Source organism: Pseudomonas alcaligenes, from assembly GCF_014490745.1.
In the GTDB taxonomy this organism is placed as follows: Bacteria; Pseudomonadota; Gammaproteobacteria; order Pseudomonadales; family Pseudomonadaceae; genus Aquipseudomonas; species Aquipseudomonas alcaligenes_C.
Genome location: NZ_LZEU01000001.1, coordinates 1,077,501 through 1,304,831 on the forward strand (window position 1 = coordinate 1,077,501; position 227,331 = coordinate 1,304,831).

Annotated in this window: 193 protein-coding genes, 3 tRNA genes, 2 rRNA genes, 1 pseudogene and 1 riboswitch (2 of these 200 running past the window's edge); of the genes and pseudogenes, 102 read left to right on the forward strand and 97 right to left on the reverse strand. The window is 65.9% G+C overall.

The features are described from left to right. The 4 genes from A9179_RS04795 to A9179_RS04810 form a co-directional block, all read left to right on the forward strand. Nucleotides 1-2,272 (forward strand): 23S ribosomal RNA (locus tag A9179_RS04795); it begins 620 nt to the left of the window's first position. Between the two features lie 134 nt (nucleotides 2,273-2,406). Beyond that, nucleotides 2,407-2,522: ribosomal RNA gene (gene rrf / locus A9179_RS04800) — 5S ribosomal RNA — on the forward strand. Between the two features lie 215 nt (nucleotides 2,523-2,737). Then, complete coding sequence (locus A9179_RS04805; RefSeq protein WP_187804702.1) at nucleotides 2,738-5,041, forward strand: PqiB family protein; 2,304 nt, start codon at nucleotides 2,738-2,740, stop codon at nucleotides 5,039-5,041. A 78-nt stretch (nucleotides 5,042-5,119) separates the two neighbouring features. Further along, the gene (locus tag A9179_RS04810) at nucleotides 5,120-5,428 is read left to right on the forward strand and encodes a PepSY domain-containing protein (RefSeq protein WP_187804703.1); all 309 of its coding nucleotides are present in this window, start codon (nucleotides 5,120-5,122) and stop codon (nucleotides 5,426-5,428) included. A 56-nt stretch (nucleotides 5,429-5,484) separates the two neighbouring features. Here A9179_RS04810 and mksF read toward each other — a convergent pair whose 3' ends face one another. From mksF to mksB, 3 genes are all read right to left on the reverse strand, one after another. Next, nucleotides 5,485-8,304, reverse strand: a complete 2,820-nt coding sequence (gene mksF / locus A9179_RS04815; RefSeq protein ID WP_187804704.1) for an Mks condensin complex protein MksF — start codon at nucleotides 8,302-8,304, stop codon at nucleotides 5,485-5,487. Next, nucleotides 8,301-9,002 carry an Mks condensin complex protein MksE gene (gene mksE, locus A9179_RS04820; protein ID WP_187804705.1) on the reverse strand — a complete coding sequence of 234 codons (702 nt, stop codon included), beginning with the start codon at nucleotides 9,000-9,002 and terminating at the stop codon, nucleotides 8,301-8,303. Before mksE ends, mksF begins: the two co-directional genes overlap by 4 nt. 129 nt (nucleotides 9,003-9,131) lie before the next feature. Beyond that, nucleotides 9,132-10,373 carry an Mks condensin complex protein MksB gene (gene mksB, locus A9179_RS04825; protein WP_187804706.1) on the reverse strand — a complete coding sequence of 414 codons (1,242 nt, stop codon included), beginning with the start codon at nucleotides 10,371-10,373 and terminating at the stop codon, nucleotides 9,132-9,134. Between the two features lie 185 nt (nucleotides 10,374-10,558). On the opposite strand from mksB, the gene A9179_RS04830 reads away from it, so the two are divergent. The 6 genes from A9179_RS04830 to A9179_RS04855 all read left to right on the forward strand — a co-directional run bounded on the left by A9179_RS04830 (nucleotide 10,559) and on the right by A9179_RS04855 (nucleotide 14,627). After that, complete coding sequence (locus A9179_RS04830; protein WP_187804707.1) at nucleotides 10,559-11,353, forward strand: energy transducer TonB; 795 nt, start codon at nucleotides 10,559-10,561, stop codon at nucleotides 11,351-11,353. After that, the gene (gene rimI / locus A9179_RS04835) at nucleotides 11,350-11,802 is read left to right on the forward strand and encodes a ribosomal protein S18-alanine N-acetyltransferase (RefSeq protein ID WP_187804708.1); all 453 of its coding nucleotides are present in this window, start codon (nucleotides 11,350-11,352) and stop codon (nucleotides 11,800-11,802) included. Before A9179_RS04830 ends, rimI begins: the two co-directional genes overlap by 4 nt. 80 nt (nucleotides 11,803-11,882) lie before the next feature. Continuing rightward, complete coding sequence (can, locus tag A9179_RS04840; protein ID WP_187804709.1) at nucleotides 11,883-12,527, forward strand: carbonate dehydratase; 645 nt, start codon at nucleotides 11,883-11,885, stop codon at nucleotides 12,525-12,527. Nucleotide 12,528: 1 nt separating this feature from the next. Further along, nucleotides 12,529-13,431 (forward strand): DMT family transporter, encoded by a 903-nt coding sequence (locus tag A9179_RS04845; protein WP_187804710.1) that lies wholly within the window; start codon nucleotides 12,529-12,531, stop codon nucleotides 13,429-13,431. Between the two features lie 128 nt (nucleotides 13,432-13,559). After that, the gene (locus tag A9179_RS23080) at nucleotides 13,560-14,078 is read left to right on the forward strand and encodes a type II secretion system protein (protein ID WP_187804711.1); all 519 of its coding nucleotides are present in this window, start codon (nucleotides 13,560-13,562) and stop codon (nucleotides 14,076-14,078) included. Between the two features lie 204 nt (nucleotides 14,079-14,282). Next, entirely contained in the window at nucleotides 14,283-14,627 is a 345-nt protein-coding gene (locus A9179_RS04855) for a hypothetical protein (protein ID WP_187804712.1), read from the forward strand. Between the two features lie 53 nt (nucleotides 14,628-14,680). Here A9179_RS04855 and A9179_RS04860 read toward each other — a convergent pair. Further along, nucleotides 14,681-14,757: transfer RNA gene (locus A9179_RS04860), tRNA-Met, on the reverse strand. Nucleotides 14,758-15,097: 340 nt separating this feature from the next. On the opposite strand from A9179_RS04860, the gene A9179_RS04865 reads away from it, so the two are divergent. After that, nucleotides 15,098-17,821 (forward strand): cation-transporting P-type ATPase, encoded by a 2,724-nt coding sequence (locus A9179_RS04865; RefSeq protein WP_187804713.1) that lies wholly within the window; start codon nucleotides 15,098-15,100, stop codon nucleotides 17,819-17,821. Between the two features lie 15 nt (nucleotides 17,822-17,836). Here A9179_RS04865 and A9179_RS04870 read toward each other — a convergent pair whose 3' ends face one another. The 6 genes from A9179_RS04870 to A9179_RS04895 form a co-directional block, all read right to left on the reverse strand. Next, on the reverse strand, nucleotides 17,837-18,211 hold the full coding sequence (locus A9179_RS04870) for a hypothetical protein (RefSeq protein WP_187804714.1): 375 nt from the start codon (nucleotides 18,209-18,211) through the stop codon (nucleotides 17,837-17,839). A gap of 44 nt (nucleotides 18,212-18,255) precedes the next feature. Further along, entirely contained in the window at nucleotides 18,256-18,813 is a 558-nt protein-coding gene (locus tag A9179_RS04875) for a carboxymuconolactone decarboxylase family protein (protein ID WP_187804715.1), read from the reverse strand. A gap of 116 nt (nucleotides 18,814-18,929) precedes the next feature. Continuing rightward, entirely contained in the window at nucleotides 18,930-20,297 is a 1,368-nt protein-coding gene (locus A9179_RS04880) for a DUF1329 domain-containing protein (protein ID WP_187804716.1), read from the reverse strand. Nucleotides 20,298-20,308: 11 nt separating this feature from the next. Then, nucleotides 20,309-22,162 (reverse strand): DUF1302 domain-containing protein, encoded by a 1,854-nt coding sequence (locus tag A9179_RS04885; protein WP_187804717.1) that lies wholly within the window; start codon nucleotides 22,160-22,162, stop codon nucleotides 20,309-20,311. Nucleotides 22,163-22,205: 43 nt separating this feature from the next. Further along, entirely contained in the window at nucleotides 22,206-23,462 is a 1,257-nt protein-coding gene (locus A9179_RS04890) for an SMP-30/gluconolactonase/LRE family protein (RefSeq protein WP_187804718.1), read from the reverse strand. Continuing rightward, nucleotides 23,452-24,357, reverse strand: a complete 906-nt coding sequence (locus A9179_RS04895; protein WP_187804719.1) for a M24 family metallopeptidase — start codon at nucleotides 24,355-24,357, stop codon at nucleotides 23,452-23,454. The genes A9179_RS04890 and A9179_RS04895 overlap by 11 nt, the downstream gene beginning before the upstream one ends. A gap of 177 nt (nucleotides 24,358-24,534) precedes the next feature. Between A9179_RS04895 and A9179_RS04900 the strand changes: the two genes are divergently transcribed. Next, on the forward strand, nucleotides 24,535-25,608 hold the full coding sequence (locus A9179_RS04900; RefSeq protein ID WP_187804720.1) for an AraC family transcriptional regulator: 1,074 nt from the start codon (nucleotides 24,535-24,537) through the stop codon (nucleotides 25,606-25,608). 237 nt (nucleotides 25,609-25,845) lie between these two features. On the opposite strand, the gene A9179_RS04905 is transcribed toward A9179_RS04900, so the two are convergent. The 4 genes from A9179_RS04905 to A9179_RS04920 form a co-directional block, all read right to left on the reverse strand. Next, the gene (locus A9179_RS04905) at nucleotides 25,846-26,679 is read right to left on the reverse strand and encodes an MBL fold metallo-hydrolase (RefSeq protein ID WP_223123172.1); all 834 of its coding nucleotides are present in this window, start codon (nucleotides 26,677-26,679) and stop codon (nucleotides 25,846-25,848) included. Between the two features lie 59 nt (nucleotides 26,680-26,738). Further along, on the reverse strand, nucleotides 26,739-27,707 hold the full coding sequence (locus A9179_RS04910) for a quinone oxidoreductase family protein (RefSeq protein ID WP_187804721.1): 969 nt from the start codon (nucleotides 27,705-27,707) through the stop codon (nucleotides 26,739-26,741). 65 nt (nucleotides 27,708-27,772) lie between these two features. Beyond that, the gene (locus tag A9179_RS04915; protein WP_187804722.1) at nucleotides 27,773-28,297 is read right to left on the reverse strand and encodes a VOC family protein; all 525 of its coding nucleotides are present in this window, start codon (nucleotides 28,295-28,297) and stop codon (nucleotides 27,773-27,775) included. Between the two features lie 57 nt (nucleotides 28,298-28,354). Then, nucleotides 28,355-28,672, reverse strand: a complete 318-nt coding sequence (locus A9179_RS04920; protein WP_187804723.1) for an SCP2 sterol-binding domain-containing protein — start codon at nucleotides 28,670-28,672, stop codon at nucleotides 28,355-28,357. Nucleotides 28,673-28,936: 264 nt separating this feature from the next. On the opposite strand from A9179_RS04920, the gene A9179_RS04925 reads away from it, so the two are divergent. Continuing rightward, nucleotides 28,937-30,013, forward strand: coding sequence for an AraC family transcriptional regulator (locus A9179_RS04925; protein WP_187804724.1), 1,077 nt, complete (start codon nucleotides 28,937-28,939; stop codon nucleotides 30,011-30,013). 87 nt (nucleotides 30,014-30,100) lie between these two features. Then, nucleotides 30,101-31,549: a flavin-containing monooxygenase gene (locus A9179_RS04930; protein ID WP_187804725.1), complete on the forward strand. Its 1,449-nt coding sequence runs from the start codon at nucleotides 30,101-30,103 to the stop codon at nucleotides 31,547-31,549. A 111-nt stretch (nucleotides 31,550-31,660) separates the two neighbouring features. Here A9179_RS04930 and ychF read toward each other — a convergent pair whose 3' ends face one another. The 9 genes from ychF to A9179_RS04975 all read right to left on the reverse strand — a co-directional run bounded on the left by ychF (nucleotide 31,661) and on the right by A9179_RS04975 (nucleotide 38,693). Then, nucleotides 31,661-32,761 carry a redox-regulated ATPase YchF gene (gene ychF, locus A9179_RS04935; protein ID WP_187804726.1) on the reverse strand — a complete coding sequence of 367 codons (1,101 nt, stop codon included), beginning with the start codon at nucleotides 32,759-32,761 and terminating at the stop codon, nucleotides 31,661-31,663. A 39-nt stretch (nucleotides 32,762-32,800) separates the two neighbouring features. Beyond that, nucleotides 32,801-33,385 (reverse strand): aminoacyl-tRNA hydrolase, encoded by a 585-nt coding sequence (gene pth, locus A9179_RS04940; protein ID WP_187804727.1) that lies wholly within the window; start codon nucleotides 33,383-33,385, stop codon nucleotides 32,801-32,803. 36 nt (nucleotides 33,386-33,421) lie between these two features. Next, a complete protein-coding gene (locus A9179_RS04945) occupies nucleotides 33,422-34,018 on the reverse strand; it encodes a 50S ribosomal protein L25/general stress protein Ctc (protein ID WP_187804728.1) in 597 nt (198 codons plus the stop codon). 113 nt (nucleotides 34,019-34,131) lie between these two features. Then, nucleotides 34,132-35,073, reverse strand: coding sequence for a ribose-phosphate pyrophosphokinase (locus tag A9179_RS04950; RefSeq protein WP_187804729.1), 942 nt, complete (start codon nucleotides 35,071-35,073; stop codon nucleotides 34,132-34,134). Nucleotides 35,074-35,155: 82 nt separating this feature from the next. Then, nucleotides 35,156-35,230, reverse strand: a tRNA-Gln gene (locus A9179_RS04955). Nucleotides 35,231-35,278: 48 nt separating this feature from the next. Further along, nucleotides 35,279-35,353: transfer RNA gene (locus A9179_RS04960), tRNA-Gln, on the reverse strand. 26 nt (nucleotides 35,354-35,379) lie between these two features. Further along, the gene (gene ispE / locus A9179_RS04965) at nucleotides 35,380-36,255 is read right to left on the reverse strand and encodes a 4-(cytidine 5'-diphospho)-2-C-methyl-D-erythritol kinase (protein WP_187804730.1); all 876 of its coding nucleotides are present in this window, start codon (nucleotides 36,253-36,255) and stop codon (nucleotides 35,380-35,382) included. An 89-nt stretch (nucleotides 36,256-36,344) separates the two neighbouring features. Then, on the reverse strand, nucleotides 36,345-36,959 hold the full coding sequence (gene lolB, locus A9179_RS04970) for a lipoprotein insertase outer membrane protein LolB (RefSeq protein ID WP_187804731.1): 615 nt from the start codon (nucleotides 36,957-36,959) through the stop codon (nucleotides 36,345-36,347). 3 nt (nucleotides 36,960-36,962) lie between these two features. Continuing rightward, nucleotides 36,963-38,693: a tetratricopeptide repeat protein gene (locus tag A9179_RS04975; protein ID WP_187804732.1), complete on the reverse strand. Its 1,731-nt coding sequence runs from the start codon at nucleotides 38,691-38,693 to the stop codon at nucleotides 36,963-36,965. 165 nt (nucleotides 38,694-38,858) lie between these two features. On the opposite strand from A9179_RS04975, the gene hemA reads away from it, so the two are divergent. The 7 genes from hemA (at nucleotide 38,859) to A9179_RS05010 (ending at nucleotide 45,051) form a co-directional block, all read left to right on the forward strand. After that, nucleotides 38,859-40,127: a glutamyl-tRNA reductase gene (gene hemA, locus A9179_RS04980; RefSeq protein ID WP_187804733.1), complete on the forward strand. Its 1,269-nt coding sequence runs from the start codon at nucleotides 38,859-38,861 to the stop codon at nucleotides 40,125-40,127. Beyond that, nucleotides 40,124-41,206, forward strand: a complete 1,083-nt coding sequence (gene prfA, locus A9179_RS04985) for a peptide chain release factor 1 (protein ID WP_187804734.1) — start codon at nucleotides 40,124-40,126, stop codon at nucleotides 41,204-41,206. Before hemA ends, prfA begins: the two co-directional genes overlap by 4 nt. 51 nt (nucleotides 41,207-41,257) lie before the next feature. After that, nucleotides 41,258-42,088 (forward strand): peptide chain release factor N(5)-glutamine methyltransferase, encoded by an 831-nt coding sequence (gene prmC / locus A9179_RS04990; protein ID WP_187804735.1) that lies wholly within the window; start codon nucleotides 41,258-41,260, stop codon nucleotides 42,086-42,088. After that, a complete protein-coding gene (locus A9179_RS04995; protein WP_187804736.1) occupies nucleotides 42,085-42,846 on the forward strand; it encodes a molybdopterin-synthase adenylyltransferase MoeB in 762 nt (253 codons plus the stop codon). The genes prmC and A9179_RS04995 overlap by 4 nt, the downstream gene beginning before the upstream one ends. Continuing rightward, nucleotides 42,843-43,652: a glutamate racemase gene (gene murI / locus A9179_RS05000; RefSeq protein WP_187804737.1), complete on the forward strand. Its 810-nt coding sequence runs from the start codon at nucleotides 42,843-42,845 to the stop codon at nucleotides 43,650-43,652. Before A9179_RS04995 ends, murI begins: the two co-directional genes overlap by 4 nt. Nucleotides 43,653-43,731: 79 nt before the next feature. Then, the gene (locus A9179_RS05005; protein ID WP_187804738.1) at nucleotides 43,732-44,244 is read left to right on the forward strand and encodes an acyloxyacyl hydrolase; all 513 of its coding nucleotides are present in this window, start codon (nucleotides 43,732-43,734) and stop codon (nucleotides 44,242-44,244) included. A 108-nt stretch (nucleotides 44,245-44,352) separates the two neighbouring features. Next, nucleotides 44,353-45,051: a substrate-binding periplasmic protein gene (locus A9179_RS05010; RefSeq protein WP_187804739.1), complete on the forward strand. Its 699-nt coding sequence runs from the start codon at nucleotides 44,353-44,355 to the stop codon at nucleotides 45,049-45,051. Here the strand turns inward: A9179_RS05010 and A9179_RS05015 are convergent. The 20 genes from A9179_RS05015 to A9179_RS05110 form a co-directional block, all read right to left on the reverse strand. Then, a complete protein-coding gene (locus A9179_RS05015; RefSeq protein WP_187804740.1) occupies nucleotides 45,042-45,350 on the reverse strand; it encodes a YkgJ family cysteine cluster protein in 309 nt (102 codons plus the stop codon). The genes A9179_RS05010 and A9179_RS05015 overlap by 10 nt on opposite strands. An 83-nt stretch (nucleotides 45,351-45,433) precedes the next feature. Then, nucleotides 45,434-45,889: a sn-glycerol-3-phosphate transporter gene (locus A9179_RS05020; protein ID WP_187804741.1), complete on the reverse strand. Its 456-nt coding sequence runs from the start codon at nucleotides 45,887-45,889 to the stop codon at nucleotides 45,434-45,436. Nucleotides 45,890-45,898: 9 nt separating this feature from the next. Continuing rightward, a complete protein-coding gene (locus A9179_RS05025) occupies nucleotides 45,899-46,366 on the reverse strand; it encodes an outer membrane lipoprotein (protein WP_187804742.1) in 468 nt (155 codons plus the stop codon). A gap of 104 nt (nucleotides 46,367-46,470) precedes the next feature. Further along, a complete protein-coding gene (locus A9179_RS05030; protein ID WP_187804743.1) occupies nucleotides 46,471-46,974 on the reverse strand; it encodes a DUF2878 domain-containing protein in 504 nt (167 codons plus the stop codon). Between the two features lie 118 nt (nucleotides 46,975-47,092). Next, nucleotides 47,093-48,367, reverse strand: coding sequence for an SAM-dependent methyltransferase (locus tag A9179_RS05035; RefSeq protein ID WP_187804744.1), 1,275 nt, complete (start codon nucleotides 48,365-48,367; stop codon nucleotides 47,093-47,095). Then, nucleotides 48,354-49,145: a DUF1365 domain-containing protein gene (locus tag A9179_RS05040; protein ID WP_187804745.1), complete on the reverse strand. Its 792-nt coding sequence runs from the start codon at nucleotides 49,143-49,145 to the stop codon at nucleotides 48,354-48,356. Before A9179_RS05040 ends, A9179_RS05035 begins: the two co-directional genes overlap by 14 nt. Continuing rightward, nucleotides 49,142-50,389: an NAD(P)/FAD-dependent oxidoreductase gene (locus A9179_RS05045; protein WP_187804746.1), complete on the reverse strand. Its 1,248-nt coding sequence runs from the start codon at nucleotides 50,387-50,389 to the stop codon at nucleotides 49,142-49,144. Before A9179_RS05045 ends, A9179_RS05040 begins: the two co-directional genes overlap by 4 nt. Further along, nucleotides 50,386-51,141, reverse strand: a complete 756-nt coding sequence (locus A9179_RS05050) for an SDR family NAD(P)-dependent oxidoreductase (RefSeq protein ID WP_187804747.1) — start codon at nucleotides 51,139-51,141, stop codon at nucleotides 50,386-50,388. Before A9179_RS05050 ends, A9179_RS05045 begins: the two co-directional genes overlap by 4 nt. Further along, on the reverse strand, nucleotides 51,138-51,560 hold the full coding sequence (locus tag A9179_RS05055; RefSeq protein ID WP_187804748.1) for a nuclear transport factor 2 family protein: 423 nt from the start codon (nucleotides 51,558-51,560) through the stop codon (nucleotides 51,138-51,140). The genes A9179_RS05050 and A9179_RS05055 overlap by 4 nt, the downstream gene beginning before the upstream one ends. Beyond that, nucleotides 51,553-52,992, reverse strand: a complete 1,440-nt coding sequence (gene phrB, locus A9179_RS05060) for a deoxyribodipyrimidine photo-lyase (protein ID WP_187804749.1) — start codon at nucleotides 52,990-52,992, stop codon at nucleotides 51,553-51,555. The genes A9179_RS05055 and phrB overlap by 8 nt, the downstream gene beginning before the upstream one ends. Before the next feature lie 10 nt (nucleotides 52,993-53,002). Beyond that, entirely contained in the window at nucleotides 53,003-53,917 is a 915-nt protein-coding gene (locus A9179_RS05065; RefSeq protein ID WP_187804750.1) for a MerR family transcriptional regulator, read from the reverse strand. Beyond that, entirely contained in the window at nucleotides 53,917-54,879 is a 963-nt protein-coding gene (locus A9179_RS05070) for a YbgA family protein (protein WP_187804751.1), read from the reverse strand. Before A9179_RS05070 ends, A9179_RS05065 begins: the two co-directional genes overlap by 1 nt. A gap of 150 nt (nucleotides 54,880-55,029) precedes the next feature. Continuing rightward, nucleotides 55,030-55,590 (reverse strand): VTT domain-containing protein, encoded by a 561-nt coding sequence (locus A9179_RS05075; protein ID WP_187804752.1) that lies wholly within the window; start codon nucleotides 55,588-55,590, stop codon nucleotides 55,030-55,032. Nucleotides 55,591-55,614: 24 nt separating this feature from the next. Then, nucleotides 55,615-55,911, reverse strand: coding sequence for a winged helix-turn-helix domain-containing protein (locus A9179_RS05080; RefSeq protein ID WP_187804753.1), 297 nt, complete (start codon nucleotides 55,909-55,911; stop codon nucleotides 55,615-55,617). A 20-nt stretch (nucleotides 55,912-55,931) separates the two neighbouring features. Continuing rightward, nucleotides 55,932-57,287, reverse strand: coding sequence for a sodium:proton antiporter NhaD (gene nhaD / locus A9179_RS05085; protein WP_187804754.1), 1,356 nt, complete (start codon nucleotides 57,285-57,287; stop codon nucleotides 55,932-55,934). A gap of 65 nt (nucleotides 57,288-57,352) precedes the next feature. Next, complete coding sequence (locus A9179_RS05090) at nucleotides 57,353-57,811, reverse strand: hypothetical protein (protein ID WP_187804755.1); 459 nt, start codon at nucleotides 57,809-57,811, stop codon at nucleotides 57,353-57,355. A 48-nt stretch (nucleotides 57,812-57,859) separates the two neighbouring features. After that, complete coding sequence (locus A9179_RS05095) at nucleotides 57,860-60,691, reverse strand: valine--tRNA ligase (protein WP_187804756.1); 2,832 nt, start codon at nucleotides 60,689-60,691, stop codon at nucleotides 57,860-57,862. A gap of 116 nt (nucleotides 60,692-60,807) precedes the next feature. Next, complete coding sequence (locus A9179_RS23150) at nucleotides 60,808-61,332, reverse strand: DNA polymerase III subunit chi (protein ID WP_187804757.1); 525 nt, start codon at nucleotides 61,330-61,332, stop codon at nucleotides 60,808-60,810. A 116-nt stretch (nucleotides 61,333-61,448) separates the two neighbouring features. Next, nucleotides 61,449-61,865: a DNA polymerase III subunit chi gene (locus A9179_RS05105; protein ID WP_187804758.1), complete on the reverse strand. Its 417-nt coding sequence runs from the start codon at nucleotides 61,863-61,865 to the stop codon at nucleotides 61,449-61,451. Beyond that, nucleotides 61,862-63,346, reverse strand: a complete 1,485-nt coding sequence (locus tag A9179_RS05110; RefSeq protein ID WP_187804759.1) for a leucyl aminopeptidase — start codon at nucleotides 63,344-63,346, stop codon at nucleotides 61,862-61,864. Before A9179_RS05110 ends, A9179_RS05105 begins: the two co-directional genes overlap by 4 nt. Before the next feature lie 143 nt (nucleotides 63,347-63,489). Here A9179_RS05110 and lptF point away from each other — a divergent pair, with 143 nt between their 5' ends. Together lptF and lptG are read left to right on the forward strand one after the other, a co-directional pair. After that, nucleotides 63,490-64,629: an LPS export ABC transporter permease LptF gene (gene lptF / locus A9179_RS05115; RefSeq protein ID WP_187804760.1), complete on the forward strand. Its 1,140-nt coding sequence runs from the start codon at nucleotides 63,490-63,492 to the stop codon at nucleotides 64,627-64,629. Beyond that, nucleotides 64,616-65,677: an LPS export ABC transporter permease LptG gene (gene lptG, locus A9179_RS05120; protein WP_187804761.1), complete on the forward strand. Its 1,062-nt coding sequence runs from the start codon at nucleotides 64,616-64,618 to the stop codon at nucleotides 65,675-65,677. The genes lptF and lptG overlap by 14 nt, the downstream gene beginning before the upstream one ends. 296 nt (nucleotides 65,678-65,973) lie before the next feature. On the opposite strand, the gene A9179_RS05125 is transcribed toward lptG, so the two are convergent. From A9179_RS05125 to A9179_RS05145, 5 genes are all read right to left on the reverse strand, one after another. After that, the gene (locus A9179_RS05125) at nucleotides 65,974-68,037 is read right to left on the reverse strand and encodes a putative bifunctional diguanylate cyclase/phosphodiesterase (RefSeq protein WP_187804762.1); all 2,064 of its coding nucleotides are present in this window, start codon (nucleotides 68,035-68,037) and stop codon (nucleotides 65,974-65,976) included. A gap of 395 nt (nucleotides 68,038-68,432) precedes the next feature. Continuing rightward, nucleotides 68,433-69,014 (reverse strand): superoxide dismutase [Fe], encoded by a 582-nt coding sequence (gene sodB / locus A9179_RS05130; RefSeq protein ID WP_160078608.1) that lies wholly within the window; start codon nucleotides 69,012-69,014, stop codon nucleotides 68,433-68,435. A 231-nt stretch (nucleotides 69,015-69,245) separates the two neighbouring features. Next, nucleotides 69,246-70,061 carry an EamA family transporter gene (locus tag A9179_RS05135; protein WP_223123312.1) on the reverse strand — a complete coding sequence of 272 codons (816 nt, stop codon included), beginning with the start codon at nucleotides 70,059-70,061 and terminating at the stop codon, nucleotides 69,246-69,248. Nucleotides 70,062-70,143: 82 nt separating this feature from the next. Continuing rightward, nucleotides 70,144-70,755 (reverse strand): LysE/ArgO family amino acid transporter, encoded by a 612-nt coding sequence (locus A9179_RS05140; protein ID WP_187804764.1) that lies wholly within the window; start codon nucleotides 70,753-70,755, stop codon nucleotides 70,144-70,146. Between the two features lie 3 nt (nucleotides 70,756-70,758). Further along, a complete protein-coding gene (locus A9179_RS05145; RefSeq protein ID WP_187804765.1) occupies nucleotides 70,759-71,160 on the reverse strand; it encodes an ACT domain-containing protein in 402 nt (133 codons plus the stop codon). Between the two features lie 94 nt (nucleotides 71,161-71,254). On the opposite strand from A9179_RS05145, the gene A9179_RS05150 reads away from it, so the two are divergent. Continuing rightward, nucleotides 71,255-72,139, forward strand: a complete 885-nt coding sequence (locus A9179_RS05150) for a LysR family transcriptional regulator ArgP (protein WP_187804766.1) — start codon at nucleotides 71,255-71,257, stop codon at nucleotides 72,137-72,139. Between the two features lie 135 nt (nucleotides 72,140-72,274). Here A9179_RS05150 and A9179_RS05155 read toward each other — a convergent pair whose 3' ends face one another. Next, nucleotides 72,275-74,233 (reverse strand): methyl-accepting chemotaxis protein, encoded by a 1,959-nt coding sequence (locus A9179_RS05155; protein WP_187804767.1) that lies wholly within the window; start codon nucleotides 74,231-74,233, stop codon nucleotides 72,275-72,277. 202 nt (nucleotides 74,234-74,435) lie between these two features. Here A9179_RS05155 and A9179_RS05160 point away from each other — a divergent pair, with 202 nt between their 5' ends. The 5 genes from A9179_RS05160 (at nucleotide 74,436) to A9179_RS05180 (ending at nucleotide 79,988) form a co-directional block, all read left to right on the forward strand. Then, on the forward strand, nucleotides 74,436-75,425 hold the full coding sequence (locus A9179_RS05160; RefSeq protein ID WP_187804768.1) for an NAD-dependent epimerase/dehydratase family protein: 990 nt from the start codon (nucleotides 74,436-74,438) through the stop codon (nucleotides 75,423-75,425). Between the two features lie 142 nt (nucleotides 75,426-75,567). Further along, nucleotides 75,568-76,590, forward strand: coding sequence for a Glu/Leu/Phe/Val dehydrogenase family protein (locus A9179_RS05165; protein WP_187804769.1), 1,023 nt, complete (start codon nucleotides 75,568-75,570; stop codon nucleotides 76,588-76,590). 128 nt (nucleotides 76,591-76,718) lie between these two features. Then, entirely contained in the window at nucleotides 76,719-77,816 is a 1,098-nt protein-coding gene (gene pdhA, locus A9179_RS05170) for a pyruvate dehydrogenase (acetyl-transferring) E1 component subunit alpha (protein WP_187804770.1), read from the forward strand. Then, a complete protein-coding gene (locus tag A9179_RS05175; RefSeq protein ID WP_187804771.1) occupies nucleotides 77,809-78,798 on the forward strand; it encodes an alpha-ketoacid dehydrogenase subunit beta in 990 nt (329 codons plus the stop codon). Before pdhA ends, A9179_RS05175 begins: the two co-directional genes overlap by 8 nt. Before the next feature lie 80 nt (nucleotides 78,799-78,878). After that, the gene (locus tag A9179_RS05180) at nucleotides 78,879-79,988 is read left to right on the forward strand and encodes a dihydrolipoamide acetyltransferase family protein (RefSeq protein WP_187804772.1); all 1,110 of its coding nucleotides are present in this window, start codon (nucleotides 78,879-78,881) and stop codon (nucleotides 79,986-79,988) included. 211 nt (nucleotides 79,989-80,199) lie between these two features. Here A9179_RS05180 and A9179_RS05185 read toward each other — a convergent pair whose 3' ends face one another. From A9179_RS05185 to A9179_RS05195, 3 genes are all read right to left on the reverse strand, one after another. After that, complete coding sequence (locus tag A9179_RS05185) at nucleotides 80,200-81,057, reverse strand: DMT family transporter (protein WP_187804773.1); 858 nt, start codon at nucleotides 81,055-81,057, stop codon at nucleotides 80,200-80,202. A 394-nt stretch (nucleotides 81,058-81,451) separates the two neighbouring features. After that, nucleotides 81,452-81,715, reverse strand: coding sequence for a YebG family protein (locus tag A9179_RS05190; RefSeq protein WP_187804774.1), 264 nt, complete (start codon nucleotides 81,713-81,715; stop codon nucleotides 81,452-81,454). 151 nt (nucleotides 81,716-81,866) lie between these two features. Further along, nucleotides 81,867-82,370: a L,D-transpeptidase family protein gene (locus A9179_RS05195; protein ID WP_187804775.1), complete on the reverse strand. Its 504-nt coding sequence runs from the start codon at nucleotides 82,368-82,370 to the stop codon at nucleotides 81,867-81,869. 191 nt (nucleotides 82,371-82,561) lie between these two features. On the opposite strand from A9179_RS05195, the gene A9179_RS05200 reads away from it, so the two are divergent. Beyond that, a complete protein-coding gene (locus tag A9179_RS05200; RefSeq protein WP_187804776.1) occupies nucleotides 82,562-83,467 on the forward strand; it encodes a DUF6929 family protein in 906 nt (301 codons plus the stop codon). On the opposite strand, the gene A9179_RS05205 is transcribed toward A9179_RS05200, so the two are convergent. Together A9179_RS05205 and A9179_RS05210 are read right to left on the reverse strand one after the other, a co-directional pair. Next, nucleotides 83,464-83,694, reverse strand: coding sequence for a DUF2789 domain-containing protein (locus tag A9179_RS05205; protein ID WP_187804777.1), 231 nt, complete (start codon nucleotides 83,692-83,694; stop codon nucleotides 83,464-83,466). The genes A9179_RS05200 and A9179_RS05205 overlap by 4 nt on opposite strands. Before the next feature lie 54 nt (nucleotides 83,695-83,748). Continuing rightward, nucleotides 83,749-84,291: an NUDIX hydrolase gene (locus A9179_RS05210; RefSeq protein WP_187804778.1), complete on the reverse strand. Its 543-nt coding sequence runs from the start codon at nucleotides 84,289-84,291 to the stop codon at nucleotides 83,749-83,751. 162 nt (nucleotides 84,292-84,453) lie between these two features. On the opposite strand from A9179_RS05210, the gene A9179_RS05215 reads away from it, so the two are divergent. The 5 genes from A9179_RS05215 to A9179_RS05235 are packed head-to-tail and all read left to right on the forward strand — an operon-like array spanning nucleotide 84,454 to nucleotide 87,765. After that, complete coding sequence (locus A9179_RS05215; RefSeq protein WP_187804779.1) at nucleotides 84,454-85,062, forward strand: CoA pyrophosphatase; 609 nt, start codon at nucleotides 84,454-84,456, stop codon at nucleotides 85,060-85,062. A 15-nt stretch (nucleotides 85,063-85,077) separates the two neighbouring features. Next, a complete protein-coding gene (locus A9179_RS05220; RefSeq protein WP_187804780.1) occupies nucleotides 85,078-85,602 on the forward strand; it encodes a gamma carbonic anhydrase family protein in 525 nt (174 codons plus the stop codon). Beyond that, the gene (locus A9179_RS05225; RefSeq protein WP_187808508.1) at nucleotides 85,599-85,808 is read left to right on the forward strand and encodes a DUF1289 domain-containing protein; all 210 of its coding nucleotides are present in this window, start codon (nucleotides 85,599-85,601) and stop codon (nucleotides 85,806-85,808) included. The genes A9179_RS05220 and A9179_RS05225 overlap by 4 nt, the downstream gene beginning before the upstream one ends. 32 nt (nucleotides 85,809-85,840) lie before the next feature. Further along, complete coding sequence (gene purT / locus A9179_RS05230; RefSeq protein WP_187804781.1) at nucleotides 85,841-87,022, forward strand: formate-dependent phosphoribosylglycinamide formyltransferase; 1,182 nt, start codon at nucleotides 85,841-85,843, stop codon at nucleotides 87,020-87,022. Continuing rightward, the gene (locus A9179_RS05235) at nucleotides 87,019-87,765 is read left to right on the forward strand and encodes an SGNH/GDSL hydrolase family protein (RefSeq protein ID WP_394354704.1); all 747 of its coding nucleotides are present in this window, start codon (nucleotides 87,019-87,021) and stop codon (nucleotides 87,763-87,765) included. Before purT ends, A9179_RS05235 begins: the two co-directional genes overlap by 4 nt. On the opposite strand, the pseudogene A9179_RS05240 reads toward A9179_RS05235, so the two are convergent. Further along, nucleotides 87,749-88,456: pseudogene (locus A9179_RS05240) on the reverse strand (transporter associated domain-containing protein); the annotation flags it as partial. The gene A9179_RS05235 and the pseudogene A9179_RS05240 overlap by 17 nt on opposite strands. A gap of 190 nt (nucleotides 88,457-88,646) precedes the next feature. Further along, on the reverse strand, nucleotides 88,647-89,447 hold the full coding sequence (locus A9179_RS05245) for a cytochrome C assembly family protein (RefSeq protein WP_187804782.1): 801 nt from the start codon (nucleotides 89,445-89,447) through the stop codon (nucleotides 88,647-88,649). Between the two features lie 142 nt (nucleotides 89,448-89,589). On the opposite strand from A9179_RS05245, the gene ffh reads away from it, so the two are divergent. From ffh to thrC, 10 genes are all read left to right on the forward strand, one after another. Then, on the forward strand, nucleotides 89,590-90,966 hold the full coding sequence (gene ffh, locus A9179_RS05250) for a signal recognition particle protein (RefSeq protein WP_187804783.1): 1,377 nt from the start codon (nucleotides 89,590-89,592) through the stop codon (nucleotides 90,964-90,966). Between the two features lie 164 nt (nucleotides 90,967-91,130). Continuing rightward, on the forward strand, nucleotides 91,131-91,382 hold the full coding sequence (rpsP, locus tag A9179_RS05255) for a 30S ribosomal protein S16 (RefSeq protein ID WP_187804784.1): 252 nt from the start codon (nucleotides 91,131-91,133) through the stop codon (nucleotides 91,380-91,382). Nucleotides 91,383-91,387: 5 nt separating this feature from the next. After that, the gene (gene rimM / locus A9179_RS05260; protein ID WP_187804785.1) at nucleotides 91,388-91,921 is read left to right on the forward strand and encodes a ribosome maturation factor RimM; all 534 of its coding nucleotides are present in this window, start codon (nucleotides 91,388-91,390) and stop codon (nucleotides 91,919-91,921) included. Between the two features lie 29 nt (nucleotides 91,922-91,950). Beyond that, on the forward strand, nucleotides 91,951-92,694 hold the full coding sequence (trmD, locus tag A9179_RS05265) for a tRNA (guanosine(37)-N1)-methyltransferase TrmD (RefSeq protein WP_187804786.1): 744 nt from the start codon (nucleotides 91,951-91,953) through the stop codon (nucleotides 92,692-92,694). Nucleotides 92,695-92,734: 40 nt separating this feature from the next. After that, a complete protein-coding gene (rplS, locus tag A9179_RS05270) occupies nucleotides 92,735-93,085 on the forward strand; it encodes a 50S ribosomal protein L19 (RefSeq protein WP_160494297.1) in 351 nt (116 codons plus the stop codon). A 165-nt stretch (nucleotides 93,086-93,250) separates the two neighbouring features. Further along, nucleotides 93,251-93,676: an acyl-CoA thioesterase gene (locus A9179_RS05275; RefSeq protein WP_187804787.1), complete on the forward strand. Its 426-nt coding sequence runs from the start codon at nucleotides 93,251-93,253 to the stop codon at nucleotides 93,674-93,676. 68 nt (nucleotides 93,677-93,744) lie between these two features. Beyond that, nucleotides 93,745-94,641: a site-specific tyrosine recombinase XerD gene (xerD, locus tag A9179_RS05280; RefSeq protein ID WP_187804788.1), complete on the forward strand. Its 897-nt coding sequence runs from the start codon at nucleotides 93,745-93,747 to the stop codon at nucleotides 94,639-94,641. Between the two features lie 96 nt (nucleotides 94,642-94,737). Further along, nucleotides 94,738-95,466 (forward strand): DsbC family protein, encoded by a 729-nt coding sequence (locus tag A9179_RS05285; RefSeq protein WP_187804789.1) that lies wholly within the window; start codon nucleotides 94,738-94,740, stop codon nucleotides 95,464-95,466. A 112-nt stretch (nucleotides 95,467-95,578) separates the two neighbouring features. After that, on the forward strand, nucleotides 95,579-96,883 hold the full coding sequence (locus A9179_RS05290) for a homoserine dehydrogenase (protein WP_187804790.1): 1,305 nt from the start codon (nucleotides 95,579-95,581) through the stop codon (nucleotides 96,881-96,883). A 10-nt stretch (nucleotides 96,884-96,893) separates the two neighbouring features. Further along, complete coding sequence (gene thrC / locus A9179_RS05295) at nucleotides 96,894-98,303, forward strand: threonine synthase (protein ID WP_187804791.1); 1,410 nt, start codon at nucleotides 96,894-96,896, stop codon at nucleotides 98,301-98,303. 68 nt (nucleotides 98,304-98,371) lie between these two features. On the opposite strand, the gene A9179_RS05300 is transcribed toward thrC, so the two are convergent. After that, the gene (locus A9179_RS05300; RefSeq protein ID WP_187804792.1) at nucleotides 98,372-99,010 is read right to left on the reverse strand and encodes a TetR/AcrR family transcriptional regulator; all 639 of its coding nucleotides are present in this window, start codon (nucleotides 99,008-99,010) and stop codon (nucleotides 98,372-98,374) included. A 93-nt stretch (nucleotides 99,011-99,103) separates the two neighbouring features. Here A9179_RS05300 and A9179_RS05305 point away from each other — a divergent pair, with 93 nt between their 5' ends. From A9179_RS05305 to putA, 3 genes are all read left to right on the forward strand, one after another. Further along, nucleotides 99,104-100,207: an efflux RND transporter periplasmic adaptor subunit gene (locus A9179_RS05305; protein WP_187804793.1), complete on the forward strand. Its 1,104-nt coding sequence runs from the start codon at nucleotides 99,104-99,106 to the stop codon at nucleotides 100,205-100,207. A gap of 3 nt (nucleotides 100,208-100,210) precedes the next feature. Next, nucleotides 100,211-103,291 carry an efflux RND transporter permease subunit gene (locus tag A9179_RS05310; protein WP_187804794.1) on the forward strand — a complete coding sequence of 1,027 codons (3,081 nt, stop codon included), beginning with the start codon at nucleotides 100,211-100,213 and terminating at the stop codon, nucleotides 103,289-103,291. A gap of 239 nt (nucleotides 103,292-103,530) precedes the next feature. Further along, on the forward strand, nucleotides 103,531-107,466 hold the full coding sequence (gene putA, locus A9179_RS05315) for a trifunctional transcriptional regulator/proline dehydrogenase/L-glutamate gamma-semialdehyde dehydrogenase (protein WP_187804795.1): 3,936 nt from the start codon (nucleotides 103,531-103,533) through the stop codon (nucleotides 107,464-107,466). A 297-nt stretch (nucleotides 107,467-107,763) separates the two neighbouring features. Here putA and A9179_RS05320 read toward each other — a convergent pair whose 3' ends face one another. Next, a complete protein-coding gene (locus A9179_RS05320; RefSeq protein WP_187804796.1) occupies nucleotides 107,764-108,441 on the reverse strand; it encodes a DUF4197 domain-containing protein in 678 nt (225 codons plus the stop codon). Nucleotides 108,442-108,604: 163 nt separating this feature from the next. Here A9179_RS05320 and A9179_RS05325 point away from each other — a divergent pair, with 163 nt between their 5' ends. From A9179_RS05325 to A9179_RS05335, 3 genes are all read left to right on the forward strand, one after another. Further along, nucleotides 108,605-109,729 carry an HDOD domain-containing protein gene (locus tag A9179_RS05325; protein WP_187804797.1) on the forward strand — a complete coding sequence of 375 codons (1,125 nt, stop codon included), beginning with the start codon at nucleotides 108,605-108,607 and terminating at the stop codon, nucleotides 109,727-109,729. Between the two features lie 82 nt (nucleotides 109,730-109,811). After that, on the forward strand, nucleotides 109,812-111,524 hold the full coding sequence (locus A9179_RS05330) for a two-component system response regulator (RefSeq protein WP_316851816.1): 1,713 nt from the start codon (nucleotides 109,812-109,814) through the stop codon (nucleotides 111,522-111,524). 60 nt (nucleotides 111,525-111,584) lie between these two features. Then, the gene (locus A9179_RS05335; protein WP_187804798.1) at nucleotides 111,585-116,084 is read left to right on the forward strand and encodes a PAS domain-containing hybrid sensor histidine kinase/response regulator; all 4,500 of its coding nucleotides are present in this window, start codon (nucleotides 111,585-111,587) and stop codon (nucleotides 116,082-116,084) included. Between the two features lie 60 nt (nucleotides 116,085-116,144). On the opposite strand, the gene plsB is transcribed toward A9179_RS05335, so the two are convergent. Next, the gene (gene plsB, locus A9179_RS05340) at nucleotides 116,145-118,631 is read right to left on the reverse strand and encodes a glycerol-3-phosphate 1-O-acyltransferase PlsB (RefSeq protein ID WP_187804799.1); all 2,487 of its coding nucleotides are present in this window, start codon (nucleotides 118,629-118,631) and stop codon (nucleotides 116,145-116,147) included. A gap of 239 nt (nucleotides 118,632-118,870) precedes the next feature. Between plsB and A9179_RS05345 the strand changes: the two genes are divergently transcribed. The 5 genes from A9179_RS05345 to A9179_RS05365 all read left to right on the forward strand — a co-directional run bounded on the left by A9179_RS05345 (nucleotide 118,871) and on the right by A9179_RS05365 (nucleotide 123,849). After that, nucleotides 118,871-119,794, forward strand: coding sequence for an ABC transporter ATP-binding protein (locus tag A9179_RS05345; RefSeq protein WP_187804800.1), 924 nt, complete (start codon nucleotides 118,871-118,873; stop codon nucleotides 119,792-119,794). Beyond that, nucleotides 119,791-120,525 (forward strand): ABC transporter permease, encoded by a 735-nt coding sequence (locus tag A9179_RS05350; protein ID WP_187804801.1) that lies wholly within the window; start codon nucleotides 119,791-119,793, stop codon nucleotides 120,523-120,525. The genes A9179_RS05345 and A9179_RS05350 overlap by 4 nt, the downstream gene beginning before the upstream one ends. Nucleotides 120,526-120,527: 2 nt before the next feature. Continuing rightward, the gene (locus A9179_RS05355; protein ID WP_187804802.1) at nucleotides 120,528-122,342 is read left to right on the forward strand and encodes a Gldg family protein; all 1,815 of its coding nucleotides are present in this window, start codon (nucleotides 120,528-120,530) and stop codon (nucleotides 122,340-122,342) included. An 82-nt stretch (nucleotides 122,343-122,424) separates the two neighbouring features. Further along, the gene (locus tag A9179_RS05360) at nucleotides 122,425-123,411 is read left to right on the forward strand and encodes a DUF4340 domain-containing protein (protein WP_187804803.1); all 987 of its coding nucleotides are present in this window, start codon (nucleotides 122,425-122,427) and stop codon (nucleotides 123,409-123,411) included. Between the two features lie 228 nt (nucleotides 123,412-123,639). After that, a complete protein-coding gene (locus A9179_RS05365; RefSeq protein ID WP_137974306.1) occupies nucleotides 123,640-123,849 on the forward strand; it encodes a cold-shock protein in 210 nt (69 codons plus the stop codon). Nucleotides 123,850-124,027: 178 nt separating this feature from the next. Here the strand turns inward: A9179_RS05365 and A9179_RS05370 are convergent, their stop codons facing one another. The 5 genes from A9179_RS05370 to A9179_RS05390 form a co-directional block, all read right to left on the reverse strand. Next, the gene (locus A9179_RS05370; RefSeq protein ID WP_187804804.1) at nucleotides 124,028-124,399 is read right to left on the reverse strand and encodes a hypothetical protein; all 372 of its coding nucleotides are present in this window, start codon (nucleotides 124,397-124,399) and stop codon (nucleotides 124,028-124,030) included. A 3-nt stretch (nucleotides 124,400-124,402) separates the two neighbouring features. Beyond that, on the reverse strand, nucleotides 124,403-125,215 hold the full coding sequence (locus A9179_RS05375) for a putative RNA methyltransferase (RefSeq protein WP_187804805.1): 813 nt from the start codon (nucleotides 125,213-125,215) through the stop codon (nucleotides 124,403-124,405). Next, the gene (gene dapE / locus A9179_RS05380) at nucleotides 125,212-126,351 is read right to left on the reverse strand and encodes a succinyl-diaminopimelate desuccinylase (RefSeq protein ID WP_187804806.1); all 1,140 of its coding nucleotides are present in this window, start codon (nucleotides 126,349-126,351) and stop codon (nucleotides 125,212-125,214) included. Before dapE ends, A9179_RS05375 begins: the two co-directional genes overlap by 4 nt. Nucleotides 126,352-126,441: 90 nt before the next feature. After that, complete coding sequence (locus A9179_RS05385) at nucleotides 126,442-129,039, reverse strand: glycosyltransferase (RefSeq protein ID WP_187804807.1); 2,598 nt, start codon at nucleotides 129,037-129,039, stop codon at nucleotides 126,442-126,444. A 177-nt stretch (nucleotides 129,040-129,216) separates the two neighbouring features. Beyond that, nucleotides 129,217-130,365, reverse strand: coding sequence for an iron-containing alcohol dehydrogenase (locus A9179_RS05390; RefSeq protein ID WP_187804808.1), 1,149 nt, complete (start codon nucleotides 130,363-130,365; stop codon nucleotides 129,217-129,219). Nucleotides 130,366-130,468: 103 nt separating this feature from the next. On the opposite strand from A9179_RS05390, the gene tcdA reads away from it, so the two are divergent. The 4 genes from tcdA (at nucleotide 130,469) to A9179_RS05410 (ending at nucleotide 134,023) form a co-directional block, all read left to right on the forward strand. Beyond that, on the forward strand, nucleotides 130,469-131,281 hold the full coding sequence (gene tcdA, locus A9179_RS05395; protein ID WP_187804809.1) for a tRNA cyclic N6-threonylcarbamoyladenosine(37) synthase TcdA: 813 nt from the start codon (nucleotides 130,469-130,471) through the stop codon (nucleotides 131,279-131,281). Nucleotides 131,282-131,394: 113 nt separating this feature from the next. Then, nucleotides 131,395-132,525, forward strand: coding sequence for an alpha/beta hydrolase (locus A9179_RS05400; protein WP_187804810.1), 1,131 nt, complete (start codon nucleotides 131,395-131,397; stop codon nucleotides 132,523-132,525). 76 nt (nucleotides 132,526-132,601) lie between these two features. Beyond that, a complete protein-coding gene (locus A9179_RS05405; RefSeq protein WP_187804811.1) occupies nucleotides 132,602-133,063 on the forward strand; it encodes a YehS family protein in 462 nt (153 codons plus the stop codon). 132 nt (nucleotides 133,064-133,195) lie between these two features. After that, on the forward strand, nucleotides 133,196-134,023 hold the full coding sequence (locus A9179_RS05410) for a substrate-binding periplasmic protein (RefSeq protein WP_187804812.1): 828 nt from the start codon (nucleotides 133,196-133,198) through the stop codon (nucleotides 134,021-134,023). On the opposite strand, the gene A9179_RS05415 is transcribed toward A9179_RS05410, so the two are convergent. The 7 genes from A9179_RS05415 to map all read right to left on the reverse strand — a co-directional run bounded on the left by A9179_RS05415 (nucleotide 134,020) and on the right by map (nucleotide 141,975). Then, nucleotides 134,020-134,433: a SufE family protein gene (locus tag A9179_RS05415; RefSeq protein WP_187804813.1), complete on the reverse strand. Its 414-nt coding sequence runs from the start codon at nucleotides 134,431-134,433 to the stop codon at nucleotides 134,020-134,022. The two genes, A9179_RS05410 and A9179_RS05415, sit on opposite strands and share 4 nt — an antisense overlap. Next, nucleotides 134,430-135,635, reverse strand: a complete 1,206-nt coding sequence (locus A9179_RS05420) for an aminotransferase class V-fold PLP-dependent enzyme (RefSeq protein WP_187804814.1) — start codon at nucleotides 135,633-135,635, stop codon at nucleotides 134,430-134,432. Before A9179_RS05420 ends, A9179_RS05415 begins: the two co-directional genes overlap by 4 nt. A gap of 161 nt (nucleotides 135,636-135,796) precedes the next feature. Further along, nucleotides 135,797-136,831, reverse strand: a complete 1,035-nt coding sequence (gene dapD, locus A9179_RS05425) for a 2,3,4,5-tetrahydropyridine-2,6-dicarboxylate N-succinyltransferase (RefSeq protein ID WP_187804815.1) — start codon at nucleotides 136,829-136,831, stop codon at nucleotides 135,797-135,799. 33 nt (nucleotides 136,832-136,864) lie between these two features. After that, nucleotides 136,865-137,212, reverse strand: a complete 348-nt coding sequence (locus A9179_RS05430) for an ArsC family reductase (protein WP_187804816.1) — start codon at nucleotides 137,210-137,212, stop codon at nucleotides 136,865-136,867. A gap of 2 nt (nucleotides 137,213-137,214) precedes the next feature. Further along, entirely contained in the window at nucleotides 137,215-138,411 is a 1,197-nt protein-coding gene (dapC, locus tag A9179_RS05435) for a succinyldiaminopimelate transaminase (RefSeq protein ID WP_187804817.1), read from the reverse strand. A gap of 37 nt (nucleotides 138,412-138,448) precedes the next feature. Then, nucleotides 138,449-141,151: a [protein-PII] uridylyltransferase gene (locus A9179_RS05440; protein ID WP_187804818.1), complete on the reverse strand. Its 2,703-nt coding sequence runs from the start codon at nucleotides 141,149-141,151 to the stop codon at nucleotides 138,449-138,451. Between the two features lie 23 nt (nucleotides 141,152-141,174). Next, on the reverse strand, nucleotides 141,175-141,975 hold the full coding sequence (gene map, locus A9179_RS05445) for a type I methionyl aminopeptidase (protein WP_187804819.1): 801 nt from the start codon (nucleotides 141,973-141,975) through the stop codon (nucleotides 141,175-141,177). Nucleotides 141,976-142,246: 271 nt separating this feature from the next. Between map and rpsB the strand changes: the two genes are divergently transcribed. From rpsB to ispD, 23 genes are all read left to right on the forward strand, one after another. Further along, nucleotides 142,247-142,987, forward strand: coding sequence for a 30S ribosomal protein S2 (gene rpsB / locus A9179_RS05450; protein WP_187804820.1), 741 nt, complete (start codon nucleotides 142,247-142,249; stop codon nucleotides 142,985-142,987). Between the two features lie 122 nt (nucleotides 142,988-143,109). Then, nucleotides 143,110-143,976 carry a translation elongation factor Ts gene (gene tsf / locus A9179_RS05455; protein ID WP_187804821.1) on the forward strand — a complete coding sequence of 289 codons (867 nt, stop codon included), beginning with the start codon at nucleotides 143,110-143,112 and terminating at the stop codon, nucleotides 143,974-143,976. A gap of 178 nt (nucleotides 143,977-144,154) precedes the next feature. Beyond that, a complete protein-coding gene (pyrH, locus tag A9179_RS05460) occupies nucleotides 144,155-144,898 on the forward strand; it encodes a UMP kinase (protein ID WP_187804822.1) in 744 nt (247 codons plus the stop codon). Then, nucleotides 144,895-145,452 (forward strand): ribosome recycling factor, encoded by a 558-nt coding sequence (gene frr, locus A9179_RS05465; RefSeq protein ID WP_187804823.1) that lies wholly within the window; start codon nucleotides 144,895-144,897, stop codon nucleotides 145,450-145,452. Before pyrH ends, frr begins: the two co-directional genes overlap by 4 nt. Nucleotides 145,453-145,465: 13 nt before the next feature. Next, nucleotides 145,466-146,221 (forward strand): polyprenyl diphosphate synthase, encoded by a 756-nt coding sequence (uppS, locus tag A9179_RS05470; protein ID WP_187804824.1) that lies wholly within the window; start codon nucleotides 145,466-145,468, stop codon nucleotides 146,219-146,221. Next, the gene (locus A9179_RS05475; RefSeq protein ID WP_187804825.1) at nucleotides 146,221-147,036 is read left to right on the forward strand and encodes a phosphatidate cytidylyltransferase; all 816 of its coding nucleotides are present in this window, start codon (nucleotides 146,221-146,223) and stop codon (nucleotides 147,034-147,036) included. Before uppS ends, A9179_RS05475 begins: the two co-directional genes overlap by 1 nt. Then, entirely contained in the window at nucleotides 147,033-148,223 is a 1,191-nt protein-coding gene (gene ispC, locus A9179_RS05480; protein WP_187804826.1) for a 1-deoxy-D-xylulose-5-phosphate reductoisomerase, read from the forward strand. The genes A9179_RS05475 and ispC overlap by 4 nt, the downstream gene beginning before the upstream one ends. Nucleotides 148,224-148,238: 15 nt before the next feature. After that, nucleotides 148,239-149,591: an RIP metalloprotease RseP gene (gene rseP / locus A9179_RS05485; protein WP_187804827.1), complete on the forward strand. Its 1,353-nt coding sequence runs from the start codon at nucleotides 148,239-148,241 to the stop codon at nucleotides 149,589-149,591. A gap of 75 nt (nucleotides 149,592-149,666) precedes the next feature. Beyond that, a complete protein-coding gene (gene bamA, locus A9179_RS05490; RefSeq protein ID WP_187804828.1) occupies nucleotides 149,667-152,090 on the forward strand; it encodes an outer membrane protein assembly factor BamA in 2,424 nt (807 codons plus the stop codon). 43 nt (nucleotides 152,091-152,133) lie between these two features. Beyond that, nucleotides 152,134-152,637: an OmpH/Skp family outer membrane protein gene (locus A9179_RS05495; RefSeq protein ID WP_187804829.1), complete on the forward strand. Its 504-nt coding sequence runs from the start codon at nucleotides 152,134-152,136 to the stop codon at nucleotides 152,635-152,637. A 2-nt stretch (nucleotides 152,638-152,639) separates the two neighbouring features. Continuing rightward, a complete protein-coding gene (lpxD, locus tag A9179_RS05500; RefSeq protein WP_223123175.1) occupies nucleotides 152,640-153,698 on the forward strand; it encodes a UDP-3-O-(3-hydroxymyristoyl)glucosamine N-acyltransferase in 1,059 nt (352 codons plus the stop codon). 45 nt (nucleotides 153,699-153,743) lie between these two features. After that, nucleotides 153,744-154,184 carry a 3-hydroxyacyl-ACP dehydratase FabZ gene (gene fabZ / locus A9179_RS05505; protein ID WP_187804830.1) on the forward strand — a complete coding sequence of 147 codons (441 nt, stop codon included), beginning with the start codon at nucleotides 153,744-153,746 and terminating at the stop codon, nucleotides 154,182-154,184. Then, nucleotides 154,181-154,957, forward strand: a complete 777-nt coding sequence (gene lpxA / locus A9179_RS05510; RefSeq protein ID WP_187804831.1) for an acyl-ACP--UDP-N-acetylglucosamine O-acyltransferase — start codon at nucleotides 154,181-154,183, stop codon at nucleotides 154,955-154,957. The genes fabZ and lpxA overlap by 4 nt, the downstream gene beginning before the upstream one ends. Nucleotides 154,958-154,960: 3 nt before the next feature. Then, a complete protein-coding gene (gene lpxB / locus A9179_RS05515) occupies nucleotides 154,961-156,094 on the forward strand; it encodes a lipid-A-disaccharide synthase (protein WP_187804832.1) in 1,134 nt (377 codons plus the stop codon). Further along, on the forward strand, nucleotides 156,094-156,696 hold the full coding sequence (rnhB, locus tag A9179_RS05520) for a ribonuclease HII (RefSeq protein ID WP_187804833.1): 603 nt from the start codon (nucleotides 156,094-156,096) through the stop codon (nucleotides 156,694-156,696). Before lpxB ends, rnhB begins: the two co-directional genes overlap by 1 nt. A 90-nt stretch (nucleotides 156,697-156,786) precedes the next feature. Next, complete coding sequence (gene dnaE, locus A9179_RS05525; protein ID WP_187804834.1) at nucleotides 156,787-160,317, forward strand: DNA polymerase III subunit alpha; 3,531 nt, start codon at nucleotides 156,787-156,789, stop codon at nucleotides 160,315-160,317. Between the two features lie 118 nt (nucleotides 160,318-160,435). Then, complete coding sequence (locus A9179_RS05530) at nucleotides 160,436-161,386, forward strand: acetyl-CoA carboxylase carboxyltransferase subunit alpha (protein WP_187804835.1); 951 nt, start codon at nucleotides 160,436-160,438, stop codon at nucleotides 161,384-161,386. Nucleotides 161,387-161,446: 60 nt separating this feature from the next. Next, on the forward strand, nucleotides 161,447-162,763 hold the full coding sequence (gene tilS, locus A9179_RS05535) for a tRNA lysidine(34) synthetase TilS (protein WP_187804836.1): 1,317 nt from the start codon (nucleotides 161,447-161,449) through the stop codon (nucleotides 162,761-162,763). A gap of 160 nt (nucleotides 162,764-162,923) precedes the next feature. Continuing rightward, a complete protein-coding gene (locus A9179_RS05540) occupies nucleotides 162,924-164,552 on the forward strand; it encodes a CTP synthase (RefSeq protein ID WP_187804837.1) in 1,629 nt (542 codons plus the stop codon). Nucleotides 164,553-164,562: 10 nt separating this feature from the next. After that, a complete protein-coding gene (gene kdsA / locus A9179_RS05545; protein WP_187804838.1) occupies nucleotides 164,563-165,408 on the forward strand; it encodes a 3-deoxy-8-phosphooctulonate synthase in 846 nt (281 codons plus the stop codon). 43 nt (nucleotides 165,409-165,451) lie between these two features. Next, on the forward strand, nucleotides 165,452-166,741 hold the full coding sequence (gene eno, locus A9179_RS05550) for a phosphopyruvate hydratase (protein ID WP_187804839.1): 1,290 nt from the start codon (nucleotides 165,452-165,454) through the stop codon (nucleotides 166,739-166,741). A 135-nt stretch (nucleotides 166,742-166,876) separates the two neighbouring features. Continuing rightward, on the forward strand, nucleotides 166,877-167,158 hold the full coding sequence (gene ftsB / locus A9179_RS05555; protein WP_187804840.1) for a cell division protein FtsB: 282 nt from the start codon (nucleotides 166,877-166,879) through the stop codon (nucleotides 167,156-167,158). Further along, nucleotides 167,155-167,856: a 2-C-methyl-D-erythritol 4-phosphate cytidylyltransferase gene (gene ispD, locus A9179_RS05560; RefSeq protein ID WP_187804841.1), complete on the forward strand. Its 702-nt coding sequence runs from the start codon at nucleotides 167,155-167,157 to the stop codon at nucleotides 167,854-167,856. Before ftsB ends, ispD begins: the two co-directional genes overlap by 4 nt. Before the next feature lie 42 nt (nucleotides 167,857-167,898). Here the strand turns inward: ispD and A9179_RS05565 are convergent, their stop codons facing one another. Next, nucleotides 167,899-170,031: a methyl-accepting chemotaxis protein gene (locus A9179_RS05565; RefSeq protein WP_187804842.1), complete on the reverse strand. Its 2,133-nt coding sequence runs from the start codon at nucleotides 170,029-170,031 to the stop codon at nucleotides 167,899-167,901. A gap of 171 nt (nucleotides 170,032-170,202) precedes the next feature. On the opposite strand from A9179_RS05565, the gene A9179_RS05570 reads away from it, so the two are divergent. Beyond that, nucleotides 170,203-171,018 (forward strand): M48 family metallopeptidase, encoded by an 816-nt coding sequence (locus A9179_RS05570; protein WP_187804843.1) that lies wholly within the window; start codon nucleotides 170,203-170,205, stop codon nucleotides 171,016-171,018. A gap of 42 nt (nucleotides 171,019-171,060) precedes the next feature. Here the strand turns inward: A9179_RS05570 and A9179_RS05575 are convergent, their stop codons facing one another. The 4 genes from A9179_RS05575 to A9179_RS05590 all read right to left on the reverse strand — a co-directional run bounded on the left by A9179_RS05575 (nucleotide 171,061) and on the right by A9179_RS05590 (nucleotide 174,466). Then, on the reverse strand, nucleotides 171,061-171,504 hold the full coding sequence (locus A9179_RS05575; protein WP_187804844.1) for an ester cyclase: 444 nt from the start codon (nucleotides 171,502-171,504) through the stop codon (nucleotides 171,061-171,063). A gap of 105 nt (nucleotides 171,505-171,609) precedes the next feature. Beyond that, nucleotides 171,610-172,197, reverse strand: coding sequence for a TMEM165/GDT1 family protein (locus tag A9179_RS05580; protein WP_394354711.1), 588 nt, complete (start codon nucleotides 172,195-172,197; stop codon nucleotides 171,610-171,612). A 91-nt stretch (nucleotides 172,198-172,288) separates the two neighbouring features. Then, nucleotides 172,289-172,404, reverse strand: a riboswitch (yybP-ykoY riboswitch). Nucleotides 172,405-172,463: 59 nt separating this feature from the next. Then, nucleotides 172,464-173,462 carry a class I SAM-dependent methyltransferase gene (locus A9179_RS05585; protein WP_187804845.1) on the reverse strand — a complete coding sequence of 333 codons (999 nt, stop codon included), beginning with the start codon at nucleotides 173,460-173,462 and terminating at the stop codon, nucleotides 172,464-172,466. 35 nt (nucleotides 173,463-173,497) lie between these two features. Beyond that, nucleotides 173,498-174,466 carry a 2-hydroxyacid dehydrogenase gene (locus A9179_RS05590; RefSeq protein WP_187804846.1) on the reverse strand — a complete coding sequence of 323 codons (969 nt, stop codon included), beginning with the start codon at nucleotides 174,464-174,466 and terminating at the stop codon, nucleotides 173,498-173,500. Between the two features lie 79 nt (nucleotides 174,467-174,545). Here A9179_RS05590 and A9179_RS05595 point away from each other — a divergent pair, with 79 nt between their 5' ends. Continuing rightward, entirely contained in the window at nucleotides 174,546-175,175 is a 630-nt protein-coding gene (locus A9179_RS05595) for a LysE family transporter (protein WP_187804847.1), read from the forward strand. Between the two features lie 54 nt (nucleotides 175,176-175,229). Here the strand turns inward: A9179_RS05595 and A9179_RS05600 are convergent, their stop codons facing one another. Next, complete coding sequence (locus A9179_RS05600; RefSeq protein ID WP_187804848.1) at nucleotides 175,230-176,405, reverse strand: thiolase family protein; 1,176 nt, start codon at nucleotides 176,403-176,405, stop codon at nucleotides 175,230-175,232. Between the two features lie 169 nt (nucleotides 176,406-176,574). On the opposite strand from A9179_RS05600, the gene A9179_RS05605 reads away from it, so the two are divergent. The 4 genes from A9179_RS05605 (at nucleotide 176,575) to A9179_RS05620 (ending at nucleotide 184,653) form a co-directional block, all read left to right on the forward strand. Next, a complete protein-coding gene (locus A9179_RS05605) occupies nucleotides 176,575-178,257 on the forward strand; it encodes a fatty acid--CoA ligase (RefSeq protein WP_187804849.1) in 1,683 nt (560 codons plus the stop codon). 219 nt (nucleotides 178,258-178,476) lie between these two features. Beyond that, the gene (locus A9179_RS05610) at nucleotides 178,477-180,381 is read left to right on the forward strand and encodes a DUF1302 domain-containing protein (RefSeq protein ID WP_187804850.1); all 1,905 of its coding nucleotides are present in this window, start codon (nucleotides 178,477-178,479) and stop codon (nucleotides 180,379-180,381) included. A gap of 31 nt (nucleotides 180,382-180,412) precedes the next feature. Continuing rightward, entirely contained in the window at nucleotides 180,413-181,780 is a 1,368-nt protein-coding gene (locus A9179_RS05615; protein ID WP_187804851.1) for a DUF1329 domain-containing protein, read from the forward strand. A 137-nt stretch (nucleotides 181,781-181,917) separates the two neighbouring features. Next, nucleotides 181,918-184,653 carry a LuxR C-terminal-related transcriptional regulator gene (locus A9179_RS05620; RefSeq protein WP_187804852.1) on the forward strand — a complete coding sequence of 912 codons (2,736 nt, stop codon included), beginning with the start codon at nucleotides 181,918-181,920 and terminating at the stop codon, nucleotides 184,651-184,653. A 146-nt stretch (nucleotides 184,654-184,799) separates the two neighbouring features. Here the strand turns inward: A9179_RS05620 and A9179_RS05625 are convergent, their stop codons facing one another. Beyond that, nucleotides 184,800-185,633 carry a metal-dependent hydrolase gene (locus A9179_RS05625; RefSeq protein ID WP_187804853.1) on the reverse strand — a complete coding sequence of 278 codons (834 nt, stop codon included), beginning with the start codon at nucleotides 185,631-185,633 and terminating at the stop codon, nucleotides 184,800-184,802. A gap of 119 nt (nucleotides 185,634-185,752) precedes the next feature. On the opposite strand from A9179_RS05625, the gene A9179_RS05630 reads away from it, so the two are divergent. The 3 genes from A9179_RS05630 (at nucleotide 185,753) to A9179_RS05640 (ending at nucleotide 192,652) form a co-directional block, all read left to right on the forward strand. Next, on the forward strand, nucleotides 185,753-186,787 hold the full coding sequence (locus tag A9179_RS05630; RefSeq protein ID WP_187804854.1) for an AraC family transcriptional regulator: 1,035 nt from the start codon (nucleotides 185,753-185,755) through the stop codon (nucleotides 186,785-186,787). Between the two features lie 306 nt (nucleotides 186,788-187,093). After that, nucleotides 187,094-188,248 (forward strand): response regulator, encoded by a 1,155-nt coding sequence (locus tag A9179_RS05635; protein WP_187804855.1) that lies wholly within the window; start codon nucleotides 187,094-187,096, stop codon nucleotides 188,246-188,248. Nucleotides 188,249-188,278: 30 nt separating this feature from the next. Next, a complete protein-coding gene (locus A9179_RS05640) occupies nucleotides 188,279-192,652 on the forward strand; it encodes a response regulator (protein ID WP_187804856.1) in 4,374 nt (1,457 codons plus the stop codon). Nucleotides 192,653-192,673: 21 nt separating this feature from the next. Here the strand turns inward: A9179_RS05640 and A9179_RS05645 are convergent, their stop codons facing one another. The 10 genes from A9179_RS05645 to mhpA form a co-directional block, all read right to left on the reverse strand. Further along, a complete protein-coding gene (locus tag A9179_RS05645) occupies nucleotides 192,674-193,066 on the reverse strand; it encodes a GFA family protein (protein ID WP_187804857.1) in 393 nt (130 codons plus the stop codon). Nucleotides 193,067-193,273: 207 nt separating this feature from the next. Further along, complete coding sequence (locus A9179_RS23155; protein WP_187808514.1) at nucleotides 193,274-193,345, reverse strand: DAPG hydrolase family protein; 72 nt, start codon at nucleotides 193,343-193,345, stop codon at nucleotides 193,274-193,276. A gap of 63 nt (nucleotides 193,346-193,408) precedes the next feature. Continuing rightward, nucleotides 193,409-194,770, reverse strand: a complete 1,362-nt coding sequence (locus A9179_RS05655; RefSeq protein ID WP_187804858.1) for a DUF1329 domain-containing protein — start codon at nucleotides 194,768-194,770, stop codon at nucleotides 193,409-193,411. A gap of 15 nt (nucleotides 194,771-194,785) precedes the next feature. Further along, nucleotides 194,786-196,477 carry a DUF1302 domain-containing protein gene (locus tag A9179_RS05660; RefSeq protein WP_187804859.1) on the reverse strand — a complete coding sequence of 564 codons (1,692 nt, stop codon included), beginning with the start codon at nucleotides 196,475-196,477 and terminating at the stop codon, nucleotides 194,786-194,788. Between the two features lie 123 nt (nucleotides 196,478-196,600). Next, nucleotides 196,601-198,529: an acyl-CoA synthetase gene (locus A9179_RS05665; protein WP_187804860.1), complete on the reverse strand. Its 1,929-nt coding sequence runs from the start codon at nucleotides 198,527-198,529 to the stop codon at nucleotides 196,601-196,603. Next, complete coding sequence (locus A9179_RS05670; RefSeq protein WP_187804861.1) at nucleotides 198,529-199,485, reverse strand: fumarylacetoacetate hydrolase family protein; 957 nt, start codon at nucleotides 199,483-199,485, stop codon at nucleotides 198,529-198,531. The genes A9179_RS05665 and A9179_RS05670 overlap by 1 nt, the downstream gene beginning before the upstream one ends. 149 nt (nucleotides 199,486-199,634) lie before the next feature. Then, nucleotides 199,635-200,726: a VOC family protein gene (locus A9179_RS05675; RefSeq protein ID WP_187804862.1), complete on the reverse strand. Its 1,092-nt coding sequence runs from the start codon at nucleotides 200,724-200,726 to the stop codon at nucleotides 199,635-199,637. An 80-nt stretch (nucleotides 200,727-200,806) separates the two neighbouring features. Next, nucleotides 200,807-201,421 carry a TetR/AcrR family transcriptional regulator gene (locus A9179_RS05680; RefSeq protein WP_187804863.1) on the reverse strand — a complete coding sequence of 205 codons (615 nt, stop codon included), beginning with the start codon at nucleotides 201,419-201,421 and terminating at the stop codon, nucleotides 200,807-200,809. Nucleotides 201,422-201,651: 230 nt separating this feature from the next. Next, nucleotides 201,652-202,293: a TetR/AcrR family transcriptional regulator gene (locus A9179_RS05685; protein ID WP_187804864.1), complete on the reverse strand. Its 642-nt coding sequence runs from the start codon at nucleotides 202,291-202,293 to the stop codon at nucleotides 201,652-201,654. Between the two features lie 64 nt (nucleotides 202,294-202,357). Next, nucleotides 202,358-203,947: a bifunctional 3-(3-hydroxy-phenyl)propionate/3-hydroxycinnamic acid hydroxylase MhpA gene (gene mhpA / locus A9179_RS05690; protein ID WP_187804865.1), complete on the reverse strand. Its 1,590-nt coding sequence runs from the start codon at nucleotides 203,945-203,947 to the stop codon at nucleotides 202,358-202,360. A 264-nt stretch (nucleotides 203,948-204,211) separates the two neighbouring features. Between mhpA and A9179_RS05695 the strand changes: the two genes are divergently transcribed. From A9179_RS05695 to A9179_RS05710, 4 genes are all read left to right on the forward strand, one after another. Then, nucleotides 204,212-204,856 carry an MBL fold metallo-hydrolase gene (locus A9179_RS05695; protein WP_187804866.1) on the forward strand — a complete coding sequence of 215 codons (645 nt, stop codon included), beginning with the start codon at nucleotides 204,212-204,214 and terminating at the stop codon, nucleotides 204,854-204,856. Nucleotides 204,857-204,978: 122 nt separating this feature from the next. After that, on the forward strand, nucleotides 204,979-205,653 hold the full coding sequence (locus A9179_RS05700) for a YiaD family glycine zipper/OmpA-like lipoprotein (protein ID WP_187804867.1): 675 nt from the start codon (nucleotides 204,979-204,981) through the stop codon (nucleotides 205,651-205,653). 171 nt (nucleotides 205,654-205,824) lie between these two features. Further along, nucleotides 205,825-209,577, forward strand: a complete 3,753-nt coding sequence (locus A9179_RS05705) for a CHASE domain-containing protein (RefSeq protein WP_187804868.1) — start codon at nucleotides 205,825-205,827, stop codon at nucleotides 209,575-209,577. A 105-nt stretch (nucleotides 209,578-209,682) separates the two neighbouring features. After that, nucleotides 209,683-211,818 carry a putative bifunctional diguanylate cyclase/phosphodiesterase gene (locus A9179_RS05710; RefSeq protein ID WP_187804869.1) on the forward strand — a complete coding sequence of 712 codons (2,136 nt, stop codon included), beginning with the start codon at nucleotides 209,683-209,685 and terminating at the stop codon, nucleotides 211,816-211,818. A 1-nt stretch (nucleotide 211,819) separates the two neighbouring features. On the opposite strand, the gene A9179_RS05715 is transcribed toward A9179_RS05710, so the two are convergent. From A9179_RS05715 to A9179_RS05730, 4 genes are all read right to left on the reverse strand, one after another. After that, nucleotides 211,820-212,728, reverse strand: coding sequence for an acyltransferase (locus A9179_RS05715; RefSeq protein ID WP_187804870.1), 909 nt, complete (start codon nucleotides 212,726-212,728; stop codon nucleotides 211,820-211,822). A 309-nt stretch (nucleotides 212,729-213,037) separates the two neighbouring features. Further along, complete coding sequence (pta, locus tag A9179_RS05720; protein WP_187804871.1) at nucleotides 213,038-215,092, reverse strand: phosphate acetyltransferase; 2,055 nt, start codon at nucleotides 215,090-215,092, stop codon at nucleotides 213,038-213,040. After that, nucleotides 215,093-216,295 (reverse strand): acetate kinase, encoded by a 1,203-nt coding sequence (locus A9179_RS05725; RefSeq protein ID WP_187804872.1) that lies wholly within the window; start codon nucleotides 216,293-216,295, stop codon nucleotides 215,093-215,095. It lies immediately after the preceding gene. A 2-nt stretch (nucleotides 216,296-216,297) separates the two neighbouring features. Continuing rightward, nucleotides 216,298-216,558: a DUF3565 domain-containing protein gene (locus A9179_RS05730; RefSeq protein ID WP_187804873.1), complete on the reverse strand. Its 261-nt coding sequence runs from the start codon at nucleotides 216,556-216,558 to the stop codon at nucleotides 216,298-216,300. A gap of 49 nt (nucleotides 216,559-216,607) precedes the next feature. Between A9179_RS05730 and A9179_RS05735 the strand changes: the two genes are divergently transcribed. The 5 genes from A9179_RS05735 (at nucleotide 216,608) to A9179_RS05755 (ending at nucleotide 220,576) form a co-directional block, all read left to right on the forward strand. Beyond that, nucleotides 216,608-217,093, forward strand: a complete 486-nt coding sequence (locus A9179_RS05735) for an FKBP-type peptidyl-prolyl cis-trans isomerase (RefSeq protein WP_187804874.1) — start codon at nucleotides 216,608-216,610, stop codon at nucleotides 217,091-217,093. 158 nt (nucleotides 217,094-217,251) lie between these two features. After that, the gene (locus tag A9179_RS05740; protein WP_187804875.1) at nucleotides 217,252-217,734 is read left to right on the forward strand and encodes a glutathione peroxidase; all 483 of its coding nucleotides are present in this window, start codon (nucleotides 217,252-217,254) and stop codon (nucleotides 217,732-217,734) included. A gap of 122 nt (nucleotides 217,735-217,856) precedes the next feature. Continuing rightward, nucleotides 217,857-218,594 carry a nitroreductase family protein gene (locus tag A9179_RS05745; protein WP_187804876.1) on the forward strand — a complete coding sequence of 246 codons (738 nt, stop codon included), beginning with the start codon at nucleotides 217,857-217,859 and terminating at the stop codon, nucleotides 218,592-218,594. A gap of 222 nt (nucleotides 218,595-218,816) precedes the next feature. Further along, nucleotides 218,817-219,410 (forward strand): TetR/AcrR family transcriptional regulator, encoded by a 594-nt coding sequence (locus A9179_RS05750; RefSeq protein ID WP_463604193.1) that lies wholly within the window; start codon nucleotides 218,817-218,819, stop codon nucleotides 219,408-219,410. A 56-nt stretch (nucleotides 219,411-219,466) separates the two neighbouring features. Continuing rightward, nucleotides 219,467-220,576, forward strand: a complete 1,110-nt coding sequence (locus A9179_RS05755; RefSeq protein WP_187804878.1) for an NADH:flavin oxidoreductase — start codon at nucleotides 219,467-219,469, stop codon at nucleotides 220,574-220,576. 69 nt (nucleotides 220,577-220,645) lie between these two features. Here the strand turns inward: A9179_RS05755 and A9179_RS05760 are convergent, their stop codons facing one another. Genes A9179_RS05760 through A9179_RS05770 form a run of 3 tightly spaced genes read right to left on the reverse strand, consistent with a single transcriptional unit; the run spans nucleotide 220,646 to nucleotide 224,551 of the window. Then, nucleotides 220,646-221,827 carry a glycosyltransferase family 4 protein gene (locus A9179_RS05760; RefSeq protein WP_187804879.1) on the reverse strand — a complete coding sequence of 394 codons (1,182 nt, stop codon included), beginning with the start codon at nucleotides 221,825-221,827 and terminating at the stop codon, nucleotides 220,646-220,648. Between the two features lie 21 nt (nucleotides 221,828-221,848). After that, the gene (cysZ, locus tag A9179_RS05765) at nucleotides 221,849-222,598 is read right to left on the reverse strand and encodes a sulfate transporter CysZ (protein ID WP_187804880.1); all 750 of its coding nucleotides are present in this window, start codon (nucleotides 222,596-222,598) and stop codon (nucleotides 221,849-221,851) included. A 33-nt stretch (nucleotides 222,599-222,631) separates the two neighbouring features. Beyond that, nucleotides 222,632-224,551, reverse strand: coding sequence for a sensor domain-containing diguanylate cyclase (locus A9179_RS05770; RefSeq protein ID WP_187804881.1), 1,920 nt, complete (start codon nucleotides 224,549-224,551; stop codon nucleotides 222,632-222,634). A 272-nt stretch (nucleotides 224,552-224,823) separates the two neighbouring features. Between A9179_RS05770 and trxB the strand changes: the two genes are divergently transcribed. After that, nucleotides 224,824-225,771, forward strand: a complete 948-nt coding sequence (gene trxB, locus A9179_RS05775) for a thioredoxin-disulfide reductase (protein ID WP_187804882.1) — start codon at nucleotides 224,824-224,826, stop codon at nucleotides 225,769-225,771. A gap of 62 nt (nucleotides 225,772-225,833) precedes the next feature. On the opposite strand, the gene A9179_RS05780 is transcribed toward trxB, so the two are convergent. Continuing rightward, a complete protein-coding gene (locus A9179_RS05780) occupies nucleotides 225,834-226,532 on the reverse strand; it encodes a pirin family protein (RefSeq protein WP_187804883.1) in 699 nt (232 codons plus the stop codon). A gap of 141 nt (nucleotides 226,533-226,673) precedes the next feature. After that, nucleotides 226,674-227,331: the end of a hybrid sensor histidine kinase/response regulator gene (locus tag A9179_RS05785; protein WP_187804884.1), read on the reverse strand. It continues 2,813 nt past the right edge of the window; the window shows 658 of its 3,471 coding nt (coding positions 2,814-3,471); the start codon falls outside the window, past its right edge; it ends in the stop codon at nucleotides 226,674-226,676.

The following is a 227,331-nucleotide window of genomic DNA, read 5'->3' on the forward strand; positions in this document are numbered from 1 at the left end:
GAAAGCGAGTCTTAATAGGGCGTTTAGTCGCTGGGTATAGACCCGAAACCGGGCGATCTATCCATGGGCAGGTTGAAGGTTAGGTAACACTGACTGGAGGACCGAACCGACTACCGTTGAAAAGTTAGCGGATGACCTGTGGATCGGAGTGAAAGGCTAATCAAGCTCGGAGATAGCTGGTTCTCCTCGAAAGCTATTTAGGTAGCGCCTCATGTATCACTGTAGGGGGTAGAGCACTGTTTCGGCTAGGGGGTCATCCCGACTTACCAAACCGATGCAAACTCCGAATACCTACAAGTGCCGAGCATGGGAGACACACGGCGGGTGCTAACGTCCGTCGTGAAAAGGGAAACAACCCAGACCGTCAGCTAAGGTCCCAAAGTTATGGTTAAGTGGGAAACGATGTGGGAAGGCTTAGACAGCTAGGAGGTTGGCTTAGAAGCAGCCACCCTTTAAAGAAAGCGTAATAGCTCACTAGTCGAGTCGGCCTGCGCGGAAGATGTAACGGGGCTCAAACCATACACCGAAGCTACGGGTATCACGTAAGTGATGCGGTAGAGGAGCGTTCTGTAAGCCTGTGAAGGTGAGTTGAGAAGCTTGCTGGAGGTATCAGAAGTGCGAATGCTGACATGAGTAACGACAATGCGAGTGAAAAACTCGCACGCCGAAAGACCAAGGGTTCCTGCGCAACGTTAATCGACGCAGGGTTAGTCGGTCCCTAAGGCGAGGCAGAAATGCGTAGTCGATGGGAAACAGGTTAATATTCCTGTACTTCTAGTTACTGCGATGGGGGGACGGAGAAGGCTAGGCCAGCACGGCGTTGGTTGTCCGTGTTTAAGGTGGTAGGCAGAGATCTTAGGTAAATCCGGGGTCTTAATGCCGAGAGCTGATGACGAGTGTTCTTTTAGAACATGAAGTGGTTGATGCCATGCTTCCAGGAAAAGCCTCTAAGCTTCAGGTAACTAGGAACCGTACCCCAAACCGACACAGGTGGTTGGGTAGAGAATACCAAGGCGCTTGAGAGAACTCGGGTGAAGGAACTAGGCAAAATGGCACCGTAACTTCGGGAGAAGGTGCGCCGGTGAGGGTGAAGGACTTGCTCCGTAAGCTCATGCCGGTCGAAGATACCAGGCCGCTGCGACTGTTTATTAAAAACACAGCACTCTGCAAACACGAAAGTGGACGTATAGGGTGTGACGCCTGCCCGGTGCCGGAAGGTTAATTGATGGGGTTAGCGCAAGCGAAGCTCTTGATCGAAGCCCCGGTAAACGGCGGCCGTAACTATAACGGTCCTAAGGTAGCGAAATTCCTTGTCGGGTAAGTTCCGACCTGCACGAATGGCGTAACGATGGCGGCGCTGTCTCCACCCGAGACTCAGTGAAATTGAAATCGCTGTGAAGATGCAGTGTATCCGCGGCTAGACGGAAAGACCCCGTGAACCTTTACTGTAGCTTTGCACTGGACTTTGAGCCTGCTTGTGTAGGATAGGTGGGAGGCTTTGAAGCGTGGACGCCAGTTCGCGTGGAGCCATCCTTGAAATACCACCCTGGCATGCTTGAGGTTCTAACTCTGGCCCGTTATCCGGGTCGAGGACAGTGTATGGTGGGCAGTTTGACTGGGGCGGTCTCCTCCCAAAGAGTAACGGAGGAGTACGAAGGTGCGCTCAGACCGGTCGGAAATCGGTCGTAGAGTATAAAGGCAAAAGCGCGCTTGACTGCGAGACAGACACGTCGAGCAGGTACGAAAGTAGGTCTTAGTGATCCGGTGGTTCTGTATGGAAGGGCCATCGCTCAACGGATAAAAGGTACTCCGGGGATAACAGGCTGATACCGCCCAAGAGTTCATATCGACGGCGGTGTTTGGCACCTCGATGTCGGCTCATCACATCCTGGGGCTGAAGCCGGTCCCAAGGGTATGGCTGTTCGCCATTTAAAGTGGTACGCGAGCTGGGTTTAGAACGTCGTGAGACAGTTCGGTCCCTATCTGCCGTGGACGTTTGAGATTTGAGAGGGGCTGACCTTAGTACGAGAGGACCGGGTTGGACGAACCTCTGGTGTTCCGGTTGTCACGCCAGTGGCATTGCCGGGTAGCTATGTTCGGAAAAGATAACCGCTGAAAGCATCTAAGCGGGAAACTTGCCTCAAGATGAGATCTCACTGGAGCCTTGAGCTCCCTGAAGGGCCGTCGAAGACTACGACGTTGATAGGTTGGGTGTGTAAGCGCTGTGAGGCGTTGAGCTAACCAATACTAATTGCCCGTGAGGCTTGACCATATAACACCCAAACAATTTGGCTGTTAGACGGTGAAGTCGACAAACAGACCGAAAATTTGCCAGAACACGCAATACCACGACATCACATACCCAATTAGGGGAAGCGACTAAACACCGAGTCCCCAACCGAATTGCTTGACGACCATAGAGCGTTGGAACCACCTGATCCCATCCCGAACTCAGTAGTGAAACGACGCATCGCCGATGGTAGTGTGGGGCTTCCCCATGTGAGAGTAGGTCATCGTCAAGCTCCTATCCCCAAACCCCCAATCCGAGCAATCGGGTTGGGGGTTTGGCTTTTGCGCAACAGAAAATATTGGCGCTGAGGTGGCGGCACCTGTCACGCGTTGTTGCTACTGTTGCCACTCGGTAAGCTGACGCGTTATAGAAAAGCCTGCCTTGATGGGTGTGGGGATCTCAGTCGTCCACACTGCCATGTACTTGGAATGGAGTCTGGTCTCGATCATGACCGAGCTGAAATCAGCCAAAACCCGTCGCACTACCAACTGGTCTGCCATCTGGATTCTGCCGTTGATTGCACTGGTGATCGGTGGCTGGCTCGCCTGGCGTGCCTATGACCAGGCTGGGATCGAGATCCAGGTGTTCTTCCCGAGTGGCGACGGAATCCAGGTCGGCAAGACCGAAGTGATCTACAAGGGCATGTCGATCGGCAAAGTGGTCAACATGGAGCTGGATGACCAGGGCAAGGAGCGTGGCGTACGCGTTTCCATCGAAATGGACAAACGGGTCGAGCAGCACCTGCGTAGCAATACCCGGTTCTGGTTGGTCAAGCCTAGCGTCTCTCTAGCCGGGATCACGGGTCTGGAGACGCTGGTGTCTGGCAACTACATCACCGCCAGCCCCGGTGATGGCGAGCCGACGCGCAAGTTCGTGGCCCTGACCGAAGCCCCGCCGCTCGCCGACACTATCCCCGGCCTGCACCTGACGCTCAAGGCCGATCGCCTGGGCTCGCTGAACCGCGATAGCCCGGTGTTCTACAAGCAGATCCAGGTCGGCCGGGTGAAGAGTTATGTTCTGGCGGAAGACCAGAGCACAGTGGAGATCAAGGTCTTCATCCAGCCCGAGTTTGCCAGCCTGGTGCGCAAGCACACGCGTTTCTGGAATGCCAGCGGAGTGTCCATCGACGCCGGTCTGTCGGGGGTGAAAGTCCGTACCGAGTCGTTGTCGAGCATCGTTGCCGGCGGTATTGCCTTCGCCACCCCGGAAAATCGCAAAGACAGCCCGCCGACCGATCCGACTTTGCCTTTCCGTTTGTACGAGGACTTCGAGGCGGCCCAGGCTGGTATCAAGGTCACCCTGCAACTGCAGGACTTCGAGGGCATTGAGGCGGGGCGTACCCCGGTGATGTATAAGGGCATCCAGGTCGGTACCGTGAAGACGATCAAGGTCGGTGAAGACCTGACCTCCGCCTCGGTTGATCTGATGCTGGATCCCAAGGCCGAGGACTACCTGACCGATGGCGCCGAGTTCTGGATGGTCAAACCATCCATCTCGCTGGCCGGGATTACCGGGCTGGAAGCGCTGGTCAAGGGTAACTACATCGCCGTCCAGCCGGGCGAGAAGGGCAGGCCGGCAGTGCGTGACTTTGTGGCCCGGGCCAAGGCTCCGCCCCTCGATGTGGGAGCGCCTGGTCTGCACCTGGTGTTGTTTGCCGATACGCTCGGCTCGCTGGAGGTCGGCAGCCCGATTCTCTACCGCCAGGTCAAGGTCGGCACTATCCAGAGTTTCCAGTTCTCTCGTGACCGCAAGCGTGTGGTGCTGGGAGCGCATATCGAACCGATCTACGCCAACCTGGTGAACAGTTCCACGCGTTTCTGGAACTCCAGCGGTATCACCCTGAAGGGCGGCATTTCTTCCGGCATCGAGGTCAAGAGTGAGTCGCTGCAGACCTTGCTGGCCGGTGGTGTGACTTTTGAAACCACGGACATGAAGGCGCCGGTGAGCCACAAGATCCAGCGCTTCACCCTGCATAACGACCGCGACGAGGCCTTGCAGACCGGTGCTGTCCTGCAGATCAAGGTGGCCTCGGGCGACGGCCTCAATCCCGGTACCCTGATCCGCTACAAGGGGCTGGAGGTGGGCAAGGTTGAGTCGGTGGAGCTGACCGACGACCTGCAGGCGGTGCTGCTCAATGCCCGTATCACCAAGGCAGTACAGCGCATTGCCAGCGTCGGCAGCCAGTTCTGGGTGGTCAAGCCGGAGCTGGGCCTGGTGCGTACGGCCAACCTGGAGACCCTGGTCAGCGGCCAGTACCTGGAGGTGCAGCCGGCTGCCAAGCCCGGAGCGCGCAAGACCTTCTTCGAGGCACGGGCGCAGGCGCCGACCGTGGCCGCCCACGCGGATGGCCTGAGTCTGGTGCTGAGTACCGCTCGCCGTGGTTCGATCAAGCCGGGGGTGGTGGTCAGCTACCGCGAGGTGCCGGTGGGCAAGGTCACCGATTTCGAGCTGGGGCCGACCTCCGACCGGGTGCTGATCCATGTGCTGATCGAGCCGCGCTACGCCCCTCTGGTACGCAGCGGCAGCCGCTTCTGGAATGCCAGCGGTATCGGCGTGGATGCCGGCCTGTTCAAGGGTGTGAAGGTACGTACCGAATCGCTGGAGGCCCTGCTGGAAGGGGGGATCGCCTTTGCCACCCCGGACAACCCGACCATGGGCGGGCCGGCCAAGCCGGGGCAGACCTTCGCGCTCAACGAGGAGGTCAACGAGGAGTGGTTGAAGTGGGCGCCGAAGATCGTTCTGGATAAGTAAGGGCTCATTCAGCTTGAGTTAAGTCGGCTTGGCTATCGTGTTCCCTGTCGAAAGCCAATACCCAAGTGGAGAACACCGATGAACAAGCTGACTGCCCTTTTCGCCATTACCGCTCTGACCGCTACCGCTGGAATCGCCCAGGCCCGCGACCTGGGCCCGGATGAGGCGCTGAAACTGCGCGACGCCGGTACCATCCAGAGCTTCGAGAAACTCAACGAAGCGGCGCTGGCCAAGCACCCCGGCGGCAAGGTCGAGGAGACCGAGCTGGAAGAGGAATACGGCCGCTATGTGTACCAGGTCGAAGTGCGCGATGCCCAGGGCGTGCAGTGGGATGTCGAACTGGATGCCGCCACTGGCCAGATCCTCAAGGATCACCGCGACGATTGATCCACCCCTCAAGAAAAAGGGCCGCATGAGCGGCCCTTTTCATTTGCGCGAAGGAATCAGGCCGGTTCGGCCTGTTCCTCAGCGACCTTGCTGCTCTCGCGGCGCTTGATGTACTTCCAGTCGGCCTCGTCGATGTAGATGCCGTTGGGGCCGCTGCCGCCTTCCAAGTCGATGGCCACGTGGGCCGAGACCTGCGGCTTCACCGACGCCAGGATCGGCACGAAGCCCAGCTGCAGGCTGGTCTCGATCAGCGCCTGCTGGTTGCGCTCGTCGATGTCCGCCGCCTCGTCGAGGTAGTAGGGCAGGCGTACCTTGCCGGCCTGCTCGCGATCCATCAGGTGCAGCAGCAGGTACATGTTGGTCAGCGCCTTGATGGTCATGGTGGTGCCGTTGGACGCTGCGCCATCGATGTCGGTGTGCATCACCGGCTGACCGCCGACCTTGGTGATCTCGAAGGCCAGTTCGAACAGATCCTTGAGGCCCAGCTGGTTGCCGTTGGCAGCCACCAGGCGCGACAGGTAGTCCTTGGCCTCCTCGTTCTTCGCGTCCTGTTCGGCGCTCTGGGTAAGGTCGAACACCGACAGGGTCTCGCCTTCCTCGTACTGGCCGGCGCTGTGGATGATCTGGTCGATGTGCTTGAGCGCGTCGCGGTTGGGCGCCAGGACGATGCGGAAGCTCTCCAGGTTGGACACCTGGCGCTTGTTGATCTCGCGGTTGAACAGCGCCAGCTGGTGTTCCAGGTTGTCGTAGTCGCTGCGGATATTGCGCAGGGTACGGGCGATGTCGGTGACCGCCGCGCGGCGCGCCTTGGCCAGGGTCAGTGCTTCGTCCTGGCGGTGCGCATAGGCATTGACCAGCAGATGCAGGCGGCGCTCCGGGTCATCCTCGCTGTCGAACTTGGCCACGCCCTTGAGGCGTACCTGGGCATACAGCGCCTCGATCTGCCCGTCGATGCGCTGCAGCGCCTGCCAGCTGTCCTGGTAGTCGCTCAGCAGCGGCAGCAGGTTCTCCAGGCTGTCGTCGACCGGATCCATGAACGGCGTGCCGAACGGCAGGTCGGCCGGCAGCAGCTGGCGGCGGCGCAGGGCATCCTCGAGGGTGCGCTCCTTGGCTTCCAGGTCGGCCAGTTGGCGGCCGACCAGCTGCAGCTTGGCGGACAGCTGCTGCACCCGCTCGGCAAAGGCGTCGGCGGCGCGCTTGAGTTCGTCCTGGGCGGCTTCGGCCTCGGCCAGTTGCTCCAGCTTGGCCGGTTCCTCGACGGAGAGGGTCTGGCTCTTGCGGAAGTCTTCCAGGGCCTTCTGCGCATCCAGCACGGCCTGGTACAACTGCTCGGCCTGGGCCTTGCTCGCCGCACGGTCGTTGGCCACTGCCTGCTGGGTCTTGAGCTGCTTGAGCTCGCGTTCCAGGCGATCCTTCTGGTCGCGCAGGGCGGCGCGGTCGGCCAGGGCCTGCAGGGCCGGCGGCTCAATATGCGAGAGATCGATGGACAGGCCGGGCACTTCGAAGTGATCGCCCTTGAAGCGATCCAGCACGCCCTCGACGGCCTTGACCCAGTTGTCGCCCTCGGCCTGGATGCCTTTCTCGCCCAGCGGCAGGCTGAACAGCTGGCCGTTGAACAGGCGCATCAGGCGGTCGACGTCGGCCTGGCTGAACTCCTCGCGCAGGCGCGAGTAGCTGTTGTTGTCGGCGTGGTCGAGCTGCTGCTTGACCGACTTCAGGCGTTTCTCCAGGTCGCGCAGGCGCTCGTCGAGATCCTCGGCGGAGAACTGCCGCGACTGGGCCAGGGCGCCGGCCAGCTCGTCGTGGGCGTCCTTGGCGGCGAGCAGCTGCTCTTCCAGCACCTTGGCGCTGTCGACCAGGGCGAAGCGGTTCTTCAGCACGCTCAGTTCGCCCAGCCAGCGCTGGATCTCGCTGATCTCGCGTTCCAGGCGCATCAGCTCGGCGGTGCCGCCGCGCTGTTCGTGCTGCAGCCCGTCCTGCTCGCGGCGGTAGTGCTCGGCCTGGATCACCAGCTCTTCCTTGCGTGCGCCGGAGTAGTCCTGCCAGGCGCCGAGCAGGTTATCCAGCAGCGGCGACAGGCGATGCAGCTTGCCGCGCAGCAGTTCGCGCTGGGCCACACCGGAGGACAGTGCCTCGACCAGTGGGCCGGCGGCGACCAGGGCCTGGTAGTCCTGCTCCATGCGCCGTACGTCGCGGAAGGCCTCTTCGGTGGCGGCGATGTAGTCGACGCTGCCGGAGCGCAGGCTGTGCTCGAAGGCATCGAGGAACAGCTGCTTGAGCTTGGCTGCGGTGATCTCGCGCATATGCAGCAGGTTGATGAACAGGGCGCGGAAGGTCTTCAGGCTCTGCTCACTGGTGGAGCGCAGCGGGATCAGAGTCAGATCCAGCGGAATGCTGGTATGCCCGCCAACCAGCAGGCGGCGCAGCTCCTCGGGCTTCAGTTCGTAGGCAACGATGCCGGCCTGGCCGAGGTTGTTGAACAGCTCGCGCTGGCGCAGGCAGGTGCCGCCCTGCTGGTAGTGCTGCAGATCCAGTTCGCCCTGATAGGCGAAGAACTGGTGGCCGAAGCCGCCGCCCGGGCCGCGGCCGGCCACGCCGATCACGTGCGGGCCGTGGGGCAGGGCGACTTCCACCAGGATGTAGCTGGTGTCGGAGGCGAAGTAGAACTTGCGCGACTGCTCCAGGCTGTACTTGCCGAAGCTCATGTCGGACATGCGCGCGAGGATCGGGAACTGCAGCGCGTTGATCGACGCCGACTTGCCCAGGTTGTTGGCGCCGTACACCGACAGCGGATTTTCCAGCGGGAAAATACCGAGGCTGTAGCCGGCGGTGTTCAGCAGGGCGAAGCGGCGGATGCCGTAGCGTTCCTGGCTCATGCGTCGATCTCCTGGGCTTCACGTTCTTCGGCCATGGCGCGGGCCAGGGCGTCTTCCTCGGACTCTTCCGCGGTCTCGGTGCGCGGCTCGATGCGTACGATCTCGTCCTCGGCTTCATCCACCAGCAGCTCTGGTGTCGGCAGCGGCAGGTTGCTGTGCAGGCTGGCGGCCAGGTCGCGATCCTGCTGCACCGCCAGGCATACATCGAGGAAGCGGTGCATGGGCGCGAGGAAGCGGTACACGCCGTTTTCCTCGCTGGCGAAGCCGAGCTGGCTCAGGCGGCGCATGACCTTCTCTTCCAGCTCTTCCTGGCTGATGACCTCGGCCTGGAGGAACAGATCCTTGTACTTGTCCAGCAGCGCCGGCAGTTCGTCGCGCCCCAGGCTGCCGCCGTCGAGTACGGCCAGCGGGTCGCGGCCCTGGTCGGCGAGGTGCTCGACCAGGATGAAGGTGAACAGCGCCAGGCGCTGGGCAGTCTTGTTGACCTGGGCGCCCATCTGCTCCGGCACGAAGTAGTAGAAACCGCGGCTGTCGCACACCAGCTCGTAGCCGAGCGACTTGAACAGCGCGCGGTAGGCGTCCTGCTGGGCAGATAGCTGGGTGTACAGCTCCGGATGGCTGCGGCTGATGTGGTAGCCCTTGAACAGCTCGCGGAAGATCGGCGCCAGCTGGGTCAGTTCTTTCAGGTCGATATTCATGCGGTCACTCGCAGGTGCGACTCCCCTCTCACGGTGGAAGAGGGGCTGGAGGTGAGGGGCTTCGAGGTGGGCGACAGGCCCGCACCCCGGCTCTCTCCCTGGGGGAGAGGGAGGTAAATGGCGCAGGACTCAGGCATTGGGGCGGCCTACCAGCGCATAGGAGCTCAGGCTGACCTGGTGCTCGCGGGTGAGGTAGTCGCGGCGTTCCAGACGCTCGCGCTGGAAGCGCGCATCGCGCGACAGCCGCGAGAACCAGTAGAGCAGCTCGTCGGTGGCGCCTTCCGGTTCCTGTTCCAGCAGCCAGACCATCAGATCCGGCAGCGGCAGGGCCTGCTCGCAACGCTCGATCATCTCGCGGGCGGTGCGCGGTGCCCTGGGCGCTGCGCCCTTGCGCGCGCCACTGGCCCGTGGGAACTGGTTGGGCTTGGGCTGGAAACGGGCCAGGGCGTAGACGTAGCTCTCCACCTGGCTGGCGGTGCCGAGGAAGGTACTCTGCGGCCGGCTGAACAGCGGCATCGAGGCTTGCGGCAGGGCGTCCAGGCCCTTCTTGCGGATTACCGACAGGGCCAGGGCGGCGCCACGGGTCACGGCGTTGTGCCGGCGCGCTTCCTCACGCAGTGGCAGCAGCAGCTCGCGGGCCTTGCGCAGAGTCAGCTGGGCGACGGTCTGCATTTCCAGGATGCGTGCGTGGGTGCGCAGCAGCAGGTCGTCGTCGACCAGTTGGCCGAGGCGCTGCTGTTCGCCGAGCAGGCGCAGCAGCACTTGTTCGACGCGGCGTACGCCCTGCTCGAAAGCGCCGTCGGCGGAGACCAGCTGGATCATCGGTTCGACGTATTCGTCCCAGGTCGCCAGTACCTCGGCGTAGCGCTGGCGCAGGGGAATCTGCCGATCGCTGGTCTTGGCCCGTTCGGCCACGCCGACCAGGGCCTGCTCGTCGTTGGCCAGCTTCTTCAGCACATCGCGTACGCGCATATCGAGCAGGCGTAGCTGGCGCGCCAGGTCGTTGCCGTCACGCACTTCGAAGGCGTCCTGGATATAGCCGGCCAGGCGCTCCAGGTGGCGCAGGTAGGCTTCGATCTCCAGGCACAGACCGAGGCGGTGCTCACGCCGCAGGTAGGCGAGGAAGTCATGGATCTGCGCGTTCAGCTCGAAGCGGTTGGGGCTCTTGGCCACCGGCACCAGGATGTCCAGGCGGATCCACTGGTCGAGCAGGGCGGTGATATCGGCGGGGCTGCCGTCGGGCAGCTGGGCGCCGAGCTGATTACGCAGTTCCACCAGGCTCAGGGTGCCGGTATCGAAGCGCTCGCACAGCGGTTCGAGCAGCGTCCAGTGCTCGGCAAGGGCGCGCAGTACGCGCTTGGGGTCGATCATCGGGGCATCCGTTCTGCTGGCTGCTTTCTTATAAAGCGCGGAATTGTACTGCAAAGGTGCGAGGCTGGCCGACCGGGTGTCGAAACGCCGGTCGGCCTTTTCCCGCCGGCTGATTCAGGCCACAATTCCCGACCTGTCATGCGGGCTGGCCAGCCCGTCACCGTCCTTTTCGCGGAACCCCAGCCTTGATCGAAGAAGTCCGTCGCCGCGCCTATCTGACCGCCATGCAGGTGGCCAGCTGGCTGCCGCGCGTGGAGCTGCCGTTTGCCGCGCCCTCGCGGGCCGCATTGCTGCAGCCACTGCCCGAGCCGGAGCCCGCAGCACCAGCTGCGCCGCCGGTAGCGGCTGCGGTGCCGGCCGCCGTGCGCGAAGAAGCGCCGCGGCCGAGTATCGAGGTGCCGCGCCCGACGGTGCAGATGCCCAAGCCGGTGATCAAGGCAGAGCCGACTCCTGTCGCAGAAGAAGCAGCGGCGCCGGCCCGCGCCGTACCCGTGGCGCCGCCGCGTTTCGCCCTGCAGCTGCTGCGCGCCGGTGACTGCGCCCTGCTGGTCGAGTTGCCCACCGGCGAACCCTTCCAGAGTCGCGACCCGGCCTATCTGCTGCTCAAGGATCTGCTGCGCGCCGCCGGCCTGCCGGACAGTCCGCAGCAGGTCGGTGACGGCTCGCCGATCCGCTGGCCGCTGCTCAGCCGCGGCAACCTCGACCAGGGCCCGGAGGCGGCGCGCGATTACGTGCAGGGTGTGCTGGCCGGCCAGCTGGAAAGCCAGCCCTGCACCTGCCTGTGGCTGATCGGCCTGCCGGCCGTGCGTTTCGCCGGCGAAGGCGATGCCGACAGCTACAACCGCGAACTGAATGTCGATGGCCTGGGGGCGGCCTGGGCCCTGCCGGGACTGGAACTGCTGATGGACGAGCCGCAGCGCAAGGCGCCCCTGTGGCAGGCCATGCGCCGGGTGATGCAACGCTGGAAATCGTCCGTATGAGTTCTGCTATCACTTTCCGCCCGATGATCCAGGCGGATCTCGACCGCGTACTGCAGATCGAGAATGCCGCCTTCAGCCATCCCTGGACCCGCGGCATCTTCGAGGACGGGCTGAAGTCCTACGACTGCTGGCTGATGTTCGACGGCGACGAGCAGGTCGGCCACGGGGTGATCCAGGTGATCATCGACGAGGCGCACCTGCTCAATATCACCGTGCGCCCGCAGAGCCAGGGCAAGGGCTACGGCCTGCAGCTGCTCGAGCACCTGATGCGCCGGGCCATGCAGCTGAACGCCGGCGAGTGCTTCCTCGAGGTGCGTGCCAGCAACCAGTCGGCCTACCGCCTGTACGAACGCTACGGCTTCAACGAGATCGGCCGGCGCCGCGATTACTACCCCGCACCGGGCGGGCGCGAGGATGCCCTGGTGATGGCCTGCACCCTGCTCGACTGAAGCGGTGACCGCCCGGGTCGGCGGCTTGTCAAAGCCGGAGCGCCTCCGTATGGTGCGGCGCGAACCCGGAGGATTAAGCCATGAGCGACCTGCAGCATCTGTTCGACAACAACGCGCGCTGGGCCGAGGCGGTCAACCAGAAAGATCCGGAGTTCTTCGCCAAGCTGGCCAAGCAGCAGACTCCCGAGTTCCTGTGGATCGGCTGTTCCGATGCGCGGGTGCCGGCCAACGAGATCGTCGGCCTGCTGCCGGGCGATATCTTCGTCCACCGCAACGTCGCCAACGTGGTGCTGCACACCGACCTCAACTGCCTGTCGGTGATCCAGTACGCGGTCGACGTACTCAAGGTCAAACACATCCTGGTCACCGGCCACTACGGCTGCGGCGGCGTACGCGCGGCCATGCAGGATCGCCAGTTCGGCCTGATCGACGGCTGGCTGCGCTCGATCCGCGACCTCTACTACGAGCAGCGCGACTACTTCGCCCAGTTCGACAATGAAGAGGACAAGGTCGACCGTCTCTGCGAGCTCAACGTGATCCACCAGGTGGCCAACGTCAGCCACACCAGCATCGTGCAGAACGCCTGGCACCGCGGCCAGGAAATCGCCGTGCACGGCTGCATCTACGGCATCAAGGACGGCCGCTGGAAGAACCTCAACGTCACCGTCAGCGGCCTCGAACAGCTGCCGCCGCAGTACCGCCTGCGCCCGCTCGGCCAGTCCTGAGGTGCCGCGCGCGCAACGCTTCGCCTGGCTCGGCCTGGCCCTGGCCAGTTTGATCTGGGCTGGCAATTCGCTGGTTGCCCGCGCCTTCACTGGCGCCATCCCGCCGCTGTCGCTGGCCTTCTGGCGCTGGGCCGTGGCACTGCTGATCCTGCTGCCGCTGACCGGGCCGTCGCTCTGGCGTCATCGCCAGGTGCTGCGCGCCGCCGGCTGGCGTCTGTGGCTGGCGGCGCTGCTGGCCATCACCCTGTACAACTGTCTGCTGTATACGGCGGCGCTGACCACGGCGGCGATCAATCTCAGCCTGGTCAGTACCTGCCTGCCGCTGGCCACCTTCATCGGTGCCGGCCTGCTGCTTGGCGAGTGGCCGGCACGACGAGCCTGGGGCGGGCTGGGAGTGGCACTGCTGGGGCTGCTGTGGCTGATCGCCCAGGGCAACTGGCAGGTGCTGCGCAGCCTGTCCTTCGCCCAGGGCGATCTGCTGATGCTGCTGGCGACCCTGGACTGGGCCCTGTATTCCCTGCTGCTACGGCGCTGGAACCGCTATTTCCAGCTGCCGCCCTTTACCCTGCTCGGTGCCCTGGTGCTGCTCGGCGTGCTGATGCTGACACCGTTCTACCTGTGGGAGCTGTGGCACGGCGCGCGCTTCGCAGCCAGCCCCGGCAACCTGGCAGCCATTGGCTACACCGCGCTGTTCGCCTCGGTGATCGCCTACCAGTTGTGGAATATCGGCCTGCGCGAGCTCGGCGCGGCACGCACGGCGATGAGCAATTACCTGATGCCGGTGTTCACCGCGATTCTCGGTTGGTTGCTGCTCGGCGAAGGGCTGCAGTCCTACCACTGGGTGGGCGGGGCGCTGATCGTCAGCGGCCTGCTGCTGGCCGGGCGGCCCCAGGTACGAACCTAGTCGGCCGGAAGTCTGGCGCCAGTTTCTTGTGATGGCAGGGCGCACGGGGCTTCGCTACTCTGCAGCAACGTGCCGCACACAATAACCAGAGCAGGCGCGACTCGCAGTATTAAACAAGGGGGAGAGTTATGTTCGGTAGTTCCAGCAAGCAGCAGCGCGGCTTCACGCTGATTGAGCTGATTGTCGTGATTGTGATCCTGGGGATTCTGGCGGCCATCGCGCTTCCCAAGTTTCTCAACCTGACCAGCCAATCCTACGATTCGGTCAACCGCGGTATCGGTGGCGCACTGACCTCGGCCACCAGCCTGGTGCGCGCCGGCTGGCTGGCCAATGGAGCTCCGACCGGCGGCAGCACTGTCACCCTCGACGGCTCCGTCATCGCGGTCAACTCCAACGGCTGGCCGGTCAACAGTCCGTCCGCAACAGCCGGCAGCACGCCGACCGCCAGCGAGTGCGCCAATATGTGGAACGCCATCATGAAGAGCAACACGCCTGCCGCAGCCGGTAGCTGCACCGGCGATGGCTGCTATGTGGCCAGCGTGAGTGGCAGCACGTCCTGCATCTACACCATGTCGGGCAGTCCGAGCGGCGGGCCTTACACCATTACCTACGCCTTCGGCACTGGCGACGTAATCATCTCGCCGTAACGGGTACCCAGGTAATGCCAAAGGCGGATCGCGAGATCCGCCTTTTTTGTTTTTACCGATGAGAGCCTGGAGCGATTGCCCAGCGCCCGGGCGACGACAGGTACCCAGGCCAGGGAAGAGGAAGGTGTTGCGAGCAGCGAGTTATCTGCCCCCCCTTGTTGAAACTATGCTGACAGCGGGTTGCTGCGAATCAAGGAGGAGATAATGGCGAGGGCGTCTGAGGAGAAAGGTATCGATGAGGCCGGCGACGACTCGTCTCCGGGCCTGTCTGCAAACTTCTATGGGCTGATCGAGTTTGTACTCAGGGATTCAAGCCTGAGTCCCGAGCAGAAGGTCATGCTGATCGATGAAGTCCGCAAGAGCACGCCGGCCAGTGATCGTTGGACGAGTCGTTACGCAATCTATTCTCTCGTCGCGATTGCGCTGCTATCCATGGTCGGCATCATCTGGCTAGGGCTGGCTGACAAGTGGGTTCCCGATGGCCTAGTCGCCATTGGCTCTGCTGCGGTCGGAGGCCTGGCCGGGCTGCTGGTTCCACGCAAGGGCTGACCACTACCCCAGAAACAACAAAGGCCTACCCGAAGGTAAGCCTTTGTTTTGTATGGTGGCTACGCAGGGACTTGAACCCCGGACCCCAGCATTATGAATGCCGTGCTCTAACCAACTGAGCTACGTAGCCGTTTGAGGCGCGCATTATTCGTGTGTCGGGCATGGCTGTCAAGCCTGGCGGCAGAAAAATTCTGCACGCTATCAACCGCTTACGTCAGGCTGTGGGATTGCGGGCGGTGCGCTTGGCTCTGGCCATGGCAGGGGGAGGGGCAGGATCGGCCTGCCCAGGATGGCAAGCCCTTGATCTGGATCAAACCCGGTTGCTGCCAGGGGAGGAAAGGTTGCCCTCAGACAGCAACTGTTCAGGCGTGAAGGCGGAAAGTGGAGACAGAGGATAACTCTCCACTGGCCGGGGCCGGCATCAGGCAGCCCTGCGCCGCTTCACTTCAGGACAGGATCGGGAGGACGATATGGGATCGCTACAACCCCAAGAGCTGCGCGTGCCGAACGCCAGCACCAGCCCGTGGTACCGCAAGAGCAGCACCCAGGCCATGGCTGACCTGCAGACCAGCGTCACCGGCCTGGCCCCCGAGGAAGCCAGGGCGCGGCTGCTGCGCATCGGCCCCAACGCCTTGCCGGCCAAGGCCGTAGACCCGCTCTGGCTGCGCTTCGCCCGGCACTTCAACGATGTGCTGATCTACATCCTGCTGGCCGCCGCCGTGGCCACGGCGCTGATGGGGCACTGGACCGACACCCTGGTGATCCTCGCCGTGGCGCTGATCAACGCCGCCATCGGCTTCTTCCAGGAGAACAAGGCGGAGAAATCCCTGGCGGCCCTGCGCGGCATGCTCAGCAGCACCGCCCTGGTGGTGCGCAACGGGCAGAAGCTGAAGATCGACGCCAGCGAGCTGGTGCCCGGCGACATCGTGGTGCTGCGCCCCGGTGACAAGATTCCCGCCGATGTACGCCTGTTCGAGGTGCATCACCTGCAGGTCGAGGAGTCCATGCTCACCGGCGAGTCGCTCACCGTGGCCAAGCAGGTCGAGGCTCTGGAGCAGGAGGCATTGCTGGCCGACCGCAGTAACCTCGGTTTCTCCGGCACCAGTGTCAGCGCCGGCAACGCCAAGGGCGTGGTGATCGAGACCGGCGCGGCCACCGAGCTGGGCAAGATCAACTGCCTGATCGCCAGCGTGGACGAGAGCGAAACCCCGCTGCTGCGGCAGATCGCCCAGCTCGGCAAGCGCATCTTCCAGCTGATCGTCGGCATGATGGCAGTGCTGTTCGTCATCGGCTTCTTCTGGCACGACTACCCGTTCGGCGAGCTGCTGCTGTCGCTGATCAGCCTGGCCGTGGCCGCGGTGCCCGAGGGGCTGCCGGCGATCGTCTCGATCATCCTGTCGCTCGGCGTGCAGCGCATGGCGCGCAACAAGGCGATCATCCGCAAGCTGCCGACCGTGGAAACCCTGGGCGCCATGAGCGTGATCTGCTCGGACAAGACCGGCACCCTGACCATGAACGAGATGACTGCCAAGAGCGTGCTGACCGCCAGCACCCTGTATGGCGTCGAAGGGCAGAGCTACGAGCCGGTCGGCCGCATCACCCTGGCCGGCGCCACCGAGGCGCTGGACTGGGCGGGCCACACCAACCTGGCGGCCTTTATCCGCGCCGTCGACATCTGCAACGACAGCAGCCTGCAACGCAATGACGAGGGGCGCTGGCGTGTGGTCGGCGGGCCTACCGAGGGCGCGCTCAAGGTGCTGGCACGCAAGGCCTGCTTGCCTGAGGTGGACGTGCGGCGGATGGGCAAGATTCCCTTCGACTCCGCCTACAAGTACATGGCGCGCCGTTGCGATGTGGCCGGCGACAGCCTGATCTACCTGAAAGGCGCTCCGGATGTGCTGCTGGGCCTGTGCCAGCAGCAGCTGGGGGCGCACAGCGTCGAGCCGCTGGATCGTGCCTACTGGGAGCGCGAGATGGGTCATATCGCCAGCCAGGGCTTGCGTATGCTGGCGGCGGCCTACAAGCCGGTGCCTGGCGCTGGCGGTGAGATCGACCATGAGGACTTGCAGGACGGCATGATCTTCCTTGGTGTCGCCGGCTTGATGGATCCGCCGCGGCCCGAGGCGATCGAGGCCATTGCCCTGTGCCGGCAGGCCGGCATCCAGGTGAAGATGATCACCGGCGACCACCCGGACACCGCCGTGGCCATCGCCCGCATGCTGGGCATGGGGAGCGACCTGCGTGCCATGACCGGTCAGGAGCTGGAGGCCACCGACGATGCCGCGCTGAGGACGCTGGCCATGCAGTATGCGGTGTTCGCCCGTACCAGCCCGGAACACAAATTGCGCCTGGTGCGCGCGCTACAGGCCAACGGCCAGGTGGTGGGCATGACCGGCGACGGGGTCAACGACGCGCCGGCGCTGAAGCAGGCCGACGTTGGCATCGCCATGGGCATCAAGGGCACCGAGGTGACCAAGGAAGCCGCCGACATGGTGCTCACCGATGACAACTTCTCCACCATCGCCGGCGCCGTGCGCGAGGGGCGGCGGGTTTACGACAACCTGAAGAAGACCGTGCTGTTTATCCTGCCGACCAACATGGCCCAGGGCCTGCTGATCGTCATGGCGATCCTGGCCGGGGCGGTGGTGCCGCTGTCGCCGCTGCAGATCCTGTGGATGAACATGGCCACCTCGACCACCCTGTCCTTTGCCCTGGCCTTCGAGCCCGGCGAGCCGGGGATGATGCGCCGCGCGCCGCGCCAGGCCGGCGAGTCGATCCTCAACGGTTTTGCCGTGTGGCGGGTGTTGTTCGTCGGCGGACTGCTGACGGCGGCGGCCTTCCTGCTGGAGGCGTGGATGGTCGCCGGCGGCCAGGACACCGACCATATCCGCACCATGATCCTGCACACCCTGGTCACCGCGCAGTGGGCCTACCTGTTCAACTGTCGCCTGCAGGAGCAGTTCTCGCTGAACGCCGCGCTACTGCGCAACGGCGCGCTGCTCACCGTGACCCTGGCGCTGATCCTGCTGCAGTGCCTGGTGATCTATGTGCCCTTCATGCAGACGGCCTTCCATACCGTGGCGCTGCCGTTCAGCAGCTGGCTGCTGGCGCTGGGCGTCGGGGTGCTGGTGTTCTTCGCCGTCGAGCTGGAGAAGCTGCTGATCCGCCGCTGGAAGGCGCGGCGGGCCGGCTGAGGGAGTGGCGGGGCTTCAGGTCGCAGGGCTGGAGCCCCGCCAGTGGCTCAGCATGTAGCTGCCAAGCAGCAGGCCGGCGGCGAGCAGGTAGATGGCGGTCGAGCGACCCAGGCCGAAGAACGCCAGCATGATCAGGGCATAGGCCAGGAAGGACACGCCGAAGCCCAGGCCGAAGGGCACGCGCAGGGCCAACAGGATTAGCAGAATGAGCAGGAAGGCGGTCTTCGCATAGTAGGCCTCGCGGGCAATCTGCAGGGCCTGTTCGGCGGAGGTGGCCACCTGGTACTTGGCGAAGATGTCGTGGCCGGCGAAGAAGTCGACCTGCATGGTGAGATTGACGACGAGGTAGCCGGCAATCACCAGCAGACTTATGAAGCGGTTGATATCCATGCAGGACTCCTGAGGCCCACCCGCCTGGCGGGTGGGCTTTTTCATCAGCGGGAAAGGCTCAGGCCACTGGCGGCGTGCAGGCCTTCGAGGTCGGCATCCAGTTCGACCCGGGTCGACTCGAGGAAGCGGCTGAGCATGTTGAAGTAGCTGCAGCAGAGGATCAGCTCGCTGGCCTGGCGTACCCCGTAGCGCGACTGGATGGCCGCCAGGGCCTCGTCGCTCAGGCGTACGTCACGGCTGATTTCCTCGGCCACCCGGCAGAGCAGCAGGCCTTCCTCGTCCAGGCCCTGAACCGGGCCGGCAGTGCCGATTCGGTCGATTTCCTCCTGGCTCACGCCGACGCGACGGGCGATCAGCACATGCTGGGCCCACTCGTAGTGCGAGCCGGTGACCTGGGCCACGCGCAGAATGGCGATCTCGCGCTTGCGGGCGTCGAACTGGCTTTGCAGCAGGATCGAGGCGGCGAGCTGGATGAAGCCCGGCAGGCTGCTCGGGGCGTTGGCCATCATGCGGAACACGTTGGCCGGCGGCAGGCCGGCGAGGGTCTTGCGGGTGGCCTCGGACAGCTCGTCGTCGGTGGGCAGGGGCAGGCTAACGGCCATGGTCAATCTCCACGAGGTGGGGCGCGCTGGCGCCCCGTTGAATAAAAAGGGGCCGCCGGCGGGCGGCCCGAAAGTCCAGAGGGTTTCCCGCCCTGGGTCAGTAGCGTGCGGTTGGCCTAGCGCACCCCGGCGCGGCGCAGGGCCGCCGGGGTGAAGTCGGTGGACGACATCGGGATGCCGTACTGCGGTGCGTTGCTGATTTCGTTGCGCAGGCCGGAGACGAAGTAGCGGCCATTGAGCAGGTCGTAGCAGGTCTCCACCAGGATCATCGGGATCTGCTGCTGGTACACCTGCTGCAGATGGCCTTCGGCGACCCGCCAGATCTGCCCGCGGTTGTCGTAGTGGTCGACCACCAGGGCCTGCCAGCTGTCCTCGTCGAGGTACAGGCGGCGCTTGGCGTAGATATGGCGTTTGCCGGGCTTGAGGTTGGCTTCCACGACCCACACGCGGTGCAGTTCGTAGCGGGTGTAGTCGGGGTTGAGGTGGCCCGGCTTGATGATGTCGTCGTACTTGAGCTTGGGGTCGTCCAAGCGGTAGGCGTTGTACGGCACATACAGCTCGCTCTTGCCAAGCAGCTTCCACTCGTAACGATCCGGCGCGCCGTTGTACATCATGAAGTTGTCGGAGGTGTGCTGGCCGTCGCTGGTGGTCGACGGGCCGTCATAGGACACCTGCGGGGCGCGGCGCACGCGGCGCTGCCCGGCGTTGTAGACCCAGGCCAGACGTGGCTCCTTGACCTGGTCGAGGGTCTCGTGAACCAGCAGCACGTCACCGGCCAGGCGGGCCGGCGAGACGGTGCGCCACTTGTAGTAGAACAGCACGTTGTCGTTCTTCGCCTGGCCAAGGTCGCTGACCGCCCACTGCATGGCGATGTCCTGGTCGAGCAGGCTGGCGGTGTACTGCCCGCTGGCCTGCGGCGCCGCAGTGATGATGTTGCGGTGCAGAGTCGAGCCCAGGTAGCGCGCCATATGGTTCCAGACCGCCTCCAGGCCGTTCTGGGCAAGCGGGAAGGGCACGCCCATGCGGTAGTTCTGCAGGGTGTTGCCGTCGCCGGCGAGGGTTACCTGGGTGGCGTTGTCGCGGGTTTTCTGCAGCCAGGTGTCGGGGAAGGTGCTGCTGCGGTGGCTCGGGTACACCGGCATGCGGAAGCTCGAGGGGTAGCGCTTGAGCAGGGCCAGCTGGCCGTCGCTGAGGTGCTCGCGGTACTGCTCGGCGTTGGCCGCGGTGATGGTGAAGAGCGGCTTGTCGCCAGCGTAGGGATCGCTCATGAAACCGCTACCGTCCAGGGTGCCGGCGTCCTTCGCCAGGCCGCCGTTCCAGGCGGGAATGGTGCCGGCGGCATTGCCGGCCTGCTCGGCGCCGACCGGGGTGAGTTGCTGGCCGAGGGTGGCCGCCTGCTGCGCGCTGACGGCGGCCAGGGTGCTGCCGACCCACAGGGAAGCCAGCAAGGCAGAGCTGCTGATCAGATGCTTGTAGTTATTCATGTCTGTCACCGTTAGAAGTTCACGCCGAAGCTCAGGGCGAGGAAATCGCGATCGACCTGAGTGTTGTAATCGCCATCGAAGAAGTTGGTGTAGGAGAGGCTGGCGCTGTAGGTCTTGTCGTACTCGGCATCCAGGCCGACGCTGAGGGCCTTGGCGCCTTCGTTGAACGGGGTGGAGCTGGGGCCGTAACCTTCCACGTCATGCGACCAGGCCAGGTTCGGCTTGAGGCTGATGCCGGCGAAGACGTTGCGGTAATCCCACATCGCACGCACGCGGTAGCCCCACGAGGTGCTCGTGGTGAAACCGTTGTTGTTGCACTCCTCCGGGCGGGTGGTGTTGGTGCTGGTGCGGCACAGGCTGTTGTCGCTCAGGGCGCCGGTGCCGTAGACCGCATCGCGGCCGTAGCGCAGGCCGCCATGGCCCTCCAGCCCGCCGACGCGCACCACGGCGGCTTCGCCGACCAGGGTCAGGCGCTCGGCTCCCATTACGCGGTCGAAGAATTGAGTGGCCGACACCTGGAACTGGCTCACCTCTTTGCGCTGGTAGCCGGGAATCGCCTGGTTGTTGCCCGGGGTGAAGGCCGCATACACCGGCGACACCGCGGCCGAGCCGAGCAGCCCGGTGACCATGTCGGCGCCGTTGATCTGCAGGGGCGCGTTGGGTCGGTAGCTCAGCTCGCCGGCCAGGGCGGTGCCGGTGGCCAGGGTGGTGGAGAAGCTCAGGCCGTAGAGGCGGATGTCTTCCGGGTAGTCGTAGTAGAACTTGCTGGTGCCCAGGCGATAGGCGCTGACCAGCGACTGCCCGGTGGGCGAGGCGATGATCCCGCCGCAGGCCGCCGCCGGAATGCCGAGGCTGGAGCAGACGCCGTTGGCGAAGTTGAGGTCGGCGATGTTCGGCCCGCTGACCAGGCTGAAGTACGGAGTGCGGCTGTGGTAGTTGATGAAGTAGCCGCCGAACTCGGTATCCAGTGGCGTGGAGTACCAGCGCAGCGCGGCGCCCCACTGCCCGGAGTTGCGCGGATCGTTGTCGCTGACCCGCGGGATGACGATACCTTCGCTGGACAGCTGGACGCCGAAGGGATCGAGGGCGGCATGGGCCAGGGCGTTGTCGGAGATGTTCGGCCCGACGATGTTCTCATCGCAGCCATCGGCAACGGCGTCCGCGCCGAAGAAGGTGCCGCAGTTGTCGGCAATCGTCTGTTCCCAGTCCAGCTGGTAGAAGGCCTCCAGCGACAGATCCTCGCTCAGGCTCTGCGAGACATAGAACATGTTGACCGGAATCAGGCCTTCCTTGATCTCGGCCCCGGGGCGGCGGAAGGCCGCCGCATCGATCGGGTTGATGCTGTTGATGCCGCCGCCGATGAAGGTGCTTTCGCCCCAGCTCACCACCTGCTTGCCGAGGCGCACGGAGCCCGGTTGTCCGGCGATCTCGTAGTTGTGGTAGAGGAAGGCGTCGAGCAGCTGGGCGCCCGAGGACTGGGCGCCGGCCTTGCGGTTGCTGTCGCTGATGTCCTTCCAAGGGCGGCTCTCGTCCTTGAGCTCGAAGTCGTACCAGTACTTGCCGCGCACGAAGGCGCCGCTGTCGCCGTAGCGCAGCTCCAGGTCGTGCAGGCCCTTGAAGATCTTCGAGAAGGTCTCGCCTTTGTCGAAGTTCTGCCGGCCGTCGTCGCTGAGTACCGAGGCCGCCTTGCCGCCGTTGTTGGCGCCGATCAGATCCTGCTTGGCGCTTTGCGTCGACCAGCTGGCACCGATCGACAGCGAGGTGTCGAACTGGCCTTCCAGTTCGCCGAATTGAAAGCTGACGGCGAGCGCCGGCGTACTGGTCGCCGCACAGATGGCGAGCGCCAGGGGTTTGATGTTGCGCATGGCTTTGACTCCACTGTTGTTTTTGTTGTGGAAAAGACTCGACTCAGTCCGCCAGCGGCGGTGGGTAGTCGATCCGGTGAACGCCCTGGTTGCTGCGGGCGAAACTCGCCAGGTAGATGCCGTCGCGCTCCGGCAGCACCTTGGAGATGCCGCGGATGGCGCGCCCGTCGTGCATCCACCAGTACAACGGGTGGCGGCCGCTGGCATCGAACACGGCGAAGCCGCTCTGCCGCTGCTCGGCGAACAGGCTGCGCGGCAGACGCAGGATCAGCGGCTTCAGCCAGGGGTTGGCGTGCAGCCAGGTGATCAGCGCCGAGCGCGGGGCGTAGAAGGCCACGTACAGGCGGCCCTGGGCGTCGCGCTGGAGGCCGTCCGGCATGCCCGGCAGCGCTTCCTGCAGCACTTCGCTGTGGCCGGCCTGGGCGCCGGCGACGGTCAGCCTGAGCAGGCGGAACTTGGGTGTTTCGCTGATCACCAGCGAGCGCTCGATGCCGTTGGCATCCTCGCTGCCACGGTCGACCAGGATGCCGTCGATGAAGTGCAGATCCTGCGCCACCAGCTGGGCGCTGCCGCGCTGCAGGTCGAACAGCCACAGGCGGCCATGGTTGGCCAGGCTGACCGCCTCTTCGAAGGCGGCTTCGCCCATGCCGGCGCCGGGGGCTGCGTAGGGTTCGGACATGTACACCCGTTGGCCGTCCTGGCTGATGTCCAGGTCGTTGCAGAAGGCGATCGGACGGCTGTTGCTGGCGTTCAACTCGCTCACCGCGACTGCCCCCGTACCGAGCGGCTGTACGCTGCCCAGCTCGGCGGCCGGGTTGACCGGCGGAGGCAGCGGCACGCGCAGGGCCACTGGACGAATGGCGCGGGTCACGAGGTTGAGTTCGTAGATGCCAACGGCTGCCTCGGCGGGCGGGTTGAAGCCATACAGGTGCGAGTTGCAGAACAGGATGCGGTCGCGGTCGCCCGGCACGAAGCGCGCACCGGATGGCACCAGCGGAGTCTGGGCGAAGCGCTCGGCGTGGCCGCTGCGCAGATCCATACGCCAGAACCAGCCGTCGCGTGCGCTGATGAAGGCCTGGCCGAGGTCTTCGCGCAGCAGGATGTCGTCGTGGCCGGGCACCTCGGGGGCGCGGGTGTCGAGGGCGAGATCGTCAGGCGCCTGCACCGCGCGCAGTTCGCCGGACACCTCACCCATGGAGTAGGCTGGCGCCAGTTCGATGTAGGCGGGCGGCGTGCTGAGCAGCCAGGCACCGGCGAGGCTGGCCGCCAGCACGGCGCCGAGCAGGTAGTTAACCTTCATGGCGTTTGCTCCGCGCTTCGATCACGTGCGGCACCTGCTCGTCCAGCCAGTAGCAGCGCGTGGGCTCGACCACCAGCACTTCCTCGAACTTGCAGCCACCGCCGTCCCAGCCGATATGCGGCTCGATCGCCCACAGGCCGAGCTTGTTGCCGATGTGCTCGGGAGTGAGCGCCGCCGACAGGCCCATCTTGAGGAAGGCCAGGTTGGTTTCCAGGGAGAACCAGCCGAAGGAGCGGTTGCCGACCCGCAGGTGTTTGCCCTTCTTCGGCTTGACCCGGAAGACCCGGTGGCCCAGCACGCAATGCGGGTACTTGCTGTGGATGTTGTCGTAGCCGGCGGCGTGGATGCGCCGGTCGATCTCGGCCCAGATTTCGGCGGCCGTCATGGGGCTGGCGAACAGCCCGGGAATGTCGGCGCGCAGCTGCAGGAGAAAGGCCTTGGCCTTGTCCAGTTGCGGGTTGGGGGTCAGGCACAGGGCATAGCCGACATCGCCGATGTAGCCATCGACCACCGGCGACACATCGAGAATGGCCACGTCCTCGGCGCGCAGTTGGCGCTCGCTGGGGTGGTAGTCGGCGTAGCCGGCGTACTCGTCGAAGCGCGAGTGGCTGCCGAACCAGGCGAAGGCGCGGTGCAGGTAGCGCTCGGTGCCGTGCTGGCGCAGGTAGCCCTCCAGCAGGTCGGCGGCCTGCTGCTCGGTCATGCCGACCTTGAGCTGCTTGCCGACATGCTCGACAGCCGCATAGGCCAGGCGCTGGGCCTTGAGGTAGCCGGCCATGGCCTCGGCGGGCGGCAGCATGTCCTGGCCGCCACCGTATTTCGAGCTGATCTTGGACAGCCAGCGGTAGAGCCGATCCAGCGCGCCGTTGGGTTTGAGTGTGTAGCCTATCGGCATGCTGCGCCCTCCCGGTCGGGGTGGGGGAGTCGGCCGCGGAGGCGGGGCAGATTGAGTGGGTACATGGCAGTACTCGGCGTTGTTGTTATGCCACGATGCTAAAAGCCGAGGGCGGGCGCTGGTGTTGCTCAATGGCCAATCTAATGGTTGAATTCAGCCATGTTTTGGAGGCCCCGCATGCGCATCGAATCGGCCAGTTCCTCGTTCATTTCCCTGACCATGCCGCTGGTGCCAGTGCCTCTTCCCGCGCTGCTGCTGGATATCTTTCTGGAGCTGGGGCTGAAGGCCGAGCAACTGCTGGAAGGCACCGGTCTGCGCCAGGAACACTTCAGCCACCCGGATACGCTGCTCAGTTACCAGCAGCTCGCGATGATGATTGCGCGGGCGCTGGCGATCACCGGCAACCCGCGCCTGGGCCTGTTGTTCGGCACCCGCATCCGCCTTTCCCATCTGGCTGAACTCGGCGTCGCCTATGCCTGTGCGCCGACTTTGCGGGAGGCCCATGCGGTCACCCTGAAGTACCAGAAACTGCTCGGCAGCGCCTTCGACATGCGCCTGGTGGAGAAGCCGGGGTACGTCGCCATCATCGCCTCGAAGCTGGTGCCGCTGGGCGAGCGCTACTGCTTCAATCAGGAGTCCTGGCTGACCGCCATCGCCAACCAGACCGCGCTGACCCTGGAAACCCCGCTGGAGGAACTGGGCCTGGAAATCGAGTTCGATTACCCCGCGCCCGAGGATCTGCAGCCCTATCGCCAGCTATTCGGAGAAAAGGTTAAATTCAGCCAGCCGTATAGCCAGATTTTGATCCCGCGCCCGCTGCTCGACCGGCGCCTGCCGGGAGCCTGTCCGACCCTGTTCAAGCTGGCGCTGGCACGTTGCGACGAGGTGGCCAGCCGCAACCGGATTCCGCTGTCGCTGCCTGAGCAGGTGCGCATCCATCTGCGCCGGGAGCTGGAAAATCCGCCGTCGGTAGAGGACATCGCGCGGCGTCTGAACCTGTCCAGCCGTACCCTGAACCGTCATCTCGATCAGCTGGACTGCAACTACCGCCAGCTGCTGCGTGAAGTGCGCTTCGAGACCGCGGCCGAGCTGCTGCAGGGCACGGCGTTGCCGATTGCGATAGTTGCCCAGCGTGCCGGTTTCAATGACGCCTCGAACTTCGTCAAGGCGTTCCGCGACTGGGCCGGCACCACGCCGAACCGTTATCGCCAGCACCTGCGTGGCGACCGGGCCGAGACTAGCGCTCCCTAGCCTGTCGGTTCAGGCAAGCCGGGCGCGCAGGTAACTGCCCACCACGATGATGATCAGCGCAAGAACGATAAAGGTGGCACTCATCGGCGGCCCCCGCTGTGTTGTTGTATGGGGAAGTCGGCGGCAGGGCGGCTGGCCGCTCTGCCGGGTCTGCTGCGATCTTGCCGCTGGCGCGGCCTGGCGTATTGACACAAGCAACGGCCGATTGACCGAAGGCCCGGCTCCGCCAGGCAGGCACTAGGGCGCGGTATAGCGCGCCAGTTCGTGCGGGTCGTGGGCGCAGAACAGCTCGACCTGGCCGGCGTGCTCGAGCGCCAGTTGCTGCAGGCGGGCGAGGCTCTGCACCCGGGCCTGGGGCATCTCGGCAATCACCCGCTGGAACAGCGCCAGGCCGGCCGGCACCTCGGGTTGGGCGCTCATCTGGCTGTGGTGGTAATAGGCGTCGCCGCAGTGCAGCAGCCACTTGTCGCCGTCGCGCACCGCCACGCCGACGTGGCCGCGGGTATGCCCGTGCAGCGGGATCAGCAGTACATCCAGCGCCAGCTCGGGGAGGGCGCGGATGGCGTTGAAGCCGAACCAGTCTTCACCCGCCGGCTCTTCGTGCACGACCCAGTACGGCTGGTGGGTGAACTGCGCCGGGCGAAAGCGCAGCTTGTCCTTGCGGCTGCCGTGGGTGAGCTGGCGCAGCTCGGCCAGCAGCACATGCACGGCGGCCTCGGGAAAGTCGGCCAGCCCGCCGGCGTGGTCGCCGTCGAGGTGGGTGGGCAGGATGTGCCGCACGTCCCGCGGATCAAAGCCCAGGGCGCGCACCTGGTGCAGCGCGGTTTCCTCCAGGCGCAGTTGCGGGCGGAACAGCGGCGGCATGATGCCGCCGAGGCGTTCGCGCGGGTTGGCGATGTCCTGGGTGCCGATGCCGCTATCGACCAGCAGCAGGGCGGTCGGCGTCTCGATCAGCAGGCAGTGGCAGACCAGCTTGCCGGGCTCGCGCCAGCTGCCGCTGCGGCTGTTCATCAGGCGCTGGCACAGCGGGCACATGGTGCCGCAGTTGAGGTGGTGAATACGGATGCTCATTGCAGGCTCTGTCTCTCCGGGGCGGGCCGGCGGCTGGCTGGATTGCCAGCCGCGGGCGATCAGACTTCGAGCACGATCTTGCCGAAGTGTTCGTTGCGCGCCATGCGCGCCAGCGCCTCAGCAGCTTCGTCGAGCTGGTAGAGCTTGTCGATCGGCAGCTTCAGCACGCCGTCCGCCACCGCTGGGCCGAGCACGCTGGCGGTGCGTTCGATCACCGCCATCAGCTCCTGCGGCGTGCGCGAGCGGAAGGAGGCGCCGATGTAGGTGATGCGGCGCATGTTGTGCAGATCGAAGTCGAATTCGCCGCTGTTGCCGTCCAGTCGTCCGATGTTGACCATGCGCCCGCCAATGCGGGTGGCCTGCAGGCTGCCATTGATCAGCGAGCCGGCGACGAAGTCGATCAGCAGATCGACGCCCTTGCCCTTGGTCGCCTTGCTCACCTGCGCGACCCAGTCCGCAGCCTTGGTGTCGATGGCGAGATCCGCGCCGAACTCGCTCAGGCGCTCGCGGCGCTGGGCCGAGGTGGAGGTGCCGATGACCAGGCCGGCGCCGAGGAACTTGGCCACCTGCATGCCCATCAGGCCGACCGCCGAGCTGGCGCCCTGGATCAGCACCGACTGGCCCGCGACCAGCTGGCCATTGCTGCTGATCGCATCGTGCATGGTCTGCAGGGCCACCGGCAGGGTGGCGGCCTGCTCGTAGGAAACCCCGGCGGGGATCGCGTAGATCATCCAGTCGAAGCCCAGGGTGTATTCGGCAAAGGCGGCGAAACCGGCGCCCATCACCCGGTCGCCGACCTGCCACTTGGTCACGCCGGTACCGACCTCGGCAACCTCGCCGGCCCACTCCAGGCCCATCGGCGTATTGGCGCCGCCGGCAAAGCCGTGGGCGAGCCCCTGCATGATCAGCAGGTCGGCGCGGTTCAGCGAACAGGCCCTGACCCGCACCAACACCTGACCGGGGCCGGGTTTGGGCATGGGCACATCCTGGACGACGGGGCCGTTGGCACTCGAGACAATTGCACGCATTTCAATATCTCCTGCTGTCCCGCCCGGGCGCGGCCGGCAGACGGGAAGCGCTAAAGGTGGACGGGTCAGATCTTGCGGATGGGGTTGCTGCCGTCCCAGTTCTGCGCGGACTTTCTGACGAACTCGAAGAACATGCCCTTGGGCCCGCTGATGTCCGACAGCTCGACCACCGAGCCGGGGTGCAGCTCGGTCTCGAAGTAGGAGAAACGCCCCTTGTCGCCGCCGATCTGGCCTTCGTGGCCGACCTTGAGGCCAAGCGCCAGGGCGTTGTCGTAGATGGTCTGGTAATCCTTGGTCCAGTAGGCCACGTGCTGCAGGCCCTCGCGGCCGGAGTCGAGGAAGTCCTTGTACATCGACGGCGCATCGTTGTGCTGCTGGATCAGTTCGATCTGCAGGTCGCCGGAGTTGGCGATCGCCACGCTCATCTCCAGCGGCGAGTCCTCGCCGCGGTAGCGGAAATAGTCGGTCTTGACCCGCTCGACGTAGAACCACGGGCCCACGCCCAGCACATTGATCCAGTGCTCCATGGCGGCATGGATGTCGCGTACCACATAGCCGTTCTGGGCGACGGCACCAAAAATTCTGCTCATATGACCTCCGGTCTTGTTGTGCTCTGGCGCCCCGGCACGCGGAGCGCCGTGGGGCGATCAGGCCAGGCGGGAGGCGTCGAAGAAGCCGCTGATCTGCTGGGCCAGCATCAGGTCGCCTTCGACCTGCAGCTTGCCGCTCATGAAGGCGGTCATGCCGTCGAGCTCGCCCTGCAGCAGGGCGATCAGGTCATCGTCGGCGATGGTCAGGGTGACGTTGGCGTCGTCGGCGCTGCCGTTCTGCACGGCGCAGGCGCCTTCGCCGATGGTGGCGTAGGCCGGCTCGGCGACGTTGAACTGGATGGTGCAGCTGATGCCGGCGACGGCCTCTTCGTTGAGGGCGGCAGGCAGGCGCTGGAGGAACTGGTTGGCGCTCATGGGGCGACTCCTTGTTGTTCTGGACTTGGGGTGATGCCGAGCGCGGCGCGGCAAGCCGGCGTTACGTTCTGCAGGGCGAGGCGAGCGGGCGATACTTGGATCGCCGCGGCAACCTTGTCAGACTGGAGGGCCATGACGGCCCCGGCCGGGCAGCGCTTGCGCTGGCATCGGTAGCGAATCTAAAGGGCGGCCGGGCGGCCGGTATTGACCGAATTCGATCACTTGTGACCCTTGGCCTGCGGGCCACGGATGAGGTGTGCGGCAGTGGCAACGAACAACCCCGAGTCGCTCGGTACTGAGCATTTCAGCGTCGCGGTGCATTTCCTGCGCTTGCTCACCGACTATGTGACCCAGCAGGGGCGGCCGATCGAGGATCTGCTCCAGCGGGCCGGGATCGCCGCGGATTCGCTGAGCGACCAGAACGGGCGGATTCCCTTTGCCAGCTTCGACCGCCTGTGCGAGCTGACCGCCAGCGAGCTGAATGAACCCTGCCTGGGGCTGAAGATGGGCCAGGGCGTGCGCCCGGGTCATCTGGGCTCCTACGGCTTTGCCCTGATGGCCTGCTCCAACGGCCTGGAGCTGATGCAGCAGGCGGCCCGCTATTCGGTACTGGCCATCGATGCCGGGCACCATGTGGTGGAGATCCGTGGCCAGGAGTGCATCCGCCATTGGCGCAGCAGCCTGCCCGGCGACCGGCAGCTGGGGCGCATCCAGGACGAGCTGAACCTGGCCACCTGGCTGACCCTGGCCCGCTGGTTCGGCAACCGGCCGGACATCAATCCGAACTGGGTGGCCTTCCGCCATGCGCGGCCGGACGACATCAGCGAATACCAGGCACTGTTCCGCTGCCCGCTGAAGTTCGGCGCGCCAGAGACCACGGTCGCCTTCGATGCGAGCTACCTGCACCTGCAGCTGCCGCTGGCCGACAGCAAGCTGCGGCGGATCATGAACGATGTCTGCGAGCAGCTCCTCAAGCAGCTCGGCGATGCTCTGGAACCGGCCTGGCTGGCCATCGCTCGGCGTAGCGTGCTGGAGTCGTTCAGCCAGGGCGAACCGCGCATTCAGGTGGCAGCCAAGGCCAGCGGCATGAGCGAGGCCCAGTTCAAGGAGCATCTGGCCCAGCGTGGGCTGAGCTTTCGCAGTTTCGTCGACGACCTGCGCCGCTCGCTGGCCATCGGCTATGCGCGCGACCCCAACCTCGGTCTGGTGGATATCGCCTACCTGCTCGGTTTCTCCGAGCAGAGCGCGTTCCAGCGCGCCTTCAAGCGCTGGAGCGGGATGACGCCGGGGCAGTACCGGCGCAGCCATAGCGCTCCTGCGGGCGATGCCGCTGCGGAGTAACTGCGGTCAATCGCGGCCGGCTCCTGTCAATCCTTGTACGCCGCTCTGCTTGCATACTGGAGGCACAACAAGAGCGGGAGCAACGCAGTGAGCCAGCATTACGACGTACTGATCATCGGCGCCGGGCTTTCCGGCATCGGCATGGCCAGCCACCTGACGCGTGAATCGCCGGGCCTTGGTTATGCCGTGATCGAGCGGCGCCAGGCCATTGGGGGAACCTGGGATCTGTTTCGTTATCCCGGTATCCGTTCGGATGCCGACATGTTCACCTTCGGCTATGGCTTCCGCCCCTGGAACAGCCTGCAGACCCTGGCAGACGGCCCGGCCATCCGCCAGTACATCGCTGACACCGCGCGCGAGTATGGGGTCGACGACAAGATCCATTTCGGCATCCGCACCACCCGCGCCTGCTGGTGCAGCCAGCAGCGCCTGTGGACGCTGCACGGGGTCGATGAGGCCAGCGGCGCTGAGCTGAGCTACACCTGCCGCTTTCTGATTCCCTGCACCGGCTACTACAGCTATGACGCCGGCTACTTGCCCGACTTCCCGGGCCTGGAGCGCTTCCAGGGCACCTTCATCCATCCACAGCAATGGCCCGAGGGGCTCGACTACGCAGGCAAGCGGGTGCTGATCATCGGCAGTGGCGCGACCGCCGTGACCCTGGTGCCGGCCATGGCCGCCGAGGCTGCCCATGTCACCATGCTGCAGCGCTCGCCCAGCTATGTGCTGACGGTGCCCGGTGAGGACAAGTTGTCTGGCTTGCTCAAGCGCGTGTTGCCCGAGCGCTGGGTCTTCGGCTTGGCGCGGCGGCGCAATATCTGGCTGCAGCGTGCCATCTACCAGGCTTCGCGGCGCTGGCCGCAGCTGGTGCGGCGCTGGCTGCTGGCCGGGGTGCGCAAGCAGCTCGGTGATGCGGTCGACATGCGCCATTTCACCCCCAGCTACATGCCCTGGGACGAGCGCCTCTGTGCGGTGCCCGATGGTGATCTGTTCCGTGTGCTGCGTACGGGCCAGGCTTCGGTGGTGACCGACCATATCGAGAGCTTCAGCGAGCGCGGCGTGCTGCTGAAGTCCGGGGTGCTGCTGGAGGCGGACATCATCATCGCCGCCACCGGGCTGCGCCTGGAGGCACTGGGCGGCACCGAGCTGCAGATCGATGGCGAGCGCCAGGCCACCCATTCGCGGATGACCTACAAGGGTGTGCTGGCGCAGGACATGCCCAACATCGGCTGGATCTTCGGCTACACCAACGCGCCCTGGACGCTGAAGTCCGACCTGGCTTCGCGCTATCTGTGCCGCCTGCTCAACCACATGCAGGCCCGCGGCCATGAGGTGGTGATCCCGCGGGCGCCGGCGGGGCAGATGGAGGAGGGGAGCGTGATGGACAGCATGCGCTCCGGCTATGTGCAGCGCGGCGCGGAAATCCTGCCCCGGCAGGGGCGGCAGACGCCGTGGCGGGTATTCAACGACTTCAAGCAGGATCGCGATCTGCTGTTGCGTCAGCCGGTGGCGGACGAGGCCCTGGAGTTCTCCTGAAGCCGGGCGTGCGCTGGCCCCCTGTCGTGGGTGTCTGGCGAGGTTGCAGCGGGTAAAAGAAAACCCCTTGAGGCGCGGGCCTCAAGGGGTTCGGGTCTTGCGGGTGCTGCGTTAGACGTTGAAGCGGAAGTGCATCACGTCGCCGTCCTTGACGATGTATTCCTTGCCTTCCAGGCGCCATTTGCCGGCTTCCTTGGCACCGCCTTCGCCCTTGAATTGGATGAAGTCGTTGTAGGCCACCACTTCGGCGCGGATGAAACCTTTCTCGAAGTCGGTGTGGATCACGCCAGCGGCCTGCGGAGCGGTGGCGCCGACCTTGACGGTCCAGGCGCGCACTTCTTTCACCCCGGCGGTGAAGTAGGTCTGCAGGTTGAGCAGTTCGTAACCGGCGCGGATCACGCGGTTCAGGCCCGGCTCTTCGAGGCCGAGGGATTCGAGGAACATGTCCTTCTCTTCGCCGTCGTCGAGCTCGGCGATTTCCGCCTCGATCTTGTTGCACACCGGCACCACCACGGCGCCTTCTTCGGCGGCGATGGCCTTGACCACGTCGAGCAGCGGGTTGTTGTCGAAGCCGTCTTCGGCGACGTTGGCGATGTACATCACCGGCTTGCTGGTGAGCAGGTGGAAGCTGCGTACCAGTTGCTTCTCGTCGTCACCGAGGGTCTTCAGCAGGGTGCGCGCCGGCTTGCCTTCGGTGAAGTGGGGGATCAGCTTCTCCAGCAGGCCTTTCTGCGCCACGGCATCCTTGTCACCGCCCTTGGCGTTGCGGCTGACCTTCTGCAGTTGCTTCTCGCAGCTGTCGAGGTCGGCGAAGATCAGTTCCAGCTCGATGATCTCGATGTCGCGCTTGGGGTCGACGCTGTTGGACACGTGGATCACGTTGTCGTCTTCGAAGCAGCGCACGACGTGGGCGATGGCGTCGGTCTCGCGGATGTTGGCGAGGAACTTGTTGCCCAGGCCTTCACCCTTGGAGGCGCCTTCGACCAGGCCGGCGATGTCGACGAACTCCATGGTGGTCGGCAGGATGCGCTCGGGATTGACGATGGCCGCCAGTGCCGCCAGGCGAGGGTCGGGCATCGGCACGATGCCGCTGTTCGGCTCGATGGTGCAGAAGGGGAAGTTCTCTGCCGCGATACCGGATTTGGTGAGGGCGTTGAACAGGGTGGACTTGCCGACGTTGGGCAGGCCGACGATGCCGCAGTTGAATCCCATGGTGTATCCCTCGCGGAGATGAATTTCGGTGAAAAGGGGTCAGGCTTTCTGGCTGTGCAGTTTCTGCATGGCCTTTGTCCAGTCGCCGGCGAGCATCTCGGGCACTACGCCCAGGGCGAAGTCGACGCTCTTGTCCAGCAGCTCCTGCTCGCTGCGCGGGGCGCGGCCGAGGACGAAGCCGGAAACCAGGCTGGCGTGGCCGGGGTGGCCAATGCCGAGGCGCAGGCGGTGGAAGCTGTTCTGATTGCCGAGCTGGGCAATGATGTCGCGCAGCCCGTTGTGCCCACCGTGCCCGCCGCCCTGTTTGAGCTTGGCGACGCCGGGTGGCATGTCGAGTTCGTCGTGGGCCACCAGAATGGCGTCCGGACTGATCCGGAAGAAATTCGCCAATGCCGCCACGGCCTGGCCGCTGCGGTTCATGTAGGTGGTGGGGATGAGCAGACGAACATCGCGGCCCTGATGGCTGAATTTACCCACCAGGCCAAAATACTTTTTGTCGAGGCTCAGGCTGGCGCGTTCGCGTTCGGCCAGGCGCTCAACAAAAAGGGCTCCTGCGTTATGCCGGGTCTGGTCGTACTCAGGGCCTGGATTACCCAGGCCGACGATCAGTTGAATGGCAGTCACGTCAGGAGCCCTTATTGTGGAAGAGCGGCGAGAATATTACTCGGCGCTGTCTTCCTTCACGCGGGAGGCGTGGATGTTGGCAACAGCCAGGTCGTTGCCGTGGGCCAGGGCCACCAGCTCGACGCCTTTCGGCAGGGCCAGGTCGGACAGGTGAACGATCTGACCGACTTCCACTTTAGCCAGGTCGACTTCGATGAATTCCGGCAGGTCTTGCGGCTGGCAGGAAACTTCGACTTCGGAGATGGTGTGGGAAACTTCGCCACCTTGCTGCTTCACGCCAACGGAGCTGGCTTCGTTGATGAAGTGCAGGGGAACGTGGGCGTTCAGTTTCTGGCCGGCAACGACGCGAACGAAGTCAGCGTGCAGCACGTAGCCTTTGGCCGGGTGACGCTGCAGAGCCTTGATCACAACGCTTTCGGCGCCGCTGGCAATGTTCAGGGTCAGCACGTGGCTGAAGGCAGCTTCGTTTTCCAGCAGCTTGGCCAGGTCTTTGGCCAGCAGGCTGATGGATTGAGCCGGTTTCTCGCCGCCGTAGATTACGGCCGGAACCAGGTTCTCGTTACGACGCAGGCGGCGGCTCGCACCTTTCCCCAGGTCGGAACGCACTTCGGCATTCAGGGCAAAATTAGTCATTACACTTCTCCAAATAAACCAAACCGTCCGAAGCGCTTGCGACCAGCGTGCGGACGGTAGGGCAAAAAGCCCCGCACACGGCGGGGCACTTGTCGCTCAGGGCGTGTTCGCGGTTAGCGGAACATCGCGCTGATCGATTCTTCATTGCTGATGCGGCGTACCGCTTCAGCGACAACAGCAGCCATGTCCAGCTGGCGGATGCGCGGGCAGGCTTGCGCCGCGGCAGACAGCGGGATGGTGTTGGTCACCACCAGGGCGTCCAGCACGGAGTTCTCGATGTTCTCGATGGCGCGGCCCGACAGCACCGGGTGGGTGGCGTAGGCGTAGACCTTGGACGCGCCGTGCTCTTTCAGCGCCTTGGCGGCGTGGCAGAGGGTGCCGGCGGTATCGACCATGTCGTCGACCAGTACGCAGGTGCGGCCTTCCACGTCACCGATGATGTGCATCACTTCGGAGTGGTTGGCTTTCTCGCGACGCTTGTCGATGATCGCCAGATCGACGCCCAGGGACTTGGCCACGGCGCGTGCACGCACTACGCCGCCGATGTCCGGGGAGACGATCATCAGGTTGTCGAAACGCTGGTCTTCGATATCGTCCACCAGCACTGGCGAACCGTAGATGTTGTCTACCGGGATGTCGAAGAAGCCCTGGATCTGGTCGGCGTGCAGGTCAACGGTGAGCACGCGGTCGATACCGACCACGGTCAGCATGTCGGCCACTACCTTGGCGCTGATGGCCACGCGGGCGGAACGCGGACGGCGATCCTGGCGGGCATAGCCGAAGTAGGGGATGACTGCGGTGATACGCGAAGCCGAGGAGCGGCGGAAGGCGTCAGCCATCACCACCAGTTCCATCAGGTTGTCGTTAGTCGGTGCACAGGTCGGCTGAATGATGAAGACGTCCTTGCCACGAACGTTTTCATTGATTTCAGCGCTGATTTCGCCGTCGGAGAATTTGCCTACGGAGGCATCGCCGAGGGGGATGTGCAGCTGACGCACGATACGGCGCGCCAGGTCGGGGTTAGCATTCCCCGTGAAGACCATCATCTTGGACACGCGCAGTACCTGCCTGGGAGTGGGCCCGATGAATTAAAAAGCTGTTCAAAAAGCTCGGCTTTCTGAACAGCTTTCGAGTGTATGGCAGGGGCGGCTGGATTCGAACCAACGCATGGCAGGATCAAAACCTGCTGCCTTACCGCTTGGCGACGCCCCTGTAGAGTAAGTTGAACGCAGAGCTGGTTATGCAACCTCTGGGAGGTTATGGCAGGGGCGGCTGGATTCGAACCAACGCATGGCAGGATCAAAACCTGCTGCCTTACCGCTTGGCGACGCCCCTGTATCGTATAACCGAATGCTAGGCATTCACTTCCTTGACCTGCTTTCGAGCTGTTGGTGCAACGGAGACCGATTGCAGCCGCGAGCGACGAAACTTGGCAGAGTGGCCGGAAGTTGGCGCGAGACTTTATCAGCATCGCCTTTATTTGGGAAGCTCCCAAACACACAAGCTCCGGTTCCGGTCATCTTTGCATGAACAAATTTGTTCAGCAATTTCAGGGCGTTACGCACTTCTGGGTAGCGCTTCTCGACAACCAGTTGGCAGTCGTTATGACCGCCCCCCTCGGGAAGGCTGCGAACTGTAATGGCCGCTGTATTACGTGTCAACTCGGGATCGGCAAAAACTTCCGCGGTGCTCACGCTGACCGGTGGAATGGCCACCAGGAACCAGGGCTCCGCCAGCTCGACCGGGATCAGGCGCTCGCCCACGCCTTCGGCAAACGCCGCGCGGCCGCGCACGAATACCGGCACGTCGGCACCCAGGCCGAGGCCGAGGCCGGCCAGGCGTTCCTCGTCCCAGTCCAGCTGCCACAGATGGTTGAGGCCGAGCAGGGTGGTGGCCGCATCCGAGCTGCCACCGCCGATGCCGCCGCCCATGGGCAGGCGCTTGTCCAGCCAGATATCGGCGCCCAGGGCAGTGCCGGACTGCTGCTGCAGCTGGCGTGCGGCGCGCACGATCAGGTTGCTGTCGTGGGGGACGCCGGGAACCTCGGTGCGCAGCTGGATGACGCCGTCGTTACGCAGCGAGAAGCCCAGCAGGTCGCCGTGGTCGAGGAACTGGAACAGGGTCTGCAGCTCGTGATAACCGTCGGCGCGGCGGCCGAGGATATGCAGCATCAGGTTGAGCTTGGCCGGCGCGGGCAGGATCAGTTCGGCGTGGTCGGGAATGGCTGGGGTGGTCATGGCTTCTGCGGCGCTGGGTGGGGCGAGCGCGGCTCGCGACGCGTTGGCAGGGGCGGAGTGGCGCGCACCTGCGGATGGGGGCGGGGCGATTACTGGCCGAGCTGGCGTGGCTGCCAGTCCTTGATCACCAGGGTCACGTCGAGGTTCTCGCCGTGCAGCTTGATGCGCTCCGGCAGGCTGTAGCCGTTCTGCTCGACGTAGCTGAGGTATTCCACGTCCCAGTTGTCCTGGCGCAGGCGCGCCAGCTGGCTGTTGCCGTCGAGGGTCACGGTGCTGCGGCTGCCCGGGGCTGGCAGGCCGCGCACCCACCACTGCAGATGGGACACCGGCAGGCGCCAGCCGAGTTTCTCTTCCAGCAGGGCCTCGGGGGACTCGGCTTCGTAGCGGCCCTGGTTGGCCACTTCCAGCAGGATCTTGCCCTCGCGGCCGGTCAGGCGGGCGGCGCCACGGCCCAGCGGGCCGGACAGGCGAATGTCGTAGTAATCCTGGCGCTGCAGCCAGAACAGGGTGCCGCTACCGGAGTCCTTGGGAGCACGGATACCGACCTTGCCGCTGATCTGCCAGCCGTCGAGGCTGGCGATCTGCGCCTTGTGCGCCTTCCACAGTTGCGCGTCGCCCTGGCCTTCGATGGCTTCGCGACTGGTGAGGCCGGTGCAGCCGGCGAGCAGGGTGAGCAGGCTGAAAACGATCAGGTGGCGCAACATGAATCAGAGCTTCTCGGAACCGGTCAGGCGCAACAGGGTGTCGCGCAGGATGGGGCTGTCGGGCTGGGCGTCGAGGGCACTGGCCCACACCTTGCGGGCCTCGCGCTGCTTGCCCTGGGCCCACAGCACTTCGCCCAGGTGGGCGGCGACTTCGTGGTCGGGGAACTTGTCCAGGGCCTGGCGCAGGTAGCGCTCGGCCTCGTCGAGGTTGCCCAGGCGGTAATTGACCCAGCCCAGGCTGTCCAGGGTCGCCGGGTCGTCCGGGTTGAGCTGGTGGGCCTTGGCGATCAGCTCGCGGGCCTCGGCGTAGCGGGTGGTGCGGTCGGCCAGGGTGTAGCCGAGGGCGTTGAGCGCGGTGGCGTTGTCCGGCTCGCGGGCGATGATGTTGCGCAGGTCGCGCTCCAGGCCGGGCAGGTCGTCGCGTTTCTCGGCGAGCATGGCGCGGGTGTAGAGCAGGTTGGTGTCGTTGGGGAACTGCTGCAGCCCCTGCTCGATGACCTGCCAGGACTGCTCCAGGCGCTGGCGCTTGGCCAGGGCCTCGGACTCCAACAGGTAGAGCTGGATGGCGTAGTCCGGCTGGTTTTCCCGGGCCTTGTTCAGGCGACTGGCGGCCTGCTCGGCACGGTTGCTGTCGAGGAGGATGTCGGTCTGCCGCTGCTGGGCTGCCAGGTAGTCGTTGCCGGGGCCGACCAGGGCGTATTCGATCAGCGCGCTTTCCGGATCCTTGCGCTGTTCGTAGATGTGGCCGAGGTTGAAATGGGCGGCGTCGACATGGCTGTTGCGCGCCACCAGCTCCTCCAGATACACCGAGGCTTCGTCCCAGTCCTGGTCTTCCAGGCAGACCAGGGCCAGGGAGAAACGCAGGTCATCGTCATCCGGGTACTGCTGGAGCAGGCCGGCGAACTCGCTCTTGGCCTCGTCCAGGCGCTCCAGTTCGACCAGCTGGCGGGCGTAGGCCAGGCGCAGACGCTTGTCGTCGGGGTGCTGCTCGATGCCTTTCTTCAGCAGCGGCAGGGCTTCCTCGCCGCGCTCCAGGCCTTGCAGCAGACGCGCGCGCAGTAGCAGCGGTGGCACTTCCTGCTCGCTCGCCTGGTGCGCTTCGAGCAGCTCCAGGGCTTCCTGCGGGCGGCCATCCTGGTGCAGCAGCAGGGCCTTGCCGAACAGCAGCTGGCCGTTCTCCGGGTATTTTACCAGCAGGCGGTCGAAGCTCTGCAGCAGGCCGGCGCGGGTATCCGGGTCGGTTTCCGCGGCGGACAGGGCGAGGAAGTCGAAGTGGGTGTCGCCCTGTTTCTGCAGCACCTTCTCCATATAACTCATGGATTCGTCGTAGCGCCCGGCGCGGGCCAGCTGCACGGCGGCGGCGCGCTGCGCGTCGAGGCTGTCGGGGGCGTTCTTCGACCAGATCAGGGCGGTGTCGAGGGCCGCCTGCTCCGCGCCGAGGTACTCGGCGATGCGGAAGGCGCGCTCGGCGACGGCGGGATCCTGGGTGGCATTGGCCTGCTGTACATAGTTGCCGAGGGCAATGTCGAAGCGGTTGCGCTGCCCGGCCAGCTCGGCGGCCAGCAGGCTGTACAGGGTCTCCTCGCTGAACGAGGCATAGACCTTGGGTTTGGCCGGAGCCTGGGCGGCGGCGCTGTCTTCAACCGGCGGGGTGCCGTCCGGCGCAGAGGGGGCCAGTGTCTGGCAGCCGCCAATGAACAGAAGGGCGGTCAGCAACGCGAAGGATTTATTCATGAGGGAAAATGCGACTAACCTGCGGTGCGGTCATCATGACACAAGCACTCTGGCAAGCCCAATGGGGCCGGGCCATTCCTACAAGGACAATAGTCGGCGACAGTTGTTCTCGCCCCGGTGACGTAGGACAATTGCCCGTTATCCCGTTTCCTTTAGCGACCCTGCATGGCTTTTCTCGCCCTCGGTATCAACCACAAGACCGCCTCGGTGGACGTCCGCGAGCGCGTGGCCTTTACCCCCGAGCAACTGGTCGAGGCCTTGCAGTTGCTGTGCCGCAGCACGCCCAGCCGGGAGGCGGCGATCCTCTCGACCTGCAACCGCAGCGAGCTGTACCTGGAGCAGGACGAGCTGGCCGCCGACGATGTGCTGCGCTGGCTGGCCGACTACCACCGCCTGAATATCGATGACCTGCGCGCCTGTGCCTATGTGCACCAGGACGATTCGGCCGTGCGTCACATGATGCGCGTGGCTTCCGGGCTCGACTCCATGGTGCTCGGCGAGCCGCAGATTCTCGGCCAGATGAAATCGGCCTATGCCGTGGCGCGCGAGGCCGGCACCGTCGGCCCGCTGCTGGGCCGCCTGTTCCAGGCCACCTTCAGCACCGCCAAGACCGTGCGTACCGACACTGCCATTGGCGAGAACCCGGTGTCGGTGGCCTTTGCTGCGGTCAGCCTGGCCAAGCAGATCTTCGCCAACCTGCACCGCAGCCAGGCCCTGCTGATCGGTGCCGGCGAGACCATCAGCCTGGTCGCCCGCCACCTGCACGACCAGGGCATCAAGCGCATCGTGGTGGCCAACCGTACCCTCGAGCGCGCCAGCCAGCTGGCCGAGCAGTTCGGCGCGCATGCCGTGCTGCTGGCCGATATTCCCCAGGAACTGGTCAACAGCGACATCGTTATCAGCTCTACCGCCAGCCAGCTGCCGATTCTCGGCAAGGGCGCGGTCGAGCGGGCGCTGAAGCAGCGCAAGCACAAGCCGATCTTCATGGTCGACATCGCCGTGCCGCGCGACATCGAGCCGGAAGTCGGCGAGCTGGATGACGTCTACCTGTATACCGTCGACGACCTTCACGAGGTCATCGAGGAAAACCTCAAGAGCCGCCAGGGTGCAGCCCAGGCCGCCGAGGAGCTGGTGTCCGCCGGCGCCGACGACTTCATGCAGCGCCTGCGCGCGCTGGCTGCGGTGGATGTGCTCAAGGCCTATCGCCAGCAGGCCGAGCGCCTGCGCGACGAGGAGCTGGCCAAGGCCCAGCGCCTGCTGGCCGCCGGCAGTTCCGCCGAAGACGTATTGGCCCAGCTGGCCCGCGGCCTGACCAACAAGCTGCTGCACGCACCCAGCGTGCAGCTGAAGAAAATCTCCGCCGACGGCCGCTTCGAAGCGCTGGCCGTGGCCCAGGAACTGTTTGCCCTCGACGAGGGCCCGAGCAAATCATGAAAGCCTCCCTGCTGAACAAGCTCGATACCCTCAACGACCGCTTCGACGAGCTCACCGCGCTGCTCGGCGATGCCGAGGTGATCAGCAACCAGAACCAGTTCCGCGCCTATTCCAAGGAGTATGCCGAGGTCGAGCCGGTGATCCTGGCGCTGCGCGAGTTCCGCAAGGTGCAGGCCGATCTGGAGGGCGCCCAGGCGCTGCTCAAGGACAACGACCCGGATCTGCGCGAGATGGCCGAAGAGGAAGTGGCCCAGGCCAAGACCGTGCTGGCCGAACTGGAAGACCGCCTGCAGCGCATGCTGCTGCCCAAGGATCCCAACGACGGGCGCAACGTGTTCCTGGAGATCCGCGCCGGTACCGGCGGCGACGAGGCGGCGATCTTCTCCGGCGACCTGTTCCGCATGTATTCGCGCTATGCCGAGAAGCAGGGCTGGCGGGTCGAGATCCTCTCCGAGAACCCCGGCGAGCATGGTGGCTATAAGGAAGTGATCTCGCGGGTGGAAGGCGACAATGTCTACGCCAAGCTCAAGTTCGAGTCCGGCGCCCACCGTGTGCAGCGCGTGCCGGAAACCGAGTCCCAGGGCCGCATCCACACCTCGGCCTGCACCGTGGCGGTATTGCCCGAGCCGGACGAGCAGCAGGCCATCGAGATCAACCCGGCCGACCTGCGCATCGACACCTACCGCTCCTCCGGCGCCGGCGGCCAGCATGTGAACAAGACCGACTCGGCCATCCGCATTACCCACTTGCCCACCGGCATGGTGGTCGAATGCCAGGAAGAGCGCTCGCAGCACAAGAACCGCGCCAAGGCCATGGCCTGGCTGGCGGCCAAGCTGCAGGACAAGCAGGACGCCGCCGCGCACAAGGAAATTTCCGACACGCGCAAGCTGCTGGTCGGCTCCGGCGACCGTTCCGAACGCATTCGCACCTACAACTTCCCCCAGGGGCGAGTCACCGACCACCGCGTCAACCTGACCCTCTACGCCCTCGACGATGTGCTGGCTGGCGGCGTGGACGCGGTGATCGAGCCGCTGTTGCAGGAATACCAGGCCGACCAGTTGGCCGCCCTGGGCGACTGATTTGCATCTCTCTCCTGCGGGAGAGGGCGTTGAAGGCATAGGATCTTGTGCATGGCCACCATTCAATCCCTGCTCGACAGCGCCGATCTGCCTGACTCGCCCAGCGCCCGCCTGGACGCCGAGCTGCTGCTGGCCGCCGCCCTGGGCAAGTCGCGCAGCTACCTGCGTACCTGGCCGGAACAGGAGCCGAGCACCGCGCAGCAGGCCGCCTTCGCTGCCCATCTGGCGCGCCGACGGGCGGGCGAGCCGGTGGCCTATATCCTCGGTCAGCAGGGCTTCTGGACGCTCGATCTGGAAGTGGCGCCGCATACCCTGATTCCCCGCCCGGACACCGAACTGCTGGTGGAAACCGCTCTGGCCCTGCTGCCGGCCACGCCGTTGCGGGTGCTCGACCTCGGTACCGGCAGCGGTGCCATTGCCCTGGCCCTGGCCAGTGAGCGCGGCGGCTGGCGGGTCAGCGGAGTGGATCGGGTGGCCGAGGCGGTGGCCCTGGCCGAGCGCAATCGCCAGCGCCTCAAGTTGAACAATGTCGAATTCCGTCTGAGCAGCTGGTTTGCCGTGCTGGTGGACGAGCGCTTCAGTCTGATCGTCAGCAACCCGCCCTATATCGCCGCCAGCGACCGCCACCTGGGCGAGGGCGACGTGCGCTTCGAGCCGGCCAGTGCGCTGGTGTCCGGTGCCGACGGGCTGGACGACATTCGCCAGATAATCACCGCGGCGCCGGCGCACCTGGAACCCGGCGGCTGGCTGCTGCTGGAGCACGGCTATGATCAGGCCGAGGCAGTGCGCGGCCTGCTGGGCGCCGCCGGTTTCCGCCAGGTGGAGAGCCGCCGCGACCTGGGCGGGCATGAGCGCATTTCCCTGGGGCAGTGGCCGCAATGAACCTGGAACTGACAGACGACGAACTGCTGCGCTACAGCCGGCAGATCCTCCTGCCGCAGATCGATATCGCCGGCCAGTTGCGCCTGAAAAGCAGCCGCGTGCTGATCGTCGGCCTTGGCGGCCTGGGCTCGCCGGTGGCGCTGTACCTGGCTGCGGCCGGGGTTGGCGAGCTGCACCTGGCCGACTTCGATACGGTCGACCTGAGCAACCTGCAGCGGCAGATCATCCACGACGCCAGTCAGGTCGGCGTGGCCAAGGTCGACTCGGCCATGGCGCGCCTGTCGGCCATCAATGCGCAGATCGAGCTGGTGCCACAGCGCGCGGCGCTGGATGCCGACTCGCTGGCCGTGGCCGTGGCGGCGGTGGATCTGGTGCTGGACTGCAGCGACAACTTCACCACCCGCGAGGCGGTCAACGCCGCCTGTGTGGCCGCCGGCAAGCCGCTGGTGAGTGGCGCGGCGATCCGCCTGGAAGGCCAGCTCGCGGTGTTCGACCCGCGCCGTGCCGACAGCCCCTGCTACCACTGCCTGTACGGCCACGGCAGCGAAGCCGAGCTGACCTGCAGCGAGGCCGGGGTAGCGGGCCCGCTGGTGGGCCTGGTGGGCAGCCTGCAGGCGCTGGAGGCGCTCAAGCTGCTGGCCGGTTTCGGCGAGCCGCTGGTGGGCCGCCTGCTGCTGATCGACGCCCTCGGCTCGCGCTTTCGCGAACTGCGCGTGCGCCGCGATCCGGGCTGCAGCGTGTGCGGAGGTCAGCCATGAGCAGCGCGCCGGTGGGCGTGTTCGATTCCGGCGTGGGCGGCCTCTCGGTGCTGCGCGAGATTCGCGCGCGCCTGCCCGACGAGTCGCTGCTCTACGTCGCCGACAGCGGCCATGTGCCCTATGGCGAGAAGAGTCCCGAGTTCATCCGTGCGCGTAGCCAGACGATTGCCGAGTTTCTCCTGCAGCAGGGCGCCAAGGCTCTGGTGCTGGCCTGCAATACCGCCACCGCGGCGGCCGTGGCCGAGCTGCGCCAGCGTTACCCCGAGCTGCCCATCGTCGGCATGGAGCCGGCGGTCAAGCCGGCTGCAGCGGCTACCCGCAGCGGCGTGGTCGGCGTGCTGGCCACCACCGGCACGTTGAAGAGCGCCAAGTTCGCCGCCTTGCTCGATCGCTTCGCCAGCGATGTGCGGGTCATCACCCAGCCGTGCCCGGGGCTGGTGGAACAGATCGAGGCCGGCGACCTCGACGGCCCGCGCACCCGCGAACTGCTGCAAGGCTGGGTCGCACCGCTGCTGGCCGAGGGCTGCGACACCCTGATCCTCGGCTGCACCCACTACCCCTTTATTCGCCCGCTGCTGCGCGAGCTGCTGCCGGCCTCGGTGAGCCTGGTGGATACCGGTGCCGCGGTGGCGCGCCAACTGCAGAGCCTGCTGGATCAGCGTGGCCTGCGCGCACCGGCGGGCGAGGCGCAGCCGACGCGCTTGTGGTCGAGCGGCGACGCTCTACAGCTGCAGCGGGTGCTGCCGGTGCTGTGGGGGGAGGCGCTGGCGGTGCAGGCGCTGGTCGAGCCCGAAATATCGATCTGACGGCTTTACTCATAGCCATTACTTCTATACTCGTTGGTACGGTTTCGTTGAAATCCACTTACGAATATGGGAAGTGCCAATGAACAAGATTCTTTCCCTGGCTGCATTTGCAGCCCTCGGCCTGGCTAGCTGGTCCGCTCAGGCCGTCGACCTTACTGCCGCCGTTGGCCAGTCCAGCGAGTCCACCACCGTGCTGCGCCTGGGCGCGCAATGGGACTGGGAGCAGAGCTGGATGCAAAGCGATGTGGGCCGCCTGACCGGCTACTGGGACGCCGGCTACACCTTCTGGGACGGCGATGAAACCTCCAGCAACCACAGCATTTCCTTCTCCCCGGTATTGGTCTACGAGTTCGCCGGCGACACGGTGAAACCCTATATCGAGGGCGGCATTGGCGTGGCGCTGTTTGCCGACACCGATCTGGAGGACAACGACCTGGGCTCGTCCTTCCAGTTCGAGGATCGCCTCGGCGCCGGCCTGCGTTTCTCCGGTCAGGAAATCGGCGTGCGCGTGCTGCACTACTCGAATGCCGGGATCAAGCAGCCCAACGATGGGGTCGAGGCCTACACCCTGCATTACCGCATGAGCCTCTGAGTCCAGGTGCGTCTGAAAACCGGGCCATGCGCCCGGTTTTTTGTGCCTGCATGGCTGCCGACTGCGCTAGCCTCGAGGAATGAGCCAGCTGGTCATGGACTCAGTCGAATGAAGCACAAACACCTCTTGCCTGTCGTAGCCCTGCTGCTGGGCCTTGCCTGCCCGCCGCTGTTTGCGGCACAGGAGCTGCGTGCCGTGCTGTTCGATGTGGTGCCGTTCAGTTACCGCAATGACGCCGGGCAGATCGTTGGTCTGCATGTGGACAAGATCAAGGAGCTGGCTGCACGCGCCGGTTACCCGGCGCACATCGAACTGACCTCCTTTGCCCGTATCGCACTGCTGCTGGAGCACGGCGGGGCCGACCTCACCATCGGCTTCGAGACCGCGCCGCTGATGCGCGCGGCCGACCGCCTGGGGCCTATCATGTACGGCAGCTCCATCCTGCTGTCGCGCCAGCCGCTGACCGGCCCGCTGCCCGGAGTCTTGCAGGGCCTGCGCCTGGGGCGCCTGCGCGGTGGCTGTTTCGAACTGCAGCGCTACCGCCCGCAGCTGCAAGTGCTGCATGAGCTGAACAACTACAGCAGTGGTCTGAACATGCTCAATAGCGAGCGCCTGGATGCCGTTTGCGGTACCGATGCTGGTCTCGCTTATGCCGTCGAACAGGCCGGGTTGAACCCGGCCGATTACCACAGCCTGGTGCTGACCCGCGATCGTGCGTTCTGGGTGTTCCTTTCGCGGCGGGCATCACCGGCCGTGCGCCAGGCCGTCGAGCAGGCGGTGGGCGAGATGGCGGTGCCTCAGCGATAGATGGCGGGCATGCCGTGGCGTTCTTCCACGCACTCGGGCGAGCCCATCTCGAACTCGCGGCAGATCAGCGGGCGCACCTCGTAGATGGTGCAGCGCATGCTGTCGCGATCCAGCGCCGCGCACCAGCCGTCATCCAGGCGGCGCATCACTTCGCCACCCCACTCATCGGTGTCGATGAAGCGCGGTGGCACGCCGGTGTCGGTGATCAGCATGACTTCCAGCTGGCAGCAGCAGGCCGCGCAGTTGCTGCAACTGACGGCGGGCTCGGCGGGAAGTTGGGTGAGGGGGATCTGGCTCATGGCCGCGCAGTGTACGGCAGCCATCCATCGCTGTGCAGGCGGGGCGACCGGCGCCGTCGCCCGTGCTCGATTGACTACCTGGCTCAGATGCGCAGGCCCAGGTTGACCATCGCCCCGGCATTGCCGAAGAACGCCGCCTCGGCGCCCAGGTTGCCGATATGGGCACCGAGCGAGGGGATGATCGCCGGGGCCACGCCGTAGCGGTTCAGCGGGATCTTGTCGCGGTATTCGCCGCGATAGCCCTGGATGGCGCCAGCCGTCAGCTTCAGGTAGACCGGCAAGCTCTCGGCCTCGAAGCGCTTGCCGGCATACACATACTGGGTGCGCTGGCGGAAGGAGTTGCGGAAGGTCGCCGCACCGTACAGCTCGCCGGAGGCCTTGTTGTATTCCAGGCCGATAAGCTCCTGGTGGTTGTTGTGCTGCGGGTCGTGCGACCAGTGGGTGGTGTAGACACTGCTCTGCAGGTACCAGTAGTCCTGTTCGGCGGCGCCGGCACTGGTGCAGGCCAGCAGCGCCGCTGCTAGGCATAGGGCTTTCATGGGGCCTCCTCAGCGCACGACGCGGCTGGCGCCGTTGACCGTGGTGATGCGCACGCGGTCGCCGACGGCGAACAGCTGGTTCGGCTCGACGGCCTGGACATAGGCACGCAGCGCACCGCTGTCTTCGCGCACCACGATCTCCACGCCCTGGCTGCGGGTCAGGCCTTCCTCGGCCGCCGCCCCAGCCATGCCGCCGGCCACGCCGCCGAGCACGGTGGCGATGCTGCTGCCGCGACCGCCGCCGATACCGCTGCCGGCGATGCCGCCGACCGCGGCACCGGCGATGGCGCCGATCGGCGTGCGGGTACCTTCGATCTGTACCGGGCGCAGCGACTCGACTGTGCCCATGCGTACCGTCTGCACGGCGCGGGCGTCGGCCCGCGAGTAAGTGCTGCCGTTCAGGTTGGAGGCGCAGCCGCTGAGCAATACGGCGGAACTCATGGCGGCGCAGAGCAGCAGGATCGGGAAGCGTTTCATGGGGCTGTCCTCAACGGAAGTTTCGATGGGGACAGGCTACGGGCTGGCCGCTGAACGCTGGCTGAACCCAGGCTGAACGACAGCTGAACGAAGCGCTGATGGCGTCAGAGCCTGGCGCGCAGGTGGTGACACAGCGGCAGCACGGCGGCCCAGACGGCGGCGAGCAGGGTCAGGGTGGCGCCGCTGCCCAGCGGCAGCCCGACCCCGGCCAGGCGGGCGCCGGCATAGTAGGAAAGGGGCCCGGACAAGCCACCGAGCACGGCGCCCAGCCACCAGGGGCGTGCCGTCCAGGCCAGACTGTGGCTCAGGGTGGTGGCGAACAGGGCCCATAGCATGGCCAGCCACAGTGGCAGCAGCGGGCTGCTGCCGGCAAAGTCGAAGACGCCGAGCTGCTGCAGGCTGCTGTCCAGCACACTGCCGAACAGCGTCACGCCGGCCAGCAGGCGCCACTCGGCGCGCCAGGCAGTGACCCAGACAAAGTGCGCGGCCAGGCAGCCCAGAGCGATCAGCAGCAGCCAGGGGCGCTGGGCGCCGAACACGCAGGCGAACCAGCCGAGCTGGAACAGCAGGGCATTGAGGAGAAGCGAACGCGGAGCTGTCAGGGGCATGGGGCGGGCCGTTAGTGTGCGGATTTCGAAGCTGTAGGGTGGATCGCGCCCCATCGATCCAGCGCGCGGCGCCAAGGTGGATGCAAGAAGTGTCATCCACCCTACGAAACACTCAGGCTCAGGCTTTGAAACGCCCCAGCAGCGGTGCCGGGCGCGCCTTGGGCTTGGCCAGCAGCAGTTGCGCGGTGCCGATGGTGCGCTCGAGGAACCCGCCCTCGCAGTAGCACAGGTAGAACTCCCACAGGCGGTAGAAGTAGTCGTCGTAGCCGAGCTGTTCCAGGTGGTGGCGGGCGCGGCGCAGGCCGTCGTGCCATAGGCGCAGGGTGCGTGCGTAGTGCAGGCCGAAGTCTTCCATATGGTGCAGGTTGAGGTCGCTGTCGCGCGTGATCACTTCCAGCATCTTGTGTACCGAGGGCAGGGCGCCGCCGGGGAAGATGTAGCGCTGGATGAAGTCCACCGCGTTTTTCGCCTGTTCGTAGCGCTGGTCGCGGATGGTGATGGATTGCAGCAGCATCAGCCCGTCGTCCTTGAGCAGGCGCGCGCACTGGCGGAAGTAGGTGGGCAGGAAGCGGTGGCCGACCGCCTCGATCATCTCGATCGACACCAGCTTGTCGTACTGGCCGTCGAGGTCGCGGTAGTCCTTGAGCAGCAGGGTGATGCGCTCCTGCAGGCCCTGTTCCTCGATGCGCCGCTGGGTATAGGCGAACTGTTCTTTCGACAGGGTGGTGGTGGTGACCTTGCAGCCATAGTGCACGGCTGCGTAGATGGCCATGTTGCCCCAGCCGGTGCCGATTTCCAGCAGGTGGTCGCTGGGTTGCAGGTCGAGCTTCTGGCAGATGCGCTCGAGCTTGTTCAGCTGCGCCTGTTCCAGGCTGTCGTCGGTGCTTTCGAACATGGCGGCCGAATACATCATGGTCGGGTCGAGGAACTGCTCGAACAGCTGGTTGCCGAGGTCGTAGTGGGCGGCGATGTTCCTCTGCGAGCCCTTGCGCGTGTTGCGATTGAGCCAGTGCAGGCCCTGGATCAACGGACGGCCGAGGCGCGCCAGGCCACCTTCCATGGCATCCAGGACGTCGAGGTTGCTGACGAACACGCGGATCACCGCGGTCAGGTCCGGGGTGCTCCAGTAGCCGTGGATATAGGCCTCGCCGGAGCCGATCGAACCATTGCCGGCGACCAGGCCCCACACCGCCGGGTCGAGCACCTGGATTTCCGCATGCAGCGGCGAACCGGCCTGGCCGAACAGCAGGCGCTCGCCATTCTCGATGATCGCCAGCTGGCCATGGCGCAGCTGGCCGAGCTGGCGCAGCACGGCGCTGCGCAGCAGGCTGGCACCCAGGCCGCTGCCGGCGCGCACGCTGGATTTTGCAGAGGTCAGGTCAGGGCTTTTCATGGCGGGGCTCCAGATGGGCGACGCGGTACTCGCCGGTCGCCGCTTGATGGGAAAAGATCGGGATGCGCTTGAGCAGCAGGCGCAGGGCCTGCCAGTAGATGCCGAGCAGGGTCTTGCCGGTCATCCAGGGGAAACTCAGCAGGTAGCGGTGCAGGCTGGCGCGGTCGAGGGTGTGGCGTTGGAGGCCGAGGCTGGCGGCGAACAGCTTGGTTTCACCCTGCCAGTCCTCCATGTGGATGTGCAGGCGCTCGCCGGGGTTGGAGAAGCGCATGCGGTATTCCAGCTCGCGCGGCAGGAATGGCGAGACATGGAAACTCTTGGCCACCCGCTGGCGCGACTCGCCGCTGGGATTGGCCGGCAGCACGTAGTGGTAGCGCTCGCGCCAGGGTGTGTTGCTGACTTCGCAGAGGATCGCCGCCAGCCGGCCGTCGGCCTCGAAGCAGTAGAAGAAGCTGGCCGGGTTGAACGCCAGGCCCCAGCTGCGTGGCTGCGCCAGCAGGCAGATGCGGCCTTGCGGGGTGTGGCCGAGGGCGGCGCCGACCCGTTGGCGCACGGCATCGATCAGGCGCACGCCGCTTCTGGTGAGCTGCGGCAGGAAGTCCGTCTCGCGGAAGGCGAAAGCAGCCCAGCGCGAGCGCCCGGCCAGCGGCGAGAGGGCCAGTACGGCATCCTGTTCGTCGAGGTCGAGCCACAGCATGCCCATGCGATAGCGGAAGGCATGGCCGCGCGGCAGGAAGCGCCGGTGACCGACCCAGCCGCTGTACAGGGCGCTGTTCACAGGCGCTCCCCGAAGGCTTCGGCGACGCGCAGGGCGCTGACCACACCGTCTTCATGGAAGCCGTTGGCCCAGTACGCGCCGCAGAAGTGGCTGTGCTGCACGCCGCTGATCTCGCTCCAGCGCGCCTGCGCTGCGAGCCCGGCCAGGCTGTATTGCGGGTGGGCGTAGCGGTAGCGGCCGAGGATCTTGGCCGGGTCGATGGCGGCGGTCTGGTTGAGGCTGACGCAGAAGGTGCTGTCGCTCTCGATGCCCTGCAGGATGTTCATGTTGTAGGTGACGGCCGCAGGCTGGTCACTCGGCCCGCCGAGGCGGTAGTTCCAGCTGGCCCAGGCCAGCGGGCGGTCGGGCAACAGGCGGGTGTCGGTGTGCAGCACCACCTCGTTGTCGGCGTAGCGTAGCGCACCCAGGATCTCGCGCTCGGCCGCACTCGGCTCGGCCAGCAGGGCCAGGGCCTGGTCGCTGTGGCAGGCGAACACGATGGCGTCGAAGCGCTCGCTGCCGGCGGTGCTGTGCACCGTCACCCCGTCGGCGTCGCGCTCGACCCGCTGCACCGGGCAGTTCAGGCGGATCTTCTCGGCGAAGCCGGCGCACAGGGGCGCCACATAGCTGCGCGAGCCGCCGCTGACCACATGCCACTGCGGGCGGTTGCTGACCGAGAGCAGGCCGTGATTCTTGAAGAAACGCACGAAGAACTGCAGCGGGAAGCCGAGCATGTCGGCCAGCGACATCGACCAGATCGCCGCGCCCATCGGCACGATGTAATGGTTGATGAAGCGCTGGCCATAGCCGCGCTGCTGCAGGTACTGGCCGAGCGTCAGGTCGGCGGCGATGTGCTGCTCGGCCAGGTCGAACTGGGCTTCGCGATTGAAGCGCAGGATGTCGCGCAGCATGCCCCAGAAGCGTGGCGAGAGCAGGTTGCGGCGCTGGGCGAACAGGCTGTTGAGGTTGTTGCCGTTGTACTCGGCGCCGCTGGCCGGGTCGTGCACCGAGAAGCTCATTTCGGTGGGCTGCGAGGCCACCCCGAGCTGGTCGAGCAGGCGGATGAAGTTGGGGTAGGTCCAGTCGTTGAATACGATAAAGCCGGTATCTATCGCATAGCTTCGGCCTTGTACTTCGACGTCCACGGTATGGGTATGGCCGCCTATCCAGTCGCCGGCCTCGAACACCTGGATATCGTGCTGGCGGTTGAGCAGGTAGGCGCTGGTCAGGCCGGCGATGCCGCTGCCGACTATGGCGATTTTCATGATGGGGATTCCGTGCGTGCCAGGCGTTTGCCCAGGGCCAGTTGCAGGCCCTTGGGCAGGTGGCCGAGCAGTTTCAGGGTGGCGATGAACAGGCCGGGGAAGGCGATCTCGTAGGGGCGTCGCGCCAGGCGCTCGGCGATATGCCGGGCGGCCTTGTCCACCGGCCAGCGCAGCGGCATGGGGAAGTCGTTCTTCTGCGTCAGCGGGGTGTCGACGAAGCCCGGGCTGACCAGGGTGACGGCGATGCCTTCGCTGGCCAGGTCGAGACGCAGGGATTCCAGCAGGTAGCGCAGGGCCGCCTTGGACGCGCCATAGGCACCGGCACGCGGCAGCGGCAGGTAGGTGACCGAACTGCCGACTCCGACCAGGTGGGGTTGCACGCCCTTGCGCAGCAGCGGCAGGGCGGCCTCGATGCAGTGGCTGGTGGCAAGCAGGTTGCTGTTCATCACCCGCTCGACCAGCGCCGCCTCGAACTGCCGGGCCTCGATGTACTCGCAGGTGCCGGCATTGAGGATGGCCATGTCCAGTGCGCCCCAGTGCCGGGCGATGCGCTCGCCGATGGCCTGCACCTGCTCGGCGTCCGTCAGGTCGCCGGGAGCCAGCAGCACCTGCTGCGGAAAGCGCTCGGCCAGGGCGTGCAGGGCGCCGGCATTGCGTGCGCTGACAGCCAGGTGATGGCCCTGCAGCAGCAGAACATCCGCCAGAGCCGCGCCGATGCCGCTGCTGGCGCCGGTGAGCCAGATGCGCTTCATGTCAGGCGCCCCTTCAGCCAGGCGATCACCCGGCCGAGCAGCGGCACATGCTCGTAGAGCAGGGCGCCGGCATCGAAGTAGTCGCGGTGCTGGTAGACCTTGTCCCACCACAACAGGTGCGAGCAGCCATCGACGCGGATCAGCGCGCCGCCGCGCAGGCGCGGGTGGCGGTAGCTCATGCTCCAGCGCAGGTAGCCTTCACCATCGCTGACCTGATCAAAGCCGTGGAACTCGAAGTGCAGCTGCTGGATGTTGCCGTACAGCTCGCCGAAGTAGCCACGCAGGGCCGGCAGGCCACGCACCTCGTGGAGCGGGTCGCGAAACAGCACATCGTCGCTGTACAGCTCGCGCAGCAGGTCGAGGTTGCCGGCATGCAGGCCGGCGAAGCGTTCGGCGAACCGGCGCAGGTAGTCAGACATGGCTGGACTCCAGCGGCTGCAGGCTCTTGAAGGCCTGCAGCACGCGCTCGCGCGAGTGGCCCAGGTCGACGATCGGGCGTGGGTAGTCGGCGACGCCGAACAGCCCGCCCATGGCCGACGGATCGTGGATATCGCGCTTGTTGAGGGCGGCCAGTTCCGGCACCCAGGTGCGGATGAAGCGGCCGTCCGGGTCGAATTTCTGCGACTGGCTGATCGGGTTGAAGATGCGGAAGTAGGGCGCCGCGTCGGTGCCGGTGGAGGCGCTCCACTGCCAGCCGCCGTTGTTGGCGGCCAGGTCGCCGTCGATCAGGTGGCGCATGAAGAAACGTTCGCCTGCGCGCCAGTCGATCAGCAGGTTCTTGGTCAGGAACATCGCCACCACCATGCGCAGGCGGTTGTGCATCCAGCCGGTGGCCAGCAGCTGGCGCATGGCCGCGTCGACCAGCGGGATGCCGGTGCGCCCCTGTTGCCAGGCGGCCAGGTCATCCGGCGCATCGCGCCAGGGCAACGCCTCGGTTTCCAGGCGGAAGGCACGGTGGCGCGAGACGCGCGGATAGCCGACCAGGATGTGCTTGTAGAACTCGCGCCAGAGCAGCTCGTTGATCCAGCTGACGGCGCCGGGGTTGCCGCTGTCGAACTCGCCCTGGTTGCCGCGCAGCGCTGCATGCAGGCACTGGCGCGGCGAGATCACCCCGGCGGCCAGGTAGGCCGACTGCTGGCTGGTGCCGGGGATGGCCGGGTAGTCGCGCGAGTCCTGGTAATCGCTCAGGCGCTCCGCGGCGAACAGCGCCAGGCGTTCCTGGGCCGCCGCTTCGCCGGCTGGCCAGAGCTGGCGCAGGCTGGCGCTGGGGGGGGCGAAGCCGTCTACTGCCACGGGGACTGCGTCGCTGGCGATGCCCAGTGGCGCCTGTGCCACGGGCAGTGGCACCAGGCCAGGCAGGCTCGTGTGCAGGCGCTGGTAGCAGACCTTGCGGAACTGGCTGTAGACCTGGAAGTAAGTGCCGGACTGGGTCAGCACGCTGCCCGGGGCGAAGAACAGCTGATCCAGATGGCTGCGCATGCTAATGCCGAGCGGTTTCAGGCTGGCGGCCACGGCGCGGTCGCGGCGGCTTTCGTGGATGCCGTATTCCTCGTTCAGGTGCACGCAGTCGATGGCGTGCTGCAGGCACAGTTCGGCGATCACCTGCGGTGCATCGCGCCAGTACGGTTCCAGGCGGATCAGCAGCGGCACGTTGAGGGCGGCCAGGCGCTGGCGCAGCTCGACCAGGTTGCGCAGCCAGAAGTCGACCTTGCACGGCGCGTCGTCGTGCGCCAGCCACTGCGGCGGGCTGAGCAGGTAGACGGCGAGGGTCGGCCCGGCGGCCATGGCGGCGGCGAGGGCGGTGTTGTCCTGTACCCGCAGGTCAGTACGGAACCAGATCAGTTGGCGCATGGGTGTTCCTCTACAACAGCGCCTGCTGGCGCAGGAGTTCTTCGGCGGCGAGTGGGTCGGCGGCCAGGTGCAGGCCGGGGATGTCGTGCAGCTGTTCGGCGTGGATCTGCGTCACCGCACCGACCAGCAGCAGCGGCACGGTGCAGCTGCCGAGCAGGCGTGGCAGCTCGCGGCGCAGCTGGCCGGCGTCGAGGGCCTGGCTGGAATACAGCAGCACGGCGCGCGGCGCGAGGTTATCCAGGGCCAGGGGCAGCTCGGTCAGCGGCGGCGGCCAGTCGAGCACTTCCACCGGGCAGCCGGCGCAGCTGGCCAGCCAGGCGCACAGCCACAGGCGTGGCTCCAGCGGCAGGTCGCTGAGGTTGAGCAGCAGCAGCGGGGCGCCGTTCTGCTGGCGATTGTCGTGGTACAGCCGGGCGCCTAGCTTGCTGCGCAGCCAGGAGTGGAAGAACACCCGCTCCAGCTGAGCGCCGAAGGGCTCGTTCTGCCAGCGCTGTTCCAGCTCGGCGAACAGCGGCAGCAGCAACTGCTGACACAGGGTATGCGGCGGATAGAGGGCCAGGGCCCGGTTGAACTGCTCGTCCAGCTGGCGCGTGGCCTGGCCGGCGATGCTGTGGGTCAGCCCCAGGCGCAGGGTCTGCCAGAGGTCGCCGGCCACCGGATCGGCCGGAGCGTGCTGTTCCAGCAGCTCGCGCACCTGGCCGACCGCCACGCCGCGCGCCAGCCAGGTGAGGATGGCCTGGATGCGCGCCACGTTGTCCGCGGAGTACAGGCGATGACCCTTGGCCGTGCGGTGTGGTACGACCAGACCGTAGCGGCGCTCCCAGGCGCGCAGGGTCACCGGGTTGACCCCGGTGCTGCGCGCCACTTCGCGGATCGGCAGGTAACCCTGGGCGAGGGCGGCCTGGTAGTCGTCCAGTTCGTCCATCACAGGGCATTCCGCAAACTGAGGTTTTCCGGGTGCGGCTGCAGGTAGGCCTGTTGCGCCACATAGTGGTGGGGATGCTGGCGAAAGTGGTGCTTGAGCAGGGTCAGCGGCACCACCAGCGGCACGATGCCGCGGCGGTATTGCTCGATCAGTTGCTGCAGTTCCGCCTTCTCGGCGCCGCTCAAGGCCTGCTTGAGGTAGCCGCACAGGTGCTGCAGCACGTTGCTGTGGGTGCCACGGGTGGCGCACTTCTGCAGGGCGGTCATCAACTGGCTGAAATAGCGTGGCCCCAGCTCGGCCGGATCGTGCCGGCCCAGCTCGCCGAGCAGGCGGCCGAGGGCCTGGTACTGCAGCGGGTTGTGGGCCATCAGCTGGTACTTGTAGCGCGCGTGGAAGTCGGTGATGGCGCGGCGGCTCAGCCCGCTGGCGAGCAGGCGTTGCCATTCGGCATAGGCGTAGACGCGGGTGAGGAAATTCTCGCGCAGCACCGGGTCGTTGAGGCGGCCGTCTTCTTCCACCGGCAGATCCGGGCGCAGGCGGCAGAAGGCCGCGCTGTACAGACCGCGGCCTGTGCTGGCGGCGGGCGTGCCGTTGGCCTGGTAGACCTTGACCCGCTGCAGCCCGCAGGACGGCGATTGCTGCATGAAGATGTAGCCGCAGATGTCGTCCAGTTCACCGGCCATCTGCGTGCCGTAGTCAGTCAGGGCCTGGCTGACATCGCGCTGGTGGTCGCGGGTGGCCACTGCTCGCGGCGCCTGTGGATCGCCCACCAGACGGATTGGTTCGCGCGGCACGCCCAGGCCGATGGCCACTTCCGGACACAGGGGGACGAACTCGAAGTGCTCGGCCAGGGTCTCGCGGCACAGGCGTGAGGCCTTGTGTCCGCCGTTGTAGCGCACCTCGGCACCGAGCAGGCAGGCGCTGATGGCGAGTCTGGGCTTGTGGGGGGCGACAGTGTGCATGGGACGGCCTGCAGCGTTTCTTGTACAAGATCTATTTCTTGTACAGCTTTAGGCAATCATAGGGCATGGTTTGTACAAGACAAGTGCCTTGTACAACTTTTCTGCGGTTTGTTTTCGACTGGCAGATGCCCGCTTTGCACCGGATCCGCTTCAGCCAATCTGCAGGGTTTTGCCGAGGTAGTCGAAGAGCAGGCAGTAGAGGGTAATCGGCAGCGGCAGGCCGAGCAGGGTGCCGAGCAGGTAGTGGCGCCAGCGCACCCCGGACAGGGCGAGGGCGTAGTTCAGCGGCGGTACGGTCTGGAACAGCAGGCGCAACAGGATGACGCTGCCCAGCGGGTGGGCGTCCAGGCGACTGAGGATGTGTCGGGCCAGGCGATTGTCCAGCTGGCGCAGGGCGTTGCCGCCCATCCAGCGGATCAGGCCGAAAGTGGTCAGGCACGACAGGCAGGCAGCCAGGTAGGTCGCCAGGCCGCCCCAGGTCTTGCCGAAGGCCAGCACGGCGGCGGCCAGGAAGATCCAGCCCGGCAGCTGGATCAGGTTGCCCAGGGCGAACAGCAGGATGAACAGCAGCAGCCCGCCGAGCCGGTGGGCCAGCAGCAGGTGCTGGAGGAATTCAAGGCTGAAGTGCTGGCGCAGGCCGGACAGCTGGAACACGGCAAACAGCACGCCGAGGAACAGGCCGATCAGCAGCAGGCGGGCGTATTGGCGCATCACCGTCTCCTGGCGCCAGCGGGCTCAGGGGTAGCCGAGCAGGGTCTTGATCCGTACCAGGTTGGCGGCGATCCACTGCCGGTCGATGGCGCCCCAGTCACGGATCTCGTAATGCCCGGCGTTGTTGCGCTCGCCGTCCTGCTGGACGAAGACGCAGTCGATATCCAGCTCGCCCAGGGCCAGCAGGGTGTCCTGGGCGGTGCGCCGAGGCATGCCGGTGGCGGCCATCAGCGCCGGCACGTTGTTGGCCGTGGCGCTGTCGATCAGCCAGGCCACGTACAGGCGGCGGTAGAAACTGGTCTTGGTCTTGCTCGCGTCCATGGGCAACTCCAGGCGGATGATTACAGGCTGGCCAGGCCGATATAGGTGGCGGCGCCGGCCAGGTAGCCGAGCAGGGCCAGCAGGCTGATGTGCTTGAGGTACCAGAGGAAGTTGATGCGCTCCATGCCCATGGCCGCCACCCCGGCCGCCGAGCCGATGATCAGGCAGCTGCCGCCGGTACCGGCGCAGTAGGCCAGCAGTTCCCAGAAGGTACCGTCGACGACGAACTGGCCGAGCCAGCCACTGTCGCTGCCTGCCGCGGCCAGGGCTTCGGCGCTCACCAGCGGGTACATTTTCATCGCCCCGGCCACCAGCGGCACGTTGTCGACCACCGAGGACAGCAGGCCGATGGCGATGTTGATGGCGTAGACGTTGCCCAGGTTGTCCTTCAGGGCGCTGGCGACCTGGGTCAGGTGGCCGGCGGTGGCCAGGCTGGAGACGGCCAGCAGGATGCCGAGGAAGAACAGTACGCTGGTGGTGTCGATCTTGCGCAGCACGCCGACCACCGACAGCGGGTGGCGGTCCTCGGCATTCTTGCCACGGTGCAGTAGTTCGGTGACCACCCACAGCACGCCCAGGCCGAGCAGGATGCCCATGTACGGCGGCAGGTGGGTGACGGTCTTGAACACCGGGACGAACAGCAGCGAGCCGAGACCGAGGGCAAACACCAGGTTGCGTTCAAATGGTGTAGTGGGCTCGCGGTGATCCTCGTCGTCGGCGCTGGTTGCCGGGCGCTGGAACTCGCCTTTCATCGTCAGACTGAGGACCGCCAGGGGTACCAGCAGGCACACCAGGCTGGGCAGGATCAGTTGGCCGACGATGCCATCGGCGCTGATCTGGTTGCCGATCCACAGCATGGTGGTGGTGACGTCGCCAATCGGCGACCAGGCGCCGCCGGCGTTGGCGGCGATCACCACGATACCGGCGTAGAACCAACGCTCGTGGCGCTCGTCGATCAGCTTGCGCAGCAGTGAGACCATGACAATGGTGGTGGTCAGGTTGTCCAGTACGGCGGAGAGGAAGAAGGTAATGAAGCCGATCAACCACAGCAGGGTTACGCGTTGGTTGGTGCGGATGCGCTCGGTGATCACCCGGAAGCCGTCATGGGCGTCGATCAACTCGACTATGGTCATTGCGCCCATCAGGAAGAACAGAATCTCGGCGATCTCGCCGAGGTGATGGCGCAGCTCACCGGTAATGGCATGTTCGTCCGGGCTAGCCAGGTTGGGCAGGATGCTCTCGGCGCCCAGCACCAGTACCGTCCAGCACAGCACAGCGGTGAGAATGGCCGAGGCGGCCTTGTCGATCCTCAGCGGGTGCTCGAAGGCGATACACAGGTAGCCGGCGACGAAGATCAGAGCCATCAGTAGGTACATGAACACTTCCACAAACAGTCGTTATTGTTCCGCGGCGTGTGCCGCTATGTGCACGCTGTGACGTATCACCGCGATGCTCCGGCACGCCGGCGCAGGGCGCGGTGGCGGCTGGCGAAGAACAGTTGAAGAAAGGCCTTTACCAGCACCTGCGGTAGCCAGGAATCGACCGTCAACCGATCGATGACCCGCGTGCCCTGGCGGGTCGCTTCGAGATCGCGCTGATGGCGCCATAGACGCATGCCGGTCATCGGCGATTGTTCGACGAAGCCTTCGCCCGTTCTGAGTTCGAGCAGGGTCAGGCGTGAGATGCCGATGGGCAGGCAGCCGAACAGCCATAGCCAGCTGCTGAACAGCGCTTCGCCCGGCAGCCACTGCACGTCCTGCAGGTTGCGCACGCCGCGCGGCGCGCTCATCCACAGCCAGGGGCGCATCTCTGCACGCAGCTGCTGCACATCGGTGATCCAGCTCCAGACCTGCTCGCGGCTGGCGGGGAGCTCCGATTCGAAGCGCAGGGTCAGCGGCACGGCAAAACCTCCGATAGAGAAAGGCCCGCATCGGCGGGCCCTTTCGTCTTACAGGTTGGCGATCTTCTCGCGCTGCTCGACCAGCTTGGCCAGTGCCTGCTCGGCTTCGGCCAGCTTGGCGCGCTCCTTGTCGAGCACTTCGGCCGGGGCCTTGGCAACGAAGCCTTCGTTGCTCAGCTTGCCGCCGACGCGCTGGACTTCGCCCTGCAGGCGCTGGATTTCCTTGTCCAGGCGCGCCAGTTCGGCGTCCTTGTCGATCAGACCGGCCATCGGCACCAGTACCTGCATCTCGCCGACCAGGGCGGTGGCGGACATCGGCGCTTCTTCGGAGGCTTCCAGCACGCGTACCGACTCCAGCTTGGCCAGCTTGCTGAGCAGCGGCTCGAAGTCGGCCAGGCGGCGCAGGTCGGAGGCCGCGGCGTTCTGCACGATGATGTCGATGCGTTTGGCCATGGAGATTTTCATCTCGCCACGGATCTGTCGTACGCCGAGCATCAGCTGCTTGACCCATTCGATGTCGCCTTCGGCGGCGGCGTCGATGCGGGCATCAACGGCCACCGGCCAGGGCTGCAGCATGATGGTGGCGCCGTCCTTGCCGGCCTGGCCCTTGATGCGCTGCCAGATTTCTTCGGTGATGAAGGGCATGAACGGGTGGGCCAGGCGCAGGATCACTTCCAGCACGCGCACCAGGGTGCGGCGGGTGCCGCGCTGGCGCTCGACCGGCGCGTTTTCGTCCCACAGCACCGGCTTGACCAGCTCCAGGTACCAGGCGCAGTACTCGTCCCAGATGAACTCGTACAGGGCCTGGGCGGCCATGTCGAAGCGGAAGGCGTCGAGGTGGCGGGTCACGTCCTGCTCGCAGCGCTGCAGGGCGGAGATGATCCAGCGATCCACCGGCGACAGCTCGACCGCTTCGCCATTGACGCCGGTGTCCTGGTTGTCGGTGTTTTCGATGACGAAGTTGGCGGCGTTCCACAGCTTGTTGCAGAAGTTGCGGTAACCCTCGACGCGGCCCATGTCGAACTTGATGTCACGACCGGTGGAGGCCAGCGCCAGGTTGGTGAAGCGCAGGGCGTCGGTGCCGTAGGCGGCGATGCCTTCGGGGAACTCGGCGCGGGTCTGCTTGGCGATCTTCTCGGCCAGCTTGGGCTGCATCATGCCGCTGGTGCGCTTGGCCACTAGGGCTTCCAGATCGATGCCGTCGACAATGTCCAGCGGGTCGAGCACGTTGCCCTTGGACTTGGACATCTTCTGGCCCTGGCCGTCGCGCACCAGACCGTGCACGTACACGGTCTTGAACGGAATCTGCCCGGTCAGGTGGGTGGACAGCATGATCATCCGGGCGACCCAGAAGAAGATGATATCGAAGCCCGTTACAAGAACATCCGTGGGGTGGAAGGTCTTGAGGAAGTCGGTCTGCTGCGGCCAGCCGAGGGTGGAGAAGGTCCACAGGCCGGAGCTGAACCAGGTGTCCAGCACGTCTTCGTCCTGGCGCAGATTGGCGTCGCCGAGGTTGTGCTTGGCGCGTACTTCCGCCTCGTCGCGGCCAACGTAGACGTTGCCGGCGTCGTCGTACCAGGCCGGGATGCGATGGCCCCACCAGAGCTGGCGGCTGATGCACCAGTCCTGGATGTCGCGCATCCAGCTGAAGTACATGTTCTCGTACTGCTTGGGCACGAACTGGATTTCGCCGCTCTCGACCACGGCGATGGCCTTCTCGGCCAGCGGCTTGGTGGAGACGTACCACTGGTCGGTCAGCCACGGCTCGATGACGGTGCCGGAGCGGTCGCCCTTCGGCACTTTCAGCGCGTGGTCGTCGATGCTTTGCAGCAGGCCGGCGGCCTCGAAGGCGGCGACGATCTGCTTGCGGGCGACGAAGCGGTCGAGGCCGGCGTACTCGGCCGGCAGGCTGCCGTCGATCTCGGCGTTGACGCTGCCGTCGATGTTGAACACCTGGGCCTTGGCCAGCACGGCGGCGTTCTTGTCGAAGATGTTGAGCAGCGGCAGGTTGTGGCGCTTGCCGACTTCATAGTCGTTGAAGTCGTGGGCCGGGGTGATCTTCACGCAGCCGGTGCCGAACTCGGGGTCGCAGTAGTCGTCGGCAATGATCGGGATACGGCGGCCCACCAGCGGCAGCTCGACGAAGGTGCCGATCAGGGCCTTGTAGCGCTCGTCTTCCGGGTGCACGGCCACGGCGCTGTCGCCGAGCATGGTTTCCGGGCGGGTGGTGGCGACGATCAGGTAATCCTTGCCGTCGGCGGTCTTGTTGCCGTCGGCCAGCGGATAACGCAGGTTCCACAGATGACCCTTCTCGTCGTGGTTTTCCACTTCGAGGTCGGAGATGGCGGTGTGGAATTTGGTGTCCCAGTTGACCAGGCGCTTGCCGCGGTAGATCAGGCCGTCCTGGTGCAGGCGCACGAAGGCCTCTTTAACGGCTTCGGACAGGCCCTCGTCCATGGTGAAGCGCTCGCGCGACCAGTCTACCGAGCTGCCCAGGCGACGGATCTGCCGGGTGATGGTGCCGCCGGACTGTTCCTTCCACTCCCAGACCTTCTCCAGGAACTTCTCGCGACCCAGGTCATGGCGACCGATGCCATCGGCGGCCAGCTGGCGCTCGACCACCATCTGCGTGGCGATGCCCGCATGGTCGGTGCCCGGCTGCCACAGGGTGTTGCGGCCCTGCATGCGGCGGAAGCGGATCAGGCAGTCCATGATCGAGTTGTTGAAGCCGTGGCCCATGTGCAGGCTGCCGGTGACGTTCGGCGGCGGGATCATGATGGTGTAGGGCTCACCGGAACCTTGCGGGGCGAAATAGTTGTTCGCCTCCCAGTTCTCGTACAGGGCGGTTTCGATGGCGTGGGGCTGGTAGGTCTTGTCCATGGGTGCGGCGGGACCGTATTGGCAACTGATCGGGAAAGCCGGCAAGTATAACGGGGATGGCGCGCCGGGGGTAAGGCCGGCGGCGGTACGACGGATTGGCGGTGCGGGCGGGCGGCTCAGGCCCGCGGCGGCTTGATCAGACGATCCAGGCGGGCGTCGAGGCGGCGCTTGAGCTCGGCTTCGATCTGCGGCACGAAGTCGTCGATCACGTCCTGCAGGATCAGCTGTGCGGCGGCGCGCAGTTCGCTGTCCAGGCGGTTCAGTTCGGCGGCACTGGGCGTGCTGAGGCTGCGCTGCACGGCCTGGCCGATGCTGTTGGCGGCAGTCGGGGCGGCAACCGCCACTGCCGGGGCGGGCGCGGAGTGGGCAGGTGCCGGGGCTGCAGGGCTGGGGACGCTGGGCTGTGGGCGGCTGACCACCGCCTGCACCGTCGGCGGGACAACCGGCGGCGGGGTCGGCACTGCGGTGCTGGCCAGGGCCGGGCCGGGCTCGATGATGTCCGACAGCAGCGGGATCTGCAGGTCGTCGTCCAGGCTGTCGGTCAGCAGCGGCGGCTCGAGCTGGTCTTTTTCCAGCAGCTCGCGGATGGCTTCGAGGTCATCCAGCAGATGGGCGGGCTTCGGCGGCTTGGGGATATCCATGGCGGCTTCTGAACCTGTGTGCGGCACCGCATGGGGGCCGAACAGGGTGGCTAATGGCTGAAGGCGCAGATTTTACCCGCTGCGGCCGGGCCTGGCGACGCCAACGTGCGTTGTGGTCAGAGCTCGACCCGTTGCGGATCGTGGCCCAACTGGCGGTACTGGCGGAAATTTTCCCGGCACAGGGCCAGCAACTGCGGCTCCTGGTTGACGATCTCGATCACCCGGCTGAACTGCGCCAGGTGCGGCGACAGCTGCGGGTGCAGGTTGAGCAGTACGCCACCACTCTGCGCCGGAAGCTGATCCAGGCCGATGACTATCGGCGCCTGCGGTTCTTCCTCGTGCAGGTTGTGCGGGATGAAGGATTCCGCGCGGAACTGCCACAGCAACTGATCCAGCTCGGCGCATTGCGCGGCGTCGCTGCCGCGCAGGAATACCGGCAGGCCGGCCTTCCAGGCCTTGCTGGCCAGCTGGCAGGCCGCGCGCAGGCGGCCTTCCGGGGTGGCGGAGGAAAGGACGTAGAACTCGACCTTCACTTGACCCGATCCAGCAGGTATTGGGTCAGCAGCGGTACCGGACGGCCGGTGGCGCCTTTGTCCTTGCCGCCGCTGATCCAGGCGGTACCGGCGATATCCAGGTGCGCCCAGTGGTAGCTCTTGGCGAAGCGCGACAGGAAGCAGCCTGCGGTGATGGTGCCGGCCTTCGGCCCACCGATGTTGGCGATGTCGGCGAACGGGCTGTCCAGCTGTTCCTGGTACTCGTCGTACAGCGGCAGCTGCCAGGCGCGGTCGTCGGCGTGCTCGCCAGCCTTGAGGATCTGCTTCACCAGCGCGTCATTGTTGCCCATCAGTCCGGAGACGTTGGCGCCCAGGGCGACCACGCAGGCGCCGGTGAGGGTGGCGATGTCGATCACCGCCTGCGGCTTGAAGCGCTCGGCATAGGTCAGGGTATCGCACAGCACCAGACGGCCTTCGGCGTCGGTGTTGAGGATTTCCACGGTCTGCCCGCTCATGGTGGTGACGATGTCACCCGGACGGGTGGCGCGGCCGCTGGGCATGTTCTCGGCGCAGGCCAGCAGGCACACCAGGTTGATCGGCAGCTGCAGCTCGAGCACGGCACGCAGGGTGCCGAGCACGCTGGCGGCGCCGCACATGTCGTACTTCATCTCGTCCATGCCGGCGGCCGGCTTGATGCTGATGCCACCGGTATCGAAGGTGATGCCCTTGCCGACCAGGGCGAAGGGTTGCTCGTCCTTCTTGCCACCGGTGTAGTGCAGCACGATCATCCGCGGCGGCTGCTCGCTGCCCTGGGCCACGGCGAGGAAGGCGCCGGCGCCGAGCTCCTTGAGTTTCTTCTCGTCGAGAATGTCGACCTTGAGGTTCTTGTGCGCCTTGGCCAGGGCCTTGGCCTGTTCGGCCAGGTGGCTGGGGTGGCAGAGGTTCGGCGGCAGGTTGCCGAGATCCTTGGTGAAGGCCATGCCGCTGGCGATGGCCTGGGCATGCAGGCTGCCGCGCTCGGTGTCGGCCTGGGCGGCCTTGTCGACCAGCAGGGTGATCTTCTTCAGTGCCTTGGGCTCGGCCTTCTTGCTCTTGAACTGGTCGAACACATAGCCGCCGTCGGCCAGGGTTTCCACCAGCAGGCGTGCCTTGCCGTAGGCATCGCGGCCCTTGACCTTGAGCTCGTCCAGCGCCAGTACGGCATCGCTGCCGCCCAGGCCCTTGAGTACGCCATGCACCGATGCAACCAATTTGCGGTACTGGCGGTCAGACAGCTCGCCCTTGCCGCTGCCGACCAGCAGCACGCGCTCGGCCTTGAGGCCCGGCAGACTGTGCAGCAGCAGGGTCTGACCGGACTTGCCGGCGATGTCGCCGCGCTTGAGCAGGGTGCTGATGGCACCGCCGCTGGCGTCGTCCACGAGCTTGGCAGCAACGCCCAGTTTGCGGCCTTCGCCGATGGCAACCACCAGGGTGGCGGTCTTCAGGGTTTCCGCACGAACGCTTTTGACGAGGAATTCCATGGTGAGCTGTCCCCAAGACAAAGGGCCGGGTTTGCAGGATAATGCCGGCTATTTTTTCAAGGGCCTGCCCGCGTGGCGGGCCGGCAACTGTGCGGCTAGTTTGAGCGTAGCCGCCTGAGCCTGACAACCCTGGAGCGTCTGGTTTGATTGTCTTCCGTTATCTGTCCCGTGAACTGCTGACGACCCTCAGCGCGGTCAGCGCCGTGCTGCTGGTGATCATCATGAGCGGGCGCTTCATCAAGTACCTGTCCCAGGCCGCGCAAGGACTGCTCGACCCGGGCGTGCTGTTCATGATCATGGGTTACCGCCTGCCCGGCTTCCTCGAGCTGATCCTGCCGCTGGGCCTGTTCCTCGGCATCCTGCTGGCCTACGGGCGCCTGTACCTGGACAGCGAAATGACTGTGCTGGCCGCCACCGGCATGAGCCACAAGCGCCTGCTGGCCTACACCCTGGCGCCGGCCGCGCTGGTCGCCGTGCTGACCGCCTGGCTGAGCCTGGGGCTGGCGCCGCAAGGGGTGGCCGGGCAGATGCGCATCCTCAACGAGCAGGATGCCCTGACCGAATTCGACACCCTGGTGCCCGGCCGCTTCCAGGCCATGCGCGACGGTTCGCGAGTGACCTACACCGAATCCCTGTCGGAAGACCGCGGCCAGCTGTCCGGCGTGTTCATCTCCGAGAAGCGTCTGCGCACCGGCAGCGATGCCAAGGACAAGAAGGCCCCGGGCATCGCCGTACTGGTGGCCGAGAAGGGGCGCCAGGAAATCCAGGCCGATGGCAGTCGCTACCTGATCCTGGAAAACGGCTATCGCTACGATGGCAATCCGGGCCAGGCCGATTACCGCGCGATCAAGTACGACACCTATGGCGTGCTGCTGCCCAAGCCGGAAGTCAGCACCGAGATCGGCGAGCGCGAGGCGATTCCGACCCGCGAGCTGATCGGCAGCGACGATCCGCGCCACCAGGCCGAGCTGCAATGGCGTCTGTCGATTCCGCTGCTGGTGTTCGTGGTCACCCTGCTGGCGGTGCCGCTGGCCCGGGTCAACCCGCGCCAGGGCCGTTTCCTCAAGCTGCTGCCGGCGATCCTGCTGTACATGGCCTACCTGTCGCTGCTGATCGGTGCCCGTGGCCAGCTGGACAAGGGCAAGATTCCCATGGAGCTGGGCCTGTGGTGGGTGCACGGCCTGTTCCTGCTGATCGGACTGGGGCTGTTCCTCTGGCAACCCCTGCAACTCAAGCTGGCCAGTCGCCGCGCTGTTAAGGAGATGGCTCATGGTCAGGCTTGATCGCTACATCGGCACCAGTGTGTTCTTCGCCATTCTCTCGGTGCTCGGCATCATCGTCGGCCTGGCTCTGCTGTTTGCCTTCATCGACGAACTGGGCGACCTGAGCGATAGCTACGGCACCCAGGAAGCGCTGATCTATGTGCTGCTGACCCTGCCGCGGCGGGTCTACGAGATGCTGCCGATGGCGGCGCTGATCGGCTGCCTGATCGGCCTCGGCAGCCTGGCCAGCAACAGCGAGCTGACCATCATGCGCGCCGCCGGGGTATCGGTCGGGCGCATCGTCTGGGCAGTGATGAAGCCGATGCTGGTGCTGATGCTGGTCGGCGTACTGATCGGCGAATACCTGGCACCCTGGAGCGAGAACCTGGCCCAGGCGCAGCGTTCCATGGCTCAGGGCGGCGGCGAGGCGCAGAGCTCCAAACGCGGCTTGTGGCACCGTCAGGGCCAGGAGTTCGTGCATATCAACGCGGTGCAGCCCAATGGCAAGCTGTTCGGCGTGACCCGCTACCAGTTCGACGATCAGCGCCACATGCTCTCCGCCAGCTTCGCCCGCCGCGCCCTGTTCCAGGGTGACCACTGGCTGCTGGAAGAGGTCAAGACCACTCAGTTCCATGACAAGAGCACCGAAGTGGTGGAGTCGCCCAGCGAGCGCTGGGATGTCGAGCTCAACCCGCAACTGCTCGGCACCGTGGTGATGGAGCCCGAGGCGCTGTCGATTTCCGGGCTGTGGCGCTATATCCGCTACCTGTCCGAGCAGGGCCTGAACAACGGCAACTACTGGCTGGCGTTCTGGACCAAGCTGCTGCAGCCGCTGGTGACCGCCGCGCTGGTGTTGATGGCGATCTCCTTCATCTTCGGCCCGCTGCGCTCGGTGACCCTCGGTCAGCGCGTGTTCACCGGCGTGCTGGTGGGCTTCGTGTTCCGCATTGCCCAGGATCTGCTCGGCCCGTCGAGCCTGGTGTTCGGCTTCTCGCCGCTGCTGGCGGTGCTGGTGCCGGCACTGATCTGCGGGGTGGCGGGGGTGTTCCTGCTGCGACGGGCCTCCTGACGAAACGGATGCACAGAAAAGGCCGGGCTTGTCCCGGCCTTTTTGTTTCTGCAGGAAGTGCCTGCTGCACGACGGCGGAGTAGGGCGGGTGCAACCCGCGTTGCTGCCGATGGCCCTGTCAAACGTAGTGAGCTGTTGGGCTAACAGCGGGAGCGGCGCTCTCCGCCGTCACTGCGATGCAAGAGTCTCTACGATCATTATCTACACCGCACGCAGAGCAGGTGCGTTGCTGGGCAGGTACTTGCCCAGAAACAACAATGCCCGCACAGGGCGGGCATTGTTGGTGTGGCTTTGGCTCAGAGCGTGGCGGGGTTGCCGGCATTGCTCAGGCGGCGGGCCTGCTTGAGGTAGAGGGTGACTTCGCGGGCCGGGATCGGCTTGCTGTACAGGTAGCCCTGACCCTCGTTGCAGCCCTGGGCGATGATGTAGGACTCCTGCTCGACCGTTTCCACCCCTTCGGCGATCACCTGCATGCCCAGGCTCTTGGCCAGCTGGATGATGGCACGCACGATGGTGGCGTCGTCCTCGTCCTCCAGCACGTCCTGGACGAAGCTGCGGTCGATCTTGATCTTGTCCAGCGGCAGGCTCTTCAGGTAGCTCAGCGAGGAGTAGCCGGTACCGAAGTCGTCGATGGCGATCAGCGCACCGGCACGGCGCAGGCTGAGCAGGTGCTGGGCGGCGGTGGTGATGTCTTCCATCAGGCCGGTTTCGGTGACTTCCAGCTCCAGGCTGCGTGCCGGCAGGCGGTAAACCTGTAGAAGGTTGCTGACCATGCGCGGCAGTTCGGCGTGGTGCAGCTGCACGGTGGACAGGTTGACCGCCATGCGCATCTCGGTGAAGCCCTGGTCGTGCCATTCGCGCAACTGGCGGCAGGACTGGTCGAGCACCCATTCGCCGATGGCGATGATGGTGCCGTTCTGCTCGGCCAGCGGGATGAACAGATCCGGCGGCACGAAACCGTGCTGCGGGTGCTGCCAGCGCAGCAGGGCCTCGACGCCGACCACGCGGTGGTCGCGGTAGTCGATCTGCGGTTGGTAGACCAGGTGCAGCTCGCCGCGGGCGAGGGCTTCGCGCAGATCCTTCTCCAGCTCGCGGCGGCGGCGCATCTCGCTGTCGACGCTGGCGATGTAGAACTGGTAGCGGTTGCGCGAGCGGCTCTTGGCCAGGGTCATGGTCTGTTCGGCTTTCTGCAGCAGCTTCTCGGTGCTGTCGCCGTCTTCCGGGAACAGGGTGATGCCGATGGTGGCGCGCAGGCGCACTTCCTGCTGTTCGAGAGCGAAGGGCGCCTCCAGGTCGTCGAGGATGCTCTGCGCCAGCTCGGCCGCTTCGTAAGGCTGTTCGATATCGGCCTGCACCAGGGCGAACTGGTCGCCCCCCAGGCGGGCCAGGGCGCCGAGGCGGCCGCTGTGGCTGCGCAGGCGGTCGGACAGGGCCAGCAGCAGCTGGTCACCGGTCTGGTAGCTGAACTGTTCGTTGATGCCCTTGAAGTCGTCCAGGCCGACGCACAGTACGGCCACGCGGCGCTGCAGGCGCCCAGCGTCCTCGAGGATCTGGTCGAGCTGCTGCTGCAGTTGCTGGCGGTTGGGCAGGCCGGTGAGGAAGTCGTACTGCGACATGCGCAGCAGGCTGTTCTCCGCCTCGCGGCGTAAATGGGTGTTGCGCTCGATCGAGGCCAATAGCTCGTTGGCCGTGTTGATCCACAGGCCCAGCTCGTTCTTCTCGTTGCCGCGCAGCATCGGCAGCTTGTGCTCGCTGGGGCGATCCGGATTGATATTGGTCAGGTGCTCGATGATCTTCGACAGCGGCTTGGTCAGCAGCCAGTGGTAGACCAGGTACAGCACCAGGCCCATGGCCATGGCACGCAGTACGCCGGAGACGAAGATGATCACCGAGGTGGTGATGAAGTTTTCGCCGTAGGTGGCGGTGTCGAGGGTGATGCTGAGGTCGCCGTAGTACTCGCTGTACGGCCCCTTGCCCACCAGCTGGGTGGTGAAGGTCTGTTCCTTGCCGAGGATGGGGTCGGTGATCCAGCGGGTGGCGGAGCTGTTCAGCTCGCGCGAACGCTCGGCAAGCATGGGTTCGTTGGGATGGCCGATGGCGGCGTAGCGCACCGCTTCGTGCTGGAACAGGCCTTCGATGACCTGCATGCCCATCTCGCGATCGAGGCTGTAGACCGCCTGCGTCGAGGGGTCGCGGAACATGCCGAGAATGCGTTGTGCGTCGCTGGCCACTGCCTGGCGGGTCTTGTAGATGTCGAAGACGATCTGCCCACAGCTCAGCACTACCCCAACCACGAGTGCCGACAACAGGACAACACGAAGCAGCTTGAGCGACAGGCTGTTTTTCAGTTCCAGCTTCAAATGGGTATTCCTTGTTCGCCGCCGGAGGCTTGTAATCGCTGTGAGTATTGGCAAATGCGCGTGAGCCGTCAAAGGGCCATTACGTCATAAAGCGGTTTTTTTGCCTTGTGTCAGTGTGCTACCTGTTTCATAGCTGAGACAGTTTGCACGTGCCTGTTCGTCGTGCAACCTCTTGCTGAAAGCGTCCTGTGGCGAGTTCGTCGACTGACCCTGGAGCGGCGCAGGCCTGGCTGGTCTGTCGCAAAGGAGCTGTGCTCTTGCGCAGGGCCCTGTGGCTACGACAGGCGACTATATATAAGCCGGCTCGAATGCCTGGAATCGGTCGCGGCAAAAGTGCTGGTGCAGAAAGCAGAAAACCCGGCCTGGACCGGGTTTTCCGTGGAGCTGGTTGCGACTTAGGCAGCGAAGTTCTTCGCCACGAAGTCCCAGTTGACCAGGTTCCAGAATGCCTCGACGTACTTCGGACGCAGGTTGCGGTAGTCGATGTAGTAGGCGTGTTCCCACACGTCGCAGGTCAGCAGCGGGGTGTCGCCGCTGGTCAGCGGGCAGCCGGCGCCAATGGTGCTGGCCAGGGCCAGGGAACCGTCGGCCTTCTTCACCAGCCAGCCCCAGCCGGAGCCGAAGGTGCCGATGGAGGTCTTGCTGAACTCTTCCTTGAACTTGTCGAAGGAACCGAAGGTGGCGTTGATGGCATCAGCCAGGGCGCCAGTCGGTTGGCCGCCGCCGTTCGGGCTCAGGCAGTTCCAGTAGAAGGTGTGGTTCCAGATCTGCGCCGCGTTGTTGAACACGCCGCCGGAGGAAGTCTTGATGATTTCTTCCAGGCTCTTGCCTTCGAACTCGGTGCCCGGCACCAGGTTGTTCAGGTTCACCACGTAGGCGTTGTGGTGTTTGCCGTGGTGGAACTCCAGGGTCTCGGCGGACAGGTGCGGCTCGAGGGCGTTTTTCTCGTACGGCAGCGGCGGCAATTCGAAAGCCATGGTCTATCTCCTTCATCAGGTCGGGATATGTGCGACTAGCGCGAGGCCGTTCACGGGGCGGCCGGAATACGGGCGGCGACGAGTTTGTACTCTTTAATGTGCCGCGAGCCCGGGATCATAGCATCCGAGCTAGCCCTTAACCACGCAGCAACTGTGTGGAAAAGCCGATTCCAGGGGCTTTGCCGGCTCAGTGGCTTGTGACCGTGGGCGGCGCTGGAGGTGCCAGGAACATCAGCCCAGCTTGAGCAGCGCCACGCCGCCGGCGATCACGCAGCAGGCCAGCAGGCGTGCGCTGGGCATGGGTTCGCGCAGGAACAGGTAACCGATCAGCAGGGCGAACAGCACGCTGCTTTCGCGCAGGGCCGAGACCAGGGCAATGGGCGCCTGGGTCATGGCCCAGATCACCAGGCTGTAGGCCAGCATCGACATGCCGCCACCGGCCAGGCCGCTGCGCCAGTGCGGGCCCAGCTGCAGAAAGATACGCGGGCCGCGGCGCTGGGTGATCAGCAGCGCCGCCACCGCGCCGTTGACAGCGAACAGCCACAGCGCATAGCCGAGGGCATCCTGGTTGCTGCGCGCGCCCATGGCATCGGCCAGGGTGTAGCCGGCGATGCAGGCGGCGGTAGCCAGGGCATTGCCCAGCAGGGGACGGTTGAGCGGCGCGCTGGTGTGGCCGCCGCGCCAGGCCATCAGCCAGATACCGCCCACCAGCACCAGCAGTCCAGGCCACTGCGCCAGACCCAGGGTATCGCCGACCAGCAGCGCCAGTCCGGCGACTATCAGGGGTGAGCTGCCGCGCGCCAGCGGGTAGACATGGCCGAGGTCGCCATGCTGGTAGGCGCGTGCGAGGAACAGGTTGTAGCCGATGTGGAGCAGGGCGGAGAGGGCGATCCAGGGCCAGGCGCCGGCCACCGGCAGGCTGACCAGGGGTAGTGCCGGGAGGGTCAGCAGGCCGGCGCCGATCTGGATCAGCGAGGCGGTGAGGTAGCGATCCAGGCCGATCTTCAGCAGGGCGTTCCAGCCGGCATGCAGCAGCGCGGCGGCCATCACCACGGCAAATACGCTCGAATCCACGCGCGGCTTCCTGGCTGGCGACGAGGGTTGCAGGATAGCGCCCTAGCCGCCGCGATTACAGCTGTGGCGCGTGCACCAGCAGTTGCCAGGCCACGGCGAACATCATCGCCGCCACGGACAGGTCGAGCAGGCGCCAGGTGGCCGGGCGCGCCAGCCAGGGGGCCAGCCAGGCGGCTCCGAGGGCCAGGCTGAAGAACCAGATCAGCGAGGCGCTGGCCGCGCCCAGGGCATAGGCGCCGGGTACCGGTTGCTGGGCGCCGAGCGAGCCGATCAGCAGCACGGTATCCAGGTACACGTGCGGATTGAGCAGGGTCACCGCCAGGGCCGCCAGCAGTACCGCGCGGCGCGAGCGTGGGCCGCTATCGCGATCCTGCTGCAGGGCTTGCGGGTGCAGGGCGCGGCGCAGCGCCAGGCTGCCGTACCAGAGTAGGAAGGCGCCGCCGCCCCAGCGGGCGATGCTCAGCAGCAGCGGGCTCTGCGCCAGCAGGGCGGCCAGGCCGAACACCCCGGCGGCGACCAGCAGCGCATCGCACAGCACGCACAGCGCGGCGACCGGCAGGTGATGCTCGCGACGCAGGCTCTGCGCCAGGACGAAGACGTTCTGCGCGCCGATGGCGATGATCAGCCCGGCGGCTACCAGCAGGCCGTTCACATAGCTCTGCCACATGGCTCAGGCCTCCCCTTGGGCCAGCTGGCGCAGCACGGCCATGGCACGCTCGGCATCGGCCTGGGCGACGAACAGGTGGTCGTGGTGGTAGCCGGCGATCACATTGCAGCTGATCGCGGCTTTGCCCAGGGTGGTGGCGAAGGCGGCGGTGAGGCCGACGGCAGCCAGCGAGGAGTGCACCTGCAGGGTGATCCAGGCGGCGATGTAGTCGAAGGCCAGGCCCAGCTCCTCGGCTGTGGCGCGTGGCAGGATCAGGGTGGTGCCTTCGGCCTCGCGGAAGCTGCCGATGATCTCGCTGGCAGGGAGGTTGTTGGCATCTGCCACGCAGCAGAACACAAATTCGCCAGGGTTGAGCTGCGGCGACAGGCTGGCGAGTAGCTTGCTCAGATCGGTTTCGCCGGTCATGGCGGAGTCCTTGATGGGTGACGATGCTGGCCAGTCTGGGCTGCCAGGGTTTATAAGAAAAACAAATCATGCTGATCTCCCATTAGGAAATCTTATGTTTGACTACAAGCTGCTGGCCGCCCTGGCCGCCGTGGTGGAGCAGGGCGGCTTCGAGCGCGCCGCGCAGCTGCTCGGTCTGTCGCAGTCGGCGGTGTCGCAGCGGATCAAGCTGCTCGAGGCGCGGGTCGGCCAGCCGGTGTTGCTGCGCGCCACGCCGCCGGCGCCTACCGAGATCGGCCGGCGCCTGCTCAACCATGTACAGCAGGTGCGCCTGCTCGAACGCGACCTGCAGGGCCAGGTGCCGGCGCTGGACGAAGGCGGCAGTGCGGAGCGCCTACGCATCGCCCTCAACGCCGACAGCCTGGCGACCTGGTGGGCGCCGCTGGTGGGCGACTTCTGCGCCGAGCAGCGCTTGCTGCTGGATCTGGTGGTGGATGACCAGGATGTCGGCCTCAAGCGCATGCGCGCCGGCGAGGTGGCCGGTTGCGTGTGCGCCGCCGAGCGCCCGGTGGCCGGCGCCCGCGCCCTGCCGCTGGGGGCGATGCGCTACCGGGCGTTGGCCAGCCCGGCATTTCTCGCCCGCCACTTCGCTGGCGGTGTCGATGGCGAGACGCTGGCGCGGGTGCCGTCGATCGTCTTCGGTGCCGACGACCAGCTGCAGCATCGCTTCCTCGCCGGGCTCGGCGTCAGCGGTGGCTTCGCCCATCACCTGTGTCCGTCGTCCGAGGGCTTCGTGCGCCTGACCTGCGCCGGTCTTGGCTGGGGCATGGTGCCGGAACTGCAGGTGAGCCAGCAGCTGGCCCGTGGCGAGCTGGTCGAGCTGCTGCCGGGGCGGCCGCTGGACGTGCCGCTGTACTGGCACCACTGGCGCAATGGCGGCGAGCTGCTGGCCAGCCTGACCCGCCATCTGGAACGCGGCGTGGGCGAGTGGCTGGTGTGACGTGCAAGCTGCGCGGGACGCTAGCCCCCTCTCCCTCCGGGAGAGGGTTGGGGTGAGGGGGCTATAGGCTGCTCGGAGCAGCCTGGGAAACCCTCACCCCCGGCCCCTCTCCCAAGGGGAGAGGGGAGTCCTAGCCTATAGCTGGAACTGCGCCACCAGCTGTTCCTGGCTGCCGGCCACCCGGCGCAGGTGCTCGCCGCAGTCGCGGGTGTGCGCGGCGGTCTGGCGGTTCTCGCCGGTCATGTCGCTGAGCAGGTGCATGTGCTGGTTGACCTCCTGGGTGGTGGCCGCCTGCTGCTCGGCCGCCGCGGCGATCTGGAAGGCCAGGGCATGCACGCCCTGCAGTGAATCGTCGAGATGGCCGAGGGAGCCGAGCACTGCCTGGGTCTCGTCTTCCAGGGCGCGGGCCTGCTCGGTGGCGCCCTGCATGCTGCCCTGGGCCTCGCTGGAGGATTCGCCGAGGGCGCCGACTATGGCGACGATTTCCTCGGTGGCATTGCGCGTGCGCAGGGCCAGGTTGCGTACCTCGTCGGCCACCACGGCGAAGCCGCGGCCCTGCTCGCCGGCGCGCGCCGCCTCGATGGCGGCGTTGAGGGCGAGCAGGTTGGTCTGCTCGGCGATGGCGCGGATCACCCCCAGTACCGAGCCGATCTGCTGGCTGTCGCCGGCCAGGGTCTGTACCACCTGGTCGGCCTGGCGCAGGCCGGCGAGCAACTGATCCTGGCGGCCGATCATGCGCTGCAGGGTGTCCTGCATGGCGGCAAAGGCCTGGCGCGCAGCGGCGCTGCCGTCGGCGCTCTGGCTGGCGTTGGCGGCGATCTCCTGCACGGTGGCGGACATCTGGTCGACGGCGCTGACCACCATCTCCAGGGCTTCCTGCTGCTGGTCGAGGCGGCTGCTGGTCTGCCCGGCCGCACCGAGGATGTCACCACTGGCATCGCCCACCGCCTGGCTGGCCTGGCGCAGGCGCTCGACCACGTCACGCCAGGCCCGCGCCATCTCGTGCAGGGCCTGCATCAGCCCGCTGTGGTCGGTGCCGTCGCCGCTCAGGCGTAGCTCGCCAGCGGCCAGGCGCCGGGCCAGGGCGGCCATGTTGCTCGGTTCGCCGCCCAGCGGGCGCATCACGCTGCGGCTGATGCGCCAGGTGGCGAGTGCCACGCCGATCATGGTCAGGGCGGCGAGCAGCAGCACCTGCCACATCAGCTTGCGCACCGGGGCGAAGGCCTGATCCTGATCCATCTCGGCGATCAGGGCCCACTGCAGACCGTCCAGCTGTACCGGGACGAAGGCCTTGAGCACCGGTTGGCCATCCAGCCCGGCTTCGGCCAGGCGGCCCTGCTGGCCGGCCAGGGCCTGCTCGATGGCGCGTCCCGGCAACGCCGTGGCAGTGCTGCTGCCGCGTTGCACCTGGTGGTCGGCGAAACGTACCGAGTCCGAGCGCAAGCGGCCGTCGGCGCCGACCAGGTAGGTCTCGCCGGCCTCGCCCAGGCCCTGGCGAGTCTGCATCACGCTGTTCAGCGCGTTCAGCGGCAGTTCCAGCACCAGCAGCACCTGCAGCTGGTTGTCGCTGATCACCGGGGCGGCCAGCAACTGGCTGGGTTCCTGTTTGCCGTCGCCGGCGATCAGGTCGCTGATCTGCGCCTCGCCGCTGTCCAGTCCGGCGCGTACCAGGCGGCCCAGGGGCGTGTTGCGCCAGGCCGGGTCGCCGAGGTTCTGCTGGTAGTCGGCGCCGCGCTGCAGGCTGAACAGCACCTTGCCGTCACGGTCGACCAGCTTGAGCTCGCGGTAGCCGAAGGTCTTGATGAAGTTCTCAAAGATCGGCCGGTCGTAGTTGGCGGTACTCACCAGGGCGGTGCCGTCGAGGCCGGCGTAGCTGGTGCCGAGGTTGCTGGCCAGGGTGGCGAGCTGGTTGTGCCGCGACTGCCAGTTGTCCTGCAGCTGGCGTTGTTTGATATTCGCTACGGCCTCCAGGGCGTTCAGGGTCTGCTCCCGGAGGGCCTGGCTGGCCTGCAGGTAGACCGTGAAGGCCATCGCCAACACTGGAATTAGACCGATCAGCAGGAAACTGATCGCAAGCTTTAAGCGCAACGGCATGTCCTGCGACTCCGCGGGTAGATGGGTGACAAAAGGTTGGAAGCGTCAAATATTTTGCAAGAAGCGTGCAAAGTAATTAACGAGTGTCAAAAAAAGTGATCACCTGGTCTGCAAAGCCGCCATTCTGGCCGCCTGGGCAACACCCGGCTGCCGCGCTGGCTGCTAGGCTCGCAGGCACAACAAGAACGCGGGGAGCGGGTGGATGAAGATTCTGGTAACAGGGGCGAGCGGTTTCATCGGCGGGCGTTTCGCCCGTTTCGCCCTGGAGCAGGGCCTGTCGGTGCGCATCAACGGCCGCCGTCCGGAGGCGGTGGTACACCTGACCAAACGTGGTGCGGAATTCGTCCAGGGCGACCTGTCCGACACCAATCTGGTGCACCAGCTATGCCGCGACGTGGAGATGGTGGTGCATTGCGCCGGCGCGGTCGGCACCTGGGGCACCCGCGAGCACTTCCACAACGGCAACGTGGTGCTGACCCAGAACGTCATCGAGGGCTGCCTGGGGCAGAAGGTGCGGCGCCTGGTGCACCTGTCCTCGCCGTCGGTGTACTTCGACGGCCAGTCGCATGTCGGCCTCAAGGAAGAGCAGGTGCCGAAGAAGTTCGTCGACTACTACGGCTCGACCAAGTTTCTCGCCGAGCAGAAGGTCTTCGAGGCCCAGGAGTTCGGCCTGGAAGTGATCGCCCTGCGCCCGCGTTTCGTCACCGGCGCCGGCGATACCAGCATCTTCCCGCGGCTGATCGAGATGCAGCGCAAGGGCCGCCTGATGGTGATCGGCAACGGTCTGAACAAGGTCGACTTCACCAGCATGCAGAACCTCAACGACGCCCTGTTCAGCAGCCTGCTGGCGGCCGGGCCGGCGCTGGGCAAGGTGTACAACATCAGCAATGGCGCGCCAGTGCCGCTATGGGACGTGGTCAACTTCGTGCTGCGCCAGTTCGACCTGCCGCCGGTGAGCAAGCACATGCCCTATGGCCTGGCCTATGCGGCGGCGACCCTCAACGAGAGCATCTGCAAGCTGCTGCCCGGGCGCCCCGAGCCGGGTCTGTTCCGCCTCGGCGTGGCAGTGATGGCGCGCGACTTCTCCCTGGATATCAGCCGCGCCCGCCAGTACCTGGACTACGACCCGCAGGTCAGCGTGTGGACGGCGCTGGAAGAGTTCTGTGCCTGGTGGAAGGTGCAGGGGCGCTGAGGCCCATGCTCCTGGCCGGCTAGTCCGGGCGAGGGGCAACCTCCGGCGGCGGTTATCAGCTGGGCCGGGCTTATACCCAGTCAACCCAGCCAGCCGCAGCGGGCGACCTATACTGGCCCTTAAAGCCAGCGAGGAAGTCCGCATGTTCGCCATGATGGAAAACGCCCGGCTCGAAGCCCTGCACCTGGCGCAGGATCCCGCCACCGGCCTCAAGGCCATCATCGCCATCCATAACAGCCGCTTCGGCCCGGCGCTGGGTGGCTGCCGCTACCTGGCCTATCCCGATACCGACAGCGCTGTGCGCGACGCCATCCGCCTGGCCCAGGGCATGAGCTACAAGGCCGCGCTGGCCGGTCTGGAGCAGGGCGGCGGCAAGGCGGTGCTGATCCGCCCGGCGCATGTCGACAACCGCGGCGCGCTGTTCGAGGCCTTCGGCCGCATGATCGAGTCGCTGAACGGCGCCTACATCACCGCAGTGGACAGCGGCACCTCCAGCGCCGACATGGACTGCATCGCCCAGCACACCCGCCACGTCACCAGCACCACAGCCGCCGGCGACCCCTCACCGCACACGGCCATGGGCGTCTATGCCGGCATCCGCGCCACCGCCCTGGCGCGCCTCGGCAGCGACGACCTCGACGGCTTGCGCGTGGCTGTGCAGGGCCTGGGCAATGTCGGCTATGCCCTGGCCGAGCAACTGGCCGCCGCCGGGGTGGAACTGTTCGTCAGCGACCTCGACCCCGGCCGTGTGCAGCTGGCGGTCGAGCAGCTCGGTGCCCAGCCGGTCAGCAGCGAGGCGCTGCTCGGCACCCCCTGCGACATCCTTGCACCCTGCGGCCTGGGTGGCGTGCTCAACGCGCAGACGGTCGGCGAACTGCACTGCGCGGCGGTGGCCGGGGCGGCCAACAACCAGTTGGCCAGCGCCGAAATTGCCGACGAGCTGGAGCAGCGCGGCATCCTCTATGCGCCGGATTACGTGATCAATTCCGGCGGGCTGATCTACGTCGCGCTCAAGCACCGTGAGCAACCCCTCACGGCGATCACTGCGCACCTGGCGAAGATCGGAATGCGCTTGACCGAGATATATGCCCACGCGCAGGCTGACAAACGTTCACCGGCGCGCGTCGCCGATGCGCTGGCCGAACGCCTGCTTTACGGCAGCTAAGCCCTTACCCGGGGCGGTGCTGCCGGCAGACCGAGTGCGAACCTCGCACCCGGTCGACCCAGTCCCGCAGCCACAAGCCGCGGGGTACTTCCATCACACCTACCCGGTGTGTGACAGGAATGCTTGCCATGACCCATAACAAGATCGACCTCCCGTACACCCGCTATCTAGCGCCCGACGGCCGCCTCACCGGCGAGCTCCCAGCCTGGGCCGACGACTTCAACCTGCTGACCCGCCTGTACCGGCAAATGGTGCTGACCCGCCTGTTCGACCTCAAGGCGGTGGCCCTGCAGCGCACCGGGCGCATCGGCACCTACGCCCCCACTCTCGGCCAGGAAGCCATTGGCGTGGCCATCGGCAGCCTGATGAAAGCTGAGGATGTGCTGGTGCCCTACTACCGCGACACCGGCGTGCAGCTGATGCGCGGCGTGCGCATGGAGGAAATCCTCCTCTACTGGGGCGGCGACGAGCGCGGCAGCGTCTACGTCGACCCGGCCGTGCAGCAGGACTTCCCGCTGTGCGTGCCGATCGCCACCCAGTCCCTGCATGCCTGCGGCGTGGCCACGGCGTTCAAGATCCGTGGCGAACACCGTGTTGCGGTGACCACCTGCGGCGACGGCGCCACCAGCAAGGGCGACTTCCTCGAAGCGCTCAACGTGGCCGGCACCTGGCAGCTGCCGGTGGTCTTCGTGATCAACAACAACCAGTGGGCCATCTCCACTCCGCGGCGCATCCAGAGCGGCGCGCCGAGCCTGGCGCAGAAGGCACTAGGCGCCGGCTTCCACGGCGAGCAGGTGGACGGCAACGACATCCTCGCCGTCTACGACCGCATGCAGGTGGCGCTGGAGCGCGCGCGCCAGGGCAAGGGCCCGGTGCTGCTGGAATGCATCAGCTATCGCCTCGGCGACCACACCACCGCCGACGACGCCACCCGCTACCGCAGCGCCGAGGAGGTGAAGAAGGCCTGGGAAGAGGAGCCGATCAAGCGCCTGCAGACCTATCTGGCCAGCCAGGGCGTGTGGGACGAAGGCCGCGAGCAGACCCTGGTCGGCGAATGCCAGGCCCTGGTGCAGCAGGCGGTGGACAACTTCGAGAGCGCCGGCACCCAACCGGTGGAGTCGGTGCTCGACCACGTCTATGCGCAGTGGCCGGCGGCCCTGGCCGAGCAGCGCGAGATGCTGCTGGAGCGGGCGGCGCGCCGCGAGGGAGGTGCTCGCCATGAGTGAAGTGAAGAAGTACGCCCTGCTCGATGCGGTCAACCTGGCTCTGCACCGGGCCATGAGCGAGGACGCCAACGTGGTGGTGCTCGGCGAGGACGTCGGCGTCAACGGCGGGGTGTTCCGCGCTACTGCCGGGCTGCGCGACACCTTCGGCTTCAAGCGGGTGATCGACACGCCGCTGGCCGAGACCATGATCACCGGCCTGTCGGTGGGCATGGCCGCGCAAGGCCTGAAACCGGTGATGGAAATCCAGTTCCTCGGCTTCGTCTTCGCCGCCATGGAGCACCTGGTGACCCACGCCGCCCGCCTGCGCAACCGCACCCGCGGGCGCCTGAGCTGCCCGCTGGTGCTGCGCAGCCCGATGGGCGCCGGCATCCGCGCGCCGGAGCACCACAGCGAAAGCACCGAGGCGCTGTTCGCCCATGTGCCGGGGCTGCGCGTGGTCATCCCGTCCTCGCCGGCGCGCGCCTATGGCCTGCTGCTGGCGGCCATCGATGATCCCGATCCGGTGATCTTCCTCGAGCCGACCCGGCTGTACCGGATGAACCCGCAGCCGCTGGTCGACGATGGCAAGCGCCTGCCGCTGGACAGCTGCTTCACCCTGCGCGAAGGCAGTGACATCACCCTGATCAGCTGGGGCGCCAGCGTGCACGAGACCCTGCAGGCGGCCGACCGCCTGGCTGAGCAGGGGGTGTCCGCCGAGGTGATCGACGTCGCCTGCGTCAAGCCGCTGGATCTCGACACCCTCGAGGCCTCGGTACGCAAGACCGGGCGCTGCGTGATCGTGCACGAGGCGCCGAAGTCCTGCGGGGTTGGCGCGGAGATCGCCGCCAGCCTGTACGAGCGCGCCTTGCTCGACCTGCAGGCGCCGATCCAGCGGGTCGCCGCACCGGATATCCCGCCGCCCCTGTACCGCCTGGAGCAGCTGTATATCCCCGGCGTCGAGGACATCCTCGCGGCCTGCGACAGCACCCTCAACTACGCCTGACATTTCCGTAGGGCGGGCAACGCCCGCGTGTTGAGCCGCGGGTTGCACCCGCCCTACGCAAGCAGAATCGGAGAACAACAATGAAATACTTCAAATTGCCCGACCTGGGCGAAGGCCTGCAGGAAGCCGAGATCGTCGAGTGGCACGTCAAGGCCGGCGACACGGTGAAGACCGACCAGCTGCTGGTGTCGGTGGAAACCGCCAAGGCCATAGTCGATATCCCGGCGCCCTATGACGGGGTGGTGAGCAAGACCTTCGGCGGCGAGGGCGACATCCTGCATGTCGGCGAGCCGCTGCTGGCCTACGAAGGCGAGGAAGACGCCGGCACCGTGGTCGGGCGCCTGGAAGGCGGCCATGCCAAGCAGGAGGACAGCTTCTTCGTCGGTGCCGCGCCATCCACCCGCGAACACCTGGCGCCGCGTGCCACCCCGGCGGTACGCCAGCTGGCGCGCAAGCTCGGTGTCGAACTGGCCGGCCTGAGCGGCAGCGGCGCCGATGGCCTGGTCACCAGCGCCGATGTGGAAGCAGCGGCACAGACCGCGCGTGACAAGTTCGGTGGCGAGCGCCTGCGCGGGGTACGCCGCAGCATGGCGATCAACATGGCCAAGTCCCACGCCGAAGTGGTGCCGGTGACCATCTACGGCGACGCCGACCTGCACCGCTGGGGCAGTGCGCGCGACCCGTTGATCCGCCTGGCCAAGGCCATCGCCCATGCCTGCACGGTGGAGCCGGTGCTCAACAGCTGGTTCGACGGCAAGGGGCCGTCGATCCGCCAGCACGACAAGCTCGACCTGGGGATAGCCGTGGACACCCCGGACGGCCTGTTCGTGCCGGTGCTGCGCAATGTCGGCGAGCGCACTGCGGAAGACCTCAAGGAGGGCATGGCGCGCCTGCGCGCGGACGTGAAGGCGCGCTCGATCCCGCCGCAGGAAATGATGGGTGCGACCATCACCCTGTCCAACTTCGGCACCCTGTTCGGCCGTTATGCCAACCCCATCGTGGTGCCGCCGCAGGTGGCGATCATCGGTGCCGGTGGCATCCGTGACGAGGTGGTGGCCTGGGACGGCAAGCCGGCGGTGCATCCGGTGCTGCCGCTGTCGCTGACCTTCGACCACCGGGCGGCCACCGGTGGCGAGGCGGCGCGCTTCCTCAAGGCACTGGTGGCGGCCCTGGAGGCGCCGCAGGAGTAAACCTTTAAACACCGTCATTACTCGCTGCGCTCGCCCTGTTCGGGCCGCCCTAATGTGCGTTCAGCGCAAGCGCTGTCCCGCGCAGGCGGGAATCCAGAGTGTGACGGCACCTGGGCTCCCGCCTGCGCGGGAGCGACGGTCATGATTGCGCAACAAGTTAGCGCCCGCGGCAGTGATGCCGCGGGCGTTTTTTCACTTGGCTGAAATAGCGCTAGCGCCGTTGGCGAAACACCAGGGCCAGGCCGAGCAGAATCGCCGCCATGCCGGTCAGGCTGAGTAGCGACATGCGGTTGCCGAGGAACAGGTAGTCCATCGCCGCCGTCACCCCCGGTACCAGGTAGAACAGGCTGGTGACGTTGACCAGATTGCCGGCGCGGATCAGCCGGTACAGCAGCAGTTGCGCCACCACCGAGATCACCAGGCCGAGCCACAGCAGCGGGATCAGGAAGTCGACCGACCACTGCACGCTGAACGGCTTGAACGGCAGCAGCAAAGCGCAAGCCGCCAGGCTCACCGCGTACTGCAGCGGCAGGGTCTGCAGCGGTGCCTGCTGCGAGCCTTTCTGCAGGATTGCACCGAGGGTCATACAAGCCAGGGCGAGCAGGGCGAAGCCCATGCCCAGGGTGGAGAAGTGCGCCAGGCCGATGCTCTGCCACACCACCAGCACCAGGCCGAGCAGGGCCATGCCCAGGCCGAGCAGGCGGTTCAGCGGAAAGCGTCTCTCCAGCAACAGTTGGGTGAGGATCGGCTGTACGCCGAGCAGGGTGGCCAGCACGCCGGGGGTGATGCCGTGGTCGAGCGCCAGCAGGTAGCCGATGGAGTAACCGGCGATCAGCAGCAGACCGGTGCCGGCGGTACGCAGGCGCGTGCCCGGTTGTGGCAACCAGGTTCTGCTCCATAGTCCGAACAGCGCCAGGGCGCCGAGCGCCACGCTGAAGCGCAGGATCAGAAAGGCCAGGGCCGAGGAGTGGTCAAGGCCGAGGCGAGCGAAGATCGCGCCGCTGCTCCACAGCAGCACGAACAGCGTGGTCGAGGCGCAGGCGCCCCAGAAGTTCTTGTCGAAACGCATGTGTAAATCCTGTCGAAGGCGAAGCAGGCTTCATCGCCGCATGCAGCGGGCGAGCCCTTGGGCTCAGCGACGAAGCAGGAATAGGCCGGGTGGCCGCTCAGCAGCTGGCTGGCGGCGGAGGCGGCGTGCCGCAGCAGGCGCTGGGCGGGTCGACAGGTGGGGCAACGGAGCACAGGGCCGGGCACGCGTAAGCGCCGAACGAGTCGGTGAGCGTGACGTAGGCGGCGTGGGTGTGGGACATGCGGGTGATCCGTTGGCGCCCTGGGTGGGCCAGGGAAAACTAACGTTTCCTGTCCGACAGGTCAATCCTGGGGCTAGCGTCTGGCATCGCTACCGTGGTGCTGTTACGGGACATGCGGGGCATGCGGCCTGCCGGGCAGGCCGCACTGCTGGCTCAGACTTCGCTGGAGTCGGCGTCCAGCTCGGCGAGGGCGTCGGGCTGGTTCTTGAACGCCTTGGCAAAGGCGTCGCGGTTCTTCGCCATGAAGATGCCGAGCTCCTCGACCTGTTCCTCGCTCAGCGAGGGCACTGCCTTGTGCAGGGCGCCGGACAGCGCTTCGGCCAGTTCCAGCATCTTGTCGTAACGATCGGCTTCGGCCTTATCCATGAACAGGCGCTCCGGATCGCGACTGCTGCGGTACACCACTTCGACGGCCATTCATCACCTCATTCCTGTATCGTCTGAATAGAAATACTGTATTTGTATACAGTAATTGATGCGCTGGATGAGTTGCAAGGGTCACGCCAGTCTAGTGCGGCTGCAGCGCTGTGCAGGTATGAAAAAGGCGCCGCAGGCGCCTTGGTTGTATTCAGGGGCGGATCTCGATCAGCGTGCCGTCTTTCACCAGGCTCCAGATCTCGCGCATGTCGGCGTTCTTCATGGCGATGCAGCCTTCGGTCCAGTCCAGGGTGCTGAAGTACCACTCGGGGTATTCGTCATCCAGCGGGGTGCCGTGGATCATGATCATGCCGCCTGGCGGCACGCCCTTCTTGCGTGCAGTGGCAGCATCGCGGGCATTGGGGTAGGAGATGTGCATGGCCAGGTTGTAGCGGTCGCTGACCTTGCGCCAGTCGATCCAGTAGAAGCCTTCCGGGGTGCGGCTGTCGCCTTCGCGCAGCTTGGCGCCCTTGGGCTCCTTGCCGAGCGAGACGCGGTAGGTCTTGAGCACTTCGCCGCGGCCCATCAGGTGCAGTTTGCGTTCGGACTTGATCACCAACACCTTGTCCACCGCCTTGCCGCTGGAGATCGGCGCAGTGGAGGCAGGGGCGAGACTGGCGAGGGACAGGCAAAAAACGGCGAACAACCAGCGCATTACGAAATTCCGCACTTATTTTCCGGGGCCCGAGGTATCGGGTGGTGATGGGGCGAGAGTCTGCCAATGCCGCTGCCGATGTTCAATCGCCGGGGGATTGTCGGTAGTGTCCAGTGGCTATTATCGGTCGCCACTGCCGTCTGCCGGGCGGGCATGCTTTCATAGGCGCCTCTTGTATCAGGATGATCTCGATGATGTCGCCCCAGCACCTGCGTGAGCTGCTTCTGGCCGAGGCCGAAGCCCCCCATCTGAGCGCCGCCAGTGCCCTGGTACGGGTGGCCGAACGGCTGTACGTGGTGGCCGACGACATGCTGCACCTCGGCCTGTTCACCCTGGCCGATGGCCAGCCCGGCCAGTTGCTGCGGCTGTTCGCCGGCGAGCTGCCGGACGAGCAGACGGCCCGCAAGGCGCATAAGCCCGACCTGGAGGCGCTGGCCCTGCTGCCGGCCATGCCGGGCCTGCCTGACGGGGCGCTGCTGGGGTTGGGTTCGGGTTCCAAGGCCAATCGCCAGACGGCCGTGCTGCTGGCTCTGGGGGGGAGCGGGGCGATCGCCGGCGAGCCGCGTCTATTCGACCTGGAGCCGCTGTACCGGCCGCTGCGCCAGCACTTTGCCGATCTGAATATCGAGGGCGCCTTTCTGCTGGGCGAGGAGTTCGTGCTGTTGCAGCGTGGCAACCAGGGTTCGACCGCGAACGCCGCGGTGCGCTACTGCTGGCGGCAGTGGCAGGCCTGGCTGCAGGGCGAGCCGGCGCCGGCGCCGCGGGCCATCGAGGAGCTCGAACTGGGCCAGCTGGGTGGTGTGGCCCTGGGCCTGACCGATGGCACGCCGCTGGCGGATGGGCGCTGGCTGTTCAGTGCGGCGGCCGAGGACACCCTGGATAGCTACAGCGATGGCGCCTGCCTGGGCAGCGTGATCGGCCTGGTGGAAGGCGACGGGCAGGTGCGGCGCCTGGCCGAGCTGAACGGTCGCTGGAAGGTCGAGGGCATTGCCCTGGCGGCGGATGGTCGCCTGCTGCTGGTCACCGACGGCGACGACCCCCAGCGCGCCGCCTGTTTGCTGGCCCTGCCGCTGCCCGGCCTGGAACTACCGGTCTAGCGCGACAGGCGCACGGCCAGCTCGTCGGCGGCCTCAGCCCAGTCCGAGTCGTCGTTCAGGGCTTGCTTGAGAAAGCTGGCCTGGGCCTGGTTCCAGAATGGCGCCTCGGCCAGGGCCAGGCCATCGGACAGGCGGTGGCTGCCGATAAAAGCATCGATGTCGGCTTTTTCCGCCGGCAGGCCGAGCTGCTTGAACAGGCCGCCGAGGTTGTGTGCGCTGGTATCCATGTCCCCTCCTGTACCGGTCGATGAGCTGTCGCAAGGACTATAGCTCCTTGCCCGTCAGCGCGGACGCAGAGGCGCCAGGCCCTCGTTGCGGATCGGGTAGACCTGCTCGCGGCGGTCGGCGAAGTAGCAGCGCAAGGTGCGCCCGACGGTGGGGAAGGCCAGTTCGTCCCAGGGGATCTCGTGTTCATGGAACAACTGCACCTCCAGGCTCTCCTCGCCGGCGGCGAATCCCAGGTCGACCAGCTCGGCGCGGAAGAACACATACAGCTGGCTGATGTGCGGCAGGTCGAACAGGGTGTATAGCGCCAGGTTGCGCACGCGGGCGCAGGCTTCCTCATCGGTTTCGCGGGCGGCGGCCTCGGCCAGGGTCTCGCCGTTCTCCATGAAACCGGCCGGCAGCGTCCAGTAGCCACGCCGTGGCTCGATGGCGCGGCGGCACAGCAGCACCTGTTCGCCCCATACCGGCAGGCAGCCGGCGACGATGCGCGGGTTCTGGTAGTGAATGGTCTGGCACTGCGGGCAGACGTAGCGCGGGCGGTTGTCGCCCGCGGGGATGCGCTGCTCGACCGGGCCGCCACAGGCACTGCAGAATTTCATGTCCATTCCTCCAGAAGTTCGCCCATCTTGGCGCCGCCCGTCAGTGCCGGCAAGCCATGGCCAGCTGTCGCATCTGGCAAGCCATCCCGTCGGTGCGGGGCTTGGGCGCCTGCCGGCTTTCATGCCATGATGCCGGGAAGAAAAAGAGACCGAGAACGACCCATGCTCGACGAGCTGCTGCAACGCGTGCGCAGCCATAGTCCACGCATTCTGCCCGGCGACGGGCGCCAGCCGGAAGCCGCCGTGCTGGTGCCGCTGACTCGCAGCGACGACCCGGAACTGGTGCTGACCCTGCGTGCCAGCGACCTGTCCACCCATGGTGGCGAAGTGGCCTTCCCCGGCGGTCGGCGCGATGCCACCGATCCCGACCTGGCCTTCACCGCCCTGCGCGAAGCGGAGGAGGAAGTGGGCCTGCCGCCCGGCCTGGTGGAAATCGTCGGCCCGCTCAGCCCGCTGGTGTCGCGCTTCGGTATCCGTGTCACGCCCTATGTCGGGGTGGTGCCGGACTATGTCGAGTACCGGCCCAACGATGACGAGATCGCTGCGGTGTTTTCCGTGCCGCTGCGCTTCTTCTGCGAGGATCCGCGCGAGGTCACCCATCGCATCGATTACCAGGGGCACAGCTGGTATGTGCCCTGCTACCACTACAACGGCTACAAGATCTGGGGGCTGACGGCGGTGATGATCGTCGAGCTGGTCAACCTGGTCTTCGATGCCGGCATTGATCTGCAGCAGCCGCCCAAGCCGTCGGTGCGGATCATCAACGTCTGAGTCTGAGGAAACGCGATGAAGTACCGTCTGGGCACTGCCCGTGTCGAGGCCCATGCCGACAGCTGGATCGCGCCGAATGCCGCGGTGATCGGCAAGGTGCGCCTGGAGCAGGGCGCCAGCGTCTGGTTTGGCGCCGTACTGCGCGGCGACAATGAGCTGATCCAGATCGGCGAGAACAGCAACGTGCAGGACGGCACGGTGATGCACACCGACATGGGCTTCCCGCTGACCCTCGGCAAGGGCGTCACCGTCGGTCACAACGTGATGATGCATGGTTGCACGGTGGGCGATTACAGCCTGATCGGCATCAATGCAGTGATTCTCAACGGCGCCAGGATCGGCAAGTACTGCATCATCGGCGCCAACAGCCTGATCCCCGAAGGCAAGGAAATTCCCGACGGCAGCCTGGTGATGGGCAGCCCGGGCAAGGTGGTGCGCGAACTCACCGAGCAGCAGAAGAAGATGCTCGAAGGCAGCGCGGCCCACTACGTACACAACGCCCAGCGCTATGCCCGCGAGCTGGTCGAGGACGTCGACTGATGGACGTCGAACGCCCGGTCAAGTCGCCCTGCGTGAGCATTTGCGCGCTGGACGACCAGGATATCTGCATTGGCTGCCAGCGCACGGCGGACGAGATTACCCGCTGGGGCCGCATGGACAACGCCGAGCGCCGCCTGGTGCTCGAACGCTGTGCCGAGCGTACCCGCGCCGCCGGGCAGTTCCTGCAGCAGCCCGCCCGCCCCTGAACTCCCTTTCTCCCTTTTCCGAGGACATCCGCATGCCCCGTATCGGTACCCCCTTGTCGCCCACTGCGACCCGCGTTCTGCTCTGTGGCTCCGGCGAGCTGGGCAAGGAAGTGGTGATCGAGCTGCAGCGCCTGGGTTGCGAAGTGATCGCCGTCGACCGCTACGCCAATGCCCCGGCCATGCAGGTGGCCCATCGCAGCCACGTGATCAGTATGCTCGACGGCGCCGCCCTGCGTGCGGTGATCGAGGCGGAGAAGCCGCACTACATCGTGCCGGAGATCGAGGCCATCGCCACCGATACCCTGGTCGAGCTGGAAGCCGAAGGCTACACGGTGATCCCCAGCGCGCGTGCGGCCAAGCTGACCATGAACCGCGAGGGTATCCGCCGCCTGGCTGCCGAAGAACTGGGCCTGCCGACTTCGCCGTACCGCTTCGCCGACTCCTTCGAGGAGTGCTGGGCGGCGGTGCAGGCGCTGGGCTTCCCGTGCCTGATCAAGCCGATCATGAGCTCCTCGGGCAAGGGCCAGTCGGTGCTGAAAAGCATGGCCGACCTGCAGACCGCCTGGGATTACGCCCAGGCTGGCGGGCGTGCCGGCAAGGGCCGGGTGATCGTGGAAGGCTTTATCGACTTCGACTACGAGATCGCCCTGCTCACCGTGCGCCATGCCGGTGGCACCACCTTCTGTGCGCCGGTCGGTCATCGCCAGGTCAAGGGCGACTACCAGGAGTCCTGGCAGCCGCAGCCGATGAGCGACAAGGCGCGCGCCGAGGCCGAGCGCATCGCCCTGGCGGTGACCGGCTCCCTGGGCGGGCGCGGCCTGTTCGGCGTGGAGCTGTTCATCAAGGGCGACCAGGTGTGGTTCTGCGAGATTTCCCCACGCCCGCATGACACCGGCCTGGTCACCCTGATTTCCCAAGATCTGTCCGAGTTCGCCCTGCATGCACGAGCCATTCTCGGCCTGCCGATCCCGGCGATCCGCCAGCTCGGCCCGGCCGCCTCGGCGGTGATCCTGGTCGAAGGCGAGTCGCAGCAGGTCAGCTTCAGCAATCTCGATGCCGCTCTGGCCGAGCCGGATACCGCCCTGCGCCTGTTCGGCAAGCCGGAGGTCAGCGGCCAGCGGCGCATGGGCGTGGCCCTGGCGCGTGACGAAAGCATCGAAGCGGCCCGGGCCAAGGCGACTCGCGCGGCCCAGGCGGTGACCGTCGAGCTGTGATCACCCTGCGCGCCCTGGGCTGGTGGGGACTGACCCTGGCCCTGCTGCCGCTGGCCCTGCCGCAGGCGCTGTGGGTGCGGCGCACGGCGCTACGCTTGCCGCCGGCCGGCGGCGATATTCATGGCCTGGCTGGCGGCGAGTTCGCCGGTACGCCGCTGCGCCTGCTGGTGCTGGGCGAGTCCACCGTGGCCGGGGTTGGCGTCGAGTTGCTGGAAGCGGCGCTGGCCGGCCAGCTGGCCCAGGCCCTGTCGCAGCGCCTGCAGCGCCCGGTGGCCTGGCGTGCTCATGGCGAGAACGGCATCACCGCCGGCGAGGCCTGCGAGCGCCTGCTGCCGGCGGCCTTGGCCGAGCCGGCCGATCTGGCCCTGCTGGTGTTCGGTGTCAACGACACCACCCATCTGAGTTCGCTGGGGGGCTGGGCTCGGGCCGTGGCCGAACTGGCCAGGGCATTGGGCGGGCAGGGTGCGCGGGTGGTGTGCAGCGGGGTGCCGCCGATCCAGCACTTCAGCGCCTTGCCCTGGCTGCTGCGCAAGCTGCTGGGGCTGCGCGCCGGGCTGATGGATGCGCGGCTGCGCCAGGTCTGCGCCGGTGTCGGTGCCGATTATCAGGCGCTGGAGCTGGAGTTTGCCGCCGAGTACCTGGCCGCCGATGGCTACCATCCTTCGGCGCTGGGTTACCGGGTGTGGGCCGAGGGGTTGGCCGAGCGCCTGGCCAGCCAGATGGCGCTCAGCGTGGCCGTCTGAACGGCGCCTGCCAGGCGCGCACGCTCTTCACCCGGCTCTCGCTGGACTCGAGGATTTCCAGGCGGTAGGGGCCGATGCGCAGGCACACCGGGCTGTCGGGGATGGTTTCCAGGGCTTCGGTGATCAACCCGTTGAGGGTCTTCGGGCCTTCGCTGGGCAGGCGCCAGCCCAGACTCTTGTTGATCTCGCGGATGTTCGCCGCGCCATCGATGATCTGCGTGCCGTCGGCCTGTGGATGGATATCCGGATTGGCTTCGCCGTCTTCGTGGCTGAAGTCGCCGACCACCTCGTCGAGCAGATCCTCCAGGGTGACGATGCCCTGCACGTCGCCGTATTCGTCGACCACCAGGCCGAGGCGGCGCTTCTCCTTCTGGAAGTTCACCAGTTGGGTGGCCAGTGGCGTGCCTTCGGGAATGAAGTAGGGCGGCTGGCAGCATTCCAGCAGGGTCGCGTGGCTCAGCCGGTTCTGCGTCAGCAGGCTGGCCAGGCGGCGCATGTGGACGATGCCTTCGATCTGGTTGATGTCGCCGCGGAATACCGGCAGGCGGGTGTGGCCGACGCCGCGCAGCAGTTCGACGATCTGCTCCAGTGGGTCGTCGAGGTCGATGCCGGTGACCTCGCTGCGCGGGATCATGATGTCATCGACCGTCACCTTCTCCAGTTCGAGCAGCGCCAGCAGGGCCTGCTGGCGTTGCTGGCGGGCATCCTGGCCGCTGTCGCTGCGCGGCTTCTGCCGTCGTTCATGGAGCGGCGCACCGAGGGCGCGGGCGGCGCGGCTGGTGCGCCGCAGCGGCAGGCGCCGGCCCAGCAGCAGCGCCAGGCCCGCGGCCGAGAGGGTCAGGGTGGCGAGCCAGTAAGCGCAGGAGGGCAGGTTCACGGCGCTAGATATGCAGGATGAATTCGCGAACCAGCTTGCTGCCGAAGTAGGCCAGCATCAGCAGGAGGAAACCGGCCAGGGTCCAGCGAATCGCCTTGTGCCCGCGCCAGCCGAGCTGGTGGCGGCCCCACAGCAGGACGCCGAACACCAGCCAGGCCAGGCAGGAGAGCAGGGTCTTGTGCGCCAGGTGCTGGGCCAGCAGATTGTCGACGAACAGCCAGCCGGAAATCAGCGACAGGGTGAGCAGCAGCCAGCCGGCCCAGAGGAAGCCGAACAGCAGGCTTTCCATGGTCTGCAGCGGTGGGAAGTTGCGGATCAGCCCGGACGGGTGCTTGTGCTTGATCTGGTGATCCTGCAGCGACAGCAGCAGGGACTGGAACATGGCGATGGTCAGCACGCCGTAGGCCAGGATCGACAGCAGAATGTGGGCGAGGATGCCGGGCTTCTCGTTGATCGGCTGCAGCGTGCCGGCGGGCAGGAACTGCGCCAGTAGCACAGTCAGGCAGCCCAGCGGCATCAGTACCAGCAGCAGGTTCTCCACCGGGATGCGTGCGCAGGCCAGCAGGGTGATGGCGATCACCGCGTAGGCGATCAGGCTGGCGGCATTGAAGAAGTCGAGGCTCAGGCCGGCCGTGGCGTGCAGCTGCATGAACAGGCTGGCGCCGTGGAAGAACAGGGCGATCAGCACCAGCAGCGCCAGCAGGGGCTTGTGGGGGCGTTGTTGGTTGGCCAGACGCAGGCCTTGGTAAGTAGTGGCACCGGCATACAGAGCGGCGGCGACCAGGCTGGGCAGCAGAGGGTGCATAAGTCCTTGTAACGCAGGGCCCGAAAGGTCGTGAGTTTGGCATATAAGAAGCATTCCACGAAAGACCGCCGGCGGTGTCGGCGGGGCCGGCTCTTGGTTATACTCCGCCGCTTGTCGCAAGCCCCCGCTCAAAGGAACGCGCATGTTCGAAAACCTAACCGACCGCCTGTCACAGACGCTGCGCCATGTCACCGGCAAGGCCAAGCTGACCGAGGACAACATCAAGGACACCCTGCGTGAAGTGCGCATGGCCCTGCTCGAGGCCGATGTCGCCCTGCCGGTGGTCAAGGAGTTCGTCAACAAGGTCAAGGAACGTGCGGTCGGCACCGAGGTGTCGAAGAGCCTGACCCCGGGCCAGGCGTTCGTGAAGATCGTCCGCGCTGAGCTGGAAGATCTGATGGGCGCGGCCAACGAAGACCTGGCGCTGAATGCCGCGCCGCCCGCCGTGGTGCTGATGGCCGGCCTGCAGGGTGCGGGTAAGACCACCACTGCCGGCAAGCTGGCGCGCTTCCTGAAGGAGCGCAAGAAGAAGACGGTGATGGTGGTTTCCGCCGACGTCTACCGCCCGGCGGCGATCAAACAGCTGGAAACCCTGGCCGGCGATATCGGCGTGACCTTCTTCCCCTCGGATATCAGCCAGAAGCCGGTGGCCATCGCCCAGGCGGCGATCGCCGAAGCCAAGCTCAAGTTCATCGACGTGGTCATCGTCGATACCGCCGGTCGTCTGGCCATCGATGCCGAGATGATGGCGGAGATCCAGGCCGTGCACGCGGCGATCAAGCCGGTCGAAACCCTGTTCGTGGTCGACGCCATGACCGGCCAGGACGCCGCCAACACTGCCAAGGCCTTCGGTGATGCGCTGCCGCTGACCGGTGTGGTGCTGACCAAGGTCGATGGCGATGCCCGTGGCGGTGCCGCCTTGTCGGTACGGCAGATTACCGGCAAGCCGATCAAATTCATCGGTATGGGCGAGAAGAGCGATGCGCTCGAGCCCTTCCATCCGGATCGCATTGCTTCGCGCATCCTCGGCATGGGTGACGTGCTCAGCCTGATCGAACAGGCCGAGCAGACCCTCGACCGCGAGAAGGCCGAGAAGCTCACCAAGAAGCTGAAGAAGGGCAAGGGCTTCGATCTCGAAGACTTCCGCGACCAGCTGCAGCAGATGAAGAACATGGGCGGCCTCGGCGGCCTGATGGACAAGCTGCCGTCCATCGGTGGGGTTAACCTGTCGCAGATGAGCGGTGCCCAGGGTGCTGCCGAGAAGCAGTTCAAGCAGATGGATGCGATCATCTGCTCGATGACCCCGGCCGAGCGCCGCGATCCGGACATCATCAGTGGCTCGCGCAAGCGCCGCATCGCCCTCGGTTCCGGCACCCAGGTGCAGGATGTCGGGCGGCTGATCAAGCAGCACAAGCAGATGCAGAAGATGATGAAAAAATTCACCGCCAAGGGCGGCATGGCCAAGATGATGCGTGGTCTTGGCGGCATGATGCCGGGTGGCGGAATATCCAAGCTCTGAGCGGGATGGCCGGCTGGCCGGGGCTTGTAGCCAGTACCGACCGGTGGTTCCAAAAAGAGATTTGCAATCGGCCGCATAATCCTTAGAATATGCGGCCTTTCGGGCCTAGGCCCTCAAAGTGTGCCTCAAGTTTTGCAAGCACCGACTACAGGAACGATGTTCACATGGTAACCATCCGTCTTGCCCGTGGCGGCTCCAAGAAGCGCCCCTTCTACCACCTGACCGTGACCAACAGCCGCAATGCGCGCGACGGTCGCTTTGTTGAGCGTATCGGTTTCTTCAACCCGGTCGCCGCTGGTGCTGAAGTGAAGCTCTCTGTAAACCAGGAGCGCGCTGCCTACTGGCTGAGCCAAGGCGCCCAGCCGTCTGAGCGCGTTGCTCAGCTGCTCAAGGAAGCTGCCAAGGCTGCTGCCTGAGTAACATGACCACGTCGCCGACCGCCGAGGATCTGATCGTTCTCGGCAAGATCACTTCGGTGCACGGCATACGTGGCGAGGTGAAGATCTATTCCTTCACCGATCCGATCGACAACCTGCTCGATTACCGCCGCTGGACGCTCCGGCGCGACGGCGAGGTCAAGCAGGTCGAGTTGGCCAGCGGACGCTTGCAAGGCAAGGTTCTGGTGGCGAAGCTCAAGGGCCTCGATGACCGCGAAGTGGCACGTACCTTTGCGGGTTTCGACATTTGTGTGCCTCGGGCTCAGCTGCCGACTCTCGCCGAAGACGAGTTCTACTGGTACCAGCTGGTCGGCCTCAAGGTCATCGATACGCACGGACAGCTGTTCGGCGCCATCGATCACCTGTTCGAGACCGGCGCCAACGATGTGATGGTGGTCAAGCCCTGCGTGGGCAGCCTGGATGACCGCGAGCGTCTGCTGCCGTATACGGCGCAGTGCGTGCTCAAGGTGGATCTGGCGGCTGGCGAGATGCTGGTCGACTGGGATGCCGATTTCTGAGCTGTCAGGTTCTTGTGCGAGCGAGTGCCATGCGCGTTGAAGTGATCAGCATCTTTCCGGAGATGTTTGCCGCCATCAGTCAGTACGGCATTACCAGCCGTGCGGTGAAGCAGGGCATGCTGCAGCTCAACTGCCAGTATCTGCGCGACTTCACCGATGACCGTCACCAGACGGTGGACGATCGCCCCTTCGGTGGCGGTCCCGGCATGGTGATGAAGATCAAGCCTCTGGAAGGCGCCCTGGCTGCGGCCAAGGCATCCGCCGGGGAGCGTGCGAAGGTGATCTACCTGTCGCCGCAAGGCCGTCAGCTGAATCAGCAGGCGGTGCGCGAGCTGGCTGGCGCAGAGGCGTTGATCCTCATTGCCGGCCGCTACGAAGGTATCGACGAGCGCTTCATTGAAGAGCATGTCGATGAAGAATGGTCGATCGGCGACTACGTATTGTCCGGTGGCGAGCTGCCGGCAATGGTGCTGATCGATGCGGTCACCCGTTTGCTGCCCGGTGCATTGGGCCATGCAGATTCGGCCGAGGAGGACTCGTTCAGCGACGGCCTGCTCGACTGTCCGCACTACACCCGACCTGAGGTGTATGCGGGTAAATGTGTTCCCCAGGTGTTGCTTAGTGGCAACCACGAACACATCCGGCGCTGGCGTTTGCAGCAGTCCCTTGGTCGGACCTGGGAACGCCGCGCTGATCTTCTGGATAGCCGCTCGCTTTCTGGAGAAGAAAAAAAGCTGCTGGAGGAATACATCCGCCAGCGGGACGATAGTTAACGTATCGATGGCAAGCCGCGGTTTGCCTTAGGAGCACAGCATGACCAACAAGATCATTCAGCAGCTCGAAGCCGAGCAGATGAACAAAGAAATCCCGACCTTTGCCCCGGGCGACACCGTTGTCGTTCAGGTTAAAGTGAAGGAAGGCGACCGTTCCCGTCTGCAGGCTTTCGAAGGCGTTGTTATCGCCAAGCGTAACCGTGGTCTGAACAGTGCCTTCACTGTTCGCAAGATCTCCAACGGTGTTGGCGTTGAGCGTACCTTCCAGACCTACAGCCCGCTGGTTGACAGCCTGGCCGTCAAGCGTCGCGGCGACGTGCGCAAAGCCAAGCTGTACTACCTCCGCGACCTGTCCGGCAAGGCAGCCCGCATCAAGGAAAAACTGTCCTGATCGGACGGTTTACCTGCAGGAAAAAAGCAGCCCAAGGGCTGCTTTTTTCATTTCTGGGGCCTGCCGAAGGCTGGGCCCCCTAGTCCGATTCTGCCGAACGGCGCGTGACAACAAGCACAACAGGGCGCGGCACAGTGGCAGCCACAGCAAGCGAGCAGTAGTGGCATGACCCCGAGAGAGCAAGAGATCCAGCGGCGCACCGAGCTGTCGGAAAGCCGCGTGACCAAGGCGGTGTTTCCGCCCACCACCAACCACCACAACACCCTGTTTGGCGGTACCGCGCTGGCCTGGATGGACGAGGTGTCGTTCATTGCCGCCACGCGCTTCTGTCGTCTGCCGCTGGTGACCGTGTCCAGCGACCGCATCGACTTCAAGCATGCGATTCCCGCCGGCTCCATCGTCGAGCTGGTCGGCCGGGTGATCCGGGTCGGCAATACCAGCCTGCAGGTCGAGGTGAACATCTACGTCGAGAGCATGTACCACGACGGGCGCGAGAAGGCCGTCAGCGGGGTGTTCAGTTTCGTCGCCATCGGCGAGGACAAGAAACCGGTGCCGGTGCTGGCGGAGTTCGCCGCCGCGCCGGGCAGCTGAGCATGCCGCTGGCAGTCGGCCGGGCGGCTATGGAAAACTGACTGGCCGAATTGCCGCGAAGCCCGCCGATGCCTGTTCTCGACCATCCGCTGATCGACCGTTTCCTCGATGCCCTGTGGCTGGAGAAGGGCTTGTCGGTGCATACCCGCGATGCCTACCGCAGTGACCTCGGCCTGTACAACGAGTGGTTGCAGGCGCGTGACCTGGAGCTGCCTAGTGCCGGGCGCGAGATCATTCTCGATCACCTGGCCTGGCGCCTGGAGCAGGGCTACAAGGCGCGCTCCACGGCGCGCTTTCTCTCCGGCCTGCGCGGCTTCTATCGCTATCTGCTGCGTGAGGGGCTGATTGGCGAGGATCCGACCCTGCAGATCGAGCTGCCGCAACTCGGGCGGCCGCTGCCCAAGTCGCTCTCCGAGGCGGATGTCGAGGCGCTGTTGGCCGCGCCGGAGCTGGATGATCCGCTCGGCCTGCGCGACCGCGCCATGCTCGAAGTGCTGTACGCCTGCGGCCTGCGGGTGAGCGAGCTGGTATCCCTGACCCTGGAGCAGGTCAACCTGCGCCAGGGCGTGCTGCGGGTGTTCGGCAAGGGCAGCAAGGAGCGCCTGGTGCCGATGGGCGAGGAGGCCATCGCCTGGATCGAGCGCTATGTGCGCGAGGCGCGGCCGTTCCTGCTGGCTGGCAAGCCCAGTGATGTGCTGTTCCCCAGTCTGCGTGGCGAGCAGATGACCCGCCAGACCTTCTGGCATCGCATCAAGCACCAGGCCCGGGCCGCCGCCATCGCCAAGCCGCTGTCGCCACACACGCTGCGCCATGCCTTCGCCACCCACCTGCTCAACCACGGTGCCGACCTGCGCGTGGTGCAGATGCTGCTGGGCCATAGCGACCTGTCGACCACGCAGATCTACACCCATATCGCCAAGGCGCGGCTGCAGGAGCTGCACGCCCGGCACCATCCGCGCGGCTGACGGTCTATTCGTCCCGAGTCTATGCCCGCCCGGCGTCTGCAATCGGCTGCGCGGGCCTTCTATGGTAGGCTTGGGCCATCGTTACAGGAGTGCTCCATGTACCTTTCCCGCTTTATCGCTGGTGCCGCGTGCGGCCTGTTGTCCTTCACCGTGCTGGCAGCCGATCCCGACCAGGTGATCCGTGCCACGCTGAACAAGCTGCAACCCGACCTGCCGATCGAGGCCATCGCCGAAAGCCCGATGTCCGGCCTGTTCCAGGTGCACCTCAAGGGCGGGCGCATGCTCTACGCCAGCGCAGATGGCCAGTTCCTCCTGCAGGGCAATCTCTACCAGATGCGCGGCGACGATGCGGTCAACCTGACCGCCCAGGCCGAGAGCAAGGGCATCGCCAAGGTCATCAACGACATCCCGCTGAGCGAGATGGTGGTGTTCTCGCCCAAAGAGCCGGCCAAGACCCATATCACCGTGTTCACCGATACCGACTGTGGCTATTGCCAGAAGCTGCACAGCGAAGTGCCGGAGCTCAACCGCGAGGGTGTGGAAGTGCGCTACGTGGCCTTCCCGCGCCAGGGCGTAGGTTCCCATGGCTATAACGGCCTGGTCAGCGTGTGGTGCGCCAAGGATCGCCAGGCGGCAATGAACAAGGCCAAGTCGCGTCAGGAACTGCCGGCCGGCCACTGCGAAAACCCGGTGGCCAAGCAATACGAACTGGGGCAGATGGTTGGGGTGAATGGCACTCCGGCGATCATTCTGGCCAATGGTCAGATGATTCCGGGCTACCGGCCGGCGCCGGAACTGGCCAAGATTGCCCTGGAGGCCAAGTAAGCCGGGCCCGCGCAACGATTGACCAAGTACCAGCCGCTTCGTAAAGTGCGGCTCTTTTCCACGGCCGGGGCATCGCTCCGGCCGTTTTCGCAGTGAAGATGGGGAGTTCAGCGTGAAGCCGGTAAAAGTAGGCATCTGTGGCCTGGGGACCGTCGGTGGCGGCACCTTCAACGTACTCAAGCGCAACGCTGAGGAGATTGCCCGCCGTGCCGGGCGCGGAATCGAAGTTGCGCAGATTGCCGCTCGTCGTCCCAATCCGAAGTGCGATACCGGTACGACCCCCATTACCGCCGATATCTTCGACGTCGCGACCAACCCGGAAATCGACGTGGTCATCGAGCTGATCGGTGGCTACACCCTGGCCCACGAGCTGGTGCTCAAGGCCATCGAGAACGGCAAACACGTGGTCACCGCGAACAAGGCGCTGATCGCCGTGCACGGCAACGAGATCTTCGCCAAGGCCCGCGAGAAGGGCGTCATCGTCGCCTTCGAAGCCGCCGTGGCCGGCGGCATCCCGGTGATCAAGGCGATCCGCGAGGGCCTGGCCGCCAACCGCATCAACTGGCTGGCCGGCATCATCAACGGCACCGGCAACTTCATCCTCACCGAGATGCGCGAGAAAGGCCGTGCCTTCGCCGACGTGCTCAAGGAAGCCCAGGCGCTGGGTTATGCCGAAGCCGACCCGACCTTCGACGTCGAAGGCATCGACGCCGCCCACAAGCTGACCATCCTTGCCTCCATCGCCTTCGGCATCCCGCTGCAGTTCGACAAGGCCTATACCGAGGGCATCAGCCAGCTGACCAGCGCCGACGTGAACTACGCCGAAGCTCTGGGCTACCGCATCAAGCACCTCGGCGTGGCTCGCCGCACCGAGGCCGGCATCGAGTTGCGCGTGCACCCGACCCTGATCCCGGCCGATCGCCTGATCGCTAACGTCAACGGCGTGATGAACGCGGTGATGGTCAATGGCGATGCCGCCGGCAGCACCCTGTTCTACGGTGCCGGCGCCGGCATGGAGCCGACTGCTTCTTCCGTGGTCGCCGACCTGGTCGACGTGGTGCGTGCCCTGACCACCGACCCGACCAACCGCGTACCGCACCTGGCGTTCCAGCCGGACGCCCTGAGCGACCACCCGATCCTGCCGATCGGCGAGTGCGAGAGCGCCTACTACCTGCGCATCCAGGCCAAGGATCACCCAGGCGTGCTGGCCCAGGTGGCGAGCATCCTCTCGGCGCGCGGCATCAACATCGAATCGATCATGCAGAAAGAAGCCGAAGAGCACGACGGCCTGGTACCGATGATCCTGGTCACCCACCGGGTGCTGGAATCCCGCGTCAACGACGCCATCGCCGCGCTGGAAGCGCTGAGCGACATCGTCGGCAGCGTGGTGCGTATCCGCGTCGAACAACTGGGCTGAGGTAGAAGACATGCGTTATATCAGTACCCGCGGCCAGGCCCCGGTTCTCAACTTCGAAGACGTGCTGCTCGCCGGCCTGGCCAGCGATGGCGGCCTCTACGTGCCGGAAAACCTGCCGCGCTTCACTCAGGAGGAAATCGCCTCCTGGGCTGGCCTGCCGTACCACGAGCTGGCCTTCCGCGTGATGCGCCCGTTCGTCGCCGGCAGCATCGCCGATGCCGACTTCAAGAAGATCCTCGAGGAAACCTACGGCGTGTTCGCCCACAACGCCGTGGCGCCGCTGCGCCAGCTCAACGGCAACGAGTGGGTGCTGGAGCTGTTCCACGGCCCGACCCTGGCGTTCAAGGACTTCGCCCTGCAGCTGCTCGGTCGCCTGCTCGACCACGTGCTGAGCAAGCGCGGCGAGCGCGTGGTGATCATGGGCGCCACCTCCGGTGACACCGGCTCGGCTGCGATCGAAGGCTGCAAGGCCTGCGACAACGTCGACATCTTCATCATGCACCCGCACAACCGCGTGTCCGAGGTGCAGCGCCGGCAGATGACCACCATCCTCGGCGACAACATCCACAACATCGCCATCGAAGGCAACTTCGACGACTGCCAGGAGATGGTCAAGGCCAGCTTCGCCGACCAGGGCTTCCTCAAGGGCACTCGTCTGGTGGCGGTCAACTCGATCAACTGGGCGCGGATCATGGCCCAGATCGTCTACTACTTCCACGCGGCCCTGCAGCTGGGCGGCCCGGCGCGCTCCATCGCGTTCTCGGTGCCGACCGGTAACTTCGGCGACATCTTCGCCGGCTACCTGGCGCGCAACATGGGCCTGCCGATCAGCCAGCTGATCGTTGCCACCAACCGCAACGACATCCTGCACCGCTTCATGAGCGGCAATCAGTATGTGAAGGACACCCTGCACCCGACCCTGTCGCCGTCCATGGACATCATGGTCTCGTCCAACTTCGAGCGCCTGCTGTTCGACCTGCACGGTCGCAACGGTGCAGCCATCGCCGGCCTGATGGACACCTTCAAGCAGGGCGGCGGTTTCAGCGTCGAGGAAGATCGCTGGACTGAAGCGCGCAAGCTGTTCGACTCCCTGGCGGTCAACGACGAGCAGACCTGCGAGACCATCGCCGAGGTGTATGCCGAGTGCGGCGAGCTGCTCGACCCGCACACCGCCATCGGCGTGCGTGCTGCCCGTGAATGCCGGCGCAGCCTGGCCATCCCCATGGTCACCCTGGGCACCGCACATCCGGTCAAGTTCCCGGAAGCGGTGGAGAAGGCCGGCATCGATGCGGTGCCGGCGCTGCCGCCGCACCTGGCCGACCTGTTCCAGCGCGACGAGCGTTGCACCGTGCTGGCCAATGACCTGCAGACCGTGCAGCAGTTCGTTGCCGCCCACGGCAATCGCGGCAAGCCTCTGTAACAGTCGGCACGCAAAGAAAAAGGCCAGTCACCGCGAGGTGCTGGCCTTTTTTCATGGGCGGCAATTAGTCAGGGGCGATAAGCGCGGATAAACAGGGCTACCACTTCCTGCACATGCTCGTCGTCGGCCTGCTCGCTGGTGGGTTCGCTGCAGCCGATCAGGCGGCGGAAGTGGCAGCCGCCCTTGATCAGGCTGAAGAAATGCTCGGCGGCCCGCTGCGGGTGCTCCACCTGCAGCTGGCCCAGCTGGTTGGCCTGCTCCAGCAGGTGTTCCATGGCCTGCAGCATGCGATGCGGGCCGGCGTCGTAGAACAGTCGCGCCATCTGCGGGTTCTGGGCGGCCTGGGTCATTATCAGGCGCATCATGGCGACCGACTCGTCGCTGTTGATCAGGCTGTTGAAGCCACGGCCGATGGCCAGCAGGGCCGTGTCGATGGCGCTGTCGTTGCGCAGCTCGAAATACAGTGGCGGCAGTTGCTCCTCGCACTTGGACTCCACTGCGCAGGCGAACAGTGTCTCCTTGTCGGTGAAGTGGCTGTACACCGTAAGCTTGGACACGCCGGCCTCGGCGGCGATGGCATCCATGCTGCTGCCGTCGTAACCATTGCGCATGAACAGCTGCTTGGCCGCCTGCAGGATGGCCTCGCGCTTGGCGGGATCCTTGGGGCGTCCGGGGCCGCTGCTGGGTTGTAACAGTTTGTCGGACATTTCGCGTTTTAATACTGGACTGGTGAGTTTGCTATTTTTACTATACCCGGCAGTATAAGTATTCCAAAGCTTCTTTGCGAAAGGTCATTTCCCATGTTCCGCCATGCACTGTCCCTCGCTGTGCCCGTCACCCTGATCTCCCTGCTGGTCGCCTGTGGCAATGGCGACACCGTCGAAACCCCGGTGCGCCCGGCCATGGTGGTGCAGCCACTACCGGCCAGCGATGCGATGGACACCTATCCCGGCGAAGTGCGCGCACGCTTCGAGCCGGAACTGGCCTTTCGCATTGGCGGCAAGATCAGCAAGCGCCTGGTGGATGCCGGTGCGCGGGTGAAGAAGGATCAGGCGCTGGCCGAGCTCGATCCCGAGGACGTCAAGCTGCAACTGGAGGCCGCGCGGGCCCAGGTGGCGGCGGCCGAGGCCAACCTCAAGCTGGTGCGCGCCGAGCGTGATCGCTACCAGACCCTGCTGCAGCGCCAGATGATCAGCCGCTCGCAGTTCGACAACGTGGAAAACCAGTACCGTGCCGGCGAGGCGCGAGTGAAGCAGATCAAGGCCGAGTTCAACGTGGCCAACAACCAGGCCGGCTACTCGGTGCTGCGCGCCTCGCAGGATGGCGTGATCGCCCGTCGCCTGGCGGAAGTCGGCCAGGTGGTCGCCGCCGGCCAGACGGTGTTCACCCTGGCCGCCGATGGCGAACGCGAAGTGTTGATCAGCGTGCCCGAGCAGGCTTTCGAGCGCTTCCGCATCGGCCAGGAGGTCAGCATCGAGCTGTGGTCGCAGCCGGGCAAGCAGTTCGCCGGACGTATCCGCGAGCTGTCGCCGGCCGCCGATGCGCAGTCGCGCACCTTCGCCGCCCGCGTCGCCTTCAATGGCGACAGTGCACGTGCCGAGCTGGGCCAGAGCGCTCGGGTGGCGATCAAGGCTGATGGCGTGGTGCCGCTGTCGGTGCCGATGTCGGCGCTGACCGCGGAGAAGGGCGCGCCCTATGTCTGGGTGATCGACCCCAAGGAATCCAAGGCGGTACGCACCCCGGTGCGGGTCGGCGCCTACGGCCAGGAGCGCGTATCGATCCTGGAAGGCCTGAAGGAGGGCGACTGGGTCGTCGCCGCCGGTGTCCACGTGCTGCTCGACGGGCAGAAGGTGCGCCCGGTGGATCGCGACAACCGTCCGGTGACGCTGGCGGGCAAGGAGTAAGCCATGTCCTTCAACCTGTCCGAATGGGCGCTGCGCAACCGCAGCATCGTGCGCTACTTCATGATCGTGCTGGCGGTGATCGGTGCGCTGTCCTACACCAAGCTGGGCCAGAGCGAAGACCCGCCCTTCACCTTCAAGGCCATGGTCATCCGCACCGACTGGCCGGGCGCCACCGCCGAGGAAGTTTCCCGGCAGATCACCGAGCGCATCGAAAAGAAGGTGATGGAGACCGGTGACTACCAGTACATCAACTCCTATTCGCGTCCGGGCGAGTCGGTGGTCACCTTCATGGCCCGCGACGACATCGTCTCGAAGAACATCCCCGATCTCTGGTACCAGGTGCGCAAGAAGGTCGGCGACATCCGCCACACCCTGCCGCCGGGCATCCGCGGGCCGTTCTTCAATGACGAATTCGGCACCACCTTCGGCAATATCTACGCCCTCACCGGCGAAGGCTTCGACTACGCAGTGATGAAGGACTACGCCGACCGTCTGCAGCTGCAGCTGCAGCGGGTCAAGGACGTGGGCAAGGTCGAGCTGCTCGGCCTGCAGGACGAGAAGATCTGGATCGAGCTGTCCAACACCAAGCTGGCCACCCTCGGCCTGCCGCTGGCGGCCGTGCAGCAAGCGCTGGACGAGCAGAACGCCGTCACCTACTCGGGCTTCTTCGAGACCCCTACCGACCGCGTGCAGCTACGTGTATCCGGGCGCTTCCAGACGGTCGAGCAGATCCGCAGCTTCCCCATTCGCGTCGGTGACCGCACTTTCCGCCTCGGCGACGTGGCCGAAGTCCATCGCGGCTTCAACGACCCCCAGGCGCCGCGCATGCGCTTCATGGGCGAGGATGCCATCGGTATCGCCGTGTCGATGAAGGCCGGCGGCGACATCCTGGTGCTGGGCGAGGCCCTGGAGCACGAGTTCGCCCGCATGCAGCAGACCCTGCCGCTGGGCATGCAGCTGCACAAGGTGTCCGACCAGCCGGCGGCGGTGAAGACTGGCGTGGGCGAGTTCGTCCAGGTGCTGGTCGAGGCGCTGGTGATCGTGCTGCTGGTTAGCTTCTTCTCCCTCGGCCTGCGCACCGGCCTGGTGGTGGCGCTGTCGATTCCGCTGGTGCTGGCGATGACCTTCGCCCTGATGAACTACTTCGGCATCGGCCTGCACAAGATTTCCCTCGGCGCGCTGGTGCTGGCGCTGGGCTTGCTGGTGGACGACGCGATCATTGCCGTGGAGATGATGGCGATCAAGATGGAGCAGGGCTACGACCGTTTCCGCGCGGCCGGCTACGCCTGGACCAGTACCGCCTTCCCGATGCTCACCGGCACCCTGATCACCGCCGCCGGCTTCCTGCCGATCGCCACCGCGCAGTCCGGCACCGGCGAATACACCCGCTCGATCTTCCAGGTGGTGTGCATCGCCCTGCTGGTGTCCTGGGTCGCCGCGGTGGTGTTCGTGCCCTACCTGGGCGACCGCCTGCTGCCGGATCTGGCCAAGCTGCATGCGAAGAAGCATGGCGGTAACCCGCAAGGGCATGACCCGTATTCGACCACCTTCTACCAGACCGTACGCGAAGTGGTGGAGTGGTGCGTGCGTCGGCGCAAGACGGTGATCCTGGTTACCGTCGGCCTGTTCGTCGCCTCCATCGTGCTGTTTCGCTTCGTGCCGCAGCAGTTCTTCCCGGCTTCCGGCCGTCTGGAGCTGATGGTCGACATCAAGCTCACCGAGGGTTCGTCGCTCAAGGCCACCGAGGAGCAGGTCAAGCGCCTGGAGGCCAAGCTCAAGGATCATCCGGGCATCGACAACTACGTGGCCTACGTCGGCAACGGCTCGCCGCGCTTCTATCTGCCGCTGGATCAGCAGCTGGCCGCGACCCGCTTCGCCCAGTTCGTGATCCTGGCCAAGAGCATCGAGGATCGCGAGAAGCTGCGTACCTGGCTGATCGAGGTAATGAACGAGGACTTCCCGTTCGCCCGTACCCGCGTTTCGCGCCTGGAGAACGGCCCGCCCGTGGGCTTCCCGATCCAGCTGCGGGTCAGCGGTGAGCACATCGACGAGGTGCGTGCCATCGCTCGCCAGGTGGCGGCCAAGGTGCGCGAGAACCCGCATGTGTCCAACGTGCACCTGAACTGGGAAGAGCCGAGCAAGGTGGTCTACCTCAACATCGACCAGGAGCGCGCGCGCGCCCTCGGCGTCAGCAGTGCCGACCTGTCGAAGTTCCTCACCAGTTCGCTGACCGGTTCCAGCGTCAGCCAGTTCCGCGAGGACAACGAGCTGATCGAGATCCTCCTGCGCGGTACCGTGCGTGAGCGCCAGCAGCTGGAGCTGCTGCCGAGCCTGGCGGTACCCACCAGCAATGGCCGCAGTGTGGCCCTGTCGCAGATCGCCACCCTGGAATACGGCTTCGAGGAAGGCGTGATCTGGCGTCGCGATCGCCTGCCGACCGTGACCATTCTCGGTGACATCTACGGCGGCGAGCAGCCGGCCAGCCTGGTCAAGCAGATCCTGCCGACCCTGGAGCCGATTCGCGCCGCGCTGCCCAGCGGCTACCTGCTGGAAGTCGGCGGCACGGTGGAAGACTCCGCGCGCGGGCAGAAGTCGGTGAACGCCGGTATCCCGCTGTTCATCCTGGTGGTGCTGACCCTGCTGATGCTGCAGCTGAAAAGCATGTCGCGCACGGCCATGGTGTTTCTCACCGCGCCGCTGGGCCTGATCGGGGTGACCCTGTTCCTGCTGCTGTTCCAGCAGCCGTTCGGCTTCGTTGCCATGCTCGGTACCATCGCTCTGTCGGGGATGATCATGCGCAACTCGGTGATCCTGGTGGATCAGATCGAGCAGGACATCGCCAGTGGCCAGGATCGCTGGCACGCCATCATCGAAGCCACCGTGCGGCGCTTCCGGCCCATCGTGCTGACCGCCCTGGCGGCGGTGCTGGCGATGATCCCGATGTCGCGCAGCGTGTTCTTCGGGCCGATGGCGGTGGCCATCATGGGCGGCCTGATCGTCGCCACGGCGCTGACCCTGCTGTTCCTGCCGGCGCTGTACGCGGCCTGGTTCCGGGTCAAGGAAAGGGAAGCCCAGCCGCAGTAACGCGGTGGCAAGAAAAAGCCCGGCATGAGCCGGGCTTTTTCGTTCTGGGGCTTTCATCGGCTCGGCCTGCGCTTCGCGGTTGCGCGGCTAAGGTTGTCTGGAGGCTTGGCCGGATCCTGGGTTGCACTGGTTGTACCTCTCGTCGGGGAGATTGGTTGCACTTGGTTGCACCTTTGTCCCTCGCAGGTTTAATCTTCGCCGCACGCGCCAACCGCGCCCCCACACAGACAGGAAAACCGATGGCCACCACCACCCTCGGCGTGAAGCTTGACGACGCCACCCGCGAACGCCTCAAGCAAGCTGCTCAGCAACTCGACCGCACCCCGCACTGGTTGATCAAGCAGGCGATCTTCAATTACCTGGAGCAGGTCGAAGGCGGCCTGACCCCGGCCGAGCATTCCGGCCTGGCTGCGGCCGCTGGCGAAGAGTCGATCGAGACGCTGAGCGAGCAGGGCCTGCAGGTGTTCCTCGATTTCGCCGAAAGCATCCTGCCGCAGTCGGTGCTGCGTGCCGCCATTACCTCCGCCTACCGTCGCCCGGAAACCGAGGTGCTGCCGATGCTGCTGGAGCAGGCGCGACTGCCACAGGAGCAGGCCGAAGCCACCCAGAAGATGGCCCTCGGCATCGCCGAGAAGCTGCGCAACCAGAAGAGCGCCGGCGGCCGTCAGGGCCTGGTGCAGGGCCTGCTGCAGGAGTTCTCGCTGTCGTCCCAGGAAGGTGTGGCGCTGATGTGCCTGGCCGAGGCGCTGCTGCGCATTCCGGACAAGGCCACCCGTGACGCTCTGATCCGCGACAAGATCGCCAACGGCAACTGGAGCCAGCACCTCGGCCAGAGCCCGTCGATGTTCGTCAACGCGGCGAGCTGGGGCCTGCTGATCACCGGCAAGCTGGTCTCCACTCACAACGAGGCCGGCCTGTCGTCCTCGCTCAACCGTCTTATCGGCAAGAGCGGCGAGCCGGTGATCCGCAAAGGCGTGGACATGGCCATGCGCCTGATGGGCGAGCAGTTCGTCACCGGCGAAACCATCGGCGAGGCCCTGGCCAATGCCAGCACCACCGAAGCCAAGGGCTTCCGCTATTCCTACGACATGCTCGGCGAGGCCGCGCTGACCGAGGACGACGCCAAACGCTACCTGGCCTCCTACGAGCAGGCCATCCACGCCATCGGCAAGGCCTCCCACGGCCGCGGCATCTACGAAGGCCCGGGCATCTCGATCAAGCTCTCCGCCCTGCACCCGCGCTACAGCCGCGCCCAGTACGACCGCGTGATGGACGAGCTGTACCCGATCCTGCTGGGCCTGACCAAGCTGGCCAAGCAGTACGACATCGGCATCAACATCGACGCCGAGGAAGCCGACCGTCTGGAAATCTCCCTCGATCTGCTCGAGCGCCTGTGCTTCGCCCCCGAACTGGCCGGCTGGAACGGTATCGGCTTCGTCATCCAGGCCTACCAGAAGCGCTGCCCGTATGTGATCGACTACGTCATCGACCTGGCCAAGCGCAGCCGCCACCGCCTGATGATCCGCCTGGTGAAGGGCGCCTACTGGGATAGCGAGATCAAGCGCGCCCAGGTCGAGGGCCTGGAAGGCTACCCGGTGTACACCCGCAAGCCGTACACCGACATCTCCTACATCGCCTGCGCCCGCAAGCTGCTGGCCGTGCCGGAAGCCATCTACCCGCAGTTCGCCACCCACAACGCCCACTCGTTGTCGGCCATCTACCAGATCGCCGGGCAGAACTACTACCCGGGCCAGTACGAGTTCCAGTGCCTGCATGGCATGGGCGAGCCGCTCTACGAGCAGGTGGTGGGTTCGATCAAGGACGGCAAGTACAACCGTCCGTGCCGCATCTACGCGCCCGTAGGCAGCCATGAAACCCTGCTGGCCTACCTGGTGCGTCGCCTGCTGGAAAACGGCGCCAACACCAGCTTCGTCAACCGCATTGCCGACCAGAGCATCTCGCTGAAGGAGCTGGTGCTCGATCCGGTCGAGCAGGTCGAGCGCATGGCCGCGCAGGAAGGCACCCTCGGCCTGCCGCACTCGCGCATACCGCTGCCGCGTGACCTGTACGGCGCGGCCCGCCTCAACTCCGGCGGCATCGACCTGGCCAACGAACACCGTCTGGGTTCGCTGAGCTCGGCGCTGCTGTCGTCGACCAACAGCAGCTACGTCGCCGCACCGATGCTCGGCGGCGACACGCCGAACCCGGGCCCGGCCGAGCCGGTGCGCAACCCGGCCGATCACCGCGATCTGGTCGGCCATGTGCACGAGGCCAGCGAGGCCGACGTGAAGAGCGCGATCCTCTGCGCCCAGGCCAGCGGGCCGATCTGGCAGTCGACCCTGCCAAGCGAGCGCGCCGCCGCGCTGGAGCGCGCCGCCGACCAGATGGAAAGCGAGATCCAGCAGCTGATGGGCCTGCTGGTGCGCGAGTCCGGCAAGACCTTCGCCAACGCCATCGCCGAAGTGCGCGAGGCGGTGGACTTCCTGCGCTACTACGCGGCCCAGGCGCGTACCTTCGGCAATGACAGCCACCGCCCGCTGGGCCCGGTGGTGTGCATCAGCCCGTGGAACTTCCCCTTGGCGATCTTCAGTGGCCAGGTGGCTGCGGCACTGGCCGCCGGTAACACCGTGCTGGCCAAGCCGGCCGAGCAGACTCCGCTGATCGCTGCCCAGGCCGTGCGCATCCTGCTGGAGGCCGGTGTGCCGGCCGGTGCCGTGCAGCTGCTGCCGGGCCGTGGCGAAACCGTCGGCGCCCGCCTGGTGGGTGACGAGCGCGTGCGTGGCGTGATGTTCACCGGCTCCACCGAAGTGGCCGGCATCCTCCAGCGCAATATCGCCGGGCGCCTCGACGCCCAGGGCCGTACCCTGCCGCTGATCGCCGAGACTGGCGGCCTCAACGCCATGATCGTCGACTCCTCGGCGCTGGCCGAACAGGTGGTGGTCGACGTGGTCAGCTCCGCCTTCGACAGCGCCGGCCAGCGCTGCTCGGCCCTGCGTGTGCTGTGCGTGCAGGACGACGTGGCCGAGCGCGTGGTGGAAATGCTCAAGGGCGCCATGGCCGAATACAGCATCGGTTCGCCGGAGCGCCTCAGTACCGACATCGGCCCGGTGATCGACGCCGAGGCCAAGGCCGGCATCGAGGCGCACATCCAGGCCATGCGCGACAAGGGTCGCAAGGTCTTCCAGGCCGCCCGCGCCAACGGCGAAGAGCTCAAGCGCGGCACCTTCGTGCTGCCGACCCTGATCGAGCTGGACAGCTTCGACGAGATGAAGCGCGAGATCTTCGGCCCGGTGCTGCACCTGGTGCGCTACCCGCGCAGCGATCTGGGCAACCTGCTGCAGCAGATCAACGACAGCGGCTACGGCCTGACCCTCGGCGTGCACACCCGCATCGACGAGACCATCACCCAGGTGGTGGACTCGGCCCGCGTCGGCAACCTGTACGTCAACCGCAACATAGTCGGCGCCGTGGTCGGCGTGCAGCCGTTCGGCGGTGAAGGCCTGTCCGGCACCGGCCCGAAAGCCGGCGGCCCGCTGTACCTGTACCGCCTGCTCGCCACCCGCCCGCAGGACGCCGTGGCCCGCCAGCTCAAGGACGACAACGTGCAGGCGCTGCCGCGCCCGGCCGAGCAGGAGAAGGCGCTGCATGCCCTCAACGACTGGGCCGGCAAGCACGACCAGGCCCTGACCGCCCTGTGCGCGCAGTACGCCGACCTGGCGCAGAGCTACACCTGCCACGTGCTCAACGGCCCGACCGGCGAGCGCAACACCTACAGCCTGCTGCCGCGCGAGCGCGTGCTGAACCTGGCCGAGGAGCGCGGTGATCTGCTCGCGCAACTGGCCGCCACCCTGGCCGTGGGCAGCCGCGCGCTGTGGCTGGAAAGCCAGCGCGAGCTGTTCGCCAGCCTGCCCAAGGAGGTGCAGAAACGCATTGACCTGGTGGCCGACTGGAGCAGTGCGGAGGCCGAGTTCGACGCCATCCTCCATCACGGCGACTCCGACCAGCTGCGCGCGGTCAGCCAGCAGGCGGCCCAGCGCAAGGGCGCCATCGTTGGTGTGCACGGTCTGAACAAGGGGGAAACCGATATCGCCCTGGAGCGCCTGCTGATCGAGCACGCGCTGAGCGTCAACACCGCGGCGGCCGGCGGCAACGCCAGCCTGATGACCATCGGTTGAGAACCGCGAGGTTACTGATCGAACAGGTCGCGTCGGGGAAAGCTGGCTGAAAGCTTTTCCTGGCATGCTCTGGTGAAGTTTGCAGTTCCCGGGCGCCGTATGGCGCCCAAGCCCGGCACCGGCGGCTTTCCGCACGGCGCCACGTGCCGTACACCAATTGCGGGGGCTATCCGCCCGGTACGACGCGTTACTACCCCAGGCCGGCTCGTTCCGGCACCCGGCAGGGCCACAAGCCCAGCCACAAAAAAGCCCGGCATCTGCCGGGCTTTTGCTTTTCAGCGTGACACCTAGGGCCGCTTACAGCGCGCCGAAGACCTTCTTGGCCAGGCTGGTGGCGGCACCGGCCGGATTCTGGCGAATGCTCGCCTCCTGCTCGGCGATCATCTTGAACAGACCGTCCAGCGCCTGCTCGGTCACGTAGTTCTCGACATTGGCGCTCTTCGCATCGACCACGCCGAGGGCAGCGGCCTGGCCGGCGAAGCTGTTGTACTGCTGGGCCACGCCGACCTTGTCGGTGGCCTGCTTGACGATGGGCAGGAACTTGGCGCGGATCTGTTCGCGGCTGCTCTTGTTCAGGTACTGGGTGGCGGAGTCGTTGCCACCGGCGAGGATGGCCTTGGCATCGCTCACGGTCATCTTCTTCACCGCATCCACCAGGATCGCCTGGGCCTGCGGTACGGCGGCCTCGGCGGCCTTGTTCATGCTCGCTTCCAGTTCTTCCACCTGGGCGCCCATGCCCATCATCTTCATGGTCTGTGCGGCCTTGCCCAGTTTGCCCGGCAGCTCGATGCGCACGTCTTCGTTGTCGCTGAAACCGCCCGGCTTGCCGAGCTGCTTGACGGCGATCTGCGCGCCCTGGGTCAGGGCGTCCTTGAGGCCGCCGCTGGCGTCGCTCTGGCTCAGGTCGGAAAGGGACAGGGCAAAGGCGCTGGCGGACAGCAGCAGGCCGGCGGCCAGGGTGGTGAGGCGGAGCATGGAGACTTCCTTATTGCAGGGTGAGTCTGGCGAGCTTAGCGGAGTAGGGCGGCCGAGCCAAACCGGCGCTTGACCTGCGCCAGCGCGGTCTATTCTTTGCAGCGGGTAACGGCATTCGACTGGCCCGGGCTGCATGAAGTGGAGACGCGTCGAGGATGAGTGTATGCGCGTGATGATTCTGGAAGATGACCCGTGGATCGCCGACCTGCTCAAGCAGATTGTGCTGAGCATCCGCCCGGCGGCGCAGATCGACTGCTTCGGCGAGGTGCAGGGCGCCGTTGCCGCCTGGCAGCAGGCGGCCTACCAGCTGGTGCTGGCCGACTGGAACCTGCCGGACGCCTCCGGCATCAGCCTGCTGCAGAAGATCCGCGAGCGCGATCGGGCCACGCCGCTGGTGATGATCACCGGCCGCTCCGACCGGCAGAGCGTGATGACCGTGCGCCCGCTGGGGGTCAGTGCGTTCATCACCAAGCCATTCGACGTGCCGCGGGTCGCCCAGTGCCTGGCCACGCTGCTGCCGCCGGACGAGGGCACACCGGCAGCCAGCGTGATTCGCGAGAGCTTCCCTGAGTACCTGGCCGGCCTGCCGGCCAGCGCGCTGGATATTCCGCTGCTGGAGCAGGTCAAGGAGAAGCTGCAGGCGGGCTACCAGGGGGAAAACCTCGAGGTGCGCCGGCTGGCTGCCGACTGGCAGCACGACCCGGCCCTCAGCGCTCATCTGCTCGCCGCAGCGAACAGCCCGGCCTACCTCGGCGCCGGGCAGCAATGCACCAGCCTCAACGACGCCCTGCAGCGTCTCGGTGCGCGCACCAGCGTGAGCCTGGCAGCGGGTTTTGCCCTGAAACAGGCGCGCAGCCAGCCCAACATGCTGCTCAAGCTGATGGTGCAGGAGCATCTGGATGCCGCCGAGCGCCTGGCCGACCAGGTGGTGACCCTGGCCCGGCAATGCGGCCTGGAACCGGCGACCCTGCAGACCGCGGCCATGCTGCACCGCATGGGCGAGCTGTGCGTGATCTATGAGGCCCAGGAGTGGGAAAACAGTGGCAACAGCATCGACGAGGGCGTACTGCTGCAGGCGGTTGCCAAGTTTTCTGCGCCGCTGGCGATCAAGCTGAAGGCGCAGTGGGGCCTGCCCATGGTGCTGCGCGAGCTGATCGGTGCGGTGTATGCCCTGCCCTCGGCCCATGTGCGCCGCGAGCAGGTGCTGATGCGCCTGGCGGCGGCGCTCAACAATGGCGAACCGGCCGAGACCATCGAGCGTCTGCGGCGCCTGGCAGGACTGGCATGAACGGTGATCGGTTCGATTGGTGGCCTGGGCCCAGGCTGGGCTAGGCTGGATGCTAGGGAATGCAAGGGAACTGCCGGGGTAGATGATGCGCAGCAAGGTGTTCAACCCGAAACCGGTCATCCTGGTCGTCGACGACCAACCCACCGACGCCAGGGCGATGAGCGAGCTGGTTCGCGACCTGGGCGATGTCCACCTGGCGATGGACGGCATGGCCGCGCTGGAAGTCGCCCGGCATTGCCGGCCGGATGTGGTGCTGCTGGATATCGAGCTGCCGGGCATGAGCGGCTTTGCCGTGTGCAAGGCACTCAAGGCCGACCCCAAGCTGTGCGACGCCGCGGTGCTGTTCGTTACCGCCCACGCGCAGACCGACAACGAGCTGCGCGCCCTGGAATACGGCGGCATCGATTTCATCCAGAAACCGCTGAATGCCCCGGTGGTGCGGGCCCACGTCAAGGCGCACATCGCCTTGCGCAACGAGGCCAAGAAACTGGCCAACCACGATGCCCTGACCGGCCTGCCCAACCGCATGCTGTTGCAGGATCGTACCGAACAGGCGCTGCAGAAGGCCCGGCGCGGCCAGGGCCGGGTGGCGATGCTGCTGCTCGACCTGGACAACTTCAAGAGCATCAACGACTCGGTGGGCCATTCAATCGGCGATGCCCTGCTCAAGGAGGTGGCGGTGCGCCTGTCGCTGTCCTCGCGGGCGGTGGATACGGTCAGTCGCCAGGGCGGCGACGAGTTCATCATCCTGCTGCCCGAGGTGAGCGGCGTGGAGGCCATCGGCGACTATGCCGAGCGTCTGCTCAGCACTGTCGTCACGCCCTTTTACATCCACAACAACCGCTACGAGCTGTCGGCCAGTATCGGCATCAGCGTGTTCCCCGACGACAGTGAGGATCTCGAATCGCTGTACCGCCAGGCCGACGCGGCCATGTACCAGGCCAAGCTGGAGGGGCGTAACCGCTACCGTTTCTTCTCGCCGGGCATCGAGAGCAGCACGCGGGCCCGCCACCTGCTCGAGCAGCACATGCGCAGCGCCCTGGAGTGCGGCGTGTTCGAGGTCTTCTACCAGGCCAAGGTCGACGTGCAGCAGGGCCGCACCGTCGGCCTGGAGGCGCTGATCCGCTGGCGCAATGCCGATGGCGCGTTGATCTCGCCGGCCGAGTTCATTCCGCTGGCCGAGGAAACCGGGCTGATCATCCCGATCGGCAAGTCGGTGATGCTGCAGGCCTGCAAGGACGCCCGCACGCTGAACGACCTAGGCCATGCGATTTCCATCAGCGTGAACATCTCCGCCGTGCAGTTTCGCGAGGAGTCGTTCCTGCCGATGGTGCAGGCCATTCTTCACGAGTCGGGACTGCCGCCGGAGTTTCTCGAGCTGGAAATCACCGAAGGGGTGCTGGCGCGCGATTTCGACAGCACCCGCGAGGCCCTGGCCACCTTGCGCCAGCTGGGGGTGCGCATCGCCATCGATGATTTCGGCACCGGCTATTCCAGCCTGGCCTACCTCAAGCGCTTCCCCATCGACGTGCTGAAGATCGACCAGAGCTTCGTGCGCGACATGCTGGTCGACCCCAGCGATGCGGCGATCATCGAGGCCGTGGTGCGTCTGGGGCGGGCGCTGAACCTGGAGCTGGTGGCCGAGGGCGTCGAAAGCCAGGAGCAGGCCGATGCCCTGGCGGCCTATGGTTGCCGGGTCATGCAGGGCTACCTGTATTGCCGGCCGGTACCTTTTGCCCAGATCCGCAGCTTCCTCGCGGCCGAACGCAGCGCTGCGCTGGTGCAGCCGGATTAAGGCCCGGCGCGGCCTGGCGGCGGTAGGCCAGGCGTGCGCCCTTGCAGGCGGGGATTGCCGGTGAACAGACGCAAGCCTTTCATAAGCGCCAACTGGCAGGCCCTGGCAGCCCTGCTGCTGGGCCTGGGTGCCAGCCTGCTGGGCGCCTGGCTGCTGAGCCAACACAACCAGCGGGAGGCGCAGGCGGCGGTTGTGCTGGCGGCCGAGGCGGCGGCCGACACCGTGGTCAAGCGCCTCGAGTTGTACCAGTACGGCCTACGCGGCGCGCGCGGGGCGATTCTCACCGCGGGCGAGGAGCGGATCACCCGCGAGGATTTCCACCGCTACAGCAAGACCCGTGATATCGAGGTGGAATTCCCCGGGGCCCGCGGCTTCGGCTTCATCCGCCGGGTGCCGCGGGCCTCGGAGGCGGCGTTCCTGGCGCGGGCACGGAGCGACGGCCTGGCCGACTTCCAGATCCGCCAGCTCAGCGTGCACGCTGGCGAGCGCTACGTGATCCAGTACATCGAGCCGGTGGAGCCCAACGCGGCGGCTGTCGGTCTGGACATCGCCTCGGAAGACAGTCGCCGCGAAGCCGCCGAGGCCGCCATGCGCAGCGGCGAAGTACGCCTGAGCGGGCCGATCACCCTGGTACAGGCCACCGGCAGTCCGCTGCAGTCGTTCCTGATCCTGATGCCGATCTACCGTGGCGCACAGGTGCCGGCGTCGCCGGCCGAACGCGAGGCGGCGGCCATCGGCTGGAGCTATGCGCCGCTGCTGATGACCGAGATCCTCAGCAGCCTGCACCTGGAAGGGCAGACGGCGTACCTGCAGCTGCGCGACATCACCCGCGCGGGGCCGGCGGAGCCCTTCTACCAGAGCCGCGGGCTGGCGCAGACCAGCGAGCCGCTGCTGCGCCACCGGGTCGAGCGGCAGGTCTATGGCCGCCGCTGGCAGCTCGACTTCAGCGCCAACCCGCTGTTCGTGCGCCAGCTGCACCAGCCGTCGCCGCAGTTCGTGCTGCTGCTCGGCGGCCTGGTCTCGCTGCTGCTGGCGGCGCTGGTGGGGGTGCTCAGCGTCAGCCGGCGACACCAGCGGCAGATCGTCGCCGAGCAGGCCAAGCTGGCGGCCATAGTCGAGAGTTCGGCCGACGCCATCATCGGCCAGGACTTCGCCGGTATTGTCACCAGCTGGAACCACGGTGCCGAGCAGCTGTTCGGCTATAGCCACGAGCAGGCGCTGGGCCGCGCGCTGGCCGAGCTGGTGGTGCCGCCGGCGCTGCGAGCCGAGGACGCCGAGATGCTGGCGTACAGCTGCAGCGGGCAGACGGTGACGCGCGCCGACACCCTGCGCCAGCGCCAGGACGGCCAGGTGTTCGCGGTGGCGCTGAGCATGGCGCCGATCCACGATGCCCACGGCGCGCTGAGCGGGGTTTCCACCACGGTGCGCGACGTGTCCGCGCAGAAGGCTGCCGAGGCGCAGGTGCGCGAGCTCAACAGCAACCTGGAGGCGCAGGTGGCCCAGCGCACCGCCCAGCTGCGCAAGCTCAACCTGCTGCTTGGCAGCGTGTTGCAGTCGGCCTCCGAGGTATCGATCATTGCCACCGACCGCCATGGGGTGATCCAGGTGTTCAACCACGGCGCCGAACGCCTGCTCGGCTACGACAGCCGCGAGCTGCTCGGCGTCGCCACGCCGGTGCTGCTGCATGTGCCGGAGGAGCTCGAGCGGCGCGCGGCGGAGCTCAGTGCCGAATGCGGCGAGCCACTCGATGGCTTTCGCGCGCTGGTGCACAAGCCCGAGCAGGAAGGCGCAGAGACTCGCGAGTGGAACTATGTGCGCAAGGGCGGCACACGCTTCCCGGTGTCGCTCATGGTTACCGCCATCCGCGACGAGGAGGGCGCGCTGAGTGGCTACCTGGGCATCGCCGTGGACATCACCGAGCGCCAGGCGGCCGAACGCGAGCTGACCGCCGCCCGTGACCAGTTGCTGATGGCCGCGGACGTGGCCGAACTGGGCATCTGGTCATGGCGCCTGAGCGATGATTCGCTGCAGTGGAACGAGCGCATGTTCGAGCTCTACGGCCTGCCTTTGAGCCTGCGCGAGGGCGGCCTGAGCTACGGCCACTGGCGCATGTGCGTGCACCCGGAGGACTTCGCCGGGGCGGAAGTCGACCTGGCGCGGGCGGTGGAGAAGGGCATGCCGTACGAGTCGATCTTCCGGGTGATCCGCCCCGACGGCGAGGTGCGGGTGATCCAGGCTGGCGCGCAGATCGAGTACGACAGCGCCGGGAAGGCGCTGCGGGTCACCGGGATCAACCGCGACATCACCGCCCAGCGCGAGCTGGAGCAGCGCCTGCTATACGCCAAGGAGCAGGCCGATCTGGCCAGTGCCGCCAAGTCCTCGTTCCTGGCCAACATGAGCCACGAGATCCGTACGCCGATGAACGCCGTGCTGGGCATGCTGCAGCTGGTGCAGAACACCGAACTGAGCGGGCGCCAGCTGGACTACGTGAGCAAGGCGGAAACTGCGGCGAAATCCCTGCTGGGGCTGCTCAACGACATCCTCGACTACTCCAAGATCGAGGCCGGCAAGCTGCAGCTCGACCTGCATCCCTTCGCCCTCGATGCGCTGATGCGCGACCTGGCGGTGGTGCTGGCGGGCAATCAGGGGAGCAAGGAGGTCGAGGTGATGTTCGACCTCGACAGTGCCCTGCCGGTAGGCCTGCTCGGCGACAGCCTGCGCCTGCAGCAGGTACTGATCAACCTGGCCGGCAATGCCCTCAAGTTCACCCAGCAGGGCCAGGTGCTGGTGCGGGTGACGCAACTGCAGCGCACGGGGGACTCGGTACGCCTGCGCTTCGAGGTGGCCGACACCGGCATCGGCATCAGCGCCGAGCAGTTGCAGCGGATTTTCCAGGTGTTCACCCAGGCCGAAGCCTCGACCACCCGGCGCTTCGGCGGCAGCGGCCTGGGCCTGGTGATCAGCCGGCGTCTGGTCAAGCTGATGGGCGCCGAGCTGCAGGCCGCCAGCGAGCAGGGCATCGGCAGTCGCTTCTGGTTCGACCTCAATCTGGGCGTGGCACAGCCCACCAGTCTGCGCGCCGACTGTCCGGGGGCGGATCGGCCGTTGCGCCTGCTGGTGGTCGATGACAACCCGGTCGGCGGCGAGCTGTTGCTGCATACCTGCCGGGCCCTGGGCTGGCAGGCCGAGTATGTCGACAGCGGCCGCCGCGCCCTGGAGCGGGTGGCCCAGGCCGAGGAACGGGGGCAGCCCTACGAGCTGGTGCTGATGGACTGGCGCATGCCGGACATGGACGGGCTGAGCGCCGCCCGGCAGATCCGCGTGCAGAGCGGTGGGCGCGTGGTGCCGCTGATCATCATGATCACTGCCTATGGCCGCGAAGCGCTGGCCGATGCCCAGCAGGCCGGCCAGGTGCCCTTCAGCGGTTTCCTGGTCAAGCCGGTCACCCCACGCCAGTTGGCCGAGGCAGTGCAGCAGGCCTGCGCTGGCGGTACCGTGGCCAGCGCCGACGAACGCCGGCCGCAGGCGGACAAGCCCAGGCGTCTGGACGGCCTGCGCCTGCTGGTGGTGGAGGACAACCCGCTCAATCGCCAGGTGGCCTACGAGCTGCTGCACGGCGAGGGCGCCGAGGTGCAGCTGGCCGAGGGCGGTCTGCAGGGCGTGGCCCTGGCCACCGCGGCGGATGCGACCTTCGATGCCGTGCTGATGGATGTGCAGATGCCGGATATCGATGGCCACGAGGCGACCCGGCGCATCCTCGCCAGCCCGCAGGCGGCGACGTTGCCGATCATCGCCATGACGGCCAATGCCTCCTGGGCCGACCAGCAGGCCTGCCGCGAGGCGGGTATGCTCGACCATGTCGGCAAGCCCATCGACCTGGAGCAACTGGTGGCGGCGCTGCTGCTGCACACCGGGCGCGGGCGCAGCCTGGCCGCGGCGGCACCGGTGGCGGCGGGGGACGGGTTGATCGAAACGCGGACGGCGATCATCGAGCGCTTCGGTGGCAACCACGAGCTGATCCGCAATGTGCTGGCCAACTTCGGCCCGGAACTGAGCCGCCAGTTGGCCAGCGCCCGGGTGCAATTCGAGCAGGGCGACCCGCGCGGAGTCGCCGCCGTGCTGCATGCGATCAAGGGTAGCGCCGGCACCATGGGCGCCCGGGCCCTGTCGCGCCTGGCGGGCGAGCTGGAGCAGCAGTTACAGCATGGCAACGCGGCGAACCATGCTGCCTTCTTCGCCGACCCTGCCAGCCTGGCCGGTCTGGGCAGCATCTTCGCTGCCAGCCTGGCACTGCTGCAGGAGGCCTTCCCGCCGCTCCAGCCGGGCGACCCGGGCCTGGCCCAGGTACCACTGGCGCCGGGGCCCTGGCGCCAGGCACTGCAGGAAATCCTGGTGCTGCTGGAAGTGGGCAACCTGCAGGCCATCGAGCTGGCCGAGGCGTTGCTGGGGCGCACGCCGGCCAGCTGGCGGCCGCAGTTCGAGGAGTTGCTCAGGCTGCTGCAGGCCCTGGATTTCGCCGCCGCGCAGGCATCGGGCTATCAGCTGCTGCGTTCGGCCTGAGTCACCCGGGCCAGAAACGACCGGGGCCGCATAAGCGGCCCCGGTGCGGGAGTGGCGGGCTTACGCCGTTTCGCTGCGGTCTTCGTCGCGCTCCAGCGCCACCTGGCGGATCGACAGGCGTATCTCCGCCGGCAGCACGCGCTTGGCCGCACCTTCGGCCAGGCCGTCGAGCTGCGGATGGTGGCTGAGCTTGCCGGCGCTGTCCTGGCGCAGCACGCCTTCGTCGAGCAGGGTCTGGATGAAGTGGCGGAACAGGCTCTTGTCGAAGAACTCCGGGGCGTTCAGGCCATGCAGGATCGACAGGCGCTGGGCCATCACCACGCAGAGGTTCTCCAGTTCCTCGGCCGACAGCACGTTCTGCCCGGCGTTGCTCAGCAGAGCGGTGGCCATGTAGAAGCGCTGCAGGGTCTGCACGATGGCGCGGGCCAGCAGGGTCAGCAGGACGAACTGGCGCGAGCTGGGTGCCGGGCGGATATAGACGTCGTCTTCGCAGCGCAGCAGGCCCTGTTCAACGAAGGCCGCCAGCCACTGGTCGACCACGCCTTCCAGCTCCTCGCGCGACCAGCGGATGAACAGCTCGGACTGCAGGTACGGATACAGCGCCGTGGTGTAGCGCAGGATCTGTTCGCGGCTCATCCGCGAGCTGCTCTGGAAGAAGCTCGCCAGCAGCGCCGGCAGGGCGAAGATGTGCAGCACGTTGTTGCGGTAGTAGGTCATCAGGACGGCGTTCTGCTCGTCCAGATAGAGGATCTTGCCCAGGGAGTCCTTCTGCTCGGCCAGCAGATCCATGCTCTGCACGTAGCGGATCAGCGCGGCGCCGTCGCCTTCCGGCAGGGTCGCATGGGGCGAGTAGGGCACCTGGCGTAGCAGCGCCAGGTACAGGTCGAGCACCCGTACCAGGCTCTTCTCGTCCAGCGCCAGCTTAGCTGTCGAGAGCAGGGCCAGGCCGACCAGGTTGACCGGGTTGACCGCCGCCGCCTCGTTGAGGTGCTGGGCCACGCGCTCGCCGAGGCGGTTGGTGGTGCTGTTCAGCCAGTCCGGGCGGAACTGCGTGCCGTAGTCCTGGCTGCGCCAGTCCGGCTGCTCGGCATCGAGGAACTCGGCCAGCTTGATCGGTTCGCCGAAGTTGACCCAGACGCTGCCGAAGCGCTGCTTACGGATGGCGCTGATGACCTTGAAGATGTCGAAAATCGACTCCTTCTTCTTCGCCGCGCCGCGCAGCTCGCCCAGGTAGGTGCGGCCTTCCAGTACCCGCTCGTAGCCGATATAGACCGGCACGAACACCACCGGCAGGCGGCTGGAACGCAGGAAGCTGCGCAGGGTGATGGCCAGCATGCCGGTCTTCGGCTGCAGCATGCGCCCGGTGCGCGAGCGCCCACCCTCGACGAAGTACTCCACCGGGAAGCCGCGGCTGAACAGGGTGTGCAGGTATTCGTTGAATACCGCGGTGTACAGCGGGTTGCCCTTGAAGGTGCGGCGCATGAAGAAGGCGCCGCCGCGGCGCAGCAGGCCGCCGATCACCGGCATGTTGAGGTTGATCCCGGCGGCGATGTGCGGCGGGGTCAGGCCGTTGCGGAACAGCAGGTAGGACAGCAGCAGGTAGTCGATATGGCTGCGGTGGCAGGGCACATAGATCACCTCGTGGCCGTGGGCCACTTCACGCACGGCCTCGATATGGTTGACCTGGATGCCTTCGTACAGCTTGTTCCAGAACCAGCTGAGCACCGTTTCGAGGAAGCGGATGGCGGTGTAGGTGTAGTCCGAGGCGATCTCGTTGCCGTAGCGCAGGGCCTGGCTCTCGGCCTTTTCCACGCTGATCTTCTCGCGCTCGGCCTCGTCGAGGATCGCCTGGCGCACTTGCGGGCCGTGCACCAGGCCCTTGACCAGGTTGCGCCGGTGCGACACGTCCGGGCCGATCACGGCGGACTTCAGGTTGCGGAAGTGCACCCGCAGGATGCGCTGCACCATGCGCTGGGTGCGCTCCAGGCCCTTGTCCTGGGCCAGCAGCTCGCGCAGGTGGATGGGGGCGGAGAACTGCACACGGGTCTTGCGCCCGAGGATCAGGATGCTGACCAGCTTGCGCAGGCGCCCGGTAACCGCCCAGCTGTCGGCGAACAGCAGCTTCCACGGGCTGGTCTCGCGATCCGGCGACTGGCCCCAGAACACGCTGACCGGGACGATCTGTGCGTCATCCAGGGCATTGCGGTCGAGGGCGGCGAGGGTGCGGATCAGCGCCGGCGGCGCGCCGCGCTTGTCCTGGCCGCCGAACCAGCCCGGCTCGGGAGTCAGGTAGAAGAAGGCGGCGGCTTCGCTCTGCTCGCCAATGGTCACCGGCAGCACCGGGCGCGGCAGGCCGGCCTTGCTGCATTCCGTATCGACCACCGCCAGGTCGCTCGCCGACGGCTGCTGCAGCACGTAGAACACCGGCTTGCTGCGATCCAGCTTGAGGGTGAAGGCGGACTGGTTGATGGTTTCCGAGCGCACCCAGAGATAGAGCAGGCGGCGCAAGGCACCAAAGGCAAGACGGCGGAACGGGGAGCGGGTCATACGGGCTCTTGGCGGCACTGAAGCGAGCATTTGCTCGGGGGCGCTAGTTTGCCGTATCGCCCGGCCTGCGGCAAAACCGTTCTGTCCGGTTCTGGCAGTGAACAGGTGTGCAACTTTCGGTAATTGCCGTTGTCTTGCTTTGCCAGCGGCGGACTTCTTATAGTCCGGGCGCATTTGTGTGGCCCGTTCGAGTGCTGCATGCCAGACAGGACGAGCCTTTATCGCGACGGTGAGAGGCCATGATCGAAATAAGAAACCTGACCAAGCGTTTTTCCGGGCACACGGCCGTCGACGGCCTGAGCTTCACAGTCCAGCAGGGGGAAGTGCTGGGCTTTCTCGGCCCCAACGGCGCCGGCAAATCCACCACCATGAAGATGCTCACCGGCTTTCTCGCGCCGACTTCCGGCACGGCTAGCGTGCTCGGCTTCGACATCCAGCGCCAGACCCTCAAGGCCCAGCGGCAGATCGGCTACCTGCCGGAAGGCGCGCCCTGCTATGGCGACATGACGGTGCGCGGTTTCCTCGAGTTCATCGCCGAGATCCGCGGCTACCGCGGCGCCGAGAAGCGCTCGCGGGTCGAGCGCGCGGTGGCTCAGGTGGAGCTGGACAAGGTACTCGGCCAGTCCATCGATACCCTGTCCAAGGGCTTCAAGCGCCGCGTCGGCCTGGCCCAGGCGATCCTGCATGATCCCAGGGTGCTGATCCTCGACGAACCCACCGACGGCCTCGATCCGAATCAGAAGCACCAGGTGCGCGGGCTGATCCAGAGCCTGGCCCAGGACAAGATCGTGATCATCTCCACCCATATCCTCGAAGAAGTCAGCGCCGTGTGCACCCGCGCGGTGGTGATTGCCAGCGGCAAGCTGGTGGCCGATGGCACCCCGCTGGAGCTGGAAAGCCGCTCGCGTTACCACCAGGCAGTGACCCTGGTCAGCCGCGACGTGCTGGATCAGGCCGCCCTGGCTGCCCTGCCGGGGGTAGCCGGAGTCGAGGAGAACCGCGTGGACGGCAGCCTCACCGTGCTGGCCCAGCCGGGCCAGGTGATCTTCCCGCAGGTCAACGCGCTGATTCACCAGCGTGGCTGGCAGGTGCAGGAGCTTGACGTGGAGCGTGGTCGTCTCGATGAAGTGTTCCGTAGCCTGACCCGGGGAGAAGCGGCATGAAGCAGTTGCCGGTGATTTTCAAACGCGAGCTGGCCAGCTATTTCGCCACGCCGCTGGCGTACGTGTTCATCCTGATCTTCCTGGTGCTGTCCGGGGTCTTCACCTTCTACCTGGGCGGTTTCTACGAAGGCGGCCAGGCCGATCTCAAGGCCTTCTTCAGCTTCCACCCCTGGCTCTATCTGTTCCTGGTGCCGGCCCTGGCCATGCGCCTGTGGGCCGAGGAGCGCAAGTCCGGCTCCATCGAGCTGCTGATGACCCTGCCGATCACCCGTTTCGAGGCGGTCACCGGCAAGTTCCTCGCCGCCTGGGTGTTCGCCGGCATCGCCCTGCTGCTGACCTTCCCGATGATCATCACGGTCAACTACCTGGGCCAGCCGGACAACGGCGCCATCGTTACCGCCTACCTGGGTAGCTGGCTGCTGGCCGGGTCGTATCTCGCCATCGGCTCGTGCATGTCGGCACTGGCCAAGAACCAGGTGATCGCCTTCATCCTCGCGGTCAGCGCCTGCTTCCTGTTCATCGTCAGCGGCTTCCCCATGGTGCTGGATGCCTTCACCGGCTGGGCGCCGCAGTGGCTGCTGGATGCGGTGGCCTCGCTGAGCTTCCTGACCCGTTTCGAGGCGATCAGCAAGGGCGTGATCGACCTGCGCGACCTGCTGTATTTCATCACCCTGATGGCCGCCTGGCTTGCCGCCACTGCCATCGTGGTCGATCTGAAGAAGGCTGACTGAGCATGAAGAAGCTGATGTATTCCGGCGCCGGCCTGTTGCTGGTGGCCTTGGCCTTCAACCTGTTTTCCGGGCTGACCCTGAGCAATGCCCGCCTCGATCTGACCGAGCAGAAGCTGTACACCATCAGTGATGGCACCAAGCAGATCCTCGGCGAGATCGATACGCCGATCGACCTTTACTTCTTCTACTCCGACAAGTCGGCCCGCGACCTGGCTGTGCTGCGCAACTACGCGGCGCGTGTGGAAGAAATGCTCAAGGCCTACGAGCGCCAGGCGAACGGCAAGATCAAGCTGCACATCGTCGACCCCGAGCCGTTCTCCGAAGAGGAAGACAAGGCCGCCAGCTTTGGCCTGCAGGCCGTGCCGGCGAACCAGAACGGCGAGCAGATCTACTTCGGCCTGGCCGGCACCAACGCCCAGGACGCCCGGCAGATCATCCCGTTCTTCCCGCTGGATCAGGAGGAGTTCCTCGAGTACCAGCTCAGCCAGCTGGTGCAGAACCTGGCCAAGCCGCAGCGGCCGGTGGTCGGCCTGCTCTCCGGGCTGCAGATCAACGGCGGCTTCGACATGATGCAGCGCCAGCCCACGGCGCCGTGGATGTTCATGGAGGAAGTGCGCCAGCTGTTCAAGATCGAGAGCCTCAAGGCCGGCATCGACAAGGTTCCGGACGATGTCTCGGTGCTGCTGCTGGTGCATCCGAAGGATCTGCCGCAGGCGACCCTGTACGCCATCGACCAGTTCGTGCTGCGCGGCGGCAAGCTGCTGGCCTTCGTCGACCCCTACAGCGAGGCCGATACCGGCATGCCGATGCTGCCGGGCGACAGTGCCGGCAAGGCCAGTGACCTGGAACCGCTGTTCAAGGCCTGGGGCCTGCGGCTGGTGCCGGACAAGGTGCTCGGCGATGGCTCCTACGCCATGTCCGTGCGCATGGGCGAGCGTGCCGTGCGCCATGCCGGCTGGCTGAGCCTGCCGCAGCGGGCGATGAACCAGGACGAGGTGAGCACCTCCGGCCTGGAAAGCATCAACGTCGCCAGCAGCGGTATCCTCGAACCGGTCGAGGGCACCCAGACCCGCTTCGTGCCGTTGTTGCAGAGCTCGGAGTACGCCATGCCTTTCGACGCGGCGCGCTTCGGCATGCTCAGCAATCCCGAGGAACTGATCCGCGACCTGCAGCCGACCGGCGAGCGCTACGTGATCGCCGCACGCATCAGCGGCCCGGTGCAGTCAGCCTTCCCCAACGGCATCGAAGGGCAGAAGGATGGCCTCAAGTCCGCCGACAACATCAACGTGATCGCGGTGGCCGACACCGACCTGCTCAGCGACCGCATGTGGGTGCAGGTGCAGGACTTCTTCGGCCAGCGCGTGCCGCAGCCGTTCGCCGACAACAGTGGCTTCGCCATCAACGCCCTGGACAACCTGTCCGGCAGCGACGCGCTGATCAGCGTGCGTTCGCGCGGGCGCTTCAGCCGCCCGTTCGAAGTGGTCGAAGCCCTGCAACGTGAGGCCGAGGCGCAATTCCGGGTCAAGGAAGAGGCCCTGCAGAAACGCCTGGCCGACACCGAGCAGAAGCTCGCCGCCCTGCAGCAGCAGGATCCGAGCAAGGCCCTGGAGCTGACCCCGGAACAGCAGGCCACCGTGCAGCAGTTCCTCGCCGAGAAGGTGCGCATCCGCAAGGAGCTGCGCGAGGTGCGTTTCCAGCTCAACTCGCGGATCGAGGATCTGGGCCGCGTGCTGAAGTTCGTCAACATTGCCCTGGTGCCCCTGCTGCTGACCCTGGCGGTGCTGGCCCTGTGGCTGTGGCGTCGGCGCAAGGCCTGACGCGGGTTGCCGCGGCCCCTGGCCGCGGCACCTTCATCGGCACCCGGCCACCACGCGGCCGGGTGATTAGGGAGAATCAAGCATGAACAGTCGAGGCTGGCTGGGCCTGGGCGGGCTGCTGCTATTGCTGCTGGCCGGCATGCTGGTGGTCGAGCGTCAGCCGCCAGCGCCATTGCCACCGGCGGCGCCCGTCGCCTGGCTAGCGGCGTTGCAGGATGCGCGGCAGCCGCTGCTGGCCATCGAAGTACGCCGTCCGGGCCAGCCGCTGGTGCGCCTGGAGCGGCGTGCCACGGGCTGGGTGCTGCCGGCCAAGGCCGAGTATCCGGCGGATCAGCAGCGGGTTGCCGAGCTGCTGCGGGCGCTCACTGCGGCGCACCAGTTGGCGCCGCGCAGCGCCCGTAGCGAGGACTATGGTCAGCTGGGCCTGGCGGTGCAGGGCGCTGTGGCGGAGCAGGGCATCCAGCTGCGTCTCGAGCGGGAGGGCGGCGCGCCGCTGCTGTTGCTGATCGGCAAGACGGAGCAGGGCGGTCAGCTGGTGCGGCGGGCGGACGAGGCGCAGAGCTGGCTGATCGACCAGCTCATCGAGCTGCCGGCCAACGAACTGCAGTGGCTGGATCGGCGGGTCACCGCGATTCCTTTCGCGGCAGTGCGCGAGCTGACCCTGCAACATGCCGACGGCGAGCGCCTGAGCCTGTTTCGCGCCACGCCGGAGCAGACCCATCTGCAGCTGCGCGAGCTGCCGGCGGGGCGCCGTTTGCTGGCCGAGGGTGCCGGCGATGACAGCGCCCGGCTGTTTGCCGACCTGCAGTTCAACGAGGTTGCACCGTTGGCGCAGATCGCCTTCAAGGGCCACGCGGCCCTGCGCTTTCGCCTCGAGGACTTCACCGGCAAGACCCTGCAAGGGGCGTTGTACCTGCAGGCGCAGCAGCCCTGGCTGGTGCTGGAGAGTGGCAGTGGCTTGGCCGCCGAGCAGCTGCCCGGGCCTCCCGGTTGGGCCTACCTGCTGGATGAACAGAGCTATCGGCAACTGGCGAAAAAGCTGACCGATATGCTCGCGCAGAAGACCTGAAAAAGCCGTGCAGGCCCCGTTTTACGGGGCTTTCAGACGGCCTAAAAAATCCCTTGGAAAGTCGAAAGCTTGTTTTATACTCGACGAGCGGTCGCATCAGGACGCCATTCGGAAGACCAGCTCCACGCTGTTCTGGCCAGGGGTCGGGAGAAGAAGAAGAACGTTTGTGCCGAGCCGTCGAAGCCCACCCGGGCAATAAAACAATATTGAGAGTCGAGGGAAGTGGTAATGGCTGATCGTGAGGTCGGAACCGTCAAGTGGTTCAATGATTCCAAGGGGTATGGCTTCATTCAACGCGAAAGCGGCCCGGACGTGTTCGTCCACTACCGCGCCATCCGCGGCGAAGGTCACCGCTCTCTGGTGGAAGGCCAGCAGGTCGAGTTCTCCGTGATCCAGGGCCAGAAAGGCCTGCAGGCGGAAGACGTGTCCAAGGTCTGAGACCGGCACAGCAAACAAAAAGGCCCGTCAGTGACGGGCCTTTTTGTTTTTCGGCGCAGGTGCTGGCTTTGGTTCCCTCGCCCTTTGGGAGAGGGCTAGGGTGAGGGTGCTGCAGATAGCTCGACGTGGCCTGGAACCCCTCACCCCCGGCCCCTCTCCCAGAGGGAGAGGGGAGTCATCAGTCGGTGCGCCAGATGATTTCCTGCTCGCCGTCGGCGTCGATCTTGATCCAGCGATCCGCCTCTTCGTCGGCTTCTTCCTCGCTCCAGCCACCGGGGGCGCAGCGCACCTGCACGCCGAGGGCGGCGAAGGCGGCGCGGGCGCAGGCCAGGTCATCGGCCCAGGGCGTGGCGTCGCTTTCCAGGTAGAGGCTGTGCCACTTGCCGACGGCCTTGGGCAGCCAGGTCACCGGTACATCGCCGGCGCGGCACTTGAAGGTCTGGCCCTGCTGGCGCCACTCGCTGACCGGGCCGATGGCCGTGCCCAGCCAGGCGGCGATGGCCTGGTGGTCGGTGTCCTTGAGGTAGATCTCGATATCGGGTTGGCGCATGGCTCAGTCCTTATCCTTTTCGATCCAATCGTAGCGAATGGACACGGTGACTTCGAAGTCTTCTCCGATCACCGCGGCGCGGCGTTCGGCGCTGGCGCGCCAGCCGTGCGGGGTCATGGCCAGCAGGTCGGCGCGGGCCTGGGCGTCGGCCAGCAGCAGGGGGAAGCTGAGGGTCTCGCTGTGGGCCAGGCGCATGCCGGCGGGAATCAGTTCCAGGTGCTTCTGGTCATCGTAGTCGCGCACTTCGTCGTACAGCTTCTGGCGCAGTTCCATCAGGTGCACGCGGGTCGGCCCCATGCGCAGCAGGCCGCCGCCGGGCTTGAGCAGGCGCTGGGCTTCCTGCCAGTCCAGCGGGCTGAATACGCTGGCCAGCAGGTCGCAGCTGGCGTCACTCAGCGGTATGCGGGCCATGCTCGCCACCAGCCAGCTCAGCCGTGGCGTACGCTTGCAGGCGCGTTTGACCGCCTCGCGGGAGATGTCCAGGGCATAGCCGTCGGCAGCCGGCAGCTGCTCGGCGAGCTGGGCGGTGTAGTAGCCCTCGCCGCAGCCGATATCCAGCCAGCGCTGCGGCGTGCGCTCGGCGGCCAGCTCGGCCAGGCGCCGGGCCAGCGGGGCGTAGTGGCCGCCGTCGAGAAAGCGCCGACGGGCCTCGACCATGGCCTGGTTGTCACCGGGGTCGCGGCTGTTCTTGTGCTGTACCGGCAGCAGGTTGTAGTAGCCCTGGCGGGCACGGTCGAAGCTGTGCCGGTTGCTGCAGGCCAGGCCGCTGTCACCGGGGCTCAGCGGTGTCTGGCAGATCGGGCAGATCAGGCTCATGCGAGCAGGTTGACCAGGGTCTGGTAATAGATCTCGGTCAGCACATCCAGATCGCTGGCCAGCACGCGCTCGTCCACCTGGTGGATGGTGGCGTTGACCGGGCCCAGTTCGACCACTTGCGTACCCAAAGTGGCGATAAAGCGGCCGTCCGAGGTGCCGCCGGAGGTCGACGGGGTGGTGTCGCGGCCGGTGATGCTCTTGATGCTGGCGGCCACCGCGTCGAGCAGGTCGCCCGGCTGGGTGAGGAACGGCAGGCCGGACAGCGCCCAGTCCAGCTGATAGTCCAGGCCGTGCTTGTCGAGGATAGCGGTAACGCGTTGCTGCAGGCCTTCGACGGTCGACTCGGTGGAGAAGCGGAAGTTGAACACCGCTTTCAGTTCACCGGGGATCACGTTGGTGGCGCCGGTACCGGAGTTGAGGTTGGAGACCTGGAAGCTGGTCGGCGGGAAGTAGGCGTTGCCGTTGTCCCAGTGCTCGGCGGCCAGTTCGGCCAGGGCCGGGGCTGCCAGGTGAATGGGGTTCTTGGCCAGGTGCGGGTAGGCCACGTGGCCCTGCTTGCCGCGCACGGTGAGGGTGCAGCCGAGCGAGCCCCGGCGGCCGTTCTTGACTACGTCGCCGACCAGGGTGGTGCTTGACGGCTCGCCGACAATGCACCAGTCGAGACGCTCGCCGCGCTCGCGCAGGCGCTCGACCACGGCCTTGGTGCCGTGGTGGGCCGGGCCTTCCTCGTCGCTGGTGATCAGGAAGGTGATGGCGCCCTTGTGGTTCGGGTAATTGGCGACAAAGCGCTCCACGGCGATGATCATCGATGCCAGGCTGCCCTTCATGTCGGCTGCACCACGGCCGCAGAGCATGCCGTGCTCGTCGATCAGGGCATCGAACGGCTGGTGCTGCCAGGCCTGCAGCGGGCCGGTCGGTACCACGTCGGTGTGGCCGGCGAAGCACAGTACCGGGCCGTCGCCGCCACGATGGGCCCAGAAGTTGTCCACCTCTTCGATCCGCATCGGCTCCACGGCAAAGCCGGCAGCCGCCAGGCGGCGCATCATCAGCTCCTGGCAGCCTTCGTCGACCGGGGTGACGGACGGGCGGCGGATCAGGTCGCAGGCAAGCTCAAGGGTGGGGGAGAGGGTGGTCATTGCAGCTCCGGAACAGCGGAATTCAGAAAGGCCGCCATCTTAAAGCAAAACGGCGGCTCAAGGCCGCCGTTTCGACAGGTCGCAGCCGGCTCAGGCCGCGCTGGCAGCCTGGTCGGCGTCTTCCTCGGCGGGCTTCGGCAGGGACGACAGCAGGGCCATGATCAGTGCCGCCAGGTAGGGCAGCGACTGCACCAGCAGGGTAGCGACCCAGAACTTCACGTCGGGCGTGCTGATGTCCTGCACCAGGCTGATGCCGATCGCCGCACCCCACAGCAGAAGCATCATGAACACTTCTTCGCGGGCTTCGGCCAGGGCCACCATGATGCCGTGGTTGCTGGCCATCTTCGGCGTGCGGAAGAACGGGATGGTCTTGGTGAAGGTGCCGTACAACACCGCCTTGGCGATGGTGTGCGACAGCGCCAGCCCGGCGATGGCCGCCTGGAACGAGCGCACCAGATCGACGCCCATCGCCTTGCGGTAGAGGAACATGATCTTGCCGAACTTGAAGAAGAACAGGGTCAGCGGCGGGATGGCGAAGATCAGCAGCGGCGGGTCGACGCGCTGCGGCACGATGATCATGCCGGCCGACCAGAGCAGGGCACCGGCGGTGAAGAAGATGTTCAGGCCGTCGGCGATCCACGGCAGCCAGCCGGCGATGAAGTGGTAGCGCTGGCCGCGGGTCAGGTGCGAATCCTGGCCGCGGAACAGGCTGCGCGCATGGCCCTTCATGATCTGGATGGCGCCATAGGCCCAGCGGAAACGCTGCTTCTTGTAGTCGATGAAGGTGTCCGGCATCAGACCACGACCGAAGCTCTCGTGGGCGTAGGCGGCCGAATAGCCTTTCTCGAAAACGCGCAGACCCAGCTCGGCATCCTCGCAGATGGTCCAGTCGGCCCACTTCAGCTCGTCCATCACGCTGCGGCGGATCATGGTCATGGTGCCGTGCTGGATGATCGCGTCGCGGTCGTTGCGGGTCACCATGCCGATGTGGAAGAAGCCCTTGTACTCGGCGTAGCAGAGCTTCTTGAAGGTGCTTTCGTTGCCGTCGCGGTAGTCCTGCGGCGATTGCACCACGGCGATCTTCGGATCGCTGAAGTGCGGCACCATGTGCTTGAGCCAGTTCTTGTTGACGCAGTAGTCGGAGTCGATCACCGCGACCACTTCGGCATCCGGCGCGGTGTGCGGCAGGATGTAGTTCAGCGCGCCGCCCTTGAAGCCCTCGATGGGCGCCACGTGGAAGAAGCGGAAGCGCGGGCCGAGTTCTTCGCAGTAGGCCTGCACCGGTTCCCAGACCTTGGGATCCTTGGTGTTGTTGTCGATGATGATGACTTCGTAGTCCGGATAGTCCAGGGCGGCCAGGGCATCCAGGGTCTGTTTCACCATCTCCGGCGGTTCGTTGTAGCAGGGCACGTGGATCGACACCTTGGGCCGGTAGGCGGTGTCGGCCAGCACCGGCAGGAACGGCCGGCGGCGCTTGCGCGTCCAGGCGGTTTCGGCCAGCTCGTGGGCTTCGGTGAGCAGGACGATAAATACGCCCAACGCACCTATACCCAGCAGGCCGCCGACGGTCAGGCTGAACCAAGTGCTGTACTGCTGGCTGTAGTCGTAGGCGATCCACACCAGGGCGGAGCCGCCGACGAAAGCGACGAAGGTCAGGAAGGTGCGCCCGCGCTGGCGCAGCGAGCTGCCGTCGATCAGCATCAGGGCCAGGGCCAGCAGGGCCAGTACCACCGAGCCGACGGCCAGCATGCGCCATTGCGGAATGGCGACCACCGGGCCTTCGAAGGCGAACTTGGGCTGGCGGTCGAGGTTGTACACGCCCCAGTAGGCGCCCACCGAGCCTTCGTCGCCGGCTTTCCACGGCTGGTCGAAGGCTTCGATGACGAAGTAGTTGTAACCCTTGGCGTTCAGCGCGTTGACCAGGGTGCGCAGGTAGATCGCCTGATCCGCCTGGGAGGCATCGGCGCCGCCACGCATGCGACCGTTGCTCGGCCAGCCGACTTCGGACAGCAGCAGCGGTTTTTTCGGGAACAGTTTCTTCAGGTCACGGGCGCGTTCGAGGACGAACTGGGTGGAGTCCTCCATCGGCACGAACTCCCAGTAGGGCAGCACATGGGCCGCCACCAGGTCGGTGTGCTTGGCCAGCTCCGGGTATTCCTGCCAGATGTGCCACTGCTCGGAGGTGGTGACCGGCACCTTGACGGCGGCGCGCACCCGGTCGAGGTACTCGATCAGGTGGTCGACGGTGATTTCGCGGCGGAACAGCGCCTCGTTACCAACCACCACGCGCACGACGCTGCGCGAGTCGTTGGCGATCTCGATGGCCTTGGCGATCTCGCGCTCGTTGCGTTCTTCGTCCGGGCTGATCCAGATACCCAGGGTCACGCGCAGGCCGAATTCCTCGGCCAGGCGCGGGATATCGGCCAGGGTACCATCCACCGAATAGGTACGGATGCTGTCGGTCTGCTTGCTCAGCAGCTCGAGGTCGGCGCGGATCTGCTCATCGTTGGGGTAGATGTTGCGCTGCGGGTCTTGCCCGGCGCGGAACGGCGAGAAGGAGAAGCCGGAGATCTGCTCTGGCCAGTCCGGGGCGGTGACCGGTCGGTTGTAGAGTGCCCAGATACCGGTGAACAGCGCGGCGACTGCCACGAAGACCACCAGATTGAGTCCGAATTTGCGCGTTGGCATAGCTGTTATCAGGTTCCGCAGGGTGGAACAGGGGAAAGGGCCGGCGGACGCCGGTCGGCGCGCATGCTACTCCGCTGCCGATTACCTGTATAGCATCGCTGGGGCCGCGGTTGGCGGGCTTTGGCGGGGCCGGGGCTTTGATCCGCAAATCGCCGGGCAAGTTCGCTCGGGCACCGTTCAGAGGGCGCGCAAGAGGATGCGTTCGCAGGTGGCCAGGTCGATCTCCTGCTGCTCGCCGAGGGCGGTGATGCCATGGCGCTGCAGCTGGGCCAGCACCTCGGGCACCACCTCGGCGTCCAGGCCGTGGGCCGACAGGCGGGTGGCCAGGCCCATGCGGCGGAAAAACCCTTCGGTGGCGGCGATGGCCGCATCGATGCGCTGCTCGGCCGGGCCGTGCAGGCCCCAGACCCGCTGGGCGTATTGCAGCAGCTTGGCGCGCTTGGCCTCGCGGCGTTCGGCGAGCAGGGCGGGGAGGATGATGGCCAGCGTCTGGGCATGGTCGAGGTGGTAGAGCATGGTCAGCTCGTGGCCGATCCGGTGGCTGCTCCAGTCCTGCGCCACGCCGCAGCCGAGCAGGCCGTTCAGGGCCTGGCTGGCGCACCACATGAGGTTGGCGCGCACCGCATAGTCCTCGGGGTTGACCAGGGCCTTGGGGCCTTCCTCGATCAGGGTCAGCAGCAGGCCCTCGGCGCAGCGATCCTGCAACGGCACGTGGCCGCTGCCGGCGAGGTACTGCTCCAGGGTGTGCACGAAGGTGTCGACCACGCCATTGCCGGTCTGTCGCGGCGGCAGGCTGAAAGTGGTGCACGGGTCGAGGATGGCGAAGCGCGGGAACAGTCGCGGGCTGGCAAAGGCCAGGCGCTGCTGGCGCGCGGCGTGGCTGAGCACGCCGCTGCCGTTGCTTTCCGAGCCGGTGGCGGGAAGGGTCAGCACGCAGCCGAGCGGCAGGGCGCGGTCGATGCGGGTGCCGTCGAGCAGGTCGCAGGGATCGCCGGGGTAGACGCTGGCGGCGGCGATGAACTTGCTGCCGTCGATCACCGAACCGCCGCCGACGGCGAGGATGAAGTCGCATTCCTCGCTGCGCGCCTGGGCCACCCCGCGCAGCAGGCTGGCGTACTGCGGGTTGGCCTCGATACCGGCAAAGCGGCTGATCCGATGGCCTTGCAGCGCCTGCTCGACCTCCTGCCACACGCCGTTCTGCAGGATGCTGCCGCCGCCATGGCAGACCAGCACCCGGCTGCCGGCGGGGATGTGCTGCGCCAGGCTGGCGATCTGTCCGGCGCCGAACAGGATGCGCGTAGGGTTATAGAAGCTGAAGTTGCGCATGGCGGACTCCGCTTGCGGTCTCCCTGCACTATAGCGAAGTGCCTGGCTGGGGCATTTGTCTCCAGGGCTCTATAATGCCGGCCGGTTTTCGAGGTGAGTGACGATGACGACAGACGACCCGCGTTTCGGTGGCATAGCCCGGCTCTACGGAGCGGAGGGCCTGCAGCGTCTGCAGGCGGCCCATGTGGCGGTGGTCGGCATCGGCGGCGTGGGTTCCTGGGCGGCCGAGGCCCTGGCCCGCTCCGGGGTGGGCGAGATCTCCCTGTTCGACCTGGATGACGTCTGCATCACCAATACCAACCGCCAGGTGCACGCCATCGAGGGCGCGGTGGGCAAGGCCAAGGTCGACGAAATGGCGGCGCGCATCCGCGCCATCAACCCGGCCTGCACCGTGCATGCGGTGGCCGACTTCGTCACCCGCGAGACCATGGCCGAATACATCACCGAGCAGCTGGATGCGGTGATCGACTGCATCGACAGTGTGGCGGCCAAGGCCGCGCTGATCGCCTGGTGCAAGCGGCGCAAGATCCAGATCGTCACCACCGGCGGTGCCGGCGGACAGGTCGACCCGACGCAGATCCAGGTCGCCGACCTCAACAAGACCTTCAACGATCCGCTGATTGCCAAGGTGCGCAGCACCCTGCGCCGCGACTACAACTTCTCGCGTACACCGGGGCGTACCTACAGCGTGACCACGGTGTTTTCCAGCGAGCAGCTGCGCTACCCCAAACCGGATGGTTCGGTGTGCCAGACCAAGGCTTTCGTCGGCGAAGGGGTGAAGCTGGACTGCGCCGGCGGCTTCGGCGCGGCGATGATGATCACCGCCAGCTTCGGCATGGTCGCTGCGGCCAGGACGGTGGACAAGCTGGTGGCCGGCGCACGCCGCCCGGCCGAGCGGCGCGCCGCCCAGGGCTGAGACGCGGCTTTGTATCAGGCCCTTTACCCAGGCATTACCTTGTCCTGACCCAAGGGTGGCGGTCGGCTTGGCAGTATGGCGGCTTCGTCTGTTCCTGCCGCGGAAGCCGCTCCATGCCTGGATCCCTGTTGCGCCTGTGTCTGCCGTTCTGCCTGCTGGTGCTTGGCGCGTGCGCCGGGCATCCCGAGCCGCCGGAGGATCCGGGGGCCGCGATCGACGCCTACCTGCAGGGTGCCTATCGGCCCGCCGTGCGTCTGCCCGTACAGGGCTGGGACAGCGAGTGGACGCTGGGCAGCGAGGTGGTCGAGCTGAGCTGGCTGGCCCCGCGCGAGGCTCCGGCTGCACTGATCCTCTACCTGCCGGGGCTGGGCGAAGGCAGCCGCGCCGGCGAACAGTGGCGGCGGGCCTGGGCCGAGGCCGGCTACGCGGTGCTGTCGGTGCAGCCCAAGCGCTACGGGCGCGCCATCTATTCCAGCAGCGAAGCGCAGGCCGGGGTGTTCTACGGCCTGGCCCAGCGCAGCTATGCCGAGACGGCGCTGCGCGGGCGCCTGGCGCTGCTCGACCAGGTACTGGGCGAAGTACGCCGGCGTGCCGCGCTTGGCGAGTTCGCCGGGGTCGATCTGCAGCGGGTGGTGGTGGCCGGTTTCGACCTGGGCGCGCAGACTGCCGCAGCCCTGGCCGGCGAACGGCTTGCCGGGGCAGCTCCGGCCGCCGCCTGGCAGCCACTGGCGGCGATCCTGTTGAGTCCCTATGTAGCCAGCCCCAGCGAGCCGCAGCGTTTTGCCCAGATTGCCACGCCGCTGCTGGCGGTGACCGGGGCGCATGACGAGGATCCGTTCAACTGGGTGACCCCGGCACAGCGCCGCCAGCAGCTGTGGCACGGGTTGCAGGTGGCCGACAGCTATCAGCTGCTGATCGACGCGGCCGCTCATGCTCAGCTCAGCGGTTCGCTGGTGGCGCAGCGCAGCGGGCGACCTGGCGTGCGCCCGCCGGGTAATGGCGCGGGCCCCGGTGCGGGCAGCGGGCCCGGTGGTGGTCATGGCGGCGAGGTATTCAGTAGCCGCGCCGGCCATGGCCAGGGGCTGGAGGAGGCCTTCGATCCGCGCCAGGCGGCCAAGGTGCAGGCGGTCAGCCTGGCCTTCCTCGATGCGCGGGTGCGTCACGCGGCGGCGGCCGAGACCTGGCTGAACCAGGCCGCAGCGACCTGGCTGGCACCAGCGGCCAGTCTGGAGCGCAAACCCTAGCCTTCACGCCGTCACGGCTCGGCAGGCCGTATAATCCGGGTTTTCCCGTGCCTGCCGGCGCCATGAGACCTTCCCCATGCTCAACAACGATGTGCTGCGCAGCCTGCGCTACCTGCTGGATGTCAACGACGCCAAACTGGCGGAGATCGCCCAGCTGGCCGACTACCCGCTGAGCGAAGAGGCCGTGGCGGCCCTGCTGAAGAAGGACGACGAGCCCGGTTACCAGTCCTGTAGCGATGTGGTGCTGGCCCATGTGCTCGATGGCCTGGTGTTCTACAAGCGCGGCAAGGACGACAGCCGCCCGCCATTGCCGGTGGAAAAGCGCCTGAGCAACAACATCATCCTGAAGAAGCTGCGCGTGGCCTTCGAGCTGAAGGACGACGACATGCACGCCATCCTCCAGGCCGCCGACCTGCCGATGACCAAGGCCGAGCTGAGTGCGCTGTTCCGCAAGCCGGGGCACAAGAACTTCCGTGCCTGCGGCGACCAGGTGCTGCGCAACTTCCTGCGTGGCCTGACCAGCCGCGAGCGCGGCTGAGGCGGCTCCGACAGCCATTGGCGATCGGCGGCGGGTCGCGGGATCGGCAACAGCTTCTAAGCTCTAGTTATCGCCAGGACGTGGCTAGTTGCACAACGACAGGGATTCACGTGTCGCATCGTGCAAGAGGTGATGTCTGTGTTCCTCTCGCCGCTCCATCCCGCCCGCGGCCTGCCGCCGCTCCGTCTGCTCCGTCGCTTGCTCCTGCTGGGTTTGCTGCTGGCTGGCCCGCCCGTGCTGGCACAGCAGACGGTGCATATCGGCACCGGCGACTGGGTGCCCTATGTCGATCAGCAACGCAGTGATGCCGGTGCCCTGGCACGCCTGGTGCGGGCGGTGTTCGCCGAGGCCGGCTACCAGGTCGACTTCAGCTTCTACCCCTGGGAGCGCAACGTGCTGATGCTGCAGCAGGGCGGGCTGGACGCCATCATGCCGTACAGCTGCAACCCGCTACGCGAGGAGTACGGGGTATGCAGCGAGGCGCTGGTGCGCGGTGAAGTGGTGCTGTTCCACCGCCGTGACCTGGTTTTCGACTGGCAGCGCCTCGAAGACTTGCGGCCCTACCGGATCGGCACCACCCTCGGTTATTCCTACGGCCCGCAGTTCGACCGCCTGGCCCAGAGCGGTGCCCTGCAGATCGAGCAGAGCAGCAAGGAGGAAACCAGCTTCCGCCTGCTGGAGCTGGGGCGCATCGACCTGCATCCGCAGGATCGGGCGGTGGGCTATGCACTGCTGCGGCGCCTGTACCCGGGGCCGCTGCCGCTGGCGATCACTCACCATCCGCGCTACCTGAACACCGAGCCGCTGCGCCTGTTGTTCCGCAAGGACGACTCGGCTGCCGCCGAACTGCTGCGCCGTTTCAACCAGGCACTGGCGCACTTTGCCCAGCGCGGCGAGCTGAAGCGCCTGCAGGAGGCGTTGTACTCGGGGGATGCCGACAGCTGGCGGCTGGCTCGCTAGGCCTGGCTGGCTGCCAGCTCGCGCATGCGCTGCAGCACGGCGTTGAGGCCGTTGCTGCGCGAGGGCGAGAGCTGGCGGGCCAGGCCCAGCTGGTTGAACCAGTCGGCCAGGTCGAGGGCGGCCAGTTCAGTGGCGTCCAGGCCGTCGACCCGGGCAAGCAGCACGGCCAGCAGGCCGCGGATCAGACGCGCATCGCTGGCGGCGCGAAACTGCCAGTGGCCGTCGCGTAGTTCGCCGAGCAGCCAGACCTGGCTTTCGCAGCCGTGCACGCGGTTGGCTTCGTTTTTCTCGCTGTCGCTGAGGGGCGACAGGCGCTCGCCCCACTGCATCAGCAGGCGCGCGCGCTGCTCCCAGCCGGGGCAGGCGGCGAAGGTGGCGAGGGCTTCCGCGGCCGGGCTCGGCAGGCTCATCGCAGCAGCTCCAGGCTGTTGTCGAGGGCGGCGAAGAAGCGCTCCAGGTCGGCACCGTCGTTGTACAGGCCGAGCGACACGCGAATCGCCCCAGGCAGGTGCAGGCTTTTCAGCAGCGGCATGGCGCAGTGGTGGCCGGCGCGCACGGCGATGCCCTGTTCGCTCAGCAGGTGGGCGAGGTCGGCGTTGTGCACGCCGGCCACGGTGAAGCTGGCCAGGGCCAGCTGCGGTGCGCCGAGCAGCTGGATGCCGTCGCGCACGGCCAGCCCGGCCAGCAGCTTGGCATGCAGTGCGGCCTCGTGGCCGGCCACGGCGGCCTGATCCAGGCTGGCCAGGTAGTCGAGGGTCGCGCCCAGGGCAATGACCGCCGAAATCGCCGGCGTGCCGGCCTCGAAGCCCAGCGGGGCGGGGCGGAAGCGGGCGTCCTGGTAATCGGCCTGCAGCACCATTTCGCCGCCGAACTGCCAGTGGCGCAGCTGCGCCAGCGCCGTGCTGCGCCCGTAGAGCAGGCCGAGGCCGTCCGGGCCATACAGCTTGTGGCTGGAGCAGACGTAGAAGTCGCAGCCCAGCGCCTGCATGTCGTGGCGTCCGTGCACGGCGCCCTGGGCGCCGTCGATCACGCTCAGCGCGCCTTGGGCGCGGGCCAGGGCGATCAGCTCCAGCGCGGGTTGCCAGCGACCGAGCACGTTGGACAGCTGCGACAGCGCCAGCAGGCGGGTGCGCGGGCCGATCAGCGTGGCCGCCTGCTGCAGGTCGATCTGGCCCAGCTCGTCCAGCGGCAGCACCACCAGGCGCAGGCCGCGGCGCAGTGCCAGTTGCTGCCAGGGCAGCAGGTTGGCGTGGTGTTCCAGGGCGCTGACCACCAGCTCGTCGCCGGGCTGCAGCAGGTGCTCCAGCCCGTAGGCCAGCAGGTTGAGGGATTCGGTGCTGCCGCGGGTGAAGACGATCTCATCGCTGTTGGCCGCGTTCAGCCAGCGTGCGGCCTTCTCCCGGGTCGCCTCGAAGGCGCGGGTGGCGCGTTCGCCGGGCAGGTGCTGGGCGCGGTGCACATTGGCCGCACCGCTGGCGTAGTAGCCAAGCAGGCTGTCGAGCAGGGCCTGTGGCTTCTGCGCGGTGGCGGCGCTGTCCAGGTAGGTCTGACCCTCGGCCTCGAGGGCCAGGATGCCGGGGAAGTCGGCGCGCCAGGGGGAGTTCAGGGACATGGGCGTGGCACTGCTGGGAAATGTGCTGAGTATAAATAGACAGGCCGGGCATGGGCCCGGCCTGTCGCGATCTTCACGCTAAAAGCTGTCGCGTAGGGTGCGCCGCGCGCACCGTAGGGCGCATGGCGGGATTCAGGTGCGCGCGGTGCACCCTACGGGGATCAGTTGTGGGCGTGCAGGGCCTCATTGAGCTCGATCGCGGTCTTGTTGGTCTTGCACTCCACCGCACCGGTCTGCGAGTTGCGGCGGAACAGCAGATCCGGCTGGCCAGCCAGGTCGCGGGCCTTGAGCACCTTGACCAGGTTGTTCTGCTCGTCGAGCAGGGCCACCTTGGTGCCAGCGGTGATGTACAGGCCGGATTCCACGGTGTTGCGGTCGCCCAGCGGAATGCCGATGCCGGCGTTGGCGCCGATCAGGCAGCCTTCGCCAACGCTGATGACGATGTTGCCGCCGCCGGACAGGGTGCCCATGGTCGAGCAGCCGCCGCCCAGATCCGAGCCCTTGCCGACGAATACGCCAGCGGAGACGCGGCCTTCGATCATGCCCGGGCCGGCGGTGCCGCCGTTGAAGTTGACGAAACCTTCGTGCATCACGGTGGTGCCTTCACCGATGTAGGCACCCAGGCGCACGCGGGCGCTGTCGGCGATGCGCACGCCGGCCGGCACCACGTAGTCGGTCATTTTCGGGAACTTGTCCACCGAGAACACTTCCAGCAGCTCGCCCTTCAGGCGCGCTTCCAGCTGACGCTCGGCCAGCTCGCCGAGGTCGACGGCACCCTGGCTGGTCCAGGCCACGTTCGGCAGCAGCGGGAAGATGCCGGTCAGGTTCAGGCCGTGGGGCTTGGCCAGACGGTGCGACAGCAGGTGCAGCTTGAGGTAGGCCTCGGGGGTGGAGGTCAGCGCGGCATCTTCGGCCAGCAGGGTGACCACCAGCGGCTTGGTGCTTTCGGCCAGGCGGGTAAGCAGGGCGGCCTGGGCGGCGTCGATACCCTTGATGGCGTTGGCCAGCTCGGCGGCCTGGTTGATGGTGATGGCGATGGCCTGGTTGCCGCCGCTGTAACCCAGCTTGGCGGAAACGGCGGCGACCAGCTCGGCGGCCGGGTTGAGCAGGGGTTGGGCGTAGAACACTTCCAGCCAGTTGCCCTGGCGATTCTGGGTGCCGACACCGAAGGCGATGCTGAAGAGAGTAGTGGACATGTCGATTTCCTTGGATGAGGTGGGCGCGCGGGCTCAGGCCAGCGCGGCGGAATAGAGTTCAGGCTTGAAACCAACCAGGGTGCGGTGGCCCAGGTCGAGTACCGGACGCTTGATCATCGACGGTTGCGCCAGCATCAGCTCGATGGCCTTGGCCTGGTCGAGGTCGGCTTTCTGCGCGTCGTCGAGTTTGCGGAAGGTCGTCCCCGCACGGTTGAGGACGATCTCCCAGCCGTGCTCGTCGCACCATTTCTGCAGGTTGGCGCGGTCGATGGCGGAGACTTTGTAGTCGTGGAAGCTGTAGGCCGTGCCGTGCTCGTCGAGCCAGGTACGGGCCTTCTTCATGGTGTCGCAAGCCTTAATACCGTAGAGAGTAATACTCATGGTTAGAGTCCTTTGACGAAGGCGCGGATGCGCTCGGCCGCTTCGATGCACTCGGCCAGCGGCGCGACCAGGGCCATGCGTACGCGGTTGGCACCCGGGTTGTGGCCGTCCACTTCGCGCGACAGGTAGGAGCCGGGCACCACGGTGACGTGCTCGCGGGCGAACAGCTCGCGGGTGAAGGTCTGGTCGTCCACCGGGGTCTTGGCCCACAGGTAGAAGCCGCCGTCCGGGCGCTGCACGTCGAGCACGCCGCCGAGGATATCCAGCACCGCGTCGAACTTCTCGCGGTACAGGGCGCGGTTGGCGCGCACGTGGATCTCGTCGTTCCAGGCGGCGACGCTGGCCAGCTGGGTCTGCACCGGCATGGCGCAGCCGTGGTAGGTACGGTACAGCAGGAAAGCTTTCAGAATGTCGGCGTCGCCGGCCACGAAGCCCGAACGCAGGCCCGGCAGGTTGGAGCGCTTGGACAGGCTGTGGAACACCACGCAGCGCGCAAAATCGCTGCGGCCCAGCTCGGCACAGGCGCTCAGCAGGCCGGCCGGCGGGTGCTGCTCGTCGAAGTACAGTTCGCTGTAGCACTCGTCGGCGGCGATCACGAAGTCGTACTGGTCGGCCAGGGCGATCAGCTTCTTCAGCTGCTCGACCGGGATCAGCGCGCCGGTGGGGTTGCCCGGCGAGCATAGGAAGAGGATCTGGCAACGCTGCCAGACCTCGGCCGATACGGCGTCGAAGTCCGGGTTGAAGCCGTTGTCTTCCAGGCACGGCAGGTAGTGCGGCGTGGCGCCGGCGAGCAGGGCCGCGCCTTCATAGATCTGGTAGAAGGGGTTGGGGCTGACTACCAGGCCGCCGACATCGCGCTGCACCACGGTCTGGGTGAAGGCGAACAGCGCCTCGCGGGTGCCGTTGACCGGCAGCACATGGCGGGCGGCGTCCAGCCAGCCGGCCGGTACGTTGAAGCGGCGCTCGCACCAGGCGGCGATGGCTTCGCGCAGCGCCGGGATGCCCAGGGTGGTCGGGTACACGGCCATCTGCTCGAGGTTGGCACTCAGTGCCTCGGCGACGAAGGCCGGCGACTTGTGCTTGGGCTCGCCGATGGACAGGGCGATCGGCCGTTTGTCCGCCGCCGGGGTGACGCCGCCAAGCAGGGCGCGCAGTTTCTCGAAGGGGTAGGGCTGCAGATGGGACAGGGCGTGGTTCATGACGTCTGGTTCTGTACTGGTGAAGTGGCGCCTGCGCTCAGATGCTGATGGCGCCGGTGTTGATGGATTCGCCGTGGGCCTGGGACAGTTGCTGGGCAATCTCTTCCTGCAGGCGGGCACACAGCTCGGGGTCGGACAGCGGCTGGTTGCGCGCATCGGTGATGAAGAACACGTCCTCCACCCGCTCGCCGAGAGTGGCGATCTTGGCGTTCTGCAGCGACAGGTCGAAGTCGAGGAAGATCTTGCCGATCCGCGCCAGCAGGCCGGGGCGATCCGGGGCGGTGATCTCCAGTACGGTGACCGGGCGCTGGGCGTCGTTGTGGATGCTCACCTGCGGGGCGAAGGCGAAGTGCTTGAGCTGGCGCGGCACGCGGCGCTGGATGATCGCCGGGTATTCGTCCGGGTTCTTCAGCGCCTCGATCAGGCCCTCGCGAATCTGCTTGATGCGCGCCGGGTTGTCGCCGATACGCCCGCCTTCGGTATCCAGGACGATGTAGGTGTCGAGGGTGAACTGGCTGGTGGAGGTGATCACCCGGGCGTCATGGATGTTCAGGTTGAGCTGATCCATGGCGGCCACGGTCACGGCGAAGAAGTCGTGCTGGTCGGGGGCGTAGATGAAGATCTGGGTGGCGCCCTCGAACTCGCGCTGGGCGGTTTCCTTGATCAGCACCAGCGGGTCGTTGCCGGCCGGGTGCTGGAGGATCGCCTCGGTGTGCCAGGCCACGTCGGCGGCGGTATGGCGCAGGAAGTAGTCGTCGCCAAGCTGGCTCCACAGCTGCTCGGCATCGTCCTGGTCGATGCCGCCGCGCACCAGGATGTCGATGGCCGAGCTCTGGGTCTGGCGGATCTGCTCTTCGCGATCCAGCGGGTTTTCCAGGCCGCGGCGCAGGGCGCGCTTGGTCTCGGTGTACAGCTGGCGCAGCAGGCTGGCGCGCCAGGAGTTCCACAGGCTGGGGTTGGTGGCGTTGATATCGGCCACGGTCAGCACATAGAGGTAGTCGAGACGGGTCTGGTCGCCGACCAGTTGGGCGAAGTCGAAGATCACCTGCGGGTCGGACAGATCCTTGCGCTGGGCGGTGGTCGACATCACCAGGTGGTTCTGCACCAGCCAGACGATCAGACGCGAATCCCACGCCGGCAGCTGGTGGCGCACGCAGAAGGCTTCGGCATCCACTGCGCCGAGCTCCGAGTGGTCGCCGCCGCGGCCCTTGCCGATGTCGTGATAGAGACCGGCCAGGTAGATCAGCTCGGGCTTGGGCAACTTGTCGATGACCTTGCTGGCCAGCGGGAACTTCTCCGCCAGCTCCGGCCACTTCAACTTGCGCAGGTGCTTGATCAGGTTGAGGGTGTGCGCGTCCACCGTATAGATGTGGAACAGGTCGTGCTGCATCTGCCCGACTATGTGGCCGAACTCCGGCAGGTAGCGGCCGAGGATGCCGTAGCGGTTCATCCGCCGCAGGTTGCGGTGGATGCCCTGGGGCGACTTGAACAGCTCGATGAACAGGCTGGTGTTGCGGATATCGCGGCGGAAGTCGTCATCGATCAGGCTACGGCTGTCGCGCAACAGGCGGATGGTGTCGGCACGCACGCCCTTGATTTCGGGGTGCTGGGCCATCAGCACGAAGACTTCGAGAATGGCGAAGGGGGTGCGCTTGAACACGTTGGGGTGGGCGACTTCGATGTAGCCGTCGCGGATCTGGAAACGGCTGTTCAGCGGCTGCGCCGTGCCGTTTTCGCCCTCGCGCAGCAGCACGTCCTCGAAGTGCTGGTTGATCAGGTCGCTCAGCTCGGCGACGCCCATCACCACCCGGTAGTACTTCTGCATGAAGCGCTCGACGGCCAGCTTGCCGTCGCCGTCCTCGAAACCGAGCAGGCCGGCGATCTTGCGCTGGTGGTCGAACAGCAGGCGATCCTCGGCGCGGCCGGCGAGCATGTGCAGGGCGTAGCGCACCTTCCACAGGAACTCCTGGCTTGAGGCCAGCATGCTGTACTCGCTGTCGACCAGGAAGCCCTGCTGCACCAGGGAGTGCAGGTTGAGGCTGCCGAACTGGCGCCGGGCCACCCAGAGCACGGTCTGGATGTCGCGCAGGCCGCCGGGCGAGCCCTTGACGTTGGGTTCGAGGTTGTACTCGGTGTCGTTGTACTTGGCGTGACGCGCCTTGGCTTCCTTGCGCTTGGCCAGGAAGAAGTGCTTGCTCGGCCACATCTGCGTCGGGCTGGTGACTTCCTGCATGCGCAGGCGCAGGCGCTCGGGGCCGGCGATGGTGCGGCTTTCCATCAGGTTGGTGATCACCGTCAGGTCGGCGCGGGCCTCTTCGGCGCACTCATCGACCGAGCGCACGCTCTGGCCGACTTCCAGGCCGATATCCCAGAGCAGGGTGAGGAACCCCTCGATCGGATTGCGGAAGACTTCGTGGTCAGCGCTGTCGAGCAGGATCAGCAGGTCGATGTCGGAGTTCGGGTGCAGCTCGCCGCGGCCGTAGCCGCCGACCGCCAGCAGGGCAATGTCGGCGTCCTCGCTCCAGTCGAAGCGGCGCCAGGCTTCCTGGAGGATCTGGTCGACGAACCAGGCACGATCCTCGATCAGGCGGCGAATGTCGCGGCCCTCGCGGAAGCGCCCGTCGAGCACCTCGCGCGCCTGCTTGAGGACTTTCTTGAAGGCAGCGATGGGGCTGGACTTGAGCGCCAGTTCCGCCTGGAACTGGCCGCGGTCAAACAACTCCGGATCCATCTGCGGCATGCGTGCCTACCTTATATAAATGCTCAGGCGGAGGTGCGCGGCAGGGTGTCGTCGCTGCGCAGGGTGAGAATCTCGTAGCCGTCCTGGGTGACCAGCACGGTGTGCTCCCACTGGGCGGAGAGCTTGCGATCCTTGGTAATGGCGGTCCAGCCGTCGCCCAGCAGGCGGGTTTCCGCACGGCCCTGGTTGATCATCGGCTCGATGGTGAAGGTCATGCCTTCCTTGAGCTCGAAGCCGGTGCCGGCGCGGCCGTAGTGCAGCACCTGCGGCTCTTCGTGGAACACCGCGCCGATGCCGTGGCCGCAGTATTCGCGCACCACGGAGAAGCCATGCTTCTCGGCGTGCTTCTGGATCACTTCGCCGATATCGCCCAGGCGCGCGCCCGGTTTGACCAGGGCGATGCCTTTATACATGCACTCCTGGGTGACCTGGGCCAGCTTGACCGCCCACTCCGGCACCTTGCCGACCATGAACATCTTGCTGGTGTCGCCGTGGTAGCCGTCCTTGATCACGGTGACGTCGATGTTCAGCACGTCGCCGTCCTTCAGCGGCTTGTCGTTGGGGATGCCATGGCAGACCACGTGGTTGATCGAGGTGCAGATCGACTTGGGGAAGCCCGGGCGGCCCGGCGCGGCGCCGTAGTTGAGCGGGGCGGGGATGGCCTTCTGCACGTTGACGATATAGTCATGGCAGATGCGGTCGATCTCTTCGGTGGTGACACCGGGTTTGACGTGTTCGCCGATCATCTCCAGCACTTCGGCGGCCAGACGGCCGGCCACGCGCATCTTTTCGATTTCGGCGGGAGTCTTGATGGTCACGGTCATGCGGGCTCTCTCGGCGCCAGTGGCGCAAGGCAGAAACGGGAAAGACGGCGATTCTAGCAGAAAGCCGACCGGCGGCGGGCCGTCGTTTGGCCGATTCAGGCCTGGGGCGCGCTAGCTCATTGCCGCTTTCTGTGGTATAAAACGCGCCGCTTTCGGGCATGGCGCCCGCAAAGCCTAAACCCGCACACGTATCGACACGTTTTCCTGGGTGCCCGCAAGGGTTGGAAAGCGGGATGCGTGGAGGCCTAACCCGACTTAGTAAGGAGCTATCATGTCCCAAGTCAATATGCGCGATATGCTGAAGGCCGGTGTGCACTTCGGCCACCAGACCCGTTACTGGAACCCGAAAATGGGCAAGTTCATTTTCGGTGCGCGTAACAAGATCCACATCATCAACCTGGAAAAAACCCTGCCGATGTTCAACGACGCTCTGTCGTTCGTTGAGAAACTGGCTTCGGGCAAAAACAAAATCCTGTTCGTCGGCACCAAGCGTTCCGCTGGCAAGATCGTTCGTGAAGAAGCCGCTCGTTGCGGTTCTCCGTTCGTCGATCACCGCTGGCTGGGCGGCATGCTGACCAACTACAAAACCATCCGTGCTTCGATCAAGCGCCTGCGCGAGCTGGAAGTCCAGTCCCAGGACGGCACCTTCGCCAAGTTGACCAAGAAAGAAGCCCTGATGCGTTCGCGCGATCTGGAAAAACTGGATCGTAGCCTGGGCGGTATCAAGGACATGGGCGGTCTGCCGGACGCTCTGTTCGTGATCGACGTTGACCACGAGCGCATTGCTATCACCGAAGCCAACAAGCTGGGCATCCCGGTTATCGGCATCGTCGATACCAACAGCAGCCCGGAAGGCGTTGACTACATCATCCCGGGTAACGACGACGCCATCCGCGCCATCCAGCTGTACATGGGTGCCATGGCTGACGCCGTGATCCGTGGTCGTGGCAACTCCGCTGGCGGCACCGACGAGTTCGTCGAAGAAGCTGCCTCCGAGGCCAGCGAAGGCTGATAACGGGCGACCATAGGTACCCGTTACGCAAGAAGGGGGCTAGGCCCCCTTTTTGCCACTTACGAATTTGTACCCGGTATCCGGGTTGATTGGTTGACTACCGATTCAAGAGGATCAAGAACATGGCAGAAATCACTGCGGCCCTGGTTAAAGAACTGCGCGAGCGCACTGGCGAAGGCATGATGGATTGCAAGAAGGCCCTGACCAAGGCCGGCGGCGACATCGAAAAAGCCATCGACGACATGCGTGCCTCGGGTGCCATCAAGGCAGCCAAAAAGGCTGGCAACATTGCCGCCGAAGGCGCCATCGCCATCAAGGACGACGGTAAAGCCGCAGTCCTGCTGGAAGTGAACTCGCAGACCGACTTCCTGGCTCTGCAAGACGACTTCAAAGCTTTCGTGGCTGCCAGCGTCGACAAGGCCTTCGCCGACAAGCTGACCACCGTCGAGCCGCTGATCGAAGCCCGTGAAGCTGATCGTCTGGTGCTGGTCGGCAAGACCGGCGAAAACGTCAACATCCGCCGTCTGGCGCGTGTTGAGGGTGACGTTCTGGGTTCCTACCTGCACGGCAACAAGATCGGTGTGGTCGTGGCTCTGAAGGGCGGCTCCGTTGAGCTGGCCAAAGACATCGCCATGCACGTTGCTGCCAGCAATCCGGAATTCCTGCTGCCGAGCCAGGTTTCTGCCGAGGCCATCGAGCGCGAGAAGAACGTCTTCCTGTCGCTGAACGAAGACAAGATGAAAGGCAAGCCGGCTGAAATCGTCGAGAAGATGATTGCTGGTCGTATCACCAAGTTCCTGGCCGAAGCCAGCCTGGTCGAGCAAGCCTTCGTCAAGGATCCGGAAATCACCGTCGGCGCCCTGGCCAAGAAAGGCGGCGCGGAAATCGTTTCCTTCACCCGCTTCGCGGTAGGTGAAGGCATCGAGAAGCCGGTCGACAACTTCGCCGACGAAGTTGCTGCTCAAGTGGCTGCCGCCAGCAAGCAGTAAGACGGTTCTACTGTCGCACCCAAGAGGCTGCCCGCTCGCGCGTGCAGCCTCTTTTGCAAAGCGCGAGGCATAATTGCCGGCGCGCCGCACCAATTCACCGGGCAGTGGTCTGACTGCCGGGTAAAAATAAGAGGCCTTCGGGCTTCAACGAAAATACAACGCCGCAGGAGAGATACGCATGGCTCAGCAGGTGAGTGGTCGCCAACCTCGCTATAAACGCATTCTGCTCAAACTAAGCGGCGAAGCCCTGATGGGCTCGGAAGACTTCGGTATCGACCCCAAGGTGCTGGATCGCATGGCGCTGGAAGTCGGCCAGCTGGTCGGCATCGGCGTACAGGTCGGTCTGGTGATCGGCGGTGGCAACCTGTTCCGTGGCGCGGCGCTGTCCGCAGCCGGTATGGATCGGGTCACCGGTGACCACATGGGTATGCTCGCTACCGTGATGAACGCCCTGGCCATGCGCGATGCGCTGGAGCGCTCGAACATCCCGGCTACCGTGATGTCGGCGATTTCCATGGTCGGTGTCACCGATCATTACGACCGGCGCAAGGCCATGCGCCACCTGGGTACCGGCGAAGTGGTGATCTTCGCTGCCGGCACCGGCAACCCGTTCTTTACCACCGACTCGGCGGCTTGCCTGCGTGCCATCGAGATCGATGCCGACCTGGTGCTCAAGGCCACCAAGGTCGATGGCGTGTACACTGCCGATCCATTCAAGGATCCCAATGCGCAGAAGTTCGAGCGTCTGACCTATGACGAGGTGCTGGATCGCAAACTGGGCGTGATGGATCTGACGGCCATCTGCCTGTGCCGCGATCACAAGATGCCGCTGCGGGTTTTCAACATGAACAAGCCAGGCGCCCTGCTGAACATCGTGGTGGGTGGCGCCGAAGGAACCCTGATCGAGGAGGAAGCACAATGATCAACGAGATCAAGAAAGACGCCCAGGATCGCATGAGCAAGTCCCTGGAATCTCTGGGGCGCAACCTGGCCTCCATCCGTACCGGCCGTGCCCACCCGAGCATTCTGGACAGCGTCAAGGTGCCGGCCTACGGCAGCGAGATGCCGCTGAACCAGGTCGCAGCGATCAGCGTGGAAGATGCGCGCACCCTGAAGATCGTCGCCCACGACAAGACCCTGAGTGCAGCGATCGAGAAGGCCATCATGACCTCCGATCTCGGCCTGAACCCGAGCAGCGCCGGTACCACCATCCGGGTACCGATGCCGGCCCTCACCGAAGAGACCCGCAAGGGCTACACCAAGCAGGCGCGCGGTGTTGCCGAAGATGCCAAGGTGGCAGTGCGCAACGTGCGCCGCGATGCCCTGGCCGAGCTGAAGAAGCTGTCCAAGGACAAGGAAATCAGCGAAGACGAGGAGCGTCGTGCGGCCGACGAGGTGCAGAAGCTTACCGACAAGTACGTCGCCGAGGTGGACAAGGCTCTGGAAGCCAAAGAAGCCGATCTGATGGCGGTGTGACGGTCTGCTAACCATGGTCAAGAGCAAGCAGGAAGCCCAGGCGATAGTGCCGCGTCACGTGGCCATCATCATGGATGGGAATAATCGCTGGGCGAAGAAGCGCCTGCTGCCGGGCGTTGCCGGGCACAAGGCCGGTGTCGACGCGGTGCGGGCGGTAATCGAGGTCTGCGCCGAGGCCGGTGTCGAGGTGCTGACCCTGTTTGCCTTCTCCAGTGAGAACTGGCAGCGTCCGGCCGAAGAGGTCGGCGCGCTGATGGAGCTGTTCCTCGGCGCCTTGCGTCGCGAGGCGCGCAAGCTCAAGGACAATGCCATCAGCCTGCGCATCATCGGTGATCGCTCGCGTTTCCATCCCGAGCTGCAGGCGGCGATGCGCGAGGCCGAGCAGATCACGGCTGGCGAAAGTCGTTTTGTCCTGCAGGTGGCGGCCAACTACGGCGGTCAGTGGGACATCGCCCAGGCCGCCCAGCGCCTGGCGCGCGACGTGCAAGCCGGGCATCTGCAGCCGGAAGATCTGACCCCCGAACTGCTGCAGGGCTGCCTGGCGACGGGCGACCTGCCGTTGCCGGATCTGTGCATCCGCACCGGCGGCGAGCATCGCATCAGCAATTTCCTGCTGTGGCAGCTGGCCTATTCCGAGCTGTATTTCTCCGACCTGTTCTGGCCGGATTTCAAACACGACGCCATGCGCAAGGCGCTGGCCGATTTTTCTACCCGTCAACGGCGCTTCGGCAAGACCAGTGAACAGGTGGAAGCCGAGGCGCGCAACTGATGCTGAAACAACGGATCATCACGGCGCTGCTGTTGCTGCCGATCGCTCTGGGTGGCTTCTTTTATCTCGCGGGCCCGCTGTTCGCCCTGTTCATCGGTGCGGTGGTGACCCTGGCGGCCTGGGAGTGGGCGCGTCTGGCCGGCTTCGCCGGGCAGGTGCAGCGCGTGGCTTACGCTGCCGGCGTGGCGGCACTGCTCTATGGCGCCTGGCTGCTGCCGGTCGTGGCGCCCTGGCTGCTGGCAGCGGCGGTGCTCTGGTGGCTGCTGGCGACTGCGCTGGTGCTGAGCTATCCGCAGAGCAGTCGCTACTGGGGCGGTCTGCCCGGCAAGTTGCTGATCGGTTTGCTGATCCTGCTGCCGGCCTGGCAGGGCCTGGTGCTGCTCAAGCAGTGGCCGCAGGCCAATGCTCTGATCATTGCGGTGATGGTGCTGGTGTGGGCGGCCGATATCGGTGCCTATTTCGCCGGCAAGACCTTCGGCAAGCGCAAGCTGGCGCCGCGGGTCAGTCCCGGCAAGAGCTGGGAAGGTTTCTACGGTGGCCTGGCCACCAGCCTGCTGATCACCCTGGCGGTCGGTCTGCAGCAGGGCTGGTCGGCTGGCGGTCTGTTCCTGGCCCTGGGTGGCGCGGCGCTGGTAGTGGCGGTGTCGGTAATCGGCGACCTGACCGAGAGCATGTTCAAGCGCCAGTCCGGCATCAAGGACAGCAGCAACCTGCTGCCGGGGCATGGCGGGGTGCTGGATCGCATCGATAGCCTGACCGCCGCCGTGCCGCTGTTCGCTGTGCTGCTCTGGCTGGCGGGCTGGGGCTCGCTGTGAGCCAGCCACAGCGCATCACGGTGCTCGGGGCGACCGGTTCGATCGGCCTGAGCACCCTGGATGTCATCGCCCGTCATCCCGAGCGTTATCAGGCCTTTGCTCTCAGTGGTTTCTCGCGCCTGAACGAGCTGGAGCAGCTCTGTCTGCGCCATCGCCCTGCCTACGCGGTGGTCGCCGATGTCGCCGCGGCCCGCGTGCTGCAGAATGCCCTGCAGGCAGCTGGTCTGAGTACCCATGTCCTGGCGGGGGAGGGCGGTCTGTGCGAGGTGGCGGCTCATCCCGAGGTCGACGCGGTGATGGCGGCGATCGTCGGCGCGGCCGGGCTCAAGCCGACCCTGGCTGCCGTCGAGGCGGGCAAAAAGGTGCTGCTGGCCAACAAGGAAGCGCTGGTGATGTCCGGCGACCTGTTCATCCAGGCGGTGCGCCGCAGCGGGGCGACCCTGCTGCCGATCGACAGCGAGCACAATGCGATCTTCCAGTGCCTGCCGGGCGACTATGCCCGTGGTCTGTCAGCTGTCGGGGTGCGCCGCATCCTGCTGACGGCCTCCGGCGGGCCGTTCCGCGAGACGCCGCTGGCCGAGCTGGAAGACGTCAGCCCCGAGCAGGCTTGTGCCCATCCCAACTGGTCGATGGGGCGCAAGATCTCGGTGGACTCGGCGAGCATGATGAACAAGGGCCTGGAGCTGATCGAGGCCTGCTGGCTGTTCGATGCCAAGCCATCCCAGGTCGAGGTGGTGATCCATCCGCAGAGCGTGATCCACTCGCTGGTCGATTATGTGGATGGTTCGGTACTGGCCCAGCTGGGCAACCCGGACATGCGCACGCCGATTGCCCATGCCCTGGCCTGGCCGCAGCGCGTCGATTCCGGCGTTGCGCCGCTGGATCTGTTCGCCGTGGCGCGCCTGGACTTCCAGCGTCCGGATGAGCTGCGCTTTCCCTGCCTGCGTCTGGCACGCCAGGCCGCCGAGGCCGGTGGCAGTGCGCCGGCGCTGCTCAATGCGGCCAACGAGGTGGCAGTCGCGGCCTTTCTCGAGCGGCGCATCCGCTTCCCCGAGATCGCGAGTATCATCGACGAAGTGTTGAATCTCGAAGCGCCGGCTGCGGTCGAAAGCCTCGATGCCGTGCTGGCAGCCGATGCCCGGGGGCGCTCCCTGGCCGGCCAATGGTTGAATCGCCACGGGCGTTGAGCCCGGAGGAAGACGATGAGCGCGATCTATATGTTCTTCGGTACCCTGATTGCGCTCGGGGTGCTGGTGACTTTCCACGAATTCGGCCATTTCTGGGTGGCGCGCCGCTGCGGGGTCAAGGTGCTGCGCTTCTCGGTGGGCTTCGGTGCGCCACTGCTGCGCTGGCATGACCGCCAGGGCACTGAATTCGTCGTGGCGGCCATTCCGCTGGGCGGCTACGTCAAGATGCTCGATGAGCGCGAGGCTGCGGTGCCGGCCGAGCAGCTCGGTCAGGCATTCAACCGCAAGAGCGTTGCCCAGCGCATCGCCATAGTCGCGGCCGGCCCGGTGGCCAACTTCTTCCTGGCCATCCTGTTCTTCTGGGTCATCGCCATGCTCGGCAGCCAGCAGGTGCGCCCGGTGATCGGCGCCGTGGCGCCGGAGAGCCTGGCGGCGGCGGCCGGCTTGCAGGCTGGTCAGGAAATCGTTGCCGTGGACGGCGAGCCGACCAGCGGCTGGGCTGCTATCAGCCTGCAGCTGGTGCGTCGCCTGGGCGAGAGCGGCACCCTGAGCGTGCAGGTGCGCGAACCGGGCTCGACCCTGGAGACGAGCCATCAGCTGATCCTGCGAGACTGGCTGCGCGGCGAGGAGGAGCCGGATCCATTGGTCGGGCTGGGTATCCAGCGCTGGCTGCCGCAGGGGGCGCCGGTGGTTGCCGATATCGTCGCCGACAGCGTGGCGGCTCAGGCCGGACTGCAGAAGGAAGATCGCCTGCTGGAGCTGGATGGCCAGGTGCTGACTGGTCCGGAGCAGGTGGTGCAGTTGGCCAAGAGCCTGGCCGGGCAAAGCGTGGTGCTGGCCTACGAGCGAGCCGGGGAGCGGCGCGAGGTGCGCCTGGAAATCCCGTCGGCGCCTGAGGTGGTCGGCAAGAAAGGTTATCTGGGGGCCGTTGTCGGCAGCGCGCCCTGGCCGGCGGAGATGCTCCACGAGGTGCATTTCGGGCCGCTCGAGGCGGTCACCGAGAGCCTGGCGCGAACCTGGAAGATGACGGTCTTGACCCTTGATTCGCTGAAGAAAATGCTCTTCGGCGAGCTCTCGGTAAAAAACTTGAGCGGGCCGATAACCATTGCTAAAGTGGCGGGCGCTTCGGCCCAGTCCGGGGTGGGGGATTTCCTCAATTTCCTCGCCTACCTGAGCATAAGCCTGGGGGTTCTCAATTTGCTGCCCATCCCCGTGCTGGATGGGGGGCATCTGCTGTTTTACCTGGTCGAGTGGGTGCGTGGGCGTCCGCTGTCCGAACGGGTGCAGGGCTGGGGGATCCAGATTGGTATCAGTCTGGTGCTGGGGGTCATGTTGCTGGCGCTGGTCAACGATCTGAGCCGCCTGTAACGACATGCTGAATTCCGAAATCTGCCGCGTATTGCGGCAGTTTCTTTATTGTCAGTTGGAATAAGAAAGGACTTCATGAAACGTCTGCTGCTACCTGCGGTTCTCGCCGCACTGATGATCGCCGAAGTTCACGCCGAGTCCTTCACCATCACAGATATCCGCGTCAATGGCCTGCAGCGGGTTTCCGCCGGCAGCCTGTTCGGCGCCTTGCCGCTGAACGTCGGCGATCAGGCCGATGACAAGCGTCTGGTCGACGCGACTCGCTCGCTGTTCAAGACCGGCTTCTTCCAGGATATCCAGCTGGGGCGTGATGGCGACGTGCTGGTGATCAGCGTGGTCGAACGTCCTTCCATCTCCGGTATCGAGATCGAAGGCAACAAGGCGATCACCACCGAAGACCTGATGAAAGGTCTGCAGCAGTCCGGTCTGGCCGAAGGCGAGATCTTCCAGCGTGCCACTCTCGAAGGCGTGCGCAACGAGCTGCTGCGCCAGTACGTGGCGCAGGGCCGCTACTCGGCCGAGATCGAAGCGGAAGTGATTCCCCAGCCGCGCAACCGCGTAGCCCTGAAGATCACCATCAACGAAGGCTCGGTTGCTGCGATCCAGCACATCAATATCGTGGGCAACAGCGTCTTCCCCGACGAAGACCTGGTCGGCCTGTTCGAGCTGAAGACCACCAACTGGCTGTCGTTCTTCAAGAACGACGACAAGTACGCCCGCGAGAAGCTTTCCGGTGACCTGGAGCGCCTGCGTTCCTACTACCTGGACCGCGGCTACATCAACATGGATATCTCCTCCACCCAGGTATCCATTACGCCGGACAAGAAAAACGTCTACATCACCGTCAACGTCGATGAAGGCGAGAAGTACAGCGTGCGCGAAGTCAAGCTCTCCGGCGACCTGAAGGTGCCGGAAGAGGAAGTCAAGAAGCTGCTGCTGGTCAAGGAAGGTCAGGTGTTCTCGCGCAAGGTGATGACCACCACCTCCGAGCTGATCACCCGCCGCCTGGGCAACGAAGGCTATACCTTCGCCAACGTCAACGGCGTGCCGCAGCCCCACGACGAAGATCACACCGTGTCCATCACCTTCGCGGTGGATCCGGGCAAACGCGCCTACGTCAACCGCATCAACTTCCGCGGCAACACCAAGACCGAAGACGAAGTGCTGCGCCGCGAAATGCGCCAGATGGAAGGCGGCTGGGCCTCGACCTACCTGATCGACCAGTCCAAGACCCGCCTCGAGCGCCTGGGCTACTTCAAGGAAGTCAACGTCGAGACCCCGCAGGTGCCAGGTACCGACGACCAGGTCGACGTCAACTATAGCGTCGAAGAGCAGGCCTCCGGTTCCATCACCGCCAGTATCGGTTTTGCCCAGGACGCCGGTCTGATCCTTGGTGGCTCGATCAGCCAGAACAACTTCCTGGGTACCGGTAACAAGGTCAGCCTCGGCCTGACCCGCAGTGAATACCAGACCCGTTACAACTTCGGCTTCGTCGACCCCTACTGGACGCCGGACGGTGTCAGCCTGGGCTACAACGCCTTCTACCGCACCACCGACTACGACGAGCTGGACACCGATGTTTCCAGCTACTCGGTCGACAGCCTGGGTGCAGGCGTCAGCATCGGCTACCCGATCAGCGAGACCTCGCGTCTGACCTACGGCCTGACCGTGCAACAGGATTCCCTGGACACCGGCTACTACACGGTCGACGAAATCCTCGCGTTCATGGATACCGAGGGTGACGACTTCCTCAACTTCAAGGGCTCCATCGGCTGGTCCGAGTCGACCCTGAACCGCGGCACCATGGCCACCCGTGGCCACTCGCAGAGCCTGGTGCTCGAGGCGACCCTGCCGGGTAGCGACCTGTCGTTCTTCAAACTCGACTACCGTGGTCAGGTGTTTGCGCCGCTGACCCAGTCCACCGGCCTGCGTTTCCACACCGAGCTGGGCTACGGCGACGGTTACGGTTCGACCGATGGCCTGCCGTTCTACGAGAACTACTATGCCGGTGGTTTCAACTCGGTACGTGGTTTCGAGGACAGCACCCTGGGCCCACGCAGTACGCCCAGCGTGGCGCGTAAGGCCGACGGTAGTGTGGTGGGTAATGGTTCCGAAGGTTCTGGCCCTGGTGTCGATGGTCGCTATACCGATGACCAGGATCCGGTGGCTTATGGTGGTAACGTGCTGATTCAGGGCGGTGTGGAATACCTGTTCCCGCTGCCGTTCATCAAGGATCAGCGTTCGCTGCGTACCGTGCTGTTCTGGGATGTGGGTAGCGTGTTCCTGACCGATTGCCCGGCCAAGACGGCCACCACTCAGTTCATGAATACCTCGGGCTGCGGCAACATCGATGCGAGCAACCTCGCCAGCTCCGTGGGCGTGGGCGTAACCTGGGTGTCCGCACTGGGCCCGTTGAGCTTCAGCCTCGCCGCACCGGTGAAGAAGCCGGAAGATTCGGATCCACAGGTATTCCAGTTCTCCCTGGGCCAGACGTTCTAATTGCTTGATAGATGACAACAGAGTTTGTTGCAGGAGTTGCATTGTGCGTAAGTTGACTCAACTGGTTCTTCTGGCCGCTACCCTGGTTGCGACCCCGGCTTTCGCCGAAATGAAAATTGCGGTGATGAACTATCAGATGGCCCTGCTCGAGTCCGATGCCGCGAAGAAGTACGCCGTCGATGCCGAGAAGAAGTTCGGCCCGCAGCTGAACAAGCTGAAGCAGCTGGAAAGCGACGCCAAGCGCATCCAGGATCGCCTGGTCAAGGAAGGCGAGAAGATGCAGCAGGCCGAGCGCGAGCGTCTGGAGCTAGAATTCAAGCAGAAGGCCCGTGACTTCCAGTTCCAGTCCAAGGAGCTGAACGAAGCCAAGGCGATTTCCGACCGCGACATGCTCAAGCAGCTCAAGCCGAAGCTGGACAAGGCCGTCGAAGAAGTCATCAGCAAAGGCAGCTTTGATCTGGTGCTGGAGCGTGGCGCAGTGGTCGATGTCAAACCGCAATACGACATCACCCGTCAGGTCATCGAGCGCATGAACCAGCTGCGCTGATCATGACGGCTCCGCGTTTTACCCTCGGCCAGCTGGCCGACCGCCTCGGCGCCACCCTGCGTGGTGCCGCAGACAAACCGATCAGCGGCCTGGCTACCTTGCAGGACGCTGGCCCCGAGCAGCTCAGTTTTCTGGCCAATGCCCAGTACCGCAAGTTCCTCGCCGATACCCGTGCCGGCGTGGTGCTGCTGACCGAGGCTGATGCCGAGGGCTACGCCGGCGATGTGCTGCTGGTGGCCAACCCCTATCTGGCCTTTGCCCAGCTTTCCCATCTGTTCGATCGCAAGCCGGTTGCCGCGGCGGGTATCCACCCGACGGCGCTGATCGCTGCCGATGCGCAGGTCGATCCGTCGGCCAGCATCGGTGCCTATGCGGTGATCGAGAGCGGCGCGCAGATCGCGGCCGCGGTCAGCATCGGCGCGCACTGCGTGGTCGGTGCGCGCAGCGTGGTGGGCGAGGGCGGCTGGCTGGCGCCACGAGTGACCCTGTATCACGACGTGATCATCGGCAAGCGCGTGGTCATCCAGTCCGGTGCCGTGATCGGTGGCGAGGGCTTCGGCTTCGCCAACGAGAAGGGCGTCTGGCAGAAGATCGCGCAGATTGGTGGTGTGCTGCTGGGCGATGATGTCGAAGTCGGTGCCAACACCACCATCGACCGCGGTGCCCTGGCCGATACCGTGATCGGTAACGGCGTCAAGCTGGACAACCAGATCATGATCGCGCACAACGTGCAGATCGGCGACAACACCGCGATGGCGGGCTGCGTGGGGATTTCCGGCAGCACCAAGATCGGTCGCAACTGCATGATCGCCGGCGGCGTTGGCATGGTCGGGCACATCGAAGTGTGTGACAACGTGTTCGTCACCGGCATGACCATGGTCACCCGCTCGATCACCGAACCGGGGGCCTATTCTTCCGGCACGGCCATGCAGACTGCGGGCGACTGGAAGAAGAGTGCGGCGCGTATTCGCCAACTCGATGACATGGCACGACGCCTGCGCGACATGGAAAAGCGCCTGGCTGCCGTGACCCCGGGCGACGATGCCTCATCAGATGCCTGACCCGCGTCTGGCGCGCGCCCCTATTTTTTGAACAGGCTTTTGGAAATGATGGACATCAACGAAATTCGCGAATATCTGCCGCACCGCTACCCTTTCCTCCTGGTGGATCGGGTTGCCGAGCTGGATATCGAAGGCAAGAGCATTCGCGCCTACAAGAATGTCAGCATCAACGAGCCGTTCTTCAATGGCCACTTCCCCGAGCATCCGATCATGCCGGGCGTGCTGATCATCGAGGCGATGGCCCAGGCCGCCGGTATCCTCGGCTTCAAGATGCTCGACGTGAAGCCGGCCGATGGCACGCTGTACTACTTCGTCGGCTCGGACAAGCTGCGCTTCCGCCAGCCGGTGCTGCCGGGCGATCAACTGGTGCTTGAGGCGCGTTTCCTCAGCACCAAGCGCAGCATCTGGAAGTTCGAGTGCAAAGCCAGCGTCGATGGCAAGGAAGTCTGCTCGGCAGAAATCATCTGTGCGGAACGCAAGCTATGAGTTTGATTGACCCTCGCGCCATCATCGATCCGTCGGCCAGGCTGGCGGATGACGTTCAGGTCGGCCCCTGGTCGATCATTGGACCTGATGTGGAAATCGGCGAGGGTTCGGTGATCGGCCCTCATGTGGTGCTCAAGGGGCCGACCAAGATCGGCAAGCACAACCATATCTTCCAGTTTTCCTCGGTCGGCGAAGACACCCCGGATCTGAAGTACAAGGGCGAGGCAACCCGCCTGGTGATCGGCGATCACAACGTGATCCGCGAAGGCGTGACCATTCATCGTGGCACCGTGCAGGATCGTTCCGAGACCACCATCGGCGATCACAACCTGCTGATGGCCTACGTGCATGTCGGCCACGACAGCGTGATCGGCAACCACTGCATCCTGGTCAACAACACCGCGCTGGCCGGCCATGTGCACATGGACGACTGGGCGATCCTGTCTGGCTTCACCCTGGTGCATCAGTTCTGCCGCATCGGCGCCCACAGCTTTTCCGGCATGGGTACGGCGATCGGCAAGGACGTACCGGCCTATGTCACCGTGTTCGGCAATCCGGCCGAGGCACGCAGCATGAACTTCGAAGGCATGCGCCGCCGCGGCTTCAGCGCCGAGGCCATCCAGGCCCTGCGCCGCGCCTACAAGGTGGTCTACCGCCAGGGCCTGACCGTCGAGCAGGCGCTGGCCGAGCTGGCTGAGTCCGCCGCGCAGTTCCCGGAAGTGGCGGTATTCCGCGACTCGATCCAGGCCTCGACCCGCGGCATCACCCGCTAAGCCATGTCCCGACCCTTGCGTATCGCGCTGGTGGCTGGCGAAGCTTCCGGCGATATCCTCGGCGCCGGCCTGATGCAGGCGCTCAAGCAGCGCCATGGCCAGGTTGAATTCATCGGTATCGGTGGCCCGCGCATGGAGGCCGAAGGCCTGCGCTCCTATTTCCCCATGGAGCGCCTGTCGGTGATGGGCCTGGTCGAGGTGCTCGGCCGCCTGCCGGAGCTGCTGGCGCGGCGCAAGCGCCTGATCCAGACCCTGATTGCCGAGCAGCCGGACGTGTTCATCGGCATCGATGCGCCGGATTTCAACCTGACCCTCGAACTCAAGCTGCGCCAGGCCGGGATCAAGACCGTGCATTACGTCAGCCCGTCGGTCTGGGCCTGGCGGCAGAAGCGCGTGCTGAAGATCCGCGAAGCCTGCGACCTGATGCTGACCCTGTTCCCCTTCGAGGCGCGTTTCTACGACGAACACCAGGTTCCGGTGCGCTTCGTCGGCCATCCGCTGGCCAATACCATACCGCTGCAGGCTGATCGCCAGGCCGCGCGGGTGGCCCTGGATCTACTACAGGACGCACCGGTGGTGGCCCTGTTGCCGGGCAGCCGTGGCGGCGAGGTGGCGCGCCTGGGCGCGCTGTTCCTCGATGCAGCCGAGCGCCTGCGCGCACTGCGCCCGGGAGTGCGTTTCGTGCTGCCATGCGCCAGCCCCGAGCGGCGTGCCCAGCTGGAAATGCTGCTCGGCGGTCGTGACCTGGCCCTGAGCCTGCTCGACGGCCGCTCCCACGAGGCCCTGGCGGCCTGCGATGCGGTGCTGATCGCCTCGGGCACGGCGACGCTGGAGGCCTTGCTGTACCGGCGGCCGATGGTGGTGGCCTACAAGGTGGCGCCGCTGACCTATCGGGTTCTCAAGCGCCTGGTGAAAAGCCCGTACATTTCCCTGCCCAACCTGCTGGCCGAGCGCCTGCTGGTGCCGGAGCTGATCCAGGACGCCGCCACTGCCGATGCACTGGCGCAGACCCTGGCGCCGCTGTTGGATGGCGGCGAGGTGCAGACCGAAGGCTTCGAGCGCATCCACCACGCCCTGCGCCAGGATGCCTCGGCCCAGGCGGCGGACGCCGTGCTGGCGCTGGCGGGGCGCGCCTGATGCAGCTCGGTCTGGATTTCAGCCTGGTCGAGGAGCTGGTCGCCGGCGTCGATGAAGTCGGCCGCGGCCCGCTGTGCGGCCCGGTGGTCACCGCCGCGGTGATCCTCGATCCGGCGCGGCCGATCCTCGGTCTCAACGACTCGAAGAAACTCACCGAGGCGCGCCGCGAGAAGCTGTTCGACGAGATCCGCGAAAAAGCCCTGGCCTGGTGCATCGCCCGCGCCGAGGTGGCAGAGATCGACCAGCTGAACATCCTGCATGCCACCATGCTGGCCATGCAGCGTGCGGTGGAGGGCTTGCAGGTCACGCCGCGGCTGGCGCTGATCGATGGCAATCGCTGCCCGAAACTGGCGGTACCCAGTGCGCCGGTGGTCAAGGGTGACAGCCAGGTGCCGGCGATCGCCGCTGCGTCGATCCTGGCCAAGGTCAGCCGCGACCGCGAGATGGCCGAGATGGAAAAACTCTATCCGGGCTACGGCATCGGCGGGCACAAGGGCTATCCGACCCCGGGGCATCTGGACGCTCTCAAGCGCCTGGGCGCCTCGCCGATCCACCGGCGCTCCTTCGCTCCGGTGCGCAATGTGCTGGACGGGATCGAATAAGCGCCGCACGGCTCGCTGGCAAGCTGTTGTTTAAGTCGAGGCCCGGTACAATCCGGGCCTTATCGTTTTCGTGCTTTTTACGGGATTGTCATGACCGCCACCTTCGTCCATCTGCGACTGCATACCGAGTTCTCCCTGGTCGACGGTCTGGTTCGGGTCAAACCCCTGGTCAAGGCCGCGGCCAGCGCAGGCATGCCGGCGGTGGCGGTCACCGACATGAGCAACATGTGCTCGCTGGTGAAGTTCTACAAGGCGGCCATGGGGGCCGGCATCAAGCCGATCTGCGGCGCCGATATCTGGCTGGCCAGCCCGGAGGAGGACGGCCCGTTGTCGCGCCTGACCCTGCTGGCGATGAACCCCAAGGGCTACCGCAACCTCACCGAGCTGGTTTCGCGCGGCTGGAGCGAGGGCCAGAGCAACGACTTGGTGATCATCCAGCGTGACTGGGTCAAGGAGGCTGCCGAAGGCCTGATCGCCCTGTCCGGCCGCGAAGGCGAGATCGGCATGGCCCTGCTGGATGGCGAGGGTGCGCGTGCCGAGGCCCTGCTCAACGAGTGGCTGGCAGTATTCCCCGAACGCTTCTACCTGGAGGTGCAGCGCACCAACCGGGTCAATGACGAAGAGCACCTGCACGCCGCCGTCGAGCTGGCGAGCCGTTGCGGGGCGCCGCTGGTGGCGACCAACGATGTGCGCTTTCTCAAGCAGAGCGATTTCGAGGCCCACGAGACCCGCGTGTGCATCGGTGAGGGGCGCACCCTGGATGACCCGCGGCGCCCGCGCACCTATTCCGACCAGCAGTACCTGAAGTCGCCGGAGGAAATGGCCGAGCTGTTCGCCGACCTGCCCGAAGCCCTGGAGAACACGGTCGAGATCGCCAAGCGCTGCAACATCGAGGTGCAGCTGGGCAAGTACTTCCTGCCCGACTTTCCCACGCCCAACGGCATGGGCATCGACGACTACCTGCGCCATGTTTCCCACGAGGGCCTGGAAGAACGCCTGGCGGTGCTGTGGCCGAAGGACACCACGCCGAATTACGAGGAGAAGCGCCAGGTCTACCTGGATCGCCTGAAGTTCGAGCTCGACATCATCATCCAGATGGGATTCCCCGGTTACTTCCTCATCGTGATGGACTTCATCAAGTGGGCGAAGAACAACGGCGTGCCGGTCGGCCCCGGCCGCGGTTCGGGCGCCGGCTCGCTGGTGGCCTACGTGCTGAAGATCACCGACCTCGACCCGCTGGCCTATGACCTGCTGTTCGAGCGCTTCCTCAACCCCGAACGGATCTCCATGCCCGACTTCGACGTCGATTTCTGCATGGATGGTCGCGACCGGGTCATCGACTACGTGGCCGAGGCCTACGGGCGCAACGCGGTGAGCCAGATCATCACCTTCGGCTCGATGGCCGCCAAGGCGGTGGTGCGCGACGTGGCGCGGGTGCAGGGCAAGTCCTATGGCCTGGCTGACCGCCTGTCGAAGATGATTCCCTTCGAAGTGGGCATGACCCTGGAGGCCGCCTACGAGCAAGAGGAGGTGCTGCGCGACTTCCTCAAGAGCGACGAGGAGGCCCAGGAAATCTGGGACATGGCGCTCAAGCTCGAAGGCATCGTGCGCGGCACCGGCAAGCACGCCGGTGGCGTGGTGATCGCGCCGACCAAGCTGACCGACTTCGCGCCGATCGCCTGCGATGAAGAGGGCGGCGGCCTGGTCACCCAGTTCGACAAGGACGACGTGGAGGCAGCCGGCCTGGTCAAGTTCGACTTCCTCGGCCTGCGTACCCTGACCATCATCAAGTGGGCGATGGAAACCATCCACCGCGAGCAGCGGCGCAAGGGCGCCAGCGAGGCGGAGCTGGTCAACATCGACTTCATCCCGCTGGATGACAAGAAGACCTACGACATGCTGCAGAAGGCGGAGACCACTGCGGTCTTCCAGCTTGAATCGCGCGGCATGAAGGAGCTGATCAAGAAGCTCAAGCCTGACTGCCTGGAAGACATGATCGCCCTGGTGGCGCTGTTCCGCCCGGGCCCGCTGCAGTCGGGCATGGTGGACGACTTCATCAACCGCAAACACGGTCGCGAGCAGCTGTCCTACCCGCATCCGGACTACCAGTACGCCGGTCTGGAACCGGTGCTCAAGCCCACCTACGGCATCATCCTGTACCAGGAACAGGTAATGCAGATCGCCCAGGTGATGGCCGGTTACACCCTCGGTGGTGCGGACATGCTGCGCCGTGCCATGGGCAAGAAGAAGCCCGAGGAGATGGCCAAGCAACGCGGCGGCTTCATCGAAGGTTGCGCCAGCAACAATATCGATGCTGACCTGGCGGGCAACATCTTCGACTTGGTGGAAAAGTTCGCCGGCTACGGTTTCAACAAGTCCCACTCCGCCGCCTATGGCCTGGTGTCCTACCAGACTGCCTGGCTCAAGGCCCACTACCCGGCGCCCTTTATGGCCGCGGTGCTGTCGGCGGATATGCACAACACCGACAAGGTGGTAATCCTCATCGAGGAATGCCGCCACATGAAACTGCGCATCGACGCGCCGGACGTGAACACTTCGGAGTTCAAGTTCACCGTCAACGACGACGGCCGCATCGTCTACGGCCTGGGGGCGGTGAAAGGGGTCGGCGAAGGGCCGGTGGAGGCCATTGTCGAGTGCCGTGCCGAAGGCGGGCCGTTCAAGGATCTGTTCGACTTCTGCAACCGGGTCGACCTCAAGCGCATCAACAAGCGCACCCTCGAGGCGCTGATCCGTTCCGGCGCGCTGGATCGCATGGGCCCCTACTACCAGGACGAGCTCAAGGCCTACCAGGCCAGCGTCGACCTCAACCGCGCGGTGCTGCTGGCCTCCATGGAGGAGGCGGTGCAGGCCGCCGAGCAGACCGCGCGCAGCCACGACAGCGGGCACATGGATCTGTTCGGCGGGGTGTTCGCCGAGCCCGAGGCGGATGTCTACGTCAACCATCGCAAGGCCCGCGAGCTGTCGATCAAGGAACGCCTGAAGGGCGAGAAGGACACTCTCGGCCTGTACCTCACCGGCCACCCGATCGACGAGTACGAGGGCGAGGTGCGTCGCTTCGCCCGCCAGCGCATCGTCGAGCTGCGCCCGGCGCGCGACACCCAGACCATCGCTGGGCTGATCGTGGCGCTGCGGGTGATGAAGAACAAGAAAGGCGACAAGATGGGCTTCATCACCCTCGACGACCGCTCCGGGCGGATCGAGGCTTCGCTGTTCGCCGACGCCTTTGCCAGCGCCCAGGCGCTGCTGCAGACCGACGCCATGGTGGTGGTCGAGGGTGAGGTGAGCAACGACGAGTTCTCCGGCGGCCTGCGCTTGCGCGCCAAGCGGGTGATGAGCCTGGAAGAGGCGCGCACCGGCCTGGCCGAGAGCCTGCGCATTCGTGCCCCGCGTGAGGCGCTGCAGGGCGACCGGCTGCGCTGGCTGGCCGAGCTGTTCGGCAAGTACAAGGGCGCGTGCCCGCTGACCCTGGATTACAGCGGCAGCGATGCGAAAGCACTGCTGCAGTTCGGCGAACAGTGGCGAATCGACCCGGCCGATGGCTTGATCCAAACCCTGCGTGACCAGTTCGGGCGCGACAACGTCTTCCTCCAATACCGCTGAGCGGCAAGCCACAGGTTTGCCTGCCCTGCCTCGACCCTGGGCGCCTTATCCCTTAAGGTAAGGCGCCAGATGGAACCAGCCGCCCGGCCTTTCGGCCGCCGACGCAAGACGGACGCTTATGAACCCGAATTTTCTCGACTTCGAACAGCCGATCGCCGACCTGCAAGCCAAGATCGAAGAGTTGCGCCTGGTCGGTAACGACAATGCGCTGAACATCAGCGACGAGATTTCCCGTCTGCAGGACAAGAGCAGCGCGCTGACTGAAAGCATTTTCGGCAACCTCAGCAGCTGGCAGATTTCCCAGCTGTCGCGCCATCCGCGGCGGCCCTACACCCTCGATTACATTCAGCACATCTTCAGCGAGTTCGACGAGCTGCATGGCGATCGCCACTTCTCCGACGACGCCGCCATTGTCGGTGGCGTGGCGCGCCTGGAAGGCCAGCCGGTGATGGTCATCGGTCACCAGAAAGGCCGCGAGGTGCGTGAGAAGGTACGCCGCAACTTCGGCATGCCGCGCCCGGAAGGCTACCGCAAGGCCTGCCGCCTGATGGAGATGGCCGAACGCTTCAAGCTGCCGATCCTGACCTTCATCGATACCCCCGGCGCCTACCCGGGCATCGATGCCGAAGAGCGCAACCAGAGCGAGGCCATTGCCTGGAACCTGCGCGTGATGGCGCGTCTGAAGACCCCGATCATCGCCACCGTGATCGGTGAGGGTGGCTCCGGCGGCGCACTGGCCATCGGCGTGTGCGACCAGCTGAACATGCTGCAGTACTCCACCTATTCGGTGATCTCGCCGGAAGGTTGTGCCTCGATCCTGTGGAAGACTGCCGAGAAGGCGCCGGACGCGGCCGAGGCCATGGGCATCACCGCCGAGCGCCTGAAAGGGCTGGGCATCGTCGACAAGGTGATCGCCGAGCCGCTGGGCGGCGCCCACCGCGATCCGCAGGCCGCTGCCGGCAGCATTCGCGAGCAACTGCTGGAGCAGCTCGGTGACCTGCGCAAGCTGGATACCGCCGCTCTGCTGGCGCGCCGCTACGAGCGCCTGATGAGCTACGGCGTCGCCTGAGTTCTCTGGCGCGCTGCAGACAACGGGCCTTCGGGCCCGTTGTTGTTTTAAGCTTGGCCGATGAACAGCCTCGAATCCCGACTGCTAGCCGCCCTGGCGTCCTGGCGCGATGCCCCGGCCTGGCGCGTGGCCCTGTCTGGCGGCCTGGACTCCACGGTGCTGCTGCACCTGCTGGCGCGCCTGAGTCGCCAGCAGGCGCTGCCGCCGCTATCTGCCATTCATGTCCATCACGGCCTGCAGGCCGCTGCCGATGCCTGGCCGGAACATTGCCGCCAGCTCTGTGCCGCCCTGGGCGTGCCCCTGCAGGTCGAATATGTGCGCGTCGACGCCGGCGCCAGCCTGGAGCGGGCCGCCCGTGAGGCGCGCTATGCGGCGTTTACCCGGCAGCTGGGGGCGGGCGAACTGCTGCTGACCGGCCAGCACCGGGACGACCAGGCCGAGACCCTGCTGTTTCGTCTGCTGCGCGGTGCCGGGGTGCGTGGTCTGGCCGGCATGCCGCGGCAGCGCGCACTGGGGGAGGGCACCCTGCTGCGGCCGCTGCTCGGCATGGCGCGCGCGGAGCTGGAGGCCTATGCCCGCCAGCACGGCTTGCGCTGGGTGGAAGATCCCTCGAATAGCGACACGCGGCTGGCGCGCAACTTTCTGCGCCACCAGGTGCTGCCGCCTTTGGCCCGGCACTGGCCGCAGGCGGCCGCCAATCTGGCGCGCAGCGCCGAGCACTTGCGCGAGGCGCAGGGGCTGCTTGATGAGCTGGCCATGGCGGATCTGGCCGCGGCCGCCACACCGTCAGCCTTTGCCTGGCTGGCGTTGCCGAGCCTGGCGCTGCAGCCTTTGCGTCAGCTGTCGCCGGCCCGCCAGCGCAATGCCCTGCGCCACTGGCTGGCGGCCTTGGGCGAGCTGCCGGACAGCGACCACTGGCGCGGCTGGGAAGCGCTACGCGATGCCGCCGCGGATGCGGCACCAATCTGGCGCATGGCTGGCGGCGAACTGCAGCGAGCCGACGGGCGGTTGTGGTGGTTGGCGGGCCCCTGGCTGCAGGCCGTACCGGCGCCCGAGCTGGAGCTGGCGCAGCAGGCCAGCTGGAGCTTGCCCGGCAACGGCCAGCTGAACCTGCAGGGCGAGCTGGCGCGCGCGGGGCTGCAGGTGCGCTACCGGCAGGGTGGCGAAGTGCTGCAGGTGCCGGGGCGCGGCCATCGTGATCTCAAGCGACTGTTCAACGAGCAGGGCGTGCCAGCCTTCGTGCGCAGCCGCGTTCCATTGCTGTTCCGCGGCAACGAGCTGCTGGCTGTGGCCAATCTGCCGGGGCTCGATGGTGCGCAGTGGGGAGCCTGGCGGTTGGCCTGGTGCCCGCCGACGAGCGAGCAAGGTTTGAGCTGAAAGGGCCTTTCCGGTAGACTACGCTCCCGTCTTGTTACTGCTTTCTGCGGATTCCCCGGAACCCGCGGAGGCTTGCTTATTTCAGGTTGGTCAAGAGTGCCAGCCTGCGCTTTCACCCCGGCGGCGCTGACCGCTTGAACGCAGACTTCTAGGATTTTTCATGACGCGCTACATCTTCGTCACGGGTGGTGTTGTTTCTTCATTGGGGAAAGGCATCGCTTCGGCTTCACTGGCGGCCATCCTGGAGGCGCGGGGCCTGAAGGTCACCATGCTCAAGCTGGACCCCTACATCAACGTCGATCCGGGCACCATGAGCCCGTTCCAGCACGGTGAGGTGTTCGTCACCCACGACGGCGCCGAGACCGACCTCGACCTGGGCCACTACGAGCGGTTCATCCGCACCACCATGACCCAGAACAACAACTTCACCACCGGCCGCGTCTATGAAGACGTGCTGCGCAAGGAGCGCCGTGGTGACTACCTGGGCGCCACCATCCAGGTGATCCCGCACATCACCGACGAGATCAAGCGCCGCGTGATCAAGGGCGCCGGCGATGCCGACGTGGCCATGGTCGAGATCGGCGGCACCGTTGGCGACATCGAGTCGCAGCCGTTCCTCGAGGCGGCCCGTCAGCTGCGCGTGGAACTGGGCGCCAAGCGCGCCATGTTCATGCACCTGACCCTGGTGCCGTACATCGCCACCGCCGGCGAGACCAAGACCAAGCCGACCCAGCACTCGGTCAAGGAACTGCGTTCCATCGGCGTGCAGCCGGACGTGCTGATCTGCCGCTCCGACCACGAGATCGACCTGGCCTCGCGGCGCAAGATTGCCCTGTTCACCAACGTCGAAGAGCGTGCGGTCATCGCCCTGGAAGACGTCGACACCATCTACAAGATTCCGTCGGTGCTGCATGCCCAGGGCCTGGACGACATCGTCGTCGAGCGCTTCGGCCTGCAATGCAACCCGGCCGACCTCTCCGAATGGGATCGCGTGGTCGATGCCAAGCTGAACCCGGAGAGGGAAGTCACCATCGCCATGGTCGGCAAGTACATGGAACTGCTGGACGCCTACAAGTCGCTGATCGAGGCGATGGGGCATGCCGGCATCGAGAACCGCACCAAGGTCAACCTGCGCTACATCGACTCCGAGGAGATCGAGAACGAAGGCACCGCCAAGCTGGAAGGCGTCGACGCCATCCTGGTGCCCGGTGGCTTCGGTCTGCGTGGCGTGGAAGGCAAGATCCGCACCGTGCAGTACGCCCGTGAGAACAAGATTCCTTACCTCGGCATCTGCCTCGGCATGCAGGTGGCGGTGATCGAGTACGCCCGCAACGTGCTGGGCTGGAAAGACGCCAACTCCACCGAGTTCGACCAGAACAGCGGCCATCCGGTGGTCGGCCTGATCACCGAGTGGCAGGACGCCACTGGCGCCACCGAGCTGCGCACCGATGCTTCCGACCTCGGCGGCACCATGCGCCTGGGCGCCCAGGACTGCCAGCTGATCAGCGGCTCCAACGTGCGTGAGTGCTACGGCAAGGATGTGATCGTCGAGCGCCACCGCCACCGCTACGAAGTGAACAACAACCTGCTGCCGCAACTGGAGCAGGCCGGCCTGAAGATCACCGGTCGCTCCGCTGACGGCGCGCTGGTGGAAGTGGTCGAGGCGCCGGATCATCCGTGGTTCGTCGCCTGCCAGTTCCACCCGGAATTCACCTCCACCCCGCGCGACGGCCACCCGCTGTTCAGCGGCTTCGTCAAGGCTGCACTGAAGCAGGCCGGCAAGGCATAAGGCAACGGACATGACCCAGAAGATCATCAAGGTTGGCGACATCGAGATCGCCAACGACAAGCCGTTCGTGCTGTTCGGCGGCATCAACGTACTGGAGTCGCGCGACCTGGCCATGCAGGCCTGCGAAGAATACGTGCGGGTGACCGAGAAACTCGGCATCCCCTATGTGTTCAAGGCCAGCTTCGACAAGGCCAACCGCTCCTCCGTCACCTCCTTCCGCGGCCCGGGCCTGGAAGAGGGCATGAAGATCTTCGAGGAAGTGAAGAAGACCTTCGGCGTACCGGTGATCACCGACGTCCACGAGCCTTACCAGGCTGCTCCGGTGGCCGAGGTGTGCGACATCATCCAGCTGCCGGCCTTCCTCTCCCGGCAGACCGACCTGGTAGTGGCCATGGCCAAGACCAATGCGGTGATCAACATCAAGAAGGCCCAGTTCCTCGCCCCTCAGGAGATGAAACACATCCTGACCAAGTGCGAAGAGGCGGGTAACGACAAGCTGATCCTCTGCGAGCGCGGCTCTTCCTTCGGGTACAACAACCTGGTGGTGGACATGCTCGGCTTCGGCATCATGAAACAGTTCAACTACCCGGTGTTCTTCGACGTCACCCATGCCCTGCAGATGCCGGGCGGGCGCGCCGATTCCGCCGGTGGCCGCCGTGCCCAGGTCACCGACCTGGCCAAGGCCGGCATGAGCCAGGGTCTGGCTGGCCTGTTCCTCGAGGCCCATCCGGATCCGAACAACGCCAAGTGCGACGGTCCTTGTGCCCTGCGCCTGGACAAGCTGGAACCCTTCCTCACCCAGCTCAAGCAGCTGGACGATCTGGTGAAGAGCTTTGCGCCGATCGAGACCGCGTAAGCGCCTCGTCTGACGCATATTTCAACTGTTGGAGCTGACAAGAATGGCAAAAATCGTCGACATCAAGGGCCGTGAGGTTCTCGACTCCCGTGGCAACCCCACCGTAGAAGCCGATGTAATCCTCGAAGGCGGCATCATCGGCAGCGCCTGCGCGCCGTCCGGTGCCTCCACCGGTTCCCGTGAAGCGCTGGAACTGCGCGATGGCGACAAGAGCCGTTACCTGGGCAAGGGCGTACTGAAGGCCGTGGCCAACATCAACGGCCCGATCCGTGACCTGCTGCTGGGCAAAGACGCTCGCGAGCAGAAAGCCCTCGACCTGGCCATGATCGATCTGGACGGCACCGAGAACAAAGGCAAGCTGGGCGCCAACGCCATCCTCGCCGTGTCCCTGGCCGCCGCCAAGGCCGCCGCTCAGGCCAAGGGCGTGCCGCTGTACGCGCACATCGCCGACCTCAACGGCACCCCGGGCGTCTACTCCATGCCGGTTCCGATGATGAACATCATCAACGGTGGCGAGCATGCCGATAACAACGTCGACATCCAGGAGTTCATGGTGCAGCCGGTTGGCGCCAAGAACTTCGCCGACGCCCTGCGCATGGGCGCCGAGATCTTCCATCACCTGAAAGCCGTGCTGAAGGCCCGTGGCCTGAACACCGCCGTGGGCGACGAAGGTGGCTTCGCGCCGAACCTGGCTTCCAACGAAGACGCCCTGGCTGCCATCGCCGAGGCCGTGGCCAACGCCGGCTACAAGCTGGGTGACGACATCACCCTGGCCCTGGACTGCGCTTCCTCCGAGTTCTTCAAGGACGGCAACTACGACTTGGAAGGAGAGGGCAAGGTGTTCAGCGCCGAAGGTTTCGCCGATTACCTGGCCGGTCTGACCCAGCGTTACCCGATCATCTCCATCGAAGACGGCATGGACGAGTCCGACTGGGCCGGCTGGAAAGTCCTGACCGACAAGATCGGCGAGAAGGTACAGCTGGTCGGTGACGACCTGTTCGTCACCAACACCAAGATCCTCAAGCGCGGTATCGAAGAGAAGATCGGCAACTCGATCCTGATCAAGTTCAACCAGATCGGCTCGCTGACCGAAACCCTGGAAGCCATCCAGATGGCCAAGGCCGCTGGCTTCACCGCGGTGATCTCGCACCGCTCCGGTGAAACCGAGGACAGCACCATCGCCGACCTGGCCGTAGGCACCGCCGCCGGCCAGATCAAGACCGGCTCCCTGTGCCGTTCCGACCGCGTGTCCAAGTACAACCAGCTGCTGCGTATCGAAGAGCAGCTCGGCGGCAAGGCCCCTTATAAGGGCCGCGCCGAGTTCCGCGGCTAAGCCGGGAATGGTAAAAAGGGCAGCGCAAGCTGCCCTTTTTGCAGGTGTACCCCACTTGCTGGGGGCTTCTACAGGCTCCGCTAGCCAATTGCATCGGCAGTCGGCCTGGGCAAAGCTTTTCGTATGGATTCGTCGATGTCTAAAGCCCCTTACTGGTTGTTCGTCGTGCTGGTGCTGATCCTCTCCGGATTGCAGTACCGCCTGTGGGTGGGCGAAGGCAGCCTGGCCCAGGTCACCGAGCTGAAGCGGCAGATTGCCGAGCAGCAGGGCGAGAACGAGCGCCTGCTGGAGCGCAACCGCATCCTCGAGGCCGAGGTGCTGGAGCTCAAGCAGGGTACCGAGACCGTGGAAGAGCGCGCCCGTCACGAGCTGGGCATGGTCAAAGAGGGCGAAACCCTCTACCAGTTGGCCGAATGAGCCTGCCTGCCTTCTGGCTGGTGATTCCCGCCGCCGGCATCGGTTCGCGCATGCGTGCCGACCGCCCCAAGCAATACCTGCAGCTGGCCGGGCGCAGCATCCTCGAACATACCCTCGACTGTTTCCTCGAGCATCCGCAGCTCAAGGGCCTGGTGCTCTGTCTGGCTGCGGATGATCCCTGGTGGCCGCTGCTGCCTGCGGCGGCCGATCCGCGCATTCACCGGGTAGCCGGTGGCGCCGAGCGTGCCGATTCGGTGCTCAGCGGCCTGCTGCAGCTGGGCGAGCTGGGCGCCCAGGCGGATGACTGGGTGCTGGTGCATGACGCCGCCCGGCCCAATCTGGCGCGCAGCGATCTCGACCAGCTGCTGCTGGAACTGGCCGACGACCCGGTGGGCGGCCTGCTCGCCGTACCGGCGCGCGACACCCTCAAGCGCGCCGGCGCCGATGGCCGGGTGGCCGAGACGGTGGATCGCAGCCTGATCTGGCAGGCCTATACGCCGCAGATGTTCCGCTATGCCGCCCTGCACCGGGCCCTGGCCGATGCGCTGGTGGCCGGCGTGGCCATCACCGACGAGGCCTCGGCTCTGGAGTGGGCCGGGCAGGCGCCGAAGCTGGTGGAGGGCAGGGCGGACAATTTGAAGATCACCCGTCCGGAAGACCTGGAGTGGCTGCGCCAGCGCTGGGCCAGCAAGTTCTGAGGATGAACCGGACGGGGCTGGGCGCCCCGTCCGTATCGACTGCTACACGCGGAACTGATTGATCAAGCGGCGCTGCTGCTCGGCCAGCTTGGTCAGCTCGGCGCTGGCCTGGCTGGCCTCGTCGGCGCCGCCGGCCACTTCCGCGGCGACCTGGCCGATATTGGTGACGTTGCGGTTGATGTCCTCGGCCACTGCACTCTGCTCCTCGGCGGCGCTGGCGATCTGGGTGTTCATGTCGTTGATCACCGACACCGCCTGGGTGATCGACTCCAGCGCCTGGGCCGCGGCGGCCGCCTGTTGCACGCTGTCATCAGTACGGGCCTGGCTCTGCTCCATCACGCTGACCACTTCGCGGGTGCCGTGCTGCAGCTGCTGGATCATCTGCTGGATTTCTTCGGTGGCCTGTTGGGTCTTCTGCGCCAGGTTGCGCACCTCGTCGGCCACCACGGCGAAGCCGCGGCCCTGCTCGCCGGCGCGCGCTGCCTCGATGGCGGCGTTGAGGGCGAGCAGGTTGGTCTGCTCGGCGATGCCGCGGATGGCGGTGAGAATCGCGTTGATGTTCTCGCTGTCCTTGGCCAGGGTCTGTACCACGCCGGTGGCGCGGCCGATCTCGGTGGCCAGGGAGGCGATGGCGTTCGAGGTTTTCTGCACGATGTTCTTGCCGTCGTTGGCCGAGCGGTCGGCGTGGTTGGCCGCCTCGGCGGCCTGGGTGGCGTTGCGCGCCACGTCCTGGGCGGTGGCGGTCATCTCGTGCACGGCGGTAGCCACCTGGTCGATCTCGGCCATCTGTTTCTGTACGCCCTGGTTGGTGCGGATGGCGATGTCGGCGGTGTGCTCGGAGGAGTCGCTGACCTTCTGTACCGAGCCGACCACGTCGCGGATCATGCCCTGCAGCTTGTTGAGAAAGGTGTTGAAGCCGTTGGCGATCTGCCCCAGTTCGTCGGCGCGATCCACGTTCAGGCGCACGGTGAGGTCGCCGTCACCCTTGGCGATGTCGTCGAGCATGCCGACCATCTGCTTCAGCGGGCGGGCGATGCCGTAGCCGACGAACCAGATCACCAGCAGGCCGATGGCGGCGATGATCAGGCCGACCACGCTCATGCCGACCGTGTCTTCGCGAGCCTGATCGGCCAGCACGTCCTGCAGCTGCTTGAGGTCGGCGAACACCGCCGAGGTCGGCAGCTCGATGGCCAGCGTCCAGCGCGTGCTGGTACCGGCCACCTGGAACGGCAGCAGCAGCTGGAACACCTGGTGCTCTTCATCGAGGTTGGAGATCGGTGCGGTGCCGCTGCTCTGCTTGAGCTGGCCGGCCAGCTCATCGCCGAGGGCCTTGTTGGCCGGCTGGCCGATCAGGCTGGCGTCCTTGGTGGCGGCGATCAGGGTGCCGTTGGCCGCCACCAGGGCCAGCTCGCCGGCGCCTTCGTAGAGGCTGCCCTTGGCGGTGTTCAGCAGGCCCTGGATGAAGTCGAGGGCGAAGTCATTGCCGACCGTGCCCTTGAACTGGCCGCCGACCAGAATCGGCGCGTTGAACGAGGCCACCAGCACTTGCTTGCCGCCGAAATCGTAAGACGCCGGGTCGACCACACAAGGCTGCTTGCTGGTTTTCGGACACAGGTAGTACTCGCCCTCGCGCACGCCGGTGGGCAGCACCTTCTCGCTTTCCATCATCTCGACGGTGAGCGGCTCGAGTTTGAGTTCGCCACCACTGCGGTACCACCAGGGCATGTAGCGGCCGGTGGCGTCGTAGCCGTTTTCCTTCTGCCCGGCATACAGGTCGTCCTCCTGGTCGAAGGCGTTGGGTTCCCAGCCGATGTAGAAGTCGATCAATTGCGGGTTGGCCTTGAGGTTCTCGCCGACCAGGGCGGTCAGCTCGTCGCGGCTCAGGTTGATGGCGGTGCCATCGCTGGCGCCCAGGCGGCTGTTGAGGGTGGCCAGGGATTTGGCCTGGGTCATGGGCACTTCGAACTGGCGCTGCAGCTGGCCGACCTGGGCCTCGGCCAGGGCCACCAGGCGCTGGTCGATGACCTGTTCGAGCAGGTCGTGGCTGCGCTCCTGGAGCAGAACCTGGGTGCGCGAACTGGTGTACAGCGCATACAGCACCAGTGCCACGACAACGGCGAGGATGCTGGCTCCGGCCATAAAGGCCACGGAAAACTGGATCGATCGGAACTTCATGGGGACTCCGCAGTGAGTGTGCGCCTGTCCCTGGCATATCGGCAGGAGGCTGAAAAAGCATTAGCCTTCCTGCAACTAGCAAAGATGGCCGCCGGTCATAGTGCAAGCAGGACGGTTGTCCTGTACCTGAGGGCGACCTAGCATACGGCCCTCGTAGATACGGAGATTTCCATGTACACCTTGTTTCGTCTGGCGGTCGTGGCCGCCTGTGCGCTGCTGGCAGCCTGCCAGGCCGTGAGTACCACCAGTGGCGGCGCCGTTGGCGTCGAGCGCAAGCAATACATGTTCAGCATGCTGTCCTCCGAGGAGGTCGACAGCATGTACGCCCAGGCCTACCAGCAGACGCTGAGCGAGGCGTCGAGCAAGGGCGAGCTGGACAGAAGCAGCAAGAATGCCCAGCGGGTCAATGCCATCGCCAAGCGCCTGATCGCCCAGACCCCGGTGTTCCGTGCCGATGCGGCGCAGTGGGACTGGCAGGTCAACCTGATCAAGAGCGACGAGCTCAATGCCAACTGCGGCCCGGGCGGCAAGATCATCGTCTACAGCGGCCTGATCACCCAGCTGCAACTTAGCGATGCCGAACTGGCCGCGGTGATGGGCCACGAGATCGCCCACGCCCTGCGCGAGCACAGCCGTGAGGCGATGTCCAAGGCCTATGGCACGCAGATGGCGACCCAGGTGGGCTCGGCCCTGCTGGGCCTGGGTGAGCTCGGTCAGCAGATGGCCGATACCGGCGTGGAATACCTGATGACCCTGCCCAACAGCCGGGCCAACGAGAACGAGGCGGATCTAATGGGGCTGGAGCTGGCGGCCCGCGCCGGCTACGACCCGAATGCGGCGATCAGCCTGTGGCAGAAGATGAGCCAGGCAGGGGGCGGCGCGCCGCCGGAGTTCATGAGCACCCACCCCTCGTCCAGCAGCCGCATCGCCTCGCTGCAGGCGGCCATCCCGAAAGTGATGCCGTATTACGAGCGGGCGAAGAAATAAGACCCAGAGATGAAAACGGCGCCTGCGGGCGCCGTTGTTGTTTCAGGGCAGGGCCTTCTCGGCGAAGGGCCGGGTCTCCAGGCCCAGCTGGGCGCGGAAGCTTTCCATGTCGAACATGGTGCAGATCTCGCGGATATCGCCGCTCGGGGTCAGCGTCCAGAACGCCATGGCCGAGATGCTCATGACCTTGTCGCTGGGCGGATAGCCTAGGGCGGGCTTGCTGATGGTGCCGATCAGGGTGCTCCAGGTCACCACCTTGTGGCCCTCGGCGATGCATTCCTCGATGACCACTTCCAGATCCGGCATGGCGCTGCGGATGTCCTGCACCATCTGGGCATAGGCCGTGCTGTTGAGCGGGCGGCCCATGAAGGAACTCTTGTACAGGAAGTCCGGGCTGTGCAGCTGCTCGGCCAGGGCCAGGCGGCCCTTGTTCCAGCTCAGGTCGATGTGCTGGCGCACACGCTTCTTCATCTCATCCAGTGACATCTGCGGCTCCTTGGCGGGCGGGAACTGTGCAACACCTTGCACAGAGTACCCAGCCGCGCCGCGGAAGGCAGCCACCCACTGGCGGCGGCTGCGTGGCTCTGCGGATCAGAGCGGGGTGCCAATCCCCAGTGCCTGACAGGCTGCGTAGATCGCCAGGGCGGCGAAGGCAAGGGCGGCCAGGCGACGAATGAGCGTCAGCGGCAGACGATCGGCAGCGAAGTTGCCGGCCAGTACCACCGGCACGTTGGCGATCAGCATGCCCAGGGTGGTGCCGGCTACGACCAGGAGGAAGTCCGGGTACTGGGCGGCCAGCATGATGGTGGCTATCTGCGTCTTGTCGCCCATCTCGGCGAGGAAGAAGGCGACCAGGGTGGTGAGGAACGGGCCGTACTTCTGCAGTTTGGACTCCTCGTCATCGTCCAGCTTGTCCGGCACCAGCGTCCACAGGGCGACGGCAGCGAAGCTGGCGGCGAGGATCCAGCGCAGGGTGGTTGGCGAGAAGAAGCTGGCGACCCAGTTGCCCACGGCACCGGCGGCGGCGTGGTTGGCCAGGGTGGCGACGACTATGCCCCAGATGATCGGCCAGGGGCGGCGGAAGCGGCAGGCGAGGAGCAGGGCGAGCAGTTGCGTCTTGTCGCCGATTTCAGCGAGAGCAACGATGCCGGTGGGTACGAACAGGGATTCCAAAAACATCAGGCGTTCCTACAGGGGCGGGTTTGACGGTTAGCTATGACACGTACGACCTTCCCGCCCCGGGTGAGGTGTGCGTGTCATAGGTCTTGTCAAACCCAGGCCTCTGCGGGCCTCGGGTCGCATGCGCCATGCTCTGCGGAGCAAGTGTGTTGACGCATGCCGGGTGAGCTGGGCGCTCACGGGAGACTACTCCCCTAGGACGGCCGGCATTTTGCCCAACTCGGTCGGCTTGGGCAACCCCGGGCGACGGATCGTTGCCCCGAGGTTCAGCGGCGCACGGCGCGGTAGATGCGGAAGCCCTCGGCATCCTTGAGGGTTTGGCAGGCGCCCAGGTGCTGCTCGATCAGCGGCGGATACTTGAGGAAGCTGTTGGCCACCAGGCGCAGCTCGCCACCCTTGTCCAGATGACGGGCAGCCTGGCGCAGCAGGTGCTCGCTGGCCTGGTAGTCGGTGTGCACGCCGGTATGGAAGGGCGGGTTACTGATGATCGCGGCCAGCCCCTGCGGCGCCGCATCGATGCCATCGCCGGCGATCACCTCGGCCTGCAGGCCGTTGGCGGCCAGGGTCAGGCGGCTGCTCTCGACGGCGAAGGCGTCCACGTCGAGCAGGCTGAGCTGGCTCTGTGGATAACGGCGTTTGAGCACCGCGCCGAGCACCCCGGCGCCACAGCCGAAGTCGAGCAGATGGCCAGTCGGCAGGCCGTCCAGCTGTTCCAGCAGCAGCGCACTGCCGCGATCCAGGCGGCCATGACTGAACACTCCGGGCAGGCTCAGCACCTGCAGTGGGCCGTCGGCCAGGGGCAGCTCGAAGCGCTGGGCCAGGCTGTGCAGATCGGGTGCGGCAGGAGCCTGTTCCACGGTGACCTGCCACAGTTGGCAGTGGCGGGCGCTGTCCAGCTTGCGCGGCTTGCCATAGGCGGCCAGTTGCTTGGCCGCGCGCTCGATGCCGCCGCGCTTCTCGCCGACCAGGTACAGCTCGCGGCCAGCCAGGCGCGCGGCCAGGGCCTGCAGCAGGTAGTCGGTGAGTTCGCGCGACTTGGGTAGGAACAGCACGGCACTGGCGAAAGCCCGCTGCGGTACTTCGGTGCCGAACTGGCTGCGCCCGGCGAAGCGGGCGTGCAGCAGGTTGTGTTCGCCGGCATGCCAGCCCCAGCCGTGGGCCAGGGGCAGACGGCCGAGCAGGTCGTCGGCGGGCAGGCCGGCCAGCAGCAGTTCACCCTGGAACAGCTCTGCCTGGCGCAGCAGCACTTCGCTTCGTGGATCCATGCCTGTTCTCCGGCCGCTGAAAAAAGGCGCGTAGTTTACCCGCTGACCACCCGCTTGGGCGCGCCCGCGAAGAAGGCCGCGGCGTTCTCCGCCAGTTGGCCGACGATGCGCTGGCGCGCTTCGCGGCTGCCCCAGGCGTTGTGCGGGGTGATGATCAGGCGCGGGATATCCGGCGCCAGCAGCGGGTTGCCGTGGCGCGGCGGCTCCTCGCTGAGCACGTCGAAGGCCGCGCCGCCCAGGTGCCCGCCGCGCAGGGCATCGGCCAGGGCCTGCTCGTCGACCAGACCGCCACGGGCGGTGTTGATCAGTAGCGCCTGCGGCTTCATCAGGGCCAGTTCGGCGGCACCGATCAGGTGGCGGGTCTGTTCGGTGAGCGGGCAATGCAGGGTCAGGGCATCCACCTGTGGCAGCAGCTCGTGCAGCGGCAGGCGATCGGCACGTGCTGGCCGGCCGGGCAGGGCGCCGAGCAGCACGCGCATGCCGAAGGCCTCGGCCAGGCGCGCCACCGCGCCGCCCAGCTCGCCATGGCCGAGCAGGCCGAGGGTCTTGCCCTCCAGCTCGATGATCGGGAAGTCCAGCAGGCAGAACTGGCTAGCGCGCTGCCAGGCGCCGTCGCGGATGGCGCGCTGGTAGTCCGGCAGGCGGGTGGCCAGGGCGAGCAGCAGCATCAGGCAGTGCTGCGCCACCGAGGGCGTGCCGTAGCCCTGGCAGTTGGCAACCACGATGCCGCGTTCGCGGGCGGCCGCCAGGTCGATGTTGTTGGTGCCGGTGGCGGAAACCAGGATCAGCCTGAGTTCGGGGCAAGCGGCCAGGGTGGCAGCATCCAGGCGCACCTTGTTGCTGATCGCCACCTGGGCGCCTTGCAGGCGCTCGGCGGCCTGCTCGGCGCTACTGCTTGCGTGCAGGGTCAGCTCGGCGAAGGCCTGGCGCAACGGCGCCATGTCGAGATCGCCGAGGTCGAGGGAGGCATGGTCGAGGAAGACCGCGCGGGCGTTGTTATTCATCAGCTGTGCCTGTTTCGCAGCGAGGGACTGGCGTAAGGTTGCCAGCCTATCGTGTTGATTCCCACTGTTCGGAGGTCGTATGTACTGGGCTGAGTTCCTCACCGTGGCGTTGATCCACCTGCTGGCCGTGGCCAGCCCGGGGCCGGATTTCGCCATCGTGGTGCGCGAAAGCGTGGCCCATGGCCGCCGCGCCGGTACCTGGACGGCGCTGGGGGTGGGCACCGGCATCTTCGTGCACGTGGCCTACTCGCTGCTCGGCATCGGCCTGATCGTGTCGCAGTCGATCGTGCTGTTCAACGCGCTGAAATGGCTGGCGGCGGCCTACCTGTTCTACATCGGCATCAAGGCCCTGCGTGCCAAACCGGCGGGTGAGGGCGCGCTGGAAGTGGCGGCCGATGCCGAGCAGCGTTCGCCGCGCGGCGCTTTCATGACCGGCTTCGTCACCAATGGCCTGAACCCCAAGGCCACGCTGTTCTTCCTTTCGCTGTTCACCGTGGTGATCAACCCGCATACGCCGCTGGCGGTGCAGGCCGGTTACGGGGTGTACCTGGCGTTCGCCACCGCCTTGTGGTTCTGCCTGGTGGCGCTGCTGTTCAGCCAGCAACGGGTGCGCGCCGGCTTCGCCCGCATGGGCCACTGGTTCGACCGGCTGATGGGCGCGGTGCTGGTCGGCCTGGGCATCAAGCTGGCCTTTACCGAGCTGCGCTAAACAGTTGCTCACAAAAAAGCCCCGCCGAGGCGGGGCTTTTCATTTGCGCGTTGCTTACAGCAGCTCGATGGCCACGGCAGTGGCTTCACCGCCGCCGATGCACAGCGAGGCCACGCCGCGCTTGCCGCCTTTCTTCTGCAGGGCGTTGATCAGGGTGATGATCAGGCGCGAGCCGGTGGAGCCGACCGGGTGGCCCTGGGCGCAGGCGCCGCCGTAGACGTTGACCTTGGCGTGATCCAGGCCGTGCTCGCGCATGGCCAGCATGGTGACCATGGCGAAGGCTTCGTTGATCTCGTACAGGTCGACGTCGTCCTTGCTCCAGCCGGTCTTCTTAAACAGGTTGCTCATGGCGCCGATTGGGGCAATGGTGAACTCGCTCGGATCCTGGCTCTGGGTGGCGTGGGCGACGATCTTGGCCAGCGGCTTGAGGCCGCGCTTGGCCGCTTCCTCGGCGGTCATCAGCACCAGCGCACTGGCGCCGTCGGAGATCGAGCTGGCGTTGGCGGCGGTGATGGTGCCGTCCTTCTTGAACGCCGGCTTGAGGCCGGGGATCTTGTCCAGGTTGGCGTTGAGCGGCTGCTCGTCGTCCTTCACTACCACTTCGCCTTTACGGCTGGTGACGGTGACCGGAACGATCTCGCTGGCCAGCGAACCATCGGCGATGGCGGCCTGGGCGCGTTTCAGCGACTCGATGGCGTAGGCGTCCATCTCTTCACGGGTGATGCCGTACTTGTCGGCGGTTTCCTGGGCGAAGGAGCCCATCAGGCGGCCGGTGCGGGCGTCTTCCAGGCCGTCGAAGAACATGTGGTCCTTGATCTCGCCATGACCCATGCGCAGGCCGGTACGGGCTTTCTCGAGGATGTAGGGGGCGTTGGACATGCTTTCCATGCCGCCGGCGACCATCACTTCGTTGCTGCCGGCCTTGAGCGCGTCGAAGGCCTGCATCACGGCCTTCATGCCGGAGCCGCACAGCTTGTTGATGGTGGTGCAGCCGGTGGCGGCAGGCAGGCCGGCATTCAGCGAGGCCTGGCGGGCCGGGCCCTGCTTGAGGCCGGCGGGCAGTACGCAGCCCATGATCACTTCCTGTACATCGGCGGGCTGGATACCGGCACGAGCCACGGCCTCACGGATGGCGATGGCGCCCAGTTCCACGGCGGGAACGCCCGACAGGCTGCCCTGGAAGCCGCCCATGGGGGTGCGGGCGCCGCTGACGATGACGATATCGGACATCGGTATTACCTCTTTGTAGTGAAGTCTGGAAGCGACCTGAGGGTGGCGATTCTACTGTGTGACCAAAGGTGGCCAAAGAGTCACGTGGAAAATCATTCTTTGGGCTGATTTATGCGTGGCCGGGGCGCTCTAGATTGGCTGCCATCGCGCACTCACGGACATCACTCCCATGCTCAAGACCCGCGTCATCCCGCCTGCCGCCAATGCCAACCAGGCTCCTATGCTGATCAAGCGCCTGCTGCTGTCCGGCAGCCGTTACGAGAAGACCCGCGAGATCGTCTATCGTGACCAGTTGCGCTACAGCTACGCCACCTTCAACGAGCGCGTGGCGCGCCTGGCCAACGTACTGAGCGAGGCCGGCGTGCAGGCCGGTGACACGGTGGCGGTGATGGACTGGGACAGCCACCGCTACCTGGAATGCATGTTCGCCATTCCGATGATCGGCGCTGTGCTGCATACCATCAATATTCGTCTGTCGGCCGAACAGATCCTCTACACCATGAACCATGCCGAAGATAAGTTCGTGCTGGTCAACAGCGAGTTCGTGGCGCTGTACAAGGGCATCGAGAACCAGCTGACCACGGTGCAGAAGACCCTGCTGCTGACCGACGAGGCGCAGAAAACTGCCGAGCTGCCGAACCTGGTGGGCGAATATGAGGAACTGCTGGCTGCTGCCAGCCCGCAGTACGACTTCCCCGATTTCGACGAGAACTCGGTGGCCACCACCTTCTATACCACTGGCACCACCGGCAACCCCAAGGGCGTGTACTTCACCCATCGCCAGCTGGTGCTGCACACCCTGGCTGAGGCCAGCGTGCTGGGCAGCCTGGACAGCGTGCGTTTGCTCGGCACCAACGACGTGTACATGCCGATTACGCCGATGTTCCACGTGCATGCCTGGGGTATCCCCTATGTCGCCACCATGCTCGGTATCAAGCAGGTCTATCCGGGGCGCTACGATCCGGAGCTGCTGGTCAAGCTGTGGCAGACCGAGAAGGTGACCTTCTCCCATTGCGTGCCGACCATCCTGCAGATGGTGCTCAACGCCAAGGCGGGGCAGGGCGTGGACTTCGCCGGCTGGAAGATCATCATCGGCGGCAGCGCGCTCAATCGTGCGCTCTATGAAGCGGCCAAGGCCCGCGGCATCCAGCTCACCGCGGCTTACGGCATGTCCGAGACCTGCCCGCTGATCTCCTGCGCGCACATCAACGACGAGCTGCTGGCCGGCAGCGAGGACGAGCGCATCACCTATCGGATCAAGGCTGGCGTACCGGTGCCGCTGGTCGAGGCCGCGCTGATGGGGGCGGATGGCCAGCTGCTGGCGGTCGATGGCGAGACCCAGGGCGAGCTGGTGCTGCGCGCGCCCTGGCTGACCATGGGCTACTTCAACGAGCCGCAGAAGAGCGCCGAGCTGTGGGAACACGGCTGGCTGCACACCGGTGACGTGGCGACCCTGGACGACTTCGGTTTCATCGATATCCGCGACCGCATCAAGGACGTGATCAAGACCGGCGGCGAGTGGTTGTCGTCGCTGGAACTGGAAGACCTGATCAGCCGTCATTCTGCCGTGCGCGAAGTGGCGGTGGTCGGCGTGCCCGATCCGCAGTGGGGCGAGCGCCCGTTTGCCCTGCTGGTGCTGCGCGAGGGGCAGCAGCTGGATGCCCGTTTGCTCAAGGAGCATCTCAAGCCTTTTGTCGAGCAGGGGCATATCAACAAGTGGGCGATACCCAGTCAGATCGCACTTGTTACCGATATTCCCAAAACCAGTGTCGGCAAGCTGGACAAGAAACGCATTCGTACGGAAATCGCCCAGTGGCAGGCGGCGGGGAGTGCATTCCTGTCTACCCTGTGAGGGCCGATGTACCCGCTTTGGGGTGATAAAGCGGGTTACAGAGCAAACGCTTGGCTCATAAATTGCTGTTTTGCTGCGCATTCGGCTGGGCATGCTTCGCGTGACCGGCCGGTCTAGACGGGTTGGAGGCTGGAAATCACACTTTCGGGGGATCAAGCCTTACTACCCGGTGGCTATATTCGCCACCATCCATAACAAAAAACACATGGAGTAGCGTCGATGACAACAACCAAACCGTTCTGGCGTCTGGCCAAACTGCCTCTGGCGGTGAGCCTCGCCTCAACTCTCGCTGCCCCGGCATTCGGCGTAACCTTCAACATCGGTGAGATCGAAGGTCAGCTCGACTCCACCCTGTCGGTGGGTGCCAGCTGGTCGGTACGCGATCCGGATCGCGACTTCATCGGGGTCAACAACGGCGGCCAGGGCCTGTCGCAGACCAGCGATGACGGTCACCTGAACTTCAAGAAGGGCAAGACCTTCTCGAAGATCTTCAAGGGTATCCATGACCTCGAGCTGAAATACGGCGAGACCGGCGTATTCGTTCGCGGCAAGTACTGGTACGACTTTGAACTGAAGGACGAGAACCGCGAGTTCAAGGACATCGACGACCACAACCGCAAGGAGGGCGCTCAGGCCTCCGGCGCGCAGATCCTCGACGCCTTCGTCTACCACAACTACGACATCGCCGATCAGCCGGGCTCCGTGCGTCTGGGCAAGCAGGTGGTGAGCTGGGGTGAAAGTACCTTCATCCAGGGCGGCATCAACACCATCAACCCGGTCGACGTGGCTGCATTCCGCCGCCCGGGCGCCGAGGTCAAGGAAGGTCTGATCCCGGTCAACATGTTCTACGTTTCGCAGAGCCTGACCGACAATCTGTCCGCTGAGGCCTTCTACCAGCTGGAATGGGATCAGACTGTCGTCGACAACTGCGGTACCTTCTTCTCCAACGCCGACGTGGCGGCAGATGGTTGCGATGACAACCTGCGTCTGCTGACCAACAACGTTGCTCGCGTGAATGGCGTTCTGAACCCGCTTCTGGTTGCCAACGGCCTCAGCCCGCTCGATGTCAACGCGGAAGGTAACCTGGTTGTGCGTGCTGGTGACCGCGATGCTCGCGACAGTGGCCAGTGGGGTACGGCGCTGCGTTACTTCTTCGAGCCGCTGGATACCGAGTTCGGCGCCTACTTCATGAACTACCACAGTCGTGCGCCGATCCTCAGCGCAACTGCGCCTGGTCAGGACGTGTATAACGTAGGCAACGCCATATTGCCGATTCTCAATGGCTCTGCTTCTGCACTGGCTGTTGCTGGTAGCTCCAGCTATTTCATGGAGTATCCGGAAGATATCCGCCTGTATGGCCTGAGCTTCTCCACCACGCTGCCCACCGGTACTGCCTGGCAGGGTGAAGTCAGCTACCGCCCGAACGCTCCGGTGGCGCTGAATACCACCGATGTTCTGTATTCGGCCGTGCGTCCGCTGAACAACCCCGGTTTTGCCAACCCCTATGCCGATGCTTCCGTGCTGAGTGGTGCGCCGGGCATGACCCGCCATGGTTACAACCGCAAGGAAGTGACCCAGATCCAGACCACCTTCACTCACTTCTTCGATCAGGTGATGGGTGCCGAGCGTCTGACTCTGGTGGGCGAGGCCGGCATGACCTTCGTCGGTGGCCTGGAGCACAGCAGCGAAGCGCGTTATGGCCGTGATCCGGTCTTTGGCCCGGGCGAGCTGCCCAACGGCAGTTGCGAGCTGCTGAACAACGCCACCATCGCCGGTGCAGTCGGTAACGCCGACTACTCCAACGCGACCAAGGACTGCAACGACGACGGTTTCACCACCCACAGCTCGTGGGGCTACCGTGCTCGTGCCATCTGGGACTACAACGACGTATTCGCCGGTGTGAACCTGCGTCCGAACGTTGCCTGGTCGCATGACGTCGATGGCTACTCGCCTGGTCCGGGTGCCAACTTCGAAGAAGGCCGCAAGGCAGTCAGCCTGGGTGTGGATGCCGAGTACCAGAACACCTACACCGCCAGCCTGTCCTACACCGACTACTTCGGTGGCGACTTCAACACCCTGTCTGATCGCGACTTCGTAGCCCTGAGCTTCGGCGCCAGCTTCTAAGCGCCCGGGACCATTAAGGAAAGACATGCACATGAAAACAACAAAATACCTGCTGCAATCCGGTGCCCTGGCGCTGTCGCTGGTGGCCACCGGTGTAATGGCTGCCGTTTCTGCTGATGAAGTTGCCAAACTGGGTACCAGTCTGACTCCGCTGGGCGCCGAGAAGGCTGGCAATGCCGACGGTACCATTCCCGAGTGGACTGGCGGCCTGCCGAAGAACGCCGGCACCATCGACGATCGCGGCTTCCTGTCCGACCCGTTCGCCAATGAAAAGCCGCTGTTCACCATCACCGCGCAGAATGTCGATCAGTACAAGGACAAGCTGACCCCGGGTCAGGCGGCGATGTTCAAGCGCTACCCCGACACCTACAAGATGCCGGTGTACACCACCCACCGTACCGCCAACGTGCCGGACAGCGTGCAGGCTGATGCCAAGTCCAACGCCGCCAACACCAAGCTGGTCGAAGGTGGCAACGGTCTGGAGAACTTCAAGACTGCCTACCCGTTCCCGATCCCGCAGAACGGCCTGGAAGCGGTATGGAACCAGATCACCCGCTACCGCGGTGGCAGCGTGCGTCGCCTGGTGACCCAGGCCACTCCGCAGCCGAACGGTTCCTACAGCCTGGTGTACTTCCAGGACGAGTTCAGCTTCCCGACCAGTCTGACCGACTACGACCCGAGCAAGCCGAGCAACATCCTGTTCTACTTCAAGCAGCGCGTAACCGCTCCTGCGCGTCTGGCCGGTAACGTGCTGCTGGTGCACGAGACCCTCAACCAGGTGAAGGAGCCGCGTCTGGCCTGGCTGTACAACGCCGGTCAGCGCCGCGTACGCCGCGCTCCGCAGGTGTCCTACGACGGTCCGGGTACCGCCGCCGACGGTCTGCGTACTTCCGACAACTTCGACATGTACAACGGTGCTCCTGACCGTTACGACTGGAAGCTCAACGGCAAGAAGGAAATCTACATTCCTTACAACACCTACGAGCTGGATTCGCCGAAGCTGAAGTATGCCGACATCATCAAGGCCGGCCACCTGAACCCGGAGCACACTCGTTACGAGCTGCACCGCGTCTGGCATGTCACCGGCACCCTGAAGGCCGGCGAGCGTCACATCTATGCCAAGCGTGACATGTACATCGACGAGGACACCTGGCAAGCCGCGATCATCGACCACTACGACGGTCGTGGCGCCCTGTGGCGCGTTGCCGAGGCTCAGGCCCAGTACTACTACGACAAGCAAGTGCCGTGGTACACCGTGGAAACCCTGTACGACATCATCTCGGGCCGTTACCTGGCTCTGGGTATGAAGAACGAGGAGAAACAGTCCTACGACTTCAACTACAAGGCTTCCACCAGCGATTACACCCCGGCGGCCCTGCGCCAGGCGGGCGTGCGCTAAGCGCTGCAGCGTGACGAAAAAGCCGGCCGAGTGCCGGCTTTTTCTTTGCCGCTGGATAAGCGGGCTTCAAAAGCGGGGTGCAAGGGGATAGTCTGCGGGGCAATCATCCCGCCCGCTGCCGAGTCTCGAACCAGCACGTGACCGATCTGTCCCGCTCCTCCGATCTCGCCTGTTTCCCCACCACTCCCGGGGATGGGCGCTTCTTCCGTCCGCCTCTGCCCGTCGGCCATGTGCTGCGCCCGCGGCTGTGCGAGCGCCTGGCGGAAGGCATGGGCGGGCGCCTGCTGCTGGTCTGTGCACCGGCCGGGTTCGGCAAGAGTTCCCTGGCCGTCGAGTTCTGCGAGCGCCTGCCGGCGCAGTGGCACAGCCTGTGGCTGAGCCTGAACCGCCGCGACAGCGACCCCGGACGTTTTCTCGAGCGCCTGCTGGAAGGGCTGCGCCAGCATTTTCCGGGGATCGGCGACGAAGCCTTGGGCATGCTGAAAATGCGCCAGCGCCACCAGCCTTTCGCCTTCGAGGAGTGGCTGGACGGCCTGCTGGACGAACTGGGCGAGCGCCTCGACCCGGCGGCGCCGCTGCTGCTGGTGCTGGACGACTACCACCTGGCCCAGGGCGCAGTGCTGGATCGCTGTCTGCAGTTCTTCCTCAACCACCTGCCGGCCGGCCTGCTGGTGCTGGTCACCAGCCGCCAGCGCCCGGACTGGCATCTGGCGCGCCTGCGCCTGTCGCGGCAGTTGCTGGAGTTGCACGAGCAGGATCTGCGCCTGACCCGTGAGGAAACCCATGCGCTGCTGTCCAGCCAGGGCGCGGATCTGCAGGGCGAAGTCCTCGACTGCCTGCTGCAGCGCAGCGAGGGCTGGGTGGCCGGCTTGCGCCTGTGGCTGCTGACTGCCGACGAAGCGCTGCAGGAGGAAGCCTCGCGTGACCTGCACGGCGGCCAGGGGTTGATCCGCGACTACCTGCTCGAGGAAGTAATCGAGCGCCAGCCGCCCGAGGTACAGGCCTTCCTCTACGATACCGCCTGCCTGGAGCGCTTCTGCGCCGAACTGTGCGATGTCATGCGTGATGCCCATGACAGTGCGGCAATCCTCCAGCACCTGCAGGCGCACCAGGTGTTCCTGGTGCCGCTGGACGAGCATGGTCGCTGGTTCCGCTACCACCACCTGTTTTCCGATCTGCTGCGCTCCAGCCCGGTTGCCCAGCTTTCCCTGCCGCCAGCCAGCCTGCACCTGCGCGCCTGCCGCTGGTTCAGCGGCCAGGGCATGCTCGATGAGGCGGTGGAGCAGGCGCTGCGGGCCGGCCAGCCGGACGTGGCGGCCAGCCTGGTGCAGAACTTCTCCGAGGAGCATCTGCTGGCCGAGCAGAACGTGGCCATGTTGCTGCGCTGGAAGATGAACCTGCCCGACAGCCTGCTGAGCAGTACGCCGCGGCTGATCGCCCTGTACAGCTGGGCCCTGGCGCTGGCCTGCCAGCTGGATGCCGCCGAGGATCTGGCCGGTCAGCTGGCGCGCTTCCTGCCGGCGCCGACGGCCCTCGAGCAGCAGGGCCTGCTGGCCCAGTGGCTGGCGATCAGCGGGGTGATCGCCCGCGGTCGTGGCGACAGTGCGCGGGCCGAGGAGTGCTTTGCCGAGGCGCTGGCCAGCATGCCGCCGGAGCGCTTCGGCGCCCGCCTGCTGTGCCTGTCGACCCTGGCCAACCTGGCCGTGGTGCGTGGTGACCTGTGGCGTGCTCGTGGCCTCAATCGCGAGGCCCTGGAACTGGCCCAGCGCCAGGCCAACCCACTGTTCGAAGCGCTCTGCCATTACGATCGCGCGCGCGTGCTGCAGGCGCGGGGCGAGGTCGTGCGCGGCCTTGAGGAGGTGCACCACGGCCTCGAGCGCCTGCGCGGCCTGTCGCAGCAGCGCCTGTATGCGGTGCGCGCACGGTTGACCCTGTACGAGGGCTTTTTGCTGTTCCTGCGCCTGCAGCCGGAGCAGGCGCGCAGCCGCCTGCAGACCGGCATCGCCGAGGCGCGCGCCTGCCGCGACATCAGTCTGCTGATCGGCTACTGCCTGCTGGCCAGCCAGGATGGCCGCGAAGGCCGTTTCACCGAGGCCTTCGCCCAGCTGGCCGAGGCCGAACGGCTGATGCATATCTGGGACGTGCCGCCGGTGTATTACCTGGCGATGATCACCCTGACCAAGTGCGAGTTGTGGCTGAGCCAGGGCCAGGTCGATCTGGCCAATGCCTGGCTGCTGCGTCTGGCGCAGACCTATGGTGGCGAGCAGGCCGCCGCGGCTCCCGAATTCCATCCGCAGCTGCCGCTGCATATCGAACTGCACCGGGCCGCCCTGGAGCGCCGTCAGGGCCAGCTGGGCGAGGCCGAGCGCCGCCTGCGCGGCCTGATCCTGCGGGCGCCAGGCTACGGCGGGCAGTTGCTCGGGGTGTTCGCCCAGGTACAGCTGACCCTGATGCTGTGCGCGGCCGGCCGTGAGCGCGAGGCCCAGCAGCAGCTGCATGCCTGTCTGCAGAGCGCCGGTGGCGGCGCCTTGCTGCCGTTTCACGAATTGCTGGCGCATCAGCCGAACTGGTTGCGTGAGCAACTGCGCTGCGCGCCGCCATCGCCGCTGGGGGAAACCCTGCAAGCCTTGTTGCCGGACGCGGTGGCGGGGGATGAGCCGCTGCTGGCCGGGCCGGCCGAGGCGCTCAGCAGTCGTGAGCTGGCCGTGCTGAGCCTGATTGCCCAGGGCTGTTCGAACCAGGAGATCAGCGAGCGCCTGTTCATCTCGCTGCATACGGTGAAGACCCACGCCCGTCACATCAACAGCAAGCTGGGCGTCGAGCGGCGCACCCAGGCCGTGGCGCGGGCCAAGGGGCTGGGGCTGTTGCGCTAAACCCCAGAAGCTGTCTCGGGTCTCTTGATCGTAGGCCATGCTGCGTTGAGATCGGGCCGGGACTGCTCATTTACACGTCGTAAACTTCGCGTCCTCGCCTAATCTCGCCTTGCCTGGCTCTAGCTCAAAAGATCCGAGACAGCTTCTTATCCCACTTCGGCCGGTGCGTCGAACTCGTGGCGATAGGCTTCGATCACGTGCAGGTTGTCGTGCTGCCAGGGATGGAAGTCGCGGCGGAAATAGTCGCAGTAGACCCGCCACAGCGGCCGCAGGATGCCGCGGCTGCCCCACAGCCAGCTCAGGCCATCGCGCCAGACCCGCCAGTTCCACAGCAGACCATCGCGCTTGAGCATGTGCACCAGGCCCTTGAAGGTATCCAGGGTGAAGAACAGGGTGCTGTGCAGCATCGCCCGGCGGCGTAGCCAGACATTGCCGCACACCTGTTGGTAGAGGTCGAAGGCCACCGCCTTGTGCTCGCTTTCCTCCAGGGCGTGCCAGCGCCACAGGCGCGCCATGCTGGGGTCGGCGCCACGCAGCCAGTCGGGGTTCTGCAGGATGGCATCGGCCATGATCGCCGTGAGGTGCTCCACCGAAACAGTGGCGGCCAGTTGCATCTTGCCCGGCAGATGTTTGCGCACGAAGGCCAGGCGGCGCTTCAGGCGGCGTTCCAGATAATCCAGGTCATAGTCGCAGGCGCGCAGGGCGTCGCTGTAGTGCTGGTGCTCGCGGCTGTGGTGGGCTTCCTGGCCAATGAAACCGCGGATCTGCTCCAGCTGCCTGGGGTCGCTGACCTGATCGCGATACAGACGCACCGAGTCGATGAAGAAGCGTTCGCCATCGGGGAACAGCAGCGACATGGCGTCGAAGAAATGGCTCTTGAAGGCATTGTCGCCATGCCAGTGGCGCAGCCACGGCTGGGGAAAGTCGAACTGCGGCTGACGCGCCTTGATCTGCAGGTCGTGCGGGGTTGGGCTGGTCATGCGGCCTCCCATCTATTGTTATGGTTTGCCCAGACTATGGTCTTGCCGGCTTTTCCCGGGCAAGGTTATCTTCAGCCAATATTCGGGTCATATCCGGCCACTGCTGCTAGCTGCCCATCATGAGCAAACCGCTTACCCTCAGCTCCGAACTGGTGCCGCTGACCTACGCCGAGGCCTTGCTCGAACTGGCCCAGGGCTTCGGCGTCGAGCGTGCGCGCCTGCTGGAGGGGGCGGGGCTGCGCGAGCAGGTGCTGCAACATCCGGCTGGGCGCCTGTCGTTCACCGATTTCCATTTGCTGGCCAACAGCGCGCTGCTGCTGTGCGACGAGCCGGCGCTCGGCCTGCTGCTGGGCCAGCGCCTGAATGCCTCGGCCCACGGCATCCTCGGCTACGCCTTGCTGTCCAGCGCCAACCTGGGCAAGGCCATCCAGTTCGCCCTCAAGTACTACCGGGTGCTGGGGCTGACCTTCGACCTGGAGCTGCACGAGCAGGCCGACTACCTGCAGCTGCGCGCCATCGAGTCGATTCCGCTGGGGCCGCTGGGGCGCTTTGCCGCCGAGGGCCTGTTCGCCAGCCTCTACAGCATCGCCCAGTTCCTCCTGGGCGAGGCGCCACAAGGTATCTCTGTGGGGTTCGGCTACCCCGCACCGGGGCATGCGCAGCGCTACACCGAAGTGTTCGGCACGCCGGCGCAGTTCGAGCAACCCTGGCACTGGTTCAATCTGCCGCGGGCCTACCTGGATCGCCCCATGGCCCTGGCCAACCCGGCCACCATGCAGATGTGCGAGCAGCAGTGCGAGGCGCTGCTGGCCAGCCTCGATGTGCAGGATGGCCTGCTCACTCGGGTACGCCGCCTGCTGCTGGCCCGCCCCGGTGATTTTCCCGACCTGGATAGCGCGGCGCGTGCCCTGCACACCAGCGGGCGCAGCCTGCGCCGCCATCTGGCGGCGGCCGGTACCAGCTACCAGCAGGTGCTCGACGAGGTACGCCGGCGCCTGGCCTTGCAGTACCTAGGTGCCACTCACCTGCCGCTGCATGAGATCGCCCTGTTACTGGGCTACAACGACCCCTCGAATTTCCGCCGCGCCTTCCGCAAATGGACGGGCAAGTCGCCGAGCGCATACCGGGCTGTGCCCGGAACCGCCTGGGAGTGACGCGGGGCGGGGGCGCAGAGACCTTCCTCTGACTGCGTGCCGCTATTTGAGATAGGAGCTCAACAGCGCGGCCACCTGGTCGAGCTCATGCTGGCACTACGTCACCCTGGCCTCTATCGGCGAGCTGAGTGCTGACGGTGTGCGTCAGCAGCTCAGCATTCACGAGGAACTGGTACACATCACGGTCGAGGTGAACCGTCTGCACGCGGCCTAGTGCGCCGCGGCACCGGCAAGGCAGGTGAAAGAAGTCCAGCTAAGCTTCTTGCCCATGGGAACCATAAGGCCTGGCCGGGGAGGGACGCCGCGATGAGTGACGAACAGAGCCACTACAGCCCGTCAACCATCCTGGTGGTCGACGATACACCCGACAACCTGATGCTGATGGCCGACCTGCTCAAGGACAAGTATCGGGTCAAGGCGGCCAACAGTGGCGAGAAGGCGCTGCACATCCTGCAGGGCACGCTACCCGACCTGATTCTGCTCGACATCATGATGCCGGGGCTGTCCGGTTACGACGTGGCCGAGCGGCTGCAGGGCGACCCGCGCACCCGTAACATCCCGATCATCTTCCTCACCGCCATGGCCGCCACCGAGGACGAGATCCACGGCCTGCAGCTGGGGGCGGCCGACTACATCACCAAGCCGATCAGCCCGCCGGTCGTCCTGGCCCGGGTCGAGACCCAGCTCAAGGTCAAGGCGGCGGCGGATTTCCTGCGCGACCAGAACGACTACCTGGAGCAGGAAGTGCAGCGCCGCACGCGCGAGGTCATGGCCATCCAGGATGTCACCATCCAGGCCATGGCATCTTTGGCCGAGACCCGCGACAACGAGACCGGCAACCACATCCGCCGTACCCAGCACTACGTCAAGCTGCTAGCCGGGCTGTTGCGCGAACACCCGCGCTTCCGCCACTTCCTCGATGAGGAAACCATCAAGCTGCTGTTCAAGTCCGCGCCGCTGCACGACATCGGCAAGATCGGCATTCCCGATCGCATCCTGCTCAAGCCGGGTCGTTTTACTCCGGAAGAGTTCGAGATCATGAAGACCCACACCACCTTGGGGCGCGATGCCATCCAGCATGCCGAGAACCAGCTGGGGGTGAAGGTCGACTTCCTCCACTTCGCCAAGGAAATCGCCTACAGCCACCAGGAGAAATGGGACGGCAGCGGTTATCCGGAAGGGCTGGCCGCCGACGATATTCCCATCAGCGCCCGCCTGATGGCGGTGGCGGACGTGTATGACGCGCTGATCAGCCGCCGCGTCTACAAGCCCGGCATGCCCCACGAGCAGGCCGTGGCGATCATCCGCGAGGGCCGCGGCTCGCATTTCGACCCGGACATCTGCGATGCCTTCCTGGCCAATGCCGAGCAGTTCCATGCCATCGCCGAGCGCTTCGCCGACAGCGACAAAGACATGGCCAAGCAATTGGCCGCCCTGGAGCAGATTGCCCAGGAGCCTTGAGAGGCGACGCTAGCCAAGGAGTGCCCTGCCATGAAGTTGCTCGCCCTGCTCGAGCGTCTGCCGCTGCGGCACAAGCTGGTGCTTGGTTTTGCCGTGCTGCTGGCGTTGTCCCTGTTCCTCGGCATGCAGAGCCTGCGTATCCAGTCTGAGCTGAAGAGCGACCTGCAGAACCTTTACAACCAGGATCTCCAAGGCGCCAATCATCTGCATGAAGTGCGGGTGCAGCTGCCGTATATCGTCCAGGCGCTGCAGCGGGCCGTGGCCACCAGCAGCGCCGACGTGCGCATCGCTTCGCTGCGTCAGCTGGAGGTTGCCAAGCAGCAGTTGCAGGAGTCCCTGGCCCTCGCCAAACCGACCGTGTTCCGTGCCGAGAACCTGGAACGCCTCGCCGAATTCGAGCTGCTGCTCGAGCGCATCGAACAGACCGGCAGCGAGGCGATGGAGCTGGCGGGGCAGGGGCGCCAGGGCCAGGCCCTGTTACTGATCAGTAGCGAGGAATTCCAGCAGCTCGACAGCCGCGCCGATGCAGTGCTTGGCGAAATTGTGCAGACCAAGCAGGCCGCCTTGCGCGAGCTGGTCGGCGAGATCACCCGTAATACCGAGCACAGTAGCCTGCGCACCTACATCCTGCTGCTCGGCGGCCTGGCCCTGGCGATCATGCTCGCCTGGCTGGCCAGCCAGTCGATTCGCAAGCCGCTGGAGCGCGTGCGCAATGCGGTCGATCAGCTCACCGCGGGCAAACTCGACCAGCCGATTCCGCACACCGACCTGCAGAACGAGACCGGGGATCTGGCCCGGGCCATCGCCAAGCTGCAGATCGAGTCGCGCCAGCTCGAACGGCAGCGCTGGATCAAGGCCCAGGTGTCGCTGGTGCAGGTCGATATTCAGGCAGCGGAGACGCCGGAGCAGCTTGGCCAGTTTTTCCTGCAGCGACTCGTACCTATGCTCGGCGCCTGCCAGGGGGTGCTCTATGTGCTGTTCGAGGGTGCCAGCCACCTGCAGCTGCTGGGCGGCTATGCGCTGGATGGCGAGCGTCCACCGGCGCAGAAGGTGGCCCTCGGCGAGGGGTTGCTGGGCCAGTGCGCACTGGATCGTCAGCCCCGCCAGCTGACGGACATGCCGAGCGCGTTCTGGCGCATTCGTTCGCAGCTCGGCGAGGCGCCGGCCAGTCACCTGCTGGTACAGCCGGTGATGCGTGGCGAGCGCTTGCTCGGCGTGCTGGAGCTGGCCGGTTTCTGCCCGCTGGACGAGCGGGAGGCGCTGCTCCTGCAGGAGGTGCTGCCCAGGCTGGCCGGTGCCATGGCCATCATGGAGCGCAGCGAGGCGGCCCAGACTCTGCTGCAGGAGACCCGCCGCCAGGCGCAGGAGCTGGAGGATCAGCAGGCGGCGTTGCGTGCCACCGAGGCCTGGTACCGCGGCATCATCGAGGCGTCCCCGGACGGCATGCTGGTGCTGGGGGCCGACGGCAACATCCTGATGACCAACCCGCAGCTGGATGCGCTGTTCGGCTACGAGCGCGGCGAGCTGATCGGCGCCAGCGTTGAACACCTGGTGCCGCAGGCCGTCCGCGGACGGCATGTCGGGTTGCGCAACGGTTTCATCGCCAACGGCACAACCCGGCAGATGGGCGCCAACCTGGACGACCTGCGCGGGGTGCGCAAGGACGGCAGCCTGTTCTCCGTGGAAATCGGCCTTTCTCATCTGCCCCAACTGGAGGGGCGTGGCATCTGTGTCTGCGCCTCGGTGCGCGATGTCAGCGAGCGCCGGGCGATGGAAAGCAAGCTGCGCACGGCCAGCGACCGCCTGAGCCTGGCGCAGGAGGCCGGCGACATCGGCCTGTTCGACGTCGACTTCGTCAGCGGCCAGGACTACTGGACGCCGCAGCTGGAGAAAATGTTCGGGCTCGAGCCGGGAGGCTTCGGCGGGACGATGGCGGCCTGGAAGGCCTTGCTGCACCCCGAGGACGCCGACGCAGCCGACCAGGCCTTTGCGGACGCGGTGGCCAGTGGTGCCGATCGCTTCGAGTCCTACTTCCGCATCGTGCGGCAGAACGATGGCGTGGTGCGCACCTTCAGATCGCTGAGTCGCTTTACCCGCGGCCCTGACGGCACGCAGCTGCGCGCCACCGGGGTCAACATCGACGTTACGGAGCTGATCGAGGCCCGTGCCGCGGCCGAGGAAGCGACGCGGGCCAAAAGCGATTTCCTCGCCAACATGAGCCACGAGATCCGCACGCCGATGAACGCCATCATCGGCATGAGCCATCTGGCGCTGCGTACCGGGCTGGACAACAAGCAGCGCAACTACATCGAGAAGGTGCATCGCTCGGCGGAGAACCTGCTGGGGATCATCAACGACATCCTCGATTTCTCCAAGATCGAGGCCGGCAAGATGAGCCTGGAGCAGGTGCCTTTCCGTCTGGAGGACGTGCTCGACAACTTTGCCAGCATGATCGGCCTGAAAGCCGAGGATAAAGGCCTGGAGTTGCTGTTCCAGACCCAGCCGAACCTGCCGACCGCGCTACTGGGCGACCCGCTGCGTCTCGGCCAGATCCTGATCAACCTGGGCAACAACGCGGCCAAGTTCACCGAGCGCGGCGAGATCGTGGTGGGCGTGGACGGCGCCCTCGAGGGCGAGGGGCAGGTGATGCTGCACTTCCGTGTGCGCGATACCGGCATCGGCATGACGGCGGAGCAATGTGAGCGCATGTTCCAGTCCTTCAGCCAGGCCGACAGCTCGATCACCCGCAAGTACGGCGGCACGGGCCTGGGGCTGTCCATCTCGAAGAAACTGGTAGAGCTGATGGGCGGCAGGATCTGGGTGGAGAGCCAGCCCGGCCAGGGTTCCACCTTCCACTTCCAGGTGCACCTCGGCGTACAGCAGGATGCCCAGCCGCGGCGCATGTTCCAGGCCGATGAGCTGCTCGGCATGCGGGTGCTGGTGGTCGATGACAATGCCAGCGCGCGGGAGATCCTCTCTGGCATGGCGCGCAACTTCGGCCTGGAAGTCGACGTGGCGGAGGGCGGCAGCATGGCCCTGCGCATGCTCGCCGAGGCTGGCACTCGGCAGCTGCCCTACGACCTGGTGTTGATGGACTGGAAGATGCCGGAGATGGACGGCATGGAGACGGTACGGCGGATGCGCCTGGCCAACCCGGAGTGCACACCGTCGGTGATCATGGTCACCGCCTTCGGCCGCGAGGAGGCGCGCGAGGTGGCCGAGCAGTACGGTGTTTTGCTGCCGGTGGTGCTGACCAAGCCGGTCACGCCCTCCACGCTGCTCGAGGCCATAGGCGTGGTGCTGGGCAAGGGCGTGCAGAGTGACACCCGCGCCAGTGAGCGCTCCGGGCAGAGCAGCAGCGCCATGGCCAGCCTGCAGGGCGCGCGGCTGCTGCTGGTGGAGGACAACGAGCTGAACCAGGAACTGGCCCGCGAGCTGCTGGAGAGCGCCGGGGTGCAGCTGAGCCTGGCCTGGCACGGTCAGGAGGCGCTGGACATCCTCGGTGCCGACAGCGCCTTCGACGGCGTGCTGATGGATTGCCAGATGCCGGTAATGGACGGCTACACGGCGACCCGCAAGATTCGCCAGCAGGCGCATTTCAGCGCGCTGCCGGTGATCGCCATGACCGCCAACGCCATGGAGGGGGATCGGGAGCGGGCCCTGGCCTGCGGCATGAACGACCACATTTCCAAGCCGCTGAACATCGACAGCATGTTCATCACCCTGGCCAAGTGGATACACCCTGGCGCCGGCCGCGCCACTGCGACTCCGGCCGATATGCGGCTGGCAAGCTCTGCGCTCGACGGGCTGCCGGCCCAGCTGCCGGGCATCGACCTGGCGGCCGGGCTGGCCACCTGCATGGGCAAGGCCGAGCTCTACCTGCGCCTGCTGCGCAAGTTCCGCGCGAGCCAGGCGGATTTTGCCGCGGCATTCCAGGCTGCCCGTAGCGACGCCGAAGCCAGCGCCGCGGCCCGCGTGGCCCATACCCTGCGCGGCACCGCCGGTAACCTGGGCGCGCGCGAGCTGGCGAGTGCGGCGGCGGCACTGGAGCAGGCCTGCCAGGCCGGAGCGGAGAGCGCCATTGCCAGCTGCCTGGCGCAGGTCGAGCGCTGCCTGGCGCCGGTGCTGGCCGGCCTGGAGAGCCTGCAGGAGGCTGTGGTTGCCACGCGGCCCGGGCCCGCAACGGCCAGCAGCGCGGAGTTCCGCCGGCAGCTGGCACGGGCCAGGCAGCTGCTGGCCGACAGTGATACCGAGGCGTTGAGCGCACTGCAGGCCCTGCACGGGCTGGCTGGCGGCGCGGCGCTGGGCGAGCTGCTGCGCCCGGTGATCCAGCGTGCCGAGCGTTTCGACTTCGACGAGGCCCTGGAGCTGCTCGGCAAGCTGGAGCAGAGCGCCGCTCTGTAGGCGTCTCGGTCGCGCCGGCGGCTACTCCTCGCAGCGCCCTGTGTGGTTGCGGTCGTGCTGGTAGTGGTGGGCCAGCGGGAAGGGCGGCAGCCAGGATTCGCGGCGCACGACCCAGCTCTCGTAGGTGGGCTGCAGCTGATCCGGCGCATCCAGCGAACCCAGGTGCACTTCGACTTCGTCGGCGCTGCGGGCAAACACCGAGGAGCCGCAGGTGGGGCAGAAGAAGCGCCCGGCGTAGCTGCTGGTCGCGCCGCTGATGGTCACGGCGCTTTCGGGGAAGATCGCCGAGGCGTGGAACAGCGCCCCGTGGTGCTTGCGGCAGTCGAGGCAGTGGCACAGGCCGACCCGGTACGGGGGCCCCTCCGCTACCAGCCGCACCTGGCCGCACAGGCAGCCGCCGGTGAATCTGTCCATGTTGCATCTCCTCTATGCCCGGCATCGGTGGCCGTGGGCTGACAGTAGCAGCTGCATAGGCAGGTGTTGGCCAGCAAAAAAGACCGCCCCGAAGGGCGGTAAAAATCCCGGGGTTCCAGCCGGCAACGAGGAGTAGCCCGTTGCCCCCGAGATGCCAGCGCGTGCGCGTGCGGGGGGGGGGGGGGAGGCCGCCGCCACGACGTCCCGCTACAGCCTGGGGAGAAAGCGCGCGAGGTGGTTCATCTCCCTGGCGCAGTGCTGCAGCAGGTCAAGCTCCATGCGGTCGCCGAGCAGCTGCGCGGCTTGCCGGCGGGAGGGCCGGGCGGCCCTGCGGGTGGCGTTTCAGCGCACGCCGGCATTGCGCAGTGCAGTGGGCGTGTACTCGGCGGGCGAAGTCTTGAAGCCGAACTCCAGCGGCTCGTGCTCCTCGTTGCGCATGCCCGCGACTATGTAGCGGCCGTTGATCAGGTCATACAGGGTCTCCACTCCCAGCCAGGGCACCTGCACGTCGTAGCGCGGCGTCATGAAACCCTCGGCGACCCGCCACAGGGTGCCGCGGGCATCGAAGTGGTCGAGCAGGACGATCTGCCAGCTGTCCTCGTCCAGGTAGGCCACCCGCTTGGCGTAGATATGGCGCTTGCCGGCCTTGAGCGTGCCTTCCACCGCCCACACCCGGTGCAGCTCGTAGCGCGTCAGGTCGGGGTTGATATGCCCCGCTTTGACGATGTCGGTGTAGCGCTGGCTAGGCGCTTCGAGCTGAAAGCTGTTGTAGGGGATGTACAGCTCGCGCTTGCCCAGCAGCTTCCAGTCGTAGCGATCCAGCGCGCCGTTGAACATGTCCAGGTTGTCGGCGGTGCGCTGCCCTTCCGAGGCGGGGAAGGGGCCGTCATAGGAGATCTGCGGGGCGCGCCGCACGCGGCGTTGTCCGGCGTTGTAGATCCAGGCCTTGCGCGGCTCCTTCACCTGATCGAGGGTCTCGTGCACCAGCACCACGTCACCGGCCAGACGGGCCGGCGCGGTGATCAGCTCGCGGTAGTAGAACAGCACGTTGCTCGGTTTGGCCGGGTCGAAGTCGGTCAGATGGTCGCGGTAGGAGAACTGCTGCTGGAAGTACACCGGGGTGAAGGTGCCGTTGGCCAGGGGCGTGGCCAGCACATAGCTGCGTCGGGCGCTGCCGCCGCGATAGCGGGTGAGGTGGTTCCACATCACTTCCAGGCCGTTCTGCGGAATCGGGAAGGGGATGGCGGTGGCGAAGTCCTTGAGACCGTCGCCATTGGCCAGCAGCGTGGTGCTGACGGCGTTGCGCGCTGCCGCCTGCTGGATCGCCGCGGGCACGCTGGCACTGCGGTGGCTGGGGAACACGCGCATGCGGTAGCTGTCCGGGTAGCGCTGGAACAGGGCCTGCTGGCCCGGAGTCAGGTGCTCGGCATACTGCGCCAGGTTCGCCGCGCTGATGGTGAAGAGCGGCTGCTCGTCGGCATAGGGATCTTGCAGCCGGCCGCTGGCCGCATCGACGTGACCGGCGGCCGGGCCGAGCCCGCCGTCCCAGGCCGGGATGCTGCCGTCGGCATTGCCGGCGCGCTGCGCCCCGATGGGGGTCAGGGTGCTGTTCAGCTGGGCCGCCTCGCCGGCCGAAACCGCCGCCTGGGCGCTGCACTGCAGGACGAGGGAGAGCGTCGCAAGGAGCAGGGATTGCTTGTTCATGGGGAGGGCACTCGCTTAGAAGGCAACGCCGAAGCTCAGGGCGACGAAGTCACGGTCGATGTTGGTGTTGTAATCACCGCCGAAGAAGTCGGTGTAGGACAGGCTGGCGCTGTAGGTGCTGAGGAGGCTGGCATCGACGCCCAGGCTGATGGCCTTGGCGCCTTCGTTGAAGCCCGGCTCGGCGCCGTAGCCGTCGACATCGTGGGACCAGGCCAGATTCGGCCGCAGTTCCACGCCGGGGATCAGGTTGCTGTATTCCCAGATGGCACGGACGCGGTAGCCCCAGGCGCTGCGGGTGACGAAGCCGGCGTCGCTGCAGTTGGCCGGCGTGGCGCTGTTCGACAGGCTGGTGCACAGGCGGTTGTCCGGGTACAGCCGGCCCTGGCCGAAGACCGTGGGCCGGCCATAGCGCAGGTCGCCACGATCCTCCAGGCCGCCGACCCGCACCAGGCCGACTTCGCCGACCAGGGTCAGGCGATCGGCGCCCATCACCTGATCGAAGAAGTGGGTGGCGGTCACCTGGGCCTGGGTCACTTCCTTGCGCCGATAGCCGTGGATATCCATGCCGCTGCCGAACTGCACGGCGCCCGAGGACAGCACGGGGGACAGCGCTGCCGAGCCGCTGGCGGCGGTGACCAGATCCGGCGGGCTGATCTGCACCGGCATGTTCGGCCGGTAGCTGATCTCGCCGGCCAGGGTGGTGCCGCTGGCCAGCATGGTGCTGAAGCTGAGGCCGTACAGGCGGATGTCTTCCGGGTATTCGATGAAATAGCGGGCGCTGGCCAGGTCACCGGGAGTGGTGGCGCCGATGGTGCTGAAGTAGGGCTGGTTGCTGTGGTTGTTGATGAAGTAGGCGGCGAATTCGCTGTCCAGCTCGGGGGCGAACCAGCGCAGGGCGGCGCCCCACTGGCCGCTGTCGCGCGCATCGCGGTCGCCGGCCCGTTCCAGGCTGACGCCCAGCGCAGTGTCCAGCCCGCCGCAGCCGTCGGCAACGACATCGGACGAGGAGAAGAAGGTGCCGCAGTTGTCGATGACGGTCTGATCCCACTCCAGCTGGTAGAAGCTCTCGACGGACAAGGTCTCGCTGAGGTTCTGCGAGAGGTAGAACATGTTGACCGGGATCAGCCCTTCCTTGATCTCCGAGCCGGGCCGGCGGAACGCCGCGACATCCACCGGGTTGATGCTGTTGATGCCGCCCTGGATGAAGGTGCTTTCGCCCCAGCTGACCACCTGCTTGCCCAGGCGCGTGGTGCCCGGCAGCTCGCCGAGCTGGTAGTTGTGGTAGACGAAGGCATCCAGCAGCTGGGCGCCGGAGGACTGGGCGGCCTCCTTGCGGTTGTGTTCGTCGATGTCCTTGAACAGGCGGCTCTCGTCCTTCAGCTCGAAGTCGTACCAGTACTTGCCGCGCAGGAACAGGCCGCTCTCTGCGTACTTGAGTTCGAGGTCATGGATGCCCTTGAACACCTTGGAGAAGGTTTCGCCCTTCTTGAAATTGTGCTTGCCGTCGTCCGAGGCCGGGCCGTGCAGCTGCTCGGGGTCGGGGTTGCGCAGCGCCCAGCTGGCGCCGACCGCGAGGCTCGAATCGAGCTGGCCGTCGATCTCGCCGAGCTGGAAGGTCACGGCTGCAGCCGGGTTGCCACCGAGCGTGGCCAGGGTGACGGCGGCTGCCAGGCTGGCCCGGCGCCATGGGGGTTGCTTGCGTGTCATGGATTGCACTACCTCTTGTTATTGTTGTGGTGAAGTCGTGGGGCCCTTTTCCTGGACACAGCAGGGCCCGTTGGCCGGCGTGGCACGGCGGCCATGAATGGGTGGACGGGTTAGTTCAGTGACTCAGCCGGGCACGGGCGGGCTCGCGGCAGCGGGTAGCCATTCGACCGGGAAGCTGTAGCGCCCCAGCACCTGGGCCAGCGCGGCCTGCTGGGCGCCGGCGGCGATCTGCGCGACCAGGCCGCGGCGGGCATCCTGCACCACCTCCACATGCACTGCTGCGGCGCCCAGGGCGCGGGCTTCCTGCTGCACCACCCGGGCGATCTCGCGCTGCTGCAGGGCTGGCTTGAAGATCTTGCCGACCGGGGTGACCGGCAGCGCCTCGAGGATCTCGATGCGCTTGGGAATCGCCGCGCGCTCGGCGATGTGGGCGCCGGCAAAGCTCAGCAGTTCGGCGCTGCTGGTGCTGTGCCCGGCGGCCAGCTGGACGTAGGCCACCGGCACCTCGCCGGCATGCGCATCCGGGCTGCCGACAGCGGCTACCAAGGCGACCGCGGCGTGGGCCTGCAGGGCTTCCTCGATCTGCTTGGGGTCGATGTTGTGGCCGCCGCGGATGATCAGTTCCTTCTTGCGCCCGGTCAGCCAGAAGTAGCCGTCCGCATCCTGGCGGCCGAGGTCGCCGGTATTGAGCCAGCGGCATTGTTCGATCTCGATCCAGATGCCCTGGTTGTGGCTGCCCTCCAGGTAGCCGGCAAACACATTGGGCCCGGTGATGGCGATCACCCCGACTTCGTCCACGGCGGCATCGCGCAGGTAGGCGCCGGCTTCGTCGAGGAGCACCGCGCGCATGTCCTGATAGGCCAGGCGCAGGCCGATGGAGCCGACCCGGCGCTCGCCATCCGGCGGGTTGCTGGACGACACGCAGGCGCCTTCGGTCAGCCCGTAGCCTTCGAGGATGCGTACCCCGACCCGGCGTTCGAACTCGCGGAACAGCTCCACCGGCATCGGCGCGGCGCCACACAGGGCATAGTCCAAGCTGGACAGGTCGTGGCCGTCGGCCGGCTGCTGCAGCAGGGCCGAATAGACGGTGGGCACGCCGGAGAAGGCGTTGATGCGAAAGTGCTGAACCATGGCCCAGAAATTGGCGATCACCCCCTCGCCGCGGTAGCCCTGGGGCGTGCCGATGATCACCCGGTCGCCCTGGCTCCAGGGCATCAGGCCGGTGACCAGCTGGCCGTTGACATGGAACAGCGGCAGGCCGCAGAAGAACACCTGACCGGCGATCCGCGGCTGGGTGTTGGCATCCATCGCCCAGGCGTTGAACACCTCGGAACCATGGCTGCGGATGGCGATCTTCGGCAGGCCGGTGGTGCCGCCGGTGCAGAAGTAGGAGGAGTGTTCCTCGGGCCTGATCTGCCGGGCACTGCACAGGCGTTCGGCCGGCTGGCGGCGCATCAGCGCGCGCAGCTCATGGATGCGCCGGCCCGGGTGGCGGGAGCGCTCACGCCAGGCCAGCCAGCGCAGGGCCAGGCCGGCCATGGTGCCCACGTAGGGCGTCATGCTTACCCACACCACATCCTGAACGCCGGGCAGGTGTTCCAGCTGGCTGGCGAGCTTGTCCCACAGGTCGCTGCCCGGCGTCGGCGCCAGGCAGACCACTACCCGGGCGTTGGCCGCACGCAGTAGGTCGCCGATCTGCGCGGCTTCCAGCATCGGGTTGACCGCCATGACGATGCCCGCCGCCTCGCCGCCCCAGATGGTGAAGTGGGTTTCCGGCAGGTTCGGCAGGAGGAAGGCGATGACGTCGCCGGGGCCGATGCCCAGGCCGTGGAACGCATTGGCGGCGCGGGTGATATCGGCGAACAGCTCGCTGTAGTTCCAGTCGTGGGTGTTGCGAAAGTCCTTGGCGCTGAGAAAGAAGCTCAGCGCAGGGGCCTCGGCATGCTGCGCGGCACTGCGCTGCAGGGCGGCGTAGGTGCTGCTGGCCAGGCCACGGCGGTGCAGCGGCGTCTGTTCGAGGCTGCGGATATCGCCCAGGGATTGCACGGCCATCAGGCTTGCTCCACGACCAGGTTGCGCTGCACGCCGAGGTCGATGACCCCGTCGGCACTGCGGATGCTCGCCTCGACCCGGTCGCCGGCCTTCAGGTAGTAGTCGCTGCGGGCTTCCTGGGCCTTCATGAACACCTTCCATTTCACCGCCTCGGGCAGCAGGGCGCCGATCCGCTGTTTGGCCGGGGAGGGCACGGTCAGGGCGCAGCCGGCGGGAGTGCCGGTGGCGATCAGGTCGCCGGCGGCGAAATCGTGCACGGCGGACATTTCCGTCAGCGTCTCGGCCGGGCCGTACACCAGGTTGGCCGTGCTGTCCTTCTGGCGGGTCTGCTGGTTGACGCTCAGGTGCAGGTCGAGGCGCTTCAGGTAGCCCATGTCCTTGGCTTCCAGCAGGCACAGGTAGGGACCGACCGGGCCGAAGGTGCGGAAGCTCTTGCCCTTGTAGAACTGCATTTGCGGGATCTGCACGTCGCGCGCCGAGTAGTCGTTGACGATTACCAGGCCGGCGATGAACTCGTGCAGGTTGGCCTCGCTGACCTGTACCGGGCCGCTGATCGCGCGCTTGAGCACCAGGCCCAGCTCGATTTCATAGTCGAGGAAGCGCACCGCCCGCGGTTTGATCAGCGGGCTGTCGGCGGCGACCATGCAGCTGGTGGCCTTGGTGAAGATCATGTTGAAGTTCTTCACATCGGGATCCATCCCGGACTCGATCATGTGCTGGCGGTAGTTGGCGCCCTGGCAGACGAACTGCTGGTTCTGCGTCACCGGCGACAGCAGGCTGACCTCCTCCAGGCTCAGCTCGTCACCCTGCAGGGCGGCCAGCTCGGCGATGCGGGTCTGCCGGATCAGCTCGCCGGTGCTGGCGAAGTCGCCGGGGATGGGCGTGATGCGGTTCTGGCGGATGACCCCCCAGCGGGCTTGGTTCTGGTGTTCGAAGCGGACTACATGAACGGGCATGGCAAGGGCTCCCGATGGGGCGGTTGGTGGCACTGAAACTGAGGGTTGTGGCGGCGCGGCTGGCCTGGCCGCGGCCGGTAGCAGCAGGCCGACGGCCAGGCTCAGGCCGGCCTTGAGGGCGCTGCGGCGGCTGCAGGCAGGCATGGTCGCTAGCCGAACAGGCGGGCCAGCATCACCAGCTTGCGCCAGGTCAGATCCGGGCTGCGCCGCAGGTTGCGCAGCAGCAGGCGCAGGTTGGTGAAATTGATGGCCGGTTTGGTGAAACTCTTGGGCATGCGCTGGCCCCACTGCGCCATGGCTTCCGGGCTGACGCCGTGCAGCCCGGTGGGCTGCGCGGCGGTGAACAGGTCGCCATCGCAGTAGTGCTCGTGCTTGTCGCCCCAGGGGTCTTGCCAGTAATCGAAGATCTGGCTGCCGAGGATGTGCCGGCCGATGCCCCAGGCATGCTTCCAGCCACGCTCGCGGAGGATGCGCTGACCGACGCCGACGGCATCGGCATCGACCACTTCGAAGGCGCTGTGGCTGTAGGTCGCCATAAAGCCCTGGGCGATGGCCAGGGTGTGGTGGTCGGCTGGTGTTTCGCCCAGATCCAGGCGCAGGAAGGCCACTGCTGGCGAGCCATCGGGCAACACCTGGATGTCGCTGGGGATGAAGCCGAAATGCTCGCTGTACCAGGCGCAGGTGGCCTGGAAGTCGGCTACTTCCAGCACCACGTGGCCCAGTTTGATCACTTCAGGCGGAGCAATCGGTGGGCGCTGGGTGTCATTGATACGCGGGCTGCTGTCGACCTGGTTGAGCGGCAGGGCCGGGCGATGGGCGACGGCTGCGGCCGGCGTCTGGCCATACAGGGCCTCCACCAGGAAGCCGGACGGGTCGCGCAGGCGCACCCGCTCGCCGCCGCCCGGTGCCTGCACGTTCTCGATGGCGGAGGCGCCGGGCAGGTTGGCTAGACGTTGCAGATCGGCTCGTGAGGCCAGGCTAAGGGCGAAGCCGAGAAAGCGCGCCTGGTTGCCGCGCTGCACCTGGTAGCAGTAGGGCGCGCTACCGGTACCGCGCAGGTACAGGCTGTCGGCGTCGCGCTGCGCTACGCGCAGGCCGAAGTCGCCCAGGAAACGCTCGGCGCGCTGCAGATCCGGGCGCTCGAAAATCAGGTGCGCCAGGGCCTGTGCCTTCACTGTCGGCCGGGCGTGCCTGGCCGGCTGCGGGGTGGCCAGCCGGGGTTGCGAGGTGGGTATTGTCATTGTTGTACTCCACAGCTTTTTTACGGCAAGGCTTCGCCCTCGACCCCGCATGGCGGGATCGTCGGCAGTCCGGTCAATCGTCAGTCCACGGCGGGTAGCGGGGGCAGGTCGAGCCCGGCCAGCCGGTGCGCCTCCTCGGCGGGGATGCCCAGTGCGCGCAGCACCAGTTCCACGGTTTCACTCCCGGCTTCACGCCAGGTCTTGATGCCTTCGAGCACCAGGAACATCGCGCCCAGGGTGGCGCTGGCAATCAGCGAGATGACGCTGGTCAGGTTCTCCTGGCGAATCTGGTAGCGGCCGATCTTGAGCCCCTGCAGCAGGTCGACGGTGACCTGGCTGTAGAGCAGCTCGCGCATGGCCGCGTTGCTCATGGCGAAGCGGTTGAGGAAGGTGCCCCAGTGCGGCTCTTCATGGGTGCGCCGAATGAAGTGGCGCATGCCTTTGGACAGGCGCTCGGCCGGGTCTTCGACAGTGGCGAAGCTCGCCGCGATGCGCTGGTGCATCTCGCCGCTCAGCTGGCTGGCCACCTGGCCGAACAGCTGATCCATGGTCTCCACGTTGTTGTAGATGGTGCCGCGGGCCACGCCGGCCTCTTCGGCCAGGTCGCTGATGTTCAGCTGGGTGACGCCCTTCTCGGCGAAGAGGCGCAGGGCGGCCTTGTGGATGCGGCGCTGAGCTTGGTTGAGCCGGGTCAACGGAATGTCTCCAGAATCGGTATGAGCAAATTGAACACTGGTGTCCAAGATTGGTCAACAGAGTTTTATTTTGCCCGATAAATGGACATTTGTATTCTGTATTGGACGCTTGTGTTCAATTTGTGGCGGCAGGCCAGGCACCGCAGGCCCGGCGCTGGGCCGGGCGACTGTTGTGGGGAGGGGGATGGGGCGGAGGTGCGGGGGGGCTGGCGCTCAGGCGGGCGCGCGGCCTAGCCCGGCAGGGCCTGGTAGGCCAGCTTGCGCGCCTTGGCGGGAGTGGCGCCAAGCGCGCGCAGGATCATCTCGCTGACCTTGCTGTCGTGCTCGCTGCTGGCACGGCCTTCCACGGCGCTGCGCATGGCGCCGACCGTGCAGGACACCAGTAGATCGAGGGCGAGGCTTTCCTCGGCATAGGCGAGCGCGCCTTCGGCGAGGCCGGCACGCAGGTCGCCGAGGGCGGTGGCGGCGATCTGCGAGCGCATGGCCTGGTCGAAATGCGCCACGCGGATCACCGCGCTGGCCCAGTCGGGGTCGGCGAGGGCGCGGCGGACGAACATGCGCACGCCGATGCACAGGCGCAGGGCGCCGCTCTGGATGCCGGCGCTCTGCAGCGTGATGGCGGCGGAAAACTCGTCGGCCAGGGCCAGGCCGACAGCTTCGACCACCTCGTCGCGGCTGCGGAAGTAGTTGTAGATGGTGCCGCTGGCTACTTCGGCTTCCGTGGCCACATCGAGCAGGGCGATCTCACCCACGTCCTTGCGGGCGAACAGGCGCACTGCCGCATCGATCAGGCCACGGCGGGTGCGCTCACGCTTCTTGTGCCCGCGGCTCAGCGGCGCGGGGGCGGGCTCAGGAGGGGTGGCTCGGCTCATGGCAGACCTCGGAGGAAACTGGCTGCCGATGATAGAGCAGTGCCGGGCGTGGGTGGAGCACCAATCAGTGCCCCAGCAGCGCCAGGCATTCGGCAACCAAGGCCTCGGCGTGGGCGTGGCTGGCGTCGTGCATGATGATGCGATCCGGACGCACCACCAGCAGGCTATGGGGCGCCCCGAGGGGCATCAGGCACTGGCCCAGATCCTCGGCGAAGGGCGATGAGCTGGTGCTCACCTGTCCCTGCAGGCCGATCTGCAGATAGCCGCCACCGGCCGCTTGCCAGCGCGACTGCAGTTGCGTGCTCAGCCCGGCGCGCGGGTCGCTGCCGAGGCCGACCAGGGTCAGCTGTTCACCGAGAAGCTCGTCGCTGAGAATGATGCGTCCGTCCGCCGTACGCACCAGGCCCTGGGGCAGCAGGCCGCCGCGCTGGATGCGCGCGCGCCAGGCCTGGCGCGCGAATAGGCCGCGCTTGAAGATATTCTTCGGCTTGATCTCGAGCTCCTCGAAGTGCCGACGGGCCGCGGGAATCAGCCGCAGTGTGCGCATCAGGCCATGGCCGAGGGCGGCCAGCAGGGCATTGCGCGGCATGATCAGCAGGCCCATGAGCCTGGCCAGGCGGATCATTTCCTGGGCGTGGGGACGGCGCTCCTGGTCATAGCTGGCGAGGATTGCCGGTGCGGCCCGGCCCTGCAGCACCCAGGCCAGCTTCCAGGCCAGGTTGGCGGCATCGCGCAGGCCGGCGACCAGGCCCTGGCCGACAAAGGGCGGGGTGATATGGGCGGCATCGCCGACCAGGAACACCCGGCCCTGCTGGAAGCGCTTGCAGCAGCGGGCGTGGAAGCGGTAGACGGCTTTGCGTTCGATCTGCAGCTGCGCGGGGGCGATCCACGGCGCCAGCAGCTGGCTGATGCGTTCGTCGGCCTCCATCTGCTCGCGGGTTTCCCCAGGACGCAGCATGAACTCCCAGCGTTCCCGGCCGCCCGGCGCTGGCATATGCGGCGTGGGGCGGCGGTGGTCGCAAATGAACTCGACGTGGTCGATGGACTGGCCCTGGCGCTCGCAGGCATCGACGATCAGCCAGTCCTCGCTATAACTGCGCCCGTCGAACTCCTGGCCGATCAGGCCACGTACCACCGAGCTGGCACCGTCGGCGCCGACCAGATAGCGGGCATGAATCCGCCGGATCTGGCCGCTGGCGCCGTGCAGCAGGGCGTGCACGCCGCTGTCGTCCTGCTGCAGTTCCTGCAACGTCCAGCCGCCCTGGCTGGTGACGCTGGGCTGGCGCAGGGCCTGGCTGCGCATCGCCCGTTCCAGATCCGGCTGGTAGAAGGTCACCAGCTTCGGGTGGCCATCGATGCTGCCGGCCGTGTTGGCCCGGCCGAAGGGGCCTACCAGCGGGCAATGCATCCGCACCTCGGGAATCACGATCTTGGCGAACGCGTCCTCGGCCAGGCCGGCCAGCTGCAGGATGCGCAGCGCCTCGTTGTCGAGGGCGATGGCGCGCGGCATCAGCAGGATGTCATGGGCCTTGTCGATCACCACGACTCGCACGCCGTAGCGCCCGAGCAGGGCGGCCAGGGTGGCTCCGACCGGGCCGTTACCGACTATCAGTACATCTGCTGCTTCCGGGAGTTCGTTGTTGTTCTGCTGCATGGCGGACTTCTGCTGATGGGCGCGCTGGCGCGGGTGACAGAATTAATGCCATGTTTGTCAAAAATGAGCAATTACTCAATATTGGTGTTTTGTTCATCTGTGGGTGCCGGCGCCGAGGTGGGTCGAGGGTGTCGTCCTGCTGTGGGGGCTGTGCTGGGCGGGGCTGGCGGCTCTGTCTGCCCGCCTGGGGCAAATCGGACGAAGGCCCTCCGCCCGGCAATTCAACTGTGACAAAATTGCCGCAAACAGCCTGAAGGAAGCCCGATGGACGCCGCAAAACCTGCCCTGATCCGTGAAACCTTCCCCGTCGGCCCGTTGCAGTGCAACTGCACCATCATCGGCGACCCGGTGAGCAAGCAGGCCATAGTGGTCGATCCGGGCGGCAACCCGGAGCTGATCATGGCGCGTCTGGAGGCCCATGGCCTGAAGGTGGTGAGCATCGTGCACACCCATGCCCATCTGGATCATTTCCTCGCCTCGGGCCAGCTCAAGGAGCTGACCGGCGCCAGCCTGCATCTGCACAAGGACGACCAGTTCCTCTGGGACAACCTGGAGATGCAGTGCCGCATGTTCGGCGTGCCCTACACGCCGGTGCCAGCGCCGGATCAGTGGCTGGCCGACGACGAGGCGCTGGCCTGCGGTTGCGGCGTGGCCCTGCACACGCCGGGGCATACGCCGGGTTCGACCAGCTTCTGGTTCCCTGAGGCCAAGCTGCTGATTGCCGGCGATACCCTGTTCCGCCGTGGCATCGGCCGTACCGACCTGTGGGGCGGCGACTACGCCACCATCGAACGCTCGATCCGCCAGCGCCTGTACCGCCTGGACGAAGACGCCACAGTGGTCACCGGTCATGGCCCGGACACTCGACTGGGCGACGAAATGCGCGAAAATCCTTTTGTGCGGGCCTGAGTGGTACAGCCTGCAAATATTTGGCGGGGCGCAGGGTTCCCCTCGGGAACCGTTCGTCCGCGCTGTGTTCCAACTGTCAGCAGCCGTTCTGGCTGAGTAACAATCCCCCGGGAGTCCAATCCATGTTTACCCCTTCGCGTCTGGTGATCGCCGCTACCCTGGCGGCGCTGATGACTGGCTGTGCCTCGCAGAACCCCTATGACAACCAGAGCTCCGGTGGCATGAGCAAGACAGCCAAGTACGGTGGTCTCGGCGCGCTCGCCGGTGCGGTCGCCGGTGCGGCGATCAACCACGACAACCGCGGCAAGGGTGCGCTGATCGGCGCGGCAGTGGCTGGTGCGGCTGGTGCCGGTTACGGCTATTACGTCGACAAGCAGGAAGCCGAACTGCGCCGCAGCATGGAAGGCACCGGCGTGCAGGTCGAGCGCCAGGGCGACACCATCCAGCTGGTCATGCCGGGCAACATCACCTTCGCCACCGACTCGGCGGATATCGCCAGCAGCTTCTATACCCCGCTGAACAACCTGGCCAGCTCGTTCCGCCAGTACAACCAGAACAGCATCGAGGTGGTCGGTCACACCGACAGCACCGGCAGCCACCAGTACAACATGAGCCTGTCCCAGCGCCGGGCGCAGAGTGTGGCCAACTACCTGAGCGCCCAGGGTGTGGATGCCTCGCGCCTGAGCAGCCGCGGTGTCGGCCCCGACCAGCCGATCGCCAGCAACGCCACGGCGGATGGCCGGGCACAGAACCGTCGGGTCGAGGTCACGTTGCGACCACTTCCCAATCAGCAATAAGCCCCTCCGGAAAGCCCTCGTTTGAGGGCTTTCTGCTTTCTGGCACCGCCCGTCGAGCGAGTGGTGCAGTTCCGATTCCTGACTAGACTCTCAACAGATTTCCCTCTGTCGCGGGTTGACTCGGCGCATTGCAGGTGAGCGATGACCGCCGGCGAAGGATGAAGAATGCCCATGGACGACCCCGTTCCTCTCGTACACGCGCGCAAACCCTGGATTCCGCTGCTGGTTTCGGTTCTGCTGATGCTGGGCTTCGGTGCCCTGGTGACCTGGCAGTGGCAGATCCTCAGCGCCAACAGCAAGGCTGAGCAGCAGCGGCGCTTCGCTCTGGAAGTAGCTGGCATCGAGCAGAGCGTGCGCGAACGCATGCTGGCCTATGAAATGGTGCTGCGTGGCATGTCCGGGCTGGTGGCCGGCAGCGACGATGTGTCCTTTGAGGAGTGGCGTCGCGCCAGCGAGCAGCTGCAGCTGCAGGAACGCTACCCGGGCATCCAGGCGCTGAGCTGGAACAGCTACCTCCACAGTGGCGGTGTGGAGTCCTTTGTCGAGCGTACTCGGGCCCAGGGGCGTCCGGAGTTCCAGGCTTTCCCACCGGGGGAACGCGACGACTACCTGGTGGTCAACTTCATCTACCCGCTGGACTGGCGCAATCGCCGGGCGATCGGCTTCGACATGTACAGCGAGGCCACCCGCCGCGAGGCCATCAGCCGCGCGCGTGACAGTGGCGAGGCGGTGCTCACCGGCCCGCTGCACCTGCGTCAGGAAACCGAGCAGGATGTGCAGACCGGCCTGCTGCTGTACCTGCCGGTGTATCGCCAGGACATCCCGCAAACCAGCCTGGACGAGCGGCGTACGGCGGTGCTGGGGATGGTAGCCGGCACCTTCCGCGTGGCCGACCTGATGCGCGGTATCCTCGGGCGCAGCAGCGAGTTGTTCGAGATCGGCCTGGTGGATGCCGGGGATACCGGCAATCCGCTGCTCAAGGCGGACGGCGAGCAGGCGCATGAGGCGCGCTTCCAGGTGACCCGCGAGCTGGATATCTACGGGCGTACCTGGCAGTTGCAGGTCAGCAGCACGCCACGCTACGAAGCCTCGATGCACAACAGCGATCTCAGCTTCAGTCTGTTCAGCGGCCTGCTGGCAGCGCTGCTGCTGTCCGTCTCGGTGGGCGGCTACCTGTTCCTGCGTGAGCGCACACTCAGCCGTAGTGAAAGTCAGAGCCGCATGGTGCGCGAGCGCGAGGAGCGCTTTCGCCTGGTGGTGGAGGCTTCGCCCAACGCCATAGTGCTGGCCGACCAGAAAGGGCGGATCAGCATGGTCAACCGACAGACCGAACTGCTGTTCGGCTACGCGCGCGACGAGCTGCTCGGCGAGCCGGTGGAAAAACTGCTGCCCGAGGCCATCCGCGCGGCCCACGTCGGTTTGCGTGCGGGCTATCAGGCGGCGCCGGAGCCGCGGCGCATGGGTGGCAACCGCGAGCTGTTCGGCCAGCACCGCGATGGCCGGATGATTCCGCTGGAAGTGGGCCTGTCGCCACTGCGCAGCGGTGACGAGCTGCTGGTGCAGGCGGTGATCATCGACATCAGTGCGCGCAAGGCCGCCGAGGAGCGCTTCCGTCAGGTGGTGGAGGCCTCGCCCAACGCCATCCTGCTGGTCGACAGCCAGGGCCGGGTGGCCATGGTCAACCGCCAGACCGAATTGATGTTCGGCTATACCCGCGCCGAGCTGCTGGGCCAGGCGGTGGAGATGCTGCTGCCGGAGTCATTGCGCGGCGCGCATCCGGGGCTGCGCCAGGGCTTCTTCCGCGACCCGTCGCCACGCAGCATGGGCAGCAACCGCGAGCTGTTCGGCCAGCACCGCGATGGCCAGCTGATCCCGCTTGAGGTGGGCCTGTCGCCGTTGCGCAGTGGCGACGAGCTGCTGGTGCAGGCGGTGATCATCGATATCAGCGAGCGCCGCGCCGCCGAGCAGCGTCTGCGCGAGCAGGCCGAGCAGCTGGCGCTGGCCAACCGCTACAAGTCCGAGTTCCTGGCCAACATGTCCCATGAGCTGCGCACGCCGCTCAACAGCATCCTGATCCTCAGCGAACAGCTGAAGCAGAACATGGCCGGCAATCTCACCGAGAAGCAGGTCAAGCACGCCGACATCATCTACAAGGCCGGCAACGACCTGCTGCAGCTGATCAACGACGTGCTCGACCTGGCCAAGATCGAGGCCGGGCGGGTGCAGCTCAAGCTGGAACCGTTGAACGTCCATGACATGCTGGTGGAGCTGGATTCCAGCCTGCGTCCGATGGCCGAGATCAAGGGCCTGCGCCTGCTCAGCAACCTGGAGCCCGGGGTGCCGCGGATGATCCATACGGATCGCGGCCGCCTGCACCAGATCCTGCGCAACCTGCTGTCCAATGCCCTGAAATTCACCGAGAAGGGCGAGGTGGAGCTGTCCATCAGCCGCTCGGATACTTCCCTGGACGACGAGCGCGAAACCCTGGAGATCGTGGTGCGCGATACCGGCATTGGCATTGCCGCTGAGCAGCACGAGCGGATCTTCCAGGCCTTCCAGCAGATCGATGGCTCCACCAGCCGGCGCTTCGGCGGCACCGGCCTGGGCCTGGCCATCACCCGCCAACTGGTCGAAGTGCTCGGCGGGCAGATCCGCCTGGACAGCGTGCTCGGCGGCGGCTCGCGCTTCACCGTGCTGTTGCCGGTGGTAGCGCTGGCCCATAGCGAAACCGACGACTCGCTCAGCAGTGCGCCGCTGCGCAGCGGCCAGGGGCCGGCGGTGCTGGTGGTCGAGGACGACCTGAATTTCGCCTCGGTGATCGCCGAAGAGGCGCAGGCCCATGGTTTCTCCTGCGTGCTGTGCCGCAGCGGCAAGCAGGCGATCGGCCTGCTGCAGGGCGAGCGTTTCGTCGCGGTGATCCTCGATATCCTGCTGCCGGACATCAGTGGCTGGCAGATCTACCGGCGCCTGCGCAGCCTGGTGCAGTACCGCGATATCCCGGTGCATATCGTCTCCTGTGTGCCGCAGCCACAGGACTGGCAGGAGGACGGCACCCGCTACCTGGTCAAGCCGATCGGCCGCAGTGAGCTGGAGCAGGTATTCCAGGATATCGGCATGGCCGAGGTCGGCAGTTTCCCGCTGCTGCTGGTGGAAGACGTCGAGGTCGAGCGCGAGCACTACCGCGAGCATCTGCAGCAGCTCGGTTTCGGCGTGACTGCGGTGGGTACGGCCGAGGCCGCGCGCGATGCTTACCTGAGCCGCAACTTCGGCGCGCTGGTGATCGACCTGGATTTGCCCGACCAGGATGGCTTCGACCTGCTCGAGGCCCTGCACCGCGAGCGGCCGCTGCAGGCTACCCAGGTGGTAATCAACACCGGCGTCGATATCACCCGCAGCGACCTGCAGCGCCTGCGCCGCTATTCGGCAGTGGTGGTGCGCAAGAGTGGCGACGACCTGCAGCCGCTCAGCGCGGCCCTGCAGCGCTTCCTCTCCACCGTACGCGAGCCGCAGCTGGACAGCAGTGGGCTGAGCGGCAAGCGTGTGCTGCTGGTGGACGACGATGTACGCAACATCTACGCGATGACCGCGCTGCTTGATGAGGTGGGGCTGGCCATAGTGCCTGCCCGCGACGGCCTGGAGGCGCTGGCGTGCTTCGCCCGCGAACCCTTCGACCTGGTGCTGATGGACATGGCCATGCCCAACATGGACGGCTACACCGCCACCCGCATCCTCAAGGAGGAACGCGACTGCCAGATTCCGGTAATTGCCCTGACGGCCCATGCGATGAAGGGCGACCGCGAGAAATGCATCACCGCTGGGGCCGATGACTACCTGGCCAAGCCGGTAGGGCGCCAGGAGCTGCTGGAAATGCTCCATCGCTGGCTCAGCGATGCGAGCGAGCCGCAGCTGCAGGCGCGTGGCTGAAGCGGGCAGGAGGGACGGCGACTATGGCGGATGGACGCGGACAGCCACAGGGCGGATGCGCGCGAGGCGGGCAGCAGGCGTCGGCTGACGCCCGGGGAGGAAGGGATGGCGTGGGTGCCGCTTGAAACGCCGGCCGACAGCCAGGTGCTGTTGGTGGTGGATGATCGCGAGGAAAACCTGGTGGCCATGGAGGCTCTGCTCGGCGACGGCCAGTGGGATGTACGCACGGTCAATTCCGGCGAGGCGGCCCTGCGCTGCATGCAGGACGAGGACGTTGGCCTGGTGCTGCTCGACGTGCAGATGCCGAAGATGGACGGCTTCGAAGTGGCCCGCCTGATGCGTGGCAACCCGCATACCCGCTACACGCCGATCATCTTCCTCTCCGCCATCGCCCATACCGAGGACTCGGTGTTGCACGGCTATGCCATTGGCGCGGTGGACTTCATTCTCAAGCCGTTCGACCCCAAGGTGCTGCGGCACAAGATCAATGCCCTGCTCGAGCACGAGCGCCATCGTCACGAGCTGCAGGTGCTCAGCCAGCAGCTGGACAACGCCCGGGCCTTCAACGCCTCGGTGCTGGAGAACGCCTCCGAGGGCATCCTGGTGATCGGCCAGGACGGCCTGATCACCTTCGCCAACCCGGCCATGGCGCAGATGCTCCATGGCAGCGTCGCCGAGCTGCAGGGTACCCAGCTGCTCTCCTATCTGAAGGCGCCAGAGATGTCGCAGAACTGGCAGGACACCGAGTTCTACCGGCACTGGCGGGCCGGTCAGACCTACCGCCTGCACGACGCAGTGCTCAAGACCTTCAGTGGCAGTGTGCTGCCGGTGGCGCTGTCCTGTTCGCCCCTGCCGCAGTACCAGAATTCCATGGTGCTGATCGCCCTGGACATGTCGGTGGTGAGCAACCTGCATGCCCAGCTGGAATCCCAGGCGGTGACCGATGCCCTGACCGGCCTGCACAACCGCCGCGGTTTTCACCAGGCGCTGGAGACGGCCCTGTCGCGCATCGACCGCAGCGGCAAGCGCATGGCCGTGCTCTATCTGGATCTCGATGGCTTCAAACGGATCAACGACTCCCTCGGCCATGCCGCCGGTGATGTGGTGCTGCGCCGGGTCGCCGAGCAGTTGAAGAGTTGCCTGCGCCCCTACGACATACTGGCGCGCATGGGCGGCGACGAGTTCACCGCGCTGCTCGACTCCCTCGACCACCCGGAGGATGCCGCGCGGGTGGCGGAGAAGCTGATCGAGCTGGTCTCGGTGCGGCACAAGCTCGATGGCATCGAGTTCACCGTCGGCGCCAGCGTCGGCATCGCCTGCTACCCGGAGTGCGGGCAGACCGTGGACGGCCTGCTGCGCTCGGCGGACATGGCGATGTACGAGGCCAAGCGCGCAGGGCGCCAGCAGTACCGTTTCTTCTCGCCGGAAATGAACGGTCGCGCGCGCTCGCGGATGATGCTCGAAGAGAGCCTGCGCCTGGCCATCGAACAGAAGGATTTCGTGCTGTTCTACCAGCCGCAGATCGACCTCGCCAGCGGCCGCCTGCGCGGTTTCGAGGCCTTGCTGCGCTGGCAGCACCGGGTGGCCGGCACCGTCGCGCCAGGGGTGTTCATCCCGCTGCTGGAGGAGACCCGCCTGATCAACCGCCTCGGTGGCTGGATCTTCCGCGAGGGCATCAGCCAGTGTCGGCAGTGGCAGGCGCAGTTCGGCGACAAGCTGCTGCTCAGCCTCAACGTCAGCCCGGTGCAGTTCGGCATGCCGCAGCTGGTGGAAGACCTCTATCAACTGCTGGAGGAGCTGCAGCTCGATCCGGCGCAGCTGGAGGTGGAGGTGACCGAGAGCGCACTGATGCAGAATCTCGACAACACCCGCGAGCAGCTGCAGCAGCTGCGTGCGTTAGGCGTGCGCATCGCCATCGACGATTTCGGCACCGGCTACTCGTCGCTGGCTTATCTGCGCCACTTCGAGCTGGATACCCTGAAGATCGACCGCCTGTTCATCGCCAGCATGCTCGACTCGCGCAAGGATGCGGCCATCGTCAGCACCATCATCGATCTGGGCCACCACCTCGACCTGGAGGTGATCGCCGAGGGGGTGGAGACGGTAGAGCAGCGCGACTGGCTGATCGCCCATGGCTGCACCACCATGCAGGGCTTCCTGGTCGCGCCGGGCCTGCCGGTCGAGCAGGCCAGCGGCTTCCCGCAGCAGCTCGACTGGGCGACCTGGCGCGCGCGCGAGTGAATCAGCCGCGGGGTGGATACTGGCGGTGCAGTTCGGCCAGTTCGGCGTCCTTGGCTTCCCACAGCTGGTTGACCCACTGCTGGAACTGCAGGCGGTATTCCTCGTCCTGGTCATAGTTGCGGCCGATGAACTGGGCGGGGATTTCCAGGCGGGCGAAGCGCACCACCACCTCGCCGACGCGGCCGCAGAGCAGATCCCAGAAACCCGGGTTGCCATCGGGATAGTGGATGGTGACGTTGACGATGGCATCCAGTTGCTCGCCCATGGCATCCAGCACGAAGGCGATGCCGCCGGCCTTGGGCTTGAGCAGGTACTGGAACGGCGAGTTCTGCTGGGCGTGTTTCTGCGCGGTCAGGCGGGTGCCTTCGAGGAAGTTGAACACCGACACCGGGTTGCTCTTGTAGCGCGCGCAGGCCTTGCGCGTGGTGGCCAGATCCTGGCCGCGCTTCTCCGGGTGCTTGGCCAGGTATTCCTTGCTGTAGCGCTTCATGAAGGGGAACTCCAGCGCCCACCAGCACAGGCCGATCACCGGCACCCAGATCAGCTCCTGCTTGAGGAAGAACTTGAGCAGCGGCATGCGCCGGTTGAGCAGGTACTGCAGCACCAGGATGTCTACCCAGCTCTGGTGGTTGCTGGTCACCAGGTAGGAATGGCGCTTGTCGAAACCTTCGCGGCCGCTGACGTGCCACTGGGTGCTGCGCACCAGGTTCATCCAGAACTTGTTCACCCCGATCCAGAACTCGGCGATGCCGTGCATGACGAAGCGCAGCGCGCGCTGGATCGGCGGGATCGGCAGGAGCAGTTTGAGCAGCGCCACGGCGAACAGCGGCCAGCAGCAGAGCAGGGTGTTCAGGGCCAGCATCAGGCCGGCAAGCAGGCCGCGCAACGGGGCAGGCAGAAAATGCAGCATGGGGCTAAAGCCTTCTGGCAGAGGGGCATGCGATGTGCCCCGGATCGCTCGAAATACCTGCCGCAGCTCCCTTGTGGCAAGTCGGTTCGGTGCAAAGGTTAACGCTTGTACACTGAACGGCAAGTGCCGAGTCGGACTGGTCGGTCGCATCGGCGTGCCGCTGCAGGACGGCGGTGGCGTGCGGCGGATTCTAGCGCAAGCCATTGGCCGGGCGGGGAAAGCTGCATGCCGACGGCACGGTCGTGCTCATGCATAGGGCGGGTGAAACCCGGGTAACCGAGCAACGTGGGTTTCCCCGCCTTGGGTCTTTCAGCCCTGACTGGCCGCTTGCACGGCGGTAAGGGCGATGGTGTAGACGATGTCATCCACCAGGGCGCCGCGCGACAGGTCGTTCACCGGCTTGCGCAGGCCCTGCAGCATGGGGCCGACGCTGACGCAGTCGGCGCTGCGCTGTACCGCCTTGTAGGTGGTGTTGCCGGTGTTCAGGTCGGGGAACACGAACACCGTGGCGCGCCCGGCCACCGGGCTGCCCGGAGCCTTCTGCTGGCCGACGCCGAGGTTGGCGGCGGCGTCGTACTGCAGCGGGCCGTCGATCGGCAGCTGCGGGTTCTGCGCGCGGGCCAGGCGGGTGGCCTCGCGCACTTTCTCCACCTCGGCGCCGCTGCCGGAGTCGCCGGTCGAGTAGCTGATCATCGCCACCCGCGCCGGTACGCCGAAGGCCTCGGCCGAGGCGGCGCTCTGCCGGGCGATCTCCGCCAGTTCGGCGGCCGTCGGCTCGGGGTTCACCGCGCAGTCGCCATACACCAGCACCTGATCCGGCAGGAGCATGAAGAACACCGAAGACACCAGGCTGTAGCCGGGCGCGGTCTTGATCAGCTGTAGCGCCGGGCGGATGGTGTTGGCGGTGGTGTGGATGGCGCCGGAAACCAGGCCGTCGACCTCGTCCAGGGCCAGCAGCATGGTGCCCAGCACCACGTTGTCCTCCAGCTGCGAGCGGGCCATGGGCGCGTTCAGCCCCTTGCCCTTGCGCAGTTCGATCATCGGCTCGACATAGCGCTCGCGGATCAGATCCGGATCGAGGATTTCCAGGCCGGGCGGCAGCTCGATGCCCTGCGCCCGGGCCACCGCCTGCACGTCATCCGGCTTGGCCAGCAGCACGCAGCGGGCGATGCCGCGGGCCTGGCAGATGGCGGCGGCCTGCACGGTGCGCGGCTCGCTGCCTTCGGGCAGGACGATACGCTTGTTCGCCGCCACTGCCCGGCGCACCAGCTGGTAGCGGAACAGCGCCGGCGACAGGCGCGGCTCGCCGGGCTGGCCGCAGCGCTGGCGGAACCAGTCTGGCGACAGGTGATCCGCGACGAAATCGCTGACCTGCTCGGCGCGGCTCAGGTCATCGGCGGGGATTTCCCGGTTCAGCTGACTCAGGGCCAGCAGGGCCTGGCCGGCATCGAGCGCAGTGGCCAGCAACGGCAGGCCGGCCTGCAGGGCCGGGGCGCAGAGTTCGAGGATGGCCGCCGGCGGTTGCAGGTCGTCGCACAGCAGGACGCCGGCCAACGGCATGCCGTTCATGCTGGCCAGGCCGGCGGCGAGCAGGATATCGCCGCGGTCGCCCGGCACTAGCAGCAGGCTGCCGGCCTGCAGACGCGCGGCCAGCGGGCCGGCGCCACTGGCGCAGAGCAGTGGCTGGAGCATGCGCCGCTGGCGATAGTCACCGGCATGCAGCACGCGGGCGCCGAGCTGTTCGGCGATGTCGCAGGTGCGCGCGGCGTTGAGCTCGTCGCGCCAGGGAATGCAGCCGAGCAGGGGCAGGCCGCTGTCGCCCAAGCGCGCGTCGCGCTGCTGCAGCCATTGCGGATCGCGCACCTTGTTCAGCACCACCCCGGCGATGCGCACCCCTTCGAGCAGGTGGGCCTGGATGTCCAGACGCTCGCACAGCTCGGACGGGCTGGCGTTGTCCGGGGTAGACACCAGGATGGCCTCGGCATCCAGGCTGCGCGCCAGCTTGCCGTTGAGGCGGTTGGCGTAGCCAACATGCCGCGACGGCACCAGGCCCTCGATGATCAGCACATCCTGGCCGGCGCCGGCCTGCTGCTGCAGGCTGACCAGTTCTTCCAGCAGTTCGTCCAGCTGGTCGTCGCCCAGGCGCCGTTCGACCTGGGCCAGGGGCAGCGGTGGAGGCGGGGTGAGGCCGTGGGTGCGGGCGATCAGGGCATTGGCCAGGTGCGCTTCCTGTTCGCCGGACTGGGCCACTGCCTTGAGGTAGCCGACCTTCAGCCCGGCGCGCTGCAGGGCGCGCACCAGGCCGAGGCTGATGGAGGTGAGGCCGACGCCGTAGCCCGAGGAGATCAGCAGGAAACTGTGCATTCAGCGGCCCTCCCGGGCATCGAGCAGGGCCAGGGTGTCCTCGGCGATCTGCTTCTCCTCGTTGGTTGGCACCACCAGGATGCGCGGGCTGCCTGCGGTGTGGATGCTGCCGGTGACACCGCCGATGCAGCGGGCGTTGGCAGTCTTGTCGATGGCCAGGCCGAGCAGGCCGAGGTAGCCGACGCTCTTGGCCCGCACCAGCGCCGAGTTCTCGCCGATGCCACCGGTGAATACCAGGCCGTCCAGGCGCGGCAGGGCGCAGGCGAGGGCAGCCAGGGACTTGGCCAGGCGGTAGCAGAACACTTCGATGGCCAGGGTTGCGGCCCGGTGTCCGCGCTGGCGCGCCTGCTCCAGGCTGCGCATGTCGTTGGACAGGCCGGACAGGCCGAGCAGGCCGCTTTCGCTGTTCAGCAGGCGTTCGATCTCCTCCAGACTCCAGCCCAGCGAGCGGGCCAGGTGGCCGTGCAGGTTGGGGTCGACGTCGCCGCTGCGCGAGCCCATCACCAGGCCCTCCAGCGGGGTCAGGCCCATGCTGGTGTCGCGGCTCTGCCCGTCGACCACCGCGCAGGTCGAACAGCCGTTACCCAGGTGTGCGGTCAGCCAGCTGCTGTCGCCCGCCGCCAGCCCGCAGAGCTGGGCGGCGCGCAGGCTGACATAGCGGTGGCTGGTGCCGTGGAAGCCGTAGCGGCGCACGCTGTGCTCGCGGTACAGGTGCTCGGGGATGGCATAGCGGAAGGCGTGCTCGGGCATGCTCTGGTGAAAGGCGGTGTCGAACACGGCGATGTGCGGCAGCTGCGGATACAGGCGCATGGCCGCCTCGATGCCGAGCAGGTGTGCCGGGTTGTGCAGCGGCGCCAGTGGCACCGTGGCCTGGATCGCGGCCAGGGTGGCTGCGTCGATCAGCGCGGCCTGGGTGAAATGCTCGCCGCCGTGCACCACGCGATGGCCGATGCCGTGCAGGGTGCCGCCGCAGGCCTCGTCGACCAGCGGCAGCACCCGCTCCAGGGCCTCGGTATGGCCGGCGCCGGGCAGGGCCAGCTGCTTGCGGATGCTGCCGCCGTGCCACCAGGCCAGGCTCGCCTCGGCGCTCCCCAGGCGATCGGCCAGGCCGCTGATCAGCGGGCTGGAATGGGCCTGGCTGATCAGGGCGAATTTCAGCGAGGAACTGCCGCAGTTGATCACCAGAATATTGCGTGCCGACATGACTACTCCTTGGCTTCGGGTTCCACTGCGGCGCCTGCCTGGCGCTCTGCGGCGCACCAGCCACAGGCGAACGGCTGACCCAGGCGGCTCTGGCGCTGTTCGGCGTCGGTGACCCAGGCACGGTTCTGCCAGGGCGGCTGGTGGCGCAGGTGCTGGGTATGGCCGCAGGACAGCTCGGCCACCCAGTGGCCGTCCTCGTCCTGGTGGAAGCCCAGCAGGCGTGGCGGGCCGTCCGGCTGCTCGCGGTCGCTTTCACCCGGCATGGCAGGTAAACTCGCGCGTTCTTCACTCTCTTGCAAAGGTTAAAACCCCATGCTCATCGCCGCCAACAAGGCTGTGTCCATCGACTATACCCTGACCAACGATGCCGGTGAGGTGATCGACAGTTCCGCCGGTGGCGCACCGCTGGTGTACCTGCACGGTGCCGGCAATATCATCGTCGGCCTGGAGAAGGCCCTCGAAGGCAAGCAGGCCGGTGACGAGCTGAGCGTGGCCATCGAGCCGGCCCAGGCCTACGGCGAATACAGCGCCGAGCTGGTTGCCACCCTCAACCGCAGCATGTTCGAAGGCGTCGACGAACTGGAAGTGGGCATGCAGTTCCACGCTTCCGGCCCGGACGGCGGCATGCAGATCGTCACCATCCGCGACATCGAAGGCGATGACGTGATCGTCGACGGCAACCACCCGCTGGCTGGCCAGCGCCTGAACTTCCAGGTCAAAGTGGTCAACGTGCGTGAAGCCAGTGCCGAAGAAGTGGCCCATGGTCACATCCACGGCGAAGGCGGCCACCACCACTGAGTGGCGTCGCCTGGCAGCCTGAATGACGAGTGCGCAATACGACTTATGGTCGTTCCAAGCGCGGCTCCGGCTGCTAAGCTGAGCTAACCGAAAAGGCGCCCACGGGCGCCTTTTTCGTCCCCGCTGTGGCCTTTTTCTGCATGCTCAAGGAGTTAGCCATGAGTGCCTTCCACGACCTCAACCTGCGCACCCTGGATGGCCAGGATCTGCCTTTGGCGCCGTTCAAGGGCCAACTGGTGCTGGTGGTCAATGTGGCCTCCAAATGCGGCCTGACTCCGCAATATGCGGGCCTGGAAAAACTCCATCAGGAGTACCTCGAGCGCGGTTTCACCGTGCTGGGGCTGCCGTGCAACCAGTTCGCCGGCCAGGAGCCGGGCACGGAAGAGGAAATCCGCGAATTCTGCAGCCTCAACTACGGGGTGACCTTCCCGCTGGGCAGCAAGCTGGACGTCAACGGGCCGAACCGGCATCCGTTGTACCGCCTGCTGGCGGGTGAGGGCGCCGAGTTCCCCGGCGACATCACCTGGAACTTCGAGAAGTTCCTGGTCGGGCGCGACGGCCGCGTGCTGGCGCGCTTCTCGCCGCGCACCACGCCGGATGATCCGGCCCTGCTGCTGGCCATCGACAAGGCCCTCGGCTGACCGGCAGGCATTTGCCCGCCAGCTGCGGGCAAATGCGCCAATGCTCCGGCTGTTTTGCCCTCGCGGCTTGTCGCCGTGCTGCTCGCGCTGCTTAATCGGACGACTTGCCGAGGAGCAGCGCGATGACCAGTTTCCCCCATGACGAAACCGTGGCTCATGCTTCGCCGGCCGCCTTGCGCGCGCTGATCGAGAGCCGCCGCTCGGTGCGTCGCTTCAGCACCGAGCCGGTGCCGGATGCGGTAGTACGCGACTGCCTGGAACTGGCCGTGCTCGCGCCCAATTCCTGCAACCTGCAGCCCTGGAGCTTTCAGGTGATTCGCGATCCGGCCCTGCTGGCGCGCCTGCATCCGGTGTGCATGAGCCAGAACGCGGCCAAGGCGCCACTGCTGATCGCTGTGCTGGCCCGTCCGGACACCTGGAAGCAGGCCTGCGCCAATGTCATCGAATACTGGCCAGAGGCCGAGGTGCCGGGGCGTATCCGCAGCTTCTACCGCAAGACTGCACCCTTCCAGTACAACCAGGGCCCGCTGGGCCTGCTCGGCCTGTTCAAGCGCCAGCTGGTGCGCCTGGTCGCCCTGCGCAAACCGCTGATGCGCACCCCCAACAGCCGCGCCGACATGCGCATCTGGGCGGTGAAGTCCACCGCGCTGGCCGCCGAGAACCTGATGCTGGCCTTCCAGAGCCATGGTTACGCAACCTGCCCGATGGAGGGCTTCGACGAGGTACGCCTGCGCAAGGTGCTCGACATTCCGCGTCAGGCCATCCCGATCATGCTGCTGGCGGTCGGCCGGCAGGGCGAGAAGGGCGTGTACAACCCGCGCCTGCGCTTTCCCCTGGAGCAGCACGTCACCTGGCTCTAGAAATCTATTTAGGATCTCTTGATCGTCGGCCATGCGGCGTTGAAATGGGGCTCGGACTGCTCATTTACACTGCGTAAACTCCGCGTCCTCGCCCCATTTCGCCTTGCCTGGCTCTAGCTCAAAAGATCCTAAACAGATTTTTCGCGTGTCCGCTTCTGGAGCTAAATCACCGTAATCAATAGTGCTGGGCGGGGCGAGACGACCGGTCATATGCTCGCCGCCATGAACAGCACTATCCGACTCGACAAGCGTGACCTGATCCTGGCCAAGGGCTCGGACGTGATGACCCGTCGCGGTTACCACGGCACCGGCGTGCAGGAGATCGTCCAGGCCGCGGGCATCCCCAAGGGCAGCTTCTACCACTACTTCGCCAGCAAGGAAGACTTCGCCCTGCAGGCCCTGGAGTTCGTCTACCAGCCGCGCCTGGCGCGCTACGCCGAGGCCCTGAGCAACACGGCGCTGAGCCCGCGGGCACGCATCCTGGCCTACTACCGCGACCTGCAGGCGCACTTCGCTCGCCAGGACAAGGGCCAGTACCACTGCTTCATCGGCAGCCTGAGCTTCGAAATGGCCGAGCTGCTGCCCGCCATCGGCCAGCAGGTGGAAAGCATCCAGCAGGCTTCGGTGGACATTCTCCAGCAATGCCTGGAGCAGGCCCGCCAGGTCGGCGAGCTGAGTGCCGACGAAGACTGCGGCAACCTGGCGATATTCATCAGCAATGCCTGGCAAGGCGTGCTGGCGCGGCTCAAGGTCGGTGGCAACACGCAGACCCTGGATGCCTTCATCACCCGTCTGGAGCTGCTCCTGCAGCCCTGATTTTTTAACCGCCTTTCAACGAGACGACCGGTCATCTGCCGGTTCAAGGAGACTTCATGAGCGCCCCGACACAAGCCCTGTTCCAACCCTTCCGCCTGGGCAACCTGGAACTGCCGACCCGCGTGGTGATGGCGCCGATGACCCGTTCCTTCTCCCCGGGCGGCGTGCCCAATGCGCTGGTCGTCGAGTACTACCGTCGTCGCGCCGCTGCCGGCGTCGGCCTGATCGTCACCGAAGGCACCACCGTCGGCCACAAGGCCGCCAACGGCTACCCGAATGTGCCGCGCTTCTACGGTGAAGACGCCCTGGCCGGCTGGAAGCAGGTGGTCGATGCGGTGCACGCCGAAGGCGGCAAGATCGTTCCGCAGCTGTGGCACGTGGGCAACGTGCGCAAGCTGGGCACCGAGCCGGACGCCAGCGTGCCGGGCTACGGCCCGAGCGAAAAAGTGAAAGATGGCAACGTGGTCGTCCACGGCATGACCAAGCAGGACATTGACGAAGTCATCGCCGCCTTCGCCCAGGCTGCCCGCGACGCCAAGGCTATCGGCATGGACGGCGTGGAGATCCACGGCGCCCACGGCTACCTGGTCGACCAGTTCTTCTGGGCCGGCAGCAACCAGCGCACCGACGAATACGGCGGCGACCTGGCCCAGCGTTCGCGCTTCGCCATCGAGCTGATCCAGGCCGTACGCGCCGCCGTCGGCCCGGACTTCCCGATCATCTTCCGCTTCTCGCAGTGGAAGCAGCAGGACTACACCGCACGTCTGGTGCAGACCGCCGAGGAACTGGGCGCCTTCCTCAAGCCGCTGGCCGATGCTGGCGTGGACATCTTCCACTGCTCGACCCGTCGTTTCTGGGAGCCGGAATTCGAAGGCAGCGACCTCAACCTGGCCGGCTGGACCCGCCAGCTCACTGGCAAGCCGACCATCACCGTGGGCAGCGTCGGCCTGGACGGCGAGTTCCTGCAGTTCATGGTCAACACCGACAAGGTCGCCGAGCCGGCCAGCCTGGAAAATCTGCTGGAGCGCCTGAACAAGCAGGAGTTCGACCTGGTAGCTGTGGGCCGCGCCCTGCTGGTCGACCCGGACTGGGCGGTGAAGGTGCGCGACAGCCGCGAGCAGGACATCCTGCCGTTCAGCCGCGAAGCCCTCAAGCAGCTGGTCTGATTCCCCGCTTTACCCCTGTGCGCCGAGTGAGTCGGCGCACTTTTCGAGCCCCGGCACACCGGGGCTTTTTTATGCCGGCGGCAAACCCGGGTGGCGGGCCTGCAGCAGCTGCGCCTCGAAGCGCTCGATGATCTCTTCCCAGCCCTGGCGGCCGGCATGTTGGCGGGCGTTCAGGCGCACCCGGCGGCGGGTTTCGCTGTCTTCCAGCAGCCACTGCGCCGCTTCGATAAAAGCGCGTTCGTCCCCCGGAATGGCCAGTGCACCATTGTGCCCGTGGCGGATGTGCTGGGCAGCGGCGGCCTGGTCGTAGGCCACCACCGCCAGGCCCGAGGCCAGGGCTTCGAGCACCACGTTGCCGAAGGTCTCCGACAGGCTGGGAAAGAGAAACAGGTCGCCGCTGGCATAGTGTTCGGCCAGTGCCTCGCCGCGCTGCACGCCGCAGAACAGGGCGTCCGGCAGCTGCGCCTGGAGTTCCGTCCGGCTCGGCCCGTCGCCCACCAGCACCAGCTTCAGGCGCTGTTGCGGGTAATGCTGCTGCAGTTGCTGGAAGCTCTTCACCAGCAGCGCCAGGTTCTTCTCCGGAGCCAGGCGGCCGACATGCAGCACGGCCAGTTCGTCGTCACCCAGGCCCCAGTGGCTGCGCAGCGCGGGCGAACGCCGGGTGGGGTGGAACAGCTGGCCGTCGACCCCGCGCGCGAGCAGTTCCAGGCGCTCGAAGCCGCGGCGCTGCAGCTCGAGCTGCTGGCTGGCGCTGGGCACCAGGGTCATGCGCGTGCGGTTGTGGAACCAGCGCAGGTAGCCGGTGAGCAGGCGGCTGAGCAGGCCGAAGCCGTAGTGATCGCTGTACTGCTGGAAGTTGGTGTGAAAGCCGCTGACCACCGGAATCCCCAGGCGCCGCGCAGCGCGCAGGGCGGACAGGCCGAGTGGGCCTTCGGTGGCGATGTACAGCACGTCCGGGCGGTTGCGCTGCCAGCGGCGCAGCAGCTTGTGCAGCGCCGACTGACCCCATTGCAAACCCGCGTAACCGGGCAGCGGCCAGCCGCGGGTGAGCAGCAGCTGGTCGTCGCTGGCCTGCAGGTCGCCGGGCTGGCGTGGGCGGATCAGTTGCAGGCGATGGCCGCGGCTGAGCAGGCCCTGATACAGACGGCCGAGGGTGTTGGCGACGCCATTGACCTCGGGGGGGAAGGTTTCGCTGACCAGGGCGATATGCAGGCTTGTGACATTCATGGCGCCAGTCTGGGCTGGCGCCATGTAGCCACGGTGACGGCGAGGTTACCGGGTTGTGACGGCGCCAGCCTCGCGCTCGCGCACCCAGAACAGAGTAGCGCCGGCCACCGCAGCCGGCATCACCAGTATGTTGACGAAGGGGATCAGCAGCGCCACATATACCGCGCCGCCGAAGCCCAGGCTCTGCCAGCGTTTCTCGCGCAGCCAGGCGAGCATATCGTCCCAGCTGACCTTGTTGTTGTCGCAGGGGTAGTCGATGTATTGCACAGCCATCATCCACACGCCGAACAGGATCCACAACGGCGCGGCGATCAAGTTGAGCACTGGGACAAAGGTGAGAATCAGCAGGGGAATGGCGCGTGGCAGGAAGTAGGCCAGCTTGCGCAGCTCGCGGCCGAGGGTGCGCGGCACCATGGCGGTCAGTTCGGCCCAGCTGAAGGGCGGGAAGTCGTCGCGCCCGCGCAGCACCACTTCGACCTTCTCGGCGAGGAAGCCGTTGAACGGCGCGGCGATGATGTTGGCCAGCAGGGTGAAGCTGAAGAACATCACCAGCAGTACCAGCAGCACGAACAGCGGCCAGATGATGTAGGCGAGGAAGCTCAGCCAGTCCGGCAGGCTGGGCATGAAGGCGTCGACCCAGCCGCCGAACTGCTGGACGGCGAGACCGATCAGGCCGATGAACAGCAGGGTATTGATCGCCAGCGGCAGCAGCACGAACAGGCGCAGGCCGGGGCTCATAACCAGTTTCAGGCCTTCGCCCAGGTAGTGCGGGCCGGAGAGGGCGGGAGCGGGCATGGGGGTCTTCCTTGCGACGAGTTCGCGCCGACCTTACCGGCTTTGCGAAGTCGAAGAAAGTGGCTCCGGCTGGTACAGGCAGGCGCGGTTGCGCTGCTGCTTGGCCTGGTACATGGCGCGGTCGGCGGCCTTGTTGAGAGTCTCCGCGGTGTCGGCATGCTCGGGGAACAGGGCGATGCCGATACTCGGGGTTACAAAGTCGATGCACAGCTCGCCGAGCTGGGCCGGGGTCTGCAGCACGGCGAGCAGGCGCTCGGCCAGTTTCAGCGCTACCTCACGGCCGGTGTCCGGCAGGAGCAGGGTGAACTCGTCGCCGCCCAGGCGGTAGACCCGGTCGGGTTGGCGCATGGCACCGCGCAGGCGCTCGGCGATGTTCTGCAGCAGGGCGTCGCCGACATCGTGGCCGTACTGGTCGTTGACCTGCTTGAAGCGATCCAGATCCAGGTACAGCAGGGCCAGCGGGCTATCCAGGTGGCGGCTCTGTTCGAGCAGCAGGCTCAGGCGTTCGGCGAAGGCCTTGCGGTTGCCCAGGCCGGTCAGCGAGTCCCGGTAGGCCATGTCGAGCAGCTGGTTCTGGTAGACCATCTGGTCGGTGATGTCGCGCAGGATGCCGCGGTAGCCGATGAACTGGCCGCTGCTGTCGTGGATCAGCGATAGCCGGGCCTCGTAGTGGCCCCAGCTGCCGTCGCGGCGTTCCAGGGGCGCGGCGAAACGGTCGTTGCCGTCGAGGTCGCCGCTGCGCGCCTTGACCAGCCGCTCGCGGGCGCGGGGGATGTCGTCCTGCAACAGCAGTTTCTCGAAGGACTGCTGCAGCAACTCCGTTTCGCTGTAGCCGAGCATCTGGCACAGGGCGCGGTTGGCGGCGAGGATGACCCCGATCGCATCCAGTTCGAAGTAGCCATCCTGGATCGCATCGAGGATCTGGCGGTCGCGTGCTTCGCTCTGTTCCAGGCGTTCGAGCATGCGGTTGGCCTCGCTGGCCAGTTGGCCGAGTTCGTCCTGGCCGTTGTCGCTGAGGCGCTGGTGCGCGGAATCCGGGCCGATGGCATTCATCTCGCGGTTCATCCGCAATACCCGGTGCAGGATCAGGCGCTCCAGGCCCAGGTAGATCAGCAACCAGGCGAGCAGGCCGATGCCGCTGCTCAACAGCAGGAAAATGGCGATGGTTTGGCGCCCATCCTGGTAGAGGCGGCGCTCCTTGGTCAGCTCCAGCAGCAGCTCGGGTTCACCGAGGTTGTTGCTGAACAGCAGGCGCCGCTGTTGTTGCTTGTCGTCGGGCAGCAGCCGGGGGCTGACCTGGAGCGGATTAAGGTTGTGCTCGCTGGCGGGGAGCTGCTGCCAGCCGGCCTGCGTACCATCCGGCAGGAGAAAGCGCAGCTCGGCATTGATCCGTGATTGCACCTGTTCGACGCGTTCCCTGTCGATGAAGTAGCCGGCAATCAGGGTGCCGCGCGGTTTCAGGCTGCCTTCGCTGTTGCTGATCGGGCTCATGGCCAGCACCACGGGCACGCCTTGCACCACGACGAATTGCCCGGTGAGCCCGCCGCTACCGTGCTGGCGCAAGCGTTTGCTCAGGCTGAGGATATTGGCGCGTAGTGTCTGATGGTCGTCCGGGCGTTGGTTGCCGAGCACCCATAGCTCCGGCAGATCCGGCGGCTGCCATTGTTCGGCGTAGACCCGCTCCTGCACGTCGAGGAAGACCATGAAGTCCAGATCCATCAGGCGCATGGCCTCGGTGTCCATGTTGCTGCGCATGAAGTCCGGGTTGTAGTTCTGCAGGAAGGCGTAGCTGTCATCCCACTGGCCATAGCCGAGCACCAGGTCGCGGGTACGTTTGAGATTGTCTTCCAGCAGGTTGCGCAGGCGTTTGACTTCGGTGTCCAGCAGGGCGCTGTCCTGGCGATCGAAGCGGTTGAGCAGGAGTTGTTGCGAGAGCACAAGGGCGCTGCTCAAGACCAGCACAAGCAAAGGGCCAAACAACCAGAACAGACGTTTGCGCAGGGTCATACCGGTCAACTGCCTGCGTGGCGGGTGTTCGTTCAGTATAGCAAGGGGGGTAGCGGCTCCCGCCGGGATAGCGGTGGTCTATCGGCGGCATAAGCAATCGCCATTTTCGCAATGGCGGGGGCCTGGGTAGGCTGGCGGCCATTCACTTCCCGGGGCCGTTCGCGTCTATCCAGCCCTCCCCAGGGCTGGGCACGCTGCCCTTCTATCTGGAGTAGGCCATGTCCGCAATTCGCCATTCCCGCGTGATCATCCTCGGTTCCGGCCCTGCCGGTTACAGTGCCGCAGTGTATGCCGCGCGCGCCAACCTCAAGCCGCTGCTGATCACCGGCATCCAGGCCGGCGGCCAGCTGACCACCACCACCGAGGTCGACAACTGGCCGGGCGACCCCCATGGCCTGACCGGGCCGGCGCTGATGCAGCGCATGCAGGAGCACGCCGAGCGCTTCGAGACCGAGATCGTCTTCGACCATATCAATGCGGTGGATCTGGCCGGGCGGCCATTCATCCTGACCGGCGACAGTGGTACCTACAGCGCCGATGCACTGATCATTGCTACCGGCGCCAGCGCCCGTTACCTGGGGCTGCCTTCGGAAGAGGTGTTCATGGGCAAGGGCGTGTCCGCCTGCGCCACCTGCGATGGCTTCTTCTACCGCAATCGCCCGGTGGCGGTGGTCGGTGGCGGCAACACGGCGGTGGAAGAGGCGCTGTACCTGGCCAATATCGCCAGCAAGGTGACCCTGGTGCACCGTCGCGAGACCTTCCGTGCCGAGAAGATCCTGCAGGACAAGCTGCAGGCGCGCATCGCCGAGGGTAAGATCGAGCTGCGCCTCAACGCCGAAGTGGATGAAGTGCTGGGCGATGCCAGCGGAGTCACCGGCGTGCGCTTGCGGCACAACGATGGTGCCAGCAGCGAGCTGCAGGTGGACGGCCTGTTCGTCGCCATTGGCCACACCCCCAACACCTCGCTGTTCGAGGGCCAGCTGGCGCTGAAAGACGGCTATCTGGTGGTCAACGGCGGGCGTGATGGCAATGCCACCGCCACCAACATCCCCGGCGTGTTCGCCGCCGGCGACGTGGCCGACTCGGTGTACCGCCAGGCCATCACCTCGGCCGGTGCCGGCTGCATGGCGGCGCTGGATGTGGAGCGTTATCTCGACGCCCTGTAATTAGTCTTGCGGGCACAAAAAAAGCGGGCCAGTGGCCCGCTTTTTTGTCGTTGCGCCCGGGATCAGGCGACTTCCACCAGGATCACTTCACTGTCTTCGACGGCGGTGACCCGTACCACTTCCTCGCCGGCGATAGCTACGCCATCACGCTCGGCGGCGCGCACGCCGTTGACCTCGATCAGGCCTTTGGCTGGCACCAGGTAGCCTTTGCGCAGGCGGCCCAGCGGGTACTCGGCGCTTTGCCCGGCCTGCAGCGTGGCAGCTACCAGACGGGCGTCGGCACGGATGCGCAGGGCGTCGCCGTCATCCTCGCTGCCGCTGGCCAGTACCACGAACTGCCCGGCCCGCTCGCCTTTGGGGAACGGCTTGGCGCCCCAGGACGGCGCCTTGCCGAACTGATCGGGGATGACCCAGATCTGGAAGATCTTGGTGGTCACGTCCTCCAGGTTGTACTCGGAGTGGGCGATACCGGTGCCGGCGCTCATCACCTGCACGTCACCGGCCTCGGTGCGACCCTGGTTGCCCAGGTTGTCGCGGTGAGTGATGGCGCCTTCACGGACATAGGTGATGATTTCCATGTCGTGGTGCGGGTGCGGCGGGAAGCCGCTGTGCGGGGCGATCTCGTCGTCGTTCCACACGCGCAGCTTGCCCCAGTTGGCCCGCTGGGCGTTGTGGTACTCGGCGAAGGAGAAGTGGTGGCGAGCGTTCAGCCAACCGTGCTGGGCATGGCCCAGGCTGTTGAAAGGACGTACGTCGATCATGACGGTGCTCCATCTGCTGCAACGTGGAATTACGCTGCAGTGGCGTTGGAGTGAATGATCTATCGATTTTGTATTGATAAAAAGCGCAAAAACTCCGTCATTAAAATCGATTTAATTGATACTTTTCGGCGCGACTCAGGCTCAGGCCAGCGGCAGATGGCGGCTGATCAGCGCGCGCAGCACCGCCGGCTTGACCGGTTTGGCCAGGTAATCGAGACCGGCGGCGTGCACTGCGGCGACCAGCTCCGGGCGGCCGTCGGCGCTGATCACCACGCCGGGCAGCGGCTCGCCCAGGCGCGTGCGTAGCCAGGCCATCAGCTCGGTGCCGGTGTCACCTTCGTCCAGGTGGTAGTCGACCAGGGCCAGTTGCGGGCGCACGTCCTCGTCCAGCAGGTGCTCGCATTCCAGGCGGTTGCGCGCTGTCCACACCTGGCAACCCCAGCGCGACAGCAGGCTGTGCATACCGGTGAGGATGCTGTCCTCGTTGTCGATGCACAGCACCTGGGCGCCGCTCAGGGCATGGCCATTGGTTTCCGCAGCTGGGCGTGGCGCGGCGACGGCAGCCTGCCGGGCCAGTGGCACGCTGACGCTGAATACGCTGCCCTTGCCCGGCCAGGAGCGCACGTCGAGGCGGTGGCCGAGCACCCGGCACAGTCCGTCGGCAATCGCCAGGCCCAGGCCCAGGCCTTTCTCGGCGCGGGTCTGGTGGCTGTCCAGGCGCTTGAACTCCTCGAAGATCACCTTGCGCTTGTCCTCGGGGATGCCGAGGCCGCGATCCCAGACTTCCAGGCGCAGGTTG

Excerpts from the sequence above, each read along its gene's own strand:
- A9179_RS04805 (WP_187804702.1), top strand. The coding sequence starts at position 2,738 with ATGACCGAGCTGAAATCAGCCAAAACCCGTCGCACTACCAACTGGTCT.
- A9179_RS04810 (WP_187804703.1), top strand. The coding sequence starts at position 5,120 with ATGAACAAGCTGACTGCCCTTTTCGCCATTACCGCTCTGACCGCTACC.
- mksF (WP_187804704.1), bottom strand. The coding sequence starts at position 8,304 with ATGAGCCAGGAACGCTACGGCATCCGCCGCTTCGCCCTGCTGAACACC.
- mksE (WP_187804705.1), bottom strand. The coding sequence starts at position 9,002 with ATGAATATCGACCTGAAAGAACTGACCCAGCTGGCGCCGATCTTCCGC.
- mksB (WP_187804706.1), bottom strand. The coding sequence starts at position 10,373 with ATGATCGACCCCAAGCGCGTACTGCGCGCCCTTGCCGAGCACTGGACG.
- rimI (WP_187804708.1), top strand. The coding sequence starts at position 11,350 with ATGAGTTCTGCTATCACTTTCCGCCCGATGATCCAGGCGGATCTCGAC.
- can (WP_187804709.1), top strand. The coding sequence starts at position 11,883 with ATGAGCGACCTGCAGCATCTGTTCGACAACAACGCGCGCTGGGCCGAG.
- A9179_RS23080 (WP_187804711.1), top strand. The coding sequence starts at position 13,560 with ATGTTCGGTAGTTCCAGCAAGCAGCAGCGCGGCTTCACGCTGATTGAG.
- A9179_RS04855 (WP_187804712.1), top strand. The coding sequence starts at position 14,283 with ATGGCGAGGGCGTCTGAGGAGAAAGGTATCGATGAGGCCGGCGACGAC.
- A9179_RS04865 (WP_187804713.1), top strand. The coding sequence starts at position 15,098 with ATGGGATCGCTACAACCCCAAGAGCTGCGCGTGCCGAACGCCAGCACC.
- A9179_RS04870 (WP_187804714.1), bottom strand. The coding sequence starts at position 18,211 with ATGGATATCAACCGCTTCATAAGTCTGCTGGTGATTGCCGGCTACCTC.
- A9179_RS04875 (WP_187804715.1), bottom strand. The coding sequence starts at position 18,813 with ATGGCCGTTAGCCTGCCCCTGCCCACCGACGACGAGCTGTCCGAGGCC.
- A9179_RS04880 (WP_187804716.1), bottom strand. The coding sequence starts at position 20,297 with ATGAATAACTACAAGCATCTGATCAGCAGCTCTGCCTTGCTGGCTTCC.
- A9179_RS04885 (WP_187804717.1), bottom strand. The coding sequence starts at position 22,162 with ATGCGCAACATCAAACCCCTGGCGCTCGCCATCTGTGCGGCGACCAGT.
- A9179_RS04890 (WP_187804718.1), bottom strand. The coding sequence starts at position 23,462 with ATGAAGGTTAACTACCTGCTCGGCGCCGTGCTGGCGGCCAGCCTCGCC.
- A9179_RS04895 (WP_187804719.1), bottom strand. The coding sequence starts at position 24,357 with ATGCCGATAGGCTACACACTCAAACCCAACGGCGCGCTGGATCGGCTC.
- A9179_RS04900 (WP_187804720.1), top strand. The coding sequence starts at position 24,535 with ATGCGCATCGAATCGGCCAGTTCCTCGTTCATTTCCCTGACCATGCCG.
- A9179_RS04905 (WP_223123172.1), bottom strand. The coding sequence starts at position 26,679 with ATGAGCATCCGTATTCACCACCTCAACTGCGGCACCATGTGCCCGCTG.
- A9179_RS04910 (WP_187804721.1), bottom strand. The coding sequence starts at position 27,707 with ATGCGTGCAATTGTCTCGAGTGCCAACGGCCCCGTCGTCCAGGATGTG.
- A9179_RS04915 (WP_187804722.1), bottom strand. The coding sequence starts at position 28,297 with ATGAGCAGAATTTTTGGTGCCGTCGCCCAGAACGGCTATGTGGTACGC.
- A9179_RS04920 (WP_187804723.1), bottom strand. The coding sequence starts at position 28,672 with ATGAGCGCCAACCAGTTCCTCCAGCGCCTGCCTGCCGCCCTCAACGAA.
- ychF (WP_187804726.1), bottom strand. The coding sequence starts at position 32,761 with ATGGGATTCAACTGCGGCATCGTCGGCCTGCCCAACGTCGGCAAGTCC.
- A9179_RS04945 (WP_187804728.1), bottom strand. The coding sequence starts at position 34,018 with ATGACTAATTTTGCCCTGAATGCCGAAGTGCGTTCCGACCTGGGGAAA.
- ispE (WP_187804730.1), bottom strand. The coding sequence starts at position 36,255 with ATGACCACCCCAGCCATTCCCGACCACGCCGAACTGATCCTGCCCGCG.
- lolB (WP_187804731.1), bottom strand. The coding sequence starts at position 36,959 with ATGTTGCGCCACCTGATCGTTTTCAGCCTGCTCACCCTGCTCGCCGGC.
- A9179_RS04975 (WP_187804732.1), bottom strand. The coding sequence starts at position 38,693 with ATGAATAAATCCTTCGCGTTGCTGACCGCCCTTCTGTTCATTGGCGGC.
- hemA (WP_187804733.1), top strand. The coding sequence starts at position 38,859 with ATGGCTTTTCTCGCCCTCGGTATCAACCACAAGACCGCCTCGGTGGAC.
- prfA (WP_187804734.1), top strand. The coding sequence starts at position 40,124 with ATGAAAGCCTCCCTGCTGAACAAGCTCGATACCCTCAACGACCGCTTC.
- prmC (WP_187804735.1), top strand. The coding sequence starts at position 41,258 with ATGGCCACCATTCAATCCCTGCTCGACAGCGCCGATCTGCCTGACTCG.
- A9179_RS04995 (WP_187804736.1), top strand. The coding sequence starts at position 42,085 with ATGAACCTGGAACTGACAGACGACGAACTGCTGCGCTACAGCCGGCAG.
- murI (WP_187804737.1), top strand. The coding sequence starts at position 42,843 with ATGAGCAGCGCGCCGGTGGGCGTGTTCGATTCCGGCGTGGGCGGCCTC.
- A9179_RS05005 (WP_187804738.1), top strand. The coding sequence starts at position 43,732 with ATGAACAAGATTCTTTCCCTGGCTGCATTTGCAGCCCTCGGCCTGGCT.
- A9179_RS05010 (WP_187804739.1), top strand. The coding sequence starts at position 44,353 with ATGAAGCACAAACACCTCTTGCCTGTCGTAGCCCTGCTGCTGGGCCTT.
- A9179_RS05015 (WP_187804740.1), bottom strand. The coding sequence starts at position 45,350 with ATGAGCCAGATCCCCCTCACCCAACTTCCCGCCGAGCCCGCCGTCAGT.
- A9179_RS05020 (WP_187804741.1), bottom strand. The coding sequence starts at position 45,889 with ATGAAAGCCCTATGCCTAGCAGCGGCGCTGCTGGCCTGCACCAGTGCC.
- A9179_RS05025 (WP_187804742.1), bottom strand. The coding sequence starts at position 46,366 with ATGAAACGCTTCCCGATCCTGCTGCTCTGCGCCGCCATGAGTTCCGCC.
- A9179_RS05030 (WP_187804743.1), bottom strand. The coding sequence starts at position 46,974 with ATGCCCCTGACAGCTCCGCGTTCGCTTCTCCTCAATGCCCTGCTGTTC.
- A9179_RS05035 (WP_187804744.1), bottom strand. The coding sequence starts at position 48,367 with ATGAAAAGCCCTGACCTGACCTCTGCAAAATCCAGCGTGCGCGCCGGC.
- A9179_RS05045 (WP_187804746.1), bottom strand. The coding sequence starts at position 50,389 with ATGAAAATCGCCATAGTCGGCAGCGGCATCGCCGGCCTGACCAGCGCC.
- A9179_RS05050 (WP_187804747.1), bottom strand. The coding sequence starts at position 51,141 with ATGAAGCGCATCTGGCTCACCGGCGCCAGCAGCGGCATCGGCGCGGCT.
- A9179_RS05055 (WP_187804748.1), bottom strand. The coding sequence starts at position 51,560 with ATGTCTGACTACCTGCGCCGGTTCGCCGAACGCTTCGCCGGCCTGCAT.
- phrB (WP_187804749.1), bottom strand. The coding sequence starts at position 52,992 with ATGCGCCAACTGATCTGGTTCCGTACTGACCTGCGGGTACAGGACAAC.
- A9179_RS05065 (WP_187804750.1), bottom strand. The coding sequence starts at position 53,917 with ATGGACGAACTGGACGACTACCAGGCCGCCCTCGCCCAGGGTTACCTG.
- A9179_RS05070 (WP_187804751.1), bottom strand. The coding sequence starts at position 54,879 with ATGCACACTGTCGCCCCCCACAAGCCCAGACTCGCCATCAGCGCCTGC.
- A9179_RS05075 (WP_187804752.1), bottom strand. The coding sequence starts at position 55,590 with ATGCGCCAATACGCCCGCCTGCTGCTGATCGGCCTGTTCCTCGGCGTG.
- A9179_RS05080 (WP_187804753.1), bottom strand. The coding sequence starts at position 55,911 with ATGGACGCGAGCAAGACCAAGACCAGTTTCTACCGCCGCCTGTACGTG.
- nhaD (WP_187804754.1), bottom strand. The coding sequence starts at position 57,287 with ATGTACCTACTGATGGCTCTGATCTTCGTCGCCGGCTACCTGTGTATC.
- A9179_RS05095 (WP_187804756.1), bottom strand. The coding sequence starts at position 60,691 with ATGGACAAGACCTACCAGCCCCACGCCATCGAAACCGCCCTGTACGAG.
- A9179_RS23150 (WP_187804757.1), bottom strand. The coding sequence starts at position 61,332 with ATGGATATCCCCAAGCCGCCGAAGCCCGCCCATCTGCTGGATGACCTC.
- A9179_RS05110 (WP_187804759.1), bottom strand. The coding sequence starts at position 63,346 with ATGGAATTCCTCGTCAAAAGCGTTCGTGCGGAAACCCTGAAGACCGCC.
- lptG (WP_187804761.1), top strand. The coding sequence starts at position 64,616 with ATGGTCAGGCTTGATCGCTACATCGGCACCAGTGTGTTCTTCGCCATT.
- sodB (WP_160078608.1), bottom strand. The coding sequence starts at position 69,014 with ATGGCTTTCGAATTGCCGCCGCTGCCGTACGAGAAAAACGCCCTCGAG.
- A9179_RS05135 (WP_223123312.1), bottom strand. The coding sequence starts at position 70,061 with ATGGCCGCCGCGCTGCTGCATGCCGGCTGGAACGCCCTGCTGAAGATC.
- A9179_RS05140 (WP_187804764.1), bottom strand. The coding sequence starts at position 70,755 with ATGTGGCAGAGCTATGTGAACGGCCTGCTGGTAGCCGCCGGGCTGATC.
- A9179_RS05145 (WP_187804765.1), bottom strand. The coding sequence starts at position 71,160 with ATGACCGGCGAAACCGATCTGAGCAAGCTACTCGCCAGCCTGTCGCCG.
- A9179_RS05150 (WP_187804766.1), top strand. The coding sequence starts at position 71,255 with ATGTTTGACTACAAGCTGCTGGCCGCCCTGGCCGCCGTGGTGGAGCAG.
- A9179_RS05155 (WP_187804767.1), bottom strand. The coding sequence starts at position 74,233 with ATGCCGTTGCGCTTAAAGCTTGCGATCAGTTTCCTGCTGATCGGTCTA.
- A9179_RS05160 (WP_187804768.1), top strand. The coding sequence starts at position 74,436 with ATGAAGATTCTGGTAACAGGGGCGAGCGGTTTCATCGGCGGGCGTTTC.
- A9179_RS05165 (WP_187804769.1), top strand. The coding sequence starts at position 75,568 with ATGTTCGCCATGATGGAAAACGCCCGGCTCGAAGCCCTGCACCTGGCG.
- pdhA (WP_187804770.1), top strand. The coding sequence starts at position 76,719 with ATGACCCATAACAAGATCGACCTCCCGTACACCCGCTATCTAGCGCCC.
- A9179_RS05175 (WP_187804771.1), top strand. The coding sequence starts at position 77,809 with ATGAGTGAAGTGAAGAAGTACGCCCTGCTCGATGCGGTCAACCTGGCT.
- A9179_RS05180 (WP_187804772.1), top strand. The coding sequence starts at position 78,879 with ATGAAATACTTCAAATTGCCCGACCTGGGCGAAGGCCTGCAGGAAGCC.
- A9179_RS05185 (WP_187804773.1), bottom strand. The coding sequence starts at position 81,057 with ATGCGTTTCGACAAGAACTTCTGGGGCGCCTGCGCCTCGACCACGCTG.
- A9179_RS05190 (WP_187804774.1), bottom strand. The coding sequence starts at position 81,715 with ATGGCCGTCGAAGTGGTGTACCGCAGCAGTCGCGATCCGGAGCGCCTG.
- A9179_RS05195 (WP_187804775.1), bottom strand. The coding sequence starts at position 82,370 with ATGCGCTGGTTGTTCGCCGTTTTTTGCCTGTCCCTCGCCAGTCTCGCC.
- A9179_RS05200 (WP_187804776.1), top strand. The coding sequence starts at position 82,562 with ATGATGTCGCCCCAGCACCTGCGTGAGCTGCTTCTGGCCGAGGCCGAA.
- A9179_RS05205 (WP_187804777.1), bottom strand. The coding sequence starts at position 83,694 with ATGGATACCAGCGCACACAACCTCGGCGGCCTGTTCAAGCAGCTCGGC.
- A9179_RS05210 (WP_187804778.1), bottom strand. The coding sequence starts at position 84,291 with ATGAAATTCTGCAGTGCCTGTGGCGGCCCGGTCGAGCAGCGCATCCCC.
- A9179_RS05215 (WP_187804779.1), top strand. The coding sequence starts at position 84,454 with ATGCTCGACGAGCTGCTGCAACGCGTGCGCAGCCATAGTCCACGCATT.
- A9179_RS05220 (WP_187804780.1), top strand. The coding sequence starts at position 85,078 with ATGAAGTACCGTCTGGGCACTGCCCGTGTCGAGGCCCATGCCGACAGC.
- purT (WP_187804781.1), top strand. The coding sequence starts at position 85,841 with ATGCCCCGTATCGGTACCCCCTTGTCGCCCACTGCGACCCGCGTTCTG.
- A9179_RS05245 (WP_187804782.1), bottom strand. The coding sequence starts at position 89,447 with ATGCACCCTCTGCTGCCCAGCCTGGTCGCCGCCGCTCTGTATGCCGGT.
- ffh (WP_187804783.1), top strand. The coding sequence starts at position 89,590 with ATGTTCGAAAACCTAACCGACCGCCTGTCACAGACGCTGCGCCATGTC.
- rpsP (WP_187804784.1), top strand. The coding sequence starts at position 91,131 with ATGGTAACCATCCGTCTTGCCCGTGGCGGCTCCAAGAAGCGCCCCTTC.
- rimM (WP_187804785.1), top strand. The coding sequence starts at position 91,388 with ATGACCACGTCGCCGACCGCCGAGGATCTGATCGTTCTCGGCAAGATC.
- trmD (WP_187804786.1), top strand. The coding sequence starts at position 91,951 with ATGCGCGTTGAAGTGATCAGCATCTTTCCGGAGATGTTTGCCGCCATC.
- rplS (WP_160494297.1), top strand. The coding sequence starts at position 92,735 with ATGACCAACAAGATCATTCAGCAGCTCGAAGCCGAGCAGATGAACAAA.
- A9179_RS05275 (WP_187804787.1), top strand. The coding sequence starts at position 93,251 with ATGACCCCGAGAGAGCAAGAGATCCAGCGGCGCACCGAGCTGTCGGAA.
- xerD (WP_187804788.1), top strand. The coding sequence starts at position 93,745 with ATGCCTGTTCTCGACCATCCGCTGATCGACCGTTTCCTCGATGCCCTG.
- A9179_RS05285 (WP_187804789.1), top strand. The coding sequence starts at position 94,738 with ATGTACCTTTCCCGCTTTATCGCTGGTGCCGCGTGCGGCCTGTTGTCC.
- thrC (WP_187804791.1), top strand. The coding sequence starts at position 96,894 with ATGCGTTATATCAGTACCCGCGGCCAGGCCCCGGTTCTCAACTTCGAA.
- A9179_RS05300 (WP_187804792.1), bottom strand. The coding sequence starts at position 99,010 with ATGTCCGACAAACTGTTACAACCCAGCAGCGGCCCCGGACGCCCCAAG.
- A9179_RS05305 (WP_187804793.1), top strand. The coding sequence starts at position 99,104 with ATGTTCCGCCATGCACTGTCCCTCGCTGTGCCCGTCACCCTGATCTCC.
- A9179_RS05310 (WP_187804794.1), top strand. The coding sequence starts at position 100,211 with ATGTCCTTCAACCTGTCCGAATGGGCGCTGCGCAACCGCAGCATCGTG.
- putA (WP_187804795.1), top strand. The coding sequence starts at position 103,531 with ATGGCCACCACCACCCTCGGCGTGAAGCTTGACGACGCCACCCGCGAA.
- A9179_RS05320 (WP_187804796.1), bottom strand. The coding sequence starts at position 108,441 with ATGCTCCGCCTCACCACCCTGGCCGCCGGCCTGCTGCTGTCCGCCAGC.
- A9179_RS05325 (WP_187804797.1), top strand. The coding sequence starts at position 108,605 with ATGCGCGTGATGATTCTGGAAGATGACCCGTGGATCGCCGACCTGCTC.
- A9179_RS05330 (WP_316851816.1), top strand. The coding sequence starts at position 109,812 with ATGATGCGCAGCAAGGTGTTCAACCCGAAACCGGTCATCCTGGTCGTC.
- plsB (WP_187804799.1), bottom strand. The coding sequence starts at position 118,631 with ATGACCCGCTCCCCGTTCCGCCGTCTTGCCTTTGGTGCCTTGCGCCGC.
- A9179_RS05345 (WP_187804800.1), top strand. The coding sequence starts at position 118,871 with ATGATCGAAATAAGAAACCTGACCAAGCGTTTTTCCGGGCACACGGCC.
- A9179_RS05350 (WP_187804801.1), top strand. The coding sequence starts at position 119,791 with ATGAAGCAGTTGCCGGTGATTTTCAAACGCGAGCTGGCCAGCTATTTC.
- A9179_RS05355 (WP_187804802.1), top strand. The coding sequence starts at position 120,528 with ATGAAGAAGCTGATGTATTCCGGCGCCGGCCTGTTGCTGGTGGCCTTG.
- A9179_RS05360 (WP_187804803.1), top strand. The coding sequence starts at position 122,425 with ATGAACAGTCGAGGCTGGCTGGGCCTGGGCGGGCTGCTGCTATTGCTG.
- A9179_RS05365 (WP_137974306.1), top strand. The coding sequence starts at position 123,640 with ATGGCTGATCGTGAGGTCGGAACCGTCAAGTGGTTCAATGATTCCAAG.
- A9179_RS05370 (WP_187804804.1), bottom strand. The coding sequence starts at position 124,399 with ATGCGCCAACCCGATATCGAGATCTACCTCAAGGACACCGACCACCAG.
- A9179_RS05375 (WP_187804805.1), bottom strand. The coding sequence starts at position 125,215 with ATGAGCCTGATCTGCCCGATCTGCCAGACACCGCTGAGCCCCGGTGAC.
- dapE (WP_187804806.1), bottom strand. The coding sequence starts at position 126,351 with ATGACCACCCTCTCCCCCACCCTTGAGCTTGCCTGCGACCTGATCCGC.
- A9179_RS05385 (WP_187804807.1), bottom strand. The coding sequence starts at position 129,039 with ATGCCAACGCGCAAATTCGGACTCAATCTGGTGGTCTTCGTGGCAGTC.
- A9179_RS05390 (WP_187804808.1), bottom strand. The coding sequence starts at position 130,365 with ATGCGCAACTTCAGCTTCTATAACCCTACGCGCATCCTGTTCGGCGCC.
- tcdA (WP_187804809.1), top strand. The coding sequence starts at position 130,469 with ATGACGACAGACGACCCGCGTTTCGGTGGCATAGCCCGGCTCTACGGA.
- A9179_RS05400 (WP_187804810.1), top strand. The coding sequence starts at position 131,395 with ATGCCTGGATCCCTGTTGCGCCTGTGTCTGCCGTTCTGCCTGCTGGTG.
- A9179_RS05405 (WP_187804811.1), top strand. The coding sequence starts at position 132,602 with ATGCTCAACAACGATGTGCTGCGCAGCCTGCGCTACCTGCTGGATGTC.
- A9179_RS05410 (WP_187804812.1), top strand. The coding sequence starts at position 133,196 with ATGTCTGTGTTCCTCTCGCCGCTCCATCCCGCCCGCGGCCTGCCGCCG.
- A9179_RS05415 (WP_187804813.1), bottom strand. The coding sequence starts at position 134,433 with ATGAGCCTGCCGAGCCCGGCCGCGGAAGCCCTCGCCACCTTCGCCGCC.
- A9179_RS05420 (WP_187804814.1), bottom strand. The coding sequence starts at position 135,635 with ATGTCCCTGAACTCCCCCTGGCGCGCCGACTTCCCCGGCATCCTGGCC.
- dapD (WP_187804815.1), bottom strand. The coding sequence starts at position 136,831 with ATGTCCACTACTCTCTTCAGCATCGCCTTCGGTGTCGGCACCCAGAAT.
- A9179_RS05430 (WP_187804816.1), bottom strand. The coding sequence starts at position 137,212 with ATGAGTATTACTCTCTACGGTATTAAGGCTTGCGACACCATGAAGAAG.
- dapC (WP_187804817.1), bottom strand. The coding sequence starts at position 138,411 with ATGAACCACGCCCTGTCCCATCTGCAGCCCTACCCCTTCGAGAAACTG.
- A9179_RS05440 (WP_187804818.1), bottom strand. The coding sequence starts at position 141,151 with ATGCCGCAGATGGATCCGGAGTTGTTTGACCGCGGCCAGTTCCAGGCG.
- map (WP_187804819.1), bottom strand. The coding sequence starts at position 141,975 with ATGACCGTGACCATCAAGACTCCCGCCGAAATCGAAAAGATGCGCGTG.
- rpsB (WP_187804820.1), top strand. The coding sequence starts at position 142,247 with ATGTCCCAAGTCAATATGCGCGATATGCTGAAGGCCGGTGTGCACTTC.
- tsf (WP_187804821.1), top strand. The coding sequence starts at position 143,110 with ATGGCAGAAATCACTGCGGCCCTGGTTAAAGAACTGCGCGAGCGCACT.
- pyrH (WP_187804822.1), top strand. The coding sequence starts at position 144,155 with ATGGCTCAGCAGGTGAGTGGTCGCCAACCTCGCTATAAACGCATTCTG.
- frr (WP_187804823.1), top strand. The coding sequence starts at position 144,895 with ATGATCAACGAGATCAAGAAAGACGCCCAGGATCGCATGAGCAAGTCC.
- uppS (WP_187804824.1), top strand. The coding sequence starts at position 145,466 with ATGGTCAAGAGCAAGCAGGAAGCCCAGGCGATAGTGCCGCGTCACGTG.
- A9179_RS05475 (WP_187804825.1), top strand. The coding sequence starts at position 146,221 with ATGCTGAAACAACGGATCATCACGGCGCTGCTGTTGCTGCCGATCGCT.
- rseP (WP_187804827.1), top strand. The coding sequence starts at position 148,239 with ATGAGCGCGATCTATATGTTCTTCGGTACCCTGATTGCGCTCGGGGTG.
- bamA (WP_187804828.1), top strand. The coding sequence starts at position 149,667 with ATGAAACGTCTGCTGCTACCTGCGGTTCTCGCCGCACTGATGATCGCC.
- lpxD (WP_223123175.1), top strand. The coding sequence starts at position 152,640 with ATGACGGCTCCGCGTTTTACCCTCGGCCAGCTGGCCGACCGCCTCGGC.
- fabZ (WP_187804830.1), top strand. The coding sequence starts at position 153,744 with ATGATGGACATCAACGAAATTCGCGAATATCTGCCGCACCGCTACCCT.
- lpxA (WP_187804831.1), top strand. The coding sequence starts at position 154,181 with ATGAGTTTGATTGACCCTCGCGCCATCATCGATCCGTCGGCCAGGCTG.
- lpxB (WP_187804832.1), top strand. The coding sequence starts at position 154,961 with ATGTCCCGACCCTTGCGTATCGCGCTGGTGGCTGGCGAAGCTTCCGGC.
- rnhB (WP_187804833.1), top strand. The coding sequence starts at position 156,094 with ATGCAGCTCGGTCTGGATTTCAGCCTGGTCGAGGAGCTGGTCGCCGGC.
- dnaE (WP_187804834.1), top strand. The coding sequence starts at position 156,787 with ATGACCGCCACCTTCGTCCATCTGCGACTGCATACCGAGTTCTCCCTG.
- A9179_RS05530 (WP_187804835.1), top strand. The coding sequence starts at position 160,436 with ATGAACCCGAATTTTCTCGACTTCGAACAGCCGATCGCCGACCTGCAA.
- tilS (WP_187804836.1), top strand. The coding sequence starts at position 161,447 with ATGAACAGCCTCGAATCCCGACTGCTAGCCGCCCTGGCGTCCTGGCGC.
- A9179_RS05540 (WP_187804837.1), top strand. The coding sequence starts at position 162,924 with ATGACGCGCTACATCTTCGTCACGGGTGGTGTTGTTTCTTCATTGGGG.
- kdsA (WP_187804838.1), top strand. The coding sequence starts at position 164,563 with ATGACCCAGAAGATCATCAAGGTTGGCGACATCGAGATCGCCAACGAC.
- eno (WP_187804839.1), top strand. The coding sequence starts at position 165,452 with ATGGCAAAAATCGTCGACATCAAGGGCCGTGAGGTTCTCGACTCCCGT.
- ftsB (WP_187804840.1), top strand. The coding sequence starts at position 166,877 with ATGTCTAAAGCCCCTTACTGGTTGTTCGTCGTGCTGGTGCTGATCCTC.
- ispD (WP_187804841.1), top strand. The coding sequence starts at position 167,155 with ATGAGCCTGCCTGCCTTCTGGCTGGTGATTCCCGCCGCCGGCATCGGT.
- A9179_RS05565 (WP_187804842.1), bottom strand. The coding sequence starts at position 170,031 with ATGAAGTTCCGATCGATCCAGTTTTCCGTGGCCTTTATGGCCGGAGCC.
- A9179_RS05570 (WP_187804843.1), top strand. The coding sequence starts at position 170,203 with ATGTACACCTTGTTTCGTCTGGCGGTCGTGGCCGCCTGTGCGCTGCTG.
- A9179_RS05575 (WP_187804844.1), bottom strand. The coding sequence starts at position 171,504 with ATGTCACTGGATGAGATGAAGAAGCGTGTGCGCCAGCACATCGACCTG.
- A9179_RS05580 (WP_394354711.1), bottom strand. The coding sequence starts at position 172,197 with ATGTTTTTGGAATCCCTGTTCGTACCCACCGGCATCGTTGCTCTCGCT.
- A9179_RS05585 (WP_187804845.1), bottom strand. The coding sequence starts at position 173,462 with ATGGATCCACGAAGCGAAGTGCTGCTGCGCCAGGCAGAGCTGTTCCAG.
- A9179_RS05590 (WP_187804846.1), bottom strand. The coding sequence starts at position 174,466 with ATGAATAACAACGCCCGCGCGGTCTTCCTCGACCATGCCTCCCTCGAC.
- A9179_RS05595 (WP_187804847.1), top strand. The coding sequence starts at position 174,546 with ATGTACTGGGCTGAGTTCCTCACCGTGGCGTTGATCCACCTGCTGGCC.
- A9179_RS05600 (WP_187804848.1), bottom strand. The coding sequence starts at position 176,405 with ATGTCCGATATCGTCATCGTCAGCGGCGCCCGCACCCCCATGGGCGGC.
- A9179_RS05605 (WP_187804849.1), top strand. The coding sequence starts at position 176,575 with ATGCTCAAGACCCGCGTCATCCCGCCTGCCGCCAATGCCAACCAGGCT.
- A9179_RS05610 (WP_187804850.1), top strand. The coding sequence starts at position 178,477 with ATGACAACAACCAAACCGTTCTGGCGTCTGGCCAAACTGCCTCTGGCG.
- A9179_RS05615 (WP_187804851.1), top strand. The coding sequence starts at position 180,413 with ATGAAAACAACAAAATACCTGCTGCAATCCGGTGCCCTGGCGCTGTCG.
- A9179_RS05625 (WP_187804853.1), bottom strand. The coding sequence starts at position 185,633 with ATGACCAGCCCAACCCCGCACGACCTGCAGATCAAGGCGCGTCAGCCG.
- A9179_RS05630 (WP_187804854.1), top strand. The coding sequence starts at position 185,753 with ATGAGCAAACCGCTTACCCTCAGCTCCGAACTGGTGCCGCTGACCTAC.
- A9179_RS05635 (WP_187804855.1), top strand. The coding sequence starts at position 187,094 with ATGAGTGACGAACAGAGCCACTACAGCCCGTCAACCATCCTGGTGGTC.
- A9179_RS05640 (WP_187804856.1), top strand. The coding sequence starts at position 188,279 with ATGAAGTTGCTCGCCCTGCTCGAGCGTCTGCCGCTGCGGCACAAGCTG.
- A9179_RS05645 (WP_187804857.1), bottom strand. The coding sequence starts at position 193,066 with ATGGACAGATTCACCGGCGGCTGCCTGTGCGGCCAGGTGCGGCTGGTA.
- A9179_RS05655 (WP_187804858.1), bottom strand. The coding sequence starts at position 194,770 with ATGAACAAGCAATCCCTGCTCCTTGCGACGCTCTCCCTCGTCCTGCAG.
- A9179_RS05660 (WP_187804859.1), bottom strand. The coding sequence starts at position 196,477 with ATGACACGCAAGCAACCCCCATGGCGCCGGGCCAGCCTGGCAGCCGCC.
- A9179_RS05665 (WP_187804860.1), bottom strand. The coding sequence starts at position 198,529 with ATGGCCGTGCAATCCCTGGGCGATATCCGCAGCCTCGAACAGACGCCG.
- A9179_RS05670 (WP_187804861.1), bottom strand. The coding sequence starts at position 199,485 with ATGCCCGTTCATGTAGTCCGCTTCGAACACCAGAACCAAGCCCGCTGG.
- A9179_RS05675 (WP_187804862.1), bottom strand. The coding sequence starts at position 200,726 with ATGACAATACCCACCTCGCAACCCCGGCTGGCCACCCCGCAGCCGGCC.
- A9179_RS05685 (WP_187804864.1), bottom strand. The coding sequence starts at position 202,293 with ATGAGCCGAGCCACCCCTCCTGAGCCCGCCCCCGCGCCGCTGAGCCGC.
- mhpA (WP_187804865.1), bottom strand. The coding sequence starts at position 203,947 with ATGCAGCAGAACAACAACGAACTCCCGGAAGCAGCAGATGTACTGATA.
- A9179_RS05695 (WP_187804866.1), top strand. The coding sequence starts at position 204,212 with ATGGACGCCGCAAAACCTGCCCTGATCCGTGAAACCTTCCCCGTCGGC.
- A9179_RS05700 (WP_187804867.1), top strand. The coding sequence starts at position 204,979 with ATGTTTACCCCTTCGCGTCTGGTGATCGCCGCTACCCTGGCGGCGCTG.
- A9179_RS05705 (WP_187804868.1), top strand. The coding sequence starts at position 205,825 with ATGGACGACCCCGTTCCTCTCGTACACGCGCGCAAACCCTGGATTCCG.
- A9179_RS05710 (WP_187804869.1), top strand. The coding sequence starts at position 209,683 with ATGGCGTGGGTGCCGCTTGAAACGCCGGCCGACAGCCAGGTGCTGTTG.
- A9179_RS05715 (WP_187804870.1), bottom strand. The coding sequence starts at position 212,728 with ATGCTGCATTTTCTGCCTGCCCCGTTGCGCGGCCTGCTTGCCGGCCTG.
- pta (WP_187804871.1), bottom strand. The coding sequence starts at position 215,092 with ATGCACAGTTTCCTGCTGATCTCCTCGGGCTACGGCGTCGGCCTCACC.
- A9179_RS05725 (WP_187804872.1), bottom strand. The coding sequence starts at position 216,295 with ATGTCGGCACGCAATATTCTGGTGATCAACTGCGGCAGTTCCTCGCTG.
- A9179_RS05730 (WP_187804873.1), bottom strand. The coding sequence starts at position 216,558 with ATGCCGGGTGAAAGCGACCGCGAGCAGCCGGACGGCCCGCCACGCCTG.
- A9179_RS05735 (WP_187804874.1), top strand. The coding sequence starts at position 216,608 with ATGCTCATCGCCGCCAACAAGGCTGTGTCCATCGACTATACCCTGACC.
- A9179_RS05740 (WP_187804875.1), top strand. The coding sequence starts at position 217,252 with ATGAGTGCCTTCCACGACCTCAACCTGCGCACCCTGGATGGCCAGGAT.
- A9179_RS05745 (WP_187804876.1), top strand. The coding sequence starts at position 217,857 with ATGACCAGTTTCCCCCATGACGAAACCGTGGCTCATGCTTCGCCGGCC.
- A9179_RS05750 (WP_463604193.1), top strand. The coding sequence starts at position 218,817 with ATGAACAGCACTATCCGACTCGACAAGCGTGACCTGATCCTGGCCAAG.
- A9179_RS05755 (WP_187804878.1), top strand. The coding sequence starts at position 219,467 with ATGAGCGCCCCGACACAAGCCCTGTTCCAACCCTTCCGCCTGGGCAAC.
- A9179_RS05760 (WP_187804879.1), bottom strand. The coding sequence starts at position 221,827 with ATGGCGCCAGCCCAGACTGGCGCCATGAATGTCACAAGCCTGCATATC.
- cysZ (WP_187804880.1), bottom strand. The coding sequence starts at position 222,598 with ATGCCCGCTCCCGCCCTCTCCGGCCCGCACTACCTGGGCGAAGGCCTG.
- trxB (WP_187804882.1), top strand. The coding sequence starts at position 224,824 with ATGTCCGCAATTCGCCATTCCCGCGTGATCATCCTCGGTTCCGGCCCT.
- A9179_RS05780 (WP_187804883.1), bottom strand. The coding sequence starts at position 226,532 with ATGATCGACGTACGTCCTTTCAACAGCCTGGGCCATGCCCAGCACGGT.